Annotated in this window: 212 protein-coding genes, 4 tRNA genes, 1 pseudogene, 1 riboswitch and 1 other annotated feature (1 of these 219 cut by a window edge); of the genes and pseudogenes, 103 read left to right on the top strand and 114 right to left on the bottom strand. The window is 54.8% G+C overall.

What is annotated here, in order from left to right; translation table 11 throughout:
* Positions 1–163: 163 nt before the first annotated feature.
* Both ACOTX4_RS06465 and ACOTX4_RS06470 read right to left on the bottom strand, forming a co-directional pair.
* A complete protein-coding gene (locus ACOTX4_RS06465) occupies positions 164–358 on the bottom strand; it encodes a hypothetical protein (protein ID WP_063938121.1) in 195 nt (64 codons plus the stop codon).
* A gap of 4 nt (positions 359–362) precedes the next feature.
* A complete protein-coding gene (locus ACOTX4_RS06470; RefSeq protein ID WP_063938123.1) occupies positions 363–605 on the bottom strand; it encodes a DNA polymerase III subunit theta in 243 nt (80 codons plus the stop codon).
* A 55-nt stretch (positions 606–660) separates the two neighbouring features.
* On the opposite strand from ACOTX4_RS06470, the gene ACOTX4_RS06475 reads away from it, so the two are divergent.
* Complete coding sequence (locus ACOTX4_RS06475) at positions 661–1,008, top strand: hypothetical protein (RefSeq protein WP_063938125.1); 348 nt, start codon at positions 661–663, stop codon at positions 1,006–1,008.
* Between the two features lie 33 nt (positions 1,009–1,041).
* Here ACOTX4_RS06475 and ACOTX4_RS06480 read toward each other — a convergent pair whose 3' ends face one another.
* The 10 genes from ACOTX4_RS06480 to ACOTX4_RS06525 form a co-directional block, all read right to left on the bottom strand.
* On the bottom strand, positions 1,042–1,368 hold the full coding sequence (locus ACOTX4_RS06480) for a DUF551 domain-containing protein (RefSeq protein WP_063938127.1): 327 nt from the start codon (positions 1,366–1,368) through the stop codon (positions 1,042–1,044).
* A gap of 4 nt (positions 1,369–1,372) precedes the next feature.
* A complete protein-coding gene (locus ACOTX4_RS06485; protein ID WP_063938128.1) occupies positions 1,373–1,870 on the bottom strand; it encodes a hypothetical protein in 498 nt (165 codons plus the stop codon).
* Complete coding sequence (locus ACOTX4_RS06490; protein WP_074167792.1) at positions 1,867–2,175, bottom strand: ead/Ea22-like family protein; 309 nt, start codon at positions 2,173–2,175, stop codon at positions 1,867–1,869. The genes ACOTX4_RS06485 and ACOTX4_RS06490 overlap by 4 nt, the downstream gene beginning before the upstream one ends.
* A gap of 7 nt (positions 2,176–2,182) precedes the next feature.
* On the bottom strand, positions 2,183–2,383 hold the full coding sequence (locus tag ACOTX4_RS06495) for a hypothetical protein (protein ID WP_059585489.1): 201 nt from the start codon (positions 2,381–2,383) through the stop codon (positions 2,183–2,185).
* A gap of 109 nt (positions 2,384–2,492) precedes the next feature.
* A complete protein-coding gene (locus ACOTX4_RS06500; RefSeq protein ID WP_235831804.1) occupies positions 2,493–2,951 on the bottom strand; it encodes a hypothetical protein in 459 nt (152 codons plus the stop codon).
* A complete protein-coding gene (locus tag ACOTX4_RS06505) occupies positions 2,948–3,292 on the bottom strand; it encodes an ArsR/SmtB family transcription factor (RefSeq protein WP_234979222.1) in 345 nt (114 codons plus the stop codon). The genes ACOTX4_RS06500 and ACOTX4_RS06505 overlap by 4 nt, the downstream gene beginning before the upstream one ends.
* A gap of 1 nt (position 3,293) precedes the next feature.
* Positions 3,294–3,983, bottom strand: coding sequence for a replication protein P (locus tag ACOTX4_RS06510; protein ID WP_063938130.1), 690 nt, complete (start codon positions 3,981–3,983; stop codon positions 3,294–3,296).
* Positions 3,980–4,888, bottom strand: coding sequence for a replication protein (locus ACOTX4_RS06515; RefSeq protein ID WP_063938131.1), 909 nt, complete (start codon positions 4,886–4,888; stop codon positions 3,980–3,982). Before ACOTX4_RS06515 ends, ACOTX4_RS06510 begins: the two co-directional genes overlap by 4 nt.
* A gap of 85 nt (positions 4,889–4,973) precedes the next feature.
* A complete protein-coding gene (locus tag ACOTX4_RS06520) occupies positions 4,974–5,516 on the bottom strand; it encodes a toxin YdaT domain-containing protein (RefSeq protein WP_045330296.1) in 543 nt (180 codons plus the stop codon).
* 29 nt (positions 5,517–5,545) lie between these two features.
* Positions 5,546–5,797 carry a transcriptional regulator gene (locus ACOTX4_RS06525; protein WP_001514164.1) on the bottom strand — a complete coding sequence of 84 codons (252 nt, stop codon included), beginning with the start codon at positions 5,795–5,797 and terminating at the stop codon, positions 5,546–5,548.
* A gap of 127 nt (positions 5,798–5,924) precedes the next feature.
* On the opposite strand from ACOTX4_RS06525, the gene ACOTX4_RS06530 reads away from it, so the two are divergent.
* From ACOTX4_RS06530 to ACOTX4_RS06545, 4 genes are all read left to right on the top strand, one after another.
* The gene (locus tag ACOTX4_RS06530; protein ID WP_023300413.1) at positions 5,925–6,617 is read left to right on the top strand and encodes a LexA family transcriptional regulator; all 693 of its coding nucleotides are present in this window, start codon (positions 5,925–5,927) and stop codon (positions 6,615–6,617) included.
* Between the two features lie 375 nt (positions 6,618–6,992).
* The gene (locus tag ACOTX4_RS06535) at positions 6,993–7,544 is read left to right on the top strand and encodes a hypothetical protein (protein WP_200893551.1); all 552 of its coding nucleotides are present in this window, start codon (positions 6,993–6,995) and stop codon (positions 7,542–7,544) included.
* Positions 7,545–7,702: 158 nt separating this feature from the next.
* A complete protein-coding gene (locus ACOTX4_RS06540; protein WP_045330303.1) occupies positions 7,703–7,864 on the top strand; it encodes a hypothetical protein in 162 nt (53 codons plus the stop codon).
* The gene (locus ACOTX4_RS06545) at positions 7,864–8,067 is read left to right on the top strand and encodes a phage encoded cell division inhibitor protein (protein ID WP_045330306.1); all 204 of its coding nucleotides are present in this window, start codon (positions 7,864–7,866) and stop codon (positions 8,065–8,067) included. The genes ACOTX4_RS06540 and ACOTX4_RS06545 overlap by 1 nt, the downstream gene beginning before the upstream one ends.
* A 4-nt stretch (positions 8,068–8,071) precedes the next feature.
* Here ACOTX4_RS06545 and ACOTX4_RS06550 read toward each other — a convergent pair whose 3' ends face one another.
* On the bottom strand, positions 8,072–8,386 hold the full coding sequence (locus ACOTX4_RS06550; RefSeq protein ID WP_045330309.1) for a hypothetical protein: 315 nt from the start codon (positions 8,384–8,386) through the stop codon (positions 8,072–8,074).
* A gap of 134 nt (positions 8,387–8,520) precedes the next feature.
* Here ACOTX4_RS06550 and gamL point away from each other — a divergent pair, with 134 nt between their 5' ends.
* The 10 genes from gamL to ACOTX4_RS06600 all read left to right on the top strand — a co-directional run bounded on the left by gamL (position 8,521) and on the right by ACOTX4_RS06600 (position 15,413).
* Positions 8,521–8,805 carry a host nuclease inhibitor GamL gene (gamL, locus tag ACOTX4_RS06555; protein ID WP_045330311.1) on the top strand — a complete coding sequence of 95 codons (285 nt, stop codon included), beginning with the start codon at positions 8,521–8,523 and terminating at the stop codon, positions 8,803–8,805.
* Between the two features lie 18 nt (positions 8,806–8,823).
* On the top strand, positions 8,824–9,570 hold the full coding sequence (gene bet, locus ACOTX4_RS06560; protein ID WP_044856898.1) for a phage recombination protein Bet: 747 nt from the start codon (positions 8,824–8,826) through the stop codon (positions 9,568–9,570).
* Positions 9,567–10,184: a lambda exonuclease family protein gene (locus ACOTX4_RS06565; protein ID WP_045330316.1), complete on the top strand. Its 618-nt coding sequence runs from the start codon at positions 9,567–9,569 to the stop codon at positions 10,182–10,184. The genes bet and ACOTX4_RS06565 overlap by 4 nt, the downstream gene beginning before the upstream one ends.
* Positions 10,181–10,609, top strand: a complete 429-nt coding sequence (locus ACOTX4_RS06570) for a hypothetical protein (RefSeq protein ID WP_045330320.1) — start codon at positions 10,181–10,183, stop codon at positions 10,607–10,609. The genes ACOTX4_RS06565 and ACOTX4_RS06570 overlap by 4 nt, the downstream gene beginning before the upstream one ends.
* Positions 10,606–10,758, top strand: a complete 153-nt coding sequence (locus tag ACOTX4_RS06575) for a DUF1317 family protein (RefSeq protein WP_045330321.1) — start codon at positions 10,606–10,608, stop codon at positions 10,756–10,758. Before ACOTX4_RS06570 ends, ACOTX4_RS06575 begins: the two co-directional genes overlap by 4 nt.
* Positions 10,755–12,572 carry a phage N-6-adenine-methyltransferase gene (locus ACOTX4_RS06580; protein ID WP_074167789.1) on the top strand — a complete coding sequence of 606 codons (1,818 nt, stop codon included), beginning with the start codon at positions 10,755–10,757 and terminating at the stop codon, positions 12,570–12,572. The genes ACOTX4_RS06575 and ACOTX4_RS06580 overlap by 4 nt, the downstream gene beginning before the upstream one ends.
* A complete protein-coding gene (locus tag ACOTX4_RS06585; protein WP_063938132.1) occupies positions 12,569–12,787 on the top strand; it encodes a hypothetical protein in 219 nt (72 codons plus the stop codon). The genes ACOTX4_RS06580 and ACOTX4_RS06585 overlap by 4 nt, the downstream gene beginning before the upstream one ends.
* 505 nt (positions 12,788–13,292) lie before the next feature.
* Positions 13,293–13,766, top strand: coding sequence for a hypothetical protein (locus ACOTX4_RS06590; RefSeq protein WP_063938133.1), 474 nt, complete (start codon positions 13,293–13,295; stop codon positions 13,764–13,766).
* Positions 13,767–13,826: 60 nt separating this feature from the next.
* The gene (locus ACOTX4_RS06595; protein WP_023314410.1) at positions 13,827–14,069 is read left to right on the top strand and encodes an excisionase family protein; all 243 of its coding nucleotides are present in this window, start codon (positions 13,827–13,829) and stop codon (positions 14,067–14,069) included.
* Positions 14,070–14,117: 48 nt separating this feature from the next.
* Complete coding sequence (locus ACOTX4_RS06600) at positions 14,118–15,413, top strand: tyrosine-type recombinase/integrase (RefSeq protein ID WP_063938135.1); 1,296 nt, start codon at positions 14,118–14,120, stop codon at positions 15,411–15,413.
* Between the two features lie 26 nt (positions 15,414–15,439).
* Here the strand turns inward: ACOTX4_RS06600 and fliE are convergent, their stop codons facing one another.
* Complete coding sequence (gene fliE / locus ACOTX4_RS06605) at positions 15,440–15,754, bottom strand: flagellar hook-basal body complex protein FliE (protein ID WP_045330335.1); 315 nt, start codon at positions 15,752–15,754, stop codon at positions 15,440–15,442.
* Positions 15,755–15,982: 228 nt separating this feature from the next.
* Here fliE and fliF point away from each other — a divergent pair, with 228 nt between their 5' ends.
* The 14 genes and pseudogenes from fliF to rcsA all read left to right on the top strand — a co-directional run bounded on the left by fliF (position 15,983) and on the right by rcsA (position 27,505).
* Complete coding sequence (gene fliF, locus ACOTX4_RS06610) at positions 15,983–17,665, top strand: flagellar basal-body MS-ring/collar protein FliF (RefSeq protein ID WP_017383346.1); 1,683 nt, start codon at positions 15,983–15,985, stop codon at positions 17,663–17,665.
* Complete coding sequence (fliG, locus tag ACOTX4_RS06615) at positions 17,658–18,656, top strand: flagellar motor switch protein FliG (protein ID WP_003859608.1); 999 nt, start codon at positions 17,658–17,660, stop codon at positions 18,654–18,656. Before fliF ends, fliG begins: the two co-directional genes overlap by 8 nt.
* On the top strand, positions 18,649–19,356 hold the full coding sequence (gene fliH / locus ACOTX4_RS06620; protein WP_045330338.1) for a flagellar assembly protein FliH: 708 nt from the start codon (positions 18,649–18,651) through the stop codon (positions 19,354–19,356). The genes fliG and fliH overlap by 8 nt, the downstream gene beginning before the upstream one ends.
* Positions 19,356–20,726 (top strand): flagellar protein export ATPase FliI, encoded by a 1,371-nt coding sequence (fliI, locus tag ACOTX4_RS06625; RefSeq protein WP_045330340.1) that lies wholly within the window; start codon positions 19,356–19,358, stop codon positions 20,724–20,726. Before fliH ends, fliI begins: the two co-directional genes overlap by 1 nt.
* A gap of 21 nt (positions 20,727–20,747) precedes the next feature.
* Entirely contained in the window at positions 20,748–21,191 is a 444-nt protein-coding gene (gene fliJ, locus ACOTX4_RS06630; protein ID WP_006811155.1) for a flagellar export protein FliJ, read from the top strand.
* A complete protein-coding gene (gene fliK, locus ACOTX4_RS06635) occupies positions 21,188–22,402 on the top strand; it encodes a flagellar hook length control protein FliK (protein WP_045330342.1) in 1,215 nt (404 codons plus the stop codon). The genes fliJ and fliK overlap by 4 nt, the downstream gene beginning before the upstream one ends.
* Positions 22,403–22,508: 106 nt before the next feature.
* Entirely contained in the window at positions 22,509–22,979 is a 471-nt protein-coding gene (fliL, locus tag ACOTX4_RS06640) for a flagellar basal body-associated protein FliL (RefSeq protein ID WP_003859598.1), read from the top strand.
* A 4-nt stretch (positions 22,980–22,983) separates the two neighbouring features.
* Positions 22,984–23,988: a flagellar motor switch protein FliM gene (gene fliM / locus ACOTX4_RS06645; protein WP_003859594.1), complete on the top strand. Its 1,005-nt coding sequence runs from the start codon at positions 22,984–22,986 to the stop codon at positions 23,986–23,988.
* Positions 23,985–24,398, top strand: a complete 414-nt coding sequence (fliN, locus tag ACOTX4_RS06650; protein ID WP_003859592.1) for a flagellar motor switch protein FliN — start codon at positions 23,985–23,987, stop codon at positions 24,396–24,398. The genes fliM and fliN overlap by 4 nt, the downstream gene beginning before the upstream one ends.
* A 2-nt stretch (positions 24,399–24,400) precedes the next feature.
* A complete protein-coding gene (gene fliO, locus ACOTX4_RS06655; RefSeq protein WP_003859591.1) occupies positions 24,401–24,775 on the top strand; it encodes a flagellar biosynthetic protein FliO in 375 nt (124 codons plus the stop codon).
* The gene (gene fliP, locus ACOTX4_RS06660) at positions 24,775–25,512 is read left to right on the top strand and encodes a flagellar type III secretion system pore protein FliP (protein ID WP_003859589.1); all 738 of its coding nucleotides are present in this window, start codon (positions 24,775–24,777) and stop codon (positions 25,510–25,512) included. The genes fliO and fliP overlap by 1 nt, the downstream gene beginning before the upstream one ends.
* Positions 25,513–25,522: 10 nt before the next feature.
* The gene (gene fliQ / locus ACOTX4_RS06665; protein WP_003859587.1) at positions 25,523–25,792 is read left to right on the top strand and encodes a flagellar biosynthesis protein FliQ; all 270 of its coding nucleotides are present in this window, start codon (positions 25,523–25,525) and stop codon (positions 25,790–25,792) included.
* Between the two features lie 6 nt (positions 25,793–25,798).
* Positions 25,799–26,591, top strand: a pseudogene (gene fliR, locus ACOTX4_RS06670) (flagellar biosynthetic protein FliR); the annotation flags it as partial.
* Positions 26,592–26,881: 290 nt separating this feature from the next.
* On the top strand, positions 26,882–27,505 hold the full coding sequence (gene rcsA / locus ACOTX4_RS06675) for a transcriptional regulator RcsA (protein ID WP_003859584.1): 624 nt from the start codon (positions 26,882–26,884) through the stop codon (positions 27,503–27,505).
* A gap of 99 nt (positions 27,506–27,604) precedes the next feature.
* Here the strand turns inward: rcsA and dsrB are convergent, their stop codons facing one another.
* Positions 27,605–27,793 carry a protein DsrB gene (gene dsrB, locus ACOTX4_RS06680; RefSeq protein WP_003859583.1) on the bottom strand — a complete coding sequence of 63 codons (189 nt, stop codon included), beginning with the start codon at positions 27,791–27,793 and terminating at the stop codon, positions 27,605–27,607.
* 128 nt (positions 27,794–27,921) lie between these two features.
* Here dsrB and yodD point away from each other — a divergent pair, with 128 nt between their 5' ends.
* Together yodD and ACOTX4_RS06690 are read left to right on the top strand one after the other, a co-directional pair.
* The gene (gene yodD / locus ACOTX4_RS06685) at positions 27,922–28,149 is read left to right on the top strand and encodes a YodD family peroxide/acid resistance protein (protein ID WP_017383339.1); all 228 of its coding nucleotides are present in this window, start codon (positions 27,922–27,924) and stop codon (positions 28,147–28,149) included.
* A 295-nt stretch (positions 28,150–28,444) separates the two neighbouring features.
* Positions 28,445–29,245 carry a mannosyl-3-phosphoglycerate phosphatase-related protein gene (locus ACOTX4_RS06690; RefSeq protein ID WP_045330346.1) on the top strand — a complete coding sequence of 267 codons (801 nt, stop codon included), beginning with the start codon at positions 28,445–28,447 and terminating at the stop codon, positions 29,243–29,245.
* On the opposite strand, the gene dgcQ is transcribed toward ACOTX4_RS06690, so the two are convergent.
* The 3 genes from dgcQ to ACOTX4_RS06705 form a co-directional block, all read right to left on the bottom strand.
* Entirely contained in the window at positions 29,230–30,930 is a 1,701-nt protein-coding gene (gene dgcQ / locus ACOTX4_RS06695; RefSeq protein WP_045617695.1) for a cellulose biosynthesis regulator diguanylate cyclase DgcQ, read from the bottom strand. The genes ACOTX4_RS06690 and dgcQ overlap by 16 nt on opposite strands.
* Positions 30,931–31,014: 84 nt before the next feature.
* Positions 31,015–31,197, bottom strand: coding sequence for a YodC family protein (locus tag ACOTX4_RS06700; RefSeq protein ID WP_003859574.1), 183 nt, complete (start codon positions 31,195–31,197; stop codon positions 31,015–31,017).
* Between the two features lie 77 nt (positions 31,198–31,274).
* Complete coding sequence (locus ACOTX4_RS06705; protein ID WP_003859571.1) at positions 31,275–32,186, bottom strand: DUF808 domain-containing protein; 912 nt, start codon at positions 32,184–32,186, stop codon at positions 31,275–31,277.
* Between the two features lie 178 nt (positions 32,187–32,364).
* On the opposite strand from ACOTX4_RS06705, the gene yedA reads away from it, so the two are divergent.
* Entirely contained in the window at positions 32,365–33,279 is a 915-nt protein-coding gene (gene yedA, locus ACOTX4_RS06710; protein WP_003859569.1) for a drug/metabolite exporter YedA, read from the top strand.
* On the opposite strand, the gene ACOTX4_RS06715 is transcribed toward yedA, so the two are convergent.
* Genes ACOTX4_RS06715 through ACOTX4_RS06725 form a run of 3 tightly spaced genes read right to left on the bottom strand, consistent with a single transcriptional unit; the run spans position 33,251 to position 35,901 of the window.
* Positions 33,251–33,742 carry a very short patch repair endonuclease gene (locus ACOTX4_RS06715; protein ID WP_003859567.1) on the bottom strand — a complete coding sequence of 164 codons (492 nt, stop codon included), beginning with the start codon at positions 33,740–33,742 and terminating at the stop codon, positions 33,251–33,253. The genes yedA and ACOTX4_RS06715 overlap by 29 nt on opposite strands.
* Positions 33,723–35,156, bottom strand: coding sequence for a DNA cytosine methyltransferase (locus tag ACOTX4_RS06720; protein WP_057979973.1), 1,434 nt, complete (start codon positions 35,154–35,156; stop codon positions 33,723–33,725). Before ACOTX4_RS06720 ends, ACOTX4_RS06715 begins: the two co-directional genes overlap by 20 nt.
* Positions 35,157–35,199: 43 nt before the next feature.
* Positions 35,200–35,901: a phosphohydrolase gene (locus ACOTX4_RS06725; RefSeq protein ID WP_045330350.1), complete on the bottom strand. Its 702-nt coding sequence runs from the start codon at positions 35,899–35,901 to the stop codon at positions 35,200–35,202.
* Positions 35,902–36,185: 284 nt separating this feature from the next.
* Here ACOTX4_RS06725 and ompC point away from each other — a divergent pair, with 284 nt between their 5' ends.
* Positions 36,186–37,352, top strand: coding sequence for a porin OmpC (gene ompC / locus ACOTX4_RS06730; protein WP_032659241.1), 1,167 nt, complete (start codon positions 36,186–36,188; stop codon positions 37,350–37,352).
* Between the two features lie 54 nt (positions 37,353–37,406).
* On the opposite strand, the gene ACOTX4_RS06735 is transcribed toward ompC, so the two are convergent.
* Complete coding sequence (locus tag ACOTX4_RS06735; protein WP_045330355.1) at positions 37,407–38,270, bottom strand: N-acetylmuramic acid 6-phosphate etherase; 864 nt, start codon at positions 38,268–38,270, stop codon at positions 37,407–37,409.
* 153 nt (positions 38,271–38,423) lie between these two features.
* Here ACOTX4_RS06735 and ACOTX4_RS06740 point away from each other — a divergent pair, with 153 nt between their 5' ends.
* Together ACOTX4_RS06740 and dcuR are read left to right on the top strand one after the other, a co-directional pair.
* Entirely contained in the window at positions 38,424–40,040 is a 1,617-nt protein-coding gene (locus tag ACOTX4_RS06740; RefSeq protein WP_032659246.1) for a sensor histidine kinase, read from the top strand.
* Positions 40,037–40,756, top strand: a complete 720-nt coding sequence (gene dcuR / locus ACOTX4_RS06745) for a two-component system response regulator DcuR (RefSeq protein WP_003859556.1) — start codon at positions 40,037–40,039, stop codon at positions 40,754–40,756. The genes ACOTX4_RS06740 and dcuR overlap by 4 nt, the downstream gene beginning before the upstream one ends.
* Here dcuR and ACOTX4_RS06750 read toward each other — a convergent pair.
* Both ACOTX4_RS06750 and ACOTX4_RS06755 read right to left on the bottom strand, forming a co-directional pair.
* On the bottom strand, positions 40,737–41,699 hold the full coding sequence (locus ACOTX4_RS06750; RefSeq protein WP_032609600.1) for an FAD:protein FMN transferase: 963 nt from the start codon (positions 41,697–41,699) through the stop codon (positions 40,737–40,739). The two genes, dcuR and ACOTX4_RS06750, sit on opposite strands and share 20 nt — an antisense overlap.
* Positions 41,700–41,757: 58 nt before the next feature.
* The gene (locus tag ACOTX4_RS06755) at positions 41,758–44,538 is read right to left on the bottom strand and encodes a flavocytochrome c (RefSeq protein WP_032609602.1); all 2,781 of its coding nucleotides are present in this window, start codon (positions 44,536–44,538) and stop codon (positions 41,758–41,760) included.
* 610 nt (positions 44,539–45,148) lie between these two features.
* Between ACOTX4_RS06755 and ACOTX4_RS06760 the strand changes: the two genes are divergently transcribed.
* Together ACOTX4_RS06760 and fumA are read left to right on the top strand one after the other, a co-directional pair.
* A complete protein-coding gene (locus ACOTX4_RS06760) occupies positions 45,149–46,657 on the top strand; it encodes an anion permease (protein WP_003859551.1) in 1,509 nt (502 codons plus the stop codon).
* 52 nt (positions 46,658–46,709) lie between these two features.
* Positions 46,710–48,359, top strand: a complete 1,650-nt coding sequence (gene fumA, locus ACOTX4_RS06765; RefSeq protein WP_003859549.1) for a class I fumarate hydratase FumA — start codon at positions 46,710–46,712, stop codon at positions 48,357–48,359.
* On the opposite strand, the gene ACOTX4_RS06770 is transcribed toward fumA, so the two are convergent.
* Entirely contained in the window at positions 48,348–49,280 is a 933-nt protein-coding gene (locus ACOTX4_RS06770) for a LysR family transcriptional regulator (RefSeq protein WP_022651468.1), read from the bottom strand. The two genes, fumA and ACOTX4_RS06770, sit on opposite strands and share 12 nt — an antisense overlap.
* Positions 49,281–49,347: 67 nt before the next feature.
* On the opposite strand from ACOTX4_RS06770, the gene ACOTX4_RS06775 reads away from it, so the two are divergent.
* The 3 genes from ACOTX4_RS06775 (at position 49,348) to ACOTX4_RS06785 (ending at position 53,000) form a co-directional block, all read left to right on the top strand.
* Positions 49,348–50,643, top strand: a complete 1,296-nt coding sequence (locus ACOTX4_RS06775; RefSeq protein ID WP_045330359.1) for a serine hydrolase domain-containing protein — start codon at positions 49,348–49,350, stop codon at positions 50,641–50,643.
* Between the two features lie 260 nt (positions 50,644–50,903).
* On the top strand, positions 50,904–52,205 hold the full coding sequence (locus ACOTX4_RS06780; RefSeq protein WP_045330362.1) for an MFS transporter: 1,302 nt from the start codon (positions 50,904–50,906) through the stop codon (positions 52,203–52,205).
* Between the two features lie 6 nt (positions 52,206–52,211).
* Positions 52,212–53,000: a substrate-binding domain-containing protein gene (locus tag ACOTX4_RS06785; protein ID WP_032609610.1), complete on the top strand. Its 789-nt coding sequence runs from the start codon at positions 52,212–52,214 to the stop codon at positions 52,998–53,000.
* On the opposite strand, the gene ACOTX4_RS06790 is transcribed toward ACOTX4_RS06785, so the two are convergent.
* On the bottom strand, positions 52,972–53,874 hold the full coding sequence (locus ACOTX4_RS06790) for a LysR family transcriptional regulator (protein WP_003859540.1): 903 nt from the start codon (positions 53,872–53,874) through the stop codon (positions 52,972–52,974). The two genes, ACOTX4_RS06785 and ACOTX4_RS06790, sit on opposite strands and share 29 nt — an antisense overlap.
* Positions 53,875–54,140: 266 nt before the next feature.
* Here ACOTX4_RS06790 and mtfA point away from each other — a divergent pair, with 266 nt between their 5' ends.
* Positions 54,141–54,938, top strand: coding sequence for a DgsA anti-repressor MtfA (gene mtfA / locus ACOTX4_RS06795; RefSeq protein ID WP_003859539.1), 798 nt, complete (start codon positions 54,141–54,143; stop codon positions 54,936–54,938).
* A gap of 3 nt (positions 54,939–54,941) precedes the next feature.
* Here the strand turns inward: mtfA and ACOTX4_RS06800 are convergent, their stop codons facing one another.
* Positions 54,942–56,141 (bottom strand): MFS transporter, encoded by a 1,200-nt coding sequence (locus ACOTX4_RS06800; protein ID WP_045330372.1) that lies wholly within the window; start codon positions 56,139–56,141, stop codon positions 54,942–54,944.
* A 138-nt stretch (positions 56,142–56,279) separates the two neighbouring features.
* Between ACOTX4_RS06800 and ACOTX4_RS06805 the strand changes: the two genes are divergently transcribed.
* The 6 genes from ACOTX4_RS06805 to ACOTX4_RS06830 all read left to right on the top strand — a co-directional run bounded on the left by ACOTX4_RS06805 (position 56,280) and on the right by ACOTX4_RS06830 (position 64,489).
* Positions 56,280–58,022, top strand: coding sequence for an IucA/IucC family protein (locus ACOTX4_RS06805; RefSeq protein ID WP_421635364.1), 1,743 nt, complete (start codon positions 56,280–56,282; stop codon positions 58,020–58,022).
* Positions 58,022–58,969, top strand: coding sequence for a GNAT family N-acetyltransferase (locus ACOTX4_RS06810; RefSeq protein ID WP_023314431.1), 948 nt, complete (start codon positions 58,022–58,024; stop codon positions 58,967–58,969). Before ACOTX4_RS06805 ends, ACOTX4_RS06810 begins: the two co-directional genes overlap by 1 nt.
* Positions 58,966–60,708 (top strand): IucA/IucC family protein, encoded by a 1,743-nt coding sequence (gene iucC / locus ACOTX4_RS06815; protein ID WP_045330377.1) that lies wholly within the window; start codon positions 58,966–58,968, stop codon positions 60,706–60,708. Before ACOTX4_RS06810 ends, iucC begins: the two co-directional genes overlap by 4 nt.
* A complete protein-coding gene (locus ACOTX4_RS06820) occupies positions 60,705–62,030 on the top strand; it encodes a lysine N(6)-hydroxylase/L-ornithine N(5)-oxygenase family protein (RefSeq protein WP_023314433.1) in 1,326 nt (441 codons plus the stop codon). The genes iucC and ACOTX4_RS06820 overlap by 4 nt, the downstream gene beginning before the upstream one ends.
* Positions 62,031–62,056: 26 nt before the next feature.
* Complete coding sequence (locus ACOTX4_RS06825) at positions 62,057–64,246, top strand: TonB-dependent siderophore receptor (RefSeq protein ID WP_023324924.1); 2,190 nt, start codon at positions 62,057–62,059, stop codon at positions 64,244–64,246.
* Between the two features lie 167 nt (positions 64,247–64,413).
* Positions 64,414–64,489 (top strand) — tRNA-Asn (locus ACOTX4_RS06830).
* 99 nt (positions 64,490–64,588) lie between these two features.
* Here the strand turns inward: ACOTX4_RS06830 and cbl are convergent.
* Positions 64,589–65,539 carry an HTH-type transcriptional regulator Cbl gene (gene cbl, locus ACOTX4_RS06835; RefSeq protein WP_003859532.1) on the bottom strand — a complete coding sequence of 317 codons (951 nt, stop codon included), beginning with the start codon at positions 65,537–65,539 and terminating at the stop codon, positions 64,589–64,591.
* 96 nt (positions 65,540–65,635) lie between these two features.
* On the bottom strand, positions 65,636–66,553 hold the full coding sequence (nac, locus tag ACOTX4_RS06840) for a nitrogen assimilation transcriptional regulator NAC (protein WP_003859531.1): 918 nt from the start codon (positions 66,551–66,553) through the stop codon (positions 65,636–65,638).
* Between the two features lie 320 nt (positions 66,554–66,873).
* On the opposite strand from nac, the gene ACOTX4_RS06845 reads away from it, so the two are divergent.
* A tRNA-Asn gene (locus ACOTX4_RS06845) sits at positions 66,874–66,949 on the top strand.
* 92 nt (positions 66,950–67,041) lie between these two features.
* Here the strand turns inward: ACOTX4_RS06845 and ldtA are convergent.
* The 3 genes from ldtA to ACOTX4_RS06860 form a co-directional block, all read right to left on the bottom strand.
* A complete protein-coding gene (gene ldtA, locus ACOTX4_RS06850) occupies positions 67,042–67,965 on the bottom strand; it encodes a L,D-transpeptidase (RefSeq protein WP_032659287.1) in 924 nt (307 codons plus the stop codon).
* Positions 67,966–68,027: 62 nt separating this feature from the next.
* Complete coding sequence (locus ACOTX4_RS06855) at positions 68,028–70,721, bottom strand: cation-transporting P-type ATPase (protein WP_045330380.1); 2,694 nt, start codon at positions 70,719–70,721, stop codon at positions 68,028–68,030.
* 47 nt (positions 70,722–70,768) lie between these two features.
* Positions 70,769–71,200 (bottom strand): universal stress protein, encoded by a 432-nt coding sequence (locus ACOTX4_RS06860; RefSeq protein ID WP_003859525.1) that lies wholly within the window; start codon positions 71,198–71,200, stop codon positions 70,769–70,771.
* A gap of 472 nt (positions 71,201–71,672) precedes the next feature.
* Between ACOTX4_RS06860 and ACOTX4_RS06865 the strand changes: the two genes are divergently transcribed.
* The 3 genes from ACOTX4_RS06865 to ACOTX4_RS06875 are packed head-to-tail and all read left to right on the top strand — an operon-like array spanning position 71,673 to position 76,782.
* Complete coding sequence (locus ACOTX4_RS06865; RefSeq protein ID WP_045330383.1) at positions 71,673–72,758, top strand: efflux RND transporter periplasmic adaptor subunit; 1,086 nt, start codon at positions 71,673–71,675, stop codon at positions 72,756–72,758.
* Positions 72,758–75,820: an efflux RND transporter permease subunit gene (locus ACOTX4_RS06870; RefSeq protein WP_421635365.1), complete on the top strand. Its 3,063-nt coding sequence runs from the start codon at positions 72,758–72,760 to the stop codon at positions 75,818–75,820. The genes ACOTX4_RS06865 and ACOTX4_RS06870 overlap by 1 nt, the downstream gene beginning before the upstream one ends.
* A gap of 38 nt (positions 75,821–75,858) precedes the next feature.
* The gene (locus tag ACOTX4_RS06875; RefSeq protein ID WP_162184622.1) at positions 75,859–76,782 is read left to right on the top strand and encodes an acyltransferase; all 924 of its coding nucleotides are present in this window, start codon (positions 75,859–75,861) and stop codon (positions 76,780–76,782) included.
* Here the strand turns inward: ACOTX4_RS06875 and pagP are convergent.
* Positions 76,779–77,354 (bottom strand): lipid IV(A) palmitoyltransferase PagP, encoded by a 576-nt coding sequence (gene pagP, locus ACOTX4_RS06880; protein ID WP_003859516.1) that lies wholly within the window; start codon positions 77,352–77,354, stop codon positions 76,779–76,781. The two genes, ACOTX4_RS06875 and pagP, sit on opposite strands and share 4 nt — an antisense overlap.
* Before the next feature lie 256 nt (positions 77,355–77,610).
* On the opposite strand from pagP, the gene shiA reads away from it, so the two are divergent.
* Together shiA and ACOTX4_RS06890 are read left to right on the top strand one after the other, a co-directional pair.
* The gene (shiA, locus tag ACOTX4_RS06885) at positions 77,611–78,927 is read left to right on the top strand and encodes a shikimate transporter (protein ID WP_045330391.1); all 1,317 of its coding nucleotides are present in this window, start codon (positions 77,611–77,613) and stop codon (positions 78,925–78,927) included.
* A 76-nt stretch (positions 78,928–79,003) separates the two neighbouring features.
* Positions 79,004–80,458, top strand: a complete 1,455-nt coding sequence (locus ACOTX4_RS06890) for an AMP nucleosidase (RefSeq protein WP_023324933.1) — start codon at positions 79,004–79,006, stop codon at positions 80,456–80,458.
* 135 nt (positions 80,459–80,593) lie between these two features.
* Here the strand turns inward: ACOTX4_RS06890 and ACOTX4_RS06895 are convergent.
* A tRNA-Asn gene (locus ACOTX4_RS06895) sits at positions 80,594–80,669 on the bottom strand.
* A 103-nt stretch (positions 80,670–80,772) separates the two neighbouring features.
* Positions 80,773–82,191, bottom strand: coding sequence for a multidrug efflux MATE transporter EmmdR (gene emmdR, locus ACOTX4_RS06900; RefSeq protein ID WP_023324934.1), 1,419 nt, complete (start codon positions 82,189–82,191; stop codon positions 80,773–80,775).
* A 226-nt stretch (positions 82,192–82,417) separates the two neighbouring features.
* Between emmdR and ACOTX4_RS06905 the strand changes: the two genes are divergently transcribed.
* Positions 82,418–82,493: transfer RNA gene (locus ACOTX4_RS06905), tRNA-Asn, on the top strand.
* A 147-nt stretch (positions 82,494–82,640) separates the two neighbouring features.
* Here the strand turns inward: ACOTX4_RS06905 and ACOTX4_RS06910 are convergent.
* The 4 genes from ACOTX4_RS06910 to dacD form a co-directional block, all read right to left on the bottom strand.
* Positions 82,641–82,976 (bottom strand): DUF496 family protein, encoded by a 336-nt coding sequence (locus tag ACOTX4_RS06910; RefSeq protein ID WP_000450410.1) that lies wholly within the window; start codon positions 82,974–82,976, stop codon positions 82,641–82,643.
* A gap of 147 nt (positions 82,977–83,123) precedes the next feature.
* Positions 83,124–84,182, bottom strand: a complete 1,059-nt coding sequence (locus tag ACOTX4_RS06915; RefSeq protein WP_003859506.1) for an FUSC family protein — start codon at positions 84,180–84,182, stop codon at positions 83,124–83,126.
* Between the two features lie 91 nt (positions 84,183–84,273).
* Positions 84,274–84,747 carry a DNA gyrase inhibitor SbmC gene (gene sbmC / locus ACOTX4_RS06920; RefSeq protein WP_032609631.1) on the bottom strand — a complete coding sequence of 158 codons (474 nt, stop codon included), beginning with the start codon at positions 84,745–84,747 and terminating at the stop codon, positions 84,274–84,276.
* Positions 84,748–84,865: 118 nt separating this feature from the next.
* A complete protein-coding gene (dacD, locus tag ACOTX4_RS06925; RefSeq protein ID WP_139152754.1) occupies positions 84,866–86,038 on the bottom strand; it encodes a serine-type D-Ala-D-Ala carboxypeptidase DacD in 1,173 nt (390 codons plus the stop codon).
* A gap of 191 nt (positions 86,039–86,229) precedes the next feature.
* Here dacD and sbcB point away from each other — a divergent pair, with 191 nt between their 5' ends.
* Positions 86,230–87,666 (top strand): exodeoxyribonuclease I, encoded by a 1,437-nt coding sequence (gene sbcB, locus ACOTX4_RS06930; protein ID WP_015572402.1) that lies wholly within the window; start codon positions 86,230–86,232, stop codon positions 87,664–87,666.
* Between the two features lie 124 nt (positions 87,667–87,790).
* On the opposite strand, the gene plaP is transcribed toward sbcB, so the two are convergent.
* The 4 genes from plaP to ACOTX4_RS06950 form a co-directional block, all read right to left on the bottom strand.
* A complete protein-coding gene (gene plaP, locus ACOTX4_RS06935) occupies positions 87,791–89,149 on the bottom strand; it encodes a putrescine/proton symporter PlaP (RefSeq protein WP_003859499.1) in 1,359 nt (452 codons plus the stop codon).
* Positions 89,139–89,201: a membrane protein YoeI gene (gene yoeI, locus ACOTX4_RS06940; protein WP_099458931.1), complete on the bottom strand. Its 63-nt coding sequence runs from the start codon at positions 89,199–89,201 to the stop codon at positions 89,139–89,141. Before yoeI ends, plaP begins: the two co-directional genes overlap by 11 nt.
* Before the next feature lie 219 nt (positions 89,202–89,420).
* Entirely contained in the window at positions 89,421–90,350 is a 930-nt protein-coding gene (locus ACOTX4_RS06945) for a LysR substrate-binding domain-containing protein (RefSeq protein ID WP_023314446.1), read from the bottom strand.
* A gap of 41 nt (positions 90,351–90,391) precedes the next feature.
* Positions 90,392–91,216: an SDR family oxidoreductase gene (locus ACOTX4_RS06950; RefSeq protein ID WP_023314447.1), complete on the bottom strand. Its 825-nt coding sequence runs from the start codon at positions 91,214–91,216 to the stop codon at positions 90,392–90,394.
* A gap of 172 nt (positions 91,217–91,388) precedes the next feature.
* On the opposite strand from ACOTX4_RS06950, the gene hisL reads away from it, so the two are divergent.
* The 9 genes from hisL (at position 91,389) to hisIE (ending at position 98,605) form a co-directional block, all read left to right on the top strand.
* Positions 91,389–91,439, top strand: coding sequence for a his operon leader peptide (hisL, locus tag ACOTX4_RS06955; protein ID WP_099516347.1), 51 nt, complete (start codon positions 91,389–91,391; stop codon positions 91,437–91,439).
* Positions 91,415–91,538 (top strand) — a sequence feature (His leader region). Its footprint overlaps the gene before it by 25 nt.
* 45 nt (positions 91,539–91,583) lie before the next feature.
* Positions 91,584–92,483, top strand: a complete 900-nt coding sequence (gene hisG, locus ACOTX4_RS06960) for an ATP phosphoribosyltransferase (RefSeq protein ID WP_045330395.1) — start codon at positions 91,584–91,586, stop codon at positions 92,481–92,483.
* 5 nt (positions 92,484–92,488) lie between these two features.
* On the top strand, positions 92,489–93,793 hold the full coding sequence (gene hisD / locus ACOTX4_RS06965; RefSeq protein ID WP_045330396.1) for a histidinol dehydrogenase: 1,305 nt from the start codon (positions 92,489–92,491) through the stop codon (positions 93,791–93,793).
* Positions 93,790–94,851, top strand: coding sequence for a histidinol-phosphate transaminase (hisC, locus tag ACOTX4_RS06970; RefSeq protein WP_045324832.1), 1,062 nt, complete (start codon positions 93,790–93,792; stop codon positions 94,849–94,851). Before hisD ends, hisC begins: the two co-directional genes overlap by 4 nt.
* On the top strand, positions 94,848–95,915 hold the full coding sequence (hisB, locus tag ACOTX4_RS06975) for a bifunctional histidinol-phosphatase/imidazoleglycerol-phosphate dehydratase HisB (protein ID WP_003859487.1): 1,068 nt from the start codon (positions 94,848–94,850) through the stop codon (positions 95,913–95,915). The genes hisC and hisB overlap by 4 nt, the downstream gene beginning before the upstream one ends.
* Positions 95,915–96,505, top strand: a complete 591-nt coding sequence (gene hisH, locus ACOTX4_RS06980; RefSeq protein ID WP_003859485.1) for an imidazole glycerol phosphate synthase subunit HisH — start codon at positions 95,915–95,917, stop codon at positions 96,503–96,505. The genes hisB and hisH overlap by 1 nt, the downstream gene beginning before the upstream one ends.
* Positions 96,505–97,242 (top strand): 1-(5-phosphoribosyl)-5-[(5-phosphoribosylamino)methylideneamino]imidazole-4-carboxamide isomerase, encoded by a 738-nt coding sequence (gene hisA, locus ACOTX4_RS06985; RefSeq protein ID WP_045330397.1) that lies wholly within the window; start codon positions 96,505–96,507, stop codon positions 97,240–97,242. The genes hisH and hisA overlap by 1 nt, the downstream gene beginning before the upstream one ends.
* Positions 97,224–98,000 carry an imidazole glycerol phosphate synthase subunit HisF gene (gene hisF, locus ACOTX4_RS06990; protein WP_003859481.1) on the top strand — a complete coding sequence of 259 codons (777 nt, stop codon included), beginning with the start codon at positions 97,224–97,226 and terminating at the stop codon, positions 97,998–98,000. The genes hisA and hisF overlap by 19 nt, the downstream gene beginning before the upstream one ends.
* A complete protein-coding gene (gene hisIE / locus ACOTX4_RS06995; protein WP_045330398.1) occupies positions 97,994–98,605 on the top strand; it encodes a bifunctional phosphoribosyl-AMP cyclohydrolase/phosphoribosyl-ATP diphosphatase HisIE in 612 nt (203 codons plus the stop codon). The genes hisF and hisIE overlap by 7 nt, the downstream gene beginning before the upstream one ends.
* 39 nt (positions 98,606–98,644) lie before the next feature.
* Here the strand turns inward: hisIE and wzzB are convergent, their stop codons facing one another.
* Positions 98,645–99,625 (bottom strand): LPS O-antigen chain length determinant protein WzzB, encoded by a 981-nt coding sequence (gene wzzB / locus ACOTX4_RS07000; protein WP_023303969.1) that lies wholly within the window; start codon positions 99,623–99,625, stop codon positions 98,645–98,647.
* 192 nt (positions 99,626–99,817) lie between these two features.
* Here wzzB and ACOTX4_RS07005 point away from each other — a divergent pair, with 192 nt between their 5' ends.
* Positions 99,818–100,822 (top strand): NAD-dependent epimerase, encoded by a 1,005-nt coding sequence (locus ACOTX4_RS07005; protein WP_045330399.1) that lies wholly within the window; start codon positions 99,818–99,820, stop codon positions 100,820–100,822.
* Positions 100,823–100,872: 50 nt separating this feature from the next.
* On the opposite strand, the gene ugd is transcribed toward ACOTX4_RS07005, so the two are convergent.
* The 34 genes from ugd to ACOTX4_RS07175 all read right to left on the bottom strand — a co-directional run bounded on the left by ugd (position 100,873) and on the right by ACOTX4_RS07175 (position 139,023).
* Positions 100,873–102,039 (bottom strand): UDP-glucose 6-dehydrogenase, encoded by a 1,167-nt coding sequence (ugd, locus tag ACOTX4_RS07010; protein ID WP_003859477.1) that lies wholly within the window; start codon positions 102,037–102,039, stop codon positions 100,873–100,875.
* A gap of 239 nt (positions 102,040–102,278) precedes the next feature.
* Positions 102,279–103,160, bottom strand: a complete 882-nt coding sequence (rfbA, locus tag ACOTX4_RS07015) for a glucose-1-phosphate thymidylyltransferase RfbA (RefSeq protein WP_421635366.1) — start codon at positions 103,158–103,160, stop codon at positions 102,279–102,281.
* Positions 103,161–104,246, bottom strand: a complete 1,086-nt coding sequence (gene rfbB, locus ACOTX4_RS07020) for a dTDP-glucose 4,6-dehydratase (RefSeq protein WP_045330405.1) — start codon at positions 104,244–104,246, stop codon at positions 103,161–103,163.
* A gap of 89 nt (positions 104,247–104,335) precedes the next feature.
* Positions 104,336–105,742: an NADP-dependent phosphogluconate dehydrogenase gene (gndA, locus tag ACOTX4_RS07025; RefSeq protein WP_006811221.1), complete on the bottom strand. Its 1,407-nt coding sequence runs from the start codon at positions 105,740–105,742 to the stop codon at positions 104,336–104,338.
* 126 nt (positions 105,743–105,868) lie between these two features.
* The gene (galE, locus tag ACOTX4_RS07030; protein WP_023303974.1) at positions 105,869–106,882 is read right to left on the bottom strand and encodes a UDP-glucose 4-epimerase GalE; all 1,014 of its coding nucleotides are present in this window, start codon (positions 106,880–106,882) and stop codon (positions 105,869–105,871) included.
* A gap of 18 nt (positions 106,883–106,900) precedes the next feature.
* A complete protein-coding gene (locus tag ACOTX4_RS07035; protein WP_045330408.1) occupies positions 106,901–108,133 on the bottom strand; it encodes an oligosaccharide flippase family protein in 1,233 nt (410 codons plus the stop codon).
* Complete coding sequence (locus tag ACOTX4_RS07040) at positions 108,111–109,274, bottom strand: glycosyltransferase (protein WP_072051090.1); 1,164 nt, start codon at positions 109,272–109,274, stop codon at positions 108,111–108,113. The genes ACOTX4_RS07035 and ACOTX4_RS07040 overlap by 23 nt, the downstream gene beginning before the upstream one ends.
* Entirely contained in the window at positions 109,271–109,852 is a 582-nt protein-coding gene (locus tag ACOTX4_RS07045; protein WP_045330410.1) for an acyltransferase, read from the bottom strand. Before ACOTX4_RS07045 ends, ACOTX4_RS07040 begins: the two co-directional genes overlap by 4 nt.
* The gene (locus ACOTX4_RS07050) at positions 109,824–111,059 is read right to left on the bottom strand and encodes an O-antigen ligase family protein (RefSeq protein ID WP_045330412.1); all 1,236 of its coding nucleotides are present in this window, start codon (positions 111,057–111,059) and stop codon (positions 109,824–109,826) included. The genes ACOTX4_RS07045 and ACOTX4_RS07050 overlap by 29 nt, the downstream gene beginning before the upstream one ends.
* Positions 111,049–111,933 carry a glycosyltransferase family 2 protein gene (locus ACOTX4_RS07055; RefSeq protein WP_045330414.1) on the bottom strand — a complete coding sequence of 295 codons (885 nt, stop codon included), beginning with the start codon at positions 111,931–111,933 and terminating at the stop codon, positions 111,049–111,051. Before ACOTX4_RS07055 ends, ACOTX4_RS07050 begins: the two co-directional genes overlap by 11 nt.
* Complete coding sequence (locus tag ACOTX4_RS07060; protein ID WP_023303980.1) at positions 111,930–112,718, bottom strand: glycosyltransferase; 789 nt, start codon at positions 112,716–112,718, stop codon at positions 111,930–111,932. Before ACOTX4_RS07060 ends, ACOTX4_RS07055 begins: the two co-directional genes overlap by 4 nt.
* On the bottom strand, positions 112,715–113,812 hold the full coding sequence (locus tag ACOTX4_RS07065) for a glycosyltransferase family 4 protein (protein WP_023303981.1): 1,098 nt from the start codon (positions 113,810–113,812) through the stop codon (positions 112,715–112,717). The genes ACOTX4_RS07060 and ACOTX4_RS07065 overlap by 4 nt, the downstream gene beginning before the upstream one ends.
* Positions 113,813–114,096: 284 nt before the next feature.
* The gene (gene galF / locus ACOTX4_RS07070) at positions 114,097–114,993 is read right to left on the bottom strand and encodes a UTP--glucose-1-phosphate uridylyltransferase GalF (RefSeq protein ID WP_045330416.1); all 897 of its coding nucleotides are present in this window, start codon (positions 114,991–114,993) and stop codon (positions 114,097–114,099) included.
* 215 nt (positions 114,994–115,208) lie between these two features.
* A complete protein-coding gene (locus ACOTX4_RS07075; RefSeq protein ID WP_045330417.1) occupies positions 115,209–116,204 on the bottom strand; it encodes an NAD-dependent epimerase/dehydratase family protein in 996 nt (331 codons plus the stop codon).
* A 189-nt stretch (positions 116,205–116,393) separates the two neighbouring features.
* Positions 116,394–117,785 (bottom strand): colanic acid biosynthesis protein WcaM, encoded by a 1,392-nt coding sequence (gene wcaM, locus ACOTX4_RS07080; protein ID WP_023314465.1) that lies wholly within the window; start codon positions 117,783–117,785, stop codon positions 116,394–116,396.
* Positions 117,786–117,797: 12 nt separating this feature from the next.
* Positions 117,798–119,018, bottom strand: coding sequence for a colanic acid biosynthesis glycosyltransferase WcaL (wcaL, locus tag ACOTX4_RS07085; RefSeq protein ID WP_023314466.1), 1,221 nt, complete (start codon positions 119,016–119,018; stop codon positions 117,798–117,800).
* Entirely contained in the window at positions 119,015–120,295 is a 1,281-nt protein-coding gene (wcaK, locus tag ACOTX4_RS07090) for a colanic acid biosynthesis pyruvyl transferase WcaK (protein ID WP_006811234.1), read from the bottom strand. Before wcaK ends, wcaL begins: the two co-directional genes overlap by 4 nt.
* A gap of 15 nt (positions 120,296–120,310) precedes the next feature.
* Positions 120,311–121,789: a colanic acid undecaprenyl disphosphate flippase WzxC gene (gene wzxC / locus ACOTX4_RS07095; protein ID WP_003863527.1), complete on the bottom strand. Its 1,479-nt coding sequence runs from the start codon at positions 121,787–121,789 to the stop codon at positions 120,311–120,313.
* A gap of 1 nt (position 121,790) precedes the next feature.
* Positions 121,791–123,185, bottom strand: a complete 1,395-nt coding sequence (gene wcaJ / locus ACOTX4_RS07100) for an undecaprenyl-phosphate glucose phosphotransferase (protein WP_003863525.1) — start codon at positions 123,183–123,185, stop codon at positions 121,791–121,793.
* Positions 123,186–123,313: 128 nt separating this feature from the next.
* A complete protein-coding gene (cpsG, locus tag ACOTX4_RS07105) occupies positions 123,314–124,684 on the bottom strand; it encodes a colanic acid biosynthesis phosphomannomutase CpsG (RefSeq protein ID WP_022648631.1) in 1,371 nt (456 codons plus the stop codon).
* Positions 124,685–124,793: 109 nt separating this feature from the next.
* Entirely contained in the window at positions 124,794–126,230 is a 1,437-nt protein-coding gene (gene cpsB / locus ACOTX4_RS07110; RefSeq protein WP_003863522.1) for a mannose-1-phosphate guanyltransferase, read from the bottom strand.
* Positions 126,231–126,233: 3 nt separating this feature from the next.
* Positions 126,234–127,457: a colanic acid biosynthesis fucosyltransferase WcaI gene (gene wcaI, locus ACOTX4_RS07115; protein WP_045330422.1), complete on the bottom strand. Its 1,224-nt coding sequence runs from the start codon at positions 127,455–127,457 to the stop codon at positions 126,234–126,236.
* Positions 127,454–127,933, bottom strand: coding sequence for a GDP-mannose mannosyl hydrolase (locus ACOTX4_RS07120; RefSeq protein WP_003863519.1), 480 nt, complete (start codon positions 127,931–127,933; stop codon positions 127,454–127,456). The genes wcaI and ACOTX4_RS07120 overlap by 4 nt, the downstream gene beginning before the upstream one ends.
* A gap of 2 nt (positions 127,934–127,935) precedes the next feature.
* Complete coding sequence (gene fcl, locus ACOTX4_RS07125) at positions 127,936–128,901, bottom strand: GDP-L-fucose synthase (RefSeq protein WP_045330424.1); 966 nt, start codon at positions 128,899–128,901, stop codon at positions 127,936–127,938.
* 2 nt (positions 128,902–128,903) lie between these two features.
* A complete protein-coding gene (gene gmd, locus ACOTX4_RS07130) occupies positions 128,904–130,025 on the bottom strand; it encodes a GDP-mannose 4,6-dehydratase (protein ID WP_003863514.1) in 1,122 nt (373 codons plus the stop codon).
* Positions 130,026–130,049: 24 nt separating this feature from the next.
* Positions 130,050–130,598, bottom strand: a complete 549-nt coding sequence (gene wcaF, locus ACOTX4_RS07135) for a colanic acid biosynthesis acetyltransferase WcaF (protein WP_003863512.1) — start codon at positions 130,596–130,598, stop codon at positions 130,050–130,052.
* Positions 130,599–130,614: 16 nt separating this feature from the next.
* A complete protein-coding gene (gene wcaE / locus ACOTX4_RS07140) occupies positions 130,615–131,361 on the bottom strand; it encodes a colanic acid biosynthesis glycosyltransferase WcaE (protein ID WP_003863510.1) in 747 nt (248 codons plus the stop codon).
* 16 nt (positions 131,362–131,377) lie between these two features.
* The gene (wcaD, locus tag ACOTX4_RS07145) at positions 131,378–132,598 is read right to left on the bottom strand and encodes a colanic acid polymerase WcaD (RefSeq protein WP_003863508.1); all 1,221 of its coding nucleotides are present in this window, start codon (positions 132,596–132,598) and stop codon (positions 131,378–131,380) included.
* Positions 132,573–133,790, bottom strand: a complete 1,218-nt coding sequence (wcaC, locus tag ACOTX4_RS07150; RefSeq protein WP_032659383.1) for a colanic acid biosynthesis glycosyltransferase WcaC — start codon at positions 133,788–133,790, stop codon at positions 132,573–132,575. Before wcaC ends, wcaD begins: the two co-directional genes overlap by 26 nt.
* On the bottom strand, positions 133,787–134,278 hold the full coding sequence (wcaB, locus tag ACOTX4_RS07155) for a colanic acid biosynthesis acetyltransferase WcaB (protein WP_003863505.1): 492 nt from the start codon (positions 134,276–134,278) through the stop codon (positions 133,787–133,789). The genes wcaC and wcaB overlap by 4 nt, the downstream gene beginning before the upstream one ends.
* Positions 134,278–135,120 (bottom strand): colanic acid biosynthesis glycosyltransferase WcaA, encoded by an 843-nt coding sequence (gene wcaA, locus ACOTX4_RS07160; protein WP_017693085.1) that lies wholly within the window; start codon positions 135,118–135,120, stop codon positions 134,278–134,280. Before wcaA ends, wcaB begins: the two co-directional genes overlap by 1 nt.
* Positions 135,121–135,271: 151 nt before the next feature.
* Positions 135,272–137,434, bottom strand: a complete 2,163-nt coding sequence (gene wzc, locus ACOTX4_RS07165; protein ID WP_015572374.1) for a tyrosine-protein kinase Wzc — start codon at positions 137,432–137,434, stop codon at positions 135,272–135,274.
* Between the two features lie 2 nt (positions 137,435–137,436).
* Positions 137,437–137,880: a low molecular weight protein-tyrosine-phosphatase Wzb gene (gene wzb, locus ACOTX4_RS07170; protein WP_003862078.1), complete on the bottom strand. Its 444-nt coding sequence runs from the start codon at positions 137,878–137,880 to the stop codon at positions 137,437–137,439.
* A 6-nt stretch (positions 137,881–137,886) separates the two neighbouring features.
* The gene (locus ACOTX4_RS07175; protein ID WP_003862079.1) at positions 137,887–139,023 is read right to left on the bottom strand and encodes a polysaccharide export protein; all 1,137 of its coding nucleotides are present in this window, start codon (positions 139,021–139,023) and stop codon (positions 137,887–137,889) included.
* A gap of 693 nt (positions 139,024–139,716) precedes the next feature.
* On the opposite strand from ACOTX4_RS07175, the gene ACOTX4_RS07180 reads away from it, so the two are divergent.
* Positions 139,717–141,300 carry a TerC family protein gene (locus ACOTX4_RS07180; protein WP_003862080.1) on the top strand — a complete coding sequence of 528 codons (1,584 nt, stop codon included), beginning with the start codon at positions 139,717–139,719 and terminating at the stop codon, positions 141,298–141,300.
* Between the two features lie 113 nt (positions 141,301–141,413).
* Here the strand turns inward: ACOTX4_RS07180 and asmA are convergent, their stop codons facing one another.
* From asmA to udk, 3 genes are all read right to left on the bottom strand, one after another.
* Entirely contained in the window at positions 141,414–143,264 is a 1,851-nt protein-coding gene (gene asmA / locus ACOTX4_RS07185) for an outer membrane assembly protein AsmA (protein WP_045330426.1), read from the bottom strand.
* 23 nt (positions 143,265–143,287) lie between these two features.
* A complete protein-coding gene (gene dcd / locus ACOTX4_RS07190) occupies positions 143,288–143,869 on the bottom strand; it encodes a dCTP deaminase (RefSeq protein WP_013097886.1) in 582 nt (193 codons plus the stop codon).
* A 91-nt stretch (positions 143,870–143,960) separates the two neighbouring features.
* The gene (gene udk, locus ACOTX4_RS07195; RefSeq protein WP_045330427.1) at positions 143,961–144,602 is read right to left on the bottom strand and encodes a uridine kinase; all 642 of its coding nucleotides are present in this window, start codon (positions 144,600–144,602) and stop codon (positions 143,961–143,963) included.
* A 342-nt stretch (positions 144,603–144,944) separates the two neighbouring features.
* Between udk and ACOTX4_RS07200 the strand changes: the two genes are divergently transcribed.
* Positions 144,945–148,274 carry a diguanylate cyclase gene (locus ACOTX4_RS07200; RefSeq protein ID WP_045330428.1) on the top strand — a complete coding sequence of 1,110 codons (3,330 nt, stop codon included), beginning with the start codon at positions 144,945–144,947 and terminating at the stop codon, positions 148,272–148,274.
* Here the strand turns inward: ACOTX4_RS07200 and alkA are convergent.
* Positions 148,239–149,111, bottom strand: coding sequence for a DNA-3-methyladenine glycosylase 2 (gene alkA, locus ACOTX4_RS07205; RefSeq protein WP_003862082.1), 873 nt, complete (start codon positions 149,109–149,111; stop codon positions 148,239–148,241). The two genes, ACOTX4_RS07200 and alkA, sit on opposite strands and share 36 nt — an antisense overlap.
* Before the next feature lie 130 nt (positions 149,112–149,241).
* On the opposite strand from alkA, the gene yegD reads away from it, so the two are divergent.
* The 11 genes from yegD to yegS all read left to right on the top strand — a co-directional run bounded on the left by yegD (position 149,242) and on the right by yegS (position 166,773).
* Positions 149,242–150,594 carry a molecular chaperone gene (gene yegD, locus ACOTX4_RS07210; protein WP_003862083.1) on the top strand — a complete coding sequence of 451 codons (1,353 nt, stop codon included), beginning with the start codon at positions 149,242–149,244 and terminating at the stop codon, positions 150,592–150,594.
* A gap of 216 nt (positions 150,595–150,810) precedes the next feature.
* Positions 150,811–152,013 carry an MdtA/MuxA family multidrug efflux RND transporter periplasmic adaptor subunit gene (locus ACOTX4_RS07215; protein WP_022651490.1) on the top strand — a complete coding sequence of 401 codons (1,203 nt, stop codon included), beginning with the start codon at positions 150,811–150,813 and terminating at the stop codon, positions 152,011–152,013.
* Positions 152,013–155,135, top strand: coding sequence for an MdtB/MuxB family multidrug efflux RND transporter permease subunit (locus tag ACOTX4_RS07220; protein WP_022651491.1), 3,123 nt, complete (start codon positions 152,013–152,015; stop codon positions 155,133–155,135). Before ACOTX4_RS07215 ends, ACOTX4_RS07220 begins: the two co-directional genes overlap by 1 nt.
* Positions 155,136–158,213 carry a multidrug efflux RND transporter permease subunit MdtC gene (gene mdtC / locus ACOTX4_RS07225; protein WP_063938144.1) on the top strand — a complete coding sequence of 1,026 codons (3,078 nt, stop codon included), beginning with the start codon at positions 155,136–155,138 and terminating at the stop codon, positions 158,211–158,213.
* Entirely contained in the window at positions 158,214–159,629 is a 1,416-nt protein-coding gene (locus ACOTX4_RS07230; RefSeq protein ID WP_003862087.1) for an MFS transporter, read from the top strand.
* Positions 159,626–161,029, top strand: a complete 1,404-nt coding sequence (gene baeS / locus ACOTX4_RS07235) for a two-component system sensor histidine kinase BaeS (protein WP_006811258.1) — start codon at positions 159,626–159,628, stop codon at positions 161,027–161,029. Before ACOTX4_RS07230 ends, baeS begins: the two co-directional genes overlap by 4 nt.
* Positions 161,026–161,748, top strand: a complete 723-nt coding sequence (gene baeR / locus ACOTX4_RS07240; protein ID WP_015572364.1) for a two-component system response regulator BaeR — start codon at positions 161,026–161,028, stop codon at positions 161,746–161,748. The genes baeS and baeR overlap by 4 nt, the downstream gene beginning before the upstream one ends.
* A 605-nt stretch (positions 161,749–162,353) precedes the next feature.
* On the top strand, positions 162,354–163,715 hold the full coding sequence (gene yegQ, locus ACOTX4_RS07245) for a tRNA 5-hydroxyuridine modification protein YegQ (protein WP_022651495.1): 1,362 nt from the start codon (positions 162,354–162,356) through the stop codon (positions 163,713–163,715).
* A 409-nt stretch (positions 163,716–164,124) separates the two neighbouring features.
* A complete protein-coding gene (locus ACOTX4_RS07250) occupies positions 164,125–165,090 on the top strand; it encodes a hypothetical protein (RefSeq protein WP_048210183.1) in 966 nt (321 codons plus the stop codon).
* Positions 165,091–165,097: 7 nt separating this feature from the next.
* Positions 165,098–165,703, top strand: coding sequence for a hypothetical protein (locus ACOTX4_RS07255; RefSeq protein ID WP_050871419.1), 606 nt, complete (start codon positions 165,098–165,100; stop codon positions 165,701–165,703).
* 170 nt (positions 165,704–165,873) lie between these two features.
* Positions 165,874–166,773, top strand: a complete 900-nt coding sequence (gene yegS / locus ACOTX4_RS07260; protein ID WP_063937728.1) for a lipid kinase YegS — start codon at positions 165,874–165,876, stop codon at positions 166,771–166,773.
* A gap of 397 nt (positions 166,774–167,170) precedes the next feature.
* Here the strand turns inward: yegS and fbaB are convergent, their stop codons facing one another.
* Positions 167,171–168,223 (bottom strand): class I fructose-bisphosphate aldolase, encoded by a 1,053-nt coding sequence (gene fbaB, locus ACOTX4_RS07265; RefSeq protein WP_000129585.1) that lies wholly within the window; start codon positions 168,221–168,223, stop codon positions 167,171–167,173.
* Between the two features lie 248 nt (positions 168,224–168,471).
* On the opposite strand from fbaB, the gene ACOTX4_RS07270 reads away from it, so the two are divergent.
* Genes ACOTX4_RS07270 through ACOTX4_RS07280 form a run of 3 tightly spaced genes read left to right on the top strand, consistent with a single transcriptional unit; the run spans position 168,472 to position 171,700 of the window.
* The gene (locus ACOTX4_RS07270; RefSeq protein WP_003859236.1) at positions 168,472–169,749 is read left to right on the top strand and encodes a nucleoside permease; all 1,278 of its coding nucleotides are present in this window, start codon (positions 168,472–168,474) and stop codon (positions 169,747–169,749) included.
* Complete coding sequence (locus tag ACOTX4_RS07275) at positions 169,746–170,750, top strand: ADP-ribosylglycohydrolase family protein (RefSeq protein WP_063937730.1); 1,005 nt, start codon at positions 169,746–169,748, stop codon at positions 170,748–170,750. The genes ACOTX4_RS07270 and ACOTX4_RS07275 overlap by 4 nt, the downstream gene beginning before the upstream one ends.
* Positions 170,747–171,700 (top strand): PfkB family carbohydrate kinase, encoded by a 954-nt coding sequence (locus ACOTX4_RS07280; RefSeq protein WP_003859240.1) that lies wholly within the window; start codon positions 170,747–170,749, stop codon positions 171,698–171,700. Before ACOTX4_RS07275 ends, ACOTX4_RS07280 begins: the two co-directional genes overlap by 4 nt.
* Here the strand turns inward: ACOTX4_RS07280 and ACOTX4_RS07285 are convergent.
* The 3 genes from ACOTX4_RS07285 to thiM are packed head-to-tail and all read right to left on the bottom strand — an operon-like array spanning position 171,674 to position 174,030.
* The gene (locus tag ACOTX4_RS07285; RefSeq protein ID WP_003859242.1) at positions 171,674–172,420 is read right to left on the bottom strand and encodes a GntR family transcriptional regulator; all 747 of its coding nucleotides are present in this window, start codon (positions 172,418–172,420) and stop codon (positions 171,674–171,676) included. The genes ACOTX4_RS07280 and ACOTX4_RS07285 overlap by 27 nt on opposite strands.
* Before the next feature lie 42 nt (positions 172,421–172,462).
* On the bottom strand, positions 172,463–173,263 hold the full coding sequence (thiD, locus tag ACOTX4_RS07290) for a bifunctional hydroxymethylpyrimidine kinase/phosphomethylpyrimidine kinase (protein ID WP_003859244.1): 801 nt from the start codon (positions 173,261–173,263) through the stop codon (positions 172,463–172,465).
* On the bottom strand, positions 173,260–174,030 hold the full coding sequence (thiM, locus tag ACOTX4_RS07295; protein ID WP_032609682.1) for a hydroxyethylthiazole kinase: 771 nt from the start codon (positions 174,028–174,030) through the stop codon (positions 173,260–173,262). The genes thiD and thiM overlap by 4 nt, the downstream gene beginning before the upstream one ends.
* Before the next feature lie 35 nt (positions 174,031–174,065).
* Positions 174,066–174,162, bottom strand: a riboswitch (TPP riboswitch).
* A gap of 615 nt (positions 174,163–174,777) precedes the next feature.
* On the opposite strand from thiM, the gene ACOTX4_RS07300 reads away from it, so the two are divergent.
* The 4 genes from ACOTX4_RS07300 (at position 174,778) to ACOTX4_RS07315 (ending at position 179,661) form a co-directional block, all read left to right on the top strand.
* Complete coding sequence (locus ACOTX4_RS07300; protein WP_071957448.1) at positions 174,778–175,860, top strand: YadA-like family protein; 1,083 nt, start codon at positions 174,778–174,780, stop codon at positions 175,858–175,860.
* Positions 175,861–176,044: 184 nt separating this feature from the next.
* Positions 176,045–176,488, top strand: coding sequence for a hypothetical protein (locus ACOTX4_RS07305; protein ID WP_032609683.1), 444 nt, complete (start codon positions 176,045–176,047; stop codon positions 176,486–176,488).
* A 311-nt stretch (positions 176,489–176,799) separates the two neighbouring features.
* On the top strand, positions 176,800–178,176 hold the full coding sequence (locus ACOTX4_RS07310; RefSeq protein ID WP_003859250.1) for a diaminobutyrate--2-oxoglutarate transaminase: 1,377 nt from the start codon (positions 176,800–176,802) through the stop codon (positions 178,174–178,176).
* A gap of 18 nt (positions 178,177–178,194) precedes the next feature.
* On the top strand, positions 178,195–179,661 hold the full coding sequence (locus tag ACOTX4_RS07315; RefSeq protein ID WP_023304100.1) for a pyridoxal phosphate-dependent decarboxylase family protein: 1,467 nt from the start codon (positions 178,195–178,197) through the stop codon (positions 179,659–179,661).
* Between the two features lie 44 nt (positions 179,662–179,705).
* Here the strand turns inward: ACOTX4_RS07315 and ACOTX4_RS07320 are convergent, their stop codons facing one another.
* The 3 genes from ACOTX4_RS07320 to ACOTX4_RS07330 are packed head-to-tail and all read right to left on the bottom strand — an operon-like array spanning position 179,706 to position 183,492.
* Positions 179,706–181,904, bottom strand: a complete 2,199-nt coding sequence (locus ACOTX4_RS07320; protein WP_023324956.1) for a polysaccharide biosynthesis tyrosine autokinase — start codon at positions 181,902–181,904, stop codon at positions 179,706–179,708.
* On the bottom strand, positions 181,904–182,353 hold the full coding sequence (locus ACOTX4_RS07325) for a protein-tyrosine-phosphatase (RefSeq protein ID WP_045331182.1): 450 nt from the start codon (positions 182,351–182,353) through the stop codon (positions 181,904–181,906). Before ACOTX4_RS07325 ends, ACOTX4_RS07320 begins: the two co-directional genes overlap by 1 nt.
* Positions 182,353–183,492, bottom strand: coding sequence for a polysaccharide export protein (locus ACOTX4_RS07330; RefSeq protein ID WP_045331179.1), 1,140 nt, complete (start codon positions 183,490–183,492; stop codon positions 182,353–182,355). The genes ACOTX4_RS07325 and ACOTX4_RS07330 overlap by 1 nt, the downstream gene beginning before the upstream one ends.
* Positions 183,493–183,972: 480 nt before the next feature.
* Here ACOTX4_RS07330 and ACOTX4_RS07335 point away from each other — a divergent pair, with 480 nt between their 5' ends.
* Both ACOTX4_RS07335 and ACOTX4_RS07340 read left to right on the top strand, forming a co-directional pair.
* Positions 183,973–184,305, top strand: a complete 333-nt coding sequence (locus ACOTX4_RS07335; protein ID WP_003859260.1) for an RcnB family protein — start codon at positions 183,973–183,975, stop codon at positions 184,303–184,305.
* Positions 184,256–184,735 (top strand): GNAT family N-acetyltransferase, encoded by a 480-nt coding sequence (locus ACOTX4_RS07340; RefSeq protein WP_032609688.1) that lies wholly within the window; start codon positions 184,256–184,258, stop codon positions 184,733–184,735. The genes ACOTX4_RS07335 and ACOTX4_RS07340 overlap by 50 nt, the downstream gene beginning before the upstream one ends.
* A gap of 89 nt (positions 184,736–184,824) precedes the next feature.
* On the opposite strand, the gene apbC is transcribed toward ACOTX4_RS07340, so the two are convergent.
* Positions 184,825–185,934, bottom strand: a complete 1,110-nt coding sequence (gene apbC, locus ACOTX4_RS07345) for an iron-sulfur cluster carrier protein ApbC (protein WP_045331175.1) — start codon at positions 185,932–185,934, stop codon at positions 184,825–184,827.
* A 137-nt stretch (positions 185,935–186,071) separates the two neighbouring features.
* Here apbC and metG point away from each other — a divergent pair, with 137 nt between their 5' ends.
* The gene (gene metG, locus ACOTX4_RS07350; protein WP_023324959.1) at positions 186,072–188,105 is read left to right on the top strand and encodes a methionine--tRNA ligase; all 2,034 of its coding nucleotides are present in this window, start codon (positions 186,072–186,074) and stop codon (positions 188,103–188,105) included.
* A 109-nt stretch (positions 188,106–188,214) separates the two neighbouring features.
* On the opposite strand, the gene ACOTX4_RS07355 is transcribed toward metG, so the two are convergent.
* The 3 genes from ACOTX4_RS07355 to ACOTX4_RS07365 are packed head-to-tail and all read right to left on the bottom strand — an operon-like array spanning position 188,215 to position 191,130.
* Positions 188,215–188,685 (bottom strand): DUF1456 family protein, encoded by a 471-nt coding sequence (locus tag ACOTX4_RS07355; RefSeq protein WP_003859267.1) that lies wholly within the window; start codon positions 188,683–188,685, stop codon positions 188,215–188,217.
* A 46-nt stretch (positions 188,686–188,731) separates the two neighbouring features.
* Positions 188,732–189,451, bottom strand: a complete 720-nt coding sequence (btsR, locus tag ACOTX4_RS07360; RefSeq protein WP_022648676.1) for a two-component system response regulator BtsR — start codon at positions 189,449–189,451, stop codon at positions 188,732–188,734.
* Positions 189,445–191,130 carry a sensor histidine kinase gene (locus tag ACOTX4_RS07365; protein ID WP_003859271.1) on the bottom strand — a complete coding sequence of 562 codons (1,686 nt, stop codon included), beginning with the start codon at positions 191,128–191,130 and terminating at the stop codon, positions 189,445–189,447. Before ACOTX4_RS07365 ends, btsR begins: the two co-directional genes overlap by 7 nt.
* A gap of 218 nt (positions 191,131–191,348) precedes the next feature.
* Here ACOTX4_RS07365 and mlrA point away from each other — a divergent pair, with 218 nt between their 5' ends.
* Both mlrA and ACOTX4_RS07375 read left to right on the top strand, forming a co-directional pair.
* Positions 191,349–192,089 carry an HTH-type transcriptional regulator MlrA gene (gene mlrA, locus ACOTX4_RS07370; RefSeq protein WP_045350289.1) on the top strand — a complete coding sequence of 247 codons (741 nt, stop codon included), beginning with the start codon at positions 191,349–191,351 and terminating at the stop codon, positions 192,087–192,089.
* Between the two features lie 69 nt (positions 192,090–192,158).
* Positions 192,159–192,272 carry a protein YohO gene (locus tag ACOTX4_RS07375; RefSeq protein ID WP_022648678.1) on the top strand — a complete coding sequence of 38 codons (114 nt, stop codon included), beginning with the start codon at positions 192,159–192,161 and terminating at the stop codon, positions 192,270–192,272.
* Here ACOTX4_RS07375 and ACOTX4_RS07380 read toward each other — a convergent pair.
* The 5 genes from ACOTX4_RS07380 to bglX form a co-directional block, all read right to left on the bottom strand.
* A complete protein-coding gene (locus ACOTX4_RS07380; protein WP_003859277.1) occupies positions 192,247–192,984 on the bottom strand; it encodes an ABC transporter permease in 738 nt (245 codons plus the stop codon). The genes ACOTX4_RS07375 and ACOTX4_RS07380 overlap by 26 nt on opposite strands.
* Positions 192,968–193,918, bottom strand: coding sequence for an ABC transporter ATP-binding protein (locus tag ACOTX4_RS07385; RefSeq protein WP_003859280.1), 951 nt, complete (start codon positions 193,916–193,918; stop codon positions 192,968–192,970). Before ACOTX4_RS07385 ends, ACOTX4_RS07380 begins: the two co-directional genes overlap by 17 nt.
* The gene (locus ACOTX4_RS07390) at positions 193,911–195,068 is read right to left on the bottom strand and encodes an ABC transporter permease (RefSeq protein WP_003859282.1); all 1,158 of its coding nucleotides are present in this window, start codon (positions 195,066–195,068) and stop codon (positions 193,911–193,913) included. Before ACOTX4_RS07390 ends, ACOTX4_RS07385 begins: the two co-directional genes overlap by 8 nt.
* A gap of 12 nt (positions 195,069–195,080) precedes the next feature.
* The gene (gene osmF / locus ACOTX4_RS07395) at positions 195,081–195,998 is read right to left on the bottom strand and encodes a glycine betaine ABC transporter substrate-binding protein OsmF (protein ID WP_003859284.1); all 918 of its coding nucleotides are present in this window, start codon (positions 195,996–195,998) and stop codon (positions 195,081–195,083) included.
* A gap of 136 nt (positions 195,999–196,134) precedes the next feature.
* Positions 196,135–198,432, bottom strand: coding sequence for a beta-glucosidase BglX (bglX, locus tag ACOTX4_RS07400; RefSeq protein ID WP_063937733.1), 2,298 nt, complete (start codon positions 198,430–198,432; stop codon positions 196,135–196,137).
* A gap of 189 nt (positions 198,433–198,621) precedes the next feature.
* Between bglX and dld the strand changes: the two genes are divergently transcribed.
* Both dld and ACOTX4_RS07410 read left to right on the top strand, forming a co-directional pair.
* Positions 198,622–200,379 carry a D-lactate dehydrogenase gene (gene dld, locus ACOTX4_RS07405; RefSeq protein WP_003859288.1) on the top strand — a complete coding sequence of 586 codons (1,758 nt, stop codon included), beginning with the start codon at positions 198,622–198,624 and terminating at the stop codon, positions 200,377–200,379.
* A 102-nt stretch (positions 200,380–200,481) separates the two neighbouring features.
* Positions 200,482–201,036, top strand: a complete 555-nt coding sequence (locus ACOTX4_RS07410) for a GNAT family N-acetyltransferase (RefSeq protein ID WP_003859289.1) — start codon at positions 200,482–200,484, stop codon at positions 201,034–201,036.
* Positions 201,037–201,132: 96 nt separating this feature from the next.
* On the opposite strand, the gene pbpG is transcribed toward ACOTX4_RS07410, so the two are convergent.
* On the bottom strand, positions 201,133–202,056 hold the full coding sequence (gene pbpG, locus ACOTX4_RS07415) for a D-alanyl-D-alanine endopeptidase (protein WP_045331159.1): 924 nt from the start codon (positions 202,054–202,056) through the stop codon (positions 201,133–201,135).
* 167 nt (positions 202,057–202,223) lie between these two features.
* Entirely contained in the window at positions 202,224–202,811 is a 588-nt protein-coding gene (locus ACOTX4_RS07420; RefSeq protein ID WP_003859296.1) for a Yip1 family protein, read from the bottom strand.
* A 157-nt stretch (positions 202,812–202,968) separates the two neighbouring features.
* Between ACOTX4_RS07420 and ACOTX4_RS07425 the strand changes: the two genes are divergently transcribed.
* Positions 202,969–203,541, top strand: a complete 573-nt coding sequence (locus tag ACOTX4_RS07425; RefSeq protein WP_045331157.1) for a DedA family protein — start codon at positions 202,969–202,971, stop codon at positions 203,539–203,541.
* Positions 203,542–203,635: 94 nt separating this feature from the next.
* Here the strand turns inward: ACOTX4_RS07425 and ACOTX4_RS07430 are convergent, their stop codons facing one another.
* The 3 genes from ACOTX4_RS07430 to dusC form a co-directional block, all read right to left on the bottom strand.
* Entirely contained in the window at positions 203,636–204,400 is a 765-nt protein-coding gene (locus tag ACOTX4_RS07430) for an SDR family oxidoreductase (RefSeq protein WP_074167763.1), read from the bottom strand.
* A gap of 50 nt (positions 204,401–204,450) precedes the next feature.
* A complete protein-coding gene (gene mdtQ, locus ACOTX4_RS07435) occupies positions 204,451–205,869 on the bottom strand; it encodes a multidrug resistance outer membrane protein MdtQ (RefSeq protein WP_045331154.1) in 1,419 nt (472 codons plus the stop codon).
* A 332-nt stretch (positions 205,870–206,201) separates the two neighbouring features.
* Entirely contained in the window at positions 206,202–207,137 is a 936-nt protein-coding gene (dusC, locus tag ACOTX4_RS07440) for a tRNA dihydrouridine(16) synthase DusC (protein ID WP_003859306.1), read from the bottom strand.
* A gap of 168 nt (positions 207,138–207,305) precedes the next feature.
* On the opposite strand from dusC, the gene ACOTX4_RS07445 reads away from it, so the two are divergent.
* From ACOTX4_RS07445 to ACOTX4_RS07470, 6 genes are all read left to right on the top strand, one after another.
* Complete coding sequence (locus ACOTX4_RS07445) at positions 207,306–207,701, top strand: CidA/LrgA family protein (RefSeq protein WP_003859308.1); 396 nt, start codon at positions 207,306–207,308, stop codon at positions 207,699–207,701.
* Entirely contained in the window at positions 207,698–208,393 is a 696-nt protein-coding gene (locus ACOTX4_RS07450; RefSeq protein ID WP_003859310.1) for a CidB/LrgB family autolysis modulator, read from the top strand. The genes ACOTX4_RS07445 and ACOTX4_RS07450 overlap by 4 nt, the downstream gene beginning before the upstream one ends.
* 128 nt (positions 208,394–208,521) lie before the next feature.
* A complete protein-coding gene (gene cdd / locus ACOTX4_RS07455) occupies positions 208,522–209,406 on the top strand; it encodes a cytidine deaminase (protein WP_003859312.1) in 885 nt (294 codons plus the stop codon).
* Positions 209,407–209,533: 127 nt separating this feature from the next.
* Positions 209,534–210,244 (top strand): outer membrane permeability protein SanA, encoded by a 711-nt coding sequence (gene sanA, locus ACOTX4_RS07460; protein WP_003859314.1) that lies wholly within the window; start codon positions 209,534–209,536, stop codon positions 210,242–210,244.
* Between the two features lie 134 nt (positions 210,245–210,378).
* The gene (locus ACOTX4_RS07465) at positions 210,379–211,728 is read left to right on the top strand and encodes a type II toxin-antitoxin system HipA family toxin (protein WP_045331150.1); all 1,350 of its coding nucleotides are present in this window, start codon (positions 210,379–210,381) and stop codon (positions 211,726–211,728) included.
* Positions 211,725–212,162 carry a helix-turn-helix transcriptional regulator gene (locus tag ACOTX4_RS07470; protein ID WP_003859317.1) on the top strand — a complete coding sequence of 146 codons (438 nt, stop codon included), beginning with the start codon at positions 211,725–211,727 and terminating at the stop codon, positions 212,160–212,162. The genes ACOTX4_RS07465 and ACOTX4_RS07470 overlap by 4 nt, the downstream gene beginning before the upstream one ends.
* A 38-nt stretch (positions 212,163–212,200) precedes the next feature.
* Here the strand turns inward: ACOTX4_RS07470 and mglC are convergent, their stop codons facing one another.
* The 7 genes from mglC to ACOTX4_RS07505 all read right to left on the bottom strand — a co-directional run bounded on the left by mglC (position 212,201) and on the right by ACOTX4_RS07505 (position 220,394).
* Complete coding sequence (gene mglC / locus ACOTX4_RS07475) at positions 212,201–213,211, bottom strand: galactose/methyl galactoside ABC transporter permease MglC (protein WP_003859318.1); 1,011 nt, start codon at positions 213,209–213,211, stop codon at positions 212,201–212,203.
* Between the two features lie 15 nt (positions 213,212–213,226).
* Positions 213,227–214,747 carry a galactose/methyl galactoside ABC transporter ATP-binding protein MglA gene (gene mglA, locus ACOTX4_RS07480; protein WP_003859320.1) on the bottom strand — a complete coding sequence of 507 codons (1,521 nt, stop codon included), beginning with the start codon at positions 214,745–214,747 and terminating at the stop codon, positions 213,227–213,229.
* Positions 214,748–214,826: 79 nt separating this feature from the next.
* Positions 214,827–215,825: a galactose/glucose ABC transporter substrate-binding protein MglB gene (gene mglB / locus ACOTX4_RS07485; protein ID WP_421635367.1), complete on the bottom strand. Its 999-nt coding sequence runs from the start codon at positions 215,823–215,825 to the stop codon at positions 214,827–214,829.
* A gap of 295 nt (positions 215,826–216,120) precedes the next feature.
* A complete protein-coding gene (gene galS / locus ACOTX4_RS07490) occupies positions 216,121–217,143 on the bottom strand; it encodes an HTH-type transcriptional regulator GalS (protein WP_045331145.1) in 1,023 nt (340 codons plus the stop codon).
* Positions 217,144–217,298: 155 nt separating this feature from the next.
* Positions 217,299–218,456, bottom strand: a complete 1,158-nt coding sequence (gene yeiB / locus ACOTX4_RS07495; protein WP_032659578.1) for a DUF418 domain-containing protein YeiB — start codon at positions 218,454–218,456, stop codon at positions 217,299–217,301.
* Between the two features lie 18 nt (positions 218,457–218,474).
* Complete coding sequence (gene folE, locus ACOTX4_RS07500) at positions 218,475–219,143, bottom strand: GTP cyclohydrolase I FolE (RefSeq protein WP_003859328.1); 669 nt, start codon at positions 219,141–219,143, stop codon at positions 218,475–218,477.
* Between the two features lie 102 nt (positions 219,144–219,245).
* Positions 219,246–220,394: a YbfB/YjiJ family MFS transporter gene (locus ACOTX4_RS07505; RefSeq protein WP_003859330.1), complete on the bottom strand. Its 1,149-nt coding sequence runs from the start codon at positions 220,392–220,394 to the stop codon at positions 219,246–219,248.
* A gap of 137 nt (positions 220,395–220,531) precedes the next feature.
* Here ACOTX4_RS07505 and fghA point away from each other — a divergent pair, with 137 nt between their 5' ends.
* Both fghA and ACOTX4_RS07515 read left to right on the top strand, forming a co-directional pair.
* Positions 220,532–221,359 (top strand): S-formylglutathione hydrolase, encoded by an 828-nt coding sequence (fghA, locus tag ACOTX4_RS07510; RefSeq protein ID WP_045331142.1) that lies wholly within the window; start codon positions 220,532–220,534, stop codon positions 221,357–221,359.
* A gap of 268 nt (positions 221,360–221,627) precedes the next feature.
* Complete coding sequence (locus ACOTX4_RS07515; protein WP_045331139.1) at positions 221,628–223,613, top strand: ligand-gated channel protein; 1,986 nt, start codon at positions 221,628–221,630, stop codon at positions 223,611–223,613.
* A gap of 56 nt (positions 223,614–223,669) precedes the next feature.
* Here the strand turns inward: ACOTX4_RS07515 and ACOTX4_RS07520 are convergent, their stop codons facing one another.
* Positions 223,670–225,136 (bottom strand): amino acid permease, encoded by a 1,467-nt coding sequence (locus tag ACOTX4_RS07520; RefSeq protein WP_003859336.1) that lies wholly within the window; start codon positions 225,134–225,136, stop codon positions 223,670–223,672.
* A 170-nt stretch (positions 225,137–225,306) separates the two neighbouring features.
* The gene (gene yieE / locus ACOTX4_RS07525) at positions 225,307–226,173 is read right to left on the bottom strand and encodes a DNA-binding transcriptional regulator YeiE (RefSeq protein WP_003859337.1); all 867 of its coding nucleotides are present in this window, start codon (positions 226,171–226,173) and stop codon (positions 225,307–225,309) included.
* Between the two features lie 97 nt (positions 226,174–226,270).
* Here yieE and ACOTX4_RS07530 point away from each other — a divergent pair, with 97 nt between their 5' ends.
* Together ACOTX4_RS07530 and nfo are read left to right on the top strand one after the other, a co-directional pair.
* Complete coding sequence (locus ACOTX4_RS07530; RefSeq protein WP_003859339.1) at positions 226,271–227,317, top strand: YeiH family protein; 1,047 nt, start codon at positions 226,271–226,273, stop codon at positions 227,315–227,317.
* Between the two features lie 64 nt (positions 227,318–227,381).
* On the top strand, positions 227,382–228,239 hold the full coding sequence (nfo, locus tag ACOTX4_RS07535; protein WP_003859342.1) for a deoxyribonuclease IV: 858 nt from the start codon (positions 227,382–227,384) through the stop codon (positions 228,237–228,239).
* Between the two features lie 46 nt (positions 228,240–228,285).
* Here nfo and fruA read toward each other — a convergent pair whose 3' ends face one another.
* Both fruA and fruK read right to left on the bottom strand, forming a co-directional pair.
* Complete coding sequence (fruA, locus tag ACOTX4_RS07540; RefSeq protein WP_045331136.1) at positions 228,286–229,971, bottom strand: PTS fructose transporter subunit IIBC; 1,686 nt, start codon at positions 229,969–229,971, stop codon at positions 228,286–228,288.
* A gap of 16 nt (positions 229,972–229,987) precedes the next feature.
* Positions 229,988–230,686 carry the 3' portion of a 1-phosphofructokinase gene (gene fruK, locus ACOTX4_RS07545; RefSeq protein WP_006811313.1) on the bottom strand. The gene runs 240 nt beyond the window's last position, so only the last 699 of its 939 coding nucleotides appear in the window; the start codon falls outside the window, past its right edge — the gene reads right to left on this strand; its stop codon occupies positions 229,988–229,990.

Raw genomic sequence — 230,686 nt, forward strand, 5'->3', positions numbered from 1 at the left:
GAATGCATAAAATCGCAGGTGCATTTCTGCATCTGTGACAAGGTGAGGATTTCAGATTGTGGTCGCATTTAAGTCCCCTTAAATGCGCAGAAGTCACCGGAGTTGTTCAGGCTCCGATGACATGATTATGGCGGGTTGATTATGGAAAATCAAATACTGACTTTTAGTTATTGAAGCGAGATTTATTAATAATTTCACTATGGTAATTTATTTGTTTGCCAATGATACCCAATCGTTCTTGCTCAGTATCTCCTTGAGAAATGGCTGTTTCTCTTCTAAGAAGATCGTTGAGTTGACGCTCATGTTCTTCGATTTTTCTACCTTCCCAATACCTTACATATGACTCGAACTCATCCATTACTTCACTCCTCTTTGTTTAAATAAAGCGGATCAGTTGCCTTTGGTAAACTTATCGACTTCTCTCGATAAAACTTCAGGCGCTCAAGGAAGTAATCCCGCAGATGCTCTGGTTTTTCGCGCATCACCACTTGGGGGATAACCAGCATGTTCAGGCGCTCTCTGTACACTACTCCAGAGGCCGCGAGGTCATCATTGACCTTTTCACATTCTTCCTGGCTCTTTGATGCTATGTTGGTTTCTGACATGATAAAGTCTCTCAGAAGTCCTCAACTTCAGACATATCATCATAAGGAAAATGACATGGCCATTAAGGCAAAGGATATAGAAATTCTACACCAGTATGCCCAAGGAGTAATGGAACGCTCCGAACATCACGCTAAAAATGTTGGTGTAGTTGCCCTTACGCTAATTGGCGGCGTCATATGGAAAGCGATGCCTGGCTCTATAGAAATTAGAACCCATAAAGGCAGCCTTGCTAATATGGTGTGGTGGAAAAACGAAGATACCAACAAAAAATACGCAATTTCATACAACCACGATACTCTTGAAATAGAAATAAGGGGTGACTCAGCAAAAGGCGAGGTTTTATTTAGCTTAAGCAACAGCACTAAACCTGAGGATGTATTAAAAATGCTGTCGCAACTTTAAAAAAAGGCGGCATGTGGCCGCCTTTAGAGCATCCTAATGCGGTGCTGCTGGCAGTGGCATCCAGTGGGTCGGAGTCCATGATGCGCTATACACCGTCCATTTCCCCGATAAGTAATAACCAACCTTTTGGCGCCAATCACCTGGACCATCGAATTCTTTGGCGCACAAAACTTCATCAGCTTTCTCAGGCATCCGCTCACTGCAAGCCACCCAACCATCCGGAATCACCGGAGAGTTGCCATCGGCACCCTGAAGCATGGCAGCGTCCATGGCCTGCTGAATTATCATCACTTCAGTAAAGCTAAGTACGCTACCCATTTTTATGTTGTCACGAACTAATTTCATTACTTCGATATTCATGATTTTATCCTTTCCTAAGTGATGTACGGATGGCTCTGGCAATGCGATCGCGTAGCTGAATAGTACCGTTGTACTCCACGGCTATATCGTGCAACTCGTTTACTAAATCGCTAATTTGATGGTTTTTCATAACCAGTTGCGGCATAGCAAACAGCGGACCAGGTTCAAGGTCAAAACGGCACAGGCGTATATCGCAGGTACGCTCTTCTTTACGCCAGGCTACAATTTCCGCTACAGGTTCGCATTCCAATGGTTGCGGTGGGGCGGAAGTGTATAATTTCGTTCCTGGTGCAAAATTTTGAATAAGACGGCGGTACGCGAGTGCATCACCACCATCATCGCCAACGGTAATCACAGGCTCCGCTTCGAGCGATGCCAGCGCTAGTTTCATCGCCGCCAGCGCCATTGCCGCATCTTCGTTTACTGCGCCTGGCACAGCATCGCGCTCTTCTTCAAGCTCCGCGATTGTCTTCATTAGCCATTCTTTGGTAAGGGTAATCATGATGCTGCTCCTTTAGCGTCTGCGGCGACGTTGACTCCAGCATCGTGCAGTGCCTCAAGCACCTGATGCTGCTTGTAAACCATTTCCGTGTGATACGGCTCATCGAAATCGACGCGATGCAACATGCTATAGCGCTGTGGAAGTACAACCTCCCGCGCCTCCAGCTCAGCAATCCTCTGGTCTTTGGCTTCCAGCTCATCCAGCAGCGCCAGCACGGTTTGTGAATGTATGTCCATGTTGAACACGCCATGCTCTTGAGCTTTCTCTGCTGTTTGGCGCAGCGACTGTTTGTCGATGTTGCTCATTGGGCGGCTATTCATCGTTATTATCCTCACTGCAAAAGTGGCGACCTTCCGGGTCTGCGCTTATGTGTCCGCAGATATCGCACTCTATGCCTTCACCACCAGGCCATTCTTCCATATCATCTTCATGCTGGCAGTTACGGCACAGCTGCTGTCCTTTCCACATATCCTCTTTGCAGCGCGGGCAGCGGTCTAAATCTTCATCTTTCATTCGTCGCGCTCCTCGCAAGTATGCAGTTCTGGCTCATCAGCCTTGTAATAACCTCCGCATATCTTGCAGGGCACTACCGGCACTTCGTCGTAATAAGAGGTTCCAGTAATCATGACTGCACTCCTTTGCGAAGCTGGGCGGCGAACCTTTCAGCCTCTGCTGTTGTTCCATTCCACCGACCATTTCTGCTGGCAATCCATTGGTCTATGCCGCTGGCTCGCACTTCAGCCAGGAAAGCGTCGGTCGCTGGGGTTTTTAGCCCATCTCGCAATTTTTTATATGCGCTCAGCATTGCCAGCTCCGGCACTTCATCAGCGCCCGTCTGATAAACATCAAGCGCCTCCATCATCAGCTTACTGAATGGTGCTGGCTCCGATTTTTTCAGAAGTGCATTCTCCGCAGCCAGCGCCTCACATCTTGCTTGAAGCTCCGCATTGCGCTTTTCTGCCTCTTCCACTTTTTCCGCAACCTGTTTCAGGCAATACTGGAAAGCAGCTACTCGCGGCGAGTTCTCTTCCATCTGCTGCATTAATTCAGCCATTTTTTCCACTACGCTTACGTTTGTCATACCCCTACCCTCCCCCAAACCATCAATACTCGCTTCATCGCCGGACTGTTAAGACACTCCTGGCAGATCACGTTCGTCTCTGTACGCTTCACCAGCTTCGAATTACCCTTCGGCATCGCCGGTATGGTTTCCGGTGCGTATTTCATGCCGTAGCTGGTCAGACGATACAGCCGCTGGCCATGCTTACCTTCGAACTCGATCAGGCCGTCTGCAAACAACGTGCTTAACGGGCCGGAAATCTTTTTGGTGGTCATGCCGATCATGGTGGCAATGCGAGCACTATTCAGGCCCGGGTTATTACGCAGGGCTGCAAGAATCTGCCCACGGATTGTTATGGTCATCTCACACCATCCCGTTCGACTTGTTGCGATTGTACTTGGCCTGAAGCAGCTGGATCGGCGTCGGCCCGTGCTCGGCAGCCGGTGCTGCAATCGCCCGGCGTACCGGCGGCACTGGCTTACCTTCGGTGACGCGCTTCTCCCACATGTCCAGCAGTTCGCCCGCCTCGCGTGCCAGTTCACCATGAGTCAACTGGCGCTCTGTGCTGCGGTGGCGCAGTTCAACGCAGATGTGGTACATGACCGGCTGCGACCAGGGGAATTGCTCACTGGAAGTGAACTCGAACGAACGGTTACGCCAGTCCCAGTATTCGGCGATCACCTGGTCAACGTTGATTCCCAGCGCCCCGCCACTTTGTTTGCACCATGCGACGAACTGGCCCGGCGACGGCAGGAATGGGCGCTCCTGGCGGCGGGCAATGCGCATACCGGCATCGACTTGCGCCATTGAGTGGATCCCGTTCTCCTGAAACGCCAGCAGCCACTGACGGCGGAATTCGTTCAGGTCGTCCTGGGTGCGGAAGTTCGCCATGCTGGCCGGGAACGCGGCACGCAGTTGGTTGAAAAGACCGTTGAACACTTGAGCCACCTGCTCGACCGGCGCTCGCTCCTGGTACTGCTCTGGCAGGTTATGGGCCATGAGGCTCATCTGCTCGCGGTCGTGGTTACGCATCTGCTCTGCAAGAGATTTCATCGAATCACCCCGTAGGCCCAGTCAGTGTTGTTGAAGTCCAGATCCGGCTTGGCGGCACGCTGCTCACCTCCGGCGTTGCGCTGCATCGTCAGCTTGTCCCACTGCTTACGCAGGCTTTCAGGGCTCAGGATGTTGGTCTGCCAGAAGTGGTGTTTGCTTGCCCAGTCATACAGCGCGCAGATGTCCTGGTGCGACCGGTTGTCTATCTGGCGCATCAGGCGAACGGTGTTAGACCAGGAGGTCATGTCCGGGGCTTTGCAGGTTGGGTTAATCAGCTTCACCCTGGAGGAAATCCACTTAGCTGTCTCGAGGTCTTCAGCAGAGCCCCACTTCGCACCGGATGGTGTGTAGACCGCAGCTTCAGGATGAGTTGACAAAAATTTCTTCAGACGTGCGTCAGAGGATTCGTCAGAATTCTCGGACGAAGATCTTTTAATACTGTTCTTGTTCTTGTATTGGGTGTCTACCGTTTTCGGGAAGGTTATTCCTGATTTCGGGAAGGATTTTCCCGTTTTCGGGAATTTTCTTCCCGTTTCCGGTTTGTCTAAAATCCATGCTGAAAGGTCAGTGTTTACACCGACGATTTTCATCATGCCCTGCTTCTGTGAAAAGATGATTTTGCGTTCTGCGAGAGACTTAAGCGCGTCAGATACATGCGTATCGCTCAGGCCCGTAAGCTCAGCAATAACCGTATTTGTCACGCGGTCCTGTTTCTTGTTCCAGCCGTAGGTAAGCCAGATCACCGCCTCAAAACATTGCCATTCCCGGCCTGACAGTCTCAGGCGAGGCTTAAGCTGTTGGATCTCGTTAGCGACCTTGGTATACCCGTTCGACAGGTCGGCCATACGACCTCCCGGATGTTCGGTTTTGTTTGGGAAATTGATAATTTCAGCGGTGTTTGACATACTTACTCCTGCAATGAGTACACACGATTTGCACCAGAAAGTCGGTTCTGTTCGCGCAGACCGGCTTTCGCCATTTCTGTAGCTCTCACATAACCCCCAGCATCGAAGTGACCATGGCCATCAGCGGCGCGGTCAGGTCAGGGTCGACACGGAACATCTCTACAATCCCCTCACTGAGTTCCTTGAGCTTCTGGTGACGCGGGGCGTTCATCGCAACGGCAACTTTCGCCTCGCTCGTTTCCTTCTCAAGTCGCGCTAAGCGGGACATAAAGCTGTCTTCTGGAAGAAGGCGGTGCCGGTACTCCAATGGCAGGACCGCCATGATTGCCGGTGTCAGCTGCCGAACGTTCTCGCGGTACTGTTCGGAGTCGAAACGGTTATCCAGAAAGCGAAAAAGCTTCTGGCGCGCCCGGCTAATGTCTTCCGGAAAGCTGATGGCGGTCCCGCCCTGCTCCCGGTATTCGTTGATGATCAGCGCTGACACCACGTCCTGATTGTCCAGCGTCGAAGCCCATGCCCGGACCGCATCGCGGATCTTTTCGTGGTCCGGAGCCGCTTTGGCTTGAGCGCGGTTTATCACCGCTCCCGGGTGTATTCCGGTATTGTGTTGATACGCAAGTGAATGCATTGCTTTCCCTTTCGTGGTTAGGGCCGCCGTTAAGCGGCATGGTTGTCAGGGTGTGGAAAGATGGACGGCAGGTCCGGGCGGAATTCGTGAGCCTGGATTTCACCACCAACCGCTTTCACCAGTTCAGGAACGTGAACCGGGGAGATGCGTTTCTTTCCGTTAAGCCAGTCACAGATAGTGGACTGGGCTTTGCCGCAACGTTTTGCCAGTTCTTTCTGGCTGCCAGCGATGGCGATCGCTTTCTCTACTGCGGAGTTCTTCTCTACTGTTGGGGTCTTCATAATCACCTCAGCTATCAGTTTAAAGCGATTATGGTTATCACTTTAGCGAATGTCAATCGCATAGGCGATTTTTTGCTAAATAATCGCTTGAGCGATAGAGTTAAAGAAGTCATTAACAGAGGTGAATATGGGATTCTCGGAGCGCTTAGCGCAGGCAATGGAAAACGCTGGATATACACAGGGTCGATTAGCTAAAGAGGTCGACATGGCTCAGTCCAGCGTAAATAAGTTACTAAAGAATGCTAAAGGCTCTCGAAAAACCGTTGAGATTGCCTCTGTACTTGGTGTTCGCCCTGAATGGCTTTCTACTGGTGAGGGGGAAATGGCTGCCGGTGGCGCCAGGGAGTCAACTGCGCTATACCAGGTTAAGCCGTCACTGAATGGGATTTATCGCGTGGATGTACTCGACGTTAAAGCCAGTGCTGGGCCGGGCACACTGGTCACCAGCGATTTCATTGAAACTATCCGGGCCATCGAATACACGAATGAGCAGGCGCGAGCGCTCTTTGGCAACCGGCCAGCTACACACGTTAAGGTCATTACCGTTAATGGTGACAGTATGGATGGCACCATTTCGCCTGGAGATCAGATCTTCGTTGATACCGGCGTTACGCATTTTGATGGTGACGGGGTATATGTCTTCGTCTTCGGCAAAACACTGCATGTTAAGCGACTTCAGATGCAGCGTGACCGTCTGGCAGTAATATCCGACAACCCCATTTACGAGAAGTGGTACGTTGAGCCAGAGGACGAGGACGCGTTCTACGTCATGGCAAAGGTACTACTCAGACAGTCAGTCGACTATAAACGATTCGCATAACCCGCTTTGGCGGGTTTTTTATTGTCCGCAGATCCATCCTCTCTTTCTCAACCCTTCTAAAAACCAAATCCTTATCACTTTTTTCTTCAGAAAATAAAAAAATATCGCTTTAACATTCAATGAATTATCGCTTTATCGATGGTAAATATCGTTTTGGCGATTGACTCAAATAATCGCTTTAGCTATTGTTAGCTCATCGAAACGAGACATCGACAGCTGAGCGAAGTTAGCCAGCGGCGAAGTGGAGGTTTGGTCAGTCGAACGGCGCGACAGTAAACCATGCGTCGGACGCCCGGCGGGCTCAGGGAGAGCGGCAATGGTGCGTAACTGGAATGTTTTGGGCTGGCAGACGGTTATCAGCTAGTTGGTGAGGTAATGGCTCACCAAGGCGACGACGACCTTCCCCGCTTCATTGTGGGGAGCCAGCACCAAAGCATTTCTCCCGCATCAGCGGGTAACTACAGAGCCAACCTCAAGCACCGGGCGCCGATGCTTGGTGATGGTAATACTGCCATCTCAACCGCACAGGAGACGATGATCCTGTTCTGGTTGGATTGGAAAAGTCTTCTTGGCCCGCCAGCGCGCGGGCATTTTTTTGGAGGTTGCATGTTTGCTACTGACATCTCACTGAAATACGGCACTCATCAGCCAGAGACGATTCTGGAAACAATGCCGATTGAAGAAGCCTCCGAAATCATCAAGGAGAAGCTTCGTGATGAAGTGCGCCAGGAACTCGAGTGCGAGTATGGCGATCGCCTTTATGAGGCTGAAGAAGAGGCATCAAACTGGGAAAGCAGAGCTGATGACTATGAAAGCGATGCGACTTGCCTGGCTAAGGCCATAAGAGAGGCTTTTGAATCTGCCAGCTTTGAAGATGCAAAGGTGATCCTCCAGCGAGCGATGCACGACCACAAAGACTATTTCTGAAGACCCGCCACGGCGGGTTTTTTCATAACTCAGTCGCTTCACCGAGGCGGCTTAGTTATGACAACCGGCGGCCATCCACTGCCCATTGAAACACTGAATAAATGCGTTGAAGTCTTGTATTAACCGTTCCGTTCGCCGCGATAAGGCCAAGAGGATTTATGACAGTCACCCACAACGGCAAGCAGTACACCGTAAAGCGCTGTGCCATGAACGATAACGAATGGCGGCTAACGTCGCTCTCCAATCCGCGAGAGCAGGTCACGCTGAACCGCTGGCAGATGCACGTTGCTGGCTTACTGGCTCAGGTGGAGGGTAAATAATGATGCACCACTACGGATATGTTGAAGTTAACCGCGGAGCAGTTCGGCCTGGCATGTTGGTTAAGCACAAAGACGGCATGTGGACGGCATCAGCCAACAAACGCGGAAAGCTCTATCTTCACCGCGGCTGTGAGCGCACCTTCACCAGAGATCTTCTGGTTGAGGTATATCTTGATGGCCGCGGCGGCGGATTGAGCCATTAACCCATTATTTGTTTGGGCCGTGAGGAGCAAGCTTAAATTCCAGATGATACAGCTTGCCGTCAGGTGCCAGGAAGTCGACCTCGAAAGAATCCGGCGGATTGAATGGGTCAGGTGCGTTTCTTGCGATACACGTAGAACGCCACGCAATATGACCATTCTTGCCTAAGCCAAGCGATCGTGACTTCCACCAGTCATACCATGACTGATCGTGCGGCTGGTCACTTCCCTTTTCTCTCACAAACCAATGATTACGCTTGGAGCGTTTGCCCATCTCTATGGTCGGGTACATCGGTGTTGTCAGTTTTTTATTAATCAGCATTTAGTCACCTTGCTTGTTGCCGCTGCGCTTCATTCATTCTGATCTGTATCGCTGTTTAATCAAGTTTCACATTGAAATACCGGGCTGGCTTCACACAGCCGGGATCTGCACATCCAAATTTCAGGAGTTCAGCCATGAACGCATACCTCACTTACGACCGAATCGAAGAACGGCGCTGGGTTGAGCAGCAGCTCACCGACGAGAAGGAGAAGTGGATCGACGACAGGGCACAGCAAATCATCGACATGATGCCAAATGAGCCGTCCGGCCTCTTCCACTTCACGATCCCGATTGACTCCAGCCCATACGAAGGACTTCGCAGCGATAAAGCTGGCGAGGCCTACAACGATTTCATTTCGGCAGTTGCTTACGCCCAGGCGGAATACGACTGGGAACACCGTACCGGCTGCCCGTTTTAATTTTTGAGGGATTTAACAATGAGTACTGCACTTTCCACCATGGCCGGGAAACTGGCCGCACGCCTAGGCATGGATGCCGGTACAGACCTGATGAATACGCTGAAGAATACAGCTTTCAAAGGTGGCAACGTCACGGACGAGCAGTTTACAGCCCTACTGATCGTCGCCAACCAGTATGGCCTGAACCCATGGACCAAAGAGATTTACGCATTCCCAGATAAAGGCGGGATTGTCCCAGTAGTCGGCGTTGATGGATGGGCTCGCATTATTAACGAACACCCCCAGTTTGACGGCATGGAGTTCTCATACGACAAGGAGGAAGGCGCGTGCACCTGCAAGATTTACCGCAAAGACCGCAAGCACCCGACAATCGTCACCGAGTACATGGGCGAGTGCAAACGCAACACTCAGCCATGGCAGTCCCACCCTACCCGCATGCTTCGCCACAAGACGCTGATCCAGTGCGCGCGTCTGGCCTTTGGTTTCGCTGGCATCTTCGACCAGGACGAGGCAGAGCGAGTGATTGAAGGAACAACGGCAGAGGTTCATGCGGGTCATGAATCAGATAGCCGTCGCCCGGATCTGATCGCAAAAGGTGAGTCTGCCGCACGCCTTGGAACCGTTAAGTATCAGGAGTTCTGGGTGGCGCTGAGCGCTGAAGAGAAGCAGGTAATCGGCGCAGTTGAGAAGCGACGCATGTATGACATGAGTCTTGCTGTCGACAACGCCGAACCTGTCAATGTCGCAGAGACGGAGGCTGAATGATGGAGCAACGCACCCCTGAATGGTTTGCTGCGCGCTGCGGCAAGGTCACAGCCAGTCGCCTGGCTGATGTCATGGCCCGGACTAAGTCTGGCTACTCCACCAGCCGCCAGAACTACATGGCCGAGCTGATTTGCCAACGGCTGACCGGGAAGCTGGAGGAAGGTTTTTCGAATGCCGCGATGATGCGCGGCACTGAACTTGAGCCAGTGGCGCGCGAAATGTACGCGCTGAATGAGTTCGATGCAGAAATCACTGAAGTTGGACTCATTGATCACCCAAACATACCCGGATTCGCAGCCAGCCCGGACGGACTTGTTAACGACGACGGGCTTATCGAAATCAAATGCCCCAACACCTGGACACATCTTGAAACGCTGAAAACTGGCGAGCCAAAACGCCAGTACATGCTGCAAATGCATGCGCAGATGATGTGCACCGGGCGGAAATGGTGTGATTTCGTTAGTTTCGATGATCGCCTGCCGCCTGACCTCGCCTATTTCAAGAAGCGCATTCATTTCGATGAAGAGCTGGCGCGCGAAATCGAGTCTGAGGTTAAGAGCTTCATTGCAGATCTGGAATCTGAAATTCAGAAAATCACAGAGCGTGCAGCATGAAACGCACACCCTTTTACCGCAGGCCCGGGCGAACCGGGCAATTCTCCGGCCTCCGTGAACGCGTTATCTGGATGATTCAGACGCGCGGCCGCCCGGTAACCGGCAGCGAAATCGCCGAGAAGTTTGGCGTAACGCTCATCGAGTTTAACCGGGTAGCCAACGGCATTACCCGCGGCTCCGGACAGATAGCTCAGATAGTTGAGTCGAAAAAATGGCTGAACGAGGACGGCATTTGCGACCGGACATTCGACTTAGTCACAAAACCTAAAGTTGTTACGCCGCAAGGTAAATCACGGCTGTTCACCCGGCGCGCCATAGAGCAATCGCAGGAAGGTAGACGGCAGGAGTGCATAGCGCGTGCCGCACGCCGTCGCCGCCTCATTGCTCAGGGCCTCTACATCGACGAAATGGAGTCCATCCTATGACTCACGCTCACGACGACATCATGGTTGGCACACTACGCCTTTCCTTCACTGGTAACGGCTGGCTAATGCCATGGGGTGAAGTGGTCAGCAATCCACTAAAGGCGCAGCGGCTCGCTGAGGAATATCGGGAAAGGCAGGAGGCGGCATGAAATACGGAAGCGTGTGCAGCGGCATCGAAGCTGCCAGTAAAGCGTGGGAACCTCTCGGCTGGAAACCCGCCTGGTTCTCTGAAATCGAACCCTTCCCCTCTGCTGTCCTCGCCCATCACTGGCCGGAAGTAACCAACCTCGGCGACATGACCAAAATCGCCGATGCGGTGCGCGCTGGTGATGTCGAAGCGCCTGATGCTCTTGTCGGTGGCACGCCCTGCCAGGCATTCAGTATCGCAGGCTTACGTGAAGGCCTGTCTGACGACCGCGGCCAGTTAACCCTCTCTTACGTGGAATTAGCCAATGCAATCGACGCAAAGCGCCGCGAACGCGGTGAGCCGGAAGCAATCATCGTCTGGGAAAACGTCCCCGGCGTGCTCAGCAGCAAAGACAATGCCTTCGGGTGCTTTCTGGCAGGACTTGCCGGAGAAAGTAGTGAGTTGCAGCCAGCAGGGGGAAAATGGACGCACGCTGGTTGTGTGTCTGGACCAGAAAGGGTTATCGCCTGGCGCGTCCTTGATGCTCAATTTTTCGGAGTGGCCCAACGACGCCGCCGTGTGTTCGTTGTCGCAAGTGCTCGAAAAGGATTCGATCCCGCAGAAGTACTTTTTGAGTTCGACAGCGTGCGCCGGGATACTGCGCCGCGCCGAGAAACGCAAAAGGCTGTTGCCGCCCTTACTGCACGAGGCGTTGGAACGTGTGGCGCAGATGACAATCAGGCACAAGCTGGACACCTGATTGCTTTTGGCGGTGGCAATACTGCCGGTCATATTGATGTGGCGACCGCCTGCACCGCGCATGGGATCAGGTTGGATTTTGATACTGAGACTTTTGCAGTGCACGGCACGCAGGATCCAGATACCAACCGAGAACTTGCGCACACGCTCGGACGCAACAACGGACAGGAAAACGCGATAGTTACTGAACCATTCAAATTGGCAATCCGTGGTCGGTCAGAAGGGAGCACGATCGAAGTGAGAAATGACGGAACTGCCAACGCGCTTTTGACACCGAATGGCGGTCGCGCTGGTATGGGGGTCGGAGCTATCGGGTGGGGTATGCAGGTTCGCCGCCTAACACCGATTGAGTGCGAGCGCCTTCAGGGCTTTCCAGATAATCACACTCTGATTGGCTGGCGCGGGAAGGATGCTACCGAATGCCCGGACGGGCCACGCTATAAAGCGATCGGTAACAGCATGGCGGTACCGGTAATGCGATGGATCGGAGAGCGCATCGCCGCAGCGCTTCCAATCGAGAAGACGAATGGTGATTATGGCGGAAGTAAAACCCCGCCAGACCAACGCGATCTCTGGCGTACTCCACCAGCCCTCTTCGCTTCCCTTGATGCTGAGTTCTGCTTCCAGCTTGATGCCGCAGCAGCGCCGCATAACGCGCTATGCCGGAAGTTCATCACCGCCGAGCAGAACACGCTGCAAACGCCCTGGGCTGATTACCTGAATGTTCCTGGCTACGTCTGGCTGAACCCACCATATAGTGACATCACGCCGTTCGTTAAGAAGGCTGCCTCAGAGAGCGCCAATCAGATCGGCACGGTCATGCTGGTACCGGCAGACACTTCGGTTGGCTGGTTCAAGGAAGCTATCCAGACCGCCAGCGAAGTTCGCTTTATCACCGCCGGGCGGCTGGCATTTGTCAACCCGGTCACCGGTAAGCCGGTAAGCGGCAACAACAAAGGGTCGATGCTTATCATCTGGCGACCGTACCCGCGCACACACTGCCACTTCGCAACTGTGGACCGGGACGAGCTTATGGCTTTCGGGGCGAAACTTCTCGCCCGCCGAGAGGCCGCATGACGCCAGAAACAGACAATGCCATCCGCGCCGCCTGCCGCCGCTGCACCGAAGAAATCCAGCAGGCCATGCGCAAGAAGCCAAAGCCTAACTGGAACGAAACGGTGCCTCCCACCATCAACAAGCATCATAAGAAAATTGAAGCTCTGGGAGTTAGCCTCCTGGAGTTCGTCGTCAAAACTGGCCGCCTTAACGGGCGGTTTGGAGCCGAGCAATGAGCAAACATATAGAACTGGATGGTCTAATCCTCAACAAAATCGGCGATAATCCAATCCCTTTAAATAAGATTTACGTCCGAGATGTTTTAAATGAATCAGAATGCATAGCCACTGCGAAAGGGAAATCATACCCCTACCGCTTCGTTGATCGGCGCCTGCAGGCATTACGTTTAAGCGCCGTTATACGCAACGTGACAGGGAAGCTGGGTGTAAACATGAACGAATAATCGATCAAGTCAGTGCTCTTGAAGAAATGACGCACGAACAGACCATTACCGTTTTCCAACCTAAACGCAACGTACAATCGGGTAATCATCGCTTGATATCCTGATAAATATCCTACCCCTGCTATACCATGGGATTTGGAAGTGACAAGATAAGCAGCCCTAACTTGAATAAAAACATCATATTAATATCTTTATGAGTAGTTGTAAGCATGCTTACATTCATATAAGGTAATGGTTATAGTAAACTGCATATTTTCATCCATAAATAGAGAAGATCAATGTTAGAGCCCGCTACTTTCTCAGCTATTGCAGCCTCTTGCGCAGCAATAGCCGCTGCAATAAATGCTTATGTAGGTTATCAAAATAGAAGTGATGCTTTAGATAAGCAAATTATTGACTCACTCACAAAAAAAGTAGATGAATGTAATGAAATTGTCGTAAGACATAATTATAAAGTGCCTTTAAAAGAGGAAAACATTGGAGAGACACTTAGAATAATTTCTTTGCTTTATCTTTCCATTGCAGATATTAAAAGAATTGATAAACGCTACAAACACCTTCTGAAGTATGATTTCTTTGTAAACATCAACAATGTGAAGAAAATTAACTTCAAGGAGTACTTCGTATGCTCCCTCCACCCTTCCATATTCGAAGATTTAAAGATTGATGGGAAAAATAAAGAATTTTCTAATGTCGTACCATTAGAAAAAATGCTTTCCATATCAGACTTCTATAAAAAACAGTTACGGTGAAATTTAGAGTTTGAAAATAAACCGCCCATAGTGGCGGTTTTTTATTGCCTGGAGACACCCATGAGCGAAATGACCTTAATCGTGCCCAACGACTGGGTAACAGAAGAAAAGCTCGTCGAGATTACCGGCCTTCGCCCTGGCACTATCGAGCGGGCACGCAAAAAATGTTGGATGGTCGGACGGGAATATCTGCATGTTTCCCCGGACGGCGTGCCGAAGAAAAACAGTGAATGCATGTACAACCGCAAGGCTGTCGACCAGTGGGTTGAGAGCATGTCAAAGAAACAGCCAGGTGCGCGCTAATGAAGATCCGTTTATGCTTAGCGGGCTCTTGGACGTCAGGAGGGAATAATGGCTAAGTCAGCATACCCAACAGGCGTGGAGAACCATGGCGGAACGCTCCGCATATGGTTCATCTATAAAGGCAGCCGGGTGCGTGAAAGCCTCGGCGTGCCGGATACACCAAAAAATAGAAAGATCGCTGGCGAGCTGCGCGCGTCGGTGTGCTTTTCGATTAAGACCGGCAACTTCAACTATGCAGCGCAATTCCCGGACTCGCCTAACCTGAAAAGGTTTGGGCTGGAGAGCAAGGAAATCACTGTGCTGGAGCTGGCGAACAAGTGGCTTGAACTGAAGCGTATGGAGATCAGCACCAATGCGATGTCACGCTATACATCTATAGTGCGCAACATGGTGCCCAGGATTGGTGGGGACAGGCTGGTATCTGCGGTAACGCAGGAAGATCTGCTGTTTATCAGGAAGGAATTGCTGACCGGTTATCACACGTTGAAAGTCGGGCAGAAAACGCCGGTTAAAGGCCGCTCAGTCAGAACGGTCAACAACTACATGAAGACCATGGGCGGGATGTTTAAGTTTGCCGCTGATAGCGGTTATTTAAGGGTTAACCCGTTCAACGGGATCGCCCTTCTCAAGCGGTCACGATGCGAGCCGGACCCGCTGACACGAGAGGAGTTCGTCAGGTTGATTAACGCCTGCGCCCACCAGCAACTGAAAAACATGTGGTCTCTGGCAGTGTACACCGGCGTGCGCCACGGAGAACTTGTGTCGCTGGCCTGGGAAGATATCGACCTGAAAGCGGGTACGATGATTATCCGCCGGAACCACACGTTAACGAAGGAGTTCACCCTTCCGAAAACAGAGGCCGGGACGGACCGAATCATTAATCTTATTCAGCCGGCCATCGACGTGCTGAAGAGCCAGGCAGAACTGACACGCCTGGGTAAGCAGTATCAGGTTGAGGTGAAGCTGCGCGAGTATGGCCGTACCGATGTGCATCCTTGCACGTTCGTGTTCAACCCGCAGATCGCATCACGTAATGGCCGTGCCGGGCATCATTACGCAGTGGGGTCGATTAACCAGTCGTGGGAAGCGGCAATGCGACGCGCCGGGATTCGCTATCGCAGAGCATACCAGTCCCGACATACGTATGCATGCTGGTCGTTAGCTGCCGGTGCTAACCCGAACTTCATCGCGAAGCAAATGGGCCACACCGACGCGCAAATGGTTTACCGGGTGTACGGATCCTGGATGGCTGAAAATAACCAGGACCAGGTACTCATCCTCAACCAGAAATTGAGTGAGTTTGCCCCATCCATGCCCCACGCCGTGGGAGCGGATGGTTATTAATTATAAATATCATTAGGTTAGACAACCTAAACTTGCATGCCCATGACTTCCTGGTATGCCGACACCAGCTTGTTACGCACCTGCAACCCCATCTGCAATGACACCGACGCTTTTTGCAGATCGGCCATCACATCGTTGAGCGCCACGCCGGGTTCGCCAAGGGTAAATCTCTCAGCCTGGGTACGGGCCGCGTTTTGCTTGTCGCTGATCCGGTCCAGCGCCGCATGCAGTTGACCGGCGAAACTGACGCCCGGCAGCTGGTCAGCCACGCTCTGATTACGGGCGGTCATCGCCGTTGCCTGTAACTGACTGAGTACCCCTTCAATGCCCTGTATAGCCATGACTCTCCCCTGGATGGTTTTTTACGAGGTCAAGACTAACAGCTTGTCAATAAGATAATGGCGGTAAATAGCGTTAAAAAACCAGGTTATTTGACGCATAGAAAATCCCGAATCATCAAATAATGGCAGGGCCATCAGTATGGAACTTTTGTCGTGTTTGCCGACCCGGGAGTCAGTTTTGTTTCTCTACACGAATAACGTAAACCACCAGGATTTAAGAGGTGCGCAATGAGTGCGACAGCAGCATCGACAGCGCCACAGAATAAATCACTCGAGTGGATGAACCGCCTTCGCGCCAACCCTAAGATCCCGTTGATTGTGGCAGGCGCTGCCGCCATTGCGATCGTTGTCGCGATGGTCTTATGGGCAAAAAGCCCGGATTACCGCACGCTCTACAGCAACCTTTCCGACCAGGATGGCGGTGCCATCGTCACCCAGTTAACCCAGATGAACATCCCGTATCGCTTTGCCGATAACGGTGGTGCGCTTGAAGTACCGGCAGATAAAGTGCACGAGCTTCGCCTGCGTCTCGCCCAGCAGGGGCTGCCGAAAGGCGGCGCGGTTGGGTTTGAGCTGCTGGATCAGGAAAAATTCGGCATCAGCCAGTTCAGCGAGCAGGTTAACTACCAGCGCGCGCTGGAAGGTGAGCTGGCCCGTACGATTGAAACCTTAGGCCCGGTGAAAAGTGCCCGTGTGCACCTGGCGATGCCTAAGCCGTCCCTGTTTGTCCGCGAACAAAAGTCCCCTTCTGCCTCTGTGACCGTTAACCTCGAACCTGGCCGTGCGCTGGATGAAGGGCAGATCAGCGCCGTCACGCACCTGGTCTCCAGCGCGGTGGCCGGTCTGCCGCCAGGTAACGTCACGCTGGTGGATCAGAGTGGTCATCTGCTGACGCAGTCCAACACCGCCGGGCGCGATCTCAACGACGCCCAGCTGAAATACGCCGCCGACGTGGAAGGCCGTCTTCAGCGTCGCATTGAAGCGATTCTGGGCCCGGTGGTCGGCAGCAGCAATGTGCACGCGCAGGTCACCGCGCAGATTGATTTCTCGAATAAAGAACAGACCGAAGAGCAGTACGCTCCGAACGGGGATGCCTCCCGCGCCGTGTTACGCTCGCGTCAGATCAATGAGACGGAACAGGTCGGCGGCCAATATCCTGGCGGTGTGCCGGGTGCGCTCTCTAACCAGCCTGCACCTGCCAACGCCGCGCCAATCTCCACCCCGCCGGCAAACCCGCAGAACGGTCAGCAAACGAATCAGCAGACGACCTCGACCGCGAACAGTACCGGCCCGCGTAACAGCAGCCGTAACGAAACGACCAACTACGAAGTCGACCGGACCATCCGCCATACCAAACTGAACACGGGCGATATTCAGCGTCTCTCTGTTGCCGTGGTGGTGAACTACAAAACGCTGCCGGACGGTAAACCGCTGCCGCTCACGGCGGAGCAGATGAAGCAGATCGAAGATTTGACCCGCGAAGCGATGGGCTTCTCTGAAAAACGTGGCGATACCCTCAACGTTGTGAACTCACCGTTCAACCCGGTGGATGAGACCGGTGGCGAACTGCCGTTCTGGCAACAGCAGGCGTTCTTCGATCAGCTGATGTCCGCAGGCCGCTGGCTGCTGGTGCTGATTGTCGCGTGGCTGCTGTGGCGTAAGGGCGTTCGTCCTCAGCTACAGCGTCGTGCTGAAGCCGAGAAAGCCGCGCTGGAACAGAAGAACGCGCGTCCGGACGAGGAAGAAGCGGTTGAAGTTCGTCTCAGCAAAGATGAACAGATGCAGCAGCGTCGTGCTAACCAGCGCATGGGCGCAGAGGTGATGAGCCAGCGCATTCGCGAAATGTCAGATAACGATCCGCGCGTCGTCGCGCTGGTCATCCGCGGTTGGATGGGTAACGAACATGAGTAATACGCTTACAGGCACCGATAAGAGCGTCATCCTGCTGATGACCATTGGCGAAGATCGCGCGGCGGAGGTGTTTAAACACCTCTCCCAGCGAGAAGTGCAGATCCTCAGCGCGGCGATGGCCAACGTGCGCCAGATCTCTAACAAGCAGCTGACCGAGGTGCTGGCGGAGTTTGAGCAGGAAGCCGAGCAGTTTGCCGCCCTCAACGTCAACGCCAACGAATACCTGCGCTCCGTGCTGGTTAAGGCGCTGGGCGAAGAGCGCGCCGCCAGCCTGCTGGAAGATATTCTCGAAACGCGCGACACCGCCAGTGGGATCGAAACGCTCAACTTTATGGAGCCGCAAAGCGCCGCCGATCTTATTCGCGACGAGCACCCGCAGATTATCGCCACCATTCTGGTCCACCTCAAACGGGGCCAGGCGGCCGATATTCTGGCGCTGTTCGACGAGCGCCTGCGCCACGACGTGATGCTGCGTATCGCCACCTTCGGCGGCGTCCAGCCAGCCGCGCTGGCGGAGCTGACCGAAGTGCTGAACAACCTGCTCGACGGCCAGAACCTCAAGCGCAGCAAAATGGGCGGCGTGAGAACGGCAGCGGAAATCATCAACCTGATGAAAACGCAGCAGGAAGAGGCGGTTATTACGGCGGTACGCGAGTTCGACGGCGAGCTGGCGCAGAAAATTATCGACGAGATGTTCCTGTTCGAAAACCTGGTCGAAGTGGACGACCGCAGCATCCAGCGCCTGCTCCAGGAGGTGGACTCCGAATCGCTGCTTATCGCCCTCAAAGGCGCCGAGCAGCCGCTGCGCGAGAAGTTCCTGCGCAACATGTCCCAGCGTGCGGCCGATATCCTGCGCGACGACCTGGCCAACCGTGGCCCGGTACGTCTGTCTCAGGTGGAAAACGAACAGAAAGCGATCCTGCTTATTGTTCGTCGACTGGCCGAAACCGGCGAGATGGTGATTGGCAGCGGAGACGACACCTATGTCTGATGAACTGTCGTGGAAGCGCTGGACGCCTGACGACCTCTCCCCTCCCAGCGCAGAGTTCACCCCTGCCGTTGTGTCGTCCGACGAGGGCGACGCCGGGGCGGGCGAACCCGAGCTGAGTGAAGAGGAACAGCGCGCCCAGTTGCTGGCCCAGATGCAAATGCAGGCGCACGAACAGGGCTTCAATGCAGGGATGAACGAAGGCCGTCAGACCGGGCACGCACAGGGTTATCAGGAAGGGCTGGCGAAAGGTTTAGAGCAGGGCATCGAGCAGGCGCGCCAGCAGCAGGCGCCGCTACATGCTCGCATGCAGCAGCTGGTGAGCGAGTTTCAGCATACGCTGGATGCGCTCGACAGCGTGATTGCCTCGCGCCTGATGCAGATGGCGCTGGAGGCGGCCCGTCAGGTAATCGGCCAGACGCCGGTAGTGGATAACGCCGCGCTGATTAAGCAGATCCAAGGGCTGCTCCAGCAGGAGCCGCTGTTCAGCGGCAAACCGCAGCTGCGCGTTCATCCTGATGATTTGCAGCGCGTGGAAGAGAGCCTCGGCGCGACGCTGAGCCTGCACGGCTGGCGGCTGCGCGGCGATCCGTCACTTCATCATGGAGGCTGTAAGGTCTCGGCGGATGAGGGCGATCTGGATGCCAGCGTCGCGACCCGCTGGCAGGAACTGTGCCGCCTGGCGGCACCGGGAGTCGTCTGATGACCGCTCGCCTTACGCGCTGGCTTAACACGCTTGATAATTTTGAAACGAAGATGGCGCAGCTGCCATCCGTTCGTCGTTATGGACGCCTGACGCGCGCCACCGGTCTGGTTCTGGAAGCCACGGGGCTGCAACTTCCGCTCGGCGCCACCTGCGTGATTGAGCGGCAGGACGGGGGGGAGACGCGTGAAGTGGAAAGCGAAGTGGTCGGGTTCAACGGTCAGCGCCTGTTTCTGATGCCCCTTGAAGAAGTGGAAGGGATTTTGCCCGGCGCCCGCGTCTACGCGAAAAACATTAGCGGTGACGGCCTGCAAAGCGGCAAACAGCTCCCGCTCGGTCCGGCGCTGCTGGGCCGCGTCCTGGACGGAAGCGGCAAACCGCTCGATGGCCTGCCCTCCCCTGATACCACCGAAACCGGCGCGCTGATCACCCAACCCTTCAACCCGCTGCAACGCACGCCAATCGAGCACGTACTGGATACCGGCGTGCGGCCGATTAACGCCCTGCTCACCGTGGGACGCGGCCAGCGTATGGGGCTGTTTGCCGGCTCCGGCGTGGGTAAATCGGTCCTGCTCGGCATGATGGCGCGTTATACCCAGGCTGACGTGATCGTCGTTGGCCTGATTGGTGAGCGTGGTCGCGAAGTCAAAGATTTCATTGAAAACATTCTGGGTACGGAGGGCCGCGCCCGCTCGGTGGTGATCGCGGCGCCTGCGGACGTGTCGCCGCTGCTGCGTATGCAGGGTGCCGCCTACGCCACGCGTATTGCGGAAGATTTCCGCGACCGGGGCCAGCACGTGCTGCTGATTATGGACTCCCTGACCCGCTACGCGATGGCGCAGCGTGAGATTGCGCTGGCCATCGGCGAGCCGCCCGCGACCAAAGGCTACCCGCCGTCGGTCTTCGCCAAGCTCCCGGCGTTGGTTGAGCGCGCGGGGAACGGCATCAGCGGCGGCGGCTCCATCACCGCGTTCTATACGGTACTGACCGAAGGTGATGACCAGCAGGACCCGATTGCCGACTCCGCACGCGCGATCCTCGACGGCCATATCGTGCTGTCGCGCCGTCTGGCCGAAGCCGGGCACTATCCGGCCATTGATATTGAAGCGTCGATCAGCCGTGCGATGACGGCCCTGATCACCGAGCAACACTACGCCCGCGTGCGTAACTTCAAACAACTGCTCTCCAGCTTCCAGCGCAACCGCGATCTGGTAAGCGTCGGGGCGTACGCCAAAGGCAGCGACCCGATGCTCGATAAAGCGATTGCCCTCTGGCCGCAGCTGGAGGCATTTCTGCAACAGGGTATTTTTGAACGCGCCGACTGGGAAGATTCCCTCCAGGCACTGGAGCTGATTTTCCCGCAGGTGTAACACAGGTGGAGGGCGAAGGTCATGGCGCAGAACAGCGCGTTATCAACGCTGAAAGATCTGGCTGAAAAAGAAGTTGATGATGCCGCATTGCAGCTTGGCGCAATGCGACGCGGGTGCCAGCAGGCTGAAGAACAGTTGAAGATGTTAATCGACTATCAGCATGAATATCGCACCAACCTTAACACCGACATGACGCAGGGCATTGGTAGCCAGCGCTGGATTAACTATCAGCAGTTTATCCAGACGCTGGAAAAGGCGATTGAGCAGCATCGCCAGCAGCTTAACCAGTGGACGCAAAAAGTCGATACCGCGCTGAATTTCTGGCGCGAGAAAAAACAGCGGTTGCAGGCCTGGCAAACCTTACAGGACCGGCAGATTGCAGCCTCGACCCTGGCGGAAAACCGTCTGGATCAGAAAAAAATGGATGAGTTTGCCCAGCGCGCATCAATGAGGAAACCAGAATGATCACACTGCAACAACTGCTGATGACCGACAGCGACCCGTCCGGCGGCACGCTTGCCGGAAAAGGCGCTGAGGGCGCGCAAGATTTTCTCTCTCTGCTGGCGGGCGCGCTGACCGAGACCACCGGCAAAGGCAAAGATGCTCCGCTGACGCTGGCCGATCTAAAAGCGGCGGGCAGCAAGCTCTCGACAGCGGCACAGGAAAAAAACGGTGATACCACGCTCCAGGCCAAAATCGCCGAACTGCTCTCCCGTCAGGAGACTCTAGCTGATGAAGATACCGCCGTCTCCCTGCAAAGCCTCGTCTCCGGCCTGAAACCCGCCGCGAATACGGATGCGCTGAAGGCGCTAACCCAGCCGGAGGCGAAAACAAACAGCGAGACCACGACTGAAGAAGAGGAGCTGGTCGGGTTAAGCGCGCTGATGGCGATGTTACCGCACCAGCAGACCACCACCCCGGTAGCGACGCAGCCTGCGAGCACCGGGGAGATCGCTCCCCGTGCCACCCTCCCCTCTGCGCTAGCCCAGACGGATAACGGCCAGCATCAGCCGCTTAGCCATGCGTTAACGGGTCAGGAAAAAATGCCGGTACAGGACAGCGACACCTCGCTGCCCGCCACGGCAGCCGTTACGCCAGCCGTCGCCGCCGTCGCGGAGAAGCAGGACGTAGCGAGCGCGGCGTCGCCTGCCGCCAGCCCAACCGCGACGCTGGCCCCGATCGTCAGTCACCTGGCGCCTTCACAGCCTGCCGCTACCGTTGCGACAGCGCCGGTGTTAAGCCAGCCGCTGGGCACGCACGAATGGCAGCAGAATCTGAGCCAGCACATCACCCTGTTCACCAGACAGGGACAGCAGACCGCAGAGCTGCGTCTGCACCCGGAAGATCTGGGTCAGGTGCAAATTTCGCTTAAGCTGGATGACAACCAGGCACAGTTGCAGATGGTTTCGCCCCACAGCCACGTTCGCGCGGCGCTGGAAGCGGCCCTGCCGATCCTGCGCACGCAGCTTGCGGAAAACGGCATTCAGCTTTCCCAAAGCAGCGTCAGCAGCGAGGGCTTTGCCGGGCAGCAGCAGTCCTCATCCGGGCAGCAACAGCACGCTTCGCGTTCCGGCCAGCATGGCGGGTTTAACGATGAGAGTGAAGAGTTATTGCCTGCCCCTGCCGCCCTGCAATCCGCCGCGCGCGGCAGCCGTGCCGTAGACATCTTTGCCTAAACGCCAGAGGTAACGTGATTATCCCCGTCTTTTCCACGCTTTGACCTAAGCCGGACACGGGATAATCACCGTATTAAGCTGTACCGAAACAGGAAGCTCGTATCAGATGACAGACTCCGCTATCACCAAAAAAAGCAAGCGTTCCATCTGGATCCCGCTGCTGGTGTTGATTACCCTCGCGGCCTGCGCCACCGCAGGCTACAGTTACTGGCGTATGCAGCAGGAACCCTCCAGCGCGGCCGCCAAAGCTGAAGCGCCGCCTCCACCGGCGCCGGTCTTCTACCCGCTGGATACGTTCACCGTGAACCTGGGCGATGCGGATCGCGTGCTTTACGTGGGTATTACGCTGCGTCTGAAAGATGAAGCGACCCGTGCACGTCTGAACGACTACCTGCCAGAAGTGCGTAGCCGTCTGCTGCTGCTGTTTTCTCGTCAGGATGCCTCCGCGCTCGCCACCGATGTGGGCAAGCAAAAGCTGGTCGATGCCATCAAACAGACGCTGGCGACCCCGCTGGTAAACGGCCAACCTAAGCAGGAAGTCACTGACGTTCTGTATACAGCCTTCATTCTGCGGTAACGACATGGGCGACAGTATTCTTTCTCAGGCAGAAATCGATGCGCTGCTCAACGGCGACAGCGATAAGAGTGACGAACCGAAACCGGGTCTGACCGGCGACGATAATATTCGTCCCTACGATCCCAATACCCAGCGTCGCGTGGTGCGCGAGCGTTTACAGGCGCTGGAGATCATCAACGAACGTTTCGCACGTCAGTTCCGTATGGGGCTGTTTAACCTGCTGCGTCGTAGCCCGGATATCACCGTCGGTGCCATCCGCATTCAGCCGTATCATGAGTTTGCCCGCAACCTGCCGGTGCCAACCAACCTTAACCTGATCCATCTGAAACCGCTGCGCGGTACCGGCCTGGTGGTGTTCTCGCCAAGCCTGGTGTTCATCGCAGTGGACAACCTGTTCGGTGGCGATGGCCGTTTCCCGACCAAAGTGGAAGGCCGCGAGTTTACCCATACCGAACAGCGCGTGATTAACCGCATGCTGAAGCTGGCGCTGGAATCCTACAGCGACGCGTGGAAAGCGATTAACCCGCTGGAAGTGGAGTACGTGCGTTCCGAGATGCAGGTGAAATTTACCAACATCACCACCTCCCCGAATGACATCGTCGTGAATACCCCGTTCCACGTCGAGATCGGCAACCTGACGGGCGAGTTCAACATCTGCCTGCCGTTCAGCATGATTGAACCGCTGCGCGAACTGCTGGTGAACCCGCCGCTGGAGAACTCACGTCACGAAGATCAGAACTGGCGTGAGAACCTGGTGCGTCAGGTGCAGCACTCGCAGCTGGAGCTGGTAGCCAACTTTGCCGACATCTCCATGCGGTTATCGCAGATCCTGAAATTACAACCCGGCGACGTTTTGCCGATAGATAAACCCGACCGCATTATTGCCCATGTGGATGGCGTACCCGTGCTGACAAGCCAGTACGGCACGATTAACGGCCAGTATGCGTTACGCGTTGAGCACTTGATCAACCCGATTTTGAATTCGCTGAATGAGGAACAGCCCAAATGAGTGACATGAACAATCCGTCCGATGAAAACAGCGGAGCACTGGACGATCTGTGGGCTGACGCGTTAAACGAGCAGAAAACAACGCCGACGAAAAGCGCGGCAGACGCGGTCTTTCAGCAGTTAGGCGGCGGCGACGTCAGCGGCACGTTGCAGGACATCGACCTGATTATGGACATTCCGGTCAAGCTCACCGTTGAGCTGGGTCGCACCCGCATGACCATTAAAGAGCTGCTGCGCCTGACGCAGGGTTCCGTGGTGGCGCTTGACGGTTTAGCGGGTGAGCCGCTGGATATTCTGATCAACGGCTACCTGATTGCACAAGGCGAAGTGGTGGTGGTGGCCGATAAATACGGCGTACGTATCACCGACATCATTACCCCTTCCGAACGTATGCGTCGTCTGAGCCGTTAAGTATGAAAACCCAGGCAACACTGTCCGCGCCCTCCGCCGTACCCGGCTCACCTCTGCTCCAGGTGAGCGGCGCGCTGTTCGGTATTATTGCCTTTATCCTTATCGCCGCCTGGCTGGCAAAGCGTTTCGGTCTGGCGGGGAAAACGGCCGGTACCCGCGGGTTGAAGGTCAGCGCCAGCACCCCGCTAGGACCGCGCGAACGCGTGGTCATTGTGGAGGTGGAAGATGCGCGACTGGTGCTGGGCGTGACCGCCTCCAGCATTAACGTTCTTCACACGCTGCCCCCTGCGCCTGCCACGGTGGAGGCTAACGCCCAGGCCCCTGCGGATTTCCAGTCCGTTATGAAGAGTTTGCTCAAGCGTCCCGGGAGATCCTGATGCGCCGTTTGTTATTCCTTACGCTGGCAGGCCTGGGCCTGTTCGCGCCCTCTGTGTATGCGCAACTGCCGGGGCTGGTTTCCACGCCGCTGGCGAACGGGGGACAAAGCTGGTCCCTGTCCGTGCAGACGCTGGTGTTCATCACCTCGCTGACCTTTATCCCGGCTATCCTGCTGATGATGACCAGCTTCACCCGCATCATCATTGTGTTTGGTCTGCTGCGAAATGCGCTCGGCACACCGTCCGCACCGCCCAATCAGGTGCTGCTGGGTTTAGCCCTGTTCCTGACCTTTTTCATTATGTCGCCGGTTATCGACAAGATTTACACCGAGGCGTACCAGCCGTTCAGCGAAGATAAAATTTCCATGCAGGTTGCCCTGGAAAAGGGGGCTCAGCCATTACGTGAATTTATGCTTCGCCAGACGCGCGAAGCGGATTTGGCCCTGTTTGCCCGTCTCGCTAACACGGGCGAGTTACAGGGACCGGAAGCGGTGCCGATGCGCATCCTGCTGCCAGCGTATGTCACCAGCGAGCTGAAAACCGCGTTCCAGATTGGCTTCACCATTTTCATTCCGTTCCTGATTATTGACCTGGTGATCGCCAGCGTCCTGATGGCGCTCGGGATGATGATGGTTCCGCCCGCGACCATTGCCCTGCCCTTTAAGATCATGCTGTTCGTGCTGGTCGACGGCTGGCAGCTGCTGGTCAGCTCGCTGGCGCAGAGTTTCTACAGTTGAGGAGCGCGCAATGACGCCTGAGTCGGTCATGATGATGGGCACGGAGGCGATGAAAGTCGCGATTGCCGTCGCCGCGCCCCTGCTGCTGGTTGCGCTAGTCACCGGTCTGATTATCAGTATTCTCCAGGCCGCCACGCAGATTAACGAAATGACCCTGTCGTTCATCCCGAAGATCATTGCCGTCTTCGTGGCGATTATCGTTGCCGGGCCATGGATGCTCAATTTGCTGCTGGACTATATGCGCAACCTGTTCACCAATCTGCCTTACATCATCGGCTGACGGACGATGCTGCATTTCACCAGCGATCAGTTTGTTCAGTGGCTCGGGATCTATTTCTGGCCGATGCTGCGCATCATGGCGCTGATCTCCACCGCCCCCATACTCAGTGAAAAGTCGGTGCCTAAACGCGTCAAAATTGGGCTGGGCATGGTTATCACGATTATCGTTGCCCCTTCCCTGCCGGCGGTGGATATTCCGATTTTTTCCCCGAACGCCGTCTGGATTGCCCTGCAACAGGTGATGATTGGCGTGGCGGTCGGGTTCACGATGCAGCTCGCCTTCGCCGCGGTACGAACGGCGGGTGAACTTATCGGTTTGCAAATGGGCCTGTCTTTCGCGACGTTCGTTGACCCGGGCAGCCACCTGAATATGCCCGTGCTGGCGCGTATTATCGACCTGCTGGCGATGCTGTTGTTTCTCTCGTTCAACGGCCACCTGTGGCTCATCTCGATGCTGGTGGACACCTTCCACACGCTGCCGATTGGCGACAACCCGGTCAACAGCAACGCGTTTCTGGCGCTGGTGAGGGCTGCCGGGCTGATCTTCCTCAACGGGCTGATGCTGGCGCTGCCGATCATTACCCTGCTGCTCACCGTTAACCTCGCATTAGGTTTACTCAACCGAATGGCTCCGCAGCTGTCGGTATTCGTCATCGGCTTTCCGGTGACGTTGACGGTTGGCCTTTTATTAATGTCATTATTGATGCCACTTATCGCCCCCTTCTGCGAACATTTATTCAGTGAGATATTCAATCTGTTAGCGGATATTGTTAGCGAACTTCCACGCAAATAATAACCCGCAATGTTTGCAATGTCTTTCTGAGGATATTCCTAAAAATAATCTCGAAAAACATCTACCAGGATATATCTGACGCGGTTTAAATGTTTCTAAGCACCTCACAATACTTAATATTTACTTTACTTTAAGATGATTCCTGGCAAATTATACGTAACTTTACGGGATAGTGAGTTCGCCTGAAAGTCTTTGTCATGCTCACAGGTTTTATTAGATTTTTTCCATCCCGTATGGCTGTTTATGAGCTCTCAGGCAGGTGGTGAATTATCGTTACGCATTGAGTGAGGGTATGCCATGTCAACGATCATTATGGATTTATGCAGCTACACCCGGCTAGGGTTAACCGGGTACTTAGCAAGCAGAGGGGTTAGAAAGAGAGACATCAACGATGCACACACCGTTGAAGAACTCGCAGCCGCTTGTGACGCCCACAAGCCCGGCGTGGTGTTTATTAATGAGGACTGTTTCATTCACGACCCCGCTAACAGTCAGCACATTAAGCAGATCATTAATCAGCATCCTAAGACCCTGTTTATTGTTTTTATGGCGATCGCCAATATTCATTTCGATGAGTATTTGTTGGTGCGTAAAAACTTATTAATCAGCTCGAAATCGATTAAACCAGAGTCACTTGATGACATTCTGGGCGATTATTTGAATAAAGAAGTTAAGAATGTAGGGGCGATTAACTTACCCACCCTATCATTAAGCAGAACTGAATCAAGTATGCTAAGAATGTGGATGGCTGGACAAGGGACAATTCAGATCTCAGACCAGATGAATATCAAGGCAAAAACAGTATCGTCACACAAAGGAAATATTAAAAGGAAAATTAAAACGCATAATAAGCAAGTGATATACCATGTCGTACGCCTGACAGATAATGTGACGAATGGGATTTTCGTTAATATGCGCTAATTTGCACGGCCATGTTGTACCCTACCTTGATCTCTGGCCTGGCCAGAGATTTTGCTTTTAAGCAGCCGGAGCCGGGGAGAAGACGCCCCCGACGCCGCCCTATTCCGCCGTTTCCACAAAGATCCCATCCGGGTGCCCCAGTTCGTTGAAGAACCAGATGCCGAGCGGGTAATCTTCCAGCGACACCAGATACATTGTGCCTTCATTAAACTCTTCTATTGCCAGAACCACGCCCGGGCGGCGCGGCCCACCGTCCGTTTTGACGGTTACCCGATCGTTGACCTTCATACATTCCTCCTGTGGTTTTGAGCCAGTGTAGAACAAATTACATTGTCTGGCATCGCCGCCTGGCGCGAATGGCGTTTTTGTGTGCGGTCTATACTTAGCTGTTGAGACGGTTAAATGAGGAGCCCGCCATGAAGACTGACAAAGAGTACAGCGACACCATTAAGCGTGAGGTTGAAGTGGATGTCGATGCCCTGCTTGCCGCCATCAATGAAATTAGTGAGTCCGAAGTTCATCGCGCGGAGGATAATTCAGATCGTGTCGTGGTCAATGGTCGGGATTACCATACCTACCGTGAACTGGCTGAAGCATTCGAGCTGGATATCCATGACTTTAGCGTCTCGGAGACGAACCGCTAAGACGAAAAAAATCCCGGTCATGGGGATGACCGGGATCAAACTTGCTTATGCAAGAAGCACTTGTAAATTCGTTACACCAGGAAATCTGATGCAGGTAAGACATTATCCCCAACAGAATTGTCTTACAAGCATATATTCTCTTAGCGAATATTATATTTTATACATGTGAATTTTGGTTATGAGTATAAACCTGCGCCGCGTGTGGGTTTGTCGGGATCGTTTCCACTTAAACGGCGCTTCAATGCCTATTTTTTTTAAGATTTTTCTTAGGAAAAATCATCATCCGGGAGACATTATGCCTTCGCTTGAGGAGACTCTTCTTGTCTTTACCGACCTCGACGGCACGCTGTTGGATTTTCACACCCTTGACTGGCAGCCTGCGGCCCCGTGGCTGGAAAAATTAATGGATGAACAGATACCGGTCATTCTGTGCAGCAGCAAAACCGCTTCCGAGATGGATGACATCCAGCAGGAACTGGGGCTTGGCGGGCTGCCCTACATTGCGGAAAACGGCGCGGTGATCCAGCCTGACGTACGGTGGGAAAACGCCGCACGGTTCATCTCAGAAAAGAAGCATGACGATATCCGGCAGTGTATTGCCCGGGTACGCCAGGAGATGCATCTGAAATTCACCACCTTCGATGATGTGGACGAGCACGTAGTCTCCGAATGGACCGGGCTGAGCCGTCCCCGTTCGGTGCTTGCGCGCAAGCACGAGGCTTCCGTGACGCTGATCTGGCGTGACAGTGATGAACAAATGAGATACTTTGCCGCCGAACTCGCCCGGCAGCGGCTGAAGATCGTCCAGGGTGCACGCTTCTGGCATATTCTGGACACCTGCTGCGGCAAAGACGTGGCGGTTCACTGGCTTGTGGACCAGTATCGCCTGCACGAGGGCTACGAACCGACGACGCTGGGCCTGGGCGACGGGCCCAATGATGCCCCGCTGCTGGACAGCGTAGGCTTCGCCGTGGTGGTGAAAGGCTTCAACCGGGAGGGTGTCAGCCTTATAAACAACGATCCAGCCCGGGTTTATCACACTCAGCACACCGGGCCGACCGGCTGGTGCGAGGGACTTGATTACTTTTTGAGGTGATCTTGCCAGATGACCCGGTTACGCCCGCGCTGTTTCGCCTCATACAGACGCGCATCGGCGGTGGATTGCAGATTTTCGAAGTGATAATTGCCCTTCTCCTGCGCACCAGAGACGCCAAACGACGCACTCACGCGCAGGGTGGTACTTTTCTTAATCAGAATCTCTTTGCTGTCGATACGCTCGCGGATCTGCTCTGCGACTTCCGCCGCCTCTTCAAGCGTCATGCCGGGCAGCACCACACAGAACTCTTCCCCCCCGACGCGTCCGGCAATATCTTTATCACGAAGGGTGCTGGCAATCAGCCCCGCGGCATGGGACAACACCTTATCACCCGCCTGATGCCCGAACCGATCATTGATACTCTTGAAGCAGTCAAGATCGATCTGAATGACCGAGAAAGGCAGCGACTGCTGTTCACACTGCTTCGCCAGTATTTTCGCCTGATCAAACAGCGATCCACGATTATTCAGCCGGGTCAGAGGGTCATGCCAGGCCTGCCATTGCAGCGAGTTCTGCATCGAATACATATTACTGACCATGCGCCGGATCACCAGCCATGAGATGAGCAGCATCGCGGTGAACAGCGCCCAAAGCAATGCCAGCACAATGCTGATGCTACCGAAATCGCCGCGCACCCCTTCATCCAGGGTGTGCACGCGCAGGATGACGCCATCAAAATGGTCAAGACGCTCCCAGCTGACAAAACGACTCCCCAGACGAATGCCGCCTTCGGAATCCGATTCTATCGCGTGCGCTATCTGAGCTAATTCGCGCGCGTCAAAATGATTAACGTCCACAGCAGGTGACTCAGATGTCGCAAGCAGGGTAAGCCGGCTGTCATACAGCTGGTATTCCCCTTCCGGGTTATCGCCCACGGCTTCCACCAGCAGGCGACGCAGGGTGGCAAAGGTGAAATCCATCGCCACCACGCCATACCAGACGTGATGGTAATAAACCGGCACGCTGGCGGTAATCAGCGGCTTTTTGCCCACAAAGGAGGAAGGCGGCGAGATAAACCAGCGCACGGCACGCGCACGGTTTTCACGCTCGGACTGTTGGGTAAACCAGGGCTGAGTGACCAGATGATAATAGCGCTGCACGATATCGCTGGAATTTCCCGGCGTATCCGTTTCCAGAAAGAATCCGGCGCGAGAGACATAAATCACGCGCTCTTCGTTGCGGGAAGGGCTGGATGCCAGACGCAGTAAATACCCCACTTCAAGCGCCGCGGACAATTCATTATCAAGGTACTCATCATCACGGTTCAGAAGAGTGGTCTTTTCAACGAAGGCATCCGAAACACCGTTGATCGGTAATGTGCGCCGTTTATCAACCGCAATTTGCCAGGTGGGAGACGTGCGCAAATGCGCAAAACGCTTTACCGCATCATGCAGCGCGCCAAACGCCAGCGGCGTTTCCAGCGCATCATGCATGCTGTGGCGAAAAAACAGCATTTTATCGACGCTGAACTGAAGCTGTCTGTCCAGCGCACTGGCAACCGTTTCCAGATGGTTACGCTGGCTGGAGATATAAGCATCTTCCAGTACCACAACTTCGCGCCAGGTCAGGAGAGTGGAAAAAATCAGGACAACGATAAAACAGAGGTTAACAATCAAACGGGGATTGCTACGCTTATGCAGCCACTGCAAAAAAGATTGTTTTACAACAAAGGTATCGTGCTGCACACACACTCCCTGATTGTCGCTCACCATCCGATATGATAAGTCTTCTGCCAGTAAAAACGCCCGGCAAGGCCGGGCGTTGTGTGATTAAGCCTTGTCGCGTTTTTGCCTTTTATTAGCAGGCTGAAGCTCGTCTTCACGAAAAGCCTCCCGCTTAATGCCGTATCCATCATGCCACCGACACTCCACCATTCCGCTGGAATACCCGGTGACGATCATGCCTGGACCACCATTTTTAGGCTTAACTTCATCACTGATCAAAAAGACCATACCTGCCTCCTGTATCAGGGTGAAACGTTTTCAATTTAGACGAGGAATAGTCTTTTTGCACCCGGGGTCAGCAATAATTAATGCGATTTCCCGCGTACTTTTTCAACCAGCTTAACAACGGCTACCACAATCAGACCGACGATAAAGCCCAGCACGAGGTTAAGCAGTGTGGGCAGGATCGCAGCGACTACCGCTCCCTGGCCTGACGCAAAATGTTCAATCATGTGATGCAGCGAAGCAACACCGTGCACGATAATTCCACCGCCGACCAGGAACATTGCCAGGGTTCCCACCACCGATAAGGTTTTCATCAGCCACGGCGCTACCACCAGCAGGCTTTTCCCGATGCCGCGCGCAATTGCGCTGGATTTTTTTTCCAGCCAGAAGCCGATATCGTCCAGCTTGACGATCAGCCCGACCAGACCATAAACCCCTATCGTCACGAGGATCGCAATGCCGGACAGGATCAGCACCTGGTTCATCAGAGGGGCCTCTGAGACGATCCCCAGCGTAATCGCCACAATTTCGGCCGAGAGGATGAAGTCAGTACGGATCGCGCCTTTGACCTTATCGCGCTCGAACGTTTTTGGATCCTGCGCGGCCAGCGCTTCCAGACGCTGCTGGCGCATTTCCGGGGTGTCTTTCTCTTTGCGTGCAGCGAACATATGCAACACTTTTTCGGCACCCTCGAAGCACAGGAACGCCCCGCCAATCATCAGCAGGGGCGTAATGGCCCAGGGTATAAAGGCGCTAATCAGCAACGCCAGCGGAACGAGGATCACCTTGTTAATAAAGGACCCTTTCGCTACGCCCCACACCACCGGCAACTCACGGTTCGCCCGCACGCCGCTGACCTGCTGCGCGTTCAACGACAAATCATCTCCCAGTACCCCGGCGGTTTTTTTCGCCGCCAGTTTTCCCATAACCGAAATGTCATCCAGCAAGGTGGCGATATCATCCAGCAATGTTAATAAGCTACTTCCTGCCAAAATCTCTATCCTTCTTTTTTTGCTAATTAAGTGAATAGTATGGAACAAAACTCACCGCCCGGAAACAGGCACCTCACGTCAACAAAAATTTCACATTAACTACACAATTAAAGCACTCGCCAGCCCGATAGTTTTGGCGTTAACTATGAGCGAACTTTTTATTTCGTCGTGAGGGACTATGCGTTTTCGGCATTTATTACCGCTCATTGGAGCACTCTTTTCTCTTTATATCATCTGGGGATCCACCTATTTTGTCATTCGTATAGGCGTGGAAAGCTGGCCCCCGCTGATGATGGCCGGTATTCGTTTCCTTACGGCCGGCGTGCTGCTGATGGCATTTTTATTGCTGCGCGGCCACAGGCTACCGCCGCTGCGTCCCTTGCTTAACGCCGCCCTGATTGGCCTGCTGCTGCTGGCGGTGGGCAATGGCGCGGTAACCGTCGCCGAGCACCAGAACGTACCGTCGGGCATCGCCGCCGTGGTCGTCGCGACCGTGCCGCTGTTTACGCTCTGCTTTAGTCGTCTCTTCGGGATCCGCACCCGTAAGCTCGAATGGCTGGGCATCGCGATTGGGCTTGTGGGTATCATCCTGCTGAACAGCGGCGGTAACCTGAGCGGGAACCCCTGGGCTGCCGTTCTGATCATGATCGGCTCCATGAGCTGGGCCTTCGGCTCGGTCTACGGTTCCCGCATCGAGCTGCCTTCCGGGATGATGGCGGGTGCCATTGAGATGCTCGCGGCAGGCATTGTGCTGCTGATGGCCTCCGCGTTGACGGGTGAAAAACTGACGGCGATGCCAGACCTTTCAGGTTTCCTGGCCGTCGGGTATCTGGCGCTGTTTGGCTCCATTATCGCCATTAACGCCTATATGTACCTGATCCGCAACGTCTCACCGGCGGTTGCCACCAGCTACGCCTACGTTAACCCGGTGGTGGCCGTGCTGCTGGGTACCGGTTTTGCGGGCGAAGTGCTGTCGACGATTGAATGGCTGGCGCTGGGCGTGATTGTCTTTGCCGTGGTGCTGGTCACGCTGGGTAAATATTTGCTGCCCGCGAAACCGATTGTTACGACGTGTGAGGTGGAGAAACCGTGATCGGGTGAATGCCCTGGGTATCGATCTGCGCGGCCTGACCGCCGCCGCAGATCCACTCTTCCAGCCGCTCCGTCAGTTCCACGTCATTCAGCTTCATTCTTCCGCGCAGCGCGCACTCCCAGACAATCATCACCCGCCAGCCCTGAGCGTAAAGCTGCGAAACATCGCGTTTATCACGCTCGACGTTCCTGCCAATTTTGTCCAGCCAGAAGTCGGTGCGTGTCGCCGGGACTTTAAACAGATAGCAGTCATGATGATGCCAGAAACAGCCGTGGGTAAAGATGATGCACTGGTACGCGTCGATGACGAAATCAGGACGCCCGGCAAGCGTGGCATCCTGAACCCTGAATTCAAACCCGACGGCGGTCAGGAGGCCCGCGATCCGTTTTTCGATCGCGGTATCACGCGTGCCGATGGCACGCATGTTTTTACTGCGCGTGGCCTTATTGTGAACGTCCGCCATTGACGGCCTCACTCTGACGAAGCTGAACGGCCTTGCTGATACGTGAGGCCAGCAGTTTTGCGACGGCGGCAAAGGCGGGCACTACCACCGAGTTGCCAAACTGACGATAGGCCTGGGTGTCCGACACGGGGATGCGAAAACTGTAGCCCTGCGGCGTCTCAAAGCCCATTAAGCGAGCGCACTCGCGCGGCGTTAAGCGCCGCGGTCGGTGCTGTTGGTTCTGTGGATCGTCGAAATCTTTTTCGCCCAGCGCCTTATCCCAGCCCCGATCGATAAGAATTTCCGCGCCATCTTTGTAATAGCGCGCCGACAGCGTACGCGTCACGCTGTCAGGATTAAGCGGATTGACCATGCCAAACCCAAAGCCATTGCCTTTGGCCTGATGCTTTTTGGCATAGCGATAGAGGTATTTCCACAGCACCGGGGTCAGAATGAATTTTGCATCGACGGCCGGCTCCAGCAGATCGGCTACCGTCGGGCGGCGCGCCGGATACAGCGAAGGCAAATCACGCAGCGTAAAATCGCCTTTCAGGTTGAGATCGCGGCGGAAGCCCACCAGCACAATACGTTCGCGGTGCTGTGGCAGGAAGTGTTTACCGTCGATAATTTTCGGATCGTCCGGCCCCATATCCTCTGCATCCGCCACGTCGTAACCCAGTTCATCCAGCGTTTGCATGATAATGCGGAAGGTTTTGCCGCCGTCATGACTCTTTAAATTCTTGACGTTCTCCAGCACAAAAATTGCCGGGCGGCGGGCATCAATAATCCGGGCAACGTCAAAAAACAGTGTGCCCTGCGTATCACAGGCAAAGCCGTGTGCGCGTCCCAGCGCGTTCTTTTTCGACACGCCAGCCAGCGAGAACGGCTGACACGGAAAGCCTGCCAGCAGCACATCGTGCGCCGGAATGGTATTGCGAATGTGTTCGGCGGCCTCTTCATCGCTGACGCCAGTTTTGTGGCTCAGCGTGACATCACGAATATCCGCGTTGAACTGGTGCGCGTCGGGGTCGCAATACCAGTTGGCTTTATAGGTACGGACGGCATGTTTATTCCATTCACTGGTGAACACACACTGCCCGCCAATAGCTTCAAAGCCATGGCGAATGCCGCCGATACCGGCAAAGAGATCGATAAATCGAAAGGCATAATTCGGATGCGCAGCAGGAGGACGCGGCAGCAGGTTGCGCAGATAACGGAACTCGCCGTCGCTCAGGCGGTGCCCTGCCCTGTCGCTTATCAGCAACCGCTTGAGTATCGCCGGGCTCCAGTGACTCTCGCCATGGGCCACCAGCTGGTTTGCCAGCGTTTTAGCATCATACATTTCCAGCAGCTGACGCAGGAGTGCCTGCACGGCTGCCGTTGATTTCTCAACCCGCTCAGGCGCGGGCACAGTCACTGATCGATTTTCCTGCATTCTCTTAACCGGACAATAAAGACAGAAAACAGAGTACCACAGTTCAGGATCGCACACTGCGACGGAAATGGGTCAATATCTGGCTGTCGGTTCCGAGGTAATCGCCCTGTAATTCGGCACTCAGCTTCGCCATAAACTGGATCAGAAAATCGGCATTGTGACGCGCAAGTTTGCGCCCCCGCGCGGTTTGCATAGTGTCCGGCAGGCGCAGGAGTTTGGTCTGAAAGTGGTCGAGCGCGAAGGCTTTATCATCCAGCGCTCGTGTTCCGGCGAACGGGTCGTCGGCATCAAACAGCGCGGCGCCCAGCGCACCGGAGACGGCAAAGACGCGCGCCAGGCCGATAGCGCCTAACGCCTCCAGCCGGTCGGCATCCTGCACAATTTCGGCCTCCAGGCTTTGCGGCGCGATACCGGCACTGAAGCTGTGCGCTTCAATAGCATGCTCAACGGCTGCATAACGATCCGGCGGAAAATCAGGAAAGTCGCGACTGAGGATCTCGCGCGTTTTTCGCGCTGCCAGCCGCGAGGAGTGGCTACGTTCCGGGTGATTTTTCGGCAGGCTGACAATGTCATGGAAGTAGCATGCGGTCAACACAACCAGCGGATCGCTATCCTCGTCAGCCATAATACCCTGCGCCGTCATCCAGACGCGGCGAAAATGGGCGATATCGTGCGCCGCATCATCAGTAAAATGATTTTCGTCGAGCCAGCGCTCATAACGGTGCTGCCACTGCGCAAGTTCCATCATCCCATCCTGTTGCTCAAAAGAGAGTGAATTATAATACATCCGAATCAAAATCTTTAATAAATAGAATTACGAAATACTTAATAATAATTACCCGCTATATTTTCAATTAATTAATTCACATGAAAAATAAAGAGATAAAAAGAAATATTTTGTAATATTTTTACCAGTTTAATTACATTTATTTTTGAACCTAAATAATAATCCATAGAATAGTATCAGCCATGTAGTTACGGAGGGTAATTACATATATTCAGACAATTTATATTTAAAGGGAATATATAATGAAAAGAAAAGTTCTGGCAATTCTCGTACCCGCGTTATTAATGGCTGGCGCAGCAAATGCAGCGGAAATGTATAACAAAAACGGCAACAAAGTTGACCTGTACGGTAAGGTTGATGCGCGTCATACCTTCTCCGACAACCCAGGCGACGACGGCGATGAAACCTATGTACAGGTGGGTTTCAAAGGCGAAACGCAGATCACGAACGACCTGACAGGTTACGGCCAGTGGGAATATAAAACCTACGCTAACGATACCGAAGGCGCAGGCGACACCTCTTTTAACCGTCTGGCCTTTGCTGGCCTGAAATACGGCGAATATGGCTCATTCGATTATGGCCGTAATTACGGCGTCGTGTATGACGTTGAAGCCTGGACAGATATGCTGCCGGTATTTGGTGGCGACTCCTATACCTGGACCGACAACTATATGGTTGGCCGTACTAACGGTGTGGCGACCTACCGTAATAATGACTTCTTCGGTCTGGTCGACGGCCTGAACTTTGCGCTGCAATACCAGGGTGCTAACGAAGGTGCTAACGCAAACGAAAATCAGGAAGGCACCAAAAACGGTCATGATGATGTTCGTTTCCAGAACGGCGACGGCTTCGGTATGTCTACCACCTATGACTTCGATTTCGGCCTGACGCTGGGTGCGGCTTATTCTTCCTCTGACCGTACTAACGACCAGGTCGCTTACGGCGCTGGCACCTATAACCGCTTCAGCAAATATGCTGGCGGTGAACGTGCGGAAGCGTGGACAATCGGCGCTAAATACGATGCTAATGATGTCTACCTGGCCATGATGTATGCGGAAACCCGTAACATGACTCCGTACGGCAACGATGGCATCGCCAACAAAACCCAGAACTTTGAAGCCGTAGCACAGTACCAGTTTGACTTCGGTCTGCGTCCATCCCTGGCGTGGGTCTATTCTAAAGGCATCGATTTGGGTGGTAACGATTATCATCCAGGCAATGGTTATGACTATGTAGACCAGGATCTGGTTAACTATATCGACGTGGGCATGACCTACAGCTTCAACAAGAACTTCTCCACCTACGTTGATTATAAAATCAACCTGCTGGACGAAGATGATGCCTTCTACAATGACAACGGTATTGCTACCGATGACATCGTTGGCATCGGTATGATCTACCAGTTCTGATCCCCATAAATAGCAAAGCCCGCAACGCGGGCTTTTTTATTTGACGCTGAAATGTTATGGCGCTTCCTGCAAGGCCAGGCGAACAAACCCGTTATTCTGCGCCAGCAATTCATGCGCTTTCCAGGCATTCAGACCCGTCAGCACCATCAGTACCGCCGTTTTGCACTGGTGGTTACAGCTTTCCAGCGCGGCCTTCGCCTGCGCCCGGCTACATCCCCCCGCTTCCATCACAATGGCAATTTGTCGTTCGGCCCATCTGGTGTTGCTTGCCTCCAGATCAACGCGCAGGTTGCTGTACACCCGTCCTGTCCGTACCGCCAGACCGGTGGTGATCATATGCAGGATCATGCTTTGCGCAATGCCTGCTTTAGCGTTGGTATACCCGGCCACCACATCCGCGCCCAGATCGGGAGCAATGACCATACTCGCCAGCTGCGCCGCTTCACTTTGCGCATCCTCAGTAATGAGCGCAACCGTTGAGCCCAGAGACCACGCATGACGCATCGCGCCCCAAACCCATGGCGTTTTGCCGCTGACGGACAGCGCCAGCATCATGTCATGCTCGCCAAATTCTATCGTCTGAAGGTCGGCAACGCCGCGCGCGTAGCTTCCGGCGTTATCACCTGCTGTTAACGCAATGACGGGGTGTTTGCCCGGCGCAAACGCTTCTGCCGCCTGCTCAGCCATGCGTCCGGACGCGCCCGCGCCGGTCAGCACCAGACGTCCGCCGTGGCTAAGCGTCGCCGCCGCGTTATCCACCACGCGGGCCAGCATACTTAAGTGTGGGGTAAGTGCAGAAGAGATTTGCGCGTCATCCTGGTGTATGACGTTAAGCATATCCAGCGTCGATAATCTGTCGATGTTCATCGTGCTGGCGTGCCGTCTTTCCCTGGCCGTACCGGTAAGCATAATGCTCATAAACTGCCTCCTTATTATGAGTACCCACACACTATAAAGTGTTTTATATAGGTCACCTGAGAGGAGGCTCACGAAACGCCTCTCTTTACATGGCTTTATGAAACGCCCGTCATCAGCGATAATTAGCCCTTTCTTTTTCATCGCGGAGTGTTAATGAGCGATTTGCAGCCTTTCCCCCCGACGCGCAAGCGCCCTATGAAGCTGAATACGCTGGTTACGCTGATGGTGTGCGCGATTATCGGCTCGGTGCTGCTGGTGGTCTTCGCGCTCTACTCTGTGCAGATCACCCGCGCCACGCGCGATGACGTGAAAGATACCGCGCTGGGTATCGCCCGGACGCTGGCCGACAGCCCGGAGATCAAGCGTGGCCTGATGGAATCGCCGCAGGCTGGCATCATCCAGCCGATTGCCGAGGCGGTGACGAAGCGCAACGACCTGCTATTTACCGTGGTCACCGACCTGCGGGGGATCCGTTATTCCCATCCAAATGAAGCGCTGTTAGGTTTGCACTTTATTGGCGACGATCTGACGCCCGCCCTGGAAGGGAAAGAGAATGTCTCCGTTAACCGCGGCGCGCTCGCGGAAGCGCTGCGCGTCTTTACCCCCGTGTATGACGACCAGCACGACCAGATCGGCGTGGTGGTGGTGGGCATTTCGCTGAATAAAGTTGAAGATCAGATTGCCCGCGGGCGGCTCAACGCCGTGTGGACCATCTTATTCAGCGTTCTGATGAGCTCGGTGGCGATATGGGGTCTGGTCCGGGTGCTGAAGCGTATCCTCTTCGGGCTGGAGCCTTACGAGATCTCAGCCCTCTTTGAGCAGCGCCAGGCCATGTTGCAGTCCCTGCGCGAAGGCGTGATGGCCGTGGATATGCACGGGCGCGTGACGATGATTAACCACACCGCCAGAGAGATTTTGCTCCTGAGCTCGGGTGAGCACTCCGAGAGCAGCGGCGAACCACTGCTGGCCAGCCTGCGGGAAGTGGCGAAAACCGGCATTGCTCGCCAGGATCAGGAGATCGGCTGTAACGGACGGCTACTGCTGTGCAACATGGTCCCCGTGAAAAGCCAGAATCAGGTGATCGGGGCAATCAGCACCTTCCGCGATAAGACCGAAATCAGCCAGTTAATGCAGCGTATCGATGGCATGGTCAACTATGTTGATGCCCTGCGCTCCCATACGCATGAGTTTATGAACAAGCTGCACGTGATCCTCGGCCTGCTGCACATGAAGCGCTACGATAAGCTGGAGGAGTACATCATCCAGACCGCGCAGAATTATCAGACGGATATCGGCGCGATACAGCGCAAAGTTAAATCGCCGGTCATTGCGGGTTTCCTGCTGGGTAAAATTAACCGCGCCAAAGAGGCCGGAGTGACCCTGACGCTGGCGGAGGAGAGTCAGCTTCCTGACACCGCCAATGAAGAGCAGGTTGCGGTGCTGATCACCGTGCTGGGCAATTTAATCGAAAATGCCCTGGATGCGATGGAAGGCCAGCCGGAAGGCGAGATCGGCCTGCTGCTGCATTATCAGAACGGCTGGCTGAGCGGTGAGGTCAGCGATGACGGTCCCGGTATTGATCCCGAGCGGCTGGAGGCTATTTTTACAAAGGGCTACTCAACAAAAGGTGAAAACCGCGGCGTTGGGCTGTTCCTTGCGCGTCAGCAGATCCAGAATCTGGGCGGAGATATTACCGTCGAGTCTGAACCTGGCGTATTTACCCAATTTTTTGTTCAGATCCCCTGGGATAGCGAGAGGAATATCGCGTGATAAATGTGTTAATTGTCGATGATGACGCCATGGTAGCCGACCTCAACCGTCTGTATGTTAACCGCGTTGAGGGTTTTAGCTGCTGCGGCGTCGCTTCCACGCTCAACCAGGCCGAGGCGTTGATCGCCAACCCAGGCCAGCCGATCGATCTGGTGCTGCTGGATGTCTATATGCAGCAGGATAACGGGCTGGATCTGCTGCCCATCATTCGCGCGTCGGGCCGCCCGATTGACGTCATCATGATCTCGTCGGCCTCCGACGCCGCAACAATCCAGACGTCCATGCACTATGGCGTGGTGGATTACCTGATTAAACCGTTCCAGTTCCCGCGTTTTGAAGAGGCGCTGAACGGCTGGAAGGCAAAGCGCAGCCTGATGGGATCGCATCAGTATTATGAACAGGCCGACGTCGACAGGCTGATCCACGGCGGCGCGCCGGAGCTGGCTGACAGCAAAAAATTACCGAAAGGCCTAACGCCGCAGACGCTGCGCACCATTTGCCAGTGGATCGACAGCCATCCGGAGATAGAATTTTCCACCGACGATCTGGCGAATGCGGTCAACATTTCCCGCGTCTCCTGCCGCAAATACCTGATCTGGCTGGCGCAAATTAATATCCTGTTCACCAGCATTCATTACGGCGCTACCGGCCGACCGGTATATCGCTACCGTTTGCAGCCGGAACAGGTCGGACTGCTCAAACAGTACTGCCAGTAATTCGGTAGCTGTCGTCCAGAAGGGTAAAACGGAAGTGGTGCATCGAGGAGATCACCACTTCTTTTGTTTTGGTGACAAAGATGGCTTCAATATCGGGGCGCGAACGCAGCGCGGCGCAGCCCTTTTCCACACCCATGCCGTAGATCAGCGTGGTCCAGATATCGCCGTCGAGAGAGTCTGGCGAAATAATCGTCACGCTGTCCAGTTCGTTATCCAGCGGGTAGCCGGTGCGCGGGTCAAGTATGTGGTGATAACGTTTGCCGTTCTGCTCGAAATAGCGCTCATAGGTGCCTGACGTTACCACCGACCGGTTCTCTACCGTCATAGCGCCAATCAGCGCGTCACCGGCGAACGGTTTTTTCAGGCCGACGCGCCAGCCGCCCTCCGGCGAACCTAACGTCTGGACGTTGCCGCCAAGGTTGATCAGCCCAAGTTCAACGCCCTCTTTATGCAGGTGATCCCGCACCCTGTCGGCGATATAGCCTTTAGCAATAGCACCCAGATCGATCTCCATTCCCTGGCGAGTAAGAAACACGCTGCTATTGGCTTCATCCAGCACCACGTCCGCAGGATCCGTGATGCCCATCAAGGCGGCGATCTCGTCCGCGGGCGGTACAGCGTCCCCCTTAAAGCCAATTTTCCAGCATTTCACCAGCGGGCCGATCGCCAGGTTAAAGGCGCTGTCTTTAAGCAGGCTTGCCGCTTTCGCGCAGCGGATCAGCTCAAACACCGGACGACTGACGGCAACCGGATGCTGACCAGCCGCATGGTTGATGTCCATTACCTGGGAGTGCGCACGGTTAACGGTGAGCAGATCTTCGTACTGTTTGATCAGGCGAAACACGCGGGAGGCAAGCGCTTCGTCATGGGAAAAGAGTTTCAGGAGGATGGGCGAGCCCATCAGAACGGCGGAGTAGCTGTAAACGCGATGGCTATCAGGCATTGCATGAGTCCTCAGGTGTAGCCCCGGCAGGCACCGCGCCGCCGGGGAAACAGGAGCCTTACCGTGTTTTCGAACGCATAGCCGCCTGATGTCCTGCAAGCGTACCAAAAATAATGATATCTGCCACCGCATTACCGCCGATGCGGTTACCGCCGTGGATGCCCCCGACAACCTCACCCGCAGCAAACGCTCCCGGCAATACGTTGTGGTTGCTGTCCAGCACGCAGGTATCGGTATTGATGGTCACGCCGCCCATGGTGTGGTGAACCCCTGGTGCAATCTGAATGGCGTAGAACGGCCCTTCGTTGATTGGCGCACGCAGCGCGGTGGTACGTCCAAAGTCGTCATCGTGCTGTTTCTCCACAAAGACGTTGTAGCGTTCCAGCGTTGCCAGGAACTGGTGGTGATCCATCCCCAGCGCTTCCGCCAGGGCTTTTGGCGAGCTGGCGCTGGTAACAAACCCTTTCGCGATGTACTCATCCGCGGCTTTATTTTTGACGCGAACATGCTCGTCAAAGACGATGTAAGCGTATTTCTCCGGCAGCGCGATGATTGACGCCGAGACTTTATCGCGGGTCGACATTTCGTTATAGAAGCGGTTGCCCTGCTGGTTTACCAGAATCGCCCCGCCGCCGCGGATGGATTCGGAAATCAGATACGACGTTTTCTGCTCAACGGTTGGGTGGATCTGAATTTCGCCCATATCCACTGTGCCTGCACCGATACGCTCCAGCAGCGCGATACCGCCCCCGGTCGCCCCTTTGTGGTTAGTGGTAACGAACCCTGCCAGATCCGGACGGTATTTCACCACCATCTGGCTGTTGGCGCTGAAGCCACCCGTTGCGACAATCACGCTTTTGGTTGCCACGGTGAGGGTTTCGTTCTCTTCGGTGGTCAGACGCACGCCGGTCACTTCGCCGTTTTCGAAGATGATGTCGCTCACGGAGGTATCCAGCATCACCTCGATGTTGCGCTTGTTGACGTTACGCACCAGGCCGCTGATCAGATACCCGCCCACTGCGGAACCGTCTTTCGGACGGTGCGTACGGTCGATGCTCATCCCGCCGGTGGTGGTGATGTCGTTCAGCATAATGCCGCGCGTTGCCAGCCATTCGATGGCCTGCGGCGCGTTCTCGACAAAGCGACGCAGCAGTTCAGGGTTGTTCTTATTGCCACCGCCTTTCAGGCTTTCCTGGTAGAACAGCTCTTTGCTGTCCTGAATGCCCTTCACGCGCTGGAAGCGGGTCTCCGCCGCGTTCATCCCGGCAGAGGCTTTAATGGTGTTCCCGCCAATAGTCGGCATTTTCTCAACGATCAGCACGCTCGCGCCTTCGTCATGCGCCTGAATCGCCGCCGCCAGACCGGCGCCGCCGCTGCCGACCACCACCACGTCCACGCTTTTAGTCTCATTCGGGTCAGCGCCCTCTTCTGCCGCCAGCGCTTTGCTGGATTTCAGCATCGCCTTCGAGACCGCTTTTTTCACCGCCTCGCTTTGGCTGGTCGCGCCGGTGATAGCATCCACGTGCGGAGTGTTGGCATCAAGAATTCGGGTACGGATCTCTTCGAAGCTGGTGACAAACTCGACGTCTTCACTCGGGCCGGAGGCCAGTTCGATATCGGCGATGCGGTCGGTTTCGAGGCTGACGTTAATTACCAGTTCGTTAGCATCGTCCTGCACTTTTTCAATAAAGGTGCCCGGTTTGAATTTAGATTCGCCCATGCTCATGTCGCGGATCATCGCTTCCACCAGCGAGAAGCGCCACAGCGGTTCCGGGATGCTCAGTTCTTCGCGTCGGGTACTGTCCATAAACAGCTCCAGGCTTTCGCCCGCCGCGATGCGATCGGTCCAGTCCGGATAGGCGATGGTGGCACGACCAACGGCAATCAGGTCGTAACCGTGATCCAGCGCTTCATTCACATCCGTGGCATTCACCACGCCGCCAACGCCCATCACCGGTACCTGAGCCAGCGTGTCTGAGCGCATGGCGCAGTATTTTTCGATAAGTGGCGTCGGGTCCTGAGTATCGACGATAGAAGGACGCAGGGCGGCGCCAAGGGAAAAGTGGAGATAATCCACCCCGCGCGCGGCCAGTTTTTCCAGCAGATACAGGGTATCTTCGAAGCGAATGCCCGGGACTTCCAGCTCTTCCGGAGAGAAACGGTAGCCAATGATAAACGCGTCGTCCGCGTACTGGCGCACCATCTTGTGGGTAATGTCCAGCACCGCCAGCGGGAATTTCGCGCGGTTTTCGCGGCTGCCGCCCCACTCGTCGTCGCGCTGGTTGGAGTTCGGGGAGAAGAACTGCTGGATCAGATAGGTATTCGCCCCGTGGATTTCGACGCCGTCGAACCCGGCCTGAATTGCGCGGCGCACGGCTTCGCCAAACTTGCCGATCATGCCTTCCACCTCTTCCGCGGTCAGGGCAACCGGCGTGGCGGCACCGTCACGCGGCGCGGCAACGGCGCTTGGGCCAACCGGCGTGCGACCGCCGATCAGTTTTGGGTCGACCATACGGCCGCCGTGGTAGATTTGCAGCAGGGCTTTGGAGCCTTTTGACTTGATGGCGTCAGCGATTTTTGCCAGCCCGGCGATTTTCTCGTCGTTATCAATGCCAATTGCGCCCGGGAACGCCAGGCCGAGATCGTCAACAAAACAGCACTCAACGATGATGGTGCCGATGCTGCCCGCGCGGGCGCGGTAGTACTCCACCAGCTCGCTGGTCACGGTGCCATCGTAATAACCGGTACAGGTTGTCATCGGGGCCATTAACAAACGGTTTTTCAGTTCAGTACCATTCGGTAATGTGAAGGGGCTTAAAATACGTTCGTTAGTGCTCATAATAGAAACTCCAAACTTTAAAAAACTAAGAATTCGTTATCGGGATGATTTTTTTATTTCGTGTTTTTTGCCGATGTCATGATAGTAATATAAAGCTTTTTTTAGTTTATAAAGCCATTACGTTAGTTAATAAACTATTTAATCCCTTCGATAACATTAATAACACATTGGTGTTAGCGCGAATGTTTCACTCGTTCACAATAATTTAAAAAAAGTTAAATCACAAAAGGTCAAACCAATACACCACAACTACCAAAAAACCAAATAAAACAACAACAAGAAAAAGCACCAAAATTTAAATGTTATAGTTTTGATACATAAAATGCGTAAAATCAGCGAATAACCACACTACTCAGAGTGGTTATTATAAAAAATATAAAAATAGCCATTCAGTTCCGTTTTTTTGATCGTGATCAATAGTTATGGCATTCAAAAGAGCAATATAAAAACATCATCATTTTTTATTTATCGCAAACAAAAATGCGTTAAATCGCTATTACTGAAAACACAAAAACGCACCTTAAATAACTAAAAAAAGCAAAACGAATAAAGCAATCGAATTTGTGTTTTCGCTGTACGACGAATTTTTGACAACTTAAGACGTGAAACTATGAAAACAAAAACTGCTGTAACGCCTCCTGCGGCGAATCTGGCATCAAATGGAACAGCAAAACGACTGCTGATGATGGCTTTGCCCGTCATTGTTGCCGTCCTGCTGTTGTTTGTTCCCGTTCCGGACGGGCTGCCGCCTTATGCGTGGCACTACTTCGCCATCTTTGTTGGCGTCATCGTCGGGTTGATTTTCGAACCGCTGCCGGGCGCCGTGATCGGTCTTACCGGCGTCGTGGCGATTGCGCTGTGCAGCCAGTGGGTGCTCTTTAGCCCGGAACAGCTGGCTGACCCAAAATTCAAGCTGGCGGGCGCCTCCTTTAAATGGGCGGTCAGCGGGTTTGGTAACTCCACCGTGTGGCTGATCTTCGGTGCCTTTATGTTTGCTGCGGGCTACGACAAAACCCGCTTCGGTCGCCGCCTGGCGCTGATACTGGTGAAATATCTGGGCCGTCGCAGCCTGACGCTCGGTTACGCCATTACGTTTGCGGACCTGCTGCTGGCCCCGTTTACCCCGTCCAATACCGCGCGCAGCGGTGGGACCATCTACCCGATCATCGCCAACCTGCCGCCGCTGTACGGTTCAAAACCCAACGACCCAAGCGCGCGCAAAATCGGTTCGTATCTGATGTGGGTGGCAATTACCGCGGCCTGTATCACCAGCTCGATGTTCCTTTCCGCTCTGGCACCTAACCTGCTGGCGCTGGCGCTGGTAAAAAGCACGGTCGGAATTGATATCTCCTGGGGGACCTGGTTCCTCGCCTTCCTGCCGCTGGGTATTCTGCTGATCCTGACCATGCCGCTGCTGGCTTACTGGTTCTACCCGCCGGAAGTGAAGGTAAACAACGAAGTACCGTTGTGGGCGACCCGTGAACTGGAAAAACTGGGCAAACTGTCGCGCAATGAGATCCTGCTGCTGGTGTTCGTGTGCTGTGCGCTGCTGATGTGGATCTTCGCCGCGGCGTGGATTGAACCGGCCATGGCTGCCCTGCTGATCGTTGGCCTGATGCTGTGGACCGGCGTGCTGGAGTGGAACGATATCACCGGTAACAAAGCCGCGTGGAATACCTTCGTGTGGTTCGCCACCCTGGTGGCGCTGGCGGATGGCCTCTCCTCCACCGGCTTTATCAGCTGGCTGGGTAAAGAAGGCGGCCTGCTGATGAGCGGTATTTCTCCGGGTGTCGCCACCATCGTGCTGCTGCTGGCGTTCTACCTGCTGCACTATCTGTTCGCCAGCACCACCGCGCACACCACGGCGCTGCTGCCTGCGATGCTGACTATCGCCTCCACCATTCCGGGCATGAATATGGAAGTGTTCGTCCTGCTGATGGTGACCTCACTGGGCGTGATGGGGATCATTACCCCCTACGGTACGGGTCCAAGCCCGATTTACTACGGTAGCGGTTACCTGCCAACCAAAGACTACTGGCGCCTCGGCACCATCTTCGGTGCCATCTTCCTGGCGGCCCTGCTGCTGATTGGTTACCCGTGGATGTCCATGATGTTCTGATTCCTGACCGCCGGACATATCCTCCGGCGGTTTTATTTTTGTGGAGCAAGCTATGTCAAACAAACCCTTTATTTACCAGAACCCCTTCCCTCTCGCGCATGACGACACCGAATACTATCTGCTGACCAAAGAGCATGTCTCCGTTGCCGAGTTCGACGGTCAGGAAGTGCTGAAAGTGGAGCCGGAAGCCCTGACCCTGCTGGCGCAGCAGGCTTTCCACGACGCCGCGTTTATGCTGCGTCCGTCTCATCAGAAGCAGGTTGCCGCCATTCTTAACGATCCGGAAGCCAGCCAGAACGATAAGTACGTTGCCCTGCAATTCCTGCGCAACTCCGAAATTGCGGCGAAAGGCGTGCTGCCCACCTGTCAGGATACCGGTACGGCAATCATTATGGGTAAGAAAGGCCAGCGCGTCTGGACCGGCGGCGGCGACGAAGCGGCGCTGAGTCAGGGCGTGTATAACACCTATATTGAAGACAACCTGCGCTACTCGCAGAACGCGGCGCTGGATATGTATAAAGAGGTGAATACCGGCACCAACCTGCCCGCGCAGATCGACCTCTACAGCGTTGATGGTGACGAGTATAAATTCCTGTGCATGGCGAAAGGCGGCGGTTCCGCCAACAAAACTTATCTGTATCAGGAAACCAAAGCGCTGATCACCCCGGCGAAGCTGAAAAATTATCTGGTTGAGAAGATGCGGACCCTGGGCACCGCGGCCTGCCCGCCTTACCATATCGCCTTCGTTATCGGCGGCACCTCTGCGGAAGCCACGCTGAAAACCGTCAAGCTCGCCTCTGCGCGCTACTACGATGGCCTGCCAACCGAAGGCAACGCGCACGGCCAGGCGTTCCGCGACGTCCAGCTCGAGCAGGAACTGCTTCAGGAAGCGCAAAACCTCGGCCTGGGCGCGCAGTTTGGCGGGAAATACTTCGCGCACGATATTCGCGTAATCCGTCTGCCGCGCCACGGCGCCTCCTGCCCGATCGGCATGGGCGTCTCCTGCTCCGCTGACCGCAACATCAAGGCGAAGATTAACCGCGAGGGGATCTGGATTGAGAAGCTGGAGCACAATCCGGGCCAGTATATTCCTGAATCCCTGCGCCAGCAGGGAGAAGGCGACGTGGTAAGCATTGATCTGAACAAGCCGATGCCCGACATTCTGGCGCAGCTTTCCGCGCACCCTGTCTCCACCCGCCTGTCGCTGAACGGCACCATTATTGTGGCGCGCGACATCGCCCATGCGAAGCTGAAAGAGCTGCTCGACAACGGGGAAGAACTGCCGCAGTACGTTAAAGATCACCCGATTTACTATGCTGGCCCGGCGAAAACGCCAGAAGGTTACGCGTCTGGCTCCTTAGGCCCGACCACCGCCGGGCGTATGGACTCCTATGTAGACTTACTGCAATCCAACGGTGCGAGCATGATCATGCTGGCCAAAGGTAACCGCAGCCAGCAGGTCACCGACGCCTGCCATAAGCACGGCGGCTTCTACCTCGGCAGCATTGGCGGCCCGGCGGCGGTACTGGCGCAAAACAGCATCAAGAGTCTGGAGTGCGTGGCCTATCCTGAACTGGGAATGGAAGCCATCTGGAAAATTGAAGTGGAGAACTTCCCGGCGTTTATCCTGGTGGATGACAAAGGCAACGATTTCTTTCAGCAGATCCAGAATAAACAGTGCAAAGGGTGCTCACAGCGCTGAGCGTTTCCATAACGCCGGAAGCTGCGAGAGCGTATCGTTGATCAACCCGCGCTTGTCGCTGCCCGGCTTCCAGATGGTGACCATCGTCTGGCTTATCCCCTGGCTGCCCACTTCGGTGGGCAGCCTTTTTACGTTTTTCCACTGCGTTGCGTGAAGATGGGTCGGCAAAAATCCCCAGCCGCAGCCCTGCTCCAGCAGGCCGCGCAGCATCTCCAGTTCGTTAGTGAAAAGCGTGTGCCCTGAAATTTGCAGGCGACGGGCAACCGGCTCGTCTGACGCGGCATGCATAACCACCTGTGGAACCAGAGAGAGATCGAGCAGCGACACCGGCGACGCAACCTCCGCAAAAAGCGCCGTTGCGGCGTAAAAATCCATTTCGATCGCCCCCAGCGCCCGCCACTCCATCTCATTGCCCACGCTGCGGTTGCGCGCCTGGCAGATCCCCAGATCGGCCTGACCGTTCGCCAGCATGGCTTCCGCCTCATCGCGCGATGCGCTGGTCAGGCTCAGGCGGATCTTTTTCGTCGCCAGCGTAGCGATCAGCGCCTGCAAAAAGGCTCTGGGGGTGAACGGATCGTAAACGAGGGCAATGTCCTGCGTCGCGCTGTCCGGCACCGTACGGGCAAACGCCTCAAACGCTTTGACCTGCCGCATCAGCAGGTGCGCCTGCCGCTGAAGCTGCTCCCCCTCCGGCGTCAGGCGCAGGCTACGCCCCTCCCGCAGGAACAGCGCGTAGCCCAGCCCATCCTCAAGGAAATCGATCAGATCCCGCAGGGTTGTACGATCTTTGCCGAGTTTACTGGCCGCCTTCATCAGGCTGCCATGCTCAGCGACGGCGGTGAACGCCTCAAGCTGGGCAAAAGAATAGATCAGTGATGCCACGTCATTCTCCACGCGATTTTCCGGGGGATTTTCCCCCATAACGCGTTTTTTATTATAGGCCTCAGGTTCTTAAACTGAAGTCCTTCCTGAGCCAAACGAGATAAATATGAAAATCAAAACAAACCGCACACTGCTCGCGGCGCTGGTTATCAGCAGCCTGCTCTCGCCCGCCGTCATGGCGGCCTGCAACGGTACCGAACTCACGACCTGTCCGGCGCCTTTCGATGCCAGACTCCCGGACGCACATACCATGCTCACCTGGAGCCAGGCCGATCGCGTGGTGGGCTTTCGCAATGACTACCGCAACTACGCGGGCGATGTGTTCCGCCACGGCAACGCTACGCCACTGCTGCCCGCAGAAAAACCGCTCACCGATGCCCGCTATCAGGTGAAGGGTAAGATTTACAATCTTCAGGATTACCTGAAACGCCAGAACGTCAGCGGCATGCTGGTGCTGAAAAATGGCAAAGTGGCCTATAAATATCTGGGAGAAGGCAATACCGACTCTACGCTCTGGACGTCGCGTTCCGTGGGCAAATCCGTGGTCTCCGCGCTGGTGGGTGTTGCGATTAAAGAAGGGAAAATCCACTCCCTGGACGACCTTGTCACCCAATACGAACCGGATTTAAAAGGCACCGCCTGGGAGGGCGTAACGCTGAAACAGCTCATCACCCACACCTCGGGCGTGGCGTGGACTGAAGATTACACCAACGCGCAATCTGACTTCGCCCGGCTTACCGAATGCGAAGCGAAACCGGGCACCTACGACTGTGTGCGCACCCTGGTGAAGGGGTTACACCGTGAACACCCGGCGGGCGAAAACTGGTCCTATTCCTCGGGTGGTGCCTGGCTGTTAGGCGATGTGCTTGAGCGCGCCACCGGCATGACGCTCGCGGCGTATCTGGAGAAAAGCATCTGGCAGCCGTACGGTATGGCGAGCGACGGCGTGTGGCATGCCTACAGCAAAGGCCAGCACGACGTGGGTGCGCATGGGTTCAACGCCACGCTGGAAGACTGGGGGCGTTTCGGGGAGTTTATCCTGCATAACGGTACCCTGCCGGACGGAAAGCAGATCCTCCCCGAGGGCTGGGTGAAACAGTCCTCAGCCTGGACACAGGCCAAAGGATCGGTGTCCGAGGCGCATCCGAAGGGGTTGTACGGCTACCAGTGGTGGAACAATGAAGTGCCAGCCACCGCCACAAATGTGGAGCCGAAAGTCGAAAATTCGCTGAAGGATTCCCTGTGGGCGCTGGGTATTTTTGGGCAGATGATCATGGTTAATCATAAAGAAAATCTGGTTATCGTCCAGTGGTCCACCTGGCCGCAGGCAGAGCCGTCATTCAGCGCCCAGCCGCTGGAAGCGTCGCTGATGTTTAGCGCGATTGCGAACGCGCTGCGCTGATAATCCCAAGCCAGGCCCCGCCTGGCTTCTCATCTGCGCGGTGTCACAAAACTGATATATCAGCGACTTAGCGAAACGGGGTAAATAAAAGATCATCGAAATGTTAAGTTATTGTTGAATATGTAAATACTGGTCAACGCATTGTCATTAATGCACCACACGCATCGGTTTATGCGCTATTTGCGCTTATTAATTTCCACTTCCTGATCCAGTTTTCAGAAACAGACGAGCATAACGTCGCTATAAAACTGGAGATAATCATGGTTTCCTCAACCTCACCTGCAACGGTTCGTGCGAAAGCGGGCGCGATTTTCCGCGTCACGTCGGGCAACTTTCTTGAGCAATTCGACTTCTTTCTGTTCGGCTTTTATGCCACCTACATCGCCCATACTTTTTTCCCGGCAAGCAGTGAATTTGCGTCACTGATGATGACCTTCGCCGTCTTTGGCGCGGGCTTCCTGATGCGTCCGATCGGGGCCATTGTGCTGGGGGCTTACATTGATAAAGTGGGCCGCCGTAAAGGGCTGATCGTCACCCTGTCGATTATGGCCGCCGGAACCTTTCTGATTGTGCTGATCCCTTCTTATCAGAGCATTGGCCTGTGGGCACCGCTGCTGGTGCTGACCGGCCGCCTGTTGCAGGGTTTTTCGGCAGGTGCCGAGCTGGGCGGGGTTTCGGTTTATCTGGCGGAGATCGCCACGCCGGGCCGCAAGGGTTTCTATACCAGCTGGCAGTCAGGTAGCCAGCAGATCGCCATTATGATCGCGGCGGCGATGGGCTTCGCGCTGAATGTGGTGCTGGAAGAGAGTGCCATTCGCGAATGGGGGTGGCGTATTCCGTTCCTGTTTGGCTGTCTGATTGTGCCGTTCATCTTTTTCCTGCGCCGCAAGCTCGAAGAGACCGAGGAATTCAGCGCCCGTCGCCACCATCTGGCGATGCGTCAGGTCTTCACAACGCTGCTCGCCAACTGGCCGGTCGTCGTCGCGGGCATGCTGATGGTGGCGATGACCACCACCGCGTTTTACCTGATCACCGTTTACGCGCCGACCTTCGGTAAAAAAGTCCTGATGCTCAGCGCGTCGGACAGTCTTCTGGTCACGCTGCTGGTGGCGGTGTCCAACTTCATCTGGCTGCCGGTGGGCGGCGCGCTGTCGGATCGCTTCGGGCGTAAACCGGTGCTGATCGCCATGACGCTGCTGGCGCTGGCAACCAGCTATCCGGCGCTGACGATGCTGGCGGCAGCCCCGAGCTTCTCAATGATGCTGACCGTGCTGCTGTGGCTCTCTTTCCTCTACGGTCTGTATAACGGCGCGATGATCCCGGCCCTGACTGAGATCATGCCAGCAGAGGTGCGCGTGGCGGGCTTCTCGCTGGCTTACAGCCTGGCAACGGCGGTCTTTGGCGGTTTCACGCCGGTGATTTCGACTGCCTTAATTGAGTACACCGGCGACAAAGCCTCCCCGGGCTACTGGATGAGCTTTGCCGCCGTTTGCGCCCTGCTGGCAACGCTCTATCTCTATCGTCGTCGCACGTTAATCCTGCAAACTGCCGTTAAGGAGTGATCCCTCATGCTTACATTCAGAACGGTGATTGCCGCCCTGACCTTCGCCACCCTCAGCGCGGGCGCGCTTGCGCAGGATGTGACGGTGATGATTTCTGGCGGCTTCAAAGCGGCGCTGGAGAAGCTGACGCCGCAGTACGAAGCGCAAAGCGGCGACAGGCTCATTGTGATCTCCGGCCCGTCGATGGGCAAAACGCCGCAGGCCATTCCGGCCCGGCTCGCCCGGGGCGAAAAAGCGGACGTGGTGATTATGGTGGGCGATGCGCTGGCGAAACTGGAACAGGATCGCAGGACGGCGGCGGGCTCCCGCGTGGAGCTGGCGGATTCGCCCGTCGGGATGGTCGTCAAAGCGGGCGCGCCGGTGCCGGATATCAGTACGGTGCCTGCCCTGCGGCAAACGCTGCTGAAGGCGCATTCCATGGCTTATTCCGACAGCGCCAGCGGCCGGTATGTTGAGAGCCAGCTGTTCCGTAAGCTGGGCATAGACGGCCAGGTCCACGATAAAGCGCACCGGGTTGAGCGTATCCCGGTGGCGTCTGAAGTGGCAAAAGGGAAATACGACCTCGGCTTTCAGCAGGTGAGCGAGCTTCTGCCGGTCCCGGGGGTGACGTTTGTCGGTAAGTTGCCTGACGACATTCAGTACATTACCCGTTTCGCCGGAGCCGTAACGCAGAAGGCCGACCATCCTGAACAGGGAAAAGCGCTGCTGACTTTTCTCGCCTCGCCACAGGCCGCCAGCGTCATTACGGCAACGGGCTTAACGCCCGTCAGTGCACCTCGCGATACTGCTCGGTAATCAGCGTTTCGAGTTCGGCAGCAATATAGGACTGGATCCGACCGCGGCGGCGGATCAGCCCCACGGTTCGCCTGACTTCAGGCTCGGTTAAAGGTACCGACGTCAGCAGCGAATGCTCTGCGCGGGGCATTGACATGGCGGGAACGGCCGCAATGCCGATCCCGGCTTCAACCATCCCCAGCATGGTCGTCACGTGCCGCGTTTCGCAGATGCTGGGGCGCTCAGGCCGAATATGCCCGACCCGCTGGTCGAGAAGATTGCGGTTGCCGGAGGTCTTATCCAGACCGATATAATCCTGCTGATAAAAAGCCTGCCACGTCAGGCTTTTTCTTTTTGCAAGCGGGCTGTCGCGTCGGCAGGCGGCCACGTAGACATCCTCCACCAGCGGGACAAACTCGATGTCGGGCTGCAAACTCCGGGCAAAGCAGATACCAAAATCCGCCTGTCCGCGGGTGACGGCCTCGATAACATTTCCGGCGCTGCTGTCGATCAGTTTTATGCGCACGCGGGGGTAACGGGACTGAAAGCGGCGGATCACATCCGGCATAAAGTAACAGGCGGCTGACGGCACCGTCGCCACGGTGATCAGCCCCGTGCGCTCTTCGCTGGCCTTATCGATATCCGAAAGCATGGACTCCACGTCAGCAAGCAGTTGCCCGCACCGGTCGGCAAAGGTCTGTCCATACAGGGTCAGCGTGACGCGCCGGGTGGTTCTGTCGAACAGTTTTGTCCCCAGTGCCGCCTCCAGCTTTTCAATTCTGCGACTCAACGCCGACTGGGAAAGGCAGATAGATTCTGCCGCAAGACGGAAATTGCCGTATTCCAGTAAAGCGCGGAAGGCATAGAGATCGTTGAGGTCAAAATTGACGGGCATACTGACGGGATCCTTAAGCACGGTAGGGTAAGAAGAGATTTATCATAGCCGCGCACGACATACTTCACAAAATGAAGGGGATACCCCTAAAGCGCTATCAACCTGACGGCACATAGTGATAGTTTATGCGGGCTGGATTCCTCTTAAACAGGCCGCCACTCTGCATGCAGCCGATGAGGAGTGTCATACTGCTTAACAGAGTATGTTGGCATGCTAACAGCCCCTGACCTTTCCATTTTGTTCACGTGCGAGTAACGAGCAAAGCGATGATTAAGTGGCCCTGGAAAACGAACGACGCTGGTCGAAATATGGCGCTCCCCTGGGATGAGGCTCTGGCGATCCCCGTGCTGGCGAATCTCTTGCCTGAAGAGCAATCAAAGCTGATTCAGCTGGCCGAGCGTTTTTTACAGCAAAAACGGCTGGTACCGCTACAGGGCTTCGAACTGGATCCGCTTAAAAATTCGCGCATCGCCCTGCTCTTCTGCTTGCCGGTGCTGGAGCTGGGTATCGAATGGCTGGATGGCTTCCACGAAGTGCTGATCTACCCGGCGCCGTTCATCGTCGATGATGAGTGGGAGGATGACATCGGGCTGGTGCACAACCAGCGTATGGTGCAGTCCGGGCAGAGCTGGCAGCAAGGGCCAATCATCCTCAACTGGCTGGATATTCAAGACTCGTTCGATGCCTCGGGCTTCAACCTGATCATTCACGAAGTGGCGCATAAGCTGGATACCCGTAACGGCGATCGCGCCAGCGGCGTGCCGCTGATCCCGCTGCGTGAAGTCGCGGGATGGGAGCACGACCTGCACGCGGCGATGGAAAACATTCAGGATGAGATCGACCTGGTGGGTGAAAGCGCGGCCAGCATTGATGCCTACGCCGCGACCGATCCCGCCGAGTGCTTTGCGGTGCTGTCCGAGTATTTCTTTAGCGCACCTGAGCTTTTTGCCCCGCGCTTCCCGGCGCTATGGCAGCGTTTTTGCCAGTTTTATCAGCAGGATCCACTCCAGCGTCTGCGGCAAAGTGAGGACGCAGCCAGCACATCCTCTCATCCGTTCCACTAATGTTTAAGGGGTACGATCGGTCGATCGTACCCACACGCTCACCGCGAGAAACAGCAGCGCCATTCCCCATGCGGCAGTAATCAAAAACTGCTCACCGTAAAAGCGCGTCACCACGGGTACCAGCAGCGCGCTGGCCCCGTAGCCCAGCGTATGGCTGGTGGCGATCACCCCTGCGCCTTTGCCCGTCGTCAGCCGATCGTTGAGCAAAAGCTGGTATCCCGGCGTTGCCATGGCGGCCCCCAGCGAAGTGATGACAATGCCCACGTAGAACAGGGCTAAACTGGCGAGAGACATCAGCCCAAGACCCGCCACCATCAGCACTGCGGCAATTAAGAGTAAAACTCTCGGGGTAAAATGCTGCGGGCGTACCACCAGAAACTGCGCCGCCAGGGTCGCCAGGGCGGCCAGACTCAGCAATAGCGCGACATGATGGCTGATTTGCACGACATCGCCATTGAATAACGGATGAAGATGCGGCGATAAGCCAAGCTGCATCAGGCTGACCAGCGCTGCCAGCAGCAGCGCCAGCACCAGGAAAGGCAGCATGGAGGCCTGTAACCGCGTCGACTGGTGCGCCACCGGCGGCAGCGGGGGATCGGCGGCTTCGCGCAGCACCAGCAGCAGCGCGATCAACGGCGCCAGCGCCATCAGCCAGAGCGGTGCGACCGGGCTGACGCCGAGCATCAGCGCGGCAAGAGGCGGTCCCAGCAGACGCCCGCAGCTCAGGCCAGAGCTTATCGTCGCCAGCGCCGCCATCCTTTTATCCAACCCCGCGCGTTGAATGGCCCACGTCTGGGCCGCAGGCACCAGCCCTGATACCGTCAGGCCGTACAGCATGCGCGACAGAACCAGGCCCGCCATTCCCCAGAGGGCATTCAGCGCGCCGTTCGCCATCGCCCAGACTACCAGCGCCATCACGACGAAGCTCGCCAGGTAGCCGCCCAGCGAGGCCAGCATAACGATCTTACAGCCGTGCCGCTCGCTCTGGCGTCCCCACCAGGGCGATGCGGGTAAAAAGAGCATCGAGCCGAACATCAACAGCCCGGCCCAGACGGAGAGCGACAATCCGGTCAGGGAGACCAGCTGCGGCAGCATGACCAGCAAACCGTTTTGTCCAATACCTAATAAACCGGCGCTCAGTGCCAGGGACCAGTTAGCTTTGGGGGCCACAACGTCAGTGAGATTCTCGGTACGGGTGCGCATAAAATTGTGAAGATAATGTCAATAAATGTGTGGAAATTATGAAGTTTATGAAAACAAATATTGCAAAAATAGTTGCCACTGTAAACAGAATGAATATCATAACGAGAATTATTATCAGTCATGGAATGAGGTACAACTATGCGTACTCTGCTCCGCTCCGCCGGTACAGATGTTGCGGCCCAGTGTTTTTTGAACGCGCTGCTGCGCGAAACGAAGGACTGGCACTATCTTCCCGCAACCCGTGCGGATGAGTTATCACTGATTCATATCCCGCTCTCCCCAACCCAGGCCATTCGGGTTCCGGTACGCTATTTCTCCCCCACACAGCATCACCAGTATCGTTTCCCGGCAACGCTGATTCAGGCCGACAGCGACGGCGGTGACACGGTCACATTCCATCAACTGATTGATTTAATTATTGAAAAAGAGACGGTTAAAGGCGCTCTGGATGCCGATACGCTGGCTCGCTTTAAGCAGCGCGTCCTGGAAAGCCATACACACACCTGGCAGGCCATTGATTTACGCCACAACTGGGCAAACCTGCGCGATAAGCCGCTGACCTTTGCCGAAGCGGAACAGGCGCTGCTGGTCGGCCATGCTTTTCATCCTGCCCCAAAGTCGCACGAGCCGTTTAACGAGGCCGAGGCGCGTCGCTATCTGCCGGATTTCGCCTCCCGCTTCCCGCTGCGCTGGTTTGCGGTTGAGCATGAGCTGATTACCGGCGACAGCCTGAATGTCTCCCTGCGGGAACGTCTGCTGCGCTTTGCAGCGCAGAGCGCGCCGGCTCTTCTCGGTCACTTCACCGACACCTGCTGGCTACTGCCGATGCACCCGTGGCAGGCCGACTATCTGCTGGAGCAGGACTGGTGCCAGCGTCTGGTAGAAAAAGGCGCCCTGCGCGATCTGGGCGAAGCCGGTGCGCCATGGCTACCCACCAGCTCTTCCCGCTCGCTGTACAGTGAAACCAACAGCGACATGATTAAATTCTCCCTGAGCGTGCGCCTGACCAACTCCGTGCGCACGCTGTCGGTGAAAGAGGTTAAGCGCGGCATGCGCCTGGCGCGGCTGGCGAAAACGGCACGCTGGCAGGAACTTCAGGCGCGCTACCCGACCATGCGTGTGATGCAGGAAGACGGCTGGGCGGGGCTGCGCGATGAGCACGGCGTCATTCAGGAAGAGAGCCTGATGGCCCTGCGCGTCAATCTGCTGTTCGATACCCCTGAAACGCAAACCAACGTGCTGGCGAGCCTGACCCAGGCCGCGCCGGACGGCGGCGACAGCCTGCTCGCCGCGGCGGTGCGTCGTCTGAGCCAGCGTCTGGACTTACCCCTCGCCCAGGCCGCGCGCTGCTGGCTGGATGCCTACTGCGACCGCGTATTGCTTCCGCTGTTCAGCGCCGAGGCGGACTACGGTCTGGTCCTGCTGGCGCACCAGCAAAATATCCTCGTTGAGATGCAGCAGGATTTCCCCGTTGGGCTGATCTACCGTGACTGCCAGGGCAGCGCCTGGACCGAAGGGGCCGACGCGTGGCTGAATGAGGCAGGTGAAACCGAAGTTGAAAACCGCTTCGGTGAGAGCCAGCTGCTGCGCTACTTCCCTTATTACCTGCTGCTGAACTCTACCCTTGCCGTCACCGCCGCGCTCGCCGCTGCCGGTTTCGACAGCGAAGAGAACCTGATGTCCCGCGTGCGTGACGCGCTGGCCGAACTGCGCACGACGGCGAAGCAGACCCGCTGCCTTGATTATGTGCTCGACAGCCCGACCTGGAACTGTAAAGGCAACTTCTTCTGCTATCTGCACGATCGCAACGAAAACACCATCGTCGATCCGGCGGTGATCTATTTCGACTTCAGCAACCCGTTTTATAAGGAGAAGGCGTGATGGCAAACGCGAATATCGTCCATTCCGGCTACGGCTTTCGCTGCACGGTCACGGAACAAAACCTGCCGCTGACGCTGGGTCTCGACGGCAGCGCGGTGATGGAGCGGCTGATCGGGCTCCCGGACGGCTGGCTGGTGGACGCCCTCGACCAGCTGTTTGTTGCCGCGCCCGCCCTGACCGGCATTACCCTGCCGTGGGCAGCCTGGCAGGATGAACCTCAGGCGCAGGCGCTGTTTAGCCTCGTTCACGGAGATTATCTGGCGCGTGAAATTTTCTGGCAGCTGCCGCTGTGGCTGAAAGGCGAACGCCCGCAGGCGAGCGGCGGAATGCAGTTTGACGAAAGCCGTCAGCTGTACTTCCCGCTGCGCCCTCACCGCCCACAGGGCGAGGTGTATCGCCGTTACGATCCGCAGATTAAGCGCACCCTGAGCTTCCGCGTGGCGGACGTGGCGCTGGACGGCGAGCGTTTTACCCGCTGGATGAACACCCCACGCGTGAACGCTTTCTGGGAGATGGCCGGCCCGCAGGCCGAGCAGGAGAACTACCTGCGCCGTCAGCTCGACTCGACCTATTGCTATCCGGTGATCGGCTGCTTTGACGATCAGCCATTCGGCTATTTTGAACTCTACTGGGCGGCGGAAGACCGCATTGGCCGCCACTATCGCTGGCAGCCCTTTGACCGCGGGCTGCATATGCTGGTGGGCGAAGAGAACTGGCGCGGAGCGCAGTATATCCGCAGCTGGCTGCGCGGCCTGAGCCACTATCTGTATCTCGATGAACCGCGCACGGCGCGCATTGTGGCGGAACCGCGCTTCGACAACCAGCGTCTGTTCCGCCATCTGGCGTCCGCCGGTTTCGACACAGTGAAAGAGTTCGACTTCCCGCACAAACGCTCCCGTCTCATCATGAGCGAGCGTCATCGCTTCTTCCACGAGGTGGAACTGTGAACGCGCTCTGGCAGAAAGTGAACCGCGAGATGGTGGCGAAGATCCTCGCCGAACTGGAATATGAACGCACCCTGCGCGCCGAGCCGGATTCGGCGGACTACTGGCGCATCAGTATGGGCAACGCGTGCTGGCAGTTTCGCGCCACGCGTGGGATCTGGGGCTGGCTGCATATTGACCCTGATACCCTGACCACCACCAGCGGCGCGGCGGTCGAAGCGGAAAACGCGCTGCTGCAACTGGCCACCGTACTGGAGATGAGCGACGCGCAAACAGCGGAGCACATGGAAGATCTCTACGCCACGCTGCGGGGCGACATGCAGCTGTTGCAGGCGCGTGAAACGCTGGATGCCGATGCGCTGATCCACCTTGACCCGGACGAGCTACAGTGCCTGATGCGCGGTCACCCGAAGTTTATTTTCAACAAGGGACGCCGCGGCTGGGGGCTGGATGCCCTGCGCCTGTACGCGCCGGAATATCGCGGGCGTTTTCGCCTGCACTGGGTCGCCGTGCAGCGCGATCGTCTGGTCTGGAGCAGCGACGCCGATTGCGATATTAACGCCCTGCTCTCCAGCGCCATGGACGATGCCGAGCGCGAGCGGTTCGACGCCCGCTGGCAGGAGCTGGATCTGGATGATAGCTGGCTGCAGGTGCCGCTGCACCCGTGGCAGTGGCAGCAAAAAATTGCCATTCATTTCCTGGCGCAGCTCGCACGCGGTGAAATGGTGGAGCTGGGTGAGTTCGGCGATGAGTATCTGGCGCAGCAGTCCCTGCGCACGCTGACCAACGCCAGCCGTCGCGCGCCGTATGACATCAAGCTGCCGCTGACCATCTACAACACCTCCTGCTATCGCGGTATTCCGGGCAAGTATATTGCCGCCGGTCCGCTGGCCTCGCGCTGGCTACAGCAGCAGTTTGCCAGCGATGCCACGCTGATTCGCTCCGGGGCGCAGGTGCTTGGCGAACCCGCTGCCGGATATCTGTCGCATCCGGGTTATGCCGCATTGCCTGAGGCGCCGTACCGCTATCAGGAGATGCTGGGGGTGATCTGGCGCGAGAACCCATCCTGCTATTTACAGGATGGTGAACGGGCGGTGCTGATGGCGGCGCTGATGGAAACCGATAATCAGGGGCGCCCGCTGATTGACGCATGGATCAAACGCTCGGGGTTAACCGCTGACGCATGGCTGGAAAAGCTGTTTGAGGCGACGGTGATCCCCTTCTATCACCTGCTCTGTCGCTACGGGGTGGCGCTCATCGCCCACGGCCAGAACGTCACGCTGGTGATGAAAGATTACGTTCCGCAGCGCATTTTGCTGAAGGATTTCCAGGGCGATATGCGCCTGGTGGATGAAGATTTCCCGCAGGCGCAGAGCCTGCCGGAGCAGGTAAAAGCGGTGACGGCGCGCCTCAGCGCGGATTACATCATCCACGACCTGCAAACCGGCAACTTTGTCACGGTGCTGCGCTTTATATCCCGCCTCACCCTGCAATGCGGCGTGAATGAAACCCGCTTCTATCAGATCCTGGCGCTGGTGTTACATCGTTATATGGCCGCCCATCCGGATCTTGCGGCGCGCTTCGCGAAGTTCGACCTGTTTAAGCCGCAGATTATTCGCGTGATCCTCAACCCGGTCAAACTGACCTTCTCTGAACACGACGGCGGCAGCCGCATGCTGCCGAACTACGTCTGCGATCTTGATAACCCTCTTTTTCTGGTCTCCCGGGAGTCAGCGCAATGAAAACCTATGATTTCATCGGCATTGGTATCGGTCCGTTCAACCTCAGTATTGCCGCGCTGGCGGAGGGGCTGGACGGTTTTAGCTCGCTGTTTCTTGAACGCAAGCCGCACTTCTCCTGGCACCCGGGGATGATGGTGCCGGACTGCCATATGCAGACCAGCTTCCTGAAGGATCTGGTCAGCGCCGTAGAGCCAACCAACCGCCACAGCTTCCTGAACTACCTGGTACAGCGCAAAAAGTTCTACCGTTTCCTCACCACCGAGCAGCGCACCGTGTCGCGCGAGGAGTTTGCCGACTACCTGTGCTGGGCGGCGGATAACCTCACCAACCTGGCCTTCAGCCAGCAGGTACAGCAGGTCAGCTTTGATGAGCAAAACGGCCTGTTTGAGATCGTGACCCAGCGGGATCGCTTTCTGGCGCGGCACGTCTGCGTGGGGATTGGGAAGCAGATCAATCTGCCAGACTGCGTCACCGCGCAGGACGATACCTGCTTCCACGCCAGCGAAATGATGCTGCGCACGCCGGATTTAGCGGGCAAGCGCGTCACCGTCGTCGGCGGCGGCCAGAGCGGTGCGGATCTGTTCCTGAATATCTTCCGTGGGGAATGGGGCCAGCCGCTGAGCCTCAACTGGGTGTCGCGCCGCAACAACTACAACGCGCTGGATGAAGCCGCGTTTGCTAACGAGTATTTCACGCCAGAGTATGTGGACAGCTTCTCGACCCTCGGTGACGACGCCCGACGTCAGATGTTGCAGGAGCAGAAAATGACCTCCGACGGGATCACCACCGAGTCCCTGCTGGCGATTTACCGCGCCATGTACCACCGTTTCGAAGTGCTGCGTGAAAAACCCTGGGCGCACCTGATGCCGTCCCGCTCGGTGACGGCGCTGACGCGCCAGGAAACCGGACCTCGCCTCAGCATCCAGCATCACCTGGACGGCGGGCGCGAACAGCTTGAAAGCGACGTGGTGATTTTCGCCACCGGCTACCGCGCCGTGCAGCCTGCTTTTCTCGCCCCGCTCTCTTCCCGACTGCGTCTGGATGAGGATGAAGCCTTCTGCATCAACAACGATTTTACCCTTGAATGGGACGGCCCGCAGAGCAACCGCCTGTTTGCCGTGAATGCCGGGATGCACCGTCTCGGTATTGCCGAACCCCAGCTCAGCCTGATGGCCTGGCGCGCGGCGCGAATTTTGAATCGCGCTCACGATGACGAGCCGTTTGAGCTGGCAACCACCCCCGGCGTGATCCACTGGCGGAGCACCACCAGCCCGGAGAGCAGCCAGGTTATTAAATCATTAATAAAGACCACCGAGTACTGACACACACATTCAGGATCAACATAACAATGAAACGTTCTCATCTTTGGGTTTTAAATCCGTGCTTGCTTGCCATGCTTTCTACCTCTGCGTGGGCGGAAGAACAAAAGGAAGAAGATATTGTGGTCTCCGCCAGCCGGGCACATCGCAGCGTGGCAGAGATGGCGCAAACCACCTGGGTTATTGAGCGGGCGGAAATTGAGCAGCAGGTTCAGGGCGGGAAAGAGATTAAAGACGTTCTGGCCCAGCTGATCCCCGGCATGGACGTCAGCAGCCAGGGACGTACCAACTACGGCATGAACCTGCGCGGTCGCTCCATGATGGTGATGGTGGACGGCGTACGTCTGAACTCGTCCCGCAGCGACAGCCGCCAGCTCGACTCTATCGATCCGTTCAACATTGACCGCATCGAAGTGATCTCCGGCGCCACCTCGCTGTACGGCGGCGGCAGTACCGGCGGGCTGGTGAACATCGTCACCAAAAAAGGCCAGCCGGAGACCGAAGTGGAGTTCCAGACCGGGGCAAAAAGCGGGTTTAACAGCCATAACGACCATGATGAGAACGTCTCCGCAGCCGTGAGCGGCGGCAATGACAACGCCTCTGGTCGTCTGTCGGTCTCCTATCAGCGCTACGGCGGCTGGTATGACGGCAACGGCGACGAGGTGATTATCGATAACACCCAGACCGGCTTGCAGTATTCCGACCGTATCGACGTGATGGGGACAGGCACCATCAACATCGACGATCATCAGCAGCTCCAGTTAACCACGCAGTACTACAAGAGCGAATCTGACGGCAAGCACGGCCTGTTCCTTGGGGAGAATTTCGCTGCGGTCACGGGCGATGCCAAAGCCTATAACAAAGACAACCTGAACTCTGACCGTATCCCGGGCACAGAGCGTCACCTGATCAACCTGCAATACTCGAACACCGATTTCTGGGGTCAGGATCTGGTTGCGCAGATTTACTACCGTGACGAGAGCCTGACCTACTACCCGTTCCCGACGCTGAGCAAAGGCGCGGTGACCAGCATTGGCGCGTCCCAGCAGAAAACCGATTTTTACGGCGGCAAGCTGACGCTGAACAGCAAGCCGATGGACGACCTGACCCTCACCTGGGGCGTGGATGCCGACCATGAAACGTTCGATGCCAACCAGCAGTTCTTCGACTTAAGCAAAGCGGCGGCGAGCGGCGGCATGGAGCTGGACAATGCCTACAACGTGGGCCGTTATCCGGGTTACAGCATTACCAACCTCGCGCCGTTCCTGCAAGCCAGCTATGACATTGACGCCATCACCCTGAGCGGCGGCGTGCGTTATCAGTACACCGAAAACAAGGTGGACGATTTTGTCGGTTACGCCCAGCAGCAGGCAATCGCCACGGGCAAAGCCACCTCCGCTGACGCGGTGCCGGGCGGGAAAACCGACTACAACAACTTCCTGTTTAACGCCGGGATCCTTGGACGTCTGACCGAACAGCAACAGCTGTGGTTTAACTTCTCCCAGGGCTTCGAGATCCCGGACCTGGCGAAGTACTACGGCTCCGGCACCTATCAGCTGGTCGATGGTCACTATCGTCTGCAAAACAGCGTCAATGTGAACGACTCAACGCTGGACGGGATTAAGGTCAATGCTTACGAGCTCGGCTGGCGCTTCACCGGCGATAACCTGCGTACTCAGGTGGCGGCATACTACTCGCTCTCGGATAAAACCATCACCATCAACAAGAGCGACATGACCATCAACCTGGAGGACGACAAACGTCGTATCTATGGGGTTGAAGGCCAGGTGGATTATTTCTTCACCGACAGCGACTGGAGCACCGGGGCGAACTTTAACGCCATCAAGTCCGAAACGCGTGAAAACGGTAAATGGGAGAAGCTGACGGTCGACAGCGCCAGCCCGTCTAAAGCCAGCGCATGGGTCAACTGGGCGCCGGGCGACTGGACGCTACGCGTGCAGAGCACACAAACCTTTGACGTGTCTGACGCCGACGGTAAGAAGATTGATGGCTATAACACCGTTGATTTCCTGGGTAGCTACGCCCTGCCGGTGGGCAAAGTCAGCTTCAGCGTGGAGAACCTGCTGGACAAAGACTACACCACCGCCTGGGGCCAGCGCGCACCGGGGCTGTATAGCCCAACCTACGGCGCACCGGGTCTTTATACTTATAAAGGCCGTGGACGTACGTTTGGTCTGAACTACTCCGTTCTGTTCTGATCCTGCGCGCCGCCTGTCTGCGGGCGGCGCGATTTGCTGTGCAATTTGAAAGCAAATTTGCTAATAAATCATCGGTTTGCTGAAATTGTCGACAAACGAACAAAAACGGTGTTTTCCCCTTTGACAAGGCGCACGCAGGTCGATAATATGCGCCTCGTTCACACGATTCCTCTGTAGTTCAGTCGGTAGAACGGCGGACTGTTAATCCGTATGTCACTGGTTCGAGTCCAGTCAGAGGAGCCAAATTTGAAAAGCCTGCTTTTAAAGCAGGCTTTTTGCTTTTGTGGGTTCGGTAAATTTGCCGGGTGGCGGCTGCGCCTTACCCGGCCTAGTGATTAGCGACTAAATCTGATAATCAATCGCCACCTCTTCCGGCTCCATCACCTGGCGTTTGATCTCATCCACCGACAGGCCCGCGTTGCATAGCTCAATAAAACGCCACACGTAGTTACGCTGAAGCTGCCCGCGCTTTAGCCCCAGCCAGACGGTATTCGCATCGAACAGGTGACGCGTATCCAGACGCACCAGATTTCCGGCCTCATATTCTCCGCCAGACTGCTCGGCCACCAGGCCAATCCCCAGCCCTAACTCGACGTAGGTTTTGATCACGTCGGAATCCTGCGCGCTCAGCACCACGTCCGGCGTGAGCCCTTTACGCTTGAACGCTTCATCAATGCGCGAGCGCCCGGTAATGCCCTGCCGGTAGGTAATCAGCGGCCATTTGACGATCTCTTCCAGCGTCAACGGCGAAACCTGATTCAGCGGGTGATCGGCGGGTAACAGCAGGCTGTGGTGCCAGCGGAACCACGGGAACGCCACCAGCAGCGGGTCGTTGCTCAGCCGTTCACTGGCGATACCGATATCGGCCCCGCCGTTATGCAGCAGCACTTCGATTTCCTGCGGCGTGCCCTGGATCAGTTCGAGACGTACGTCCGGGAAGATCTCACGAAATGCTTTGATAACCGTCGGAAGACTGTAGCGCGCCTGTGTATGGGTGGTGGCGATAGTCAGCACACCGGAAGCGTCGTTGGTAAAGAGATCCGCCAGCCGGCGAACGTTGCTGGCCTCGTTGAGAATGCGCTCAGCGATGGTCAGTAATGCCTTGCCTGGCTCGGTCATACCCAGCAGGCGCTTGCCGCGACGGATAAAAATCTCAATGCCTAACTCCTCCTCCAGCTCGCGGATATGCCGGCTGACGCCCGACTGAGAGGTGTAAAGCATATTGGCGACTTCGGTCAGGTTGTAATCCCGCCTGGCCGCCTCACGAATAATTTTAAGTTGCTGGAAATTCACAATTCACTCCGGCGCATCTGACATAAGGCTATTGTTAGAGTCAGCCGGGCTGGAGAACAAATAATAAAAACCAGCATCTTATGCTTATTTGGAATATCAGCTGACCAGTTGCAGCTCGCGATTTTCCAGCGACGGCTTACTGACCAGAGACATCAGGATCTCTTTCACCGCCTGCGCCTGCGGTGACAGGGAGCCGCGCGCGGACATATTTAACGACAGCGGTAAGCTCATGGATGGCGTGGTGATACGGGCCATCCAGCCGTTTGCCGCGCTGCACAGTGAACGTGCGGCAGACTCGGGCAGAACCGTTACACCCATGCCGCTGGCAATGGCGGCAGTCAGCGTGGAGATGGAGTCGATCTCGCCGATGATCTTCGCCGTCAGACGGCGCAGCGAGAACGCTTCGTCAACGCGCACGCGCACGGCACTGTAGTCGCGCGGCAGAAACAGGTTCATCTCTGCCACAGCGGTTAAATCAATGCTCTGGCCAGGGCAATCACGGGTACCGACCAGATAAAGATCTTCCTTCAGCAGCGGCTGGCTGGTGATCCCGGCAACCGGGGAGCGATCGTACAGCACCGCCATATCCAGCTGACCGTTGAGCAGTTTGTCATTGAGCACGGAACCACTGTTCTCATGCAGATAAACCAGCACTTCCGGTAGCTCTGCGCGCACCGCCTGAAGCAGCGGCATGGTTACCGACGATGCGGCCGTTCCCGGCGCCAGCCCGATGGAGACATGGCCACTCAGGGTCTGACCCACATTGTGCACGGCCAGCTGCGCCTGTTCACACTGACGCAGGATCGTGCGGGCATGGGTATATAAAATTTTTCCCGCTTCGGTAGGCGTTACGCCGCGCTTGGTGCGGATCAACAGTTGCTGGTCCATTTCGCCTTCCAGAGTCGCGACCTGCTGGCTCAGCGCAGGCTGCGCGATATGCAGCACTTCAGCCGCCTGGGTCAGGCTGCCGATATCGACGATTTTTACGAAGTATTTCAGTCGTCTTAAGTTCATGTTGCCCCCTGTTCGAAAATAGCGTGCCGGTAACGGCTGTGTTGTTAAATAGGTTTTGCAATATGGATGCCAGTTTTTTGCAGCGGGTGTATGTCTCTGCTAAGCGGCTGAAAATAAGGAAAGCCAATCACTGATGCCTTTTTTGAGACGGGGACAACGGTTTCCGATCTGCCCCATTCGGGGTATATCTGCACAATAATGGTGCATTCCGTTGGCAAAAACGTCACTTTGCTGGTTTTGTCAGCAAACAGTCTGAAGTGGGCGATACATCCTTTGACAAGGCGTACGGAGGTCGATAATATGCGCCCCGTTCACACGATTCCTCTGTAGTTCAGTCGGTAGAACGGCGGACTGTTAATCCGTATGTCACTGGTTCGAGTCCAGTCAGAGGAGCCAAATTTGAAAAGCCTGCTTTTAAAGCAGGCTTTTTGCTTTTCTGCGTTCGGTAAGTTTGTCGGGTGGCGCTCCGCTTACCCGACCTACGGTACTCAAGGCCCGGCAAGCGAAGCGCTACCAGTCATAGCAAGCTTCACCGGCATCCCCGACCGCCGTTCCAGTTCAGCGCCCGCCCCTTCACTTATCAGCTGCGTCCTTTGTGCGGCTGAAATGGGCAGCGGCACCTTATTTGTCGATTCAAATTCCGCGCGATTGCGTGAAAGCGGCTCGTGAACCTCTACCCAACGGCTACCGTCCGGCTCCGTGGTCACTTTTACGGGCTGATCGATAAGCTGTACCCGCGTCCCCACCGAAACGTTATCGAACAGGTATTTGATATCGTTATTACGCAGGCGAATGCAGCCCTGGCTGACGCGCAGACCAATGCCGAAATTTGAGTTAGTACCGTGGATCGCGTACAGCCTGCCGATATAAAGGGCATACAGCCCCATCGGGTTATCCGGCCCGGCGGGAACGAACGCGGGCAACGTTTTCCCTTCCTTCGCGTAAGCACGTCGCGTATTTGGCGTGGGTGACCAGGTTGGGCCTTCCTGTTTGCGCTCAACGGCGGTTACCCAGTTACGCGGCGTTTCGCGCCCGGCCTGACCGATGCCAATAGGCAGCACCTCAACCGTGTTACTGCCGGGTGGATAATAGTAAAGTCGCATTTCCGCGACGTTCACCACAATTCCCTCGCGCACCGTTGGCGGCAGAATAAGCTGCTGGGGTACCGCAAGCTGTGTTCCGGCTCGCGGTAAAAACGGATCCACCCCCGGGTTGGCTTCCAGCATATTGCTCAACCCCTGTCCGTGCTGCGCTGCAAACGCTTCGAGCGGCAGAGTATTGCCCTCAGGCACAGTGATGGTGATCGGCGCCCCCACCAGGCGGCTGCCCTCGGGAGGGAGGGGGTAGGTTACAGCAGATGCAGCGGGAACCAGAATACCAAGCGTAAAAACGAACGAGGCAAATCGAATCATAGTGTTCTGTACTCAGTCAAAGAGAAAGCCTGCCGGTGGGCAGGCTTAGCCTGCTCATTCAGTCATCTTTTCGTCGTGCGCCATCTCCGGGTAAGGATTTTTTCTGCTTCAACAATCATGAACATCGCAAACCCAATCAGGAAGGTAATGATCCAGTAGCGGAACGGTAGCGCTTCGGTACCGAACAGCATTTGCATGAACGGCGCATAGATGATCAGAAGCTGAAGAGCCAGAAGTACGCCGCTCACGATCCATATCCCCTTATTAGCCAGCAGACCTTTACTCAGGGAGAAACCGTCGGTGACGCGGCAGTTGAGCATGTAAAACCACTGGGCGGTGACCAGCGTTTGCAGCAACACGGTGCGGATGAACTCCGGCGAGTAGCCGCGAGGTTGCAGCCAGGCCTCCAGCACAAAGGCGCTGATGGCAATCATCAGGCCGACAAACACCACTCGCCAGATGGCATAACCGTCCATCACATGCAGGTTAGACTTACGCGGCGGCCGGTTCATGATGTCCTTCTCACCCGCTTCAAACGCCAGGCCAAACGACAGCGTTGCCGAGGTTGCCATGTTCATCCACAGGATCAGTACCGGTGTTAACGGGATCAGGTTCCCCGCCAGCAGGGCAATAATGATCAGCAGGGCCTGGGCGATGTTGCTCGGGATAACGAACAAAATGGTCTTTTTCAGGTTGTCGTAGACCCGACGCCCTTCATGGACCGCCCGGGCAATGGTGGCAAAGTTATCATCCGTTAACACCATATCGGCGGCTTCTTTGGTGACTTCAGTACCTTTGATCCCCATCGCGATGCCGACATCCGCCCGCTTCAGCGCAGGCGCATCGTTCACCCCGTCCCCGGTCATTCCGACCACTTCCTGCTTACTTTGCAGCGCCTGCACCAGGCGGAATTTATCTTCCGGGCTGGTTCGGGCAAAGATATCGTATTTTTGCGCCGCCTCGCTCAGCTGGTGGTCGTCCATCGCTTCCAGCTCGCGCCCGGTAATGGCGCTCGCCGCGTTGCCAATACCCAGCATCTGTCCAATGCTCATCGCCGTTTGTGGATGATCTCCGGTAATCATTTTCACGCGAATGCCCGCCTGCAAGCAGTCGGCAATGGCCGAAATGGCTTCCTGGCGCGGGGGATCCATCATGCCCGCAATGCCGAGCAGTATGACACCCTCTTGCAGATCCGCATGTGTCAGCTCGCGCTGCCCGCTGGCGGCCGGTTTCCAGGCCGCAGCCACCATGCGCAATCCCTCGCGCGCATACTCTTCAATCTTCTCTTCCCAATAGTGCAGGTTGAACGGCTCCAGCCCGTTTTGGGTCTGCTGGTGCTGGCAAAGACGGAAAAGGACGTCCGGCGCACCGGTGATTAACATCACCTCTTCGTCGCCCAGGCGATAGAGGGTGGACATGTATTTATATTGCGAATCGAATGGGATTTTACTGCGCAATTCGGCGTCAATTGTCGGAAGCGGGATTTTGGCCGCCAGCACCTTCAGCGCGCCTTCGGTTGGCCCGCCGGTGATTTTCCACAGCCCCTGCTCATCTTTGATCAGCTGGCTGTCATTACAGAGATCGACGGTGCGCAGATAGCGCTCAAGCACAGACCCCTGGGTCACGGTGACCGGTGTTGGATCGTCAACAGGGTGAATAGCGCCCACCGGTTCGTAACTGTCTCCCTCGACGCGGTAGGTGGTGTCCGCGGTAATCACCGCTTTTACCGTCATCTCATTCATGGTCAGGGTGCCGGTTTTATCCGAGCAGATAACCGTCATCGCCCCCAGCGTTTCCACGGTAGGCAGCTTGCGAATAATCGCCTTGCGACGCGCCATCGCCTGCACGCCCAGCGAGAGGATGATCGAGATAATGGCCGGTAATCCTTCCGGCACCGCCGCCACCGCAAGGCTAATCAGCGACAGCACCAGCTCTGAAACGGGCATATCGCGGAAGATGAGGCTGAAAACGAACAGCGCCAGCATCATCACCAGAATGGTGATAAAAATGGTCTTGCCGAGCTTGTCCATTTGCACCATCAACGGGGTACGGTGTTTTTCAATGTCTGACATCATCTGGTTGATATGGCCGAGTTCGGTCTCCCCACCGGTTGCCACCACCAGCCCTTTTCCCCCGCCGGAGCTGACGGTGGTGCCCGAATACAGCAGATTGTAACGGTCACCTAACGGGAGTTCGCCGCTGAGCACATCGCTGCTTTTCTCCACTACCGTGGATTCGCCGGTGAGAATAGCTTCTTCCACCCGCAGGTTGTGCGCCTCTATCACGCGAAGATCGGCAGGAATGCGATCCCCGGCGCGTATCACCACGATATCTCCGGGCACCAGCGCTGTCGTCGGGATAGTTTCATGGTTGCCCTGCCGGATGACCACAGCCTCGCTGGAGAGCATATTACGAATGCTTTGCAGCGATTTCTCCGCATTACTCTCCTGAATATGGCCAATCAGGGCGTTAATGATAGCCACCCCAAGAATGACAAACATATCCACCCAGTGTCCCATTATCAGCTTCAGCAGCGCCGCCGCCAGAAGGACGTAAATAAGGACATCGTTGAAATGGGCCAGAAAGCGCAGCCAGCCGGGTTTACCCGGTTTTTGCGGTAAGGCGTTTTCGCCGTATTTTTCCAGCCTGGCGGTCGCTTCTGTACTGCTGAGTCCGTCGAGGCTGGATTGGATATTTGTCAGGGTTTCATCAACGGTCTGTTGATAATACGGGCGGTGAGGCTTTTCTGTTATCATCGTTCCTTCCTCGGGTTCTTTTCAGAAATCACCTTGCTTTCATGTCATTAACGAATAACGAAAACAGGAACATGCGCATAACGAACGATACTCGCCGCCTCTGACCCTAATAAATGGGTTTGAATATTGGGATTACGCGATCCCACAATAATCGCACCGACGTTAAGTTCATCCGCCAGTTTGATTACCTCATCACGTATATTCCCGCTGCGAACATGCAGATGGACATTTGCTTCCGGCAGGTTGATTTTTTTTACCAGCGCAGCCAGTTTTTCTTTAGCATTATTAATCATATATTCATCCATCTTTCTCGCGTCTGCAATAAAACCGCGGGTCAGTTCCGCCGAGAACTTTGGCATAACGTACAGCAGATGGACATTACCCGATGCGCTTTGCGCCAGGAATTGGGCATGCTGTAGCGCTTTATCAGACAACGCTGTTTCGTATACATCCACCGGCACCAGAATCGTTTTATACATATCAAGCATCCTTTTTATAACCAACACAACAGTGAGTGAATCAGGAGAGATCGCATCAACCCCATGGGTACAGGCGTGAATGCCTTTTACGGAAAAAAGGAATGGATGCTATTAAACGTAGCACAGGAATATCAGGATGTTATTCAAAGGGGATACGCTATTGTAACGCTTGTTTCGCCTGAGTATGTCACGCCACTAATAATGGTTATTTAACATTTATTTATTCACCGACTATGCTCATAGTCAGGCATGCAACACGTTCATTCTCTTTATCCCGCGCCACCTTCAACCTCATGGAGGAATGCATGTACGGTTTAAGCCTGATTCGCCTTGGTTTGTTTATTGCGCTCGCCATTATCGCCAGCACAGCAATCGGTTTATTTACCTATGTGGTCGTCTCGGCCCTGGCAGAATAGCGCCACCCCAGCATTGATGACGAAATAAATAAAACAATTATTATCAGGGGAATACTGTGAAGCGCTACCTCTCTCTTCTGCCTGCTGTTGTATTGCTGCTGACGGCGTGCGATCCGAAATCCGACCGCGCCGCGCCCCTGCCGAAAATGGTAAAAGTCGCAGAGGTGGTGAAGGCTGGCAACGCGCAGCAGCGCGTCTTTCCCGCCCGTATCGAATCCGGCGACGCCACGGATCTTGCGTTCAAACGTGCCGGGCAGATTGAGACCCTGGACATTCGCCAGGGTGTCGTTGTCAAACAGGGGCAACGGCTCGCCAGTCTTAACGATCGCGAAGCCCGGCAGCGTCTGAACGACAGGCAAACGGCGGCGACCCTGGCTCAGCGGCAATTCGACCGCTTCCAGACCCTGGCAGGACGCCAGGCCGTGTCGAAGGCCGAGATGGATGTCCAGCGCGCAAACCGCGATTCTGCAAACGCCGCGCTTCAGATTGCACGCGAAGAATTGAGTCAGATGACGCTCGTCGCCCCCTTTAGCGGGACAGCGGCCAGCGTACATGTGCGAAACCATCAGGTCGTCTCAGCCGGCCAGCCCGTCGTCACATTGACCCGTACCGATCTACTGGACGTGGTGTTCAGCCTTCCAGAGAACCTGTTTAACACCTTCGATATTCGCAATGCGCAGTACAAACCGGTAGTGAAGATCAACGCCCTGCCCGGTCGCGAGTTTACCGCTGTGTACAAAGAGCACTCAGGCAGTAGCGACAGCAACACTTTGACCTGGCAGGTAATTTTAACCATGCCCCGCCCGGATGATTTTCCCGTCGTGGGCGGCGTCAGCGGAACGGTCACCATCAATTTAACCAACCTACCGGCGGGCGTCGGCAGTGAGGCGCTGGTGGTGCCGGTTGAAGCGGTCTTTAACCCGGATAACCGCCCGCGCAATGAGCCACACGTCTGGGTGGTGACGGGCGAAGGCGATACGTTGCACCTTGAAGATCGTAAGGTCAGCGTGGGACAAGTCAGCGCTGAGGGGGTCATCATCGTCGGTGGGCTTAAGGCGGGTGAACGCGTGGTGGCCGCAGGCGTTGGGGAGTTACATCCCAACCAGCCGGTACGTATCTGGACGCGTGAACGGGGACTGTAATGGATATCTCTCGTCAGTTTATCAGCAACCCGGTTCGCGTCTGGCTGACGATTTTGCTGCTGGGCGTAGGCGGCATTATTGCCCTGTTGAACATCGGCAGACTGGAAGATCCGGCGTTTACCATCAAAACGGCGGTGGTGATCACCCATTATCCGGGCGCGTCGGCGCAGCAGGTTGAGGAAGAGGTCACCCTGCCGCTGGAAAACGCGCTTCAGCAATTACCTTACCTGGATAACGTCAGCTCCATCTCCTCCAGCGGCCTGTCGCAGATCACGGTCAATATAGCCTCGCGCTACCACTCAAATGCGCTGCCGCAAATCTGGGATGAACTGCGTCGCCGGGTGGGAGATGCCGCCCGACAGTTTCCACCCGGCGTAGTGACCCCGTTTGTGAATGATGATTTTGGCGATGTGTTCGGCTTTTTCTTTGCCATTTCCGGCGATGAATTCAGCAATCCGGAACTGGTCCGGTATGCCGAGCAGCTGCGCCGGGAGTTGGTCCTCGTGCCAGGCGTGGGCAAAGTGGCCATCGGCGGAGCCCTCACCCAGCAGATTAACGTGGACATTTCTCTGAGCAAAATGGCCGCGCGCGGGATAACGCTGAACCAGCTTTCTGCCCAGCTCAGCAGGCTGAACGTGGTCTCCAGCGCGGGAGAGATCCCCTCCGGTACTGAGTCAATTCGTCTGCATCCTACCGGTGAATTCGAGAGTATTGACGAGCTGGCCGATCTCATCGTGACCCCGCCGGGCTTTGGGGCGGCTACCCGCTTACGGGATATTGCCACCCTGTCACGCGGGCTGGATGCCTCCCCTGCCAGCATCTACCATGCCAACGGCAGAGAAGCCGTCACCATGGGCGTCTCCTTTATCCCCGGCGTTAACGTGATCGACGTGGGAGATGCCCTGGAGGCGAAGCTTGAGCAGATGTCAGCCGAGAAACCGGCAGGTATCCATATCGACCTGTTCTACGATCAGGCGGCGGAGGTCGGGCATTCCGTTAACGGATTTATCATTAACTTCCTGATGGCGCTGGCGATTGTCGTCGGTGTGTTGCTGATCTTTATGGGCTTACGCAGCGGGATCATTATCGCCTTTTCCCTCGCGCTTAATGTGCTGGGTACGCTGCTGATCATGTATCTCTGGGGTATTGAACTACAGCGCATTTCACTGGGCGCGCTGATCATCGCCCTCAGCATGCTGGTCGACAATGCCATTGTTATTGTCGAAGGGGTACTGATAGCCCGGCAGCAGGGCTCGTCCCTGATGAACGCCATTAGCAACATTATTCGCCGTTCTGCGCTGCCGCTGCTGGGTGCTACGGTGATCGCCATCCTGGCCTTTGCGCCCGTCGGGCTGTCGCAGGACTCTACCGGCGAATACTGTAAGTCGCTGTTTCAGGTTCTGCTGATTTCGCTCATGCTGAGCTGGTTCTCTGCCCTCACCATTACACCGGTGCTGATCAAATGGTGGCTGTTTAAACGGGACGCTGCGCCGCCAGAGGCTGACGAAACGGATCCCTATGACAAACGCATCTATCGGATCTATCAGGCGGTGCTCAACGCGCTGTTACGGCGTAAAGCGCCAACGCTGGTGGTGATGGCCGCACTGCTGGCAGCCGCCATCTGGGGCTTTGGCTCGGTGCGGCAGAACTTCTTCCCCTCCTCCAGCACGCCGATTTTCTTTGTCGACCTCTGGCTCCCTTACGGTACCGACATTAAATGGACCGAGAAGATGACCAGTGATATCGAGAAAACCATTAACGGCCAGCATGGCGTGGAAACCACGGTCTCGACGATTGGTCAGGGAAGTATGCGATTTATTTTGACCTACAGCGGACAGCGGCAGTACAGCAACTATGCGCAAATCATGGTGAGAATGGACGACCAGCGTAACATCCCCGCCCTGACCCGCCACGTTGATGAGTACATCGCCCGGAACTATCCGCAGGTTAACGCCAGCACGAAGCGGGTGATGTTTGGCCCCTCCGGCGACAGCGCTATTGAAGTGCGTATTAAAGGCCCCGATCCCGACAGGCTGCGTCTGATCGCCAGCCAGGTAGACAACATTCTTACGCGCGATCCGGCGACGGACAGCGTCAGGAACGACTGGCAAAACCGCAGCAAAGTGATCCGCCCGCAGTACGTCACCGCGCTCGGACGTGAGCTTGGCGTGGATAAGCAGGACGTCGATAACGCACTGGAGATGAATTTCTCCGGCAGCCGGGCAGGCCTGTACAGAGAAGGAAGCGATCTGTTACCCGTGGTGGTGCGCCCGCCGGAAAGCGAGCGGCTGGACGCCAACCACCTGAACAACGTCCTGGTCTGGAGCCAGACCCGGCAGCAGTATATTCCGCTGAGCAACGTCGTCAGCGGCTTCGCGCTGGAGTGGGAAGATCCGCTGATCCTGCGTCGCGACCGCTCGCGCGTGCTGACCGTGCAGACCGACCCTGACCCGCTAAGCCAGCAAACGTCCGGCGATATTCTCGCCCGCGTGAAGCCGCAAATAGATGCCCTGCCCCTGCCTCACGGCTACAGCATTGAATGGGGCGGGGACGCGGAGAATTCCAGCGAAGCGCAGCAGGGGCTATTTACCACGCTGCCGATCGGGTATCTGGTGATGTTTGTGATCACGGTGCTGATGTTCAGTTCGGTGAAAAACGCCGTCGCTATCTGGCTGACCGTGCCGCTGGCGCTGATCGGCGTGACGCCGGGGTTTTTAATTACCGGCATCCCCTTTGGCTTTATGGCGTTGATTGGCCTGCTGAGCCTGAGCGGGATGCTGATCCGCAACGGCATTGTGCTGGTGGAAGAGATAGAACAGCAGAAAGCGCAGCAGGATCAGCACAGTGCGATCGTTTACGCCGCCACGTCGCGCCTGCGTCCCATCCTCCTCACCGCCTTTACGACCGTACTCGGCCTCGCCCCTCTGCTGCTGGATGTGTTCTTCCAGAGCATGGCCGTTGTGATTATGTTTGGGCTTGGGTTTGCTACAATCCTGACGCTGCTGGTACTCCCCGTAATTTACGCGTGTTTCCATCGTAAGGACAAAGCTGAACAACAATGAATGCGACAGGGCTGAATATCATCAAGACGCTGGGCTGTATGACGGCGGTTACCTTTTTCACCATCTACAACACCTGGGATCATTACGATTATGACTATCACTGGATCCTCGGTTTTTTAACCTTCATTTCGACCATCGCCACGCCGTTGTTTTTTGTGGTTGCAGGGTATCTGGACGGGCAATCCCGACACGGCACGCGCTGGCAGCTGGATAAGATCAAACGCCTGGTGATCGTCTTTCTGTTCTGGGTAACGATTTACTACCTGTGGGAACCCTATCAGCGCGGATATCTGATCCAGCCCTGGTTCGTGTTCGCGTTTATCGTGATTTACACGTTTCACCCGGTGGTGGAGCGGCTCAGCCAGCGACGAATGCTCTTTTGCGGGGTGATTACCGCCCTGCTGCTTTTCTCTTACGGGTACGATTTGCTGTCGGCCCTCTATCCTGATGCCCACGTCCTTTCATTGTCGCCGCAGTATCGCCTGTGGACGTGGCTGCTGTTTTATCTGACAGGCCAGCTCTTTTGCGATCCGCAGATCGCGGCGTGGATCGGCCGCAAAAACGTGGTCAGGGCCGCGGTGATTGCGATACCGTTTATCTATCTCTTCACATGGTTTTACGAACGGCACTTCTTTTTTGCGCTATTTAAAGCAGACAGAAACGCCTTTATCCTCACCGGATCGCAAATTTACATTCTGATTATTGCCCTGGTGATTGCGGCAAATGGCGTACGGTTTCGCCGCAATGCGGAGTTTAAAGAGTCCGTGCTGGCCACCATTAGCAAAACGATGACCGGGGTCTATATCATGCACTACTCGGTGTTTCACCTGCTGACCGCGCTCATTCCGGTGACGTCCCTGAGCACCAAACTTGCTCTGATTGTGCTTACGTTTGTTACGTCGGTCCTGTTTTCGCTGCTGATACTGTCCAACACAGTGGCCAAAAAAGTGATCACCCTCTAAAAGCCCAGGCGCAGCCAGGCAAACAGCACGTTGCCGTTGTTGTAGGTCCCGGGAATATAGGTGAACTGGACGGTGACGCGCTTATATCCGGCAGAGAAAAGCGGGAAGATAAAAGGCAGCGGGACATAGTTGGCAAAGTCGTCGCGCGCGGTGATCCCCGCGGCGGCCCCGAGCCCCAGACGGAAATCTTTTGCGTTATCCAGATACCACCCCTTCTCCCAGCCGTAACCCATCGCGGGCTGCCACTCGTTGTGGGAATCTTTAAACATCATGGCAAACAGCGCGCTCCAGTTGCCCTCGTCGTTGTAGCGAGACACGCCCAGCCCCCCGCCCCACGGCATTTCGTTGTAATTATCCGTTTTCTCTTTGTCATACATGAAGCGTGCATGCCAGCTCAAAAACGGAAGGTAGAGATCGTAACGATCCGGCTGTTCCCAGGTTTGCGCAATATCGTCCGTTACTGCATCCCACCAGCGATGAATACGCTGTTCGCCATAGACTTTCGGCTCCGCATGCAGCGGAGATACGACTAAAAACAGGACTACCCACAGTGCAGGAAAGAGGCGTTGCATCGTTATTCCCTCAGCTTACGTCACACAGCGATCATTATTACTGTAAACCATTCAGCCCTAACCGGAGCCAAACAGGCTGATTTATGTTGTCGCCCGATAAGATGAAATTTATTTATTCTGCGCTTTCAGGAAAGATAAAAACGTTTTCTCAGGCCGCGTGTCGCGGTAGTCTCATACGTTCCGCCAATATGACGGCCGTGATGTGAGTGACCTTTTCTTATACCAATAATTAAAAATCAGTACAGACAGGACAACTATGGACTCCACCCTTATCTCCGCTCGCCGCAACGAGGAGACACCTTCGCTTAACCGCGCCCGCCGCGCTGCTTTAGGTAGCTTCGCAGGCGCCGTCGTCGACTGGTATGACTTTCTGCTCTACGGTATTACCGCTGCGCTGGTCTTTAACCGTGAATTCTTTCCCCAGATCAGCCCCGCCATGGGTACGCTTGCTGCGTTTGCCACTTTCGGCGTCGGTTTTCTGTTTCGTCCGCTGGGCGGGGTAATTTTCGGCCACTTCGGCGATCGCCTTGGCCGGAAACGTATGCTGATGCTCACCGTGTGGATGATGGGTATTGCCACCGCGCTAATCGGTATTTTGCCCTCCTTTGCATCGATTGGCTGGTGGGCCCCGGTGTTGCTGGTGACGCTGCGCGCCATTCAGGGCTTTGCCGTTGGCGGCGAATGGGGCGGCGCGGCATTGCTGTCCGTGGAAAGCGCGCCGAAGAACAAGAAAGCGTTCTACAGCAGCGGCGTGCAGGTAGGTTATGGCGTGGGTCTGCTGCTCTCCACGGGTCTGGTGTCGCTAATAAGCCAGCTCACGACAGACGAGCAGTTCCTGAGCTGGGGCTGGCGTATTCCGTTTATCTTCAGCATTGTGCTGGTCGTGGTGGCCCTGTGGATCCGTAACGGCATGGAAGAGTCGGCTGAGTTTGAGCGGCAGCAGCGCGAAAAACCGGTCGCCAAAAAACGGCTGCCGGTGATGGAAGCGCTGGTGCAGCACCCTGGCGCTTTTCTGAAAATTATCGCCCTGCGCCTGTGCGAACTGCTGACGATGTATATCGTCACCGCCTTTGCCCTCAACTATTCCACGCAAAACCTCGGCCTGCCGCGGGAATTGTTCCTGAATATTGGCCTGGTGGTGGGCGGGATCAGCTGCCTGACCATCCCCTGCTTCGCCTGGCTGGCGGATCGCTATGGGCGTCGACGGGTGTATATCACGGGCGCGCTCATCGGCACACTTAGCGCCTGGCCGTTCTTTATGGCGCTGGAGGCACAGTCGCTCTTCTGGATTGTCTTCTTCGCGATCATGCTTGCGAACATCGCTCACGACATGGTGGTCTGCGTGCAGCAGCCAATGTTCACCGAGCTGTTTGGCGCAAGCTACCGCTACAGCGGCGCGGGCGTGGGATATCAGGTGGCGAGCGTGGTCGGCGGCGGGTTTACGCCGTTTATCGCCGCCGCGCTGGTGACGTTCTCCGGCGGTAACTGGCATAGCGTGGCGATTTATCTGCTGGCGGGTTGCCTGCTTTCTGCTGCCACCGCCCTGTTGATGAATGAAACCGCGCACAGCTGATCTCCTCACTTTTGTTTCACAGGCGTGTGGCATACTATCGGGTATAGCCGCACACCTGTGGAACAAGGAGACAGACATGAATAATAAGGGCTCCAGCCTGACCCCGGCTCAGGCGCTGGAAAAACTCGACGCGCTGTATGAACAGTCCGTCAATGCACTGCGCAGCGCCATCAGTGACTATATCGAAACAGGGAAACTTCCCGATGAAAAGGCCAGAACCCAGGGCCTTTTTGTTTATCCATCGCTCTCTGTCACCTGGGACGGCAGCGCCAGCAGTAATCCGAAAACCCGCGCCTATGCGCGTTTCACCCACTCCGGTTGTTACAGCACAACCATCACGCGACCTGCGCTGTTCCGCCCCTACCTGGAAGAGCAGCTTACCCTGCTGTATCAGGATTACGGCGCGCATATCAGCGTTGAGCCGTCCCTGCACGAGATCCCTTACCCGTACGTGATAGACGGCTCAGCGCTGACGCTGGATCGCTCCATGAGCGCAGGGCTGACCCGTCATTTCCCGACCACTGAGCTGTCGCAGATTGGCGATGAGACGGCGGACGGGATCTATCACCCGGCAGAGTTTTCACCGCTGTCGCACTTTGATGCCCGCCGTGTCGATTTCTCGCTGGCACGCCTGCGCCACTACACCGGCACGCCAGCCGAACATTTCCAGCCGTTCGTGCTGTTTACCAACTACACCCGCTATGTAGACGAATTTGTCCGCTGGGGCTGTAGCCAGATCCTCGACCCGGACAGCCCTTACGTCGCCCTCTCCTGCGCGGGCGGGATCTGGATCACCGCCGAAACCGAAGCACCGGAAGAGGCCATCTCCGACCTGGCGTGGAAAAAGCACCAGATGCCAGCCTGGCACCTGATCACCGCCGACGGTCAGGGCATTACGCTGATTAACATCGGCGTTGGCCCGTCGAATGCGAAAACCATCTGCGACCATCTGGCGGTACTGCGCCCGGACGTCTGGCTGATGATCGGCCACTGCGGCGGCCTGCGTGAAAGCCAGCTGATTGGCGATTACGTCCTCGCCCACGCTTATCTGCGTGACGACCATGTTCTTGACGCGGTTCTGCCGCCGGATATTCCTATCCCGAGTATCGCGGAAGTGCAGCGCGCCCTGTACGACGCCACCAAAGAGGTGAGCGGCATGCCGGGTGAAGAGGTGAAGCAGCGCCTGCGTACCGGTACGGTCGTTACCACCGACGATCGTAACTGGGAGCTGCGCTATTCCGCCTCCGCCCTGCGTTTCAATCTTAGCCGTGCGGTCGCAATCGATATGGAAAGCGCCACCATTGCCGCGCAGGGCTACCGCTTCCGCGTCCCTTACGGCACGCTGCTGTGCGTGTCCGATAAACCGCTGCACGGCGAGATCAAACTGCCGGGCCAGGCGAACCGTTTTTACGAAGGGGCGATCTCAGAGCACCTTCAGATTGGTATTCGCGCCATCGATTTACTGCGTGCAGAGGGCGACAAACTGCATTCCCGCAAGCTGCGCACCTTCAATGAGCCACCGTTCCGCTGATAACAAGGACACATCACGCACACCACTCACCCGACCCGGGATTTCGTAGGTCGGGTAAGGCGAAGCCGCCACCCGACAATTTTACCGAACGCAGAAAAGCAAAAAGCCTGCTTTAAAAGCAGGCTTTTTTAAATTTGGCTCCTCTGACTGGACTCGAACCAGTGACATACGGATTAACAGTCCGCCGTTCTACCGACTGAACTACAGAGGAATCGTGTGAACGGGGCGCATATTATCGATGCGCCCTGAGGATGTCAAAGGGTGAATGCAGATTTTCAATCGTTTGCCGATTTATTCTCCACTTCGCACATTTGTCAGGCACTTGCCGTTTCCGAAACCTCCTGCTCCGGTTTTTTTCGCGGATATTTCCACAGCCAGCGCCCGCTCACCATGCGCCAGTAGAACAGCGCGCCGCGCACGGCCCAGTCAAGGAACATCCCCAGCCAGACGCCGACAACGCCCATACCTAACATTACCCCCAGCGTGTAGCCCGCCACGACGCGACAGCCCCACATGCCGAGCATGGAGACCCACATCGCAAACCGGGCATCGCGCGCCCCTTTCAGCCCGGCAGGAAGTACCCAGGACGCGGCCCAGATTGGCATAAACGCCGCGTTGAGCCAAATGAGCACCTTCACGACCTCTTTCACGTCATTTTCATGCGTATAGAACGAGGCCATCAGCCCGGCAAAAGGCGCAGTTCCCCACGCAATCGCCGTCAGTCCAATGGTTGAAAGCCAGAAGACATGCCGAAGCTGCCGTTCCGCCTGCCCTATCTGCCCCTTTCCGAGACGTCTGCCGGTGATGATCGTCGACGCCGACCCCAGCGCGTTTCCCGGCAGGTTAATGAGTGAGGCAATGGAGAAGGCAATAAAGTTGCCGGCGATGACGTCTGTTCCCATCCCGGCAACAAACATCTGCGTCAGCAGTTTCCCGCCGTTAAACAACACGGATTCGATGCTGGCCGGAATCCCGATCCCCATCACTTCCCAGATAATGGCGAAGTTAAGCGGACGGAAATAACTTTTCAGCGTCAGGCGCAGCGATGGCGTAATTCCCGCCATCAGTACGCCGATTATCGCCGCCGCACCAATATAGCGGGAAATGGTCAGTCCTAAACCCGCGCCGACAAAGCCCAGCCCCTCCCAGGAAAAGACGCCATAAATCAAAACGCTGCTGATAATGATGTTCAGGATGTTCATGCCGCCGTTGATCAGCAGCGGGATTTTGGTATTCCCTGCTCCACGAAGCGCACCGCTACCAATCAGCGCGATGGCAGCCGCCGGATAACTCAGCACCGTCATTTCCAGGTAGGTGAGAGCCAGATCCTTCACCTCACTGGTCGCTTCTCCCGCGACAAAGTCGATAATTTCTTTGCCGTAATAATGGATAACCGCCGCAAGGATGATCGAAAAGAGGGTCATGATCATCAGCGACTGTCTGGCCGCTTCGCGGGCACGCTTCGGATCGAGCTTACCCAGGCTAAACGCCACCACCACCGTCGTACCGAGATCGATAGCGGCAAAGAAGGACATCACCACCATATTGAAACTATCCGCCAGCCCTACCCCGGCCATAGCTTCTTTACCGAGCCAGCTCACCAGGAATGTGCTCAGCACGCCCATCAACAGGACGCAGGTATTCTCCAGGAAAATAGGCACAGCAAGGGGGGTGATTTCACGCCAGAAGAGAACTCGATAACTTTTACGTTTTGCATACCAGGGCGTGCGCATAATCGCCTGGCGTAGGGGTGCGGTGACGTTCAAAATGGACCTTAGCGAGAAAGTTGAAACTCCATTTCAAATGATGGGGCAGAAATGCGTATCCTGCAAAGTATTTTCCATAAAATTATGTTTGGATTTACAACAAAATGACGACAGAATCATCAAACAAACGCTTTTGCCTGAGATCAGGTTTGACAAAAGTTTTTTCGCCGCTAAGATAAGCCTCCACAACGATTCCTCTGTAGTTCAGTCGGTAGAACGGCGGACTGTTAATCCGTATGTCACTGGTTCGAGTCCAGTCAGAGGAGCCAAATTTAAAAAGCCTGCTTTTAGAGCAGGCTTTTTGCTTTTTTGCGTTCGGTAAAATTTTCGGGTGGCGGCTTCGCCTTACCCGACCTACGTGATAACAGTCCTGTAGGCCCGGTAAGCGCAGCGCCACCGGGCAACAGAGTGTGCGATTACTCGCCTTTAGCGTCGACGTTTTTGATTTCGCCCATCACTTTCAGCTTCTTGGAGATGTCGCGACGTTCTTTGGACAGCTCAGCGTTTTTGATGATGTAGTCATCAACGCGATCTTCATAATCGCTCTTCATGCTGGCGATGATGCCCTGAATAGCTTCAACGCTCATACCTGGCTTGATGTAGTCGCTCAGGTTGTCCAGCAGCAGGACACGTTTCTGGTTGTCACGGATCTTCTTCTCTACGTCCTGGATTTCGCGCTGTAGCTTGTTTTTGCGGCGGAACAGGCGGACGAACTCCAGAACATCCTGGAACGAAGGCTTGGTAGTTTCCATTTTTACACCCCTGATAATGTGAGATTCGGATTCGTTAAAGCAACCGTTTTAACAGACAGCGGCTGCGAATGACAATGAGTATATCGTTTAAAACCATCATAACCCTAATTGTTGCTGAATCGAAGCAGCAGGCATCACATACGCTTTTTATTTGCGCAGAGCCCGGCAAATCAGCTGCGATAACAACTCCAGCTGCCGCGCCAGCTCCATACTCAGCCAGACATAACCATGGATGGGCGTTTCCGCCACATTGTCGCCCTGGCGCTCATTCATCAGCTGTTTGAGCTCGGCGACGATTTCGTTCAGCCGCTCGCTGTTCGCCCGTATCGGCTGCGGGTTACCTTCATAGAGCGCATGAGCGATGGTCAGCAGGGTTTGTTGCGTCATCTGCTGCGTCTCTTTCAGCGTATGCGCGTTGAGCATCAGAAGATGGCTGGGGCGTGAGGCCCAGTGGGCATTGATTTGCAGTTCAAGCATACAGACCAGATTACGGCTGACCGTCTGAATAGCTTCAAAGATGGCTTTCTGGATATGGGTTTCTTTGCTTGCTGGCGTAATTAACCCGCGCATTTTGACCACATCATTGAGGATTTTTTGCAGATGCTTTTCCAGCCGCGGACGCTCAATCAGATTCGGCGAAAACCCGGCCTGGTAGACCCGGTTAAATGCCGTGACGTAGTTTGCCATCTGAATGCGCCAGTGCAGGAAGGCGCGCTGCGGCCAGATGCCGGTAAACAGCATGGCGAGCAACGAGCCGAGGATCACGTCCCCGCTTCGCCACAATGCGGTGGTCATATCGCCCGCAGGTGCGCCGACCACAACCGCGAGCGTAATGCCAATCAGCAGCGCCTGATACGGTTTCTTGCCGAGGGCCAGCCATCCGCAAAGAAACATCGCCACCGCGCACCACAGCAACATGAACGGAAATGAAATCAGCTCCAGCTTCAGGGCAATAAGCCCAAGCGCTGAGCCTAAAACGGTACCGCCTATGCGTTCGAAAGCGCGCGGGACCACGTTCCCCCAGAATGAGATCGGCCCCATCACCACCACCAGCGTGATCAGCGGCCACGTCCCTTCCGGGATATCCAGCAAACGAACCAGTACGAAGGTCAACACAAACGCCAGCGCAATGCGGCAACCGTGCACCACGCGATAATGTTTGTATAACCGAATTTCAAAAGGGGTTAATGACTTGTCGGGGCGCACACCCGTCTCCAGCTCTACGGCAAACCACAATTGTACTGTGTTTTCAGCCGGGTGGATCGCGCCCGGCTGAAAAACCCTGCGTTTCGCAGGATTATCCCACTTTGTGCTCTACCGGTACAAACATCTCAATATCCCAGTAGCCGTCAGCATTGCCATCGTTCAGATAGCGTTCGAAGCAGGGTTTTGGTGCAATCTGGAATTTGCTGTCTTCCAGCAGGGAGTTGAAGAACTGATACCATGGAGTAGCGAAATCATGATTTTCAACGCGCGCGGCGGCAATAGCATACTCTCCGGCAGCAATTTCGGTCATCATCACCCCTTCGCTGTTTTCAGGAATAGTGAAATCGTCTACTACCGTTACGGCGGTAACGCAGCGGAGCTTTTCTGCCGGCACGTCATCCGGATTGTCATAATAAACGGCCACCCACTCCTGCGGCTGAATATGACGACCATCTACCCACATGACCAGCTGTTCAAATCCCTGCTTGACCGTCTTTTCCCACGGCCCCACGAGATGAAAGCCTGCAATCGTACGTTTCTGTTGCTGCCTGATGCTGTAGTCCATGCTGCCTCCGTTTATTACTGTATATATATACACTGTAAAGCAGAATCGAGATTATCGGCAATCCAGGAGTGTTTATTATGTGAGCAGACTCGCAACACTGCCAGTCTGCCCGAAAAGGTCAGAGTTTATGATGCAGATAATCGCCAAGACGGGAGAAAAGCCCACCCTTTTCAACGCTTTCCAGCGTAACCAATGGCCAGTGCGCGACCACCTTGTCACGATCGTACAGCTGGATCTCCCCTACCCGCTGATGCGCGGCGATCGGCGCTTCAAGCTCTTTTTTATCCATCACGTATTTCGCCTTGATGTTCGGCACTTCCGATTTGGGTAATGCCAGCCAGAAGTCCTGATCCGTGCCCAGCGCGATCTGCTCTTTATCACCGTACCAGATGCGCTCGGTTCCCACTTTTTTACCGTTATGCAGGATCTGCACCGTATCAAAATTTTGCTGTCCCCAGTGCAGCAGCTTGCGCGCCTGATCTTCACGTCCTTTCGGGCTGTCTGCCCCCATCACCACCGCAATCAGTCGACGCTGACCGTCCACCGCTGAGGCAATCAGGTTAAAGCCCGCGCCCGAGGTGTGTCCCGTTTTCAGGCCATCCACGTTCATGGTCTTATCCCACAGCAGGCCGTTGCGGTTCTGCTGGGTGATGCCGTTCCAGGTCAGGCTCTTCTCGCTGTACATGTGGTAGAACTCAGGCTCGCCGTGAATGATGGCCCGGGAAAGCACGGCGAGATCGTAGGCGGAGCTGTGCTGACCCGGTGCATCCAGCCCGTGTACGGTTTCGAAGTGGGTATCGCGCAGGTTCAGTTTTTCAACATAGTCATTCATCATCCTGACGAACTGCGGCTGACCGCCCGCCACGTGATCCGCCAGCGCCACGCAGGCATCATTGCCGGAATCAACAATCAGGCCGCGGCTGAGATCGCGCACGGAAACCCGATCGCCCTCCTTCAGAAACATCAGCGACGAACCGTCAAAGACCGGATTGCCTTTTGCCCAGGCGTCACGTCCGACCGTCACAATGTCATCGGGGCTGATGCGGTGGCTATCAATGGCGCGATCGACAACGTACCCCGTCATAAGTTTGGTCAGGCTCGCCGGATTGCGCTGCTGATGTTCGTTGCCCGCCGTTAAGATTTGACCCGTGGTGTAATCCATCAATACCCAGGAGCCAGCCTGGATGGCAGGCGGCTGAGGTGAAAAATCCAGCGGCTCGGCAGCCCGCGCGGATGAAATACTCGAAGCGAGTAAAGAAACAGCAATAAACAGACGGCGTTTCAACGGTATATCCTCAGGTCAGTAAAAATCGATGACCTTTTTACGGGAGTTCTGATGTCGTTACCTGCCTTAATTGCAAAAAAATGTGACAGAACGCAGATTTTTTCGGAACAAATCTCGCAAATTTCTTGCCTGACGGTGCTTTTTGTTCGGACTGCTCACCCCAATCGTTTACCATAGAGACGTCAATTTTTAACAGGATGAGATTACTGGTGTCTGACTCTGCCGCGCGCCCGACTTTTTTGTTCCACGATTACGAAACCTTTGGCACCCATCCGGCGCTGGACCGACCGGCGCAGTTTGCGGCTATCCGTACCGATGACGAATTTAACGTCATCGGCGAACCCGAGGTGTTTTACTGTAAGCCCGCCGATGACTATCTGCCGCAGCCGGGCGCGGTGATGGTGACGGGCATCACGCCTCAGGAAGCGCGGGATAAAGGCGTTAGCGAAGCAGAATTTGCCCGTCGCATCCACGACCTGTTCACGGTGCCCAATACCTGCGTGGTGGGTTACAACAATATCCGTTTTGACGATGAAGTGACGCGCAATATCTTCTACCGCAACTTCTACGATCCGTATGCCTGGAGCTGGCAGAACCGTAATTCACGCTGGGATTTGCTGGATATCATGCGCGCCTGCTATGCGCTGCGCCCGGAGGGGATTAACTGGCCGGAGAACGACGACGGCTTGCCGAGCTTCAGGCTCGAGCACCTGACGCGGGCCAACGGCATTGAGCACAGCAATGCCCACGACGCGATGGCAGACGTTTACGCGACCATCGCAATGGCGAAACTTGTAAAAACCGCGCAGCCGCGCCTGTTTGAGTATCTATTGAGCCATCGCAGCAAGCAAAAGCTGATGACGCTGATTGACGTGCCGCAGATGAAACCGCTGGTGCATATTTCAGGGATGTTCGGCGCGTGGCGCGGGAACACAAGCTGGGTGGCGCCGCTTGCCTGGCATCCGGACAACCGTAACGCCGTCATCATGGTGGATCTTGCCGGAGATATCTCCCCGCTGCTTGAGCTCGACAGCGACACCTTACGTGAACGGCTCTATACGCCGAAAGAGGCGCTGGGTGACCTGCCAGCCGTACCGGTAAAACTGGTGCACATTAATAAGTGCCCGGTGCTGGCGCAGGCCAACACGCTACGCCCGGAAGACGCCGACCGGCTGGGGATTAACCGTCAGCACTGCCTCGATAACCTGAAAGTGCTGCGCGACAACCCGCAGGTGCGCGAGAAAGTCGTCGCCATTTTTGCCGAAGCAGAGCCGTTCGTGCCGTCTGAGAATGTGGATGCGCAGCTTTATAACGGCTTCTTCAGCGACGCCGATCGCGCGGCGATGAATATCGTGCTGCAAACCGACCCGCGTAACCTGCCCGCGCTGGATATCACCTTCGCAGATAAGCGCATTGAGAAGCTGATGTTTAATTATCGCGCGCGCAACTATCCCGGCACGCTGGATGAAGCAGAGCAGGAGCGCTGGTTACAGCATCGGCGCAACGTGTTTACGCCGGAGTTTCTTAATAGCTACGCCCAGGAGCTGGAGATGCTTTACGGTCAGTATGAAGGGAATGCTGAGAAGCAGGCGCTGCTGAAAGCGCTGTTCCAGTATGCGCAAGAGATTGTCTGAATAGCGGGTACAAAAAAGCCGGAGGCGATGTCTCCGGCTTTTTTTTTTGCCCGATGGCGCTTCGCTTACGCGGGCCTGCGGGGTATTTAGGTCGGGTAAGACGTAGCCGCCACCCGACGCAGTCTTACGCGACGTCTTCGTACTGAGGAACCGGGTTGCGGAAGCTCTTCGTCACACAGGCCAGGTAAACCAGGCCGATACCTGCCCAAATCAGGCCAAGCACCATTGAGCTCTCTTCCAGGTTAACCCACAGCGCGCCCACGGTCATAGCACCACACATCGGCAGGAACAGATACTGGAAGTGGTCTTTCAGCGTCTTGTTACGCTTTTCACGGATCCAGAACTGAGAGATCACCGACAGGTTAACAAAGGTAAACGCCACCAGCGCACCAAAGTTAATCAGCGCCGTTGCCATCACCAGGTCAAAGTTAATCGCCAGAAGCGCGATCGCACCGACCAGAATGATGTTCATCGCCGGGGTACGCCAAGTTGGATGCACGTAGCCGAAGAAGCTTTTCGGGAATACGCCATCGCGGCCCATAACGTACATCAGACGCGCAACGCCTGCATGCGCGGCCATACCGGACGCCAGTACGGTGATGGTGGAGAAGATCAGCGCGCCGACCTGGAACGCTTTACCCGCCACATAGAGCATAATTTCCGGCTGAGAAGCATCCGGATCTTTGAAGCGAGAGATATCCGGGAAGTACAGCTGGAGGAAATAGGTCGAGAAAATAAAGATCAGGCCACCAATCAGCGCCGTCAGGAAGATTGCACGCGGAATTACGCGCTCTGCATCTTTCGTTTCTTCAGACAGGTTGCTGATACCGTCAAAACCGGTAAAGGAGAAGCACAGAATCGTCGCCCCGGTAATCATCGGGATCACATGCGCATCACCAGACCAGAACGGCTTGCTGCTCGCCAGAGTGCCCGCGCCTTCACCGTGGAACACACCGTAAATCACCATGCCGAGGATCACGGCAATCAGTACAACCTGAAGCACAACGATAACGGAGTTAAAGTTGGCAACGGACTTGATGCTGCGAAGGTTGAAGGCCGTCATAAAGGCCACCAGCGCCACGACGAACATCCAGGATGGAATCGATGGCACCAGCGCTTCAAAATAAATTTTTGCCAGCAGAATGTTGATCATCGGCGCGAACAGATAGTCGAGCAGCGAAGACCAGCCCACCATAAAGCCTACCGTCGGGCTGATGGATTTCTGGGCATAGGTGTAGGCGGAACCGGCAGACGGATAACGGCGCACCAGTTTACCGTAGCTGAGCGCGGTAAAGAGGATCGCAATCAGTGCAAAGCCGTAAGCCGTCGGCACATGACCGTCCGTGAGGCCTGAAACGATACCGAATGTATCGAACAGCGTCATCGGTTGCATATAGGCAAGGCCCATCATGACAACCGGAATCAACGTAAGCGTTTTACGTAATTCCACGCGAGAGGTGTTTGGAGTTGCGTTATGCGACATAGTTATTCTCCTTTACGGTGATAACCGCCACGTAAGCGAAAAATTGCCCCATTTCTTTCTTCCTCAGCGACAACAACTGTCGGATTTTAGTAAGTATCTATCCGGTACGAAGCCCGGCCTCTTGGTTTTTAGTTTCGTTTCGTACATGCAAAAAAAAATAACCGACGCCTTTTATATCGTCGATTATTTATTTGTTTGCAGCGGCGGCATTTTGCCCTATTCAAGATACAAAAGGCAATACATTGAGAAACCTGCCCATAAAATAATTTTTCTAACTGGTTGATTTACCATCATCTGCCTGAGTGTAAACTGTCGCGATAGCACTATTTGCTAAAATTTCGTCTCGCCACCAGGCGCTGGCAAGGCCGGCGGTCTGTTCATTCCAGCCCACCCATACCGATTCGTTACTGCTCTGCGCTAAAACTTGTTTTTCCACCAGCGCTCCGCTGTCAATAAACCGCTGCGCTAAATAACGGGGAAGGTAACCGCACCCCAGGCCGCTTATTTGCAGCTCCAGCTTGGTTTTAAAATCAAAAACGGTGATGGCCTCCTGCTCATCCAGCAGCTGCGATGAAATACCGCACTCGGGGCGAGAACTGTCTCCAACCACAATGGCACGATAGTTTTTAATGACGCGTCGGGTAACCGGCTCCGGTTCATTCGCCAGCGGGTGATGAGGCGCAACGGCAAAAACCTGCTCCAGAACACCCAGCCGCGCAAAACCAAATTCGCTCAACTGGGGAGGCTCATGCAGCGCGCCAACGATGATATCCGCCCTGCCCTGCGTCAGGGCCTCCCAGGAACCGCCCAGCACGCCATTGATAAAAACCAACCGCGTGACGCTGTGGCGCTGATAGAACGCCTCAATAAGCGGGGTAAGCAGGGAGAAAGGGAATGTATCATCAACCCCAATCACCAGCTCATTTTCCCAGCCCTGGTGAAGCTTAACGGCCTGTTTTTCCAGCTCGCGAACCGTATGCAGCACGTCACGCCCTTTTTCCAGCAGCATCTGCCCTGTACGGGTGAAACGCGCGCGATGCCCGGTGCGGTCAAGGATTTGGATATTAAGATCGCTCTCGAGCTTTTGCACGGTGTAGCTCAGAGCCGAAGGGGTTTTATAGAGCTTCGCCGAGGCGGCGGCAAAGCTCCCCTCTTTTTCCAGCGCATCCAGAATAACAAGAACATCCAGCAGCGGTTTCATCTTCGCCCCCTTGCGGTGTGCGATTGTCTCCGCCGGCGCAATTATTCCATGGGCATTACCAGCGGATCGGGATACTGATATTCAAATCCCAGTTCATGGCAAATACGATTGCCATCAATAATTTTGCCTTTGCGCTCCCCCTGCGCATCACTGAATACCGGCGGCGCCAGGCCAAGCTGGCGCGCCATCAGCGGATAAAAGGTACTACGAGGCGGATGCGAAGGCGCACATATATTATAGATGTGCCCCCCTTTCGGAGCCTGTAAAAGCAGTTCTATTGCACCGATAACATCCTCAAGGTGCACAAGATTAACCCCGTGCTGGCCATCCGGCGCGGATTTACCGGCAAAGAAGCGTCCCGGATGACGCCCCGGCCCCACCAGCCCGGCGAGGCGTAAAATATCCACCTGCGTGCCAGGCAGATTGTGCAGCCAGTCTTCCAGCTCTTTCAGTACCCGTCCGCTGGCGGTCACCGGACGGCGCTCGGTGTTTTCTTTCGCCGTACCGTCGATATCGCCATAGACGGAGGTGGAGCTGGTGAAAATGATGCGCGGGATATGGTGCGCCAGGGCGCTGTCGACAATCTCCTGCACCGCCTGCAAGTAAAACGTCTCGCCCGGGCCGCTGCGCCGCGCCGGTAAGGTAATGACCAGCGCGTCCACATTCATCAGTTCATCCAGCTCGTCGGTATCGCAGATAAGCTCGGGTTCGAGACGCAGCTCGACACCATCAATGCCGCACATGCGTGCCGCTTCAACCCCATCTCGGGTGGTCTTACTCCCTGTCACCTGCCAGCCTTTCGCGGCTAATGACATCGCCAGTGGCATTCCTAACCACCCTAACCCGACAATCGCGACCTTTTTCATTACATTCTCCGCTTAACGATGCCTGTTATAAGGCTACGCCAGCCTGGTTGAACGCACAATTCATACCATCAATATGAAATGAATTAATGATCAAAAAAAGCCCTTGCTTTATGGCGTACAACTGGTTTAGGTTAAAAGACATCAAATGCATAAGCATTCAACGAGAATTTATATGACACGCGTTCCTTTTAAAAACCACCATCATCACCATCATCCTGACTAGTCTTTCAGGCGATGTGTGCTGGAAGACGTTTGGATCTTCCAGTGGTGCATGAACGCATGAAAAAGCCCCCGGAAGATCTTCTTCCGGGGGCTTTTTTTTGGACCGCATTCAGACAGGTTAAAACAGGTTAACGAGGAACACAGAATGTTAGATAACTCACGTTTACGCATAGCTATTCAAAAATCAGGCCGTTTAAGCGACGATTCACGCGAACTGCTGGCCCGCTGCGGGATTAAAATCAACCTGCACACCCAGCGCCTGATCGCCCTGGCTGAAAATATGCCGATCGACATTCTGCGCGTACGTGATGACGATATCCCGGGCCTGGTGATGGATGGCGTCGTTGATCTCGGCATCATCGGCGAAAACGTACTGGAAGAAGAGTTGTTAACCCGCCGCGCGCAGGGCGAAGATCCGCGTTACTTTACCCTGCGTCGTCTGGACTTTGGCGGCTGCCGCCTGTCGCTGGCCACGCCAGTCGATGAAGCCTGGGACGGCCCGGCCGCGCTGAAAGGCAAACGTATCGCCACCTCTTACCCTCACCTGCTGAAGCGTTACCTCGATCAAAAAGGCGTGCAGTTTAAATCCTGTCTGCTGAACGGCTCCGTTGAAGTGGCGCCGCGTGCGGGCCTGGCCGATGCCATCTGTGACCTCGTCTCCACCGGCGCCACGCTGGAAGCGAACGGCCTGCGCGAAGTGGAGGTGATCTACCGCTCCAAAGCGTGCCTTATCCAGCGCGACGGCGAGATGGCCGACGCCAAACAGCAGCTCATCGACAAACTGCTGACCCGCATTCAGGGCGTGATTCAGGCGCGTGAATCCAAATACATCATGATGCATGCGCCAACCGAGCGTCTGGAGGAAGTGATTGCCCTGCTGCCGGGCGCTGAGCGTCCAACCATTCTGCCGCTGGCGGGCGACCAGCAGCGCGTGGCGATGCACATGGTGAGCAGCGAAACCCTGTTCTGGGAAACCATGGAAAAACTGAAGGCGCTGGGCGCAAGCTCCATTCTGGTGCTGCCAATTGAGAAGATGATGGAGTAACGACCATGAGCTTTAACACAATCATCGACTGGAATACCTGTAGCGACGCGCAACAGCGCGAGCTGCTGATGCGCCCGGCAATTTCCGCTTCGGAGAGCATCACCCGCACCGTGGCGGAGATCCTCGATAACGTCAAAGCCCGCGGGGACGACGCGCTGCGCGAGTACAGCGCAAAGTTTGACAAGACGGAAGTCGGCGCTTTACAGGTTACCGAGCAGGAAATCATTGATGCCAGCAATCGTCTGGGTGATGACATCAAACAGGCGATGGCCGTCGCGGTGAAAAATATTGATACCTTCCACACCGCGCAGAAATTGCAGGCGGTGGATGTGGAAACCTTGCCCGGCGTGCGCTGCCAGCAGGTGACGCGCCCGGTGGCGTCCGTCGGCCTCTATATTCCAGGCGGCTCTGCCCCGCTGTTTTCGACCGTCCTGATGCTGGCCACCCCGGCACGTATTGCCGGTTGTCAGAAGGTGGTGCTCTGCTCTCCTCCACCAATTGCCGATGAGATCCTGTACGCGGCGAAGCTGTGCGGCGTGCAGGCGATCTATAAAGTGGGCGGTGCGCAGGCGATTTCTGCCCTGGCGTTCGGGACAGTATCCATTCCTAAGGTCGACAAAATCTTTGGCCCGGGCAATGCGTACGTAACCGAAGCGAAGCGTCAGGTCAGCCAGCGTCTGGACGGCGCGGCGATTGATATGCCTGCCGGTCCGTCTGAAGTGCTGGTGATTGCCGACAGCGGCGCTACACCGGATTTCGTGGCCTCTGACCTGCTCTCGCAGGCCGAGCACGGCCCTGACTCGCAGGTGATTTTACTGACGCCAGATGCCGACATGGCAAAACGCGTGGGCGACGCCGTTGAACGTCAGCTGGCTGACCTGCCGCGTGCGGAAACGGCGCGTAAGGCGCTATTGGCCAGCCGCCTGATTGTGGCCCGCGATCTTGACCAGTGCATCGCCATCTCCAATCAGTACGGTCCTGAGCACCTGATTATTCAGACCCGTAACGCGCGCGATCTGGTCGACAGCATCACCAGCGCAGGCTCAGTGTTCCTCGGAGACTGGTCACCGGAATCAGCCGGGGATTACGCCTCCGGCACCAACCACGTGCTGCCCACGTATGGCTATACCTCAACCTGCTCCAGCCTGGGGCTGGCGGATTTCCAGAAGCGCATGACCGTGCAGGAACTCTCCCGCGAAGGGTTTGCCTCGCTGGCGTCGACCATTGAAACCCTGGCCGCCGCCGAACGTCTGACTGCCCACAAAAATGCCGTGACGCTGCGCGTTGCCGCCCTGAAGGAGCAAGCATGAACATCGAAGAATTAGCCCGCGAAAATGTCCGTCGCCTGACGCCCTATCAGTCTGCGCGTCGTCTTGGCGGCAACGGCGACGTCTGGCTGAATGCCAACGAATACCCCACGCCGGTGGCCTTTGAGCTCTCGCAGCAGACGCTGAACCGCTACCCGGAGTGTCAGCCGAAAGCGGTGATCGAGAACTATGCGCAGTATGCAGGCGTAAAGCCTGAGCAGGTGCTGGTCAGCCGTGGGGCGGATGAAGGGATTGAGCTGCTGATCCGCGCCTTCTGCGAGCCGGGTAAAGACGCGGTGATGTACTGCCAGCCCACCTATGGGATGTACAGCGTCAGCGCCGAAACCTTTGGCGTGGCCTGCCGCAACGTGCAGGCGCTGGACAACTGGCAGCTGGATTTGCAGGGCATCGCCGATAACCTCGACGGCGTGAAGGTGGTGTTTGTCTGTAGCCCGAACAACCCGACCGGGCAGATTATCAATCCGCAGGATATCCGTTCCCTGCTGGAAATGACGCGCGGCAAAGCGCTGGTCGTGGCCGACGAAGCCTACATTGAGTTCTGCCCACAGGCGACACTGGCAGGCTGGCTTGAAGAGTATCCGCATCTCGTTGTGCTGCGTACCCTTTCCAAAGCCTTCGCCCTCGCCGGCCTTCGCTGTGGATTTACGCTGGCGAATAAAGCGATTATCGACCTGCTGCTGAAAGTCATCGCCCCGTATCCGCTCTCAACGCCGGTTGCCGATATTGCGGCACAGGCGCTGGCCCCGCAGGGCATCAGCGCGATGCGCGAGCGTGTGGCGCAGATCCTGGAAGAGCGTCAGTATCTTGTCGATGCCCTGAAAACGATTCCGTGCGTGGAAGAGGTGTTCGACTCGGAAACCAACTACATCCTGGTGCGCTTCACCGCCTCAAGCGCGATATTTAAATCGTTGTGGGATCAGGGCATTATCTTACGAGACCAGAATAAACAACCTACCCTGAGCGGCTGCCTGCGTATTACCGTCGGCACCCGTGCAGAGAGCCAGCGCGTGATTGACGCCCTGAAAGCGGAGAAAGTATGAGTCAGAAGTATCTCTTTATCGATCGTGACGGCACCATCATCTCGGAGCCACCCAGCGATTTTCAGGTCGATCGTTTCGACAAGCTGGCGTTTGAACCCGACGTGATCCCGGTGCTGCTGAAGCTTCAGAAAGCAGGCTATAAGCTGGTGATGATCACCAACCAGGACGGTCTGGGCACAGACAGCTTCCCGCAGGCGGACTTTGACGGCCCGCACAACCTGATGATGCAGGTGCTGACCTCGCAGGGCATCGCCTTCGACGAGGTGCTGATCTGCCCGCATATGCCTGCCGACGAGTGCGACTGCCGCAAGCCAAAATTGAAGCTTGTTGAACGTTATCTGGCTGAAGAGGCGCTGGATAAAGCCAACAGCTATGTGATCGGCGATCGCGTCACGGATATCACGCTGGCGGAAAACATGGGCATTGCGGGTCTGCGCTATAACCGCGACACGCTAAACTGGGCGATGATTGGCGAGCAGCTCACCAGACGCGACCGCTATTCCCACGTTGAACGCAACACCAAAGAGACGCAGATCGACGTGAAGGTCTGGCTCGACCGCGAAGGCGGCAGCAAGATCCACACCGGCGTCGGTTTCTTTGACCACATGCTGGATCAAATCGCCACTCACGGCGGCTTCCGTATGGAGATCACCGTTAAGGGTGACCTGTATATCGACGATCACCACACCGTGGAAGATACCGGCCTGGCGCTGGGCGAAGCCCTGAAGCTGGCGCTCGGCGACAAGCGCGGCATCAACCGCTTCGGCTTTGTTCTGCCGATGGACGAGTGCCTGGCGCGCTGCGCGATGGATATCTCCGGACGTCCGCACCTGGAATATAAAGCCGACTTTACCTACCAGCGCGTGGGCGATCTCAGCACCGAGATGGTGGAACACTTCTTCCGCTCGCTTTCTTACACTATGGGCCTGACGCTGCACCTGAAAACCAAAGGCAAAAACGATCACCACCGCGTCGAGAGCCTGTTCAAAGCCTTTGGCCGTACCCTGCGCCAGGCGATCCGCGTGGAAGGTGACGCCCTGCCCTCGTCGAAAGGAGTACTGTAATGAACGTGGTGATTCTGGACACCGGATGCGCCAATCTGAACTCCGTACAGTCGGCGATTATGCGCCACGGCTACGAGCCGGTGGTGAGCCGCGACCCGGACGTGGTTCTGCGCGCAGATAAACTCTTTCTGCCGGGGGTTGGCACCGCCCAGGCGGCGATGGATCAGATCCATGAGCGCGAGCTGGTAGATCTCATCAAAGCCTGTACTCAACCGGTGCTGGGCATTTGCCTCGGCATGCAGCTGCTTGGCCGCCGCAGCGAAGAGAGCAACGGCGTTGATCTGCTGGGCATTATTGAAGAAGACGTACCGAAAATGACCGACCACGGCCTGCCACTGCCGCACATGGGCTGGAACCGCGTTTATCCGAAGGCGGGCAACAGGCTGTTCCAGGGTATTGAAGACGGCGCGTACTTCTATTTCGTCCACAGCTACGCCATGCCCGTGAATACCTACACCATCGCCCAGTGCAATTACGGCGAGGCGTTCACCGCCGCCGTGCAGAAAGATAACTTTTACGGCGTGCAGTTTCACCCGGAACGCTCCGGTGCCGCCGGTGCGCAACTGCTGAAAAATTTCCTGGAGATGTGATGATAATTCCCGCTTTAGATTTAATTGACGGCACGGTTGTTCGTCTCCACCAGGGCGATTACGGGCAGCAGCGCGACTACGGCAACGACCCGCTGCCGCGATTACAGGCTTACGCCGCCGAGGGCGCTGAGGTGTTGCATCTGGTCGATCTGACCGGCGCGAAAGATCCGGCGAAGCGCCAGATCCCGCTGCTTAAAACACTGGTGGCTGGCGTGGACGTCCCGGTGCAGGTGGGCGGCGGCGTGCGTACGGAAGCCGATGTTGCCGCCTTACTGGACGCGGGCGTGGCGCGCGTGGTGGTCGGTTCGACCGCTGTGAAAGATCCTGAGACGGTCAAGGGCTGGTTCCGCCGCTTCGGTGCGGATGCGCTGGTGCTGGCGCTGGATGTACGCATTGACGAGCAGGGTAATAAGCAGGTCGCGGTCAGCGGCTGGCAGGAAAACTCCGGCGTAACGCTGGAAGAGCTGGTCGGGATGTATCTCCCGGTAGGGCTGAAGCATGTGCTGTGCACGGATATTTCACGCGATGGTACGCTCGCAGGCTCTAACGTCTCGCTGTATGAAGAGGTTTGCGCGCGTTATCCGCAGGTGGCGTTTCAGTCCTCTGGCGGTATCGGCGACCTGGCGGATATCGCCGCTCTGCGCGGAACCGGAGTACGCGGCGTGATCGTGGGTCGCGCGCTGCTGGAAGGCAAATTTACGGTGAAGGAGGCGATTCAATGCTGGCAAAACGGATAATTCCCTGCCTGGACGTGCGTGATGGTCAGGTTGTAAAAGGCGTGCAGTTCCGCAACCACGAGATCATTGGCGACATCGTTCCGCTGGCAAAACGCTATGCCGAAGAAGGCGCAGACGAACTGGTATTTTACGATATCACCGCCTCCAGCGATGGCCGCGTGGTGGACAAAAGCTGGGTGGCGCGCGTGGCAGAGGTGATTGATATTCCCTTCTGCGTGGCGGGCGGGATTAAATCTGCTGACGATGCGGCGAAAATTCTCTCTTTCGGTGCGGACAAAATTTCGATTAACTCCCCTGCGCTCGCCGATCCGGAGCTGATTACGCGTCTGGCGGACCGCTTTGGCGTGCAGTGCATTGTCGTGGGGATCGACACCTGGTTTGATACCGCGACGGGCAAATATCACGTTAACCAGTACACCGGCGATGAAAGCCGCACGCGCGTCACCCAATGGGAGACGCTGGACTGGGTGCAGGAAGTACAAAAACGCGGCGCGGGTGAGATCGTGCTGAACATGATGAACCAGGACGGCGTACGCAACGGTTACGACCTCGAGCAGCTGAAAAAAGTGCGCGCGGTGTGCCAGGTTCCGCTGATTGCCTCCGGCGGCGCAGGCACCATGGAACACTTCCTTGAAGCCTTCCGCGATGCGAACGTAGACGGCGCGCTGGCCGCTTCCGTGTTCCACAAACAGATTATCAATATTGGTGAGTTAAAAACGTACCTGGCCGACCAGGGCGTGGAGATCAGGGTATGTTAACAGAGCAACAACAGGCGCAGCTGGACTGGAAAAAAACTGACGGATTACTGCCGGTGGTTGTACAGCATGCCGTTTCAGGCGAAGTGCTGATGCTGGGATACATGAACCAGGAGGCACTGACAAAAACGCTCGACAGCGGCAAGGTGACGTTTTTCTCGCGCACCAAACAGCGCCTGTGGACGAAAGGGGAAACCTCGGGTCACTTCCTGAATGTGGACAGCATTACGCCAGATTGCGACAACGACACCCTGCTGGTGCTGGTCAACCCGATTGGGCCTACCTGCCACAAAGGCACCAGCAGCTGCTTCGGCGAGACGAGCCACCAGTGGCTGTTCCTCTATCAGCTGGAACAGCTGCTGGCAGAGCGTAAATCAGCGGATCCCGAGAGCTCGTACACGGCGAAGCTGTACGCCAGCGGCACCAAACGTATTGCGCAGAAGGTGGGTGAGGAAGGCGTTGAAACGGCGCTGGCGGCCACCGTGCATGATCGGGAGGAGCTGACGAACGAAGCGTCTGATTTGATGTATCACCTGCTGGTACTGCTTCAGGATCAGGAGCTGGATTTAACGACGGTGATTGAGAATTTGCGGAAACGGCATAAATAAAAAAAGACCGGGGAGACCCGGTCTTTTTTTGTGAGTAAATCAGGCTCGTGGCTTATAGTTTCTCAGCGCGTTACGGCCAAGGACGACAGCAGAACCGATGATCCCGCCGAGAAGAACGGCAAGGATGAGGGTGAGGGCCTTTTTAGGGCTGTCACGATAAATAGGTAAATTCGGTTTCATGACGTAACGATACACATGAATCGTGTCCGGATTTACGTTAAGATTCTGAATATCCAACAAGTTCTTTTTGGCTTGGTAGTAGGAACCGGGGAAGACTAACGGTCGGGACGCTTCGTTATCAACCATTGATTTTAACGCTACTGCGCCCAACAGGAACATAGTTTCCTGAGTGACATCCTGTGTTTGCTGGAGCTGCGGTGTATTTATCTTCGCCGCTTCTGCGTCTTTTAGCGCCTCAGAGATCTGTTTGATACGCAGTTCCTTTTGCTCCTGAGCAACTTTCTCCTGGTTCGCGAGGGAGTCATTCAAGGTCGTGATTTGCTGTTTTAGGTTATCTCTGAGGTCAAGCGTAAGTTCCTTTGCTGTCTGCTCGTCAACCTGCTGGATGTACTGAGCAAGCTGTTTTTGTGCCGCTTCGGCAGATTCGCCTTGATAGGTTACGGTCAGGGGTAATCCTTGCCCTTTAAACGTGGGCTCAATCGTCAGTTTCTCGGGTACATCCTGATTTTCCAGCGCCTGCGCTAACGCAGAGAACGAGGAGTTGAAACGACCGATTGCACGATTCTGAATATCAAGCATCGACGGTGCAGCACCGCCATAAAGAATATTCAACGCATTGGAATAGGTAGCTATTTGAGCAGCATCAGGTTGAGCAATGATAGCAGATGACGTCCATTTCTCTTTGGCTACAGTAATATAAATAACGGCGAGAACGATAAAAGCAGCAACAAATGCCCCTATTACCCACTTACCACGCCACAGCTGTAGCACTAAATCCAGTAAATCAATTTGCTCCGGGCCATTGTTGCGTGTGACCAGGTTATCGTTGTTGTGCGTCATACAATCCCTAACAGATGAAAAAGGGCAAAAACAATCTTGTTTCCATAGTGTATCTGTTGCTGGCGATTTTTCTATAAGAATCCGATGAGTTATATCGGAAAGATGGGTTATGTAAGTGAAGTGCGACGCGCTATCATAGTCTGATTCTGATGTCCTGGGACATCAACAAGAACACTGTGAATGAGGGAAGCTATGAAATTTCTTGTAACGGGCGCGGCGGGCTTTATCGGTTCTCATGTAAGCAAGCGCCTGCTTGATGCAGGGCATGAAGTTGTTGGGATTGATAATCTGAATGATTACTATGACCCTAACCTCAAGCTCGCTCGCCTCGAACTGCTCAAATCCGAGAGTTTCACCTTCCACAAGCTGGACTTAGCGGATCGCGAGGGCATGGCTGCGCTCTTCGCCAATGAGAAATTTGACCGCGTGATCCATCTTGCCGCACAGGCGGGCGTGCGTTACTCGCTGGAAAACCCGCATGCCTACGCAGATGCTAACCTTGTAGGTCACCTGAACGTGCTGGAAGGCTGTCGCCACAATAAGGTTCAGCATCTTCTGTATGCGTCATCCAGTTCTGTTTACGGCCTCAACCGTAAGATGCCGTTTTCTACTGACGACTCCGTAGACCATCCGGTATCCTTGTATGCCGCAACCAAAAAAGCCAATGAGCTGATGTCGCATACCTATTCGCATCTGTATAACCTGCCGACCACTGGCCTGCGCTTCTTTACCGTCTATGGCCCGTGGGGACGCCCGGACATGGCGCTGTTTAAATTCACCAAAGCCATGATTGAAGGCAACAGCATCGACGTATACAACTACGGCAAGATGAAGCGCGACTTCACCTATATCGATGACATTGCGGAGGCGATTATTCGCCTACAGGACGTCATTCCTCAGGCCGATACCGACTGGACAGTCGAAACCGGTTCGCCAGCAACCAGTTCTGCCCCGTATCGCGTGTATAACATCGGTAACAGTTCACCTGTCGAACTGATGGATTACATCACCGCGCTTGAAGAGGCGCTGGGCAAAGAAGCGGTGAAAAATATGATGCCGATCCAGCCGGGTGACGTACTGGAGACCAGTGCGGATACTAAAGCGCTGTACGACGTCATTGGGTTTAAACCACAAACCTCAGTCAAAGAAGGCGTGAAAAACTTCGTCGACTGGTACCGCAACTTCTATAACGTTTAAAAAACAAAAAACCCGGCACAGTGCCGGGTTTTTTTATATCACGATTTTGATCAGTCGCTGCCGAACAAATCGCGGGTATAGACTTTATCTTTCACGTCCGCCAGCTCTTCCGCCATACGGTTGGAGATAATTACATCCGCTTCTTTCTTAAACGCATCCAGATCGCGGATCACACGCGAATGGAAGAACTCATCTTCCTGCATCGCCGGTTCATAAATAATGACCTGCACGCCCTTCGCCTTAATACGCTTCATGATCCCCTGAATGGAAGAAGCGCGGAAGTTATCGGAACCGCTCTTCATGATCAGACGATAAACACCCACCACTTTCGGCTGACGCGCGAGAATGGAATCCGAGATGAAGTCTTTACGCGTGCGGTTGGCATCCACAATGGCAGAAATCAGGTTGTTCGGCACCGCCTGATAGTTAGCCAGCAGCTGCTTGGTATCTTTTGGCAGGCAGTAACCACCGTAACCGAAGGACGGGTTGTTGTAATGGTTACCGATACGCGGGTCAAGACACACGCCCTCGATGATCTGACGGGTGTTCAGACCTAAGCTCTCGGCATAGCTGTCCAGCTCGTTGAAGTAGGCCACGCGCATAGCCAGATAGGTGTTAGCGAAAAGCTTTATCGCCTCTGCCTCAGTGGAATCGGTGAACAGCACCGGAATATCTTTTTTGATTGCGCCTTCCTGAAGTAATGCAGCAAAACGCTCCGCACGCTCGGAACGCTCGCCAATCACGATACGGGATGGGTGCAGGTTATCGTATAACGCCCTGCCCTCGCGAAGAAACTCCGGTGAGAAGAAGACATTATCAATACCCAACTCTTCTTTAATCGATTTGGTGAAACCCACTGGAATTGTCGACTTGATGATCATCACTGCGTTCGGGTTGATTGCCGTAACGTCTTTAATCACCGCTTCAACGGTAGAGGTATTGAAGTAGTTAGTTTTAGGATCGTAGTCGGTTGGCGTGGCGATGATGACGAAATCCGCATCGCGGTAAGCATCTTCTTTGTCCGTGGTAGCGCGGAAGTTCAGCGGTTTGGTCGCGAGGTATTCTTCAATTTCTTTATCGACGATCGGGGACTTCTTCTGGTTAAGCATGTCCACTTTTGCCTGCACGATATCCAGCGCAACCACTTCATGGTTTTGTGCAATCAGAATACCGTTTGAGAGACCAACATAGCCTGTTCCGGAGATGGTTATTTTCATTTGTTTGACTTCTACACGTTTGAGTTTTTGATAGCCCTATAGTGGCCACCACAATGATTAACTAGGAGTTTTTTAGCGCTAATACTCATTCACTGTCAAGGTTTCAGGATTTTTGAAAAATGTTTTTGCTCAACAAAAAGACCTGTCGTTGCAATAAGCAAAGTACCTGTTTTACAGCAACAATAAGACGTTAAAGGGCACTCGACAGTAAGCAGAGGAAAACTGCTTACTTCGTCAAATCAGACTAATCCCTTGGTCAGATTCAGCAGATACTGACCATATCCGGTCTTTTTCAACGGTTCAGCGAGTACCCGAAGTTGTTCGGCATCAATAAAACCTCGTCGGAACGCAATCTCTTCAGGACATGAAACTTTTAGCCCCTGTCGCTCTTCAATTGTGGCGATAAAATTGCTGGCTTCGATCATACTCTGATGCGTTCCGGTATCCAGCCAGGCATAACCGCGTCTCATCATCGCGACAGACAATCGTCCCTGCTGCATATAGATGCGGTTGATGTCGGTAATTTCGAGTTCACCTCGCTCAGACGGCGTTAAACTTTTGGCCATCTCAATCACATCGTTGTCGTAAAAATAAAGACCGGTTATTGCGTAATTACTCTTGGGTTGCTGAGGCTTCTCCTCAAGGCCAATTGCAGTACCGTCTTTATCAAACTCAACGACGCCATAGCGTTCCGGGTCGCTGACATGATAGGCAAATACGGTCGCCCCCTCTTGCTGGCTTGATGCGCCTTCAAGCAGTCTGGGGAGATCGTGCCCATAGAAAATATTATCGCCTAATACCAGCGCACAATTATCCTCACCGATAAACTCTTCACCCAGAATAAAAGCTTGTGCCAGTCCATCAGGACTTGGTTGCACTTTGTACTGGATATGCAATCCCCACTGTCTACCGTTCCCAAGCAGTTGTTCAAAACGGGGAGTGTCCTGAGGCGTGCTGATAATCAGAATATCCCGTATACCTGCCAGCATAAGCGTAGAGAGCGGATAATAGATCATTGGCTTATCGTAAATTGGCAACAATTGCTTACTTACGGCCATTGTCACGGGATAAAGACGTGTACCCGATCCGCCAGCTAATATAATCCCTTTACGTTTCGTCATTTACTTACGCTCCCCATAATTCTGCTCAATCCAACTCTTATAGGCACCGCTTTTCACATTCGATACCCATTCCTGGTTATTCAAATACCATTCAACCGTTTTACGGATGCCGCTTTCAAAGGTTTCCAGGGGAGTCCATCCGAGCTCGTCGCTAATTTTATGAGCATCAATTGCATAACGTCTATCGTGACCTGGTCGGTCCGCGACATAAGTAATTTGTGCGCGATAGGATGTTTCTTTCGGTACCATGTCATCGAGCAGATCACAAATGGTCTGAACGACTTCAATATTTTTCTTCTCGTTATGGCCGCCAATATTATAGGTTTCGCCCGGCTTACCCCTGGTCAGAACCGTATACAGTGCACGCGCATGATCTTCAACGTATAACCAGTCACGGATCTGATCGCCCTTTCCGTAAATCGGCAATGGTTTATTATCCAGCGCATTAAGGATAACAAGAGGGATCAGCTTTTCAGGAAAGTGGTATGGGCCATAATTATTCGAACAATTCGTCACAATCCCGGGTAAACCATAGGTGCGTATCCAGGCACGAACTAAATGGTCGCTGGACGCTTTTGACGCTGAGTAAGGGCTACTTGGCTGGTACGCTGTTTTCTCGGTAAACAGCGGTAACGGGGTGGAGTCATAATGTTCATCGGGATGAGGCAGATCGCCGTAAACCTCATCAGTTGAAATATGATGGAAACGGAAAGTAGATTTTGCTGCCTCATCCAGTGAAGACCAGTAAGCACGACTTGTTTCTAACAGGATATACGTGCCAACAATATTGGTTTCAATAAACTCAGCGGGACCGGTGATAGAACGGTCGACATGGCTCTCGGCAGCCAGGTGCATTACCGCATCAGGCTGATGGGTAGCAAAAATACGCGCCATTGCCTCTTTATCACATATATCGGCATGCTCAAAAACATAGCGTTCGCTATCGCTTACTTCACGCAAGGATTCCAGATTACCGGCATAGGTCAATTTATCAACGTTAACAACGCTATCCCGAGTATTGCTAATAATATGTCGGATAACCGCGGAACCGATAAAACCGGCACCGCCAGTAACTAGAATTTTCACGCAATCAATTCCATTAAACAGTAGGTGGATCGGGCAAGATAAAAAAGCCCGGTATCGCTACCGGGCTTGATGGCATGGCTAACCGTATATTAATCCAGCCATTCGGTGTGGAACACACCTTCTTTATCCGTACGCTTATAGGTATGCGCACCGAAGTAGTCACGCTGTGCCTGAATCAGGTTCGCTGGCAGAACAGCAGCACGATAGCTGTCGTAATATGCCACCGCAGCGGAGAAGGTCGGAACCGGGATACCATTCTGTACCGCGTACGCAACAACATCACGCAGCGCCTGCTGATATTCGTCTGCAATCTGCTTGAAGTAAGGCGCCAGCAGAAGGTTCGCGATACCTGCATTTTCAGCATAAGCATCGGTGATTTTTTGCAGGAACTGAGCGCGAATGATACAGCCAGCACGGAAGATCTTCGCAATCTCACCGTAGTTCAGATCCCAGTTATTCTCGTCAGATGCCGCGCGCAGCTGAGAGAAACCCTGCGCGTAAGAGACGATTTTACCCAGATACAGCGCGCGACGGACTTTCTCAACGAACTCCGCTTTATCACCAGCGGGCTTAGCCTGAGGACCAGACAGCACCTTAGATGCCGCTACGCGCTGCTCTTTCAGAGAAGAGATATAACGTGCAAATACGGATTCGGTGATCAGAGACAGCGGTTCACCCAGGTCCAGAGAGCTCTGGCTGGTCCATTTACCGGTACCTTTGTTCGCCGCTTCGTCAAGAATCACATCGACCAGGTATTTACCCTCTTCATCTTTCTTGGTGAAGATATCTTTGGTGATGTCGATCAGATAGCTGTTCAGTTCGCCTTTGTTCCACTCGGTGAAGGTCTCTGCGAGTTCTTCGTTGGAGAGGTTCAGGCCACCTTTCAGCAGAGAGTAGGCTTCAGCAATCAGCTGCATGTCGCCATATTCAATGCCGTTGTGAACCATTTTCACGTAATGACCAGCGCCATCAGGACCGATATAGGTCACGCACGGCTCGCCGTCTTCAGCTACGGCTGCGATTTTGGTCAGGATGGGCGCGACCAGTTCGTACGCTTCTTTCTGACCGCCAGGCATGATAGATGGACCTTTCAGGGCGCCCTCTTCACCGCCGGATACGCCAGTACCAATGAAGTTGAAGCCTTCAGCAGACAGCTCACGGTTACGACGAATGGTGTCGTGGAAGAAGGTATTACCGCCATCAATAATGATGTCGCCTTTATCCAGATACGGTTTCAGTGAATCGATAGCAGCGTCGGTACCTGCGCCCGCTTTCACCATTAACAGGATACGACGAGGTGTTTCCAGAGACTCAACGAACTCTTTAACCGTATAGAAAGGAACCAGTTTTTTGCCTGGATTCTCAGCGATGACTTCTTCGGTCTTATCACGGGAGCGGTTGAAAACGGAGACGGTATAACCACGGCTTTCGATGTTGAGCGCCAGGTTGCGCCCCATCACTGCCATACCGACAACGCCGATCTGTTGCTTGGACATTACATACTCCTGTCAGGTGTGGTCGCCGCGACTGTTGCGCGGCTTGAATGTACTAAGATTTTAACGCAGAGATAAAAAGGAAGATAGCGCATTTGTGAGCACAAATTTACTTGTAGGCTGAAAGGTTCATTCGTAGCCAGCAGGATTTTTTTGTTGCCATCTCCAGGCATCTGTGATCATTTCATTTAATCCCCGTTTAGCATTCCATCTTAATTCATGAGAAGCTAGAGAAGGATCAGACCAACATTCTGCTATATCCCCTAAACGACGTTCGGTAATCTGATATGGAATATCAACACCCGTAATTTTTTTGAATGCGGTAACGATCTCTTTGACAGAATAGCCTTTACCTGTGCCTAAATTATATACTCTCAAGCCGGGATAATCTTTTTGTGCATTTAGTGCTGCCAAGTGACCTTCAGCAAGGTCCATAACATGAATATAATCCCTTACGCCTGTGCCATCTGGTGTATCATAATTATCGCCATATATATGCACTTTAGCCAGTTTGCCTACAGCCACTTGTGTTATATAAGGGAATAAATTATTAGGTATTCCATTTGGAGCCTCTCCTAAAAACCCAGAAGAATGTGCTCCAACGGGATTGAAATAGCGCAGCAACATAATATTTAACTTAGAATTTGCACGTGAGACATCTTTTAATATTTGTTCAATAAAAAATTTTGATGACCCATAGGGATTTGTCGTACCACCTGTTTGGCACGATTCTGTAAGAGGAATAGATTCAGGTACCCCATAAACAGTTGCAGAAGAACTAAATATAAGATTATTTACGCCATAATTCATCATGGCCTTAATTAAAGAAAGCATACTAACAATGTTGTTGCTATAATACTCTAAAGGATTTGACACTGATTCCGAAACTGATTTCAAAGATGCAAAATGTATCACTGATTCAAAACTATACTTTGAAAACAACATATTCAAGAAATCTATATTGCATACATCCCCTTCATAAAACTTGACACTTTTCCCTGAAAGTTGTTCAACACGTTGAATAGCAATTTTCGACGAGTTTACCAAGTTATCAACAATTACAATGTCACGATCATGTTCTAATAGGCTCAAAGCGGTATGTGAGCCAATGTAGCCAGCGCCACCGGTTATCAAAATAGTCATTTCTAAAGCCTCATGATATCAAATTTTTTGAAAGCGTTTTTGCAAAAGCCATCCTGAGTATATTAGTGATATAACATACATCCCGATGAGAGTAATGAGGATAATGTTAATCACACCAGTTATAACACCACTTACATATAACAACGAAAATATCATTATAAAACTTAACGATGAAACCAAGTTTATATAAAGTTCTTTTCGCGTTTCACCCAACCCTTGAAATATTGTTGCTACTGGATTTATAAGCATTCTCAATACACCACAGATAGCCCAAGCATAAATAAAGATCTCAAAATCGGAATGTATATCTGGTCGTAACTCTTGAAGAAGATAAGGACCTACTACACTCCATGCAAGAAAAATAGTCATAGCAACAAAGAGAATGCTTAAAAATATTCTCTTCGCATTTAAATGGATCACTTTAATGTCTGAAGTGACGACATGACTTATCAATAATTTACCGATAACTGGACTTATGACGGCACTAATTTTTAAAGTGGCATCCTTGCAGAGACTGTAGACGCCCACGCGCTCCAATCCTCCGAAGTGTGAAACAATGAATATATCCGCAGTGAGAGTGATATAATTCAAAAATTGGGAAAATATTTGATTATGAATATATGCCCACCATCTACGAATGATATTTTTAATCCCGTATTTGATTGAATTTTCTTGATACAAAGAAAATCCCCTACATACAACTATAAAAATCAAACACCTTATTACATATGAAGCTGTCCATGCATATACAACAGCGACTCCCTGGATTTGAAATCGGTAGATTAGCGCTGACAAACTAGCAATAAATACAAATTTTGAAAAGACTTCAACCATAGCTATGGTATTAAACTTTTTCTCAACTAACAATCGCGAATAATGATATAACGGAAAACTAATCGATAAAGCCATCACAAAAAAAGAAATCAATGTGACAATACTACTTTCAATAAAATTAGGTGACAGTACGAAATATAATAAGATAGATAAGAATGAGACAGAAACATTTAATACAGTAATTATCCTAACCTCTGGAAAGCTAAGAATTTTCCTGTAAATAAAGTAATTAGAACTTCCACCATCGGATATGAAAACAAGAATAAAAATCAGGGTATTAAAAATACCTGCCAAACCCAATTCAGGACCTGACAGCGTATGCCCAATTATAAAAACCGAAAAAAGCTGAATTAAAGCCGTAATTAAGGGGGCTATCGAAAAGAAGGAGTATTTTTTAATTATGTGTAGGTATTTCATATTTTGATAAGATTAAATTATCGAAGGAAGTAAGAAAACTGTCATATGAATAATTATCATTGACAAATTTCTTTCGTAAACTTACATCAGACTTAAATTTTTCGGATAATAATACGTTCGCTATTTTTTCTGAAAAATAGTTTGCATCGTCTATATTTTCAAGAAGTTCACCAAGCATATCATTTTTAATAATGAATTCAGGGCCGCCGGATTTGGTAGCTATACAAAATAGTCCTGAAGCCAACGCTTCAATGAAAACGACGCCAAAGGTCTCTACTCGACTAAGTAGAATGAAAACATCACTTTGTCCCATATGATATGCAATTTCGTCTTTACTTTGCTCACCTAGCATTTCAATATTAGATTTTAAGCCCTTTTGTTCGATCATTTCCTTTAGTGTATCTAAATCAGGCCCATCACCGATTATCTTAAGTTGGAATGCGATATTGTAGTTTTCTTTAATCTTATCGAAAGCCAATATTAGTCTATCAAAACCTTTTTTTTGCATTAAATAGCCAACAGAGCAAATATTAATCACACCATTAGATGATATTGATTTTTTAACCTTTTCAATATCAAATAATTTGACATCTAATGTATTAGGTATTGTATATATATCTTCTCTGTTAGTGAACTCGAGTAAGCTTTCTTTCAAACCATCACTTACTGCCACTAACGATGAGGCATTTTCCAAAGCCCATTTCATTATTTTCTTTTCAATGTAACTATAATTTTTTGCCTGGAAGACTGTTGCATGCTCCGTTATTATGACGGGTTTTGAAAAAATTTTACCAATTATAACCCCGGCGATGCCAGCGCTTCCATCCTGATTAAATGCAACACTATGACAATGTATAACATCAACCTTTTTATTTTTTTGATATTTAATGTACATAGCAATAAACACAAGAATACGTATAAGCATCCCAATATATTTACCTGCTCGTAATCTATACCCCCAGAAATAAGTATTTAACCCATTATCATTATATTTTTTGTTGTAAAAAGCAGTACCTCTATGGCAATAGATTACATCGACATTATGTTTTTTAGATAATGCTAGCGCCTGGTCACGAAAAAAAAGGCCTTGAGTCTTCAGCTTCGGATTTGGATACCAGGAGGGAATAGTCAAGATATTCAAAGCTCGCCCCTTTTTCTAATAATTGCTGCGGGGATACCCGCTATAATCATATTCCTCTCAAATTTACGTGTTAATACAGCTCCAGCACCAATAACACAACCTTCAGCCACGTCATTCATGATGACAGCATGAGTACCTATCCATACGTTCGAACCAATAGAAAGGTGCTTGAGAGGTAATAAAGAATCAACGAACTTTAAGTTTAAATCATCAACTTCATGATGATTTCCACCACTCATGATGGAGACACGTGCAGCAACGATCACATCGTCACCGAGATCACATAAACTTATTATTGAAAATTCTTCTACTGTACAGTTTTGCCCAACTGTTATATTCGGGTATACAAAGAAAGCACCATAATGCACACGCAAATTATTTCCGCATTTTTTAAGGGTTTTCTTGTAAAAAACTTGCCTCAATAAAATGCCCCTTTCACCTGTATGCTTGGATAAAGAAATGGCTACGTTTTTAAAGTTAGCATAAGGAATTTTAACTCGCGTAAGATACCAAAGCAGAAAGGGTAAATTAATAATATACAAGGTTATTTTAAATATGCACTTTAGTATTTTTTTCATAAGTCCTTATCCCGATAGCCATCAATAGTACAATAATAAAAAGAAACGGATATTTCAAAGAACTACTAGGCCCAAATGAAATTAAAATAGGATATAAAACAGCTGAGGTAATTAGAGGTCTAACAGCTGGTTTGATATGTCTCAGCTTAATGCACCGCCAAAGCAAAAATGTATAATAAGAAAAAAACAGCATGTAAAAGATTATTCCATAAATTGTTATCATTTCAAAATGAATATTATGGAATTCGCCCATTCTTAAACCATACTGATTAATTATATCAGTTTCATAGTCTCCAAAGCGGCCATTGCCAAACAACAAGGCATTCGCATGATTCATCAACCAATCAATGTTTGCCTTGTAAATTTGCAGTCTCTCTGAGGTGCTTTCATCGTCCGCACCAGCAGTTGAAAGTGTATTCCAAAAATTAACTAATCTCGAAGCAGCATTATTTGATAAAAGGAGTAAGTCTTCAACGATGGAAGGGTTTAGCAATAACAACATGAGTGACGAGAAAGCGCCAAGCAATAGAATCACTTTCTTTGAAACTAACTTTGTAAATAATAAATAAATAAGCAACGCCAAGATTGCTGCTTTAGAACCTATGTAAACTGCGCTAGTTAATGTCAATAAAAAAATTATTATTTTATGTAAATTCTTTTTGGAATGATAAACAGCAAAAGGTAAAAAACACACAAGAAAGCTAAGCATATCATTTTCATTATAATAAAATGCCGTTGGCTTTGATATACTCCATAATTGTGCATCATTTGTAGGATCTGAATATCTTGAGGAAGGTAAATGATATCCAGTTATAATCTCAAGCAAAACTAAAGCAAGAGTCAAAATTATTGCGTAATAAAAACCGGAATAACATTCGTTCAGATCAGCTTGTCGAGCAGTCACAATGTGTATAATTAACACACAGCTAAATAAAAGTAATACAGGGAGATATCTTTCTTCATATCCACCATTAAAAGCAAAGCCGATTATGCATCGGATCATCATTACGAATATCAAAATATAAAGCAACCTGAATTGCGTTTCATATCTCAGAATTAACTTATTGGAAAAAAGACTTAGTAAAGCTATTGCAGTTATTATAAAAATAATGGCTGACATCCCAGGCGGACGTAAACAAAAAATAAAGAACGCTGAATTCAGTAATATAAAACCTTTTGGTCTCACATCGTCAAATTTATTTAACATCGCGCCTCATCCATTTTGTTAAAACTAATCTTGCCAATTCAAGAAAAACCATACAACTAGTTTTAAAACCACATTTTTTCAATAAACTAGAAACGAAACCTTTCATGTTCTTTTGTTTAATAGAAAACCATAGAGGGACCTTTGCTAAAAAAGCATACCCTGCTCTTGTAGTCATCAATCCTTTATAATTATTATAAAAATCCAAACTAAGGTTGTAATCATAACCTTTTTTTAAAGCTATAAGAGGATCGCTGGGAACAACCCAGTAACTATACGTCTTATCACAACATTCAAACATTGCTCCCTGACTTTCTAGTTTCAGACAAAAATCATAATCTTGGTGACGTTTCAAATTAGGATTAAATTGATTCCTGATGGCCAGTGAAGTTTCAAGAAATAAAGATGAGGTTTGTATGAGTCCACCTTGAAGAAAAACATATTCGGAGAAATTTTTCACCGCCGAACCATTGCAATATTCTTTAATGATATTTAGTTTTTCATCTACCACTCGGATCGAACTAAAAATAACATTTGTCCTATTTGCTGGTAATTCAGAAAACATTTTTTCTTGCGATTCTATTTTATTATGATCCCAATAATCATCACAATCTAAGAATGCTATGAATTTTGTATTAGCATTACGAATTCCAATATTCCTCGCTTCGCCTCCTCCTAAGCTTGTATCATTATAAATAACATTAATATCTCGATGATTTAATTCCCGCACTACCAAATCTGCTTTCTGACTTTGTTCTGACCCGTCATCAACGATTAAAATAGACACTTCAACTGTTTGGGATAATACACTTTTCAATGCACGATGAAGCGCATCCAAATTATTTTTATAAGGTATAATTACAGTTGTATTAATCATGATAATCGAGCCTTGATATAGCTAAAAACGGACCTTGGTACAAAATATTGCGCTAACACTTTTCCGATACCCACATACCAATACGGGCTTTTGTAGTCCCTATGTGTAAGAAGGCATTTTAGAACACTTGATATTTGTTTTTTTCTCCTAGTTATACTTATGCCATTCGCTCTATCATGGCAAAAAAGTAGTTTGTCACTTAAATTAGCCACTTCATATTTATTTGTGATTCTAAGGAAAAGTTCATAATCTTCAGCGCATGGATAATTTTCTGAATATCTTAAACCTTCTTCAATTATCTCTTTAGAAAACATAACAGTGGGGTGGATAAAACATGAACGAATAAATTTTTCTTTTTTAATTGCAGCGTCTGTTAATGGAAGGTTTGTATCGAATACAGCCGCACCATTAACATCATAAAAAGATACATTTGAACCTAGTAACTTAGTCTTTTGATTCTTATTAAAATACAGTCGTTGTGTCTTAAAACGATTCTTAACTTGAATATCACCTGCATCTAATCGAGCAATATAACGAATATTATCCATCTCTGAGATTAAATCCAGTCCAGCATTTAACGCACCTGTGATGCCTTTGTTTACAGTCAGACGATGTATTTTAACTGTAAATTTATATTGTTTATTATTTAAAGTTAACGGGGTTTTACTGCCATCATCGATAATGAGCACTGAGAAATCATTATTATCTTCGTTTATACTGTCTAAAGTTCTGATCATATCCTTTTGATCATTATAAACTGGCATTAAAACTATCAAGTCTCTCATTTATTCACCTCGGCAAAAACTTGATGATATGAGTCGACCATATTATTCAAAGTAAAATTACGCTCATACATTTCACGAGATTCTTGACCAAATTTAATCAGCAGGTCTGGATTTTCAATGAGATTCTTAAGTCTGGTTTGCAAAGCAGCAATATCCTTTCGCGGGATAAGATATCCATTTTGCTCATCAATAACGGCCTCACAAACGCCGCCAACATCACTGGCTATCACAGGAAGGCCTGTTTTCATTGCCTCAATAATAGATATTGGGAATCCTTCATAATTACTTATTAACATGAATACATTGGCTTTATTAAGATAGTCCTGGACATTTGACACCTCACCGATGAAATCAATATTAGAGTCAAGATTTAATTTCGAAACCAATTTTTCAATTTCTGTACTATCTCCACCACCTAATAGACTCAAATGCCACTTGTTTGGTGAGATATTAGAAAAAGCTTTTATCAGTGTTTCGTGATCTTTTTGTTCACAAAATCTTGCAACCATTACAAAACGAATCGGTATTTCATTTTTATCCCGGAACACTTCACGTTTTATTTGGATATTATCAGGTATACAATTATGGATAACATAATGTTTAGATTTAATATTATTACTTAGCGCCAATTGCCGATCATATTGCGAAACATTGATGATCGCATCTGTTAGGTAGGATAAAATAAGCTCTATATTTTTATAAAATTTTGCTTTTCGCTCTGGAATCCCTTCAGTGAACGCCCATCCATGTGCCGTAAATACTTTCTTAATACTCAAGCCAATAGTAGCTAGCCTACCAAGAACACCAGCTTTAGATGAATGGCAACTAATTATATCGGGTTTTATTTTTTTGACGAGTTTTCTTAATTCTAAAAAGGCGTTGAAATCATTAAGGCATATCTCTCTTTTCATTGATTTTATATGAAAGATTTTTATACCATTTTGTTGCATTTCATCTGTGAATTTTCCTACAGAACCAGTAGCTAAGATGCATTCAATATTATACTTATCTCGTAACCCTAGCATAACATCTCTAACGTGGGTTTGTGCTCCTCCTATTTCGTCTCCCCGCGTTATTAAAAAAAGAACTTTCATAACATACTCCTTAAGAAACAAGCACGCTACCGCCCCTGGCTCGACAGCTACCAGTGCACTGCGTGTATTTAATTGTGTGCTCTATAAAAAGCTATAGTGGCTTTAAACTGTTTTAATTGTCGTATTTTAAGACAAGATAAACAAGAGAAAATAACTAGTATTATACTCTAAAAAAACGTATAACTCACTGTTATTATTACATAAATGTCACTACAAAACAGAACGCCCATCCTAAATATGTATTATTTAGAATGGGCGTTTATGTATTATAAAAATTAATTATATCAATAAGTTGAAATGATTTTTTGTATTGTTTCTCTAAATTTTTGCCCTTCCTTCAGATTACGCAGGCCATAGTTCACAAACGCCTGCATATACCCCATTTTCTTACCGCAGTCATAGCTGTCGCCGGTCATCAGCATCGCATCAACCGACTGCTTCTTCGCCAGCTCAGCAATCGCATCGGTCAGTTGGATACGATCCCAGGCGCCCGGCTCGGTTTTTTCCAGCTCAGCCCAGATATCCGCATTCAGCACATAACGGCCGACTGCCATCAGGTCAGAGTCCAGGGTCTGCGGCTGATCGGGTTTTTCGATAAACTCAACGATACGGCTAACCTGCCCTTCCGTCTCCAGTGACTCTTTAGTCAGGATAACAGAATACTCAGAGAGATCGCCTTTCATACGTTTCGCCAGCACCTGGCTGCGGCCCGTCTCGTTGAAGCGAGCGACCATTGCCGCCAGGTTGTAACGCAGCGGATCGGCGGAAGCGGTATCAATAATGATGTCCGGCAGTACCACGATGAACGGGTTATCACCCACTACCGGACGCGCGCAGAGGATTGAGTGGCCCAGACCCAACGGCTGCGCCTGACGCACGTTCATGATGGTCACGCCAGGAGGACAGATAGACTGGACTTCTGCCAGAAGCTGACGCTTAACGCGCTGCTCAAGCAGCGCTTCGAGTTCATAAGAGGTGTCGAAGTGGTTCTCGACGGCGTTCTTAGAAGAGTGCGTCACCAGAACGATTTCTTTAATCCCAGCAGCAACAATCTCGTCGACGATGTATTGAATCATCGGCTTGTCAACGATCGGCAGCATCTCTTTAGGAATGGCTTTTGTGGCGGGCAACATGTGCATGCCCAGACCCGCTACCGGTATAACTGCTTTCAAATTGGTCATTTTATCTTCCACCTTAAAATGGTTGACGAAGTATAGACCTAATCAGGAAATTTGCCCGATCAAGAAGTCTACTACGCCTTATGCAAATCACGTTTCGCGTTAAAACTCACATTACTAAACATGAGTATGCATTAAGTGTGACCCAGAATTATCGGAAACCCTGTCGCGAAAATCGCACAGCCCTCTGTTTCCGACAAATCGCAACCTTTGAGGCATTATTCAGATACAAACGTGATGTCATCTTTCTTCTCATGGACGAACTCATACTTCAGCGTACGGTCCAGACCTTGAGATAAGGTATAAGGCGCTTTAAATCCAGAGCTGTGTACCTTGGTCGCGTCAAACTGTGTAGTTGCACAGAATTTCTTCACGCGCACAGAACTAATTGCATATTTCTTCCCGGTAACTTTGCTAAGAATATCAAAGCAATACCCACCTAACATTCCAAGCGGGTAAGGGAGATGAACTGAAGGGATTTTTTTATTGAGACTCTTCTCAACTTCTGAGACTAGCTGATTCATGTTCAGGTCTGGTTTGTCTACATAGTTGTAAACATCATAACCCGGCTTAACATTGGTCAGCTTAAATTTGATAAATTCAACAATGTTACCGACATAAGCCATTGACTTATAGTTGGTTCCAGCGCCTACCATGGCGAATTTACCCCCTGCAATTTGCTTAAGCAGGTTGTACACATTGCCACGGTTACGCTCACCAAAGATGACCGTAGGCCGGACAATTGTCAGGGATCTTTCCTCTGGAGCTTTATTAAACCACTCGCGCAGAACTTCTTCCGCTTGCCATTTGCTTTTGCCGTAATGGTTGAAAGGATCATGGGGATGGGATTCGTCAGGGTTCACTTTGTTAAGACCATACACAGCCACAGAACTGGTAAAAATAATGTTCTTAACGTTGTTTTTTTCCATAGCAGACAATACGTTACGTGTTCCCTTCACGTTTACATCATAGTAGAGTGATGTTGGACTAACGTCATCACGGTGTTCAGCCGCGAGCAGCACGACAGTCTCAAATCCAGTAAGCGCCTTATCGAGTTGCTCCTGATTACGAACATCACCAGAAACGGTGATGTCCGGGTAGAAATGACTCTGCTGTTTGTCAAAGTTAGTAACGTCAAACTCATTCCGAGTAATTTCGATCAATCGAGTCCCGACAAATCCAGATGCGCCAATAAACAAAACCTTATCGTTCATACACCACTCAATGCGTTATGTGTGTTTGGCAACCCCCCGGTAATCGCGTTCTTCCCTGAGGCACCGTTATTGATAAACTGAATATTGCAAAGTAATGCCATGGATTATAAACCTTAAAACCGCTGAATTCAGTAACAAATTTTTAGGGGTTACATCAGATTGAATGGCATACGCCTAAGGCTTCCACCGTCACCTGTGCGGCAGCGCAAAATTCAACCGTTCCGTATTCACCACATGTTGATCGACCCGATCAATATCCACCGAACTCTGCCCCTTTTCATTAACCGCTTTTATGTTCGCAAGCGACAACAGCGTCTCGTTTTTGGCCATAAACTTCCCGCGCACGTCTTTGCGCAAGTCGAAGTTCATCTTAAGCGCGGGCCCCGTTGCTGATTCCTGCATCACATTGATATTGCGCAAGAAAAGATGTTGTGGCTTGTTGTGCAGCTCAAGTGTTGCCCGCTGCATGTTGACATTGGTGATGGCAACAAACGACGTGGCATTGCCAGAGGAAATCTGTATCCCACGCAGCTTATAGGCAAGCTGTCGGTTATCCAGGCGAATATCGTTAAGTTTGAAGTTTTGCGGTATCGACAGATAATCGCCCTTGATCACGCCATACCCGATTAACATTCCGGCGCTGTTCACCATATCGATATTATCGATAACGAAATTATCACAACCATAAATAGCTACCGTTGCGTTATCAATTCCGGCCTTTTTACTGAAGTCAGGAGTAATATTGCTGGCCTTGATATTACGGATCACAAAGTGTTTACCGTTTTCAACATGCACCAGCTGCCGACAGTTGCTGCCGGTGATATTCGCCACCACGAAGTTTTTAACGGTCTGCTGTTCCGGATAGTCATTGTCGTACGTGCTGCCAGCCAGCCCAATGCCTATGCCCCAGTTGATCTTGCCGTTCGTGCAGTTGATGTTATCGATCACGTGGTCAGAGATCAGGATGTTACGGTCGTTAATCGCCACGTTCCACTCAATCGCGTCACCCTGCAAATGGCTGAATTTGCTGTTGGTAATGCGCGCACCATCCACCTGATTATGGAAACCCTGGCGCAGAATGGCGTAGTTGGCCTGACTCACGGCAATGCGATCGATAAGCAGGTTACGCATCACTCTCGGCTTTTTACCGCCAATGTAGATCTGGGTGACGGGGCCGAAGCCGCTCATCGCCAGCCCTTTAATGACACAGTCGGAGCCACGCACGTCCAGCGTAATGTTATGCGTGCGCCCCTCTCCTTCCCCAATGACCTTACAGCCTTCCTGGAGCACGAACCGCCCGCGCCCGTTGCCCTTCAGCGCGCCGCGGATCAGCAGGGTTTTGCCATCAGGAATGAAAATGCCGGTATTGATGTTTTCACAGGTTAACCCGGCGGGAACAACAACGGTATCGCCCTCGGTAAATGCCTGCTTAAAGGCGGCGATCCAGTCGTTATTGTTGTAGCGATCGACAGAAACCGTCTTCCCGGTCGCCGCCCGCGCAGCGCGGGGCGACAGCAGCGGCATGGCAGCCAGGACGGATAAAGAAGAGACAAATCGGCGTCGGGTAATCTTTTTCAGCATACAACCTCAGCGTTACAGCGTTTGCAGCAGGCTCGCTAACTGGCGATTAATCACCTGCTGATTGAATTCTGCTTCAACTTTTTGCCGCGCATTTTGCAGCACAGGGATCAGCGTTTGCTGATCGATATTGCTGAACGCGGCCAGACGATCCGCCAGCGCCAGCGCATTGTTTTCAGGGACCAGCCAGCCAGAATGCTCAGAGGTTATCAGCTCCGGGATGCCGCTGTGCAGGGTCGAGACCACCGGAATGCCGACGGCCATCGCCTCCATCAGCGCCACGGGAATGCCTTCCATATCGCCGTCGGCGCCGGTTACGGAAGGCAGCAGGAATACATCCGCGTCATCAAGCATGGCTTTCACTTCGTGGCTCGGCTTGAAGCCCGGCATCTCGACCACGTCTTCCAGCTGATACTGTTCAATCAGCGTGCGCAGGCGACGCTCCCACGGCCCGATACCCAGGATGCGGTAGTGGAAGTCCACACCACGCGCCTTCAGCTGGCGACAGGCTTCGATGGCTACGTGCAGCCCTTTCTTTTCGGTCAGGCGGGCAACAGAGATAATCTGCAGCGGCTTGCCCGGCACCTTGACCGGTCGCTGGGTGAAGCGTTCCATGTCTACGCCCATGCGTGAAACGGTGATTTTCTCGCTCGGGCAACCCATGGTTTTCAGGCGCCCGGCCCACAGGTTGCTTATCGGCAGCATCATGTCGCCACGGCGGAACAGCTGCTGATATTCCGGCGTGTAGTGGTTCAGCACTTCCCGGCTGGAGATGTCGATACCGTGGAAAATGGTTGCGATTTTGCCGTCAATCACCCCCAGCTCACGCAGTTTTGCCGCCGTTACGCCCGCCGGGCCAAAGTGGGCGATAAAGACATCGGCCCGGTACGGCTGGGCCGTTTGCCCGCAAATGGCGGATAAGATCAGGTTGCGGGCCTCCGCCCCATAGCGCGACATATTCAGCGCCCGCCACGTCGAGGCGCGATGCAGGCCGCGCAGCGTCTGTCCGGCGCGATGGCGCAATTTGTTCATCCGTCCGGCGGGTTCATCCTGCAACCAGCGGGTTTTTGCCTCCAGCCCATACCGGGTATACGCCGCATGGGTGTTTTGCGTATCGCCCTTTTGCAGGGCGATAATCTCCACGTCATACCCCATATCGATAAACGCGGTGATTTGATTCAGCACAAAAGTTTCAGACGACAGCGGAAATTTCAGTAAGAAGAAACCAACCTTCATTTCCCCTCCCGGACGCGGTCGAGTACGGATTTCACCATGCCAATACCTTTTTCGCGTTCGGCTTTTACCGCCACCGCCAGACGTTCGTTGATCGCAGGCAACTGGCCGAGCGTGTCGCCCACCATCGCACCCAGCGATCCGTCCAGCAGATGACGAATATCGACGGCCATTTCAGGCATACCGAGCTGCTGCATAATGCCCGCGGACTTGTGTTCGTAGTTGATGGCGATGGCTGGCGTACCGAAGTTCATCGAGATAATAGCCGAGTGCAGACGCGTGCCCACGGTCAGGTCGCAGGCGGAGAGCAGCTTGCCCATCTCCAGATCGTTCAGCTCGTCCATCACCACGTGATAGCGGGACGGATCGTTCACCAGGTTGCGCAGGTTGAGCGCCACCATACGGTCATCTTTGTTGTAGCTGTCGATACCGGTACAGGTGGAAAGCGCCAGCACCTGGTAACCGCTGTCCAGCACGCGGTTCACCACGTCGGCAAAGGCTTTCTCGTACGCCGCCTGGGTCGTGCCGAGGCGTTTATCGAACGGCGCAAGTTCACGCAGGGTAATGGCGACGGTTTTCTGCTTTGCCGCCACGTCCAGCCAGTGCTGTACCGCGTAGCTGGCCTGGAAGCTGTCATCCTGATGATCCACCAGCCAGGCGGTGTCCACACCGTGCTCCACTTTGGTGGTGTCGATTTCGCTGCGCTTCATCATGTCGAGGCTGACCGATTCACGCAGGATCAGCGCGTCGCAGTGGCCGAAGACATAGTTCGCCAGCTGGTTAAACTGCGGATCCTGGAACGGCCCGACGCTGTGGCCGATCATAAACAGCGGCTTTTTCGCCATAAAGGTGCAAAGCGCATGTTCAAACTGCGGCACGCCGTACAGGTCGACGAAGAACGAGCCGCCCACCTGAATAATGGCGTCATAGCCGGACAGCAGACGCACGAAATCGGTAAAGCCCTGCGCGATGGCAATGTTGCGCAGCTTGCCGGTGTCGGTCACGCGAGAAAGCAGCACCTGATGCTGGTAGCGGCGACGCAGGACTTTCTTCACGCGCCCCATCACGCCCGCAGCGTTGTTGTGCTGTTTCATCTGGCTGTAGAGCGGGTCGCCCATCACCGGGCGGTTCAGTAACCAGGATGAGCTGACCGGATAACGGCTCATCACATCCACTTCTGTCTCAGGCTTAAGGGTGTTAATTGCATCCAGTAAACCGCGCAGGATGGCGCTGTCGCCACGGTTGCCGCAGGTATGGTTGCCAAGAATAAGTAATTTCATAATGGCCTCGTAAAATTAGCCTGCGCGAAGCAGCGTTTTCATTTTTTCGTTACGGCAAAACTGGCGCTTCATCTCGACCACCAGCGCATTGCGTGACAGCACAATCATCACGCCAAACGCCAGCGCGCCTGCCGCGACCTGCACCGCAAGCAGCGCCGCCAGCGGCAGATGTCCGTTGAGCACCACGCCCAGGCCGTAGCTCACCGCAAGCGTCGGCAAGGAGAGATAAAACGGCAGCCACAGGCTGAGGATGTACTGACGGTAGCTGGAGCCCAGCACCGGTTTGATCATCACGAAGTAGCTCAGCACGGTATTGACGATTTGCACCAGCAGGAAGCCGAGCGTCACGCCAATGGCGCCCGCCATGTGCCCGCCCACAATAATTGCCGGAATAAACAGGAAGGTTTTAAACACGTTGAACTTGAAGCTGATATCCACGCGCGCCTTCGCCATTAGCAGAGAACCAATCGGGTTCCCCACCGAGCGCAGCAGCCCCACGACGCACAGCAGTTGCAGGATCGGGATGATGCTGTTCCACTTCTCGCCAAACACCAGCGGTACGAAATTGCTGGCGACCACCATCAGCCCCAGCAGGACCGGGAAGTTGATGATCCCCACCACGGAGAGCAGCTTGTAAAAATTCACGCGCAGCTTCTCGGTATCGTCCTGAATTTTGGCGAACGCCGGGAACAGGACGCGGGTAATAATCGGGTTGAGCTTCATCGGCGGGACAACCGCGACGTTATACGCCAGGTTGTAGCCACCCGCGACGCTCGCGCCCAGAATGCGCGCCAGCACCAGCGTGGAGAGGTTAGTATTTACGTAGTTGATAATGCTGTCTGCCGTCAGCCACGCGCCGAAGCGCAGGTTGGATGAAACAGACGCCAGCGAAAAATGCAGCCCCGGGCGATAAATCTTACGGCCAAAGAAGCCGAATAGCAGCGTACGCACGGCAGAGTTAACGAGGTAGCCGAGGATGGCGGTCATCGCCAGCGGCCAGAAATGGGCGCTGACCACGGTGAAGGTAAAGCCCGCCAGCACGGCGCTGGTCTCAATCATGCCGATTTTGTTGAACTCCAGCTCTTTCTGCATCAGCGCGCGGAACTGCTGCCCGTGCGGGATCACCACGAAAGCGAACGACAGAGTACGCATCAGCGGCGCCAGGTCCGGGTTATGCAGCACGCCGGCAATCACATCGCTCAGCAGGAACACCAGCACAAAAACGAAGATACCCAGCCCGACGTTCAGCCAGTAGAGGGTGGTCAGCTCCAGATGGCTGATCTCTTTGCGCTGGATAATGGAGTTGGCGATACCAAAGTCCGACAGCGTATCGGCCAGGGCGATAATCACCAGCGAGACGGTCAGCAGACCAAACTGGTGATTATCGATAATGCGCGCCAGCACCGTCATCTGCACCAGGCCGAGGCCAATGATGACGATGGTGGCCATGGCTGACCATTTCGCACCGCTGATGGTTTTTTCTCGTAAGCTCATCTTAGTACGCCGCTTTGTTCACGAAACCTTTGAAAATGGTCAGAAAAACAATCTTGATATCGAACCAGAGGCTCCACTCGCGGATGTACTCCAGATCGAACTCGATACGTTTTTCCATTTTTTCCAGCGTGTCGGTCTCGCCGCGCCAGCCGTTGATCTGCGCCCAGCCGGTAATGCCTGGCTTCACCTTATGGCGCAGCATGTAGCCTTCAATCAGGGTACGGTACTGCTCGTTATGGGCCACGGCGTGAGGACGAGGCCCGACGATGGACATCCCGCCGGTGAACACGTTGATGAACTGCGGCAGCTCATCGAGCGAGGTACGGCGCAGGAAGTTGCCCACGCGGGTGACGCGCGGATCGTTCTGCGTCGCCTGGGTCACCACCTTGTCGTTCTCCATCACCTTCATGGAGCGGAATTTCCACACCATGATCGGCTTACCGTCCATGCCGTAGCGGGTCTGACGGAAGATGATCGGCCCCGGCGAGCTGAGCTTCACCGCCAGCGCAATACAGCACAGCACCGGGGAGATGAGCAGCAGGATCAGAGACGAAAGCACGATATCTTCCACGCGCTTCAGCACGCGGTTAATCCCCGACAGCGGCGTGTCGTACAGCGGAACAACCGGTACCCCGTTCACCTCTTCAATACGGGAGTGGAGAATATTGAAGGTGAAGACATCCGGGATGAGGATCACCGAGCAGGTGGTATCCGCCAGCTCGCGCATCAGTTTCTTGATGCGGGATTCATCTTTCATCTGCATGGCGATGTAGACGTTATGAATTTTGCCGGCTTTCGCATCGTCAATAAGCTGTTCGTAGTTACCTGCCCAGTCGGACGGTACGCCGCCGGGCTTCGCGTCGTGATAAATCCCGACCACTTCAAAACCTAACCACGGCTCTTTGCGGAAGCTGTCGAGCAACACCTGTCCCACCGGCAGATCGCCCGCCACGGCAACGAAGCGACGGTTATACCCGCGGTTGCGCAGCCAGCCCGCGCCAAAGCGGATCAGCGAGCGGCAGACCACCATGCCAATGCTGGTTAACAGATACCAGCAGAGATAGGTCACAAGACGGTTATCAAAATCATGGCTGAACGCCACCAGGCCTGCGCTGAAAATCAGGCTTAAGGTCCAGTTCTGGAGCAGCAGCATCAGTTCGGTGGTCATTTTGACGCCGCGCCATGAACGATAGAAATCGGTCATGCCGCCGATCATCTGAAACACCACCAGCGCAATCAACGCCATCAGCAAGTGCATGTATAAGAACGACTGCCCGCTGACCCAACACACCGCCCACAGTCCGCCGACCATGATGGTGATATCAGAAAAACGCTGCACCATAGAGATTAACGATGCATTCGTTCTCGCTCGTTCGCGCTTTTTTAGATTTGTCATCGTTGTTCCTTTAGTTCTAAACCTTACCCCTCGCCCCTCACCCCGGCCCTCTCCCCAAAGGGGAGAGGGTGTTCAAGTTCCCTCTCCCCTTTGGGGAGAGGGTTAGGGTGAGGGGTAAGGTTTTCTTTTTACTGATTCAACAGCGCCAGAATGTCCTTCGTTCGGGCTTCCATCAGCGCGGTGTCAGCGCGGGACTCCACGTTCAGGCGCACCACCGGCTCGGTATTGGACGAGCGCAGGTTGAAGCGCCACTGCGGGAACGCCATGCTGATACCGTCGGTACGGTCAATCTCCAGCGCATGAATGGCAAAGTGCTGTTCCACGCGGGCAATGGCCTCAGCGGGCTGTGCCAGTTTGCTGTTGATCTCACCGCTGGCCGGGAACGCCGCCATGCGGTCGCGCACCAGTTCGCCCAGGCTCTGCCCTTTCAGGCACAGCAGCTCGGTCACCAGCAGCCACGGGATCATCCCGCTGTCGCAGTAGGCAAAATCACGGAAATAGTGGTGGGCGCTCATCTCGCCGCCGTAGATGGCGTCTTCCTCACGCATACGCTCTTTGATAAACGCGTGGCCGGTTTTGGACATCACCGGCTCGCCGCCCGCGGCCTTCACCACGTCGACGGTGTTCCAGGAAAGACGCGGATCGTGAATGATTTTCGCCCCCGGGTTTTTCTCGAGGAACGCTTCCGCCAGCAGGCCAACGATGTAGTAGCCTTCGATAAACTGCCCTTTCTCATCGAACAGGAAGCAGCGGTCGAAGTCGCCGTCAAAGGCGATACCCATATCGGCGCCGTGCTCAATCACCGCGTTGCGGGTGTCGTCGCGGCACTCCGGCAGCAGCGGGTTAGGAATACCGTTCGGAAAGTTGCCGTCTGGCGTGTTGTGCACTTTGACGAAGGTCACCGGCACGTTCAGCGCCTTAAAGCGGGCTTCAAGTGCATCGACAACCGGGCCTGCCGCGCCGTTGCCGGAGTTAATCACCAGCTTCAGCGGTTTGAGGTTTGCCACATTGATGTAGCCCAGCAGGTGGTCGATGTACTCTTTTTGCAGGTTAATCTGCTTATAGCTGCCGCGCTTCGCTTCGTTTACCGGCGGGAAGTCGTTGGCCTCGGCCAGACGCTGCACGTCGCGCAGGCCGGTGTCACCGCTGATAGGACGCGCGCCCTTGCGCACCAGCTTCATGCCGTTGTAGTCCATCGGGTTATGGCTGGCCGTCACTTCGATACCGCCGTCCACGCCCAGGTGGAAGGTGGCAAAATAGATCTCTTCGGTACCGGAAAGGCCAATGTCCAGTACGTCGACGCCCGCATCCTGTAGCCCTTTCGCCAGCGCCAGCTTCAGGGATTCGCTTGTCAGGCGCACGTCGCCGCCAAGCACGATAGTTTGTGGTTTCAGGTATTCGCCGTACGCGCGGCCGATGCGCCACGCAATGTCTTCGTTCAGCTCTTCGCCCAGCTTGCCGCGAATATCGTAGGCTTTAAAACAGGTTAATTTTTCCATGATGACCCCTTTTTCAGGCAACAGTTGGCCCTGACCATGTAATGGCCAAATTTATTTTTTTCATTCGTAGGCCCGGTAAGCGCAGCGCCACCGGGCATGATGCGGAGTGCTACACGCGCCCGTAGCGATCCTGGAAGCGGATGATGTCGTCCTCTTCCAGATAGGAGCCGGAACGCACCTCAATTAAGTCGAGCGGAATTTTCCCCGGGTTTTCCAGACAGTGCGTGGCGCCCAGCGGAATATAAATGGACTCGTTTTCACCGAGCAGCTTCACTTCACCGTCGATGGTCACTTTGGCGGTCCCTGCCACCACCACCCAGTGTTCGGCGCGGTGATGGTGCATCTGCACCGACAGCCCTTCTCCCGGCTTCACGGTGATGCGTTTCACCTGATAACGCTCGCCGGCGTCGATGGAGTCATATTTGCCCCACGGGCGGTAGACTTCACGGTGAATATGGTGTTCGTGACGGCCATCGGCCTTGATCTTCTCCACCACTTTTTTAACGTCCTGCACGGCATTACGGTCGGCAATCAGCACCGCGTCTTTGGTCTGCACGACCACCAGATCCTTCACCCCTACTGTAGTGACGAGGCCAGATTCGGCGTAGACGTAGCTGTTTTCCGTTTTGTGGCTGATCACATCCCCGTGATGGACGTTACCCTCCGGGGTATGCGCGCTGATCTCCCACAGTGACGACCAGGAGCCGACGTCGCTCCAGCCCGCATCCATCGGTACCACTACCGCATCTGCCGTACGTTCCATCACCGCATAGTCAATGGACTCTTCCGGACAGGCGAGGAAGGCTTCTTCGTCCACGCGGATAAAATCGAGATCCGGATCCACCACCGCCATCGCTTTTTCGCAGGCGCTTAAGATATCCGGGCGATATTTTTCCAGCTCTTCCAGGTAGCGACCGGCGCGGAACAGGAACATACCGCTGTTCCAGTAGTATTCACCGCTGGCAACATACGCCTGCGCGGTTTCCAGATTCGGTTTTTCGACAAACTGCGCTACGTCAAAGGCCACGCTGTCGCCTTCACCAGGCGTAACGCTGCCGCGGCGAATGTAGCCATAGCCGGTTTCCGGGAGATCCGGCACGATGCCGAAGGTCACCAGCTTGCCGTTCTCAGCGTAAGGAATCGCTGCGCGTACCGCGTCGCGGAAGGCCTCTTCCTGCTGGATGACGTGGTCAGCCGCCAGCACCAGCATCAGCGGGTCGCAGTCCGGGCTGCTGCGTTTTGCTGCCAGCGCCGCAAGGGCAATGGCAGGCGCCGTGTTGCGTCCGGCAGGCTCCAGAATGATATTTTCGGTCAGTTTGTTCAGCTGGCGCAGCTGCTCCGCAACGATAAAGCGGTGCTGCTCGTTACAGATCACCACCGGGCTTTCACACTCCACGCCGTGCAGACGGTTAACCGTCGTTTGCAGCATGGTGAGGTCGCCTTTCAGACACAGAAATTGTTTTGGATAAAGCACGCGGGACAGTGGCCACAACCGGCTCCCGGATCCACCCGCCATTACGACCGGATACAAAGTGGTTTGACTCATGATTTATCCCCGTATATCTGCAATAAATTGGCTCAGCACGTTCTCTTTCTCGAGCGTGCGTTCGGCATATTCACGTGCCACCGTGTTCTCTTTTGGCATGGCGAGTGCCTGCTCAATTCCGGTCACCAGCGCAGGAACCGATTCAGGCTCTACGCAAACGGCAATGCCCGGGTAGCTGTTGCACAGCTGGCCTAATTCTGTTGCGGCTTCTGCCGTAATCACCGCGTTTCCGCCCACTGCCAGAATGTTGGTCAGCTTGGACGGCAGCACCGCATCCGCCGCGCCGCGTTTTTGCACCACCAGATGGCAGTCCGCCATTTTCAGCAGCGCGGGCAGCGCGTCATAAGACTGAAGCGGGAAGAAGCGGATGTTGGTCAGTCCGCGCTCGCTGGCCATTTTTTCCAGCCGCGCTTTACCACCGCCCTGCCCGACTATCACGAACATCCACGGGTGTTTGCTCAGCTGAAGCGCGGCGTCAATCACGCTCTCCAGCCCCTGTTTTTCGCCGATGTTGCCTGAGTAAAGAATGATTTTTTGCTCAGCAGGCAACCCGAGCTGCGCGCGTAACGCCTGCGCATCCTGGTCTGTCACATCGCGGAAGCGCGCCACTTCGGACCAGTTCGGAAAGAAGATCACTTTTTCCGCCGGGACGCCCTTCTCCTGCGCCTTGTTCATCATCGAGCGCGAGATGGTCGAGACGTAATCCACGTTGTGCAGGCCGCTGCGCTCAAAGGCGCTGGCGAGCTTCGCCACCTTGCCGCCCTTGCCTTTCCCGGCCATACCCAGCCCGAGCATGGCGTCCACTTCATAATCCTGAATGTGCAGCAGGGTGCGCGCGCCGGAGAGTTTTCCCAGCAGGCGCATGCCTGGCGTGCAGAACAGGGTCGGCACCACGCCGATGATGCGATCCGGCTTCCAGCGACGCTGCGCCATCAGCGGGAAGAAACTGCTCAGGGCAAAGCTGCCCAGATGAATTAAACGTTTCAGCGTCGAGGGCTGTTTCGGCACGTAGAGCGGGCAGCGCCAGACGGTCGCGGCGCCCTCTTCGCGGCGGTAGCGCCAGCTGGAATAGCGTTCGCCTACCTTCCACTCCGGGTAATACGGCGGGGCAGTAATCACCCGCACGTCATGTCCCTGGCTCGCCATCCACTCGACCATCTCGCCGGTGTATTTCCCGATACCGGTAAGCTCCGGCGAGTAGTTAATTCCGTAGACGAGGATTTTCATAGACCTGGCACCTCGGCCTGACGTTCCGCAAGGAAGTACGCCCGACTGTTGTCATGGACGTTGTCGCTTGCCAGCAGCGCCTCTGGCGTTAACCAGCGGTAATCGTCATGCTGAGAATCAGGCAGACGCAGGTCTGCCTCACTCACCTTCAGGCGGAACCCCAGCACGACGTAGTGCGTGGTGAACCCGGTGCCTGAAAAGTTATCGTCATAGAAGTGCTGCCAGACTCCGTAAAACTGGCCCGCTGCCATCGGCAGTTGCAGGCCCAGTTCCGCCAGAGTGAGACGCTCAAACGCATCGGTAAGCGTCTCATCCTTCTGCACGCGCCCGCCGGGCACGAACCAGAAGCCCTGTGCAGGACGATTGGTTCGTTTCCCCAGCAAGAACTCGCCGCGTTCGTTCTCCACGATCAAATCAATTGAGATCAGCGGAGTGGAACGCACTACCGTGGCAAAATCTTCCTGACTTAAAAACATCATTACCCCCGGAAGCGGTGCTGGTTTTCCAGGAACCACTGGTAGGTGCTGGCCAGCCCCTGCTCCAGTGAGACCTCGTGATACCAGCCCAGCTGATGCAGACGGGTCACGTCCAGCAGCTTGCGCGGCGTGCCGTCCGGTTTGGTGGCGTCAAACACCACGCGTCCTTTGTAACCCACCACCTGCGCGATGGTCTGCGCCAGCTCGCGAATGGTGCAGTCCACGCCGGTCCCGACGTTAATGTGCGACAGCATCGGCTCGGTGTTTTCCTGCCACACTTCGCGATCCAGCTCCATGACGTGAATGCTGGCCGCCGCCATATCGTCCACGTGCAGGAACTCACGCATTGGCGTACCGCTGCCCCACACGACCACGTCCGGGGCGTTTTCGGCAGTCGCCTCGTGGAAACGACGCAGCAGCGCCGGGATCACGTGGGAATTGCTCGGGTGGAAGTTGTCGTGCGGTCCGTACAGGTTGGTCGGCATCACCGAGCGATAGTCGCGGTTATACTGACGGTTGTAGGATTCACACAGCTTGATCCCGGCAATTTTGGCAATCGCATACGGCTCGTTGGTGGCTTCAAGCGTGCCCTGCAACAGTTCGCCCTCGGCGATCGGCTGCTTCGCCATTTTCGGGTAGATACAGGATGAGCCGAGGAACAGCAGCTTATTCACGTTGTGCATATGCGCCGCGTGAATGATGTTGCTCTCAATCATCATGTTCTCGTAGATGAAATCCGCCGGGTAGGTGTTGTTAGCGACGATGCCGCCCACCTTCGCCGCCGCCAGATACACCTGGTCGATACGTTCACTGGCGAAGAAGTCCTGCACCGCTTTGCTGTCAAGCAGGTTCAGCTCGTCGCGGGTGCGAACAATCACCTCCACGTCACCGCGCTGTTCCAGCTGGCGAACAATCGCGGAACCCACCATTCCGCGATGACCGGCGACAAAAATACGTTGTTTTGTCATTCTCAGGACTCCAGCGCGATGGCAACCTCGTAGCCATGGGATTTGAGCAGGGAGTGTTTTTTCGCTGCTTCAAGATCTTTGGCCACCATCTCGGATACCATTTCTTGCAGGGTGGTTTCTGGTTTCCAGCCCAGCTTCTCGTGCGCTTTGGTTGGGTCGCCCAGCAGGGTTTCCACTTCAGCAGGACGGAAGTAACGCGGATCAACCTGGACAATCACGTCGCCTGGCTTCACGCCCGGTGCGTCATGGCCGGTCACGGAAACAACGATACCCTTCTCTTCCACGCCGGTGCCTTCGAAGCGCAGCTTGATGCCCAGCTGTGCCGCAGCCATCTCAACGAACTGACGTACGGAGTACTGCACGCCGGTCGCAATCACGAAGTCTTCTGGCTGCTCCTGCTGCAACATCATCCACTGCATTTTCACGTAGTCTTTCGCATGGCCCCAGTCACGCAGGGAATCCATGTTGCCGAGGTGCAGGCAAGACTCCAGGCCCTGAGCGATGTTAGCGATCGCGCGGGTGATTTTGCGGGTCACGAAGGTTTCGCCGCGACGTGGAGATTCGTGGTTGAACAGAATGCCGTTACAGGCGTACATGCCGTAGGATTCACGGTAGTTCACGGTGATCCAGTAGGCGTACAGTTTCGCCACAGCGTACGGAGAACGCGGGTAGAACGGCGTGGTCTCTTTCTGCGGAATTTCCTGCACCAGGCCGTACAGCTCAGAGGTAGATGCCTGGTAGAAGCGAGTTTTCTTCTCAAGACCCAGGAAGCGAATCGCTTCCAGCAGACGCAGCGTACCCATGGCGTCCACGTCAGCGGTGTATTCCGGGGATTCGAAGGAGACCGCAACGTGGCTCATCGCGCCCAGGTTGTACACTTCATCCGGCTGTACTTCTTGCAGGATACGGGTCAGGTTGGAGGTATCGGTCAGGTCGCCGTAATGCAGGTGGAATTTCGGGTTCGCCGCGTGAGGATCCTGGTAAATATGATCGACACGCTCGGTATTAAATGAAGAGGCACGACGCTTAATACCGTGAACTTCATACCCTTTTTCCAGCAGCAATTCTGCCAGGTAAGAACCATCCTGCCCGGTAACGCCGGTGATGAGAGCGACTTTAGACATGTTTATATTCCTCTACTTATGAATTTAATCAGTTTCAACGCGTTCGCGTATCACCACTGCGGGGTTGCCACGGCAAATTTTATTTGCCGGAAGCGATTTAAAAACGCTGCTGCGGGCACCGACTACCGTGCCATCGCCAACAGAAACACCGGGTGCAACAAAGACGTCTGTTGCCAGCCAGCATTTTTCACCGATCACAACAGGCGAAGCGGTAATATCAAAATGCGGGCTCATAAAATCGTGGCTGCCGGTGCACAAATAACACTTCTGTGAAACCACCGAATTTGCGCCAATCGTAATCTCACCAAGGGTATATAACACTGCGTCATCCCCAACCCAGGCGTAATCCCCAAGCGTTAATTTCCAGGGATAAGTAATTTTCACCGAAGGTCGAATGACTACGTTTTTTCCTATTTTTGCGCCAAACAGACGCAGTAAAAATGCGCGCCAGCGGTACAGTATTTGCGGCGACCAGGCAAATAACGTTGCCTGTACAGCCCACCACAGTTGAACTTTAATACCGCTCCCGCCCCGAAAACCTTTCGGTACGGAGAATCCATTTAATTCCTGCATTACGTTTCCTTATATCTCAGGCTTTGTTATATAAGGCTTTCGCTTTACCCGTCGTTTTCAGACGTAAGAAATAAGATAATTCCGCCCAGAACCCTGGCACGCGTAATATTTTACGCTGCACGTTTTTTGCATCCTGGCACAGTTCCAGATTATTTGAGGTTGACACGCCGCCCATTGAAAATTCAGATACCAGTCCTTTAATTCGACGGAACGGGTAGCCAGATTTGTAAAGGCTGGCGGCCAGGGCATAATCTGATGACACTTTATAGCGCAAATCGTAAGGCTGTTTTTTCAGGCCGCTCATTGGGAAGAAAATAGCCTGATGGCTGGCCGGGAGGCTGTGGTAGATATACCAGCCTGGTTTCGCACCGCGCAGCACTTTTTTCCCCTCGCCGAAATCAAGCAGCGCATCACCGATAAACATGGCATCTTCTTTCTGGCGCGCCAGCTGACGGGCAAACAGCGCCACATCTTCATGGAACACATCGCCGGAATTGAGGAAGATGGCGTAACGCCCCTGCGCCATGTTGATGCCTTTATTCATGGCATCGTAAATGCCTTTATCTTTCTCGCTGATGTAACGTAAGTTAAACTCACCGTTGAGTTTTTCCAGGAACTCCGCCGTGCCGTCGTTCGAGCCGCCATCGACCACGATCCACTCAAACGTGAGGCTCGGATCGCGCGCCAGGTTGCGCAGCGAGCGCCAGGTTTTTACCACCCCTTCGTAGTTACGAAAGGCGACAGTAATGACGCTAAGAAACATAAATCACCTCATTTCGTCATACGCTCGTAATATTCAGCGCCTTGCGCAAAATAAACGGACATACAATTAAGAATGCATATTCCGGGCTAAATATTGACCCGGTAAAAAACAACGACACTGGTGTGAACAGATAAAGTTGCACGCGAAAGTTCTGGTTATCACCAAACGCGTTAATCATCATTTTGAAAACTTTAAACAGATACCACAGTGTCAACAGTACGGCGAACCAGGAAAAATAGATAATTAACAGATACAGACCATTGTCTATGGTTTTACCGACATCCGCACCGTTAAAGATTCCGAATGATGCAACATATTCATAAAGTGAGCCGAATCTTACTACGCCATCTATATGGGTTAAGGAATAACCCACCATCACCAGTGGACCAATGATGCGATAATAGGACGATGAACCTTCCGTTCCCAAATCACCCAGACGCTCAGAAATGTACGGAAACGCAAATATCACGCCCACTAAAAATACCGTCAGAGAGATTATCGCCAGCGGCAGTTTTTTCTTAATCGCCTCTTTGTTCAGGTACTGGAACGCCCACTCCAGCAGGTAAAACAGAATAAACGTCATTACCCCGGAGAACGACCCTGACAGAACGATTCCTGCAAGAATCATAGCATCGGTCTTGGGGGTTTTGATACCGAACTGTTTGATGCTGAGCCAAATTGAGATTAATGCCAGAGCAAAAAACGCCGGTTCAAAATAGAGCGCGGTTGTACGCTTGCCACCAAACTTAATGAAGTTCAGTACATAGCTGTTACTGTATATAAGATATTTCGAAATTATTTCCATCAGGCTGCTTCCGCCTGTGAGAATAATTTGCGCCATCTCCATTGCCGCAAGCACAACAATCAGCCCGACGACAATATAAAAGAACCTGAGGATTTTCCTATAATTGTGCGGAGAAATAGTTTTAAAGCGAATACTCCACACCATGCCAATAATGATAACGATATAAACAAACAGCATGGTGGAGGTGACATATTTGCTGGCGTCCAGCGACTGACCAAAGATGTAGTTAAACGCCGTAAGACCAAACCCGATGCCCAGCGCAATCATCAGCTTTTTGAGGTTAAGCTTGTCAACGTAAAGCAACAGCAGAACCGGCAGGAAGGTGACGATAGTGATCGGGAAGCTTTCGCCGAGCTGGGCAATCTTAACGTTGACCAGCAGGTAGATCAGCGGCAGCAGCAGATAACTACAGATTCTGATAGAACGAGACATACTCCTCCAGCATCTGTTGTCCACTGTACGCTTTGCGGCTACGGTTGCGGAACGATTCCAGGTCCGTGCCAAAAACAGCCTGCGCGATATCGGCCTTCGACAACTGCACCAGCGGCAGCACCTCATTTTCACTGAAGGTTTTACCGCCGGATTTCTCCAGCACTTCCCGCGCGGCGTCGCTGTGGGTGGCAATCACCGGCACGCCGATGGAAAGCGCTTCGCACAGGATCAGCGGGTAGTTGTCCACGCGGGAGCTGAACACCAGCGCGTCCATACCGTTCAGCGCGCTCATCAGTTTGCGTTTGTCGGTTTCAAACCCGTGGTTCACCACGTTAGCGCCTTCAAACGGGGAGAATTTGCCAAAGGTATGCAGCTCAATCTTGTCGCCGAGCGCCATCATGTCGCGCACCAGCTGCTGGTTGGTTTTGCCGTCGTAACGCAGGTCATGGGCGACGACCGCAATTTTCGGCTTACCGGCGGTAACGGCTACGGGCGTCAGTTCGGCCAGGATCGCTTCCGTCGCCACATCAATACCGTTGTTGATGATCTGGCAACGCCCTGCTCCGTACAGGCTATTAAAAGCATCCGCCACGTGCTGGCTTGGGGAGATAAAGGTGCAGCCGAGCGAGAGCATATCGCGGAACAGCTGACGCTTACCCTCAACCAGCTGATGCGCGCGATCGATCTTCACCGGCGGGTAGTTGCTGAGCGTAGGGCATTTCTGACAGTTATCTTTCCAGCCTTCGCAGCCGTCGGTAAAGGCGCAGCGTCCGGTCACGCTCCAGTGGTCGTGCAGCGTCCAGACGAATCGGGTATCCGGCTTGTGCGCCTTCACCTTGCCACAAAACGCCACCACCTCTTCCAGATTCAGCCAGTAGCTGTGCAACACGTGAAAGTGCAGCACAACCGGGCCGCGAGTGCGGGTGACGGTGCGGTAGAGATTATTCAGGTTGCCGAACAGGTCGCGGTTAAACAGGCGGAACAGCGCGATATTGGCGACGGAGGTCAGACGTGGCGTCTGCTTCAGCACCTGCGGATAGTTATCATGGCTGACGCTTTTCTTGCCACCTTTGCCGTAACCGTAAACGAAGCGCGACTGTAATCCTTTTTGCAGCGCGCGCTGGTGCAGATCCAGCGCTACGCCTGCCGCCCCGCCCTCTGCGAGGCGTACGTTAAATTGCAGAATGTTCATTTTATCACCTTCACGCGGGCTTTCTCGCCCACCACCAGCGCGTTGTCCGGAATGCTGTCCAGCACCACGCTGCCTGCGCCAATCGTCACGTTATTGCCCACGGTAATGTCCCCGATCATCACCACGTTGGCGCCCAGCTCGACGTTATTGCCGATGACCGGGCAGGCCAGGCTGTCTGGCCCGCGGTTGCCGATCGTCACCCCGTGGCGAATGGTGAAATCATCACCCGCGACGACGAACTTGTTGATGACCACCGCATAACCGTGATGAATGGTAAAGCGGCGGCCAATGGTGGCTGCGGCCTGAATTTCATAGCCAAAAAAGCATTCGGTGATGATGCGGTACAGCACCAGCACCGGCGCGGCCCAGATATTGTTCAGCACATTTTTTTTGCGCCACACCGAGCAAAAGTGCGCAATACGGTAGGCCAGAACCATGCAGCACGGGCGCAGGCTCCAGCTGTTAGCGCGACAATCTTCCAGAAACATTATTTCCCCCGAAGCCCGTCAGCCAGACGCTTGCCGTTACGTACCGACAGCAACGTCAGCAACGTGCGCCAGTTCATGCGCTTGTTACGGATCTGATACAGGGTGAAGAGCTGATACTTTCGGCTGGCACGGTCAAACTTGTCCTTGTGCTTGCGGTAAAAATGGAAGTAGCCCGAGAATTTCTTCGGCGACGAGGTGATTTGCATCTCCCCGTGATTGATGTGCAGGATCTGCGTGGCCTCTTCCACCTTCCACGGCTCGCCGTACTCCACCACCATCCGCAGGAAAATGTCGTAATCCTGCGCGGCCTTCAGCTCGGTATCGAACAGGCACTCCTTAAAGCGCCATGCCCAGGTAAACACCTGATTGCCGATAATGTTGCGCTTGTAGAACAGGCGTCGGGAATACGGTGATTTCGGATACAGCGGCAGGCTGGCCGGCTGCGAATAGACCTCGCCCTGGCAGACATAGTCATTGGCATACAGAAACGCGTGGGTCACCAGCTGCGCTTTGTGCGACAGGAAGATCGACAGACGGTTTGGCGTCCATTCGTCATCGTCGTCGATACCGGTCAGATACTGCCCTTTCGCCTGCATAATCGCCTGGTTGCGCACCGCACACGCCCCGGAGTTGATAGCGTTGTGCGTGTACATCACGCGTGGGTCGTTCAGGTCTTCTACAAACTTTTGCAGTTGTTCGTAAGAGGAGGAACAGTCATCCACGATAATCAGTTCCCAGTTATCGTAATCCTGACGCAGGACCGATTTAATCGCGCGGATCGCCAGCTGCTGACGATTCCATGTCGGCATATAGATAGAAATCAAAGGGCGTTGTGTGGTCATATTTTCCCCTCACCCCGGCCCTCTCCCCATAGGGGAGAGGGTGAAAGGCATCCAGTGGTTATCATTACGTTCGTCCCCCAAATCCAGCACCGAACAGTCCCCTGTCCCCTTTGGGGAGAGGGTTAGGGTGAGGGGTGTGGGGTGCATTTTGTTATTTACTGTCAGACTTGTATTCGTACTCGTAATAGCCGTAATCCTGATACCCGGTCGCGCGGCGGAAGATGGAGTTCAGAATGACCCCCTTCACCTCAATACCGTTCTGCTCAAAGCGGCTCAGGCTGGTTTCCACTTCCTTCAGGGTGTTCACCGCATAGCGTGCGACCATCAGCGTGGTGCCCGCATGACGCCCTACCACGGCGGCGTCGGTAACCGCCAGAATTGGTGGGGTATCGATCAGCACCAGGTCGTAGTTTTTGCTCGCCCACTCAATCAGCTGCGTGAAGCGCTCGCTCATCAGCAGTTCAGACGGGTTCGGCGGCACCTGGCCACGCGGGATCAGGTCAAATTTCGGAATCGACGTCGGCTTGGCGCTCTCGCTGATTTCCCCTTTACCGAGCAGGATTTCCGACAGTCCGTTAACGTTGTTGGTCCCCAGCAGCTCGTGGGTGTAGCCCTTACGCATATCGCAGTCGATCAACAGCACGCGCTTGTTGGTCTGGCTCACCACCGCCGCCAGGTTGGCGCAGACGAAGGTTTTACCGATTGATGGGCTAACGCCGGTCATCATCAGGACGTTGTTTTTGGCCTGCATCATGGCGAAGTGGAGGCTGGTACGCAGGCTGCGCACCGCTTCAATCGCCAGGTCAGTCGGGTTACCCACGGCCAGCAGCTGGCTCTGTTTGTAACGCTTGACGCCCTTAACGGTTTTGACGCTGTCACGGGACTTCTGCCACTCGGAGAGCGGGATGCTGGCGTACACGCTGATCCCGTTCTCTTCCAGCACCTGCGGGCTTTCAATACCGCGGTTGAACAGCGAGCGCAGCAGCACGCCGACAATGGAAAGCATCAGGCCGAGAATAATGCTGCCGAGGATAATCAGCGCCTTCTTCGGCTTCAGCACGCCCGGCTGGGTAATCGCCGGGTCAACGATACGCACGTCGCCGACGGTGCTGGCTTCGGTGATTTTCAGCTCCTGCTGTTTGTTCAGCAGCTGCATGTAAACCTGCTGGCCGGATTCCACATCACGCGTCAGGCGTACAATTTCCTGCTGCGTCTTCGGCATCGCGGTCACGCGGTCATTCAGCTTCGCCTTCTCTTCTTCCAGGGTACGACGTTTCTCCAGCAAAGTGCGGTACGCCGGGTGACGTTTGGTATAGAGCTTGGAAATCTCCGCCTCTTTGAAGGTCAGCTCGTTCAGCTGCGCATCAATATTCACCATGGAGTCGAGAACCGATTTCGCCTCCAGCGGCAGATCGACGGAATCTTTGTCCTGACGGTACGCGTTCAGCTTGTTCTCAGCGTCATCCAGACGGGCGCGCACCTCCGGCAGCTGTTTACTGAGGAACGCCAGGCTTTTTGCGGCTTCCGCTGACTTGCGCTCTACGTTCTGCTCAAGATAGTTGCGGGTGATGCTATTAAGGATGTCGCGGATTTGATCCTTGTCTTCACCGGTGAAGGTCATGCTCAGAACGCCGGTATCCTTGCCGTTTTCGGTGACGGTCAGGTTGTTTTGCAGGTTGTTGATCATCCCGAGCGTCGAGAATTTGGTGACCGTAAACTCCCCGCCCTCATGCGCCTGAATTGCGCTGACCTTGATGCTGACGCCCTCTTTAGTCAGCATCTGCCCCACCTCGCCGCGTGCGCTGAAGCCCGCGTCGCTGGTCAGCTGATACTGTTTTGGTCCCAGCACGGTCAGGGTAAAGGTTTGGTCCCCTGCCCCTTTTGGGATCACGAAGTCGGTCACTTTTACCGTATCGTTACTGCGCCCCATCAGGCGATCCCAGCCTGCGCCAAACACCGGGAAGGTGTTTTTGGTGACCGCAATATCCAGCCCCAGGTCGTGAACCGTTTTGCCCAGTACCAGGCGCGACTGGATCAGCTGAATTTCGGCTTCCGATGCCGGCGGCTTGTTGGCCAGCGCCGAACCGATATCCTGAACCAGCGAATTACCGGTATTTTGTTCGATCTGCACCAGCGCGTCGGCGCTGTAAATAGGCGTCGCGAACAGCGTATAAACGATCGCCGCCACGGCAAAGATGGCGGTAATACCCAGCACCCACCATTTCGCTTCAATAACGGTCCCGACCAGGCGACCGATATCGATTTCATCACTGCCCGACGTCGGGGCGGCAGAAGGTCTTGTTTTTTCTGTCATTGTTATCCCTGCTGAGCTTTCAGTGCCTGCGCCCACTGACGGGCAGACTGGTCTAGTAAGGTGTATACCGCCTCAAAGGCCTCGCGGCTCTTGCGATACGGATCGGGAATTTCGCGCTCACCATCCCAGTGACCAAACAGCATCACCTTGCCGCGCATCTCCGGTGCGATATCGCACAGCGCGTGAATGTGGCGTTTTTCCATCGCGAGGATCAGGTCATATTCCCGGCACATCCGGCCAGAGACCTGACGGGCAACGTGCCCGTCGAGTGAGAGGTTATGCTCAAGGGCAACGCTTGCGGCACGTTCGTCGGCACCTTTTCCGACCAGCGCGCCCAGCCCTGCGGAGTCGACCGTTAACGCAGGCTGGTAATTTTTCAACAGCCTTTCAGCCGTGGGGGAACGGCAAATGTTCCCCACGCACACCACCAGAATTTTGTTAAACATCGCGGCTTACCAGTTATGAACGTCGCTCGCCGTATCCGTCATGTAGCGAACGCCACTGATGGTAGGCAGCAACTGGTTGATCAGACGGTTCCAGCGGGCGACCGGCGCGGTGGTGACATAGACCACATCGTACGGCTGGAGACGGAACGACGTTGCCATGACCAGCGACGTCGCGTCGGACATATCCAGCTGGTAGATGTTGGCAATCTTGCCCTTCGCGTTCTCGCCTTTGATAGGACGGATCACGAAGATACCGCTGGCGTTGGAGGCGGTCAGATCGATGCCTTCCGCATTGCCCAGCGCTTCGGTCAGGGTCATACCGCTGAAGTCCATCTTGAGGGTGCTCTGTTTCTTCACTTCACCCATCACGAACACTTTCAGATCGTCATTGCGCGGCACGTACAGAATATCGCCCGGATAAAGGAGGCGGTTCTGGGTCAGGTCACCGTTTTGCATCAGCGCCTGAAGCGAAATGCGCTGCTCTTTGCCGTTGTGGGTTAGCACCACGTTGCGCCAGTCGGCGCCGTCGGTTAAGCCCCCTGCGGCATTGATCGCATCGAGAACGGTGAGCGGGACGTTGGTGATGGCCTGCTGGCCGGATTTATTGACCTGGCCAGAGATATAGGCTTTCTGGGATCGGAACGCGGCGATATTAACGTCCACCTGCGGGTCAGCAATGTACTGCGCCAGGCGGCCGGTAATATCACTACGGATCTCAGCAAGCGTTTTGCCCGCGACGTGCACTTTGCCAATGTAGGGATAGAACATGGTGCCATCGGACTGTACCCAGTTACCGGTGTCGCTTGAGCTACGGTACTGGCCCGCAGGCGTGGTCAGCTCCGGGTGATCCCAGACGGTCACGTTAATGACGTCACCCGGACCCACGCGATACTGGTAAGAGGCAATTTCCTGGTCCAGAGACATATTTGGCTGAGCAACATTTGGACGTGGCCGTAATTGTTCCACCAGACGTGGGGTTAATGGATACACATTCACCATTTTGTCGAGATCAAAATCAGCATCCTGCTGTTTAATCACATCCTTGCCCATTGTCGACATATTGCTGCCGGGAAAGACCGTGCAACCACTCATCAAGGTCACAGACACCAATAATGGCATCAATTTCATTTTGGATTTCATCATTGATTATTTATCACTTTGGCAGAGTAATTATCCTGTGCAATTAAAATAAGCGCGGGTCGTGGTGACAATCAGAATGCAGTTAATCATTTAGCAATATAACTGGCATCAGTCCTAAAAAAAGCTTATTCATCCATTGGCTATTGACAGAATAATTGAGGCTGATTCACACGCTTTCAGGCACGCTACCGCCCTTGGCTTTCAGTTACCAATCCACTGACTAAACAATGCGTTATGGTTAGACACCCTCTTGGATAAGGCCTTTTGCGAAATATATCAAACGCCTCACAGGGGCGATTGATAATGTATAACCTTCACCAAAGACCGAAACAAAAATAGCAACAAGGAGTTTTAACATTTGATGCTGGAAGAATTGTTGCAGCTAACCTAATAGCAGGCAAGGAGACAACCGTCCTAATATTCGTTTTTAAGATTAATATTAAGAGCAAAGTTTTAAGGTTTTCGGATTTTCTTTATATTGACAAAATAGATCGCCGGACCATTTATTGCGATATTTCCTAAATAACGACTTCTGTAATTAAATCTTCGCAATTAACTTATTTACACCGCCCAGCAAATGGGGTTTACCTGAGTGTAGCATTAAGAGAAATCTCACCCCGGCATTGCAATTTCCGTCGGCTTTATCCATGATCGAAGTGTGACATTAGTCATATAACAGAAGGTATTGCATTTACTATGGAATGGATTGCCGATCCATCAATCTGGGCCGGGCTGGTGACGCTGGTCGTCATCGAATTAGTGCTCGGCATTGATAACCTGGTGTTTATCGCCATCCTTGCCGATAAATTACCCCCTTCACAACGCGACCGCGCCCGCGTGACGGGTCTTCTGCTCGCCATGGTGATGCGTCTGCTGTTACTGGCCTCAATCTCGTGGCTGGTGACGCTGACCAAACCCTTATTCAGCGTGCAGGGTCTGAGCTTTAGCGCCCGCGACCTGATCATGCTTTTCGGCGGATTGTTCCTGCTGTTCAAAGCCACGGTTGAGCTTAATGAGCGGCTGGAAGGAAAAGACAGTGAAAACCCCACCCAGCGACGCGGCGCTAAATTCTGGCCGGTGGTCGCACAGATAGTGGTGCTGGATGCCGTCTTTTCTCTCGACTCCGTGATCACGGCCGTCGGGATGGTTGACCATCTGGCGGTGATGATGGCCGCGGTGATCATCGCCATCACCCTGATGGTGCTCGCCAGTAAAGCCCTGACGCGCTTCGTGAACAGTCACCCGACTATCGTCATCCTCTGTCTGAGCTTCCTGCTGATGATTGGCTTTAGCCTGGTAGCGGATGGTTTTGGCTTCCATATCCCGAAAGGGTATCTGTACGCCGCCATTGGTTTCTCGGTGCTGATTGAGTTTCTCAACCAGCTGGCCATTTTCAACCGTCGCCGTTTTCTTTCCGCGAACCAGACATTACGTCAGCGCACCGCAGATACGGTGATGCGCCTGCTGAGCGGCAAAAAAGAGGATGCCGAGCTGGATGCTGAATCCGCGGCGATGCTTGCCGACCACAGCGACGGGCAGATCTTCAACCCGCAGGAACGCCGGATGATAGAGCGCGTGCTTAACCTCAACCAGCGCACAGTGAGCAGTATCATGACCTCCCGCCATGACATTGAGCATATTGACCTGACGGCGCCGGAAGAGCAGATCCGTGCCCTGCTGGATAAAAACCAGCACACCCGCGTGGTCGTGACCGGCGGTGAAGAGGAAGAAGAGCTGCTGGGCGTGGTACACGTGATTGACCTGCTGCAACAGCAGCTTCACGGCGAGCCGCTCAACCTGCGCGCGCTGGTGCGCCAGCCGCTGGTCTTCCCGGAAGCGCTGCCGCTGCTCTCCGCGCTGGAGCAGTTCCGCAACGCGCGCACCCACTTCGCGTTTGTCGTTGATGAGTTTGGTTCTGTGGAAGGGCTGGTGACGCTCAGCGACGTGATGGAAACCATCGCCGGTAATCTGCCTAATGAGGTGGATGAGATCGATGCGCGCCACGATATTCAGAAAAACGCCGACGGCAGCTGGACCGCCAACGGCCATATGCCGCTTGAAGATCTGGTGCAGTTCGTTCCGCTTCCGCTGGACGAGAAGCGCGAATACCACACCATCGCCGGTTTGCTGATGGAAAATCTGCAACGTATTCCGCAGCCGGGGGAAGAGGTCCAGGTGGGGGATTACATGCTCAAAACCTTGCAGGTTGAGAGCCATCGCGTGCAGAAGGTGCAGCTGATACCGCTGCGCGGTGAAGATGAGATGGATTTAGAGGTGTAGGTAAAAAGCAAAACGGCAACCTCGTTGCCGTTTTTAGTGTTTGCTCCCTCTCCCCGTCGGAGAGGGCCGGGGTGAGGGCATCAGGCCGTACATGCCACCCGGCACAACAGGCATCACAGCTTATCGAGCAGTTTTTTCACGTCCTTACCTGACTGAGTCTCTTTATTGCGGTCCGCCCAGTCATTCAGCCGACGTTTCGCTTCATCCTGAAGGTGCTTACGCAGGATCTGATCGACCTGCAAACTGTAATTCAGCGCCTGCCATTTTCCGTAAACGCGCAGCGGTATCGGCGTCTCTTTCAGGAACTCTACAAGCTGGCCTTCGCCTTCCCAGCCAGCCTTCACGCGGACGTTGAAGCGGGTGTCTGCCGTCTCTTTCACCAGATCCAGCGCGCCGGTTCCGGTCAGCGCCAGCAGTGACGAAGTGCCCTGCATGTCGTCAAGCGAGAGCTGACCGTTGTCGAGGGCAAGCTCACTGGTAAAGCTGTCGAGACGGGTTGCGCTGTCGTAGTTTTCATTCGCTTTCACGCTGCTGCTGCGCTCTACCGCCTGCTGCACCAGCTGCTGGAAGTTCAGCCCTTCCATGCGCGTATCTTTCAGCTCAACGTGCGCCTGCCCCTGCCAGCTACGACGGAAGGCATCCGCATCAATCTTCGTGCCAGAGAAATCCCCTGCCAGCGACAGCTGCCCCGTGAGGGCAATTGGGTAATTAAAGGCTTTCATGATGGTGCCAATTTCAACGTTTTCCAGACGCGGCTGGAACGCGGCGCTGGCAACGTCTTTGCGTACATCCAGCGAGCCCGGCAGCGAGAGGTTCCCTGCTCCCATTTTTCCGCTGAGCTCGGAGATGACCAGCAGGCCGTTGTGGTTGAACATCTGGCTGCTGACGTCGGTAAAATCAATTCCACGCCAGCGCACGCTGTTCGCTTTCAGCAGAATGTCGGCGGTAAATCCGCGCAGGCCGTTGTAGTCAGGCAGATCGAGATTTGAGGAGATCACCGGACGCGACTGCGTGGCCTGGCTTTGCCCTACCTGCGTGGCTCCCTCATCGGTCGCGTTCACCGGTTGGAGCGGAAGCAAGTTCTCGAGATTCAGCTTGTCGAATTGCAGATCCAGCACCCACTTAGGTTTCTCATCAAGCGTGACGCTCGCCTGCCCCTTCAGGGAACTGTCGTTGGCCTGGAGGTTGAGCGCGTTCAGTTCGAGCTGTTTGCGCTCTTCATGCCACACCGCCTGCATCGTGCCCTGGCCGGCAATCCCCTTCGCGGGTAAATCCGCGCCGGTCAGCTGCCAGTTGAGCTGCTGAACGTCCGCCGTCAGCTGGTGCGGATAGTCAGAAGCGTTCACGTTTGCGTTCATCGACAGGTTGAGATCGCGCTGATTGCGGTTGATCCGCCCGGAGAACTCCATGGTGGCGTGATGATTGGCGTCCTGCTCCATCCTGAGATTGATATTGCGTACGGTGATCTGTTCGTCATCCTCATGCTGGAAAACCAGCACGCTGTCAGCAACTTTCAGATTACCAATATCGAACGACCAGCCGGTATCAGAGGGGACGTCAGGCAAGGTGTTTTCACGCGGTGCGACCGGCGCATCCGCCTGACGAACGGCTTCGGTTTGCGGCGTAAGCTGAATCACCGCCCCTTTCAGCATCACCTGTTCAACCTGGAGCTGATGGGATAAGAGCGGGATGAGCGCAACATCAAGACGCATGTTATCCGCCGTCACCAGCGGCTGCGCGGCGCCCGGCGCGGTGAGCGACATACGTCCGGAGAGAATGCTGAGCTGCGGCCAGACGTGCCAGCGCAGGGGCCCGTCCAGCTTGAGTTCATACCCGCTGCGCGCTTCCACCTGCCGCACCATGTAGGCCCGGAAGTCATTCGGGTTAACCAGCAGCACCAACGCTGAAAGGCCAGCCACCAGCACCACCAGCAAAATCATCAGCGTTGTCAGAACTCTTCTCATGGCTTCCTCAGTGAACTCACAGATCAGTCTTTATCGATACGACTGGCAACCGCACCCTGCTGGTCGCGATATTTTGCGTCCTGACGGCGGTTATAAGGACGGTCTGCCGGGCCGGTCAGCGGTTCGAAGCTCAACGCACCAATCATCATTCCCGGACGAAGCGCCAGCGGCAGTTTACCGGCGTTAAAGAACTCCAGCACGATACGGCCCGACCAGCCCGGATCGATACGGTGCGCGGTGACGTGCACCATCAGGCCCAGACGCGCCAGGGAAGAGCGTCCGTCAAGCCAGCCGACCAGATCCGCAGGCAGCGTGACCGATTCAAAGGTCACCGCCAGCGCCAGTTCGCCAGGATGGAGATAAAACGCCTCTCCTTCGTCGATGACGATTTCGTCGCTCATGACGCGATCCAGCGCCGCGCTGACTTCGTCTTTCGGCCCGCTGAGGTCGATAAACGGTGCCGTGTGGCCGCTGAAGGTGCGGAATTTATTCCCCAGACGCACATCGACGGTCACGCCGTTAATACGCTCAACCGGCGGACGCGGGGTGATAGACAGGCGGCCTTCATCCAGCCAGGCTTCTATATCGCGGTCACAAAGACGCATGGCACTTTCTCCTTTCGTGCATCGCGCCCTGAAGCCTTACGGCGTCAGGGCAAAACCAGGTTATCTCTGAACGGTACACAATTCACACGGCTTATTCAAAAAACTGACTGATTTTCGCTTTTAAGATATCAATGGCAATACGGTTTTTACCGCCACGAGGCACGATAATATCGGCGTATTGTTTCGAAGGCTCAATAAATTGCAGGAACATCGGGCGAACGGTTTTCTGATATTGCGCCATCACCGAGTCCATGGAGCGGCCGCGTTCGTTAACGTCGCGTTTGATACGCCGCATCAGGCAGATATCCAGCGGGGTGTCGACGAAAATCGAGAAGTTCATTGATTCGCGCAGACGGGCGTCGGTGAGCAGCAAAATCCCTTCAAGGATAATCACCTTCTTGGGCTCGATACGGATCGTTTCCTGGGTGCGGGTATGTTCCACGTAGCTGTAGACGGGCAGCTCAATTGCCTCGCCGCGCTTTAGCGCTTCCAGATGCAGGAACAGCAGGCTGTGATCCATCGCACTGGGGTGGTCGTAGTTGGTTTTTACGCGCTCTTCCATCGAAAGATGGGATTGATCTTTGTAATAGCTATCTTCGGGAATAACACCGATATGCTCATCACCCACTTGTTCACGTAGTTCGCGATAAAGCGTACTGGCAATAAGACTTTTACCTGAAGCCGATGCGCCGGCGATGCCTATGATGACGCACTGATGAGACTTATCAGTCATAAATTTAGCGACCTGATTAACCTGGATGTAAGGAAGGACGACGCCGGAGCGTCAAACGCGGCAATTATAGGGATTTCGGGGGCGTGATACCAGTCGAATGCGCAGGTTATGCGAGGCGGGCTGAAAAGCGCCGTTTCACGCCTTTAGCGAAATTTTTACGCGCGGATTTTCACCATTTCATCACCATTCTTCGCAGAGTAACTATTTTATAAGTCTATGAAGTCAAAATCTGAGCACTCGGCATATGAATTGTAAAATGTTTGTACTAGCATAAACCAAATTATTAATTTCACGCGTCCGGACCTGGCTCCTGACAACATGGCGTCCCTGGATAGAGCGGTAATGAATAAACAATACCAGCGGGTTTTGGTTACTACCCCACATCCTTTACTGCGGCTTGTCTGTCTGGGTCTGGTCACGTTCATCTTCACCTTATTTTCCCTCGAGCTGACTCGCTTCGGTACGCTGCTGGCGCCATTGTGGTTCCCGACTTCAATAATGATGGTAGCGTTTTACCGCCACGCGGGAAAAATGTGGCCCGGCATTGCCCTCGCCTGCTCTTTTGGCAATATCTTTGCCTCGTGGATGCTCTTCTCATGGGAATCGCTCAACATCACCTACACGGCGATCAATATCATTGAGGCCACGGTTGGCGCGCTGTTACTGCGTAAACTGCTCCCCTGGTATAATCCGCTGCAAAACCTCAACGACTGGGTCCGGCTTGCCCTCGGCAGTGCCCTTGTGCCGCCGCTGGTGGGGGGCGTTCTGGTTCATTTTCTGGTGCCGAGCGCGGAGCCGCTGCGTAATTTCCTTGTCTGGGTACTTTCAGAGGCCATTGGCGCGCTGGCGCTGGTGCCTTTAGGTCTGCTGTTTAAACCGCATTACCTGCTGCGCCACCGCAATCCGAAACTGCTGCTGGAAACGCTGGTGACCCTGGTCGTTACGCTGGTTCTTTGCTGGACGGCAATCACCTGGCTGCCGTGGCCATTCACCTGCATCATCGTTCTGCTGATGTGGAGCGCGGTTCGTCTGCCGCGTATGGAAGCGTTCCTGATATTTTTATTCACCATCATGATGGTGTCCCTGATGATGGCGCGAAATCCGCTCTCCATGACGCCCTCCTCCATGATCGTCACCTTCAACGCGCCGTGGCTCCCCTTCCTGATGATGCTGCTCCCCGCCAATATTATGACGATGGTGATGTATGCCTTCCGGGCCGAGCGTAAACATATTACGGAAAGCGAAGAACGTTTTCGTAATGCGATGGAATATTCCGCGATTGGTATGGCGCTGGTGGGCATTGAGGGCCAGTGGCTCCAGGCCAACAAGGCGCTGTGCAATTTTCTCGGTTACAGCCAGTCTGAACTCCAGTCGCTCACGTTTCAGCAGTTAACCTGGCCAGAAGATTTAAATACCGACCTGGAGCAGTTGGGACAGCTGATTAACGGGGAGATCAATAGCTACAGCCTCGAAAAACGCTACTACACTCGCAGCGGAGAGGTGGTGTGGGCGCTGCTGGCCGTCTCCGTTGTGCGCCATGCCGACGGCACCCCGCTCTACTTTATTGCCCAGATTGAAGATATCAACGACCTGAAACAGACCGAGTGGGTCAATAAGCGTCTGATGGAGCGTATCACCCTCGCGAACGAAGCCGGTGGCATCGGGATATGGGAGTGGGATCTCGAGCCGGACGTGATCAGCTGGGATAAGCGGATGTTTGAGCTGTACGAGATCCCCCCGCACATTAAACCCACCTGGCAGCTCTGGCATGCGGCCATGGTGCCTGAAGATCGCACCCACGCCGAACAGGTGCTGCGAGAATCCCTTCAGGCCAGGGTGCCTTTCAAGCTGGAATTTCGCATTCGCGTCAAGGATGGCATCCGCCACATTCGTTCGCTGGCGAACCGGGTACTGAACAAACAGGGCGAAGTGGAGCGGCTGTTAGGGATCAACATGGATATGACCGAGGTGAAGCAGCTGAACGAGGCGCTGTTCCAGGAAAAAGAGCGCCTGCATATCACCCTCGACTCCATCGGCGAAGCGGTGCTGTGCACCGATATCGACATGAACATCACCTTTATGAACCCGGTCGCCGAGAAGATGAGCGGCTGGTCGCAAAGCGAAGCGCTGGGTCAGCCCGTTCTGAAGGTGCTGCACATTACCTTCGGCGAGAACGGTCCGTTAATGGAAAACATCCACAGCGGCGATATGTCCCGTACCGATATCGAACAGGACGTGGTGCTTAACTGCCGCAATGGCGGCAGTTTCGACATTCATTACAGCATTACCCCCCTCAGCACTCTGGAAGGTAACACCATCGGCTCGGTGCTGGTGATTCAGGACGTGACCGAGTCGCGCAAAATGCTGCGCCAGCTGAGTTACAGCGCCTCACATGACGCCCTGACCCACCTGGCGAACCGCGTCAGCTTTGAAAACCATCTGAAGCGTCTGTTGCAGACAGTACAGGAGACCCATCAGCATCACGCGCTGGTCTTTATCGATCTTGACCGTTTTAAGGCGGTGAACGATACGGCAGGCCACGCGGCGGGCGACGCGCTCCTGCGCGAACTCTCTTCGCTGATGCTGACCATGCTGCGCTCCAGCGACGTGCTGGCGCGTCTGGGCGGCGACGAGTTTGGTCTGCTGCTGCCGGACTGCAACGTCGAAAGCGCACGCTACATTGCGGGCCGGTTGATCGACGCCATCAACAACTATCATTTTTCCTGGGAAGGACGCCTGCACCGCATTGGTGCCAGTGCGGGGATTACGCTGATTGACGACACCAATTATCAGGCTGCGGAAGTGATGTCTCAGGCCGATATCGCCTGCTACGCCTCGAAAAACAGCGGGCGCGGCGTGGTCACCGTCTACGAACCCCAGCAGGAGAGGATCCACAGCACGCGCAGCATGATGTCGCTGGATGAGCAGTGGCACATGATTAAAGATAACCATCTGCTGATGATCGCCCGCAGCGTCGCCTCGCCGCGCATTCCCGAGAGCAGTAGCTTCTGGCTGATTTCCTTGCGGCTGTGGACCAGCCAGGGGGAAGTGCTGGAAGAGCATGCCTTCCGCGCCGGGCTGGCGGAGCCGGAGCTGCTGCACGCCCTGGACCGACGTATCTTCAGCGAATTCTTCCGTACCTATGCCGCACAGGTGGCGGCCAAAGGAATGGGCGTCGCGCTGCCGCTCTCAGAAGCGGGTTTAGCCAGCGTCACGCTGGTGGATGAGCTGCTCGACCTCATTACCAAAGGTCCGCTGCCGGCGCGGCTGCTGCATCTGGCTATTGCCGCTGATGTGCTGAGCAATACGGATGAAAACGTGCAGCAGGGTCTGCAAAAGCTTCGTCAGGCTGGCTGTCGCGTGGTGCTGACGCGGGTTGGACGCGATATGAACGTCTTCAGCCAGCTCAGCGCCAACACCGCTGATTATCTGCTGCTGGATGCAGACGTGGTGACCAACGTCCACGGCAATCTGATGGACGAGATGATGGTGACCATCATTCAGGGCCATGCCCAGCGTCTGGGCATAAAAACCATTGCCGGGCCATGCCATCAGTCGATCATGATGAATACGCTGTCGGGCATCGGCGTTGACTTTATCTACGGCGACACCATTGGGGAAGCGCAGCCGCTCGATCTACTGCTGAATACCAGCTATTTCGCCATCAACTGACGGCGACCAGCCGTCGGTGTACCAAATATGTAACAGCGCATACGAGCGCCACGGCTGCCAGCGCTCGGCGTAGCGACGGATCTGCGCGGGCGTCATACCGGCAAAGCGCTGTTTAATCAGATAATCATCCGGCAGGAAAACATCCTTCGCCTGCCAGCCGCGCAGGGCCAGATAATTCGCGGTCCAGCGCCCGATGCCGGGGCGCTGCTGTAGCGCCTTCATCCCGTCCTCAACGTTCGCGGGCGGGAACAGCGGGAATTCACCGTCCACCACCGACTGCGCCAGATGAATCAACGACTCCGCACGCTTGAGCGGCATCCCGAGGGCTTTCAACGCCAGCGGATCCACCGCGGCCAGTACCTCTGGCGGAGGAAAGCAGAGGTAGCCCGGCGCGTCCTGGATGGGTTCACCGCACAGCGCCACCACCCGTGACGCCAGTTTAGCCGCCATCGCCACGCTTACCAGTTGTCCAAGAATGGCGCGCACGCCCTGCTCGTAAGCATCCATTGCGCCGGGCAAACGTAACCCCGGCCGCGCCGCGCCGAGATCGCCGAGGGTCTGTGCAATGTGCTGCGGGTCGCAATCGAGGTCAAAAAGGCGGGCGATGCGGTCCAGGCAGATATCCGCCACCGGGATCAGGCCAGGGCTAAGCGACACCGCAAGCGTATGGGTTGCGCTGTCTGGCGTAACCCGGAAAACGCCCTTGTGCCCGGCATAGCCAAAACTGCGCTCGTAGTAATCCTTCGTAACGGTCTCAACCCCCGTGACCGCACGCGCGGCAAGAAAGCCAAACATCCACGACCAGTCGTAAGGCGGTTGCCAGTTCAGGGTGTACATTGTCTCTCCTTTTGTATTTACCTCAGCATAAACCGAAAGATCGCGTTGCGCCTTGCTTTCATATTCCTGTTGTCGCCTGGCAGACATTTCGCTAAAGTCTCGCCCCTTCTCACCGGCATGGGGATTTATTGTGTTTATTGGATTCGACTACGGCACCGCAAACTGCTCGGTTGCGATAATGCAAAACGGACAACCGCAGCTCCTGAAAATGGAAAACGGCAGTACGCTGTTGCCGTCAATGCTCTGTGCGCCGACGCGTGAAGCGGTGAGCGAGTGGCTGTTCCGCCATCATCAGGTTCCTGCTACCGCAGCGGAAACCCAGGCGCTGCTGCGCCGTGCGGTCAGCTTTAACCGCGAGGAAGATATCGACGTTACCCCTTCCAGCGTGCAGTTCGGCCTCTCTTCCCTCGGGCAGTACATTGAAGATCCGGAAGAGGTCTACTTCGTTAAATCGCCGAAATCCTTCCTCGGCGCCAGCGGCCTGAAGCCACAGCAAGTGGCGATGTTTGAAGATCTGGTCTGCGCGATGATGCTGCACATCCGCAATCAGGCGCAGTCCCAGGTGCCGGATGCCATCACCCAGGCGGTAATTGGCCGTCCGATCAACTTCCAGGGGCTGGGCGGCGACGACGCCAACCAGCAGGCGCAGGGGATCCTTGAGCGTGCAGCGCACCGGGCTGGCTTCCGTGACGTGGTATTCCAGTATGAGCCGGTTGCAGCGGGGCTGGATTTTGAAGCCACGCTGACGGAAGAACAACGGGTGCTGGTAGTGGACATCGGCGGCGGAACGACGGACTGCTCATTACTGCTGATGGGTCCGAAGTGGCATCACCGTCGCGATCGTGAAAACAGTCTGCTGGGGCACAGCGGCTGCCGAGTGGGCGGTAACGATCTGGATATTGCCCTGGCATTCAAGAGCCTGATGCCGCTGCTCGGCATGGGCGGTCAAACCGAGAAAGGCATCGCCCTGCCGATCCTGCCGTGGTGGAACGCGATTGCCATCAACGACGTCCCTGCCCAGAGTGATTTTTACAGCACCGCGAATGGCCGTTTCCTCAACGATCTGGTGCGTGATGCACAGGATGCAGAGAAGGTCGCGCTGCTGTATAAGGTGTGGCGTCAGCGCCTGAGCTACCGCGTGGTGCGCACCGCCGAAGAGAGCAAAATCGCCCTTTCCGATCGTCCTGAGCATGCGGTTTCGCTGCCGTTTATCAGTGACGATCTGGCTACGGCTATCACCCAGGAAGGGCTGGAAATGGCGCTGACTCAGCCGCTTCAGCGTATTCTGGAGCAGGTGCAGCTGGCGCTTGAGAATGGCAAAGTGAAGCCGGACGTGATTTACCTGACCGGCGGTAGCGCCCGTTCGCCGCTGATCAAGAAAGCGCTGGCGGAACAGCTGCCGGGGATCCCGATTGCCGGCGGCGATGACTTTGGCTCCGTTACGGCAGGGCTGGCGCGCTGGGCGCAGGTGGTGTTTAGCTAATGGAGTTGTGCCGGGTGGCGGCTTCGCCTTACCCGGCCAACAAGATCCTCCAACCGTTGGCCGGGTAAGCGCAGCGCCACCCGGCGAAGGCGAAACCGCGGCACCACACTCAGACCATTCCTGACAGTCTTCCATATTTCCTCCATTTTTCCACTGTGTTACCTGACTAAACTAGTATCATTCCCCGAAAGAGTTTCAGGATGAGAACGTATAACGATGAAAGGCAGTAACAAATCCCGCTGGGCAATCGCCGCTGGTCTGATTGTGGTGGTCCTGGCCGCCGCCTGGTACTGGCACAGCCAGTCCGCGAACTCCACGGCACCTGCTGGCGCCAGTAGCCCCTCACAACGCCCAACGGGCGGCGGGCGCCACGGTATGCGCGGCGGTGCGCTGGCACCGGTGCAGGCGGCAACGGCGGTGAATAAAGCGGTGCCTCGTTATCTCTCCGGGCTGGGAACCATCACTGCCGCCAACACCGTGACGGTACGTAGCCGCGTAGACGGTCAGCTGATGGCCATCCACTTCCAGGAAGGTCAACAGGTGAAAGCGGGCGATCTGCTGGCGGAAATCGATCCAAGCCAGTTTAAGGTGGCCCTGGCGCAGGCGCAGGGGCAACTCGCGAAAGACAAAGCCACCCTCGCCAATGCCCGCCGCGATTTAGCCCGCTATCAGCAGTTGGTAAAAACCAACCTCGTGTCGCGCCAGGAGCTGGATACCCAGCAATCTCTGGTCAGTGAATCTCAGGGCACCATCAAGGCCGACGAAGCCGCGGTCGCCAGCGCCCAGCTCCAGCTCGACTGGAGCCGGATCACCGCGCCGATTGACGGCCGCGTGGGCCTGAAACAGGTTGATATCGGGAACCAAATCTCCAGCGGCGATACCACGGGCATCGTGGTGATCACCCAGACGCACCCTATCGATCTCGTCTTTACCCTGCCGGAAAGCGACATTGCGACGGTGATACAGGCGCAGAAGGCCGGAAAATCGCTGGTAGTTGAAGCCTGGGATCGCACCAACAAGCAGAAGCTGAGCGAAGGTTCGCTGTTGAGCCTGGATAACCAGATCGACACCACCACCGGCACCATCAAGCTAAAAGCACGCTTCAACAATCAGGACGATGCCCTGTTCCCGAATCAGTTCGTCAATGCGCGAATGCTGGTCGCGACCGAAGAAAACGCCGTGGTGATCCCGACGGCGGCCCTGCAAATGGGCAGTGAAGGCAACTTTGTCTGGGTGCTGAACAGCGAAAACAAGGTCAGCAAACACCTGGTGAAAACCGGGATCCAGGACAGTCAGACGGTGGTGATCAGCGCCGGGCTGTCCGCAGGCGACCGCGTCGTAACCGACGGTATTGACCGGCTGACCGAAGGGGCGCAGGTCGAGGTGGTGGAAGCGCAGAATACAGGAGCAAAAGCCTGATGCAGGTGATGCCGCCGAGCTCTACAGGTGGGCCATCACGCCTGTTTATTTTACGACCGGTTGCGACGACCCTGTTGATGGTGGCGATCCTGCTGGCCGGGATCATTGGCTACCGTTTTCTGCCCGTGTCGGCGCTGCCGGAAGTGGACTACCCGACTATTCAGGTTGTCACCCTCTATCCGGGCGCCAGTCCAGATGTGGTGACGTCCGCCATCACCGCCCCGCTGGAGCGTCAGTTTGGCCAGATGTCTGGCCTGAAGCAGATGTCCTCCCAGAGCTCGGGCGGTGCCTCGGTCGTCACGCTTCAGTTCCAGCTCGCACTGTCGCTGGACGTCGCGGAACAGGAGGTGCAGGCCGCCATTAACGCCGCCACCAACCTGCTGCCGTCTGACCTGCCGAACCCGCCGGTTTACAGCAAGGTGAACCCGGCAGACCCGCCGATCATGACGCTTGCCGTCACCTCCTCCGCCATGCCGATGACGCAGGTGGAAGACATGGTCGAAACCCGCGTGGCGCAGAAGATTTCGCAGGTGACAGGCGTCGGGCTGGTGACGCTCGCAGGGGGACAACGCCCCGCGGTGCGCGTTAAGCTCAATGCCCAGGCCATTGCCGCGCTGGGGTTAACCAGCGAAACCATTCGCACCGCCATCAGCAGCGCCAACGTTAACTCAGCGAAGGGCTCGCTGGACGGCCCGACCCGCGCGGTCACGCTCTCCGCCAACGACCAGATGCAGTCCGCCGATGAATACCGTCAGCTGATCATTGCCTACCAGAACGGCGCACCGATCCGCCTGGGCGACGTGGCAACCGTCGAACAAGGCGCGGAAAACAGCTGGCTCGGGGCGTGGGCTAATAAGCAGCAGGCGATTGTCATGAACGTTCAGCGCCAGCCGGGCGCGAACATTATTGATACCGCCGACAGCATTCGCACCATGCTGCCGCAGCTGGTGGAAAGCCTGCCAAAATCGGTCAGCGTGAAAGTGCTCTCTGACCGCACCACGAATATTCGCGCGTCAGTGACTGACACCCAGTTCGAGCTGATGCTGGCGATTGCGCTGGTGGTGATGATCATCTACCTGTTCCTGCGCAACGTTCCGGCAACCATTATTCCCGCCGTTGCCGTGCCGCTCTCGCTGGTCGGGACGTTCGCGGTAATGGTATTTCTCGACTTCTCGATTAACAACCTGACGCTGATGGCGCTCACCATCGCCACCGGGTTTGTGGTGGACGACGCCATCGTGGTAATCGAAAACATCTCGCGCTATATCGAGAAAGGTGAAAAGCCGTTAGCCGCCGCGCTGAAGGGCGCGGGGGAGATCGGCTTTACCATTATTTCGCTCACCTTCTCGCTGATTGCGGTGCTGATCCCGCTGCTGTTTATGGGCGATATCGTCGGGCGGCTGTTCCGCGAGTTTGCCGTGACGCTGGCGGTCGCCATTCTGATCTCTGCCGTGGTGTCGCTGACGCTGACGCCGATGATGTGCGCCCGCATGCTGAGCCACGAATCTTTGCGCAAGCAAAACCGCTTCTCCCTCGCCTCCGAGCGGATGTTCGAGCGCATTATTGCCGCCTACGGCCGCGTGCTGGCGAAAGTCCTGAACCATCCCTGGGCGACGCTCGGCGTGGCCCTCGGCACGCTGGCGCTCAGCGTCATGCTGTGGATTTTCATTCCGAAAGGCTTCTTCCCGATTCAGGACAACGGCATTATTCAGGGCACGCTTCAGGCGCCACAGACGGTCTCCTTCGCCAACATGGCGCAGCGCCAGCAGCAGGTGTCTGAGATCATCATGAAAGATCCGGCGGTGGAAAGCCTGACTGCCTACGTGGGCGTAGACGGCACCAACCCGTCGCTTAACAGCGCGCGCCTGCAAATTAACCTTAAACCGCTCGATGACCGTGACGATCGCGTCAACGCGGTTATTGAGCGTCTGCAAAGCGCTGTGGCGCGCGTACCGGGCATTGAGCTGTATCTGCAACCGATCCAGGATTTAACCATTGATACGCAGGTGAGCCGCACGCAGTACCAGTTTACGCTCCAGGCCACCTCGCTTGATGCACTCAGCACCTGGGTGCCGCAGCTGGTGGACAAGCTGAAAGCACTGCCGCAGATTTCTGACGTCAGCAGCGACTGGCAGGATAAAGGGCTGGCGGCGTACGTGAACGTCAACCGCGACACCGCCAGCCGTCTGGGCATTACCATGTCCGACGTGGATAACGCGCTGTATAACGCCTTTGGCCAGCGCCTTATCTCGACCATTTACACCCAGGCGAACCAGTATCGCGTGGTGCTGGAACATAACACCGAGAACACGCCCGGGCTTGCCGCGCTGGACTCGATACGCCTGACCAGCAAAGACGGCGGGATTGTGCCGCTCAGCGCCATTGCCAGCGTGGAAGAGCGTCACACCCCGCTGTCGATTAACCATCTCGATCAGTTCCCATCCACCACCATTTCGTTCAACGTGCCGGACGGTTATTCCCTGGGCGAAGCGGTGGAGGCCATTCTGGGTGCGGAGAAAGAACTCAGCTTCCCGTCCGATATTCAGACCCAGTTCCAGGGCAGTACTCTGGCGTTCCAGGCCGCGCTGGGCAGCACCGTCTGGCTGATTGTCGCGGCGGTGGTGGCGATGTATATCGTGCTTGGCGTGCTGTATGAAAGCTTTATCCACCCGATCACCATTCTCTCCACCCTGCCGACGGCGGGCGTGGGGGCACTGCTGGCGCTGATGCTGGCGGGGAGCGAACTGGACGTGATTGCGATCATCGGCATCATTCTGCTTATCGGCATCGTGAAGAAAAACGCCATCATGATGATCGACTTTGCGCTGGCCGCCGAGCGCGAGCAGGGTATGGCGCCGCGCGAGGCCATTTACCAGGCCTGTCTGCTGCGTTTTCGCCCGATCCTGATGACCACCCTCGCCGCCCTGCTGGGCGCGCTGCCGCTGATGCTGAGCACCGGCGTGGGGGCCGAACTGCGCCGTCCGCTGGGCATCGGGATGGTCGGCGGCCTGCTCGTAAGCCAGGTGCTGACGCTGTTTACCACGCCGGTTATCTACCTGCTGTTTGACCGTCTGGCCCTGTGGACGAAAAGCCGCTTCCCGAAACGTGAAGAGGAGGCGTAAGTGAAGTTTTTCGCCCTCTTCATTTACCGTCCGGTGGCGACGATTTTACTCTCCGTCGCTATCACCCTGTGCGGCGTGCTGGGCTTCCGGCTGCTGCCGGTGGCCCCGCTGCCGCAGGTCGATTTCCCGGTGATCATGGTCAGCGCCTCGCTGCCGGGTGCCTCGCCGGAAACCATGGCCTCATCGGTGGCGACGCCGCTTGAGCGCTCGCTTGGTCGAATTGCCGGGGTTAACGAGATGACCTCCAGCAGTTCGCTGGGCAGCACGCGCATCATTCTGGAATTCAATTTCGACCGGGACATCAACGGCGCGGCGCGTGACGTGCAGGCCGCGATTAACGCCGCCCAAAGCCTGCTGCCGAGCGGCATGCCGAGCCGTCCAACCTATCGCAAGGCCAACCCCTCCAACGCGCCGATCATGATCCTGACGCTTACGTCAGAGACCTACTCCCAGGGCGAGCTGTACGATTTTGCCTCCACCCAGCTGGCGCAAACCATCGCCCAGATTGACGGCGTGGGCGACGTGGACGTCGGCGGCAGCTCCCTGCCCGCCGTGCGCGTGGGGCTGAATCCGCAGGCGCTGTTTAACCAGGGCGTGTCGCTGGACGACGTGCGTTCCGCCATCAGCAACGCCAACGTGCGTAAGCCGCAGGGCGCGATTGAGGACAGCAGCCACCGCTGGCAGATCCAGACTAACGACGAGCTGAAAACCGCCGCCGAGTATCAGCCGTTGATTATTCACTACAACAACGGCGCGGCGGTGCGCCTGAGCGACGTCGCCAGCGTCACCGATTCGGTGCAGGACGTGCGTAACGCCGGGATGACCAACGCCAAACCGGCGATTTTGCTGATGATCCGCAAGCTGCCGGAAGCCAACATCATTCAGACGGTGAACAGCATCCGCACGCGCCTGCCGGAGCTTCAGGAAACGATTCCGGCGGCCATCGATCTCCAGATTGCGCAGGACCGCTCCCCCACCATCCGCGCCTCGCTTGAGGAGGTAGAGCAAACGCTGATCATCTCCGTCGCGCTGGTGATCCTGGTGGTGTTCCTGTTCCTGCGCTCGGGGCGCGCGACGCTGATCCCGGCGGTGGCGGTGCCAGTATCGCTGATAGGCACCTTTGCCGCCATGTACCTGTGCGGCTTTAGCCTTAACAACCTGTCGCTGATGGCGCTGACGATTGCCACCGGGTTTGTGGTGGATGACGCCATCGTGGTGCTGGAGAATATCTCGCGCCATCTGGAAGCGGGCATGAAGCCGCTCCAGGCGGCGCTTCAGGGGACGCGCGAAGTGGGCTTCACGGTCCTGTCCATGAGCCTGTCGCTGGTGGCGGTATTCCTGCCGCTGCTGCTGATGGGCGGCCTGCCGGGGCGACTGCTGCGCGAATTTGCCGTCACGCTCTCCGTCGCCATTGGTATCTCACTGGTGATTTCGCTGACGCTGACGCCGATGATGTGCGGCTGGATGCTAAAGCGCAGCCAACCGCACTCGCAGCCGCGCAGGAAAGGCTTTGGCCGCGTCCTGATGGCGATGCAGTCCGGCTACGGCAAATCGCTGAAATGGGTGCTGAACCACACGCGTATTGTCGGGCTGGTGCTGATCGGCACCATCGTCCTCAACGTCTGGATGTATATCACCATCCCGAAAACCTTCTTCCCGGAGCAGGATACCGGGGTGCTGATGGGGGGCATTCAGGCGGACCAGAGCATTTCGTTCCAGGCGATGCGCGGCAAACTGCAAGACTTTATGAAAATCATCCGGGAAGATCCGGCCGTGGATAACGTCACCGGCTTTACCGGCGGCTCGCGCGTTAACAGCGGGATGATGTTTATTACCCTTAAGCCGCGCGGTGAACGTCACGAAACGGCGCAGCAGATCATTGACCGCCTGCGGCTGAAGCTTGCCAAAGAGCCGGGGGCAAATCTGTTTTTGATGGCCGTTCAGGATATCCGCGTCGGCGGACGACAGGCTAACGCCAGCTATCAGTACACCCTGCTCTCGGATGACTTAGCCGCCCTGCGCGAGTGGGAGCCGAAGATCCGTAAAGCGCTGGCCGCGCTGCCGCAGCTGGCGGACGTGAACTCTGACAGTCAAAACAACGGTGCGGAGATGGCGCTCACCTACGATCGTGAAACCATGGCCCGCCTGGGCATTAACGTGGAGGCGGCCAACAGCCTGCTGAACAACGCCTTCGGGCAGCGTGAAGTCTCTACCATCTATCAGCCGATGAACCAGTACAAGGTGGTGATGGAGGTGGATCCGCGCTACACCCAGGACATCAGCGCGCTGGACAAGATGTTTGTGATCAATGATGACGGTAAGGCGATTCCGCTGTCGTACTTCGCCAGCTGGCAGCCGTCGAACGCCCCGCTGTCGGTGAACCACCAGGGGCTTTCCGCCGCCTCGACCGTCTCGTTTAACTTGCCAACCGGCTCGTCGCTGTCTGAGGCCAGCGATGCCATTAATCGCGCCATGACCCAGCTCGGGGTGCCCTCCTCGGTGCGCGGCAGCTTTGCCGGTACGGCGCAGGTGTTCCAGGACACCATGAACTCGCAGGTTATTTTGATTCTGGCGGCCATTGCCACGGTTTATATCGTGCTGGGCGTGCTGTACGAAAGCTACGTGCACCCGTTGACCATTCTCTCCACGCTTCCCTCTGCGGGCGTGGGGGCGCTGCTGGCGCTGGAGCTGTTCGGTGCCCCATTCAGTCTTATCGCGCTTATCGGGATCATGCTATTGATTGGCATCGTGAAGAAAAACGCGATAATGATGGTCGACTTTGCCCTGGACGCCCAGCGCAACGGCAACCTGACGCCGGACGAGGCGATATTCCAGGCCTGTCTGCTGCGTTTTCGCCCGATCATGATGACCACGCTGGCCGCGCTGTTCGGCGCGCTGCCGCTGGTCATATCCGGCGGTGACGGCTCTGAACTACGCCAGCCGCTGGGGATCACGATCGTTGGCGGCCTGGTGATGAGCCAGCTGCTGACGCTCTACACGACGCCGGTTGTCTATCTGTTCTTTGACCGCCTGCGGCTGCGTTTTTCGCGTAAAAAGAGAACCACGGTGACCGAGTAAATGACCGACCTACCCAGTAACGTTCGCTGGCAATTGTGGATCGTCGCGTTCGGCTTCTTTATGCAGTCGCTGGACACGACTATCGTGAACACCGCCCTCCCCTCGATGGCGAAAAGCCTGGGGGAGAGCCCGCTGCACATGCATATGGTGATTGTCGCCTACGTGCTGACGGTCGCTGTGATGCTGCCTGCCAGCGGCTGGCTGGCGGATAAAGTCGGCGTGCGAAACATCTTCTTCACCGCCATTGTGCTGTTTACCACCGGGTCTCTGTTTTGCGCCCAGGCCAATACCCTCGACCAGCTGGTGATGGCGCGCGTGCTACAGGGCGTCGGCGGCGCGATGATGGTACCCGTCGGGCGGTTAACGGTGATGAAAATTGTTCCGCGCGCGCAGTATATGGCGGCGATGACCTTCGTCACCCTGCCCGGTCAGGTCGGCCCGTTGCTTGGCCCGGCGCTGGGCGGGATTCTGGTGGAGTATGCCTCCTGGCACTGGATCTTCCTGATCAACCTGCCGGTCGGTATTATCGGCGCGATTGCCACCCTGACGCTGATGCCGAACTATAAAATGCAGACCCGGCGCTTTGATTTCTTTGGCTTCATCCTGCTGGCAGCTGGCATGGCGACGCTTACCCTCGCGCTCGACGGGCAAAAAGGGCTGGGGATCTCCTCCCTGTCGCTCGCCCTGCTGGTAGCGCTGGGTGTCACCGCCATTCTCTGGTATCTGTGGCATGCCAGAGGTAACGCTAACGCGCTGTTCAGCCTGAATCTGTTCAAGAATCCCACCTACCGTCTTGGTCTGTTCGGCAGCTTTGCCGGACGCATCGGCAGCGGCATGTTGCCGTTTATGACGCCGGTATTTTTACAGATTGGGATGGGCTTCTCGCCGTTCCATGCCGGGCTGATGATGATCCCGATGGTACTTGGCAGCATGGGGATGAAGCGTATTGTGGTGCAGGTGGTGAACCGCTTTGGCTATCGCCGCGTGCTGGTGGCCGCCACGATCGGGCTGGCGCTGGTCTGCCTGCTGTTTATGGCCGTGGCGCTGCTGGGCTGGTACTACATCCTGCCGCTGGTGCTGTTCTGCCAGGGGATCATCAACTCCATGCGCTTCTCGTCGATGAACACCCTGACGCTGAAAGATCTGCCGGACGAGCTGGCAAGCAGTGGTAACAGTCTGCTGTCGATGATCATGCAGCTCTCCATGAGCGTGGGGGTCACGGTTGCCGGATTGCTGCTCGGCATGTACGGTCAGCACCATCTCAGCGCCGACACCCCCGTCGCGCATCAGGTCTTTTTATACACTTACCTCAGCATGGCGGTAATTATCGCTCTGCCCGCTTTTATCTTTGCCAGAGTGCCGAATGACACGACCAAAAACGTCGTGATCCGACGCGGCAAAAGGAGTGCACCATGAAATTCTGGCGTCCGGGGATCACCGGTAAGCTTTTTGTGGCGATTTTCGCCACCTGTATCGTCCTGCTGATTACTATGCACTGGGCGGTGCGGGTCAGCTTTGAGCGCGGCTTTATTGACTACATCAAGCACGGTAACGAACAGCGTTTACAGGGCTTAAGCGACGCGCTGGGGGAACAGTATAGCCTGCACGGTAACTGGCGTTTTCTGCGCAACAACGATCGCTTTATATTTCAAATTCTGCGCTCGCTGGAGCACGATAATGACGACGACCGTCCGGGACCGGGCATGCCGCCGCACGGCTGGCGCACCCAGTTCTGGGTAATTGATCAGGAGATGCGCGTGCTCGTTGGCCCACGCTCTCCGGTACCGCCGGACGGCACAAAGCGCGCCATTACCTCGAACGGCGCCACGGTGGGCTGGGTTATCGCCTCCCCGGTCGAGCGGCTGACGCGCAACACCGACATCAACTTTGACCGCCAGCAGCGTCAGACCAGCTGGTTGATTGTCGCGCTTTCTACCCTGCTTGCGGCGCTCGCCACCTTCCCGCTGGCGCGCGGCCTGCTGGCGCCGGTTAAGCGCCTGGTGGAAGGCACGCACAAGCTGGCGGCGGGTGATTTCTCGACCCGCGTGGACACCCGCAGCCAGGATGAACTGGGCAAGCTGGCGCAGGACTTCAACCAGCTCGCCAGCACGCTGGAAAAAAACCAGCAGATGCGCCGCGATTTTATGGCCGACATTTCGCACGAGCTGCGCACCCCGCTGGCGGTGCTGCGCGGCGAGCTGGAGGCGATTCAGGACGGCGTGCGGCAGTTCACCCCCGAGTCGGTGGCCTCGCTTCAGGCGGAAGTCGGTACGCTGACCAAACTGGTGGACGATCTGCATCAGCTTTCCATGTCCGACGAAGGCGCCCTGGCTTACCAGAAAGCACCGATCGATGTGATCAATATCCTTGAAGTCGTGACCGGCGCATTCCGCGAGCGCTTCGCCAGCCGTGACCTGAAAATCAACCTTTCGCTGCCGGACAGTGCGGTGGTGTTCGGCGACAGAGATCGCCTGATGCAGCTGTTCAATAATCTGCTGGAGAACAGCCTCCGCTACACCGACGGCGGCGGCGCGCTGCATATCTCCGGCAGGCAGGAAAACGGGCGCTTTGCCCTGACCTTTGCGGACTCCGCCCCTGGCGTGAAGGATGCGCAGCTGGAAAAACTGTTCGAGCGCTTCTATCGCACCGAAGGTTCACGCAACCGCGCCAGCGGCGGTTCCGGCCTTGGGCTGGCCATTTGCGTTAACATTGTGGAGGCCCATGGCGGCACCATCCGCGCCGCCCATTCGCCTTTTGGCGGGGTTAGCATTACAGTAGAGTTACCTCTGGAACGGGATTTATCGAGGGAAGCATGACCGAGTTACCGATTGACGACAACACACCGCGTATTTTGATCGTGGAAGACGAGCCTAAACTTGGGCAACTGCTGATCGACTATTTGCGCGCTGCGAGTTACGCGCCAACGCTTATCAGCCACGGCGACCAGGTGCTGCCCTACGTGCGCCAGACGCCGCCGGATCTGATCCTGCTGGATCTGATGCTGCCGGGTACCGACGGCCTAACCCTGTGCCGCGAAATTCGTCGTTTCTCCGATGTGCCCATCGTGATGGTGACGGCCAAAATCGAAGAGATCGATCGTCTGCTGGGGCTCGAAATCGGCGCCGACGATTACATCTGCAAGCCTTACAGCCCGCGGGAGGTGGTCGCTCGCGTGAAAACCATCCTCCGCCGCTGTAAGCCGCAGCGTGAATTGCAGGTGCTGGATGCGCAAAGCCCGCTGATCGTCGACGAAAGCCGTTTCCAGGCGAGCTGGCGCAGCAAACTTTTGGATCTCACCCCCGCAGAGTTTCGCCTGTTGAAAACGCTCTCCCACGAGCCGGGCAAAGTGTTTTCCCGCGAGCAGCTGCTCAACCATCTGTATGACGATTACCGCGTGGTGACCGACCGCACCATCGACAGCCACATCAAAAACCTGCGCCGCAAGCTGGAGGCGCTGGACGCCGACCAGTCGTTTATTCGCGCGGTGTACGGCGTGGGGTATCGCTGGGAAGCGGATGCGTGCAGGATTGCCTGAATACCCCCCTCACCCTGCCGTCTCCCCAAAGGGAGAGGGTTCCCCAGCAATTTGAAAGCAAAAGCTATAACGTTGCCTCAGAATAACTGAGGGCTTTCAGCGATGCCTCGGTCCGGCTGTAAATCGCTGAGGCGTTTCCTGTAGGCCGGGGCGAGGCGCAGGGATGCGCCGAGAGGGCGGGCTTTACAGGGATGTTACCTCCGCCCGTCCCCGATAAGCCGGAAGGAATAAGCCGAATGCACCGCGAAGCGGCGATTTACCGCCGGAAGCCCGGGTCGCCAGGGTGGTGGCGACTGAGCCACCCTGGCACGTTCACCGGCCATGTCGTGACAGAGTAGCAAGGAACATAACGTGAACGGAATGACCACCAGAGCCGTATGTTCCCCCTCACCCCAGCCCTCTCCCTCAAGGGAGAGGGGGCCGTCTGTGCAGGCATTATTTTGTGGGGAACCCTCAGCCCCAAAGGGGAGAGGGTTAGGGTGAGGGGCAAAGCTTTACCTCTCTTCCCCGCAGCGCTACAATGCCCGCCCTTAAAGTGGGGGATCTCCCCTTACCGCTGCATCAGGTGCATGCGGATCTGACCTGTCATCAGAACGAGAACAAACATGTTTAAACCGGAACTCCTTTCCCCGGCGGGAACGCTGCAAAATATGCGTTACGCTTTCGCCTATGGCGCCGACGCCGTCTACGCGGGCCAGCCGCGCTACTCGCTGCGCGTGCGTAACAACGAATTCAACCACGAGAATCTTCAGCTCGGCATCAATGAAGCGCATGCCCTGGGCAAAAAATTCTACGTGGTGGTGAACATCGCGCCGCACAACGCCAAGCTGAAAACATTCATTCGTGACCTGAAGCCGGTCGTGGAGATGGGGCCGGACGCGCTGATCATGTCGGACCCGGGTTTAATCATGCTGGTTCGGGAGAATTTCCCGGAGATGGACATTCACCTCTCAGTGCAGGCTAACGCCGTCAACTGGGCAACGGTGAAATTCTGGAAACAGATGGGGCTGACCCGCGTCATTCTGTCCCGCGAGCTGTCCCTCGAAGAGATCGAAGAGATCCGCACCCAGGTGCCGGATATGGAGATCGAAATCTTCGTTCATGGCGCGCTGTGCATGGCCTACTCCGGCCGCTGCCTGCTCTCTGGCTATATCAACAAGCGTGACCCGAACCAGGGCACCTGCACCAACGCCTGCCGCTGGGAATATAACGTTCAGGAAGGCAAAGAGGATGACATCGGTAACATCGTGCATAAACACGAGCCGATTCCGGTCACCAACGTTGAGCCAACGCTGGGAATTGGCGCGCCTACCGACAGCGTGTTTATGATCGAAGAAGCCAAACGTCCGGGTGAGTACATGACCGCCTTCGAAGACGAGCACGGCACCTACATCATGAACTCTAAAGATCTGCGCGCCATCGCGCACGTCGAGCGTTTAACCAAGATGGGCGTACACTCCCTGAAAATTGAAGGCCGCACCAAGTCTTACTACTACTGCGCCCGTACCGCACAGGTATATCGCAAAGCCATCGACGATGCCGCTGCCGGTAAACCGTTCGACACCAGCCTGCTGGAAACGCTGGAAGGTCTGGCGCATCGCGGCTATACCGAAGGTTTCCTGCGTCGTCACACTCACGACGACTACCAGAACTACGAGCATGGCTATTCGATTTCCGAACGCCAGCAGTTTGTAGGCGACTTCACCGGCGAGCGTAAAGGCCCGCTGGCCGCCGTCGCCGTAAAAAACAAATTCACTAAAGGCGACAGCCTGGAGCTGATGACGCCGCAGGGCAACATGAACTTCCGACTGGAGCACCTGGAAAACAAAAAAGGTGAGGCGATTGAGGTCGCACCTGGCGACGGCCATGTGGTCTGGCTGCCGGTTCCTGAAGAGGTGGAGCTGGAGTTTGCGCTGCTGATGCGTAATTTTGAAGGTGAAAATACCCGAAATCCACACGGCAAATAGTCAATCAACGGGATTTTTTCACGCTGGGATAATTCTTAGAATCGGATCACATACCGCTTCGTTCAATACGGGTATTATCCCCCCCGCTGAAAAACATAACCCATAAATGCTAGCTGTACCAGGAACCACCTCCTTAGCCTGCGTAATCTCCCTTACGCGGGCTTATTTTTTTGTTAACTCCTGAAATTTTTCCCCCTGATAAATATGGCGTTGCATTGACCCGGGAAAGGTTGTGTCAGCATTAGGCGTATCATCTAAGCAAATCGAACGAACAAAGGATCCTAATCACATTTTTTAATGGATTTGAGAGGGATGAACACTATTCGGAACATTCCTAATTTTAAGTGTTAACAGGACCTTTACTCTTGTTTTATTAACAATCAACATTTCACACGGACGGAGAGATGAAGTGACATTCACAGGACAATTTTCAAAGGATCTTCCAGATTACGCACTCGCACGCAGTCTTGGTCTTGCCTCTGGCGGCGATATAAATTTCACAGCACTTGCAGGTCAACTGGACTGTAGCAGAAATTTTAGCCAGGCCGGGATTATCTACTCAGACGGTACACGTCAGTGGCTAGTACGGCCATCAAGAAGGATTGCTACACCAAACGAAAGCTCGGTTAGTCATGTAGTCATAACCAAAGTAAATGCCTCATTAGTTAACCCTGTTCAGGCAACAACGGCGACGATTAATTCCCCTTCCCTGGCAACTGAAATTGGTTCAACGGCCATTTCCTGCGGAGCCGCAATTCTTACTGTTGTACTTGCGGCAGGGGCCGGTATGGCTATACCTCTCACTGCAGGGTCTTCCGGTGCTATAGCCGCTGTGATTTTAGCCGGTGGTGTAGCAACTGGAATTCAATGTGCAAATGGGCTTGGCCGACTATCGTTGATTGCTATGAATCATGATGATTACGTTGCGTGGATGGATTCCCAGGAGTGGTATACAGCAACCAACACAGCCCTGGATGCGATTTCTCTTGCCGGGGCTGCTGCGGGTTTAAAAAGCGCTGCATTAACATATCGCCTTCTTAACCGTTCATCGTCTGAGAGTTTGCTCTCCTTATTACAAAAAATGAGCCGGGCCGACCGTACGCGATTAACAGAGGAGATTATTCGTATCCGCAATCCCGGCATCTCGAATTCAGGTGTAAAAGCAGCAATGAAGGCAGGCGTGTATCCCAAACGTTATCCGTCAGAAGCGTTGCAGTTGCTCTTACAGCGTGAGTTGCTGAATACCATTTCAAATTCTTCTGCCTTCGTTGGAAGTGCCATCTCAGGAAATATCAGAAATCCACAGAATGTTGCACAAACGGGTAAATACATTTTTGGTTTAATTCAGTCTTTTTCATTTACAGGAAATTATTGACCCGTCCATGATGAAATACATTAGAGATAGCCTTGCATTAAGTGCTTTGGTTAAAAGTAAAATGGCGACCGATGATCTCAACCAGCTTGAAACATTAAAAGAACAGTTAAAAGATCGGTTCGGCGTTCCTGTGGGCGTCCATATGACAGGAATTCCTTTGGCAGTGAGCACGTTACTGGCTATTTTTTGCTACGCCATGCTGCAAGTGTCCCTCTGGTTGTTGCTGTTTCGCTGGCTCGGCTTACCCGAATTTAAGGTTATGATGGGAGTATTCATTGCAGCGATTGTGTATTGTCTGGTAGTGATGAGCACGATGTTTCTGACTACACGAGGTTCTTTACCTGGATATAAACTGCATATTTTCGTCATTACGCTGACAGGCATAATGAGCATCATTTATTTCATCTGGACGGGGATTTCGCTTTTATTCGGCCCTGTTGAGAACTACACACCGCAAATAACCTCTTTGCTGGGGCTGGGATTTTTCTTTCTGAACATTATGTGGATGAATTCATCGATTTTTTACCGCTCCATTGCGCTAACGCTACATAATCGGGTCTGGCGTAAGCAGCTCAAAATCGAGGCAAGGCCAATGTCACACCTCAAACGTTGACCACAATAGTCAATTGAGCGGCAGTAGTATGCACTGTAAGCGCTACGGGGTTCTTTAGTCGATTTCAAAGCCCTTACGCGGGCTTATTTTTTGCCTTTCATCCTGTTCTTACCCGCTTTTTCCCTCTCTGGGATACACTCTTTCTATAGCTAAAAAAGGGAGCAACCCGGATGGCAACCTATCCAGACAGTTTATTAATTCTTAACGGCAAGAGTGCAGGCAACGATCTGCTGCGCCAGGCGATTACCGAATTGCGTGAAGACGGAGCATGCATACACGTGCGGGTAACGTTTGAAAAAGGCGATGCGGCGCGCTACATCGACGAGGGCATCAGGTTAGGTGTTCAGACCATCATTTCCGGCGGCGGCGACGGAACGATCAACGAGATCGCTGGCGCGCTTATTGATCTCGACACAGCCCATCGCCCGGCGATGGGGATTTTACCGCTCGGTACCGCCAACGATTTTGCCACCAGCGCCGGTATTCCGGAGGATGTAGGCAAAGCACTGCAACTGGCTATCCTCGGGAAAGCGACCGCCGTCGATATTGCGCAGGTGAATGAAAGAACCTGCTTTATCAATATGGCAACGGGCGGTTTCGGCACGCGGATCACCAGCGAAACACCGGAAAAACTGAAAGCCGCGCTGGGCGGCGTTTCGTATCTCATCCATGGCCTAATGCGCATGGACACCCTCAAGCCCGACAGCTGTGAAATTCACGGTGAGAACTTCCACTGGCAGGGCGACGCGCTGGTGATTGGTATCGGCAACGGGCGGCAGGCGGGGGGCGGTCAGCAGCTTTGCCCGGAAGCATTGATCAACGACGGTCAATTACAGCTGCGTATTTTTACCGGCGACGGGCTGCTGCCTGCGCTGTTTACGACGCTGACGCAGCCAGAGGAGAGCCCCAATATCATCGACGGGAAATCCGCGTGGTTTGAAGTGATCGCTCCACACGGCATGACCTTTAACCTCGACGGAGAGCCGCTCAGCGGCGAGCGATTCCGCATTGAGGTGTTGCCCGGGGCGTTGCAGTGCCGTTTGCCGCCGGACTGCGCGCTGTTGCGCTGATTTTTTACAGCGTGCGCGATAATGCCCTCTCCCCACAGGGCTGAGGGTTCCCCAGTAATTTGAAAGCAAAAGCGATAACGTTGCCTCAGAATCACTGAGGGCTTTCAGCGATGCCTCGGTCCGGCTGTAAATCGCTGAGGCGTTTCCTGTAGGCCGGGGCGAGGCGCAGGGATGCGCCGAGAGGGCAGGCTGTACAGGGATGTTACTTCCGCCCGTCCCCGATAAGCCGGAAGGAATAAGCCGAAGGGACCGCGAAGCGGCGATTTACCGCCGGGAGCCCGGGTCGCCAGGGTGGTGGCGACTGAGCCACCCTCTCCCTCAAGGGAGAGGGGGCCGTTTGTGCAGGCATTATTTTGTGAGGAACCCTCAGCCCACGGGGGAGAGGGATACGGTGGCGTCAGGCAATCGTGACTTTACTGTCCAGATAGACATCCTGAACCGCATTAATCAGCTTCACGCCGTCGGCCATGGATTTTTTAAACGCCTTACGGCCCAGGATCAGCCCCATACCGCCCGCACGTTTGTTAATGACCGCCGTGCGCACCGCGTCGGTCAGGTCGGTTTCACCGCCTGCCGCACCGCCGGAGTTAATCAGCCCGGCGCGGCCCATGTAGCAGTTCGCCAGCTGGTAGCGCACCAGATCGATCGGGTTGTCGCTGGTCAGCTTGCTGTACACGCGGTCGTCGGTATAGCCAAAGTTCACCGCTTTATAGCCGCCGTTATTCTCGGCCATTTTCTGCTTCACGATGTCCGCGCCGATGGTTGCCGCCAGGTGGTTTGCCTGACCGGTCAGATCCGCTGATACGTGGTAATCCACGCCGTCTTTCTTGAATGACGCGTTACGCAGATAGGCCCACAGCACGGTTACCATGCCCAGCTCGTGGGCACGCTCGAACGCCGCGGAGATTTCTTCAATCTGACGTCGCGACTGTTCAGAGCCGAAATAGATGGTTGCCCCGACCGCCACCGCGCCCATGTTGAACGCCTGCTCGACGCTGGCGTACAGCGTCTGGTCATATTCGGTTGGGTAGCTCAGGGTTTCGTTGTGGTTCAGCTTGACGAGGAACGGAATGCGGTGAGCGTAGCGGCGAGAAACGGAGGCCAGCACGCCATACGTCGATGCCACACAGTTACACCCTGCTTCAATCGCCAGCTCGACAATGTTTTTCGGGTCAAAGTAGAGCGGGTTAGCAGCAAACGACGCTCCCGCCGAGTGCTCTACGCCCTGGTCAACGGGCAGAATGGAGAGATAGCCGGTCCCGCCCAGACGGCCGGTATTGTAAAGCGTCTGCATGTTTCGCAGTACGGCAGGCGGACGGTTGTTGTCGACCATGACCCGGTCTACGTAATCATGGCCAGGCAGATAAAGCTGGTCGGCTGGAATGGTCATACAACGATGCTGTAAAAGGCTGTCGGCGTCTTTGCCAAGCAGCTGCGCAATATCAGTCATAGTGATGCTCCCGTAAGTCCGACATGATGTCGGAGCGTGTGATCCAAGCCCACGTTTTTGCAGGCAGACTAAGCCTGGTACCGACTTAACCTATTTTCCACCATTTGCAACTTTTTTAAGCACAATCTGCTGGCTCGTTTCGTGTACAACATTTTTGTTACACTGATCAAACAATCGCCTTAAAGGTATTTAAAAGGTATTATCACATGGTATGTTACATGCGTACCTCTGACATGCAGGATTAAAAAATGAAAACGAAAGTCCAACTGTCATTCATGATGTTCGTTGAATGGTTTATCTGGGGCGCATGGTTTGTGCCGCTGTGGCTGTGGCTGAGTAAGAGCGGGTTTACCGCCGGGGAAATTGGCTGGTCGTATGCCTGTACCGCGATTGCCGCGATCCTCTCTCCTATCCTGGTCGGCTCGCTGACGGACCGTTTCTTCGCCGCCCAGAAAGTGCTGGCCGTGCTGATGTTCGCTGGCGCGATTCTGATGTATTTCGCAGCACAGCAAACCCAGTTCAGCACCTTCTTCCCGCTGCTGCTGGCCTACTCCCTGACCTATATGCCGACCATCGCGCTGACCAACAGCATCGCCTTCGCGAACGTCGATGACGTAGAGGCTGATTTCCCGCGCATCCGCGTGATGGGCACCATCGGCTGGATTGCCTCCGGCCTGGCGTGCGGCTTCCTGCCGCAGATGATGGGCTATAGCGACATCTCTGACACCAATATTCCGCTGCTGATGACCGCTGCCAGCTCCCTTCTGCTCGGCGTCTTCGCGCTGTTCCTGCCGAACACGCCACCAAAGAGTACCGGCAAGCTGGATTTCAAAGTGATGCTGGGGCTGGATGCGCTGATCCTGCTGCGCGATAAAAACTTTCTGGTGTTCTTCTTCTGCTCGTTCCTGTTCGCCATGCCGCTGGCCTTCTACTACATCTTTGCCAACGGCTATCTCACCGAAGTGGGAATGAAAAACGCCACCGGCTGGATGACCCTCGGCCAGTTCTCTGAAATCTTCTTCATGCTCGCTCTGCCGTTCTTTACCAAACGCTTTGGTATTAAGAAGGTCTTGCTGCTGGGCCTGATCACCGCCGCCATTCGCTACGGTTTCTTTGTTTACGGTGGCGCCGAGCAATACTTCACCTACGCCCTGCTGTTCCTCGGCATTCTGCTGCACGGCGTAAGCTATGACTTCTATTACGTCACCGCGTACATCTACGTGGATAAAAAAGCGCCCGTGCATATGCGCAACGCGGCGCAGGGCTTGATCACGCTGTGCTGTCAGGGCTTTGGTAGCCTGCTGGGTTACCGTCTCGGCGGCGTGATGATGGAAAAAATGTTCGCATATAAAGAGCCGGTGAATGGGCTGACCTTCAACTGGGCCGGAATGTGGACGTTTGGTGCAATCATGATTGTGGTGATTGCCGTGCTGTTTATGCTGTTTTTCCGCGAATCGGATAAAGAGATCACCGCAATTGAGGTGGTTGATGGCGATACCGCGCTGACACGAGGGGAAGTTAAATGAAACAAGACCGTATTCTCGGTGCTCTTTACGGGCAGGCGTTAGGGGATGCGATGGGAATGCCGTCGGAGCTGTGGCCGCGCAAGCGGGTGAAAGCGCACTTCGGCTGGATCGACCGTTTCTTACCCGGCCCGGCTGAGAATAATGCCGCCTGTTACTTTAAGCAGGCCGAATTTACGGATGATACGTCGATGGCGCTGTGCCTGGCCGATGCGATTATCGAATGCGAGGGGGAAATTAACCCTGACGTTATCGGTAAGCATATTCTGGACTGGGCGCTGGATTTTGACGCGTTCAATAAGAATGTGCTCGGCCCGACCTCCAAAATTGCCCTGAACGCCATCCGTGACGGCAAGCCGGTGAGCCAGCTGGAGAACAACGGCATCACCAACGGTGCGGCGATGCGCGCCTCCCCGCTGGGATGCCTGCTGCCGGCCACGCGTCTGGCGCACTTTGTGGAACAGGTTGCGTTAGCCTCCAGCCCGACCCATAAATCGGATCTCGCTATCGCCGGTGCGGTGGTGATCGCCTGGGCGGTTTCACGCGCTATCGACGGCGAGCGCTGGCAGAACATCGCCGATGCCCTGCCGGGTATTGCCCGTGCGGCACAGGAGGCGAACACGACCACCTTCAGCGCATCGCTTTCCGCTCGTATTGAGCTGGCCCTGAAAACCGTGCGCGAAGCCAACGGTACCGAGACCGCCAGCGAGCAGATCTATCAGCTTATTGGCGCGGGCACGAGCACCCTTGAGTCCGTTCCGGCGGCGATTGCGATGGTCGAACTCGCGGGTACCGATCCGAACCGCTGCGCGGTGTTATGCGCCAACCTGGGTGGTGATACTGACACTATCGGCGCGATGGCAACAGCCATCTGCGGCGCGCTGCACGGTGTACAGGCCATTGATCCGGCACTCAAAAACGAACTTGATGCCGTAAACCGGCTCGATTTCGGCCACTACTGTGAAAAACTGCTGCACTTCCGGGAGCACAGGGAGGGCGTATGAGTGCTTTTGCCCGCCGTCTCGAAACCCTTCACGCCACGCGTCCCGTAACGGTGCTCGGCGCGGCGGTCATCGACGTGATTGCCGACGCCTACGCTCTGCCCTGGCGCGGGTGTGATATCGAACTGAAGCAACAGGGAGTGAATATTGGCGGCTGCGCGCTGAATATCGCCATCGCCCTGAAGCGGCTCGGCATTGCTGCGCAAAACGCGCTTCCTGTCGGCCACGGCGTGTGGGCCGATATTATCCGTAACGCCATGGCGAAGCAGGATCTGCACAGCGCCGTGGAAGCGGAAACGGGCGATAACGGCTGGTGCCTGGCGCTGGTGGAGCCTGACGGTGAACGGACCTTTATGTCGTTCAGCGGCGTGGAGAATCAGTGGCAGCAGCGCTGGCTGGACGGGTTAAGCGTGCCGGCAGGGAGCCTGATCTCTTTGTCCGGCTACCAGCTGGCGTCCCCCAGCGGTGAGCTGCTGACGGCCTGGCTGGAAAGTCTTCAGGATGCGACGCTCTTTATCGATTTCGGTCCGCGCATCGCGGATATTCCCGACCCGCTGATGGCAAGGATTATGGCCTGCAAACCGATGGTCTCGCTTAATCGTCAGGAGGCGGAACTTGCCGCAGAATGGCTTGGCGTAAGCGTGGAAGAGCTCGGCACACGGTGGCAGCAGAGGTTTGGCGCTGCGCTGATCGTACGCCATGATAAAGACGGGGCGGTCTGGTATGACGGTGACGCTTCCGGACACGTTCCGGCGTTTCCTGCTACCGTGGTCGATACCATCGGCGCGGGTGACAGCCATGCGGGAGGTACCCTTGCCGGTCTGGCCGCGGGATGGTCACTGCCAGAGGCGGTGCAGCTTGGCAATGCCGTAGCCGCCTGGGTAGTCAGCCATCGCGGTGGCGACTGCGCCCCCACGCGCGAGGCCCTACTCCTCGCACACAAAGACGTATAGGTCGCTGCGGCAGTAGCTGATGCTGTACTCAATTGGCCGGTGCTGTTGATCGAGCGCGACTTGCTTGATCACCAGCACCGGTATCTTATCGTCCATCTTGATATGCGCCTGAAACTCGCTGTCCGGCATCCGGGCGCTGACGCGGGACCGGGTGCGCTGCGGAAAGATATTCTGGCTGCGGAAGTAATCATAAAGCGAGACGCCAATGTCGTCCGGGTTGGGAATTAATCCTACTGGTACCCAGGACTCCTCTATCGATACCGCATCGTCATCCACGTAGCGGATGCGCTTAAGCAGAAATACATCACTGTCCGGCGCAAGGGAAAGGTGGCGGGCGATCTCCTCCGGACATTTCACGACGCGTTTATTAACCCACAGCGTGTTGGGCGTTTTGCCCCGCAGCACCACCTGCTGAGAAAACCCGCGCGCCTCTTTTAGCGAATATTCAAAGATATTGTTGATTTGCGTACCGTATCCACGCGCGCGGGTGACGACGCCAGCCTCTTCCAGCGCCTGCATCGCTTTACGCACCGTAATGCGCGACACACCGGCAAGCTGGCTCAGATCGCGCTCGCCAGGCAAAATATTACCGTGCGCGAGCACGCCGCTGCGTACCGCGTTTTTAACCGTTTCGGCAAATTTCAGATACAGCGGCGTGTTGTCCGGTGCGGCAATTCGTTCCTTGAGTTGAGCAATTAACCGGGTATGCGCTTGTTCCATCTCTGTTTTTCTCTGGCATAAGGTTTTATGCCAGTATACGGCTTACCACCATGCATGAAAATGGTGAACCGGCCCAATACCGTGACCCACTTCCAGAGAATCGGCTTTTGCCAGCGCGTCCGAGAGCCAGATCTTCGCCTCCTGTACCGTATCCGCCCAGTTCGCGTTTCGGGGACGCAGCGCCGCCAGCGCCGCCGAGAGCGTACAGCCCGTGCCGTGGGTGTTTTTGGTCTGTACGCGCGGGGCGGTGAAACGTTGCGCGCCATCGTGGGTGAAGAGCCAGTCCGGGCTTTCTGCATCATCGAGATGACCGCCTTTCATCAGTACCGCGCGACACCCCATCGCCAGCAGCGCATTGCCCTGCTCTTTCATTTCACGTTCGTTTTGCGCGTGTGGCGCATCCAGCAGCGCGGCGGCCTCAGGCAGGTTTGGCGTGATCAGCGCCACCTGCGGCAGCAGCTTTTTACGCAGGGTGTCGACGGCCGAGGCGGAGAGCAGCGGATCGCCGCTTTTGGCCAGCATCACGGTATCGAGCACCACGTTTTTTATCTGATAACGTTTGAGACGTTCCGCGACCGCTTCAACAATGTCCGCCTCTGCGAGCATGCCAATTTTGGTGGTGTCGATACGTACATCGCTGAATACCGAATCCAGCTGTGCGGCGACAAAATCCGGCTCAATGCGATACACCGACTGTACACCGCGCGTGTTTTGCGCCACCAGCGCGGTGATAACCGAACATCCGTAAGCGCCGAGCGCAGAGAAGGTTTTCAGGTCTGCCTGGATCCCCGCTCCGCCGCTGGGATCGGTTCCCGCAATAGTCAGGGCATTTATGCGTGTCATACCTGTTCCTCCAGCGCGTAAAGCGCGTCCAGAAACGCGGAGGAAAAGCTGCCGGGCCCCCGGCTTTGAGTCAGGGCAACTGACCCTGCGCGCTTCATAAAGCCGCAGGCAGCCGTCGCGTTATCAAGCCTGTCGCCAGGCAGCGAGCAGCAGGCGGCGACGACCGCCGAGAGCGCACAGCCAGTTCCTACCACGCGGGTCATCAGCAGGTCGCCGCCCGCGACCGTACGGGTTCGCTGACCATCAGTGATGTGATCCACTTCTCCTGTGACGACCACAACGGCATGGGTCTGACGGGCGAGCGTCTGCGCAGCGGTCAACGCGCTCGCTGCCGTATCGGTGGAATCAACCCCCCGCCCGCCCGCACTCATTCCGGCAAGGGCGAGGATTTCGGAGGCGTTTCCACGAATGGCCGCAGGTTTAAGGGATAATATTTGCTGGCAAAAACGGGTGCGGAACGCCAGCGCGCCAACCGCAACCGGATCCAGAACCCAGGGTGTGCCCGCGGCTACAGCGCTCTCAATAGCCCGACGCATCGACTGGGCGCGCGGTGCGGTGAGTGTACCCACGTTGATGAGCAGAGCATCGGCAAGCGCGGCAAACTGTTCCGCTTCCTCGGCTTCGATCACCATTGCCGGGGAAGCGCCCAGCGCGAGCAGCACGTTGGCGGTGAAGGTCTGCACGACATCGTTGGTCATACAGTGCGTGAGCGGGGAACGGGTTCGGAATTGATGTAAAACGTGTGAGTCGAGCAGGTCAGGCTGCATGGTTTCGCTCCTGCCGTGCGTGAAGAAGCGATGACCGGGTAGGCATCTGACTTCCCTACGCTGGCATTATCCAGATCAGGTAATACGGGTATTTCTCAGCCTTCACAAAGAAGGGCACCCCGAGTCAAATTACTTATAAAACAGTTACTTACAAAATGGCGTTTCGTAGTCATGTAGTGTAACCGGGGGGTAACCCGGGTGCAAGGAGTTTTGGGCTGTCCGTTAACCCCCTGTAACGAACAATAAACGACAAGATATTAACTACGCTCAATATGTATACATTATTGTTCAGTTAATTATCCCGCCATATTTGTTAAGAACTCATTAAATATAATATTCACTTTCTGTGCTGAGAAATTTTATTTTTATCCATAATGACTCACCGGGAGTGATTTTATAAGACAGCCCACCTGCTTTCGTATGAAATAAACTCAGGCATCAATGTAAACATTTATTTTGCAGAAATTTATTTCTGTCAATTACTTAATCTGACCCTCTCATTTTCCTCGTCATTTTCACTTTAATGTTTACATTAATAACAACCGCAAAATGACTTTTACGCCCTCGGAACTATTCATAGTATTTATGACTTAGATCAACATCATTGGTTTGCGTTTAATTGATAGTTCACTCTCGTTACTAAATAAGATTTAGATAATCTTCAACCGTTTTTTAAATCCAAAAAATAAAGCTGTTCAGCTTCAGTATTTTCGATAATTAATGATGTGAGCTTTTTAAATGAAATCTATGAATAAAAACTTTACTGCTATTTTTGTAATGGGCATTGTCTTAGCGGGTACAATGAGCCAGGCTGAAGCCGCGAATACGGTTTGGGACGATCAGCAAATCACTAATATTGTAAATGACCATCAAGATCAAATTACACAAAACAACGCTGATAGTATTAACCGTGATAGCGCAACGGATAACCGCTTAACGCAGGTTAACGACGACCTTCAGTCCACAAAACTGGGCGTGTTAGTCGTGGATAAAATGGCTAACGACGCACATCAGAAAGCGTTGCTTGCTGGCGCACTTGCCGATACCGCCAGTCTGAAAAGTGAGACGGCCTTACAGGGTGTGGCGACTAACGGCACAGCCATTATCAACCTTCAACACGTCGATAATATTCAGGATAGCCGCCTTACTGCTCTCGAAAATGCACCTAAACCCATCAACGGTGCAGATGGAGCGAAAGGTGATAAAGGGGATACCGGTGCGACTGGCGCAAAGGGTGATAAAGGGGATACCGGCGCAAAGGGCGATAAAGGGGATACCGGTGTAACTGGCGCGAAGGGTGAAAAAGGCGATGCTGGCGCGACAGGTATGAAAGGTGATAAGGGTGATACTGGCGCACAAGGCATTGCGGGAAGAAACGGTCGCGACGGTGCAGACGGTCATAACGGTAAAGATGGTGTGACAACCACCGTGACACAACGACAGCTGGATACAGCTACCCAGGCGAAGGTCGCTAAAAATAGCCTGGCTGTTACTGCCGCCACGCAGGATCTGCAAGCCACCAGGCAGTCATTACAGGCAATGAATACTAACACCAGCCAGCAATTTAAATCTCTGCGTGATGAAGTGGACAATAATAAGAAGCAGGCTAATGCCGGTATTTCAGGGGCGATGGCGATGGCGGGTTTGCCACAAGTGCAAACCAATCAGCGCGTCATGTTCTCTGCTGGTGGTGCGACTTACAACGGTGAGAGCGCGCTTGCTGTCGGTGCGTCCGTTAACTTTAATTCCCATGTCATCGCGAAAGTGAGCTTCTCAGATGACACTGCGAATAATATGGGCGCTTCGGTTGGGATTGGTATGGGCTTTTAAAGCGTAAAACAATCGTCGGGACAAGTATAAAGCCTCATTTTGCGGATGAGCATTTCGTTGATACAAAAAGATGTCTAAATATATTTTTATTTCGGTAGCCCTGTACCTAATGCTGATTTCGTTCGGGATCTGGATCGGCGTGATGTATGTCTCCTGGTATTTGTGTCGTTTTTAAGGCAATAAAATGAAAAAATTAATGATGTTAGTCATAAGTGGTACCGTGCTTGCAGGTTGTGTCTCGCCTGCGCACGCCATAAACGCCCATTATCGCGCTCAATTAGAGCGTTCGGGATGCACGCAAATTAGCGCTGGCAATGGCTCTTGCGATGTCAGCAAAACCAAAGCGGAAAACACGGCACAACACGAACCAACGGCATCCGTTCACGATCCCCTGCGTGAAGCCTCGTTCTCGTCGGATACGGTTAACGCCACGCTTTCTAACGGCTTTTTTAGCGCTACCGTGAACGGCAAAAAAGCCAGCGTTAAACGTCTGAATGCGAATTTCTATGAGATCCATGGTAACGGTTTTGTGATATCGATAAGCCTGGATGAAAACGGTATTACGGACGCGTCATGGAATAAAACGAAGGGACGCGAACACGGCGTTTTACGCGTTAGTCAGAAATAAACAGCGTAAGGAGGCTCTCTGCCTCCTTTTCGCCTGCCAATCGCACGATTTGTCACACTCTTTTGTCTGATTTTACAATGCTGACAAATCATACGTAAGCTGCTGTTTTTATTTAGCATGAAGTGCAATCTTCCCCATACAAACGGCGTTCTTCCCTGCCCTGCGCCCTGTGTCACAAAACAGTAAACAAATTAACCATTGAGCCCGGTGACAAAAGGCTCTATATTGGCGGCGTTTTTTTCAGGCCCCATCTGTTTTTTAACTTTTTATTCAATCGTGGCTCATAACGAAGCGGCGGTTGTAGGAGTGATATGATGACGGATAAAGTCCGTATTGACACCGTAGATGCCCACAAAAGCAACGAAACCTATCTGGCCCGTCAGGCCGAATTTGAATCTAACGTCAGGAGTTATCCGCGCAAACTGCCTTTAGCGATCACAAAAGCAGAAGGCGTGTGGATCACCGATGCAGATAATAAAGAATACCTTGACTGTTTAGCAGGCGCAGGCACCCTCGCGCTTGGACACAATCATCCTGATGTGCTGAAAAGCATCCAAAATGTCATTACCAGCGGCTTGCCGTTACATACCCTGGATCTGACCACGCCGCTGAAAGACGCGTTTTCAGAATACCTTCTCTCTCTGTTGCCTGGTCAGGGCAAAGAGTACTGCCTGCAATTCACTGGCCCGTCCGGGGCTGACGCCGTTGAAGCGGCGCTGAAGCTGGCGAAAAAAGTGACCGGTCGTAGCGGTATCATCAGTTTCTCTGGTGGTTACCACGGTATGACCCACGGCGCACTGTCCGTCACCGGCAACCTGTCTCCTAAAGAAGCGGTTGACGGTATGATGCCAGAAGTCCAGTTCATGCCTTACCCACACGAGTACCGTTGCCCACTGGGTATCGGTGGTGAAGCGGGCGTGAAGGCGCTGACCTACTACTTCGAAAATCTGATTAACGACGTTGAAAGCGGCGTGCGTAAACCTGCCGCGGTGATCCTCGAAGCCGTTCAGGGTGAAGGTGGCGTGAACCCGGCACCTGTTGAGTGGTTGCAGCGCATCCGTAAAGTCACTCAGGAACACGGTATCCTGCTGATCCTCGACGAAGTCCAGGCTGGCTTTGCCCGTACCGGTAAATTCTTTGCCTTCGAACACGCAGGTATCGAGCCAGACATCATCGTGATGTCTAAAGCAGTCGGTGGCGGTCTGCCGCTGGCCGTGCTCGGTATCAAAAAGCAGTTCGATGCATGGGCGCCAGGCCACCATACCGGTACCTTCCGCGGCAACCAGCTGGCGATGGCAACCGGTCTGACGACGCTGAAGATCCTGAAAGACCAGAATATCGCGAGCAAAGTGGCCGCACAGGGCGAATGGCTGAAAGGCCAGCTGAAAGAGATGGCGAAACGCTATCCGGTTATCGGTCACGTTCGCGGTCTGGGCATGATGATCGGTATTGAGATCGTTAAGCCGCACGAAGCCGCTGACCACATGGGTTGCTTCCCGGGCGACGGCGAGCTGTCTGCACTGATTCAGAAGAAGTGCTTCGAAGCAGGCTTGATTCTGGAGCGTGGCGGCCGTAACGGTATCGTTCTGCGTCTGCTGCCTTCTCTGCTGATCAGCGATGACGAGCTGAAAGTCTTCCTGGATAAATTCGAGCAGGCACTGCTTGCTGCGGGCGTTAGCCCGGCGTAACCGGAGTTATTGATTACGATGTCTGATTCAAACCCAATTTTGTTCTCCTCTGCGCAGAGCATTGAAGCTTACCAGCAGGCGATTGAACAAAGCACTCAGGCTGTGATGCAGTGGCTTAAACAGCCTGAGATGTACCAGGGCAAAACGGTCGCGGAGCTGCGCGACCGTATTAAGCTGGATTTCAACCCGAAAGGGCTGGGCAACGAAGCGGCGATTGAACGCGCCGTGGAGTTCTTCCTGAAAGACAGCTTGTCCGTTCATCACCCGCAGTGCGTGGCGCATCTACACTGCCCAAGCCTGGTGGTTAGCCAGGCGGCGGAAGTACTGATTAACGCCACCAACCAGAGTATGGACTCCTGGGATCAAAGCCCGTCCGCAACCATCATTGAGATCAAACTGATCGAGTGGCTGCGTACCCGCGTGGGTTATCAGGCTGGCGACGCAGGCGTTTTCACCAGCGGCGGTACCCAGAGTAACCTGATGGGGCTGATGCTGGCGCGTGACGCGTTCTTTGCGCGTCAGGGCCATTCTGTTCAGCAGGACGGTCTGACAGGCGATCTGCGTAAGATCCGCGTTCTGTGCTCGGAAAACGCACACTTCTCCGTGCAGAAAAACATGGCGCTGATGGGTCTGGGCTACCAGTCCGTGGTGCAGGTGAAAACGGACGAATTCTCCCGCATGGATCTCACCGATCTGGCGGCGAAAATCGAACAGTGCAACGCGAACGGCGAGCAGATCCTGGCGATTGTGGCCACGGCCGGTACGACCGATGCGGGTGCTATCGATCCGCTGCGTGCTATTGCTGAGCTGGCTGCGAAACAGAATATCTGGGTGCACGTTGATGCGGCCTGGGGCGGCGCGCTGCTGATGTCTGAGCAGTATCGTCACTACCTGGACGGTATCGAGCTGGTGGATTCTGTCACCCTGGACTTCCACAAGCAGTTCTTCCAGACCATCAGCTGCGGTGCGTTCCTGCTGAAAGAAGCGCGTCACTATGAGCTGATGCGCTATCAGGCGGCCTATCTGAACTCTGAGTTCGATGAAGAAGCAGGTGTACCTAACCTGGTCTCCAAATCTCTGCAAACCACGCGCCGTTTCGACGCGCTGAAACTGTGGATGAGCCTGGAAGCGCTGGGTCAGGAGCAATACGCGGCAATCATCGATCACGGCGTGACGCTGGCACAGCAGGTTGCGGCTTACGTGAAAGAGCAGTCTGCTCTGGAACTGGTGATGCAACCCCAGCTGGCAAGCGTGCTGTTCCGCTTCCGTCCGCAGGCGCAAATGGATGACGCCGGTATTGCCCTGCTGAACCAGAAAATTGGCGATGCGCTGCTGGAGTCTGGCCGTGCAAACGTCGGTGTGACCGAGCATAACGGTATCACCTGCCTGAAGCTGACCCTGCTGAACCCAACCGTGACGCTGGAGGACGTAAAAATCCTGCTGTCTCTGGTTGAGCGTACCGCGCAGGAAGTGATGGCGAAGTAATGCTTATCCCTCTCCCACCCGGGAGAGGGATTGTTTTTCCCGCGCTAACGCCTGTCTCCTTTTTTCCTCGAAGCATAACCGTAGTCACACTGGCTGTACCCCGAGCTGTAAAACAGCGCTGCGGATTTAACAATATCGTTGAGGATTGTGCCGCTGACCTTCACACCAACATGCTGGAGACGTTTAACAGTATTCTCCATCTCTTTCACGCTGGTTTTATCGAAACGGGCAACCATTAGCGTTGTTCCGGCTGCTCTGGCGACCAGCGAGGCATCGGTGACGGCCAGGACTGGCGGTGTATCGATGATGACAATGTCATATTGCTCGTTAACCCAGGACATGATGTCAAGGAAGCGTTCGCTTAACAGCAATTCTAACGGGCGCAGGGGTTCCGGGCCGCAGGTGATGACGTCAATTCCCGCTTTTTCAGCATGCTGAATGACCTCCGTAAAGTCGCATTTCCCTTCGAGCAGGCAGGACAATCCGTAGCGGTTCTCCAGGCCAAAAATATTATGAACATAGCCCTGGCGCATATCCGCATCAATAAACAGCACCCGCTGACCGCTCTGCCCGGCGACGGCCGCCAGATTCGTCGCCACCAGCGTTTTTCCGCAGTCCTGAGTGGGGCCAGAAATCATCACAATGCGGTTCTCAGCCTCCATCATGGCGAAATACAGACTGGTTCGCAGCCCGCGTACCGCTTCAACAAACATATCAGCAGGGCGATCGACGGGCAGGAAAGGCACATCCGAGGTTTTGTGTTTCCAGCGACGAGAGAACGGATTTTTTCTGCGCAAATGCGTTTTACTCCACAGCCACTGGGAACGTGGCAACGTAGCCAGAACCGGCAGCCCCTGCGCTTCCAGCTGCTCGGAAAGCGTGATCCCACGTTTGAACGCCTGGCGTACCAGCACGGTCCCCATTGCGAGCATTAGGCCGAACAGCGCGCCAAGAATGATGATTAACGCTTTTCGCGGCTTTATCGGATCCGGGTGCGTAACCGCCTCATCAATGATCCTCACGTTCCCGACAGCGCTGGAGCGGGAAATATTCAGCTCCTGCTGACGCGTCAATAGCTGTAAATAAATGGTGCGGCCCGACTCAACATCGCGGCTCAGGCGTAAAATCTCCTGCTGCGTGGAGGGCATAGCTGACACACGGTTATTCAGGCGATCCCGTTCCCGCTCAAGGGTCTGTCTCTTTTCATGCAATGCACGATAGGTAGGGTGACTCTTTTTAAAGAGCTGGGAGATCTCTGCCTCCCGGAACGTCAGCTCATTTAGCTGGTTCTCAACGTTCACTACCTGATCCAGTACGGATTTTGCCTCTAAAGACAGATCCACCGAGTCACGCTGCGCCCGATAAGCATTCAGCCGTGCTTCAGCCTGATCCAGATCCGCTCTGATTTTCGGCAACTGCTCTTGTAAAAAATCCAGACTACGAGAATCCTGAGCCTCCTGGCGCGCGATATTTTGCTGAAGATAATTGTCAGCAATCGCATTCAGCACCCGGGCGATGTTGTCAGGATCTTCACCCGTCAGGGTTAAGGTCACGATACCACTCTGTTTCTCCGACTCCGCAACCGTGAGGCTCTTCTTCAGGGCGTTGATCGTCTCCAGCCGCGTCAACGATTTAAGCGAAAATTGCGTGCCTGGCGTCGCCTCAATCGACGTCACCAGCAGAACGATCCCTTGCGTGACCAGCGTTTTCCCAACCCGACCGTCTGCCTCAATGTTTTCGCCCGTCAGGTGATATTTTCCCGCTTCCTGTACGGTCAGCGTGAGCTCTTGCGCTTTGCCTTCCACCTGCGGGATCTGGAGTTCGCCTAACGTGATCTTACCCTGCCCACGCCCTTGCAGACGCTGCCAGAGACGCCCCACCACAGGCAAAACGCGCTGCTTTGCCTGCTGCGTCAGACCTAATTTGTCGACGGTCTCGCCGAGGATCATGCGTGATTTCAGCAGTAAAATTTCAGGGGCAACATCCGGCGAAACATCGGTGCCCAGCTGACTCAACCCTTTAAGCAGACTGTTATCCTGTTTGCTTTCTATTTGCACCATGGCATCCGCCTGATAAACAGGGGGCGTAACCCAGGCATAGAGACCGGCGCATAGGGTGAACAGGAATGTCACGCACAGAATCATCGTGCGGTGGTCGATCATCTCGACGAGCAAACGAACGAGATCGACTTCATGTTGTTGGGGTGCCGCTGCACCATAATTGTCTGTTGTGTAAGACGACATTAATGCTTCATTCCTTTCTGACCTAAACGACGTGCCCATTCCTGGCTGGCTTTACCCAATAGCCCGAACACATATTCAAACGCTTCCCGGCTTTTACGGTAGGGATCGGGGATATCCTGCGGCTCCAGCCATTGCCCAAAAAGCAGCGACTTTCCCCTGCTCTCCGGCGCCATGGCCGCAATGAAGCGAAGATGTTCCGGCTCCATCACCAGGATAAGATCGGCTCCCTGCATCAGATTGCGTGTCAGCCGGCGCGCCACATGACCGTCGAGGGAGATCCCATGCCGCCAGGCGACGTCCTGGGCGCTGTCATCCGCCGGGCACCCCTCAAGCCCGTATATCCCCGCCGAGGCGATATGTCTGTCGGGCAGGTGCTGGCGTAAAAGCCGCTCCCCAATCGGAGAACGGCAGACATTTCCGGTGCAAACCACGAGTATTGATTTGAACATTATTGCGGCCACGATCTGATGTAACGAACCGTTTCGGTAAGGTCATGCACCCCGCTGATGGTCGGAACAAGCTGTGATATCACGCGATTCCAGCGGGACAGTGGTGCAGTGGTGACATAGACAATGTCATAAGGCTCAAGCTGAAACTCGGTGCCTAACACCATGGCTGATGCGTCCTGAGCATTGAGCTGGTAGATGTTGGCAATTTTCTCTGAACGCTCGCTTTTCGGCAGCGAACGAATGACAAAAATTCCGGTGGCATCGGCCATATTCTGGTTCAGCCCACCCGCATTGCCCAGCGCTTCGGCCAGGGTCATGCCGCTGCGATCCATTTTCAGCGTGCTCTGTTTAACGACCTCGCCCATGACGAACACTTTCAGCGCATCGTTACGGGGGACAAACAGAATATCGCCGGGATAGAGCAGCTTATTTTGGGTGAGATCGCCATGCTGCATCAGCGCATATAGCGAGAGGCGCATATCCTTCCCATTATGCGTCAGCACGACATTGCGCCAGTCCGCGTCGGCAGAGAGCCCCCCTGCGGCGTTCACGGCATCCATTACCGTTAACGGGATATTGGTGATAGCCTGCTGCCCCGACTTCACCACCTCGCCCGTCACATAGGCTTTTTGCGAGCGGAAAGAGGCGACGCTGACGTCCACCTGCGGACTTTCAATGACATTGTTCAGCCGGGCCGTGATCTCCTCGCGTACCCGTGCGACCGTTTTGCCTGCCACCTGCAATTTACCGACATAAGGATAGAAAAGCGTACCGTCGGCATTAACCCAGTTACCGGTGTCACTGGCGCTGCGATACTGCCCTGCCGGGGTTGTCAGTTCAGGGTGATCCCAGACGGTGACAGTCAAAATATCCCCAACGCCGATACGGTATTCCCAGTTTTTGACCTGTTCATCCAGCTTAGGATTTGCCTGAGATTTCAGGGCCGATGGTCGCAATTTTTCAATTAACGAAGGCGTAAGAGGATAAACATCAATCCGCTTCTCCAGACGATCGTTTGCATTTTCTGTGGCCATCACCTGTTTTCCAGCAAGATCCAGATGCTGACCCGGTGAAAATACGCAGCCAGATAATGGCGTAATAATTAAAAACAATATCGAAAAGACTGTTGTGTTTTTCATTGAGTAAAAATATCTTTTTATAGTATTGATTATCGAATACGTGCCGAAATGATGCTTTCCATTCTAAAACAACCCCTTACCGCTAAATTAATTAACAGTGATGGCAGTAATATTTAAAAAACCACAGCATTCCTGCGGCCTGGCTTTTACAGCCATGCATCGTCTGACTTACGGATTAGGAATGAGGGTTTCGGGCAATCTTAAATGTTCTATTCGTTTAATGCATGCCTGGATCTTTGTAAATTTGCTTTGAAAAAGTTTTTTCAGAATTAATTAATAAACCCATAATTATGTTATCTGCGTAAGCCAATATTTATTCATCGAAGAAATAATTAATGACGGTTGCGACTACACAAAACCGTGCGCTTTTGTTACATTTTTTGCAAACTCACCCTGTGAGGATACTTAAAATGAACTGTCTGCCATCCGTTTGCGGATCTGCACACAAAAAGTATCAGTAACGATATGACTGGAGAAAAAATGGCTAAGCGTAAATTGTTGCTTCTGGGTGTATTAGTGTCACTGGCGGGGGCCGCGCACGCTGCACCGCAAGCGTCGACAGCGCCTTCCGGCATCAAGGCCTACGAAGAACAAGAGTTTATTGCCGATTTTACGAAGTTCAAAATTGGCGACACCGCGCCCGCGCAGTATCAGACGCCCGAGTACACCATCAAACAGTACCAGCTACGTAACCTTCCTGCGCCCGATGCCGGCACACACTGGACCTACATGGGCGAGAATTATGTTCTGATTGGCGATGCCGATGGCAAAATCTACAAAGCCTATAACGGAGATATTTTCTATCACCGCTGATACGATCCTAATCCGTCCGTGGCAGGAGAGCGATCGCCCTTTCCTGCGCACGCTGTTCCTCCACGCCCGGCGTGAAGCCTGGCCGTGGCTGGACAGTTCTGCGTGGCAGCTTGAAGATTTTGACGCGGCAACCCTGGACGAAGAGATTTGGGTGGCGGAGCAGGATGGGCACCGACTTGGCTTTGCCTCAGTCTGGACGAACGATAATTTTCTGCACAACCTGTTTGTCGATCCGCAGTATCAGCGTCTGGGAGTGGGTCATTTGTTACTGGAACAGGTACAGAAGACGTTTACCAGTACAGGCGCGCTGAAGTGTCTGGTGAAGAATGAACGGGCTATTGCGTTTTACCATCGCCACGGCTGGCACATTGAAGCGACGGGAGATTCTCCGGACGGGGAGTATTATTTGATGCACTATCGGCTTGGGTAAAGTCAGGTGGCGCTATGCTTACCTGACCTACAAAATCGAGGTAGGCCGGGTAAGGCAAAGCCGTCACCCGGCACTAACGCGCAGAGGCGTTACACCGCGCGGAAGGCGATTTCACTCGGGATCACTTCCCCCTGCCAGTAGAGCTGCGCCGCAACGCGCCCTGCAAGCTGGCGATACATCTGGGCAAATTCGCTGTCCGGGCGGCTGACCACCGTTGGTTTCCCGCTGTCCAGGTCTTCACGCAAGGAAATATGCAGCGGCATCTGCCCCAGCAGCTGGGTGTGATACTGCGCAGCCAGCTTCTCCGCACCGCCGGTACCAAAGATGGGCTCATGGTGCCCGCAGTTGCTGCAAATATGCATGCTCATGTTCTCGACGATACCCAGTACCGGCACCTCTACCTTCTCGAACATGACGATGCCTTTTTTGGCGTCGATCAGCGCGATATCCTGCGGCGTGGTGACTACGACGGCGCCGGTAACCGGAATGTTCTGCGCCAGCGTCAGCTGGATATCACCGGTGCCCGGCGGCATGTCCAGCACCAGATAATCGAGGTCAGGCCACATTGTCTCCTGCAACATTTGCAGCAGCGCCTTGCTGGCCATCGGGCCACGCCAGACCATTGCGTTATCGTCCGTGACCAGGTAACCAATGGAGTTGGTCGCCAGACCGTGCGCCACGATTGGCGCCATGTGGGTGCCGTCCGGCGAAGTTGGACGCTGGTTTTCCGCCCCCAGCATGTTTGGAATGGACGGGCCATAGATATCCGCATCCAGAATGCCGACCTTCGCCCCTTCTGCCGCCAGTGCAAGCGCCAGATTCACGGCGGTAGATGATTTACCCACCCCGCCCTTGCCAGAGCTGACGGCGATGATGTTCTTCACGCCGTTAACGCCCGGCTGATTTTTCACGCGCTTGAGCGTGGCGATGCTGTGGCTTAGCTTCCAGTCAATTGCTTTTGCGCCGGTAATGCGCAGCAGCTCAGAGCTGGTTTGCTCTTTCAGGGCATCAAAGGCGCTGGTCCAGACGAACGGCATCTGTAGCTCGATGTGAAGCGTATCGTCCAGCCATGCGACGTGATGAAGCGCTTTCAGCGTCGTGAGATTGTGCTTCAGGGTTGGATGCTGAAAATTAGCCAGCGTCCCGGCGACCATTGCTCGTAAGGCTTCCGGTGATTTGGCCTGGGATTGAGAACTCATCCCGACTCCTTTGTTCTTGTGAATAAGACCTTAGACAAACAAGTTTACCTGAAAGGCCGCGGTTTGTGCTTACTTAATAATGCCCCTTTTGGTAATATCGAAAACCCTTTTCACAGTTAAAAGAAGTAATGCCTACTATGACTCAAGTCGCGAAAAAAATTCTGGTAACGTGCGCCCTGCCGTACGCCAACGGCTCAATCCACCTCGGCCACATGCTGGAGCATATCCAGGCTGATGTCTGGGTCCGTTACCAGCGAATGCGCGGCCACGAGGTGAACTTTATCTGTGCGGACGATGCCCACGGCACGCCGATCATGCTGAAAGCGCAGCAGCTGGGCATTTCCCCGGAACAGATGATCGCCGAAATGAGTCAGGAGCATCAGACCGATTTTGCTGGCTTTGACATCAGCTATGACAACTATCACTCCACACACAGCGACGAAAACCGCGAGCTGTCGGAGCTGATCTACACCCGTCTGAAAGAGAACGGTTTCATTAAAAACCGCACCATTTCTCAGCTGTACGATCCGGAAAAAGGCATGTTCCTGCCGGACCGTTTCGTTAAAGGCACCTGTCCGAAATGTAAATCCCCGGACCAGTACGGCGATAACTGCGAAGTGTGCGGCGCGACCTACAGCCCCACCGAGCTTATCGAACCGAAATCCGTGGTTTCCGGCGCGACGCCGGTGATGCGTGACTCCGAGCACTTCTTCTTCGACCTGCCGTCGTTCAGCGAAATGCTGAAGGCGTGGACCCGCAGCGGTGCATTGCAGGAGCAGGTCGCGAACAAAATGCAGGAGTGGTTCGAATCCGGTCTGCAACAATGGGATATCTCCCGCGATGCGCCATACTTTGGCTTCGAAATCCCGAACGCACCGGGCAAATATTTCTACGTCTGGCTGGATGCGCCGATTGGCTACATGGGCTCCTTCAAGAATCTGTGTGACAAGCGCGGCGACACCGTAAGCTTCGACGAATACTGGAAGAAAGATTCCGATGCCGAGCTGTATCACTTCATCGGTAAAGACATCGTTTACTTCCACAGCCTGTTCTGGCCAGCAATGCTGGAAGGCAGCAACTTCCGCAAGCCGACCAACCTGTTCGTACATGGCTACGTAACGGTGAACGGCGCGAAGATGTCTAAATCTCGCGGGACGTTTATTAAGGCCAGCACCTGGCTGAACCACTTCGACGCGGACAGCCTGCGCTACTACTACACCGCGAAGCTCTCTTCCCGCATCGACGATATCGACCTGAACCTGGAAGATTTCGTGCAGCGCGTGAACGCGGACATCGTCAACAAGGTGGTGAATCTGGCGTCCCGTAACGCAGGTTTTATCGCCAAACGCTTTGACGGCGTGCTTTCTGCCGAACTGGCCGATCCTGAGCTGTATAAAACCTTCACCGACGCCGCCGCTGCGGTTGGCGAAGCCTGGGAAAGCCGTGAATTCGGTAAAGCCATTCGCGAAATCATGGCGCTGGCAGACGTGGCCAACCGCTATGTGGACGAGCAGGCGCCGTGGGTGGTGGCGAAACAGGAAGGTCGCGACGCCGACTTGCAGGCGATCTGCACCATGGGTCTGAACATGTTCCGCGTGCTGATGACCTGGCTGAAGCCGGTTCTGCCGCAGCTGGCAGCCCGCGCGGAAGCATTCCTGAACACCGAACTGACCTGGGATGCCATCCAGCAGCCGCTGCTCGGCCACAAGGTGAACACCTTTAAAGCGCTGTACAACCGCATCGAGATGAAGCAGGTTGAAGCCCTGGTGGAAGCATCCAAAGAAGAGGTGAAAGCGGCTGCCGCACCGGTGACCGGCCCGCTGGCGGACGATCCGATTCAGGAGACCATCACCTTTGATGATTTCGCTAAAGTCGACCTGCGCGTGGCGCTGATCGAAAACGCGGAGTTCGTGGAAGGCTCTGACAAACTGCTGCGTCTGACGCTGGATCTGGGCGGCGAGAAACGTAACGTCTTCTCCGGCATTCGTTCCGCGTACCCTGATCCGCAGGTGCTGATCGGTCGTCAGACCGTGATGGTGGCAAACCTGGCGCCGCGTAAAATGCGCTTCGGCATCTCCGAAGGGATGGTGATGGCCGCAGGCCCGGGCGGAAAAGACATCTTCCTGTTAAGCCCTGACGAAGGCGCGAAGCCGGGTCAGCAGGTGAAGTAATAAAAAAGCCGGATGAGAATCCGGCTTTTTTTTGCCTGGCGGCGCTACGCTTGCACGGGCCGACGGGTTTTGTAGGCCGGGTCAGGCGAAGCCGCCATCCGGCTAAAAATCACCCCTTCTGGTTATGCACCCGCTGCGTCAACCCACGCAGGAAATAACGCAGAAATTGATCCCCACACTCGCGGTAATTTTTATGATCCGGCGCGCGCATCATGGCGGTGATTTCCGGCATCGACACGCGAAATTTCTGCTCGGTCATGATCGCCAGAATGTCGTCAGTTTTCAGGCAGAAAGCAATACGCAGCTTTTTCAGCACCGTGTTGTTATTCACCCGACGCTCCAGCGCCAGCTCAGGAGCAGATTCATCTTTGCCGCGCTTGTCGTAGATCAGGCCGTTCAGAAAGCCCGACAGAATGATGTCCGGGCAGCGAACAAAACCCTCTTCATCTTCTTTAGTCATCCAGGTGTCGAACCCGGCGGACGTGGATTCCATGTCGGAAAGCGCAAGAATGCGCACCATGTCATTATTGTTCGCTTTCAGGGTGTAGCGCAGGCTACGAAGAATATCGTTACTTAGCATAGAGCCTTCGAATGTCGATGATGCAATGGCGCGCAGTGTACCAGTTTTACAGCCCTATCGCCTCTTTCAAACTTTTCAGGTAGCGACGACTGACGGGAACGGTTTGCCCGGCACGTAACACCAGCTCGGCCTGGCCGTTATCTTCCAGGCGGATCTCCTTCAGGTGCGCCATGTTCACCAGATACTGACGATGGCAGCGGATCAGCGGCGTGCGGCTCTCCAGCGTGCGCAGGGTCAGCTCGGTAAAGCCTTCGTTGCCTTCGGCGCTGGTGACGTATACCCCGCTCAGACGGCTGCTGACAAAAGCAACGTCGTCCATTTGCAGAAGGTAAATCCGGCTGTGCCCGGTACAGGGGATAAACTTCAGGGGCTGCTGATGCTCCGGCAGCAGCGTCACGTCCTGCGCGGTACGCTCCTGGCGCAGACGGGTCAGGGTCTTTTCAAGCCGTTTCTCTTCAATCGGTTTCAGCAGATAATCAAACGCGTGCTCTTCAAACGCCTTTACCGCGTACTCATCAAAGGCCGTCAGAAAGACGATATAGGGACGGTGCTCCGGGTCGAGCATGCCGACCATCTCCAGCCCGCTGATGCGCGGCATCTGAATATCGAGGAACAACACGTCAGGGCGCAGTTTATGCACCGCACCGATGCCTTCAATGGCATTGGCACATTCCCCCACAACCTCGATATCACTCTGCTCCTGCAACAGGACACGCAGGTTTTCCCGTGCTAACGGCTCATCATCAACAATCAGCACTCTTAACATGCGTTCTCCTCCAGCGGCAATCGTAAGGTAATTCGGGTATAGCGGTCTGGCTCACAGGCGACGGTGATACCGCAGTCGTCACCAAAATGCGCGCGCAGGCGTTTATCCACCAGGCTCATGCCCAGACCGCCTGACGCGGAAGCTTCATACAGCCCCGCGTTGTCTTCAATATCCAGCACCAGATGGTGGTTAAAACGGGACGCGGAAATCATGATTTCTCCGGTACCCAGCAGCTGCGAGGTCCCATGCTTAATGGCGTTCTCTACAATCGGTTGCAGGGTAAAGGCCGGAAGATGCTGATACGCCAGCTCATCCGGGACGGATAACGACACCTGTAAACGTGACTGGAAGCGCGCTTTTTCAATTTGCAGATAGGCGTTTACGTGCTCAATCTCGTCCGCGAGGGTGACGATCTCCGAGGGACGCTTCAAATTTTTGCGGAAAAAGGTCGACAGAAATTGCACCAGCTGCGCGGCCTGATCGCTGTCGCGGCGGATCACCGCTTTCAGCGTGTTAAGCGCGTTAAACAGGAAATGCGGATTCACCTGAGCGTGCAGGAGCTTAATTTCTGACTGCGTCAGCAGCGCTTTTTGCCGTTCATACTGCCCCGCCAGGATTTGCGCCGAAAGCAGCTGGGCGATCCCCTCCCCCAGCGTGCGGTTGATGGAGCTGAACAGGCGGTTTTTGGCTTCGTAAAGCTTAATGGTGCCCATAACGCGCTGATTTTCGCCCCGCAGGGGAATGACCAGCGTAGAGCCGAGTTTGCACTGCGGATGCAGGGAACAGCGGTACGGCACTTCATTTCCGTCGGCATACACCACTTCACCCGTTTCAATAGCGCGCAGGGTATAGGCCGATGAGATCGGTTTGCCCGGCAGATGGTGGTCGTCGCCGGTGCCGGTAAACGCCAGCAGCTTTTCGCGATCGGTAATCGCCACGGCCCCGATATCCAGCTCTTTATACAGCACCTGCGCCACCTTCATGCTGTTCTCCTCGTTGAATCCCTGCCGCAGGATCCCTTCCGTCGACGCCGCAACTTTTAAGGCGGTGGCAGAAAATGCCGAGGTGTATTTTTCGAACATGGCGCGTTTGTCGAGCAGAATGCGCATAAACAGCGCCGCACCTACGGTATTGGTGACCATCATCGGTGCGGCAATGCTGCTGACCAGATGTAACGCATCGTCAAACGGGCGCGCGATCAGCAGGATGATCGCCATCTGCGCCATTTCCGCCACGAAGGTGATCGCCCCGGCGGTAAGGGGACTGAACACTTTATCCGGCCGTCCGCGCTTAATCATATAGCTGTGGACGAGACCACCGAGCAGCCCTTCGACAATGGTGGAGATCATGCAGCTTAGCGCCGTCATACCGCCCATCGAATAGCGGTGCAGGCCGCCGGTTAACCCCACCAGACCGCCGACAACCGGGCCTCCGAGCAGCCCGCCCATTACCGCGCCGATGGCACGCGTATTGGCGATGGAATCCTCAATATGGAGACCAAACCAGGTCCCCATAATGCAGAATATGGAAAATACGACGTAGCAGAGGAATTTGTGCGGCAGACGGACGGTGACCTGCATCAGCGGGATAAACAGGCGCGTTTTGCTCATCAACCAGGCGATGACAAGGAACACGCACATCTGCTGAAGCAACAGCAGCACCAGATTAAACTCGTACATACTCACAAACCGCACATTCTAAAAACGCGTAACATACACTGATAGCGGTTAACTTTCTTTGAAACGTGCCAAAAAAGCGATAAATCGTGTCCGTCATCACACCTTTTGCCGGAGATAACCTTTCTTTCGTATAATTTGTACAAAAAAAAATCAAATCTTCCTGGTTCCGCAAAGTGGGTCTACAGTTAAGCTGGGGACGCGCAAGCCTGGGGGCGAAAATGGCGCTTTACACAATAGGTGAAGTGGCACTCCTGTGTGATATCAATCCCGTTACGCTACGGGCGTGGCAGCGACGGTATGGATTGCTTAAGCCGCAAAGAACGGACGGCGGGCACCGCCTGTTTAACGATGCGGATATTGACCGGATCCGCGAGATCAAAAGCTGGATCGACAACGGCGTACAGGTCGGCAAGGTAAAATCGCTTCTGAGCCAGGACGATCCTGATACGCAACATCTCTGGCGCGAGCAGCAGGAAACGCTGCTGAGGCTGTTGCAGACCGGCAATTTGCAGCGTCTGCGCGGCTGGATCAAAGAACAGGGTCGAGACTACCCGGCGCAAACCCTGATCACTCATCTTTTTATTCCCCTACGGCGTCGGCTTCAGTGTCAGCAAACCACCTTACAGGCGCTGCTCAGCATGCTTGATGGCGTGCTGATTAACTATATTTCCGTCTGTCTTGCCTCAGCGCGGAATAAAAACAGCAAAGATGCACTGGTGATCGGCTGGAACGTACACGATACCACCCGGCTGTGGCTCGAAGCCTGGATTGCCACCCAGCAGGGCTGGCGCGTTGACGTGCTTGCCCACTCCCTGGCCCAGCTCAGGCCGGAACTGTTTGAGGGACAGACGCTGCTGGTCTGGTGCGGCGAAGTCCCCTCCGCTTCCCAGCAGCAGCTCCTTACGGAGTGGCGCGAACATGGTTATCCCGTTTACTCACTGGGTCCAAATGCGTCGTAACGGCATTTAATGGTTCATTAACAGCTGCGCTTCACCGTATAATTGTTCCGTTAACAACAGGAGCACATGATGAAGGCAACGAAACTGGCCGTAATTACCCTTTTTGCACTGATGGCTGTCAGCGGTATCGGTGGCGTTATGCTTGCAGGTTATTCATTTATTGTTCGCGGCGGTGTTGGCTGAGGTATCCGGCCAGGCGTTCAAACAGGCGATCCACCACAATTGCCGCCAGCGCAACCAGAATCGCCCCCTGAATAATGTAAGCCGTATTAAACCCGCTTAACCCGATAATGATCGGCGTTCCCAGCGTATTGGCTCCGACCGTCGAGGCGATGGTTGCCGTACCAATGTTGATTATCACGGACGTTCGCACGCCAGCGATAATCACCGGTGCGGCCAGCGGCAGTTCGACCTTCACCAGCCGCTGCCAGGCGCTCATCCCCATTCCTTCCGCTACGCTCAGCACCGATGCAGGCACCGCCGCAATCCCTGCCAGCGTCCCTTGCAGAATGGGCAACACGCCGTACAAAATCAGCGCAATGATGGCAGGCTCCTGCCCAAAACCGATCGCCGGCACGGCAATCGCCAGCACGGCCACCGGCGGGAAGGTCTGCCCCGTTGCGGCGATGGTCTCCACCAGCGGACGGAACTCCCTGCCCGCAGGCCGCGTCACCGCAATACCGGCGCCTGTGCCCAGGACGATGGCAATCACACTTGACACTGCCACCAGCCAGAAGTGCGCCAGGGTGAGATTAACAAAGCTCTCCTGCTGGTATACCGGACGTGGCAGCCCGGGAATAAGCGCATTAAACAGCGCCGCGCTGTGCGGCATCAGGTAGAGTAAGGCGATAAACAGCCCTGTCAGCCAGAGTAACGGATCACGGACCCACTTCACGCGTCACCTCCCCCGCCAGCAGATCGCGAAAATGGATCGTCCCGCATGGTGTCCCCTGCCCGTCCGAAACGGGTAACACCTCACACTGCCGGGCGACAAACGCCGACAGGGCATCGCGCAGGCTCATCCCATCGTGCAGCGGTTCACCACCGATTTGCGCATCCTGCGGACGCAGATAGTCCCTGACGGTGCGCAGCGAGAGCAGCCTGACGCCCAGCTCGCTGCGGCCAAAAAATTCACGCACAAAATCATTCGCCGGCGAGGTTAACAGCTCAAGCGGCGTACCCTGCTGGACGACTTCGCCGTGATCCATCAGTACCAGACGATCGGCCAGCCGCAGTGCTTCGTCGATATCATGCGTCACCAGCACGATGGTGCGCCCGAGAATACGGTGGATACGGCTCATCTCGGCCTGAAGTGCGCCGCGGGTGACCGGATCCAGTGCGCCGAAGGGCTCATCCATCAGCAGTACCTGCGGGTTAGCGGCCAGCGCGCGCGCCACCCCGACCCGCTGCTGCTGTCCGCCGGAAAGCTGGTGCGGATAGCGGTTACGAAGCGACGCGTCCAGGCCCAGCAGCGCCATCAGTTCGTCGACACGCTCATTGATCTTCCCCCGGGACCATTTTTCCAGCTGTGGCACGGTGGCAATGTTCTGCGCCACCGTCCAGTGGGGAAACAGGCCGATGGACTGAATGGCGTAGCCCATACGCCGCCGCAGCTCCAGCACCGGCAGGCTGCGGATCTCCTCTCCGGCAAAGCGAATCGTCCCGCTGTCGTGTTCCACCAGCCGATTGATCATCTTCAGCGTCGTGGATTTTCCCGACCCCGATGTCCCGATCAATACCGAGAACGCCCCCTCGGCAAAATGCAGATTAAGGTGGCTTGCCGCCGGACGGCCCGCAAAGGTTTTACTCACATCATGAAATTCAATCATTGGCTCTTCTCCTGAGCAGCGCGAGCCACAGGGCAAACAGGGCATCCAGTACGACCGCCAGCGCAATTGTGGGCACGACGCCCAGCAACACCAGATCCAGCGCGCTACTGAGCAGCCCCTGGAAGACCAGTGCCCCAAAGCCGCCCGCCCCGATCAGCGCGGCAATCACCGCCATCCCCACGGTTTGCACTGTCACCACCCGCAGGCTGCGAACCAGCAGCGGAAGCGCAAGCGGCAGCTGTATTTTCCAGAAACACTGGCGCGCGCTCATCCCCATCGCATGGGCGCTTTCCAGCACGTCGGGCGGAACCTGGCTTAACCCCGCCACCACGCCGCGCACCAGCGGCAGCAGCGCATACAGCACAAGGGCAATCAGCGCTGGCGTCAGCCCGGTTCCGGCAATGCCTGCCGCAGCCAACGCAGGGAAGGATTTCACCAGACCGGCGAGGGGGGCAATCAGCAGGCCAAACAGGGCGACGGAGGGGATGGTCTGAATAACGTTGAGCACGGTAAAGACGGCGCCCTGGCGGCTGGTATGTCGGTAGCACCACATGCCCAGCGGCACGCCCAGCAGCAGCGCCGGGATCAGCGTCCCGAACAGGATCGTCAGATGTTGCGCCAGCGCGTTGTCAAATACCTCCTGGCGGTTGACGTACTCTTTTAACAGCGAGAGCTGATTCAGATCGCCGCTGAAGAGGATCAGCAGAGGGATAACCCAGAATTGCGCGTTCAGCAGCCAGCGCCAGACGGGTTGCGGCGTCAGACGGCGAATGGCATCGCTACAGACCAGCAGACAAAGTGCCAGCCACAGCCACAGCCCGCTACCAACCGACGTGCGCGCCAGCGGGCTTTCAACCGCGGCCATCTGCGTTGCCGCCTGTCCCGCGCTCCAGAACAGTACGATAAACAGCGCTTCGCTGAGCAAAAACGTCAGCCACAGGGCGGTTCGCCCCGGCCAGAAGGCTAAAGCAACAGTACTCGCCAGCGCCGCGCCCAGCAGCAGCGGCGTAAATGCCCAGATCTGCCAGAGCGCGCGCGGTTCGCCCGACACCAGACGGTTTGGCGCGACATTCACAAAAGGTAACGCGACCGCCGCGATGGCCACACAGGCCAACAGCAGCAGGACGCGGTTATGGCATTTTATTGGCACAGCCTTATCCCGTTACTTCACAAGCCCTTGTTGTTTCAGGAAGTCGGCAGCCACTTTTTTGGCATCCAGCCCCTCAACGGCAATGCTGGCATTCAGCTGTTGCAGCGTTTTCGCATCCAGTTTTTCAAATACCGGTTTGAGCCATTCCGCAATATCCGGGTAGGCTTTCAGCACCGCCTCGCGCACGACCGGGGTTGGGGCGTAAATAGGCTGAACGCCTTTCGGGTCGGTCAGGGTTTGCAGGCCAAGCGCCGCGACCGGGCCGTCTGTGCCGTAGGCCATCGCCGCGTTGACGCCGGAGGTTTGCTGCGCCGCCGCCTTAATGGTCACTGCCGTGTCGCCGCCTGCCAGAGAGAGCAGCTGTGCCTGATCGAGCTTGAAATCATAGGCTTTTTCAAACGCTGGCAGGGCATCAGCGCGCTCGATAAACTCTGCCGAGGCCGCGAGCTTAAACTCGCCCTTCTCTTTCAGGTAGCGGCTGAGATCGTCAAGCGAGGTGAGCTTGCCTTTCTCGGCGATATCTTTGCGCACCGCGATGGTCCAGGTGTTGTTGGCCGGTGCCGGCGTTAACCAGACCAGCTTATTTTTTTCTGCGTCCAGCTTTTTGACTTTTTCGTACCCGGCTTTGGCATTTTTCCAGGCCGGATCGTTTTCATCCTTGAAGAAGAATGCCCCGTTGCCGGTGTATTCCGGGTAGATATCCAGCTCGCCGGAAGTGATGGCACCGCGCACGACAGGCGTGGTGCCAAGCTGTACTTTATTGACCGTTTTCACGCCGTGGCTTTCGAGTACCTGCAAAATGATATTGCCGAGCAACGCGCCCTCGGTATCAATTTTGGAACCCACCTTAACCGGCTCTGCGGCCTGTAACGGCAGGCTCAGCGCCGCCAGAAGCACCGCCGACCCTGTTATCCCCTTAATCATCGTCATTCTGCTTTCCTCATTATTTTGTGGCCTTTTTCATAGGCTTGAGAGAAAAGCGTAGCTTAAAACAGTGAATTTAACCGTTTTTCGTACAAGATGAGAGGCATCCCCCGCCAGGCGGGGGAAAGGGAGAAAGGTAAGATTATTGCAGTTCGAACTCGGCTTTGTTCACGCGGGCGGAATCCACGCCGATGAAGACGTTGAATTTGCCAGGCTCAGCATCGTATTTCATCTGCTGATTCCAGAACTTCAGCGCATTTACGTCAATCGGGAAGCTGACCGTTCTGGTTTCGCCCGGTTTCAGGTTGACCTTTTCGAAGCCGCGCAGCTGTTTCACCGGACGGCTCATGGAGGCCGTGACGTCCTGAACGTACATCTGGATCACCGTCGCGCCTTCGCGTTTGCCGCTGTTGGTCACCTCTACGCTGGCGGTCACTTTGCCGTCACGCTTCAGGGTCGGCGCCGACATTTTGACGTCAGACACCTTGAAGGTGGTGTAACTCAGGCCATAGCCAAACGGATAGAGCGGGCCGTTAGCTTCGTCGAAGTAACGGGACGTGTACTTGTTCGGCTTGTCGGCGTTATACGGACGACCGGTGTTCAGGTGGCTGTAGTAAACCGGGACCTGCCCGACGGAGCGCGGGAAGGACATCGGCAGCTTGCCGGACGGGTTGTAATCGCCAAACAGCACGTCGGCAATGGCGTTACCGCCTTCGGTACCGGCGAACCAGGTTTCCAGAATGGCGTCAGCCTGCTGATCTTCTTTCACCAGCACCAGCGGACGCCCGTTCATCAGCACCAGCACCAGCGGCTTGCCGGTGGCTTTCAGGGCCGCGATCAGATCGCGCTGGCTCTGCGGAATGGTAATATCGGTACGGCTGGAGGCTTCGTGCGCCATCCCCTGCGCTTCACCCACCACCGCGACCACCACGTCGGACTGCTTCGCGGCGTTAACCGCTTCGTCGAGCATCTCTTTCGGCGTGCGCGCATCCACCTTCACCGCTTCCTCATACTGGTTGAGGAAGGTCACGATGTCTTTATCGTCGGTGACGTTCGCACCTTTGGCGTAAACCACTTTTGCGTTATCACCCACGGCGCTCTTAATGCCGGTCAGCACGGTAACGGACTGATCCGCCACGCCTGCGGCGGACCAGCTGCCCATGACGTCGCGCTTGCTGTCGGCCAGCGGACCGACCACGGCAATGGTGCCGGATTTTTTCAGCGGCAGCGTGTCGAGACGGTTTTTCAACAGCACCAGGCTTTCGCGAGCTACTTCCCGGGCTTCTTTACGGTGCAGACGGCTTTCGGCGTTGGTGTCCGCCGGGTCTGAATCCTTCGGCCCCAGATGGCTGTAAGGATCGTTAAACAGTCCCATGTCATATTTCACGTTCAGCACGTGGCGAGCGGCGTCGTCCAGCTCTGCCATCGTCACCTTGCCGCTCTTCACCAGCCCCGGCAGGTATTTGCTGTAGTACTCGTCGCTCATGCTCATGTTGATGCCGGACTTGAGCGCCACGCGTACCGCATCTTCCGGGTCAGACGCCGTGCCGTGTTTGATCAGCTCTTTAATCGCGCCGTGGTCAGAAACGGTGATGCCCTTGAAGCCCCACTGGTCGCGCAACACGTCTTTCAGCAGCCACGAATCGGAGGTGGCAGGCGTGCCGTTGAGAGAGTTCAGCGCTACCATCACCGCCCCGCTGCCCGCGTCCAGCCCTGCCTTGTATGGCGGCATGTAGTCGTTAAACAGGCGCTGCGGGCTCATGTCGACGGTGTTGTACTCTTTACCGCCCTCCACCGCGCCGTAGGCGGCGAAGTGCTTGACGCTGGTCATCACCGAGTAACGATCTGCCGGACTTTTGCCCTGCATCGCTTCCACCATGGTTTTGCCCATCGTGGCGGTTAAATACGTGTCTTCTCCAAAGCCCTCCGAAGCGCGGCCCCAGCGCGGATCGCGAGAGACGTCAACCATCGGCGCCCAGGTCATGTTCAGGCCGTCGTCTGCGGCTTCATATGCCGATACGCGCCCGACGGTTTTCACCGCATCGAGGTTAAAGGAGGAGGCTAAGCCGAGGCTAATCGGGAAGACGGTACGCTGGCCGTGCACCACGTCATAAGCGAAGAACAGTGGGATTTTCAGGCGGCTCAGCTCCATCACCTGATCCTGCATCTTGCGGATATCCTGGCGGGTAACGGTGTTAAAAATGGCGCCTACCTGCCCGTCTTTGATCATCTCGCGAATTGCTTCTTTCGGGTTATCCGGGCCGACGCTGATCAGGCGCAGCTGGCCGATTTTCTCATCGACCGTCATCTTTTTGAGTAAATCCGTGACAAAGGCGTCGCGGGCTTCGGGCGTGAGCGGGTGATTACCAAACAAATCCTCTGCCAGCGCAGGTTGCAGCGCCAGGCTGACGGCGACACCTACAGAACATAGCCATTTCATGTTGTTATTCTCTCTCATCAATAACCGCGGGAAGCACCCGGCCAGACCGTGCGAAAAGCGCAGTGTGCCACAAAGCCTGAAAACCTTGCAGGGTTATTCTCTGATTTTTCTCATGAATACCCGACCGCTCAACGGCTAATCGCGCTATGCTTTACAGCGAGAAATTTGCCCCACCACAAGGAGTGGAAGATGTCTTCTGTTCGAACTGACGATAACACTACATTTATTAACGAACTGTCGCGCCTGGTTGGTCACTCTCACCTGCTTACCGACCCGGCTAAAACCGCCCGCTACCGCAAGGGCTTCCGCTCCGGTCAGGGCGAGGCACTGGCGGTGGTCTTCCCCGGTACGTTGCTCGAACTGTGGCGCGTGCTCAGCGCCTGCGTTGCGGCAGACAAGATTATTTTAATGCAGGCTGCTAACACCGGCCTGACTGAAGGCTCCACGCCGAACGGCAACGATTACGATCGTGACATCGTGATTATCAGCACCCTGCGCCTCGACAAACTGCACCTGCTGGACAAGGGCGAACAGGTACTCGCCTTCCCCGGCACCACGCTCTACTCGCTGGAAAAGGCGCTTAAGCCGCTGGGTCGCGAACCGCACTCGGTGATCGGCTCGTCGTGCATTGGTGCCTCGGTGATCGGCGGGATCTGCAATAACTCCGGCGGCTCGCTGGTGCAGCGCGGCCCGGCCTACACGGAGATGTCGCTGTTTGCCCGTATCGATGAAAACGGCAAGCTGACGCTGGTTAACCATTTGGGGATCGATCTGGGCGTAACGCCAGAGCAGATCCTCAGCAAACTTGACGATGACCGCGTGAAGGACGAAGACGTTCAGCACGATGGCCGTCACGCGCATGACCACGATTACATCACCCGCGTGCGCGATATCAATGCCGATACACCGGCGCGCTATAACGCCGATCCGGATCGCCTGTTTGAATCCTCCGGCTGCGCGGGCAAGCTGGCCGTTTTTGCGGTGCGCCTCGATACCTTCCCGGCAGAGAAAAAGCAGCAGGTGTTTTACATCGGCACCAATCAGCCGGAGGTGCTGACGGAGATCCGCCGTCATATTCTGGCCGAGTTCACTCACCTGCCGGTGGCGGGCGAGTATATGCACCGGGACATTTACGACATCGCCGAGCGCTACGGCAAAGATACCTTCCTGATGATCGACAAGCTCGGCACCGACAAAATGCCGTTCTTCTTCACCATGAAGGGCCGCACCGATGCGATGCTGGAGAAAGTGTCGCTCTTCAAGCCGCACTTCACCGACCGCTTTATGCAGAAGCTGGGCAACGTCTTCCCGGCGCATTTACCGGAGCGGATGAAGACCTGGCGCGACAAGTATGAGCACCATCTGCTGCTGAAAATGGCCGGGGACGGAATTGACGAAGCGCAGAGCTGGCTCACCGAATTCTTCAAAACCGCCGACGGGGATTTCTTTGCCTGCACGCCGGAAGAAGGCAGCAAAGCCTTCCTGCATCGTTTCGCCGCGGCGGGTGCCGCTATCCGTTATCAGGCGGTGCATTCCGAAGAAGTGGAGGATATTCTGGCGCTGGATATCGCCCTGCGTCGCAACGATACCGAGTGGTTTGAACATCTGCCGCCGGAGATCGACAGCAAGCTGGTGCATAAGCTCTATTACGGCCACTTTATGTGCTATGTCTTCCACCAGGATTACATCGTGAAAAAAGGGGTTGATGCACACGCGCTGAAAGAACAGATGCTGGCGCTGCTGCACGAGCGTGGCGCGCAATATCCTGCCGAGCACAACGTGGGACACCTGTATAAAGCGCCGGAGACGCTTAAACAGTTTTATCGCAAAAATGACCCTACAAACAGTATGAACCCCGGCATTGGTAAGACAACGCGGAAGAAATACTGGAAAGAGAGTGCCGAATCAGAGCAGCACAATACGCAAGCCTCTGATGAACTCATATAGCCAAATTTAAGAGATTGTTAAGCTCTCCTCAAACGTACTAGAGTATCTGCCTGTTGCCAGAGAAACGTTTCTCTGGCTTTCCAAACAAGGAGCGGGCAGAACATGTCGGCTGTAGAAACTTTCCCCGAAACTGAAATCGAGGTGCGCGACGCCCTTCCTGACGATGCGCATGCCATCTCGGCGATATACGCCTGGCATGTGCTTCATGGCCGTGCGTCCTTCGAGGAAGTTCCCCCCACCGTCGATGAGATGCGTCAGCGGATGAAGAGCGTGACCGACAGCGGTTTACCGTGGCTGGTTGCGCTGTATCGCGGCATTGTTGTCGGCTACTGCTACGCCACGTTTTATCGTCCACGCCAGGCTTATCGCTATACCCTTGAAGAATCCATTTATGTGGATGCCAGCACCACCGGCCGCGGGTTTGGCTCGGCCTTACTCCAGGCACTGATCGCCCGTTGTGAACAAGGACCGTGGCGGCAGATGATTGCCGTGGTCGGCGACGGGCAAAATAACCCCGGGTCGTTGCGGCTGCATAAAAAGCACGGTTTCGAAATTGTGGGTCAGCTCAGAAGTGTGGGATATAAAAAAGGCGACTGGCGGGACACGGTGATGATGCAGCGCCCGCTCAACGACGGGGACTGGACGCTGCCGGAATAAACGCAGTGCGGTCTGGTGCCCTCACCCCGGCCCTCTCCCACAGGGAGAGGGAGAAAACATAAAAAACGGTAACATGCGTTACCGTTTTGCTTTTTCCTAATCGTTCTGCGCCGTCGCCATCTGTTCCGCTTTCTGCTTTTTATACGCCAGCGCTGAAGCCGGCACCGGCTGCACTTTCCCGGTTTCAATCCAGGTGCGCAGGCGGCTGGCGTCCGCAAAGTGGGTATATTTGCCGAAGGCATCCATCACCACCAGCGCCACTGGCTTACCGTTAAACACGGTGCGCATCACCAGGCAGTGCCCTGCCGCATTAGTGAATCCGGTCTTGGTTAACTGAATATTCCAGTTATCGCGATACACCAGATGGTTAGTGTTGCGGAACGGCAGCGTATACGCCGGGCTCGAGAATGTCGCCATCTCCTCACGCGTGGTGCTGAGCTGACCAATCAGCGGGTATTGCTTACTGGCGATCAGCAGCTTGGTTAAATCACGCGCCGTCGAGACGTTATGGATCGACAGACCGGTTGGCTCCACGAAATGGGTATTTTTCATCCCCAGCGCTTTGGCTTTGGCGTTCATCGCGCGAATAAACGCGTCGTAACCACCAGGATAATGATGGGCAAGGCTCGCCGCCGCGCGGTTCTCAGAGGACATCAGCGCCAGCAGCAGCATATTTTTACGGCTGATTTCACTGTTCAGACGCACGCGAGAGTAGATCCCTTTCATCTCTGGCGTGTGGCTGATATCCACCTTCAGCTTTTCGTCCAGCGGCAGTCGTGCATCAAGCACTACCATCGCGGTCATGACTTTGGTTATGGAAGCGATCGGGCGCACCAGATCCGGATGACTGGCGTAGATCACCTTGTTGGTATTCAGGTCAACGATCATCGCGCTGCCGGACGCAATCTGGGGTTGCGCAGCAGCGGTGGCGACTGCGGTCGTTTTGGCGATGGCTGGCGCGGCAGCGGACGCACCCAGCAGCAGCGCCAGGCTCAGTAATGAAACTCGGAATTTCAGCATGGTGAGACTTCTGATAATTATTCACGCACGTAATGACGTACACCGCCTGCGTCAACGGATAAACGCAGGCTGGCATCGGCATCATAGCGGTCACCGTGCGTTGTCGCCAGCGGAGAATCGTGAACAGATGCTGCATTGCTGGCATTTACGCCAGCAATGCAGTGAGCTTAAAAGAGACGGTATCCATAACCCCACAGAATAACCGTCAGGGCCAGTAGCGCCTCAAGAACCAGTACGCCGATGGCAAGCGTGGAGCTGGAGAAGCTCAGGCCCTCTTCTTTATTGATATTGAGGAAGGTTGGCACCCCTACATACAGCAGATAACCGGTGTAAAAGAGGGCAACCGTACCGATCAGCGCGCACAGCCAGACCAGTGGATAGAGCGCGACAATACCGCTTAAAAACAGCGGGGTCGCGACGTATCCGGCGAAGACCATACAGTGTGCCAGCGACGGGCGCTGCGGATAGTTGCGCGCCATCCAGTGGATGACCCGCCCCATAACCGCCACCCCGGCCAGCATCAGGCCATAAAACAGAATGGCCAGGTACAGTCCGGTAAACCAGGAAAGCTGAACCACGGTGCCGTCACCAAAGTTCCAGCCTATCTGCGTAGTACCAATAAACGCGCAGACCACCGGCACCGCTGCCATCAGCAGGACATGGTGGGTATAGTGATGCGCGACCGTTTCGTTCTCGTTACGGATCACCTGCATTTCACGATCGGGATGGGAGAAAAGTCCCCAGACATGGTTCATAACGCCCCCTTGTTGTCGGCCCGTCAGCGATAGCTTAAGTATAATGCAGGCTTTAGATTATTTTATGTACAGTGGGAAATTTCCGTTGATTGCCGCGCGGTTGATGGATGGGGTATATGCTTAACGCAGGCACAGTAAGGGAGATGACGTTTACGTAATGGATATCAACGGTCTTATTGAACAATATGGATACGCCGCGCTGGTGATCGGCAGCGTCGCGGAAGGCGAAACCATCACGCTGCTGGGCGGGGTGGCCGCACATCAGGGATTGCTGAAATTCTCGCTGGTGGTCGCCGCCGTCGCGTTGGGCGGTATGATTGGCGATCAGCTGCTCTACTTTCTGGGGCTGCGCTTTGGCCCGACCCTTTTGCAACGTTTTACTAAGCATCAAAAGAAAATTCGCCGTGCTCAGCGGCTTATCCAGCGACGTCCCTGGCTGTTTGTGATTGGCACCCGCTTTATGTACGGCTTTCGCATCATTGGGCCAATACTGATTGGCGCGAGCCGCTTACCGCCGAAAATCTTCCTGCCGCTGAACATTCTCGGGGCGATTGCCTGGGCGCTGATTTTCACCACGCTTGGCTACGTGGGTGGCGAAGTAATAGGTCCGTGGCTGCATAATCTCGATCAGCATCTAAAACACTGGGCCTGGTTGATCCTGGTTGTTGCGGTGGTGATTGGGGTACGGCTGTGGATGCGGCACAGAGAGAAGAGGCGGGATCAGGAGTGAGTGCGGCCTGATGCCCTCACCCCGGCCCTCTCCCACAGGGAGAGGGGGTTTTTAGTTCCCTCTCCCTGTGGGAGAGGGTTAGGGTGAGGGGAACCTATCCCTCCGGCTTAAACTGCGGATTCGCCAGCATAAAACCGCCGTCGACGATAAACGACTGCCCGGTGGTGTAGCTGGCGTCGCTGTCACACAGCCACGCCACCAGGCTGGCAATTTCTTTGGTATGCCCTGGCCGTGCCAGCGGGATTTCCGGCATTGAGCCTTCTTTCACTTCGCTGTCGTCCATATCATTCATCGGCGTGGCGATCGCTCCGGGCGCAACGGCGTTCACCAGAATCTTATGTTTGACCAGCTCCAGCGCCATCGACCTGGTTAACCCGCCCAGCGCATGTTTGGCCGCCGTATAGGCGCTGGCGTCCGGCAATGGCGTATGTTCATGCACCGAGGTGATGTTCACGATCCGCCCCCCTTCCCCCTGCTTCACCATCTGACGCGCCGCGATTTGCGAGCAGAGAAATGCGCCGTCCACGTCAACGGTGAATATGTGCCGCCAGTCGTCAAACGACAGGTCCAGAAATGGCGCTTTATTCATCGCCCCGGCATTGTTAACCAGCACATCCAGCCGCCCGAAACGCGTAATCAGGGTTTCAATGGCCTTTGCACCTTCCGGCAAATTGCTTAAGTCGAGATGGATGGCCTCGGCACGCTGCCCACGCGCTTCAATTTCACGGCAGGTTGCCAGCGCCCCTTTCTCATCTGAATGCCAGGTTACTCCGACATCAAACCCGCGTTCGGCCAGCATCAGGGCCGTCGTTTTGCCAATTCCTGAATCCGATGCGGTAACAATTGCGACTCGCGTCATATCCACCTCCTGAAAATCTGCAAAGAGGTAAGTATAGATAATGCGCAACTTTAGCCGTGATGATATCCGCCACCGAGCGCGGAAGTGAGCTGGAGCGTGGCATCCACGTACTGACCTTTCAGCATCAACCCGGCAATACGCTCTTTGAGCGCCGGAATTTTTGCTTCACTCACCCGGGAGCCGGCAATGATCCCCGCGCTGAAGCGCGCCTGTGCCAGCGCAACGACGCGCGCCGCATCTTTTTCGATCTGCTGCTGGTGCTGATTTTTGGCGGTCAGCGTTTCCACTTCGCTGGCCGTCCGGGCGACCTGGTTTACGGCATCTACCACGGCCTTGTTGTAGTTCGCCACGGAGAGGTTGTTTTGCGCCTGGGCGATATCCAGGTTCGCATTCAACCGACCGCTGTCAAAAATTGGCAGCGTCAGCCCCGCGGTTACGCCCATTTGCTGCGCAGATGAGCGGAACAGGTCGCTCAGGTGCAATGCATCCTGCTGCAAAAACGCCATCAAATTGATGTCAGGGTAGAACGCGGCTCTGGCGGCATCGACTTCGCTCATGGATGCTTCGATATACCAGTGCGCCTCCTGCAAATCCGGGCGCCGAGCCAGCAGTTCATAACCGAGCGTTGATGGCAGCGATGCCTCTGCGTCAGGTAAGGCATGCCGTGCGAGCGTGACTGAAGGGGTATTGGTCAACGCATTCAGACGCGCCTCAATGGCCTTCATTTTGCCGTGCACGTCAGCGAGCTGTTCATCGGTTTTGCTGGCACTGATATCCGTTTCAACCCCTTCCACCGAGGAGGTAATGCCGTGCTGATAAAGCTCCCTATCGGCACCGATGATATTTTCCTGCTCCCGTTTGATCTGCGCGAGCACGTCACCCACCGCGGCCTCGGTCTGCCAGTCCCAGTACAGCCGCGCGACGCTGCTGGCGAGCAGCTGGCGGGTCTGCTCCAGCTCCGCTTTTTGCGCATTCACCTTACCGATGCGGGCCTCAATTTGGGCGCGGTTTTTACCCCATAAATCCAGATCCCAACCCGCCGTCAGACCAAAGGTGCCGTTGGTATACCAGGGGCCGGTGGTCCCCGCTGCCGGGTCGGTCAGTGCAAATGGCCCCATCAACCCCTCTGCCGACATCTTTTGCCGTTCCACATCTGCGGAAAAATCCATTTGTGGACCCTCAGCAGCGACAGCGGCTTTCGCCAGTGCTTCCGCCAGGGTGATACGCTGACGGGCAATTTGCATATCCGGCGCATCCGCCAGCGCTTTGTCGATCAGCGCGTTGAGCTGGGGGTCGTTAAAGTCTTTCCACCATTCGCTTTTTGGCCAGTCGGCATGACGCAGTTGGGTATTTACAGTTGCGGCGGCGGCTTGCGTTTTTACTGGAGACACCGTGGCATGTTCCGGCGCGCAGGCGGCCAGCATAAAAACAAGAGGAGCACTCAGAGATAAAGTAAGAGAACGTTTCATTACGCCATGAACTCAAAAAAAATAAAGGCGCAACTTACGCTTACTGACGTTCCGTTTTTTAGTAACGCGTGGCAATCCGCATATTGTTATACATTTTCATATCCGAAAATTTATTCCCCAAGACAATGAGTTAATTTCATGTATTCATGCTAATTATGAATTGACTGCTACACTTACTTCGACAGACATATGCAGGAGAGGCGAATGAAAATATTATTGTGGGTTATTTTGATTATATTTCTGATAGGGCTGCTGGTGGTAACCGGCGTATTCAAGATGATTTTCTGATTCCGTTGCCCGGCTCCGCGCCGGGCAAACTCTTCACACTTCGCTCAGGACTTCGACTGGATCACCCGGGCAATATCCGCAGACGTCTGTAGGGTACGGATCTCCTGAAATAATCCCAGCGCGTCGTCGTACTCTTTACGCAAATAACTCAGCCACTGTTTAATGCGCGCGACGTGATACAAGCCGGTATCGCCCTGCTTTTCCAGCCGCGTGTATTTTTGCAGTAGTTTCACCACATCCGCCCACGGCATCCGCGGTTCATTATATTTCACCACCCGGCTGAGGTTCGGCACGTTCAGCGCACCGCGGCCAATCATCACGGCATTACAGCCGGTCTCTTTGAGGCAGGCCTGCGCGCTCTCGTAATCCCAGATTTCGCCGTTGGCAATCACCGGAATCGTAAGCCGTTTGCGGATCTCGCCAATCGCCTGCCAGTTAATGCGCTCGGCTTTATAACCATCCTCTTTGGTTCGCCCGTGCACCACCAGCTCGGTGGCGCCCGCCTGCTGCACCGCGTCAGCAATTTCAAACTGCTTATCGCCGCTGTCCCATCCCAGACGGACTTTGACCGTCACCGGCAGATGCGATGGCACTGCCTCACGCATGGCCTTTGCGCCGCGATAAATCAGCTCCGGATCTTTAAGTAGCGTCGCCCCCCCGCCGCTGCCGTTGACCAGCTTTGACGGACAGCCGCAGTTAAGATCGACGCCGTACGAACCAAGCGCTACCGCGCGGGCGGCGTTTTCAGCCAGCCACTCAGGATACTGGCCGAGCAGCTGGACGCGCACCAGCGTACCGGACGGCGTGCGGCTCTGACGATGCAGTTCCGGACAGAGACGATAAAATGATTTTTCTGGCAGCAACATATCGACCACGCGCAGAAACTCCGTCACGCAGAGATCGTAATCGTTCACCTCGGTAAGCAGCTCGCGCACGAGAGAGTCGAGCACGCCTTCCATCGGGGCCAGTAAAACACGCATTCTGAGTACCTGTGAAAAAAGACGCGCTATAGTAGCTGCTCTCTATGTATGTTGAAAGCCCGGCGTTCCATTCCGGAATGTCTGGTATGCCCAAAATTCATGATGTGATCCGTGGCACATTTTCAGGTTTAATTGTATGATGAATACGTCTCAGCAAGGACTTTCACCATGAGCAAATCACTGAATACTATCTGGCAATACCTTCGCGCCTTCGTCCTCATTTATGCCTGCCTGTACGCCGGCATTTTTATCGCTTCGCTGCTGCCGATTACGATACCTGGCAGCATTATCGGCATGCTGATCCTGTTTGTACTGCTGGCATTACAGGTGCTGCCCGCAAAATGGGTCAACCCAGGGTGCTTCGTTCTCATTCGCTACATGGCCCTGCTTTTTGTGCCTATCGGCGTTGGGGTTATGCAGTATTACGATGTGCTTAAAGCGCAGTTCGGCCCGATTGTGGTCTCCTGCGCCATCAGTACGCTGGTGGTTTTCCTGGTCGTCAGCTGGAGTTCACACATTGTGCATGGCGAACGTAAGGTCGTCGGGGAGAAAACAAAAAAATGATGGCGAATATCTGGTGGTCCCTGCCGTTAACCCTGGTGGTGTTCTTTGCTGCGCGTAAGCTTGCGGTGCGTTTCAAAATGCCGTTGCTCAACCCGCTGCTGGTCGCCATGGTGGTGATTATTCCTTTTCTGCTGCTCACCGGCATTTCTTATGAGCGTTACTTCGCCGGGAGCAAGATCCTTAACGATTTGTTGCAGCCTGCCGTGGTGGCGCTGGCGTTTCCTTTATATGAGCAACTGCATCAGATCCGCGCGCGCTGGAAATCCATCATAACCATCTGCTTCGTGGGGAGCCTTGTTGCGATGATCACCGGCACCTCGGTGGCCTTAATGATGGGCGCATCGCCGCAGATCGCCGCCTCTATCCTGCCTAAATCCGTCACCACGCCGATTGCCATGGCCGTGGGCGGCAGCATCGGGGGCATTCCGGCCATCAGCGCCGTGTGCGTGATTTTCGTCGGTATCCTGGGCGCGGTGTTTGGTCATACGCTGCTGAATATCATGAAAATTCGTACCAAAGCGGCACGCGGTCTGGCGATGGGTACCGCCTCGCACGCGCTGGGCACCGCACGCTGCGCGGAACTGGATTATCAGGAAGGGGCATTCAGCTCGCTGGCGCTGGTGATCTGCGGGATTATCACTTCCCTGGTCGCGCCGTTTATCTTCCCGATTATTCTGGCAGTAATGGGCTAAAATTTGCGATGCGTCGCGCAAATTTCATTTTCATTTCATAAGTTGCACACATAATGAGATTTGGATCACATATAAAGGCCGTACGGCTCCGTACACTACCGATCCATTAACCTTGATGAGGCAACGTCATGCATCCACGTTTTCAAGCTGCTTTCTCTCAGCTTGCAGAGAATTTGCAATCAGCCCTGGCTCCGGTTCTGGCGGATGCGCATTTCCCCGCCCTGCTGACGGCAGATCAGGTCACGACGCTTAAACAGGCAACGGGGCTGGACGAAGACGCGCTGGCTTTCGCCCTGCTGCCCCTGGCGGCTGCCTGCGCCCGCGCTGACCTTTCCCATTTTAACGTAGGCGCAATTGCGCGCGGTGTGAGCGGGACCTGGTACTTCGGCGGAAACATGGAGTTTCTCGGTGCGACCATGCAGCAAACCGTCCATGCGGAGCAGAGCGCCATCAGTCACGCCTGGCTACGCGGCGAAAAAGCCCTGCGCGCCATCACCGTCAACTATACCCCTTGCGGCCACTGCCGCCAGTTTATGAATGAGCTGAACAGCGGTCTTGAACTGCGTATCAACCTGCCGGGACGCGCACCGCATACGCTGCGTGATTACCTGCCGGATGCTTTCGGCCCGAAAGATCTTGAGATCAAAACCCTGCTGATGGACGAGCAGGACCACGGTTATGCGCTCTCAGGGGATGAGCTGAGCGAAGCGGCCATTGCCGCCGCCAATAAAAGCCACACGCCATACAGCAAATCACCAAGCGGCGTCGCCCTTCAGTGCCGCGACGGCCGCATCTTCACCGGCAGCTATGCAGAGAACGCCGCGTTTAACCCGACGCTGCCTCCGCTCCAGGGCGCCCTGAACCTGCTTAGCCTGAACGGGTATGACTACCCGGATATTCAGCGCGCAATCCTGGCTGAAAAGGCCGATGCGCCGCTGATCCAGTGGGATGCGACCGCAGCCACGCTGAAAGCGCTGGGCTGTTCAACCATCGACCGCGTGCTGCTGGCATAATCTGTTCGGCGGGCAGAGTTGCCCGCCAGTCTGACGAAAAACCCCTCAGTTGAATCGCTGTTTCTTGCGCTAACCAGGCGGGTACAGTAGCCTGAGGGAAATTTCATCATCGGTACGAGCCATTTGCATGTTAAAGCGCGTGTTTTACAGCCTGTCTGTCCTGGTCGGCATACTGCTGTTGATCGTGCTGGGTCTCGACCGCTGGATGAGCTGGAAAACAGCCCCCTACATTTTTGATGACCTACAGGACCTCCCCTACCGTCAGGTTGGCGTGGTGCTTGGCACCGCCAAGTATTACCGCACCGGCGTCATAAATCAGTATTACCGGTATCGTATTCAGGGCGCGCTGAACGCCTATAACAGCGGCAAGGTGAACTATCTGCTGTTGAGCGGCGATAACGCGCTGCAAAGCTATAACGAGCCGGTGACGATGCGCAAAGATCTGATTGCCGCAGGCGTCGACCCGGCCGATATCGTGCTCGACTACGCCGGATTCCGCACGCTTGATTCCATCGTGCGTACCCGCAAGGTGTTCGACACCAATGATTTCATCATCATTACCCAGCGTTTCCACTGCGAGCGGGCGCTGTTTATCGCCCTGCATATGGGCATTCAGGCGCAGTGTTATGCGGTGCCATCGCCAAAAGATATGCTGAGCGTGCGCGTGCGTGAGTTTGGCGCCCGTTTCGGCGCGCTGGCTGACCTGTACCTGTTCAAACGTGAACCGCGCTTTTTAGGCCCGCTGGTGCCGATCCCAACGATGCACGAAGTGCCGGAGGATGCGCAGGGTTATCCGGCGGTAACGCCAGAGCAGTTGCTGGAAATTCAGAAGAAGTAATCCAGATCTACAGTGCGTGATATAAAACGCATTACTCTCTTTTTAGATACCTAATGAGTGATATAAGTAGCAATACTTGTTTATATCACTGACTATGAGTAATATTTTACACATTGTCGCGTTATGGAGGTGAGATGGAGACGTTAACCGTACAGGCATATCTGAACGAAACATGGACGGATATCGCTCTCATCAAATATCCTGGAAGTGAAAAAAATGACTGGAATATCACGCAGTTAGACTATCTTACTGAGTATGCGATTAATTTTCTCGACTATGATGATTTTCACGCAGTCTCAGTCAATCACCCTGTATCACTCTTTTTTGATGACCATGGCCAACCGGGCTGGCTGCGATTTATCGACGATATCATTCCCGCCGGAGCAAGCCGCCGTTACTGGATTAATGCGCTCGACATCAGTGAGTTACCCGTTGGCCAGCAAAATTTCTTATTGCTGAAATTTGGCACAATGTCCCCTGTGGGGAATTTGCGCATAAAGGAATCCGTCCCAGAATGGAATAAATTCGCCAGCACTAAAACGTTTACGGTTGCGGACGTCATCGATCGTGCGGCCGATTTTTTGGATTATGCCCAGGAAAGAGGCGCGGCGGCGGGTGGTGCAACCGGTGCTGGCGGTGAAGCGCCTAAACTTTTGCTGCGCTGTAGTGAAACTGATGCCATCTGGATCGATACCTGGCAAAACGAGCCGGATAACCGGGACCGCTATTATTTGGTTAAATATCCACGCGGTAACAGGACAGAAGTGGATTGTAATATTCTGCGAGCTGAATTCCATTATTATCATGAGCTTAACGCGATGGGTTTTTCCACGATCCCAGTGGAAACAATGCGCCTTGAAGAAGGTAGCCATTACCCGTCTCTGTGGTTACCGCGTTTCGACATAGTGAGAAATGAGCAGGACCAACTGGTCAGGCTGGGTATGGAATCGGTGTATTCGCTATTACAAAAGGCACCCGGCACCCTCCTTGATCATGAGACAACGTTGCGCGCGTTAATTAATAAAATCACCTCCAGCCATATGGTCCAGCAGCAGGGTTATCAGTTTGATATTCCGGGATTTGTAACAGAATGGGTGCGTCGCGATCTGCTAAATATTATTTTTGGAAATAGTGACAACCATGGGCGAAATACCGCCTTTGTGAAGGCTGAAAATCAAATTATGCTCTCCCCTGTATATGACTTTGCGCCGATGAAAGCCGATCCTGAAGGGATACCAAGAACCCTGAAGTGGTCATTATCTTGCGAATCAGGGGGGGATTATAATTTCAACACTATCGCACAAACGCTGGCGGAGTGGATCCCTCCCGCAACATTACTTGATGCTCTGCATGAAACAGCCGTTCAGCTTATTGATCTCCCGGAAAGGCTGGCGGCGCGAGGCGTTCCCGAACAGATAATGGAAATGCCCGCGATGGGTTTTCGCTACATCCCGGATAAACTTTCCCGTTGGGGTTTATTATGAAAACACCTAATGAAGCTGAATCAGAGCTTTTACAGACATTAGCTCAAGTACGCAGCGTAAATAAAAAGCGACATCATGACGAGGCGGAAGAGCCGGATAAACCATCGGTAGTGAAGAGGCAACGCGTTACACAAGGCTTAACGCGGATTAGTACTCTCGATCGCCAGGCTGTACTGCATGCAGCCATACGGGACATTTTGCTGGGGAAAATCACACAGGGAGAGGCGCTGAAAAGGCTCAGGGTCGAGGTGTTAGGGCTGAAGCAGGATGAATATGCAAAGCTGGTCAGCGTATCCCGGAAAACATTGTCGGATGTAGAAAATAACAGAGGCAATTATTCCGCTGACGTCATAAATAAAATCTTTAAACCCTTTGGGCTTCAAACCGGACTAGTGCCCGTTTCAAAATCGCTTATCGCTTCACTTTTCTCATAAAAAAACCCGCATCGCTGCGGGTTCTTTCATTCCAGCGCTTATTTCTTACGCGCGTACTTCAGTGAATCCAGGGCAACTGCGAAGATGATGATCGCACCCTTGATAATGTACTGCCAGTACGGGTTCACACCGATGTAGGTCAGGCCGTAGTTGATAACGGTGAAGATGATCACACCGGTCACCACGCCCAGCACGGTACCCACGCCGCCGCTGAAGGAGACGCCGCCAACCACGCAGGCCGCAATCGCATCCAGTTCGTACATAAAGCCGAGGTTGTTGGTTGCAGAGCCGATACGGCCTGCTTCCAGCATCCCGCCGAAGGCGTAGAAGACCCCGGACAGGGCATAAATCATCAGCAGGTTCAGAGCCACGTTGACCCCGGAGACCTTCGCCGCTTCCGGGTTACCGCCGATAGCAAAGATGTTTTTACCGAAGCGGGTTTTGTTCCACAGGATCCAGACGAATGCCACCGCAATCAGCGCATAGAAGGTGATATAGGAGAGACGGAAGCTGCCGAGCGCAACAAACCCCTGCGTGAAGGTCGAGAAGCCGCTGTCGAAGCCAGAGATTGGAGACGCGCCGACGAAATCGTAGTACAGGGAGTTGATACCATAAACGATGATCATCGTGCCAAGCGTAGTGATGAATGGCGTCACGTTCAGGTAAGCAATGATGATGCCGTTAATCAGGCCAATTACCGCGCCGATGGCACACACGATCAGGATCACCACGAAAATCGGCATGGTCGCCATCTCCGGGAATACCTTGTTGGCGTTTTCCATCGACTGCAACAGGGTCGCCGCAATGACCGCCGCCAGACCCACCTGGCGCCCTGCCGAAAGGTCAGTCCCCTGGGTAACGATAAGCCCCGCCACGCCAAGCGCGATAATAATACGTACGGAAGACTGGGTCAGAATGTTACTCAAGTTCAGCAGACTTAAGAACGTAGGGTCCTGGAAAATAATAATCGCCAGCAAGACTAAAAGAACAACGTAAATACCGCCTTCTTTCAGATAAGTGAGAAAACTTTTTTTATTTAACGCACTCATGAGGAGCCCCTGATCTTAAAGGTGCAAAGACGCAAGACGCAAAATTTCGTTTTGCGTTGTCGTTTTGGTTTCAACAATACCGGCAACGAGACCATTGCTCATAACCAGAATACGGTCTGTGATCCCTAACAATTCCGGCATTTCGGAAGAAATAATAATGATCCCTTTATCTTTTTTCGCCAGCTCTGCGATAAGCTGGTAAATCTCAAATTTTGCACCCACGTCGATACCGCGCGTAGGTTCATCCAGCATCAGAATTTCAGGCTGGGTTAATAGCCAGCGACCAATAATGACTTTCTGCTGGTTTCCTCCCGAAAGTGAGCCAATTTGCGTGCGGTGGCCCGGCGTTTTCACGCGCATGGAGTCAATCACCCACTGGGTATCGCTCTTCATGCGGGAATTATCCAGCAGCCCGACCTTGTTTTTGTAATTGCGAATATTAGAAATTAACGAGTTAAAGTTAATATCCAGATAAGCGTAAATACCGGTGGAACGACGCTCTTCCGTCACCAGCGCAAAGCCATTATTAATGGCTTCGTTGGCGTTGTGGTTGTTGATCTTCTTACCGTGCAGCGTAATGGTGCCTTCGGCTTTCTCACGGATACCAAACAGGGTTTCCACGATATCGGTGCGCTTAGCGCCCACCAGCCCTGCGATGCCAAGGATCTCCCCCTTGTGCAGATCGAAAGAGACATCGCGGATAGACGGCTGACGCAGCGAGGTCAGGTTACGCACCTCCAGAATCACTTCGCCTGGCTTGTTTTCTTTATCCGGGAAGCGCTGGTTCAGAGAACGGCCAACCATCATGGCGATGATCTTGTCCATGTCCAGCCCTTCCAGCGGCTGGGTGGCAATCCACTGACCGTCGCGCAGGATGGTGATTTCATCGCACAGCTGGAAGATCTCTTCCATTTTATGTGAGATATAGACAATGCCACAGCCGCGATCTTTCAGCTTACGAATAATGGTAAAAAGGTGGTTAACCTCTTTTTCCGTTAATGACGATGTCGGTTCATCCATGATCACAATTTTCGCATCATAGGAGAACGCTTTGGCAATTTCGATCATCTGCATCTGGGAAACGGATAATGTCCCGACGCGGGCGCGCGGGTCGATATCAATATCCAGCTCATCAAAAATGGCTTTGGTGTCGCGATACATTTTATCCTGATCGACAAAGACACCTTTGGTTGGATAACGACCCAACCACATATTATCCATAACTGAACGTTGCAGGACCAGGTTTAATTCCTGGTGTACCATCGAGATACCGTTCTCCAGCGCTTCTTTCGCTGAATGGAAGTCGATCTCTTTTCCCTGAAAAAGAATGCTGCCAGAATCTTTTTGATAGATCCCAAAAAGGCATTTTAATAATGTTGATTTACCCGCACCGTTTTCACCCATTAATGCATGAATAGAGTGAGGACGAACTTTTAAATTAACATTATCGAGCGCCTTAACACCGGGGAATGACTTATTGACACCGGTCATTTCCAACAAGTATTCACCGGACGACTGAGTAGTTGTGCTGACCATAATTATACCTTGTTGGCCTCGCATATCGCGTTATAAAAGGGCGCAACGAATTGCGCCCAGTGAAGACAATGCAGATAACTTATTTACCGATAAACTCAGCCAGGTTGGACTGGTCTACGCCCACGTAAGGAACGCGAACGATTTTGTTGTCAACTTTCCAGTTAGTCCCGTCAGCGGCACCTTTACCATCGGCCAGGTTTTTCGCCAGATCGAAGGTGGCTTTCGCCTGGTTGTTGGCATCGTTCAGTACGGTACCGGCCATAGCGCCAGATTTCACCAGCGCCAGCGCTTCTGGCAGGGCATCCACACCGAATACAGGAATCGCGGATTTGTTGTGTGCTTTCAGCGCTTCTACCGCACCCATTGCCATCGCATCGTTGTTGGCAATGACCACTTCAATTTTGTTGGCGTTAGGGCCGGACAGCCACGCGTCCATCTTATCTTTCGCCTGAGCGGTATCCCACATTGCGGTGTCTAACGCCAGCTGCTGGGTTTTAAGGCCCTTGTCGTTCAGCTCTTTAATAACGTAGGTGGTACGTGCTTCAGCATCTGGATGGCCCGGTTCGCCTTTCAGCAGAACGAACTGAATCTGACCATCTTTGTTCAGATCCCAGTTTGGGTTCGCCGCCCAGTGTTTCGCAATCAGATCGCCCTGGATAATCCCGGACTCTTTGGAGTCGGTACCCACGTAATACGCTTTGTCGTAGCTGTCCAGCGCTTTACGGGAAGGTTCTTTGTTGAAGAAGACAATTGGCACGTTCTGGCCGCGCGCTTTCTCGATCACCGTGCCTGCCGCAGCCGGGTCAACCAGGTTAATAGCCAGCGCTTTCACGCCTTTTGCCAGAAGAACGTCAATCTGATCGTTCTGTTTGGACTGGTCATTCTGGGAGTCATTCATCAGCAGCTGCACGTCTGGCGCTGATTTAGCATCTTTTTCAATTGCTTTACGCACAACGGACATGAAGTTATCGTCGTATTTATAGATAGTCACGCCAATACGGGTATCCGCTGCGTGTGTTGCTGCGCCAAAAAGCATGCTTGCCATGACAGCAGACAGAGTCAACACCTTCTTATTCATGGTATCTCCGGTTTTTTTTATGCAGGGTAGTTCTTGTGAAAAACGGTCGGCGGGCAGATGTTAATAAAACGTTACTGATCGCCGAAGTTCACTTATAAAATGTCCAGCTTCCGTGTTCGGTAACGCTCCAGAAATGCGTTTTATTCGTTGTTTGAGGCATTGTGACAACGGTAAAAGTGAATAATCACCGTTACATTGTGTTTCAGCCCCTAAAACGCTGACATCATAGACAGCGGCTTGTTAAGATACTGTGAATTTACTCACAGATTGAAAACGGTTACATCACGTGATGTTATCAGTTAGTGATCGGAGCCACAGTTTGCCGGATAGCGACCGAATGGCGGCGTACTAAAGTCGGCATAAAACAATGCGTTGCGTCAGGATCTAACAGCCCAGCCGCCCCCTGTAACGCCAGCTCTGTCGCCAGTTTCGCCATCGACGCAATGGGATAACGCACCGTTGTCAGCTGCGGATCGGTGTAACGGGCAATCGGGATATCATCAAAACCGATCAGCGATAAATGCTGCGGCACCGCAATGCCATTATCTTTCAGCGCGGTAAGCGCACCTGCCGCCATGCTGTCGTTATAGGCAAACACGGCCGTCAGCTGAAGATTACGCCCCAGCAGTTCCACCATTGCCGCTTCACCGCCCTGCATGTCCGGCGAACCGGTACCTACCCAGCTTTCCAGCGGCGCAATGCCCTGCTCTTTCAGGGCGTTTTGCCAGCCCTCGCGGCGCATCATGTCGTCTTCAATACCGTGGCTGGAAGCCAGATAACCTATGCGCTGATGGCCGTTGCTGATGAGCATCCGCGTCGCCATCATCGCGCCGCTGATGTTATCCAGACCGACGCAGCGATGCGCGTAGCCGGTGACGATACGATTGATCAGCACCATGCCGGGGATCTGCTCCATAAACCCGGCCAGCTCTTCATCGCTCAGGGCTTTAGAGTGCACAATCAGGGCGTTACAGCGCTGGCGGATCAGTACCTCAATGGCATAACGCTCTTTTTCAGCCTCGTGATAGCTGTTGCCAATCAGCACATATTTCTGGTGCTGCTGGGCAACCACATCCACCGCTTTGACCAGCGCGCCGAAGAAAGCGTCCGACACGTCCATCACCACTACGCCAATGGTATCGCTGACCTGCGTCGCCAGCGCCTGGGCATTGGCGTTTGGCCGGTACCCCAGCTGGGTCACGGCTTTCATTACAGTTTCACGCGTTTCAGGGCTGACCAGCGCACTGTTGTTCAGCACACGGGAGACAGTAGCAACAGAAACACCCGCCTGGCGGGCGACGTCACGAATGGTGATCATATTCACCACCCTTTAAAGGATTGCAGCAACTCACAGACACCCCCTGTGTTTAGCAAGGTGGCTATTCTGGCAGCGAGAGAGAGGAGACTACGTGAAGAAGCTCACACAGATGAAAACGCTTACATCCGTTTTGTTAATGATTGTGATCCAGATCGTTATCTGGATGTATTACGCAATGACACGCCCGAAGCACGAGCGGTTAACTGTCGCCATGCCCATTCCAGCGGGCCCTGACGGAAAAAACGCAGCCAGACAACTGAAAACACCACGTTAACAATCCAGACCGGAATAACAAACGCCAGCAGCGTCAGGCGATCGAATTTCATAAACAGGCCGAATCGGTAGAAAAGCGTGGTGCATATCAGCGTTTGCAGGATGTAATTGCTTAACGCCATCCGCCCAACGCAGGCCACCGCACTGACGATCCACAGGCGAGAAAGCTGGGGCCAGAAGCCATAGATCAGCGCCGCATAGCCAATGGTCTGGAACGGCGCGCTCAGTTCGCGCGGCACCTGCAACAGGAACGCACACCAACGGTAATCCCATTGTAGATGCCACTGCATCATCACCGCCGGGAGGTTGATGATCACGCCGAGCAGCACCAGCCCTGCACCCGTACGACGATAGTGTCGCAGGCTAAATTCCCCTTTCAGCCAGCCGGTGCGCATCAGGGCTGCACCCATCAGCATCATCCCCGCCAGCTGCCAGCCGTATTGCGCGCCCAGCGCCAGCAGGTTATCGCCGAGCATATCGGCCCGGTTGCCGATCGCTTCCATGCCGCCTTTCAGCTTCCAGAACTGCTCATATTGCAGGTTGGCCGCATCCGGGATCCATGAACGACTGGTGGAATCATCGGCAATCATGCCAAGCAGCAATAACACGGCCAGTCCCATGACATAGAGCATCACGCCGGTGTTAAACAGGCTTTTCACACCGGGTGCGTCGCGGATCAGCCGCCAGCAAATCAGGCCCACCAGACCATACGCGAGCAGAATATCGCCGTCCCAGAAAAGCAGCCCGTGAATAAAACCGAGGATAACCAGCAACGTTAAACGCGACTGGATCCAGCGCGTACCGCGTTTGAGGAGAAGCTGAAGTCCCGCGCCAAACAGAAGCGCAAAGAGGGTCAGGAATTTCACCTGTGCAAAGAGATCGAGGATTGCCCACGTCCAGGCGTCGCTACGCGTGATGTCGCCATACCACGCAGGATTCAGATAGGCGGCCTTCGGCAGACCGAAGGCGCTGATATTCAGCAGCAGGATACCGAGAATGGCGACGCCGCGAACAAAATCGAGCGTGACGTTTCGCTCCATGGTCCCTGCCCTGTCTGATTAGTTGTGGTGACGCACGGCGCGCAGGAACTCCTGGCGGGTGTTCTGGCTCGATTTGAACAGGCCGCCCAGCGAAGTGGTGGTGGTTGCGCTGGTAGCATCACGCACGCCGCGCGCTTTCACGCAGTAGTGCACCGCGTCGATAGACACCGCCACATTGTTAGTCCCCAACAGGGTTTGCAGTGCGGTCAGGATCTGCTGCGTCAGACGTTCCTGCACCTGCGGACGCTGGGCAAAGAACTGCACGATGCGGTTGATCTTGGACAGGCCAATGACCGTATCTTTTGGAATATAGGCCACCGTCGCTTTACCATCGATGGTCACAAAGTGATGCTCGCAGGTGCTGGTCAGCGTGATATCGCGTACCGTCACCATCTCATCGACCTTCATCTTATTTTCTATGACGGTGATTTTCGGGAAGTTCGCGTAATCCAGGCCGGAGAAAATTTCGTCGACGTACATCTTCGCGATGCGGTGCGGCGTCTCCATCAGGCTGTCGTCGCTCAGATCGAGATTCAGCAGTTGCATGATCTCCGTCATATGGCCGGCGATCAGACGCTTGCGGGTAACATTGTCCAGCTCCTGCACGGGCGGGCGCAGTGGCGTTTCAAGACCGCGCGCAACCAGCGCTTCATGGACAAGGGCTGCTTCTTTACTGAGTGATGACATTCTTTTCTCCTGCAGGTGTGGCGTCTTTTGCCCTCGTTGTGGCAAAAGTGTGCGCTCATTGTGCGTGAGGCGACGCACATAATCCAGTATTCACGACGATAATTATTGCAATTGCTGTTGCCTTTCAGCCTGACGGTTCCAGACTAACGCTCCGCCAACGAACAGCGCGATCCCCGCCAGCCCCAGCGCAGGTTCCAGACGGTGCGTGAGCCAGGTCGACAGAGCCGACGTGACCGGACCCACCAGCTGACCAATGGCATACCCGGTGGTGAGCAGTCCCGCCATGTAACGCGTGTGGTCTGGCGCCAGCTCGCGACCGTACAGAAGAGAGAGCTGCACGGCGCAGAGGAACCCGCCGCCCACCAGCAGCCCACCCGTCAGCAAGCCGCCTATGCCCGGCAGCAACCAGGCCGCCAGCACGCCAATCCCCTGTAACCAAAGAACAATCGCCAGCCTGCGGTTAGCGCTTGATGTATGCCGCAGGGCAATGCTCAGCGCAATCCCCACCACCGAGGCGGCGCCAAATATTGGCCAGACAAACTGGGCAAACAGGCTGCCGGGAAAACGCACCGCCGCCATTTGCGATAAAAAGGTCGCCGGGAGGATATAGCCGAACCCTGCCAGGCTGTAGCTCCAGACCAGACGCCTGAGATCCGCAGTCAGCAGCAACGGCTCAGGCGCGGTACCTGGGCGATGAAGCTGACCTGCGCGCGGCAGGTAGCGCGCCACCAGTACGATCAGCACCAGCGCCAGTACGCCGTAGATTTGCCATGCCGCCCCGGCGGACAAGGATTTCGCCTGAATATAGACCGCCAGCAGGCCGCTCAGGGCGATGCCGGCCCCGGGTCCGGCAAAGACGGCCGCACTGAGTCCCGGTTTGCCCAGCTGCCCCAGCCGCTCGTTGGTCCAGGCGGCAATCAGCACCATCGACCAGCCGCTCATGCATCCGATCACAAAGCGCAGCAGACCGTGAACAACGGCATTCTCTGCCGCCGCGGAGAGCAGCGTCAGCGCCACCGCACCGGTGATGCCAAGCCAGAGGCGCGTTTCAACGAAGCGATGGGCGCGCATGGCATCCCATGCCCCCACCAGATAGCCCAGATAGTTCATTGCCGCCACCAGCCCCGCGCTGGTAAGCGTGAGTTGCCCGGCGGCTATCATCAGCGGCACCTGAGGCGTGAAGGCGAAGCGCCCTATCCCCATCGCCACGACCAGAACCACAAATCCGCTGAGCGCGATACGCAGCGCCATGATCGCTCCAATTGTTAAAGAAAAGTAAATTTATGATGCAACATCTCGCCGTCCTGCGAAAGTGAAAGTTGCTCACAGGTCAATGAAAACTCTGTATTATGCGTTTTATGAATCGTCTTACCTTTAAGGAGCCCTGCATGGAACTGCTCGAAGAGCATCGTTGTTTTGAAGGTCGACAGCAGCGCTGGCGGCACGACTCCACCACGCTGAATTGTGCTATGACGTTCAGCATTTTCCTGCCCCCTGCGGACACCCCACCGGTGCTGTACTGGCTTTCAGGCCTGACCTGCAACGACGAAAACTTCACCACCAAAGCGGGCGCCCAGCGTATTGCCGCCGAACTGGGCATTGCGCTGGTGATGCCAGATACCAGCCCGCGTGGCGAGGACGTGGCCGACGATGCCGGATACGATTTGGGTAAAGGCGCCGGCTTCTATCTCAACGCCACGGAACAACCGTGGGCGCGCCATTACCGCATGTATGACTACATTCGCGATGAACTGCCTGCCCTGGTGCACTCTCAGTTCGCGGTCAGCGAGCGCTGCGCGATAAGCGGACATTCGATGGGTGGCCACGGGGCGCTGATAATGGCGCTAAAAAATCCGGGGAAATACACCAGCGTGTCCGCATTTGCGCCGATTGTGAACCCAACGCAGGTGCCGTGGGGGCAAAAAGCCTTTAGGCACTATCTGGGTGAAGATGTAGAGAAATGGCAGGAATGGGATAGCTGCGCGCTGATGCTGGCGAGCCAGTCAGAAGACGCTATCCCGATGCTGGTGGATCAGGGTGATGCCGATCAGTTCCTCGCCGGGCAGTTACAGCCTGCGGTGCTGGCGGAAGCCGCGCGCCAGAAGGACTGGCCGCTAACGCTGCGCATTCAACCGGGATACGACCACAGCTATTACTTCATGGCGTCCTTTATTGAGGATCATCTCCGCTTCCATGCGGAGCATCTGTTCAGGTAAGTTCCGCCTTTTGCCCGGTAGCGCCTCCTGCCTGCCGGGTCTTTCCCCTCCCCCTCTTTACATACTTCTATCCGCTTGAATCCAGCCTGTTTTCCGTCGCCATCTCTCAAACACAAATGATTTCAATTATCATTTGTGTTTACAATTCTACATTCTTTTGTACAATTCCAGGCTCTTCTCCATCTCAAAGAGTTCTTACAAGACAAAAACATACAGTTCTCAGGGTTATCCCGATGGAGTTTTTTTCATTTTTATACGGAATGTACAAATGACAATACCACGCATTAAGCTCCTGGCCGTCGCCATTGGCGCTGCCACATGTTCCCCCTTCGTTCACGCAGCCGATCAGGACACCGTTGTCGTCACTGCAACGGGTTTTGAACAAAAGATCCAGAATGCCCCCGCCTCCATCTCTGTGATTTCAAAACAGCAGATTGAAGATAAAGCCTACCGTGATGTTACCGATGCCCTGAGAGATGTCCCGGGTGTTGTCGTCACTGGCGGCGGGAGCAGCAGTGATATCAGTATTCGCGGCATGGCCTCTCAGTACACCCTGTTCCTGGTGAACGGCAAACGCGTCAGTACGCGAAGCACCCGCCCCAACAGCGACAACTCGGGTATTGAACAAGGCTGGCTGCCGCCGCTGGAGTCCATTGAGCGCATCGAGGTCATCCGCGGCCCGATGTCCTCGCTTTACGGCTCCGATGCGATGGGGGGCGTCATTAACGTCATTACCAAAAAAGTCTCGAACACCAAAGCCTGGACCGGTTCGTTGCATGGCGATGCAACCTTCCAGGAAAATCATGATTCCGGCGATATCTTCCAGACCAACGCCTACGCCTCTGGTCCCCTGATCGACGGACTTCTGGGCGCAAAGGTGACGGGGCTGTTGTCACGCCGCGCAGAAGATAAAATCGTGAACGGCTATAACGAGCAGAAAATGCGTAACGGTGGCATTACGCTGAACTTCACGCCGGACGAGAAGAACGATTTCGACCTCGACTTTGCTCGCGAACTTCAGGACAGAAACAGCACCCCGGGGATGTCGAAAGCGGCTGAAACCTGCCGGGGAACAACCTGTACGCCAAATACCAAAAGCGACTCGCGCTATGAGCACACGACCTACTCGTTAACCCACAGTGGTTATTACGAAGACTTCAATACCACCAGCTATATCCAGCAGGAAGAGACCAATAATCCAGGTCGCGAAATGCGCTCCTATAACACCACCTTCAACAACCAGAACCAGATTTTCCTCGGCGATCATACGTTGACCCTCGGCGGGCAGTATCGCTATGAGAAACTGCGCGACAACGGTAATCAGCTGGAAGCTGCTGACGGCCTGAACAAACTGACGCGCTGGAGCTGGGCCCTGTTTGCCGAAGATGAATGGTCAATGACGGAAAGCTTTACGTTGACCAGCGGCCTGCGTATGGACAAAGACCAAAACTACGGTACTAACTGGACGCCGCGCGGTTACGGCGTATGGCACCTGGCCGATCAGTGGACGTTGAAAGGCGGGGTTTCTGCTGGCTATCGTGCGCCGGATCTGCGTCAGTCGTCTGCCAGCTGGGGCCAGGTGACAGGTGGCGGCCGTCTTGACGGTATCATCGTCGGCAACCCGGATCTGAAACCAGAGAAGAGTCTGAGCGAAGAGCTCGCCCTGCTCTGGGATAACAACGATAACCTGAATGCCGGCGTAACGCTGTTTAATACCGACTTCAAGGATAAAATTACGGAAGTTCGCCGCTGTAACAGCAGCGCCGATCCCGCCTGTACGATTGGCGGTCACAGCTATGATTTCGTCAGCGATCGCGTCAACGTGGACAAAGCCAACATGCGCGGTGTGGAGTCCTCCTTCGGGTGGAAGATCACGCGTGATGTGAACTGGACTGCAAACTACACCTATACAGAGTCCGAGCAGAAGAGCGGCCAGTTCTCCGGCAAGCCGCTGAACAAAATGCCGAAACACATGTTCAACACCACCCTGGACTGGCAGGCGACGCCAGACGTCGGGTTCTGGAGCCGTCTGAACCTGCGCGGTAAAACGTCTGAGTACCTGAGCCGCACGTCAATGTCCCAGGGTACGCCGTCCTACACTCAGGTTGATGTCGGTATGCGCTACAACGCCAACAAAAACCTGCTGGTTACTGCCGGTGTGTATAACGTGCTCGATAAGCAGATTGATTACGATACGTATGACACCGTGCTGGATGGCCGCCGCTATACCGTTGGCATGACCTACAGCTTCTGATCTGCCATAAAAAAGCCCGCTCAACTGAGCGGGCTAAAAGAGAGGAAGTGCGGTTATTATTTAAATCGTTCCGGGAAATCCATTTCACTGTAGCGAACGAAGCGTGTTCCTTTCGTCAGTTTGTAGCCAAACCAGATGATCAGGAACAGCGGAATGCCAATATAGGTGGCCGTGACGGCGCCCCAGTCAATGGTGTCCGCAAGGAAGGCCTCATAGTTCTGACCCAGGGTAATAATCAGGCACAGAACGAAGGCGAAGATCGGCCCCAGCGGGAAGAATCCTGACCGGTACGGCAGGTTATTCAGATCATGCCCCTGCTTGACGTACCCGCGACGGAAACGGTAGTGGCTGATGGCAATGCCCAGCCAGGCAATGAAGCCCGTCATACCAGAGGTGTTCAGCAGCCACAGGTAGACCGTCTGGTTGCCGAACATGGAGGTCAGGAAACAGAGACCCGCAATCACCGTGGTCGCATACAGCGCGTTGCGTGGCACGCCACCGCGAGACAGTTTCGAGAAAATACGCGGTGCTTTACCGTCGCAGGCCAGGGTGTAGAGCATGCGGGTGGAGGCGTACATCCCGGAGTTACCCGCAGACAGTACCGCCGTCAGGATCACCGCGTTCATCACCGCCGCCGCTGAGAGCAGACCCGCGTGCTGGAAGACCAGCGTGAACGGGCTGACGCTGATGTCTTTTACGTCGTTACGCAGCAGGCTTGGGTCGGTATACGGAATGATCAGGCTGATAATCAGGATCGCGAACACATAGAACAGCAGGATACGCCAGAACACCTGACGCACCGCGCGCGGAATATTCTTCTCCGGGTTTTCGGATTCACCGGCCGCAATGCCAATCAACTCGGTACCCTGGAAGGAGAAGCCGACAATCATCGCCACGCCAATCATCGCCGAGAAGCCCCCGGCAAACGGCGCATCGCCTATTGTCCAGTTACTCCAGCCCGCCGGTTCAGCCCCTTTGAAAATACCAACGATCATCGCCACACCGACGACGATAAAGATGATGACGGTTGCCACTTTAATCAAAGAGAACCAGTATTCCGCTTCGCCGAAACCGCGCACGGAGATGTAGTTCAGCAGGAAGATGACCGCCAGGAACAGGGCGCTCCAGATCCAGCCGGGCGTGTCCGGGAACCACCAGGTCATCACCAGCTGTGCCGCGACGAGGTCAACGGCGATGGTCACCGCCCAGTTGTACCAGTAGTTCCAGCCCAGCGCGAAGCCGAAGCCTTCCTCAACGTATTTTTGTCCGTAGGTCGAAAACGAACCAGACACCGGCATGTATGCCGCCAGTTCGCCCAGGCTGGTCATCAGGAAGTAGACCATCAGGCCAATCAGGATATAAGAGAATAATGCCCCACCCGGGCCGGCTGCCGAAATTGTTGCGCCAGAGGCAACGAAAAGACCCGTACCGATGGAGCCGCCAATGGCGATCATCGTCAGGTGACGCGCCTTAAGTGCGCGACGTAGCGCGGGCGCTTGTGTGGTTTTAGTTTCTGAAACCATGTGAAAATGCTGTCCATTCAATAAATGAGGCGCGATTGTAGCAGACGATCTGCGTTGCTTCCGGCAGAAATACTCAGTTATAAGAGAGCTTCATGACTCGGCCAGGATTATAAGTAAAGCATAATTTTTCCCTCTCCCCTTTGGGGAGAGGGCCAGGGTGAGGTGCGCTTTTACATCTCGCAGTAGCGCAGAAAACGCTGGAGCGAGCTGGAAAGGTGTTTCTGACGATGATGGATGCACCACAGCGTGCGCACCAGCTTCGGCAGCGGAACGGGGATCTCAACCAGTGAGCCGGTTTCCAGCTGTTCGGCAATCACCCGTCGGGAAAGACAGCTAATGCCCAGACCATGGCGTACGGCATGCTTAATGGCCTCGGAGTTACCTAATTCCATCCCTAACTGGAACTGCGGTAGATGGGACAGCAGCAGATAATCGACAATCTCACGCGTGCCGGAGCCCTGCTCTCGCAGGATCCACTGCGCTTGCGCCAGCCGCTCCAGCGTGACCTCGCCCTGGAGTAAAGAAGAGGCCGGAGAGGCAAACACCACCAGCTCATCCTCCAGCCAGGGCTCCGCAATGATATCCACGTTGTGGCACGGCCCTTCGATAAGCCCGATGTCCACGCGGAAATCAATCACCGCGTTGATCACGTCCTGGCTGTTGCCGACGCTCATCTCCAGCGGCAGGGTCGGAAAATCCCGGCGGTAGCGGGCAATCACTTCCGGCAGGATGTAGTTACCGATCGTGCTGCTAGCGTAGACGCGAATAGCGCCGTTGTCCTCGCGGAACAGCTGTTCGATCTCCGTCGCCTGCTCCAGTAAAGCCAGGGCACGCGGATACAGCAGGCGGCCATGTTCGTTCACCACCAGCCGCTTCCCTACCCTGTCGAAAAGCTGGACGCCCAGTTGCCCTTCAAGATCGGTCAAGGCCGCGCTAACGGCGGACTGCGAGAGCGCCAGCATTTGTGACGCCTGGGTTGTCGAGCCGCTTTTCAGCACCTCGGCAAAAACTTCCAGCTGACGCAATGTAATGTGCATGGTTGCTTACCACTTATAAAGATTGATTATAAATATATAATCAATTTTATTTTTAAGCCAGAGCGCCGTAACCTTTAGCCAGACAAAGGAGAAGGTTATGTCAGAAATCACCTTACAACATCATCGTACAGTGTGGCACTTCGTGCCGGGTCTCGCGCTCAGCGCCGTGGTTACCGGCGTGGCCTTATGGGGCGGCAGTATACCGGCGGTTGCCGGTGCAGGGTTCAGCGCCCTGACGCTGGCCATTCTGCTCGGCATGGTGGTCGGGAACACCGTTTACCCGCACATCTGGAAATCCTGCGACGGCGGCGTGATTTTCGCCAAGCAGCATTTATTACGTCTCGGGATCATCCTTTATGGCTTCCGTCTCACCTTTTCGCAGATTGCGGATGTGGGGGTCAGCGGGATTGCCATTGACGTCCTGACCCTTTCGAGCACCTTTTTACTGGCGTGCTTTATCGGCCAGAAGATCTTTGGGCTGGACAAACAGACCAGCTGGCTGATCGGTGCGGGTAGCAGCATCTGCGGCGCGGCGGCGGTACTGGCAACAGAACCCGTCGTTAAAGCCGAAGCCAGTAAAGTCACGGTTGCCGTCGCGACGGTAGTTATCTTCGGTACGCTGGCGATCTTCCTGTATCCGGCCATGTATCCGCTGGTGGCGCACTGGTTTAGTCCGGAAACCTACGGCATTTATATCGGCTCAACCATGCACGAAGTGGCGCAGGTGGTGGCGGCAGGTCACGCCATTAACCCGGAAGCGGAAAACGCGGCGGTCATCGCCAAAATGCTGCGCGTGATGATGCTGGCCCCGTTCCTGATTTTCCTCGCGGCGCGGGTTAAACAGCTTGCTCCGGCAGGCGGCAGCGAGAAAAGCAAAATCACCATTCCGTGGTTTGCGATCCTGTTCATCGTGGTCGCTGTCTTCAACTCTTTCCACCTGCTGCCAAAAGCGATGGTGGATATGCTGGTCACGCTGGATACGGTCCTGCTGGCGATGGCAATGGCGGCGCTGGGCATCACCACGCACGTCAGCGCGCTGAAAAAAGCCGGGGCGAAACCGCTGCTGATGGCGCTGGTGCTGTTCATCTGGCTGATAGTTGGCGGCGGTGCGATTAACCTTGCGGTACACAGCCTGTTGGCATAAACCATCTCGTCCTTCTCCTGTTAACCCGTTATCATAGGCATTTCGGGTTAACAGGAGTCTTTTTATGAAATATGTTGGAGCGCACGTCAGCGCTGCCGGTGGCCTTGCGAATGCCGCCATTCGCGCCGCCGAAATCGAGGCGACCGCTTTCGCCCTGTTCACCAAAAACCAGCGCCAGTGGCGCGCAGCTCCCCTCACCGCGGAAGTGATTGATGACTTCAAAGCCGCCTGCGAGAAATACGGCTACGGGCCTGGCCAGATCCTTCCCCATGACAGCTACCTCATTAACCTCGGTCACCCGGTTGCCGAGGCGCTGGAAAAATCCCGCGAAGCGTTCCTGGATGAGGTTCAGCGCTGTGAGCAACTGGGGCTAACGCTGCTGAATTTCCATCCCGGCAGCCATCTGATGCAAATCGACGAAGACGCCTGTCTGGCGCGCATCGCCGAGTCAATTAACATGACGCTGGATAAAACCCAGGGCGTGACGGCGGTGATTGAGAATACCGCCGGTCAGGGCAGCAACCTCGGCTTTAAGTTTGAGCATCTGGCGGCGATCATCGACGGCGTGGAAGACAAATCCCGCGTGGGCGTGTGCATTGATACCTGCCACGCGTTTGCGGCCGGTTATGACCTGCGCACAACCGAGGCCACAAAAAATACCTTCGAGGAGTTCGAGCGTATTGTTGGTTTTAAATATCTTCGCGGTATGCACTTAAACGATGCGAAAAGCGCCTTTGGTAGCCGCGTTGACCGCCATCACAGCCTGGGCGAAGGCAACATCGGCCACGATGCGTTCCGCTTTATCATGCAGGACGCTCGCTTCGACGGTATTCCGATGGTGCTGGAAACCATCAATCCGGACATCTGGGCAGAAGAGATTGCCTGGCTGAAGGCACAGCAAACCGCTGAACAGGCGGCATAAAAAAAGCCGGGTTGCATTAGCACCCGGCTTTTTTATTGCTTACCGCTTACGCTGCTTTCGCCACAACTTCCGCTTCCGGACGTTTCAGCACCGCGTAAGAGAGGCCCGCCACCAGCGTACCGGCAACAATCGCCAGCAGATAACCCAGCACCGGCGTGATGGCGCCAGGGATCAGCAGGACAAACAGACCGCCGTGCGGCGCCATCAGTTTCGCACCTACGGCCATGGAGATAGCCCCCGTCACCGCACCACCCACGATACAGCACGGCAGAACACGCATTGGATCGCGCGCCGCAAACGGAATTGCGCCTTCGGTGATGAAGCACAGGCCCAGCACCAGCGCAGCTTTACCGCCTTCCTGCTGCGCTTTATCGAACTTACGACGGGCAATGATCGTCGCCAGGCCAAGCGCCAGCGGTGGCACCATACCTGCCGCCATGATCGCCGCCATCGGCGCGTAGGTCTGGGTACTCAGCAGGCCAACGCCAAACGCATATGCCGCTTTGTTCACCGGACCACCCATGTCGGTACACATCATACCGCCGAGGATTGCGCCCAGCAGCACCGCGTTCGCCGTCCCCATGGTTTGCAGCCAGTGGGTCAGACCTTCCAGAATGCCCGCGACCGGCTTACCAATCAGGTAAATCATCGCCAGACCGACCACCAGGCTGGAAATCAGCGGGATGATCAGAATAGGTTTCAGCGCTTCCATACTCTGCGGCAGCTTCAGCTTCGAGCTGATCAGCTTCGCCACATAACCGGCGAGGAAACCGGCAATGATACCGCCGATAAAGCCAGAACCAGTGCTCACGGCCAGCATACCGCCGATAAGACCCGGCGTCAGACCCGGACGGTCAGCAATGGAGAAGGCGATAAAGCCCGCCAGCACTGGCACCATCAGCGCAAACGCGGAGCCGCCGCCAATCTGCATCAACGCGGCGGCCAGCGTGCCCGGCTCTTTAAACGCCTCGATACCAAAGGCGAAGGAGAGCGCAATACACAGGCCGCCCGCCACCACCATCGGCAGCATGTAGGACACGCCGGTCAGCAGGTGACGATACGCACCCGCAGACTCTTTTTTCCCTTCAGTCGCAGTTTTAGCCGCACCGGTTGTCTGATACGGTTTGGCTTCTGCCAGCGCCTTATCAAACTCCTGCGCGGTTTTCTTCAGCGCCAGGCCGGTAGAGGTACGGTACATAGGCTTGCCGGCAAACTTCGCCAGATCCACTTCGATATCCGCCGCCACAATCACCAGATCGGCTTCCGCCACCTCTTCAGGCGTGATGGTATTGCCCGCGCCAACAGAGCCGCGGGTTTCAACCTTCACCCACCAGCCACGTTTTTTCGCTTCGGTTTCAATGGCTTCAGCCGCCATAAAGGTGTGCGCCACACCTGTCGGGCAGGCCGTTACCGCAACAATGCGTTTCGGCCCAACGGCGGCAACCGGCGCCGCCTCAACAGGTGCGCTGTAAACCGTCGCATGACCTTTTGCTTCGCTCAGAAACAGTTCAGGATGTGCCACCGCGCGATTAATATCACCCAGCCACACTTTTTTGCCGTTCAGGGCGCTGTCAGCGGGGATTTTGTCGCCCAGAACAATCGCCATTTCAGCATCACCCGGGTTATCAATGATATCCAGGTGCGCTTTTTGTGCCGCCGCGCCCAGCAGGGTCTTCGCCATATAGGCACGAGCCTGTCCGAGACCGGAGTCAATGATCAGCAGCGTTTTCATTATTCCTCTCCTGCTGTTAGTTAAAAGGTTTTAAGTCAACGCGCGCCATCATCGCGGCTAACTGGGTACGATCGGTAATACCGACATTGCTCTGGCTCACGGCCAGGGCCGCAACGGCGGTAGCAAGACGTAAGGTATGTTCACTGGATTCGCGCATCAGCAGACCGTAGATCAGACCGCCAACCATCGAATCCCCGGCACCCACGGTGCTGACCACCTCCATTGAAGGCGGTTTGGCAATCCATTCCCCGGAGGCGTTAACCCACAGGGCACCTTCTGCACCCAGCGAAATCACCACGTGAGCGATACCCTGCTCGCGCAGCGCATGGGCAGCGTCAATCACATCCTTTAATTCTGGCAGCTTACGGCCCGCCCAGATCTCCAGTTCGCGGCGATTAGGCTTAACCAGCCATGGCGAGGCTTTCAGACCGGCGACCAGCGCATCGCGGCTGCTGTCGAAAATAATGCACGGGCACTGGCTGCGCAGGCGCGTCATCCAGTCGGTGAACGCTTCCGGGCTGACGCCGGAGGGCAGACTGCCGCTGACGCACACCATGTCAAACTGGCCCAGCCAGCTCAGGGAATCGGCAACAAAGCGCTCCCAGTCAGCCGGGGTCACTTCGAAGCCGGAGAAGTTCAGATCGGTCACTTCACCGTCTTTCTCGGTCAGCTTAACGTTAATGCGGGTACGGCCCTGCACAACCTGAAAACGGTT

Origin of the sequence: Enterobacter cloacae complex sp. IR5459 (assembly GCF_049238005.1) — a bacterium.
Lineage (GTDB): Bacteria > Pseudomonadota > Gammaproteobacteria > Enterobacterales > Enterobacteriaceae > Enterobacter > Enterobacter hormaechei_C.

Coding starts and splice junctions, on each gene's coding strand:
- ACOTX4_RS07355 (WP_003859267.1), bottom strand. CDS start 188,685: ATGCTAAGTAACGATATTCTTCGTAGCCTGCGCTACACCCTGAAAGCG.
- fliF (WP_017383346.1), top strand. CDS start 15,983: ATGAGTGCGACAGCAGCATCGACAGCGCCACAGAATAAATCACTCGAG.
- ACOTX4_RS07445 (WP_003859308.1), top strand. CDS start 207,306: ATGAGCAAATCACTGAATACTATCTGGCAATACCTTCGCGCCTTCGTC.
- ACOTX4_RS07515 (WP_045331139.1), top strand. CDS start 221,628: ATGACAATACCACGCATTAAGCTCCTGGCCGTCGCCATTGGCGCTGCC.
- ACOTX4_RS06760 (WP_003859551.1), top strand. CDS start 45,149: ATGAAAACAAAAACTGCTGTAACGCCTCCTGCGGCGAATCTGGCATCA.
- fliO (WP_003859591.1), top strand. CDS start 24,401: ATGAAAACCCAGGCAACACTGTCCGCGCCCTCCGCCGTACCCGGCTCA.
- hisF (WP_003859481.1), top strand. CDS start 97,224: ATGCTGGCAAAACGGATAATTCCCTGCCTGGACGTGCGTGATGGTCAG.
- ACOTX4_RS06725 (WP_045330350.1), bottom strand. CDS start 35,901: ATGGAACTTGCGCAGTGGCAGCACCGTTATGAGCGCTGGCTCGACGAA.
- mtfA (WP_003859539.1), top strand. CDS start 54,141: ATGATTAAGTGGCCCTGGAAAACGAACGACGCTGGTCGAAATATGGCG.
- yegS (WP_063937728.1), top strand. CDS start 165,874: ATGGCAACCTATCCAGACAGTTTATTAATTCTTAACGGCAAGAGTGCA.
- wcaK (WP_006811234.1), bottom strand. CDS start 120,295: ATGAAATTACTTATTCTTGGCAACCATACCTGCGGCAACCGTGGCGAC.
- ACOTX4_RS06770 (WP_022651468.1), bottom strand. CDS start 49,280: ATGGGGGAAAATCCCCCGGAAAATCGCGTGGAGAATGACGTGGCATCA.
- gndA (WP_006811221.1), bottom strand. CDS start 105,742: ATGTCCAAGCAACAGATCGGCGTTGTCGGTATGGCAGTGATGGGGCGC.
- btsR (WP_022648676.1), bottom strand. CDS start 189,451: ATGTTAAGAGTGCTGATTGTTGATGATGAGCCGTTAGCACGGGAAAAC.
- hisH (WP_003859485.1), top strand. CDS start 95,915: ATGAACGTGGTGATTCTGGACACCGGATGCGCCAATCTGAACTCCGTA.
- ACOTX4_RS07275 (WP_063937730.1), top strand. CDS start 169,746: ATGAAACAAGACCGTATTCTCGGTGCTCTTTACGGGCAGGCGTTAGGG.
- baeS (WP_006811258.1), top strand. CDS start 159,626: ATGAAATTCTGGCGTCCGGGGATCACCGGTAAGCTTTTTGTGGCGATT.
- ACOTX4_RS06500 (WP_235831804.1), bottom strand. CDS start 2,951: ATGACAAACGTAAGCGTAGTGGAAAAAATGGCTGAATTAATGCAGCAG.
- fruA (WP_045331136.1), bottom strand. CDS start 229,971: ATGAAAACGCTGCTGATCATTGACTCCGGTCTCGGACAGGCTCGTGCC.
- dusC (WP_003859306.1), bottom strand. CDS start 207,137: ATGCGTGTTTTACTGGCCCCGATGGAAGGCGTGCTCGACTCTCTCGTG.
- fliG (WP_003859608.1), top strand. CDS start 17,658: ATGAGTAATACGCTTACAGGCACCGATAAGAGCGTCATCCTGCTGATG.
- ACOTX4_RS06490 (WP_074167792.1), bottom strand. CDS start 2,175: ATGAGCAACATCGACAAACAGTCGCTGCGCCAAACAGCAGAGAAAGCT.
- fliN (WP_003859592.1), top strand. CDS start 23,985: ATGAGTGACATGAACAATCCGTCCGATGAAAACAGCGGAGCACTGGAC.
- ACOTX4_RS06535 (WP_200893551.1), top strand. CDS start 6,993: ATGGCTCACCAAGGCGACGACGACCTTCCCCGCTTCATTGTGGGGAGC.
- shiA (WP_045330391.1), top strand. CDS start 77,611: ATGGACTCCACCCTTATCTCCGCTCGCCGCAACGAGGAGACACCTTCG.
- ACOTX4_RS06480 (WP_063938127.1), bottom strand. CDS start 1,368: ATGAATATCGAAGTAATGAAATTAGTTCGTGACAACATAAAAATGGGT.
- ACOTX4_RS06755 (WP_032609602.1), bottom strand. CDS start 44,538: ATGAGCACTAACGAACGTATTTTAAGCCCCTTCACATTACCGAATGGT.
- ACOTX4_RS07280 (WP_003859240.1), top strand. CDS start 170,747: ATGAGTGCTTTTGCCCGCCGTCTCGAAACCCTTCACGCCACGCGTCCC.
- ACOTX4_RS07215 (WP_022651490.1), top strand. CDS start 150,811: ATGAAAGGCAGTAACAAATCCCGCTGGGCAATCGCCGCTGGTCTGATT.
- fumA (WP_003859549.1), top strand. CDS start 46,710: ATGTCAAACAAACCCTTTATTTACCAGAACCCCTTCCCTCTCGCGCAT.
- mglB (WP_421635367.1), bottom strand. CDS start 215,825: ATGAATAAGAAGGTGTTGACTCTGTCTGCTGTCATGGCAAGCATGCTT.
- yieE (WP_003859337.1), bottom strand. CDS start 226,173: ATGCACATTACATTGCGTCAGCTGGAAGTTTTTGCCGAGGTGCTGAAA.
- ACOTX4_RS06510 (WP_063938130.1), bottom strand. CDS start 3,983: ATGAAATCTCTTGCAGAGCAGATGCGTAACCACGACCGCGAGCAGATG.
- sbcB (WP_015572402.1), top strand. CDS start 86,230: ATGAGATTACTGGTGTCTGACTCTGCCGCGCGCCCGACTTTTTTGTTC.
- wcaF (WP_003863512.1), bottom strand. CDS start 130,598: ATGCAGGAATTAAATGGATTCTCCGTACCGAAAGGTTTTCGGGGCGGG.
- yegQ (WP_022651495.1), top strand. CDS start 162,354: ATGTTTAAACCGGAACTCCTTTCCCCGGCGGGAACGCTGCAAAATATG.
- wcaA (WP_017693085.1), bottom strand. CDS start 135,120: ATGACCACACAACGCCCTTTGATTTCTATCTATATGCCGACATGGAAT.
- ACOTX4_RS06780 (WP_045330362.1), top strand. CDS start 50,904: ATGGTTTCCTCAACCTCACCTGCAACGGTTCGTGCGAAAGCGGGCGCG.
- ACOTX4_RS06520 (WP_045330296.1), bottom strand. CDS start 5,516: ATGCATTCACTTGCGTATCAACACAATACCGGAATACACCCGGGAGCG.
- dcd (WP_013097886.1), bottom strand. CDS start 143,869: ATGCGTCTTTGTGACCGCGATATAGAAGCCTGGCTGGATGAAGGCCGC.
- wcaJ (WP_003863525.1), bottom strand. CDS start 123,185: ATGACAAATCTAAAAAAGCGCGAACGAGCGAGAACGAATGCATCGTTA.
- ACOTX4_RS06820 (WP_023314433.1), top strand. CDS start 60,705: ATGAAAACCTATGATTTCATCGGCATTGGTATCGGTCCGTTCAACCTC.
- baeR (WP_015572364.1), top strand. CDS start 161,026: ATGACCGAGTTACCGATTGACGACAACACACCGCGTATTTTGATCGTG.
- hisB (WP_003859487.1), top strand. CDS start 94,848: ATGAGTCAGAAGTATCTCTTTATCGATCGTGACGGCACCATCATCTCG.
- thiM (WP_032609682.1), bottom strand. CDS start 174,030: ATGCAGCCTGACCTGCTCGACTCACACGTTTTACATCAATTCCGAACC.
- ACOTX4_RS07410 (WP_003859289.1), top strand. CDS start 200,482: ATGTCGGCTGTAGAAACTTTCCCCGAAACTGAAATCGAGGTGCGCGAC.
- ACOTX4_RS07325 (WP_045331182.1), bottom strand. CDS start 182,353: ATGTTCAAATCAATACTCGTGGTTTGCACCGGAAATGTCTGCCGTTCT.
- ACOTX4_RS06860 (WP_003859525.1), bottom strand. CDS start 71,200: ATGTATAAAACGATTCTGGTGCCGGTGGATGTATACGAAACAGCGTTG.
- ACOTX4_RS06485 (WP_063938128.1), bottom strand. CDS start 1,870: ATGATTACCCTTACCAAAGAATGGCTAATGAAGACAATCGCGGAGCTT.
- thiD (WP_003859244.1), bottom strand. CDS start 173,263: ATGACACGCATAAATGCCCTGACTATTGCGGGAACCGATCCCAGCGGC.
- ACOTX4_RS07505 (WP_003859330.1), bottom strand. CDS start 220,394: ATGGCGCTGCGTATCGCGCTCAGCGGATTTGTGGTTCTGGTCGTGGCG.
- mglA (WP_003859320.1), bottom strand. CDS start 214,747: ATGGTCAGCACAACTACTCAGTCGTCCGGTGAATACTTGTTGGAAATG.
- bet (WP_044856898.1), top strand. CDS start 8,824: ATGAGTACTGCACTTTCCACCATGGCCGGGAAACTGGCCGCACGCCTA.
- ACOTX4_RS07045 (WP_045330410.1), bottom strand. CDS start 109,852: ATGAAAAAAATACTAAAGTGCATATTTAAAATAACCTTGTATATTATT.
- fliI (WP_045330340.1), top strand. CDS start 19,356: ATGACCGCTCGCCTTACGCGCTGGCTTAACACGCTTGATAATTTTGAA.
- emmdR (WP_023324934.1), bottom strand. CDS start 82,191: ATGCGCACGCCCTGGTATGCAAAACGTAAAAGTTATCGAGTTCTCTTC.
- ACOTX4_RS06585 (WP_063938132.1), top strand. CDS start 12,569: ATGACGCCAGAAACAGACAATGCCATCCGCGCCGCCTGCCGCCGCTGC.
- ACOTX4_RS06595 (WP_023314410.1), top strand. CDS start 13,827: ATGAGCGAAATGACCTTAATCGTGCCCAACGACTGGGTAACAGAAGAA.
- fliL (WP_003859598.1), top strand. CDS start 22,509: ATGACAGACTCCGCTATCACCAAAAAAAGCAAGCGTTCCATCTGGATC.
- ACOTX4_RS07220 (WP_022651491.1), top strand. CDS start 152,013: ATGCAGGTGATGCCGCCGAGCTCTACAGGTGGGCCATCACGCCTGTTT.
- ACOTX4_RS07470 (WP_003859317.1), top strand. CDS start 211,725: ATGAAAACACCTAATGAAGCTGAATCAGAGCTTTTACAGACATTAGCT.
- wcaB (WP_003863505.1), bottom strand. CDS start 134,278: ATGTTTCTGGAAGATTGTCGCGCTAACAGCTGGAGCCTGCGCCCGTGC.
- ACOTX4_RS06600 (WP_063938135.1), top strand. CDS start 14,118: ATGGCTAAGTCAGCATACCCAACAGGCGTGGAGAACCATGGCGGAACG.
- pagP (WP_003859516.1), bottom strand. CDS start 77,354: ATGCAACGCCTCTTTCCTGCACTGTGGGTAGTCCTGTTTTTAGTCGTA.
- ACOTX4_RS07065 (WP_023303981.1), bottom strand. CDS start 113,812: ATGAAAGTTCTTTTTTTAATAACGCGGGGAGACGAAATAGGAGGAGCA.
- ACOTX4_RS06690 (WP_045330346.1), top strand. CDS start 28,445: ATGCCTTCGCTTGAGGAGACTCTTCTTGTCTTTACCGACCTCGACGGC.
- ACOTX4_RS07270 (WP_003859236.1), top strand. CDS start 168,472: ATGAAAACGAAAGTCCAACTGTCATTCATGATGTTCGTTGAATGGTTT.
- ACOTX4_RS06470 (WP_063938123.1), bottom strand. CDS start 605: ATGTCAGAAACCAACATAGCATCAAAGAGCCAGGAAGAATGTGAAAAG.
- fliJ (WP_006811155.1), top strand. CDS start 20,748: ATGGCGCAGAACAGCGCGTTATCAACGCTGAAAGATCTGGCTGAAAAA.
- ACOTX4_RS07180 (WP_003862080.1), top strand. CDS start 139,717: ATGGAATGGATTGCCGATCCATCAATCTGGGCCGGGCTGGTGACGCTG.
- ACOTX4_RS07310 (WP_003859250.1), top strand. CDS start 176,800: ATGATGACGGATAAAGTCCGTATTGACACCGTAGATGCCCACAAAAGC.
- ACOTX4_RS07200 (WP_045330428.1), top strand. CDS start 144,945: ATGAATAAACAATACCAGCGGGTTTTGGTTACTACCCCACATCCTTTA.
- ACOTX4_RS06515 (WP_063938131.1), bottom strand. CDS start 4,888: ATGTCAAACACCGCTGAAATTATCAATTTCCCAAACAAAACCGAACAT.
- galE (WP_023303974.1), bottom strand. CDS start 106,882: ATGACTATTTTGATAACCGGTGGCGCTGGCTACATTGGCTCACATACC.
- ldtA (WP_032659287.1), bottom strand. CDS start 67,965: ATGATTCGATTTGCCTCGTTCGTTTTTACGCTTGGTATTCTGGTTCCC.
- fliQ (WP_003859587.1), top strand. CDS start 25,523: ATGACGCCTGAGTCGGTCATGATGATGGGCACGGAGGCGATGAAAGTC.
- ACOTX4_RS06545 (WP_045330306.1), top strand. CDS start 7,864: ATGATGCACCACTACGGATATGTTGAAGTTAACCGCGGAGCAGTTCGG.
- wzb (WP_003862078.1), bottom strand. CDS start 137,880: ATGTTTAACAAAATTCTGGTGGTGTGCGTGGGGAACATTTGCCGTTCC.
- asmA (WP_045330426.1), bottom strand. CDS start 143,264: ATGAGAAGAGTTCTGACAACGCTGATGATTTTGCTGGTGGTGCTGGTG.
- fcl (WP_045330424.1), bottom strand. CDS start 128,901: ATGACAAAACAACGTATTTTTGTCGCCGGTCATCGCGGAATGGTGGGT.
- sanA (WP_003859314.1), top strand. CDS start 209,534: ATGTTAAAGCGCGTGTTTTACAGCCTGTCTGTCCTGGTCGGCATACTG.
- rfbA (WP_421635366.1), bottom strand. CDS start 103,160: ATGACGAAACGTAAAGGGATTATATTAGCTGGCGGATCGGGTACACGT.
- ACOTX4_RS06575 (WP_045330321.1), top strand. CDS start 10,606: ATGACTCACGCTCACGACGACATCATGGTTGGCACACTACGCCTTTCC.
- fliK (WP_045330342.1), top strand. CDS start 21,188: ATGATCACACTGCAACAACTGCTGATGACCGACAGCGACCCGTCCGGC.
- ACOTX4_RS07425 (WP_045331157.1), top strand. CDS start 202,969: ATGGATATCAACGGTCTTATTGAACAATATGGATACGCCGCGCTGGTG.
- ACOTX4_RS07330 (WP_045331179.1), bottom strand. CDS start 183,492: ATGAAAAACACAACAGTCTTTTCGATATTGTTTTTAATTATTACGCCA.
- ACOTX4_RS06505 (WP_234979222.1), bottom strand. CDS start 3,292: ATGACCATAACAATCCGTGGGCAGATTCTTGCAGCCCTGCGTAATAAC.
- cdd (WP_003859312.1), top strand. CDS start 208,522: ATGCATCCACGTTTTCAAGCTGCTTTCTCTCAGCTTGCAGAGAATTTG.
- wcaD (WP_003863508.1), bottom strand. CDS start 132,598: ATGTCTCGTTCTATCAGAATCTGTAGTTATCTGCTGCTGCCGCTGATC.
- ACOTX4_RS07075 (WP_045330417.1), bottom strand. CDS start 116,204: ATGAACGATAAGGTTTTGTTTATTGGCGCATCTGGATTTGTCGGGACT.
- alkA (WP_003862082.1), bottom strand. CDS start 149,111: ATGTACACCCTGAACTGGCAACCGCCTTACGACTGGTCGTGGATGTTT.
- ACOTX4_RS07520 (WP_003859336.1), bottom strand. CDS start 225,136: ATGGTTTCAGAAACTAAAACCACACAAGCGCCCGCGCTACGTCGCGCA.
- fliH (WP_045330338.1), top strand. CDS start 18,649: ATGTCTGATGAACTGTCGTGGAAGCGCTGGACGCCTGACGACCTCTCC.
- ACOTX4_RS07305 (WP_032609683.1), top strand. CDS start 176,045: ATGAAAAAATTAATGATGTTAGTCATAAGTGGTACCGTGCTTGCAGGT.
- fbaB (WP_000129585.1), bottom strand. CDS start 168,223: ATGACTGATATTGCGCAGCTGCTTGGCAAAGACGCCGACAGCCTTTTA.
- ACOTX4_RS07375 (WP_022648678.1), top strand. CDS start 192,159: ATGAAGGCAACGAAACTGGCCGTAATTACCCTTTTTGCACTGATGGCT.
- fliM (WP_003859594.1), top strand. CDS start 22,984: ATGGGCGACAGTATTCTTTCTCAGGCAGAAATCGATGCGCTGCTCAAC.
- osmF (WP_003859284.1), bottom strand. CDS start 195,998: ATGACGATGATTAAGGGGATAACAGGGTCGGCGGTGCTTCTGGCGGCG.
- hisC (WP_045324832.1), top strand. CDS start 93,790: ATGAACATCGAAGAATTAGCCCGCGAAAATGTCCGTCGCCTGACGCCC.
- ACOTX4_RS06495 (WP_059585489.1), bottom strand. CDS start 2,383: ATGAAAGATGAAGATTTAGACCGCTGCCCGCGCTGCAAAGAGGATATG.
- ugd (WP_003859477.1), bottom strand. CDS start 102,039: ATGAAAATAACCATCTCCGGAACAGGCTATGTTGGTCTCTCAAACGGT.
- dsrB (WP_003859583.1), bottom strand. CDS start 27,793: ATGAAGGTCAACGATCGGGTAACCGTCAAAACGGACGGTGGGCCGCGC.
- dld (WP_003859288.1), top strand. CDS start 198,622: ATGTCTTCTGTTCGAACTGACGATAACACTACATTTATTAACGAACTG.
- ACOTX4_RS06715 (WP_003859567.1), bottom strand. CDS start 33,742: ATGGCGGACGTTCACAATAAGGCCACGCGCAGTAAAAACATGCGTGCC.
- ACOTX4_RS06530 (WP_023300413.1), top strand. CDS start 5,925: ATGGGATTCTCGGAGCGCTTAGCGCAGGCAATGGAAAACGCTGGATAT.
- ACOTX4_RS06475 (WP_063938125.1), top strand. CDS start 661: ATGGCCATTAAGGCAAAGGATATAGAAATTCTACACCAGTATGCCCAA.
- ACOTX4_RS06950 (WP_023314447.1), bottom strand. CDS start 91,216: ATGAAAAAGGTCGCGATTGTCGGGTTAGGGTGGTTAGGAATGCCACTG.
- ACOTX4_RS06720 (WP_057979973.1), bottom strand. CDS start 35,156: ATGCAGGAAAATCGATCAGTGACTGTGCCCGCGCCTGAGCGGGTTGAG.
- ACOTX4_RS06740 (WP_032659246.1), top strand. CDS start 38,424: ATGAGCGATTTGCAGCCTTTCCCCCCGACGCGCAAGCGCCCTATGAAG.
- ACOTX4_RS07005 (WP_045330399.1), top strand. CDS start 99,818: ATGAAATTTCTTGTAACGGGCGCGGCGGGCTTTATCGGTTCTCATGTA.
- ACOTX4_RS06805 (WP_421635364.1), top strand. CDS start 56,280: ATGCGTACTCTGCTCCGCTCCGCCGGTACAGATGTTGCGGCCCAGTGT.
- ACOTX4_RS06825 (WP_023324924.1), top strand. CDS start 62,057: ATGAAACGTTCTCATCTTTGGGTTTTAAATCCGTGCTTGCTTGCCATG.
- cpsB (WP_003863522.1), bottom strand. CDS start 126,230: ATGAGTCAAACCACTTTGTATCCGGTCGTAATGGCGGGTGGATCCGGG.
- ACOTX4_RS07465 (WP_045331150.1), top strand. CDS start 210,379: ATGGAGACGTTAACCGTACAGGCATATCTGAACGAAACATGGACGGAT.
- ACOTX4_RS06790 (WP_003859540.1), bottom strand. CDS start 53,874: ATGCCCGTCAATTTTGACCTCAACGATCTCTATGCCTTCCGCGCTTTA.
- ACOTX4_RS07120 (WP_003863519.1), bottom strand. CDS start 127,933: ATGTTTTTAAGTCAGGAAGATTTTGCCACGGTAGTGCGTTCCACTCCG.
- gmd (WP_003863514.1), bottom strand. CDS start 130,025: ATGTCTAAAGTCGCTCTCATCACCGGCGTTACCGGGCAGGATGGTTCT.
- ACOTX4_RS07385 (WP_003859280.1), bottom strand. CDS start 193,918: ATGATTGAATTTCATGATGTGAGTAAAACCTTTGCGGGCCGTCCGGCG.
- nfo (WP_003859342.1), top strand. CDS start 227,382: ATGAAATATGTTGGAGCGCACGTCAGCGCTGCCGGTGGCCTTGCGAAT.
- ACOTX4_RS06870 (WP_421635365.1), top strand. CDS start 72,758: ATGGATATCTCTCGTCAGTTTATCAGCAACCCGGTTCGCGTCTGGCTG.
- ACOTX4_RS06540 (WP_045330303.1), top strand. CDS start 7,703: ATGACAGTCACCCACAACGGCAAGCAGTACACCGTAAAGCGCTGTGCC.
- ACOTX4_RS06910 (WP_000450410.1), bottom strand. CDS start 82,976: ATGGAAACTACCAAGCCTTCGTTCCAGGATGTTCTGGAGTTCGTCCGC.
- hisA (WP_045330397.1), top strand. CDS start 96,505: ATGATAATTCCCGCTTTAGATTTAATTGACGGCACGGTTGTTCGTCTC.
- ACOTX4_RS07055 (WP_045330414.1), bottom strand. CDS start 111,933: ATGATTAATACAACTGTAATTATACCTTATAAAAATAATTTGGATGCG.
- wcaL (WP_023314466.1), bottom strand. CDS start 119,018: ATGAAGGTTGGTTTCTTCTTACTGAAATTTCCGCTGTCGTCTGAAACT.
- nac (WP_003859531.1), bottom strand. CDS start 66,553: ATGAACTTAAGACGACTGAAATACTTCGTAAAAATCGTCGATATCGGC.
- ACOTX4_RS06890 (WP_023324933.1), top strand. CDS start 79,004: ATGAATAATAAGGGCTCCAGCCTGACCCCGGCTCAGGCGCTGGAAAAA.
- fliP (WP_003859589.1), top strand. CDS start 24,775: ATGCGCCGTTTGTTATTCCTTACGCTGGCAGGCCTGGGCCTGTTCGCG.
- wcaE (WP_003863510.1), bottom strand. CDS start 131,361: ATGTTTCTTAGCGTCATTACTGTCGCCTTTCGTAACTACGAAGGGGTG.
- ACOTX4_RS07320 (WP_023324956.1), bottom strand. CDS start 181,904: ATGTCGTCTTACACAACAGACAATTATGGTGCAGCGGCACCCCAACAA.
- ACOTX4_RS06750 (WP_032609600.1), bottom strand. CDS start 41,699: ATGCCTGATAGCCATCGCGTTTACAGCTACTCCGCCGTTCTGATGGGC.
- ACOTX4_RS07060 (WP_023303980.1), bottom strand. CDS start 112,718: ATGAGAGACTTGATAGTTTTAATGCCAGTTTATAATGATCAAAAGGAT.
- ACOTX4_RS07365 (WP_003859271.1), bottom strand. CDS start 191,130: ATGTACGAGTTTAATCTGGTGCTGCTGTTGCTTCAGCAGATGTGCGTG.
- ACOTX4_RS06875 (WP_162184622.1), top strand. CDS start 75,859: ATGACGGCGGTTACCTTTTTCACCATCTACAACACCTGGGATCATTAC.
- ACOTX4_RS07285 (WP_003859242.1), bottom strand. CDS start 172,420: ATGGAACAAGCGCATACCCGGTTAATTGCTCAACTCAAGGAACGAATT.
- ACOTX4_RS06570 (WP_045330320.1), top strand. CDS start 10,181: ATGAAACGCACACCCTTTTACCGCAGGCCCGGGCGAACCGGGCAATTC.
- ACOTX4_RS07430 (WP_074167763.1), bottom strand. CDS start 204,400: ATGACGCGAGTCGCAATTGTTACCGCATCGGATTCAGGAATTGGCAAA.
- pbpG (WP_045331159.1), bottom strand. CDS start 202,056: ATGCTGAAATTCCGAGTTTCATTACTGAGCCTGGCGCTGCTGCTGGGT.
- rcsA (WP_003859584.1), top strand. CDS start 26,882: ATGTCAACGATCATTATGGATTTATGCAGCTACACCCGGCTAGGGTTA.
- ACOTX4_RS07450 (WP_003859310.1), top strand. CDS start 207,698: ATGATGGCGAATATCTGGTGGTCCCTGCCGTTAACCCTGGTGGTGTTC.
- apbC (WP_045331175.1), bottom strand. CDS start 185,934: ATGAGTTCTCAATCCCAGGCCAAATCACCGGAAGCCTTACGAGCAATG.
- ACOTX4_RS06785 (WP_032609610.1), top strand. CDS start 52,212: ATGCTTACATTCAGAACGGTGATTGCCGCCCTGACCTTCGCCACCCTC.
- hisD (WP_045330396.1), top strand. CDS start 92,489: ATGAGCTTTAACACAATCATCGACTGGAATACCTGTAGCGACGCGCAA.
- fliE (WP_045330335.1), bottom strand. CDS start 15,754: ATGGCTATACAGGGCATTGAAGGGGTACTCAGTCAGTTACAGGCAACG.
- hisG (WP_045330395.1), top strand. CDS start 91,584: ATGTTAGATAACTCACGTTTACGCATAGCTATTCAAAAATCAGGCCGT.
- folE (WP_003859328.1), bottom strand. CDS start 219,143: ATGTCATCACTCAGTAAAGAAGCAGCCCTTGTCCATGAAGCGCTGGTT.
- ACOTX4_RS07420 (WP_003859296.1), bottom strand. CDS start 202,811: ATGAACCATGTCTGGGGACTTTTCTCCCATCCCGATCGTGAAATGCAG.
- ACOTX4_RS07340 (WP_032609688.1), top strand. CDS start 184,256: ATGGCAAAATCTACAAAGCCTATAACGGAGATATTTTCTATCACCGCT.
- mlrA (WP_045350289.1), top strand. CDS start 191,349: ATGGCGCTTTACACAATAGGTGAAGTGGCACTCCTGTGTGATATCAAT.
- wcaC (WP_032659383.1), bottom strand. CDS start 133,790: ATGAACATTCTGCAATTTAACGTACGCCTCGCAGAGGGCGGGGCGGCA.
- plaP (WP_003859499.1), bottom strand. CDS start 89,149: ATGTCGCATAACGCAACTCCAAACACCTCTCGCGTGGAATTACGTAAA.
- ACOTX4_RS06700 (WP_003859574.1), bottom strand. CDS start 31,197: ATGGTCTTTTTGATCAGTGATGAAGTTAAGCCTAAAAATGGTGGTCCA.
- wcaI (WP_045330422.1), bottom strand. CDS start 127,457: ATGAAAATCCTCGTCTACGGAATTAACTACTCGCCGGAGCTTACCGGT.
- ACOTX4_RS06590 (WP_063938133.1), top strand. CDS start 13,293: ATGTTAGAGCCCGCTACTTTCTCAGCTATTGCAGCCTCTTGCGCAGCA.
- ACOTX4_RS07230 (WP_003862087.1), top strand. CDS start 158,214: ATGACCGACCTACCCAGTAACGTTCGCTGGCAATTGTGGATCGTCGCG.
- ACOTX4_RS07050 (WP_045330412.1), bottom strand. CDS start 111,059: ATGTTAAATAAATTTGACGATGTGAGACCAAAAGGTTTTATATTACTG.
- ACOTX4_RS06550 (WP_045330309.1), bottom strand. CDS start 8,386: ATGCTGATTAATAAAAAACTGACAACACCGATGTACCCGACCATAGAG.
- sbmC (WP_032609631.1), bottom strand. CDS start 84,747: ATGGACTACAGCATCAGGCAGCAACAGAAACGTACGATTGCAGGCTTT.
- fghA (WP_045331142.1), top strand. CDS start 220,532: ATGGAACTGCTCGAAGAGCATCGTTGTTTTGAAGGTCGACAGCAGCGC.
- ACOTX4_RS06580 (WP_074167789.1), top strand. CDS start 10,755: ATGAAATACGGAAGCGTGTGCAGCGGCATCGAAGCTGCCAGTAAAGCG.
- ACOTX4_RS06855 (WP_045330380.1), bottom strand. CDS start 70,721: ATGATAACAGAAAAGCCTCACCGCCCGTATTATCAACAGACCGTTGAT.
- ACOTX4_RS07255 (WP_050871419.1), top strand. CDS start 165,098: ATGATGAAATACATTAGAGATAGCCTTGCATTAAGTGCTTTGGTTAAA.
- ACOTX4_RS06465 (WP_063938121.1), bottom strand. CDS start 358: ATGGATGAGTTCGAGTCATATGTAAGGTATTGGGAAGGTAGAAAAATC.
- mdtQ (WP_045331154.1), bottom strand. CDS start 205,869: ATGAAACGTTCTCTTACTTTATCTCTGAGTGCTCCTCTTGTTTTTATG.
- udk (WP_045330427.1), bottom strand. CDS start 144,602: ATGACTGATAAGTCTCATCAGTGCGTCATCATAGGCATCGCCGGCGCA.
- galS (WP_045331145.1), bottom strand. CDS start 217,143: ATGATCACCATTCGTGACGTCGCCCGCCAGGCGGGTGTTTCTGTTGCT.
- ACOTX4_RS07175 (WP_003862079.1), bottom strand. CDS start 139,023: ATGATGAAATCCAAAATGAAATTGATGCCATTATTGGTGTCTGTGACC.
- yodD (WP_017383339.1), top strand. CDS start 27,922: ATGAAGACTGACAAAGAGTACAGCGACACCATTAAGCGTGAGGTTGAA.
- ACOTX4_RS06810 (WP_023314431.1), top strand. CDS start 58,022: ATGGCAAACGCGAATATCGTCCATTCCGGCTACGGCTTTCGCTGCACG.
- ACOTX4_RS06735 (WP_045330355.1), bottom strand. CDS start 38,270: ATGAGCATTATGCTTACCGGTACGGCCAGGGAAAGACGGCACGCCAGC.
- mglC (WP_003859318.1), bottom strand. CDS start 213,211: ATGAGTGCGTTAAATAAAAAAAGTTTTCTCACTTATCTGAAAGAAGGC.
- yedA (WP_003859569.1), top strand. CDS start 32,365: ATGCGTTTTCGGCATTTATTACCGCTCATTGGAGCACTCTTTTCTCTT.
- ACOTX4_RS07035 (WP_045330408.1), bottom strand. CDS start 108,133: ATGAAATACCTACACATAATTAAAAAATACTCCTTCTTTTCGATAGCC.
- ompC (WP_032659241.1), top strand. CDS start 36,186: ATGAAAAGAAAAGTTCTGGCAATTCTCGTACCCGCGTTATTAATGGCT.
- wzxC (WP_003863527.1), bottom strand. CDS start 121,789: ATGAGCTTACGAGAAAAAACCATCAGCGGTGCGAAATGGTCAGCCATG.
- galF (WP_045330416.1), bottom strand. CDS start 114,993: ATGACCAATTTGAAAGCAGTTATACCGGTAGCGGGTCTGGGCATGCAC.
- hisIE (WP_045330398.1), top strand. CDS start 97,994: ATGTTAACAGAGCAACAACAGGCGCAGCTGGACTGGAAAAAAACTGAC.
- ACOTX4_RS07300 (WP_071957448.1), top strand. CDS start 174,778: ATGAATAAAAACTTTACTGCTATTTTTGTAATGGGCATTGTCTTAGCG.
- yeiB (WP_032659578.1), bottom strand. CDS start 218,456: ATGGAGCGAAACGTCACGCTCGATTTTGTTCGCGGCGTCGCCATTCTC.
- ACOTX4_RS07530 (WP_003859339.1), top strand. CDS start 226,271: ATGTCAGAAATCACCTTACAACATCATCGTACAGTGTGGCACTTCGTG.
- metG (WP_023324959.1), top strand. CDS start 186,072: ATGACTCAAGTCGCGAAAAAAATTCTGGTAACGTGCGCCCTGCCGTAC.
- ACOTX4_RS06565 (WP_045330316.1), top strand. CDS start 9,567: ATGATGGAGCAACGCACCCCTGAATGGTTTGCTGCGCGCTGCGGCAAG.
- ACOTX4_RS07335 (WP_003859260.1), top strand. CDS start 183,973: ATGGCTAAGCGTAAATTGTTGCTTCTGGGTGTATTAGTGTCACTGGCG.
- gamL (WP_045330311.1), top strand. CDS start 8,521: ATGAACGCATACCTCACTTACGACCGAATCGAAGAACGGCGCTGGGTT.
- ACOTX4_RS06945 (WP_023314446.1), bottom strand. CDS start 90,350: ATGAAACCGCTGCTGGATGTTCTTGTTATTCTGGATGCGCTGGAAAAA.
- ACOTX4_RS06525 (WP_001514164.1), bottom strand. CDS start 5,797: ATGAAGACCCCAACAGTAGAGAAGAACTCCGCAGTAGAGAAAGCGATC.
- bglX (WP_063937733.1), bottom strand. CDS start 198,432: ATGAAATGGCTATGTTCTGTAGGTGTCGCCGTCAGCCTGGCGCTGCAA.
- ACOTX4_RS06775 (WP_045330359.1), top strand. CDS start 49,348: ATGAAAATCAAAACAAACCGCACACTGCTCGCGGCGCTGGTTATCAGC.
- wzc (WP_015572374.1), bottom strand. CDS start 137,434: ATGACAGAAAAAACAAGACCTTCTGCCGCCCCGACGTCGGGCAGTGAT.
- wcaM (WP_023314465.1), bottom strand. CDS start 117,785: ATGCTGAAAAAGATTACCCGACGCCGATTTGTCTCTTCTTTATCCGTC.
- ACOTX4_RS06800 (WP_045330372.1), bottom strand. CDS start 56,141: ATGCGCACCCGTACCGAGAATCTCACTGACGTTGTGGCCCCCAAAGCT.
- ACOTX4_RS07315 (WP_023304100.1), top strand. CDS start 178,195: ATGTCTGATTCAAACCCAATTTTGTTCTCCTCTGCGCAGAGCATTGAA.
- cpsG (WP_022648631.1), bottom strand. CDS start 124,684: ATGGAAAAATTAACCTGTTTTAAAGCCTACGATATTCGCGGCAAGCTG.
- wzzB (WP_023303969.1), bottom strand. CDS start 99,625: ATGACGCACAACAACGATAACCTGGTCACACGCAACAATGGCCCGGAG.